We start from the raw sequence: 221923 nt of genomic DNA on the forward strand, positions 1-221923 counted from the left end.
CATTTCCTGATGGTAACGGCCGGATCGGGCGCATCCTGAACGTTCTCTACCTGACCAAGGTCGGCTTGCTCGACATTCCGATCCTGTATCTCAGTCGCTACATCAACGCGCACAAGGCCGAATACTACCGTCTACTGCAGGCCGTGCGGGACGACGGACAGTGGGAGGAATGGCTGCTCTACATGCTGCGGGCCGTGGCGGAGACCGCGCGGCAAACCCTGGAATTGGTCCAAGGCGTGGGCGAACTGATGGCTGAATATAAACGGCTCATTCGAACGAACCACGCGCGAATCTATTCGCAGGACCTGCTCAACAACCTGTTCCGTCACCCGTATACGCGCATTGATTTCGTTCTGAAGGAACTGGGTGTCGTCCGGCAGACGGCCGCCAGTTACCTGGACGAGCTGGCGGCGGCGGGGTTGCTGGAGAAACACAGCCAAGGCCGCAACAACTATTACGTCAACAAGCCGCTGGTTGGGCTTCTGTTGCGGATGTCCGATGCGAAAGGCGCGCGATAGCTATCTTCGCATCTTCCGCGCCGCCGCCACCGCGATCGAGCGCCGGGCCCATTCCACCAGCTGATCAGGCTCGTCCAGCGCCTCGGCTGGGGCCGACCAGTAGGCCATGGGCTTGGCGTCGGCGAACGGGCAGAAGGGATGGCTGCCGGCCGCCACGAAGTCCGGCCGCAGGGCCTCGTCGCCCTTGAGGTAGAGCGTGTCGTCGTCGATCACGGCGAAGAACAGGCCTTGGGCGTAGAGCCCGACTCCGCCGAACATCTTGCGCGAGGTCAGCGGTCCGACCGGGGCCAGCTGTTCGAGCACGAAATCCAGATAGTCCGAAGAGACCGCCATGCCCGTCACCACCAAAGTCACTGTTAGGCCCGCCGTCCCGACCGACAGCGCCCTGATCTATCAGTTCGTTCGCGACCTGGCGGAATACGAAAAACTGCTCGACGCGGTCGAGGCGACGGAAAACGACATGACCGCCGCGCTGTTTGGCGAAAATCCGCGCGCCTTCTGCGACATCGCCGAGCTCGACGGCCAGCCGGTGGGGTTCGCCCTGTGGTTCTACAACTACTCGACCTTCGTCGGCCGGCACGGGATCTATCTGGAGGACCTGTTCGTGCGGCCCTCGGCGCGGGGCAGCGGGGCCGGCAAGGCGCTGCTGGCGGGCCTGGCGCGGCGCTGCGTCGACGAGAAGCTGGGCCGGCTGGAATGGGCCGTGCTCGACTGGAACGCCCCGTCGATCGCCTTCTATGACAGCCTCGGGGCGGCGGCGCTGGACGACTGGATCGTGCGGCGGATGACGGGGGAGGCGTTGGCGAGGCTGGCCAACAGCTGACATCCAAAAACGGTTGTCATCCCGGACAAGGCCCACAGGGCCGCCGATCCGGGACCGACGCGTGAGCGCCGCGCTTCCGGCGGTCCCGGGTCTTCGCTTCGCTACGCCCGGGATGACAACCGTTTTTTGAGCGGACCTTTCAGGCCTACTCCAGCCGGTCCGCCTTGCGCAGCGCCGGGAACATCCGCGCCCAGGCCCCGGTGACGATCAGCGCCCCGACCCCACCGAACACCGCCGCACCCACGGGGCCGAGGAACCGCGCCGCGACGCCGCTCTCGAACTCGCCCAGCTCGTTGGAGGCGCTGATGAACAGGCCCGAGACGGCGGCGACGCGGCCGCGCATCGGGTCGGGGGTGACCAATTGCACCAGGGTCTGGCGGATATAGACCGAGACCATGTCGGCCGCGCCCAGCACGGCCAGCGCGCCGACCGACAGCCAGACCAGCTTGGACAGGCCAAAGACGATGGTGGCGATCGCGAACACCGCCACGGCGCCGAACATCAGCATCCCGGCCCGCCGGCGGATCTGGTGGCTGGCCAGATAGACCGCCACCAGGGTCGCGCCCACGGCCGGGGCGGCGCGCAGCATGCCGAAGCCGTCGGGGCCCACGTGCAGCACGTCGCGGGCGAACACCGGCAGCAGGGCCGTGGCCCCGCCCAGCAGCACGGCGAACAGGTCCAGCGAGATCGAGCCGAAGACGATCTTGTTGCGCCAGGTATAGACCAGGCCCTCCTTGATCAGGGTCCAGCGCGAGCCCGGTTGCACCACCGGCTTGGTCGAGCCCCTGATGCCCAGCAGCAGCAGGCCGGCGACCAGGAACAGGACGACCGAGGTCCCGAAGGCCGTGGCCGTCGAGACGGCGATCAGCAGGCCGCCCAGAGCCGGGCCGATGATCGAGGCGCTCTGCCACGACAGCGAGTTCCAGGCGATGGCGCGCGGCAACAGCGGGCGGGGCACCAGCATCGGGCCCATGGCGCTGGAGGCCGGCGACAGGAAGGCGCGGCCCGCACCGAACAGCACGGCGATGGCGAAGATCGGCCACAGCGCCGTGTGCCCCGACCAGGCTAGCAGGCCCAGGCCCGCGGCGCAGAGGATGTCGACCCCGATGGCGGCGGTCATGATCGCCTTGCGGTCGTGGCGGTCGGCGGTCTCGCCGGCGGTCAGGGCCAGGAAGAACAGCGGGATGAACTGGGCCAGGCCGACCATGCCCAGCAGGAAGGCCCCCTGGCCCTCGCTGTGGCCGGTCTCGCGGGCCAGCACATAGACCTGCCAGCCGATCGTCACCCCCTGGATCTGCACCGCCAGGGTGGAGACGAAGCGCGCGGCCCAGAAGAACAGGAAGTCGTTCTGCCTGAGCAGGGCGCGCATCGAGGTGTCCGGCGTCTCGACGGCGGACGGGACGGAGTCGGGGTCGGGGGGAAGGTCGGTCATCGGGGCGGGACCATGTCCTCCACCGAGCGCTGCCGCAATCGCGTTTCTCTTATGCGAGCGTTGAATTTATTGACGCAGCGCGCCCCAGGCCCTATTTCGCGCCCCTCTGGAAACAAGGGATGCGCCGCCGATGCGACGCCTGCGACGAACCTGCGCCGCGCGGACCGGAGTCCGCGACTAACCGCCCTGGTGTCGGCGGCCGTCTCGGCCGCGTCACGAACCGGGGCTATGCCCCCTTTCGTGTCCGGATATCCCAAGTTCATGCCGTCTTCCGTCCTGCCTCAACCCGTCCCGCCGTCCGTTCTCGTCGAACGGCCCGAGCACGCCCGCGCCGTCGAGGTGCTGGTCGACCGCGCCTTCGGCCCCGGCCGCTTCGCCAAGTCGTCGGAGCGCCTGCGCGAGGGCGCCCGCAAGCTGGACGACTGCTCGTTCGTCGCCCTCAGCGATGGCCGGGTGATCGGCAGCGTCCGCCTGTGGCCGGTCAGCGTGGGCGGCCAGCCCGTCGCCTTCCTGGGCCCGCTGGCGGTCGACGCCACCGAGCGCAGCCACGGCCTGGGGCAGGCCCTGGTCGAGGCCGCCTGCGCCGCGGCGACCAGGGCGGGATGGCGCGCGGTGCTGCTGGTCGGCGACGCGCCCTATTTCGGCCGGATCGGCTTCTCGGCCGGACCGGCGGCCCAGGCGACCATGCCCGGTCCCGCCGACCAGCGCCGGGTGCTGGTCAAGGCGCTGGTCGAGGGCGGCGACGCGGGCCTGGTGGGACCGATCCTGAAGGGGTGACGGCCCCAAAGCCTCCCCCTGTGGGGGAGGTGTCGGCGTAGCCGACGGTGGGGGGAGTGGTCGGCAGGCGACCAGATCTACGATCATTGATCGTAAAACTCCCCCCCCACCGATCGCTGCGCGATCGCCTCCCCCACAGGGGGAGGGCGAGCCACCGCTTGAGCCGGCGACCGGCTTGCCCTACCTGAAGCCCATGACCGCCGATCCCGCCCCTTCCGGCCTCGCAGGCGTCACCGCCGCGGCAAAGACCGCCGGCGAACGCGGCCTGCCGCCGGTGCACCTGTGGCATCCGGAGCATTGCGGCGAGATCGACATCCGCATCCGCAAGGACGGGGTGTGGTTCCACGAGGGCACGCCGATCGGCCGCGAGGCGCTGGTGCGCCTGTTCTCGACCGTGCTGCGGCTGGACCCCGACGGCTACCACCTGGTCACCCCGGTCGAGAAGCTGCGGATCCAGGTCGAGGACGCGCCGTTCATCGCCACGCGCGTGGATCAGGATGGAGACGTCCTGCGCTTCGAGACCAATGTCGGCGACGTGGTCGAGGCGGGGCCCGACAACGCCATCCGCGTCGAGACCGACGCCGCGAGCGGCGAGCCGCGACCCTATCTGCACGTCCGGCGCGGCCTGGAGGCCCTGATCGCCCGGCCGGTGTTCTACGAACTGGTCGAGCTGGCCGCCGAGCGCGACACCCCCGAGGGGCCACGCCTGGGCGTCGCCTCGAACGGGGCCTGGTTCCCGATCGCTCCGGCGGGGGCGCACCGATGAGCCTGACCCGTGACCAGCGCCGCGCCTGGATCGCCAGCCGCCTGGACCCGATCGGCGAGTACGACCCCAGCCTCGACGCCGCGCGCTCGGACTACGACCTCAATCCCGGCATGCGGCCCGACAATCCCCACGCCCTGCGCCCGGCCGCCGTGCTGGTCGGGCTGGTCGAGCATGACGACGGCATGACGGTGCTGCTGACCCGCCGCGCCGACACCCTGCGCAGCCACACCGGCCAGATCGCCTTCCCCGGCGGTCGCTGCGACCCGGGCGAGACACCGTGGGAGACCGCCCTGCGCGAGGCCCAGGAAGAGGTGAACCTGGACCCGTCGTTCGTCACCCTGGCCGGCCTGCTGCACGGCTACCGCACGGTGACCGGTTTCCACGTCACCCCGGTGGTCGGCTTCATCGACCCGGCCGCCACCTTCGAGGCCAGCCCCGACGAGGTGGCCGACGTGTTCGAGACGCCGTTCTCGTTCCTGATGGACCCGGGCAACCACCAGCGCCAGCATCGCGACCTGCCGGACGGCGAGCGGCGGTTCTTCTACGCCATGCCGTGGAACGAGCGTTTCATTTGGGGCGCGACAGCGGGCATGTTGCGGGCGCTTTATGAGCGGCTGCATGGCGAAGAGGCCGTCGCCTGAGCGTCGCCGTCCTGTGGGATGCTCGATCAACAGATTGCGGGCCGGTCCGGCTTGCTGGTTTGAAATATTCGTTTGAAATGCGTGACCCCGCGCAGACGGGGGGCGTGGCGTGTACGGGGGAATGGCGTGAATATAGAGACCATAGGCGTGGCGCCCTGGATGGCGCTGCCGGAGACGAAAGCCGTGATCGCGGCGCTCGAGGCGCGGGGCTTCCCCGGCTGCGCGCGGTTCGTCGGCGGCTGCGTGCGCAACACCGTGATGGGAAAGCCCATCGACGACATCGACATCGCCACCACCCTGACCCCCGACCAGGTGATCGAGGCCTTGCAGGAGGCCGGGCTGAAGGCCATCCCCACCGGCGTCGACCACGGCACGGTGACGGCGGTCTCCAAGGGCCGGCCCTACGAGATCACCACCCTGCGCCGCGACGTCTCGACCGACGGCCGCCGGGCGGTGGTGTCGTTCACCCAGGACTGGGACCAGGACGCCGAGCGCCGCGATTTCCGCTTCAACGCCCTCTATGTCGATCCAGAAGGCCGGCTCTACGACCCGACCGGCGAGGGGGTGAACGACGCGCGCGAGGGGCGGGTGGTGTTCGTCGGCGACCCGATGACCCGCATCCGCGAGGACTATCTGCGCATTCTGCGGTTCTTCCGCTTCCACGCCTGGTACGGCAAGGGCGAGGCCGACCAGAAGGCCCTGGCCGCCTGCAAGGCGCTGAAGGGCATGGTCGAGGGCCGGGCCGCCGAGCGCACCCAGAAGGAGCTGCTCAAGCTGCTGGCCGCCGACGACCCGCGCGCCGCCCTGCGGCTGATGGCGGCCACCAGCGTGCTGTCGTCGATCCTGCCGTTCGTGAAGTCGCTGGCCCGTTTCGAGGGGCTGATGACCATCGAGACCGAGCAGTTGTTCGAGAACGATCCCGAGCTGCGCCTGGCCGCCCTGATCCCCGACGACCCCAAGATCGCCGCCCAGATGGCCGAGCGGCTGCGGCTGTCCAACGCCCTCAAGGAGCGGCTGATCGAGGCGGTTGGCAAGTCGCCGCGCATCGTCAGCTGGATGAGCCCGCGCGAGGCCCGTCGGGCGGTCTACGCCCTGGGGATCAAGACCTTCAGCGACCGGGTCAAGCTGGCCTGGGCCGGGGCCGAGCGCACCGCCACCACCCCGCAGTGGCGCGGCCTGCTGGCCCTGGGCGAGAGCTGGACCCCGCCCGCCTTCCCGCTGACCGGCGAGGACATCCTGAAGTCTGGCGTGCCCAAGGGCCCGATGGTCGGCGAGGTGATGCGCGAGGTCGAGATCTGGTGGATCGACCAGGACTTCATCGAGGACAAGTTCTCGGCCATCGAACGGCTGAAGGCCGTGGCGCAGGGGATGGTGTTCTGACGCCCCGCGTCCTTCGAGGCCCGCTGCGCGGGCGCCTCAGGATGAGGAGCGTTTTGCCGACTTCCTCATCCTGAGGCGCGTAGCGAAGCGAAGCCTCGAAGGAGGCGCCGCGTTCGCCTATATCGGGGCGACCGTCAGGAGACCCGCCCATGAAGATCGGCCTGCTCGAGACCGGCGAACCGCCTGAAAAGCTGCAACCGGCCTTCGGGCGCTATGGCGGCATGTTCCAGGACCTGCTGGGGCCCGGACACGACTATGTCGCCTACGACGTCCAGGCCGGCGTGCTGCCGGGCGACCCGGCCGAGTGCGACGCCTATATCGTCACCGGCTCGTCGGCGGGGGTCTATGACGACCTGCCGTGGATCGCGCCGCTGAAGGCCTTCCTGCGCGCCGCCAAGGGCCAGGCTCCGCTGGTCGGCGTCTGTTTCGGCCACCAGGTGATGGCCGAGGCGTTCGGCGGCAAGGTGGTCAAGTCCGACAAGGGCTGGGGCGTCGGCCTGCACGCCTACGACGTGGTCGAGCTCCAGCCGTGGATGGACCCCGGCGCGAAGGTCGCCGTACCGGCCTCGCACCAGGACCAGGTGGTCGTGATCCCGCCCGGCGCCCGCGCCGTGGCCGGCAGCGCCTTCACCCCGGCCGGCATCCTGGTCTATGACGACCAGGCGGCGATCTCGATGCAGTTCCATCCCGAGTTCGACCCGGCCTACGCCACGGCCCTGATCGAGGCCCGGCGCGGCGACCGCTATACCGACGCCCAGGCCGACGCGGCGATCGCCTCTCTGAACCGGCCCAACGACAGCACGCGCGTGGCCGGCTGGATCGGGGCCTTCCTGGCGGAAACGGCCTCCAAGGCAACCTAAGCCCGAGCCCAACCGTTCCCGCTGAAACCCGGGAGGTTCACATGCGCGCCGTCACGCTTCTGCTCGTCGCCGGCTGCGCCCTGACGGGCGGAGCGGTGATCTCCGCCGTCTGGGCCGCCGCGCCGGCCGCGACCCCGCCGCCGCCCGCCCAGACCCTGAAGGCCGCCGCCAGCTTCGTGTCGATCAAGGACCCGGCCGCTCGCTCGGTCGCCCTGTTCACCGAGGCCGGCAAGGTGATCCAGAGCCCGCGCTGCATGAACTGCCACCCGGTCCAGCGCGCCCCGACCCAGGGCGACGACCGCCACCCGCACAACCCGCCGATGGTCGCCGGCCAGAGCGGCCACGGCCCGGCCGGCCTGCCGTGCGCCGCCTGCCACGGCCCGGCCAATGTCGCCACCTGGGGCCAGGACATCCAGTCGATCCCCGGCGACCCGAAATGGGCCCTTGCCCCGGTCGAGATGGCCTGGCAGGGCAAGTCGCTCGGCGCGATCTGCGCCCAGATCAAGGACCCGGCCCGTAACGGCGGCCGGGGGCTGGCTCAGCTGCATGAGCACATGGCGCAGGATCATCTGGTCGGCTGGGCCTGGAACCCGGGCGCGGGACGTCAACCCGCGCCGGGCGCCCAGGCGCAGTTCGGGGCGCTGGTGCAGGCGTGGATCGACACAGGGGCGAAGTGCCCGAAGGCCTAGGTTACGGACGGGGACAGGCGCATGCGCCTGTCCCGGCCAAGTCCTACGGCCACTTCACCTCGGGCGGCATCGAGCTGAGGATCGACTCGACGTTGCCGCCGGTCTTCAGTCCGAACATCGTGCCCCGGTCGTAGAGCAGGTTGAACTCCACGTAGCGGCCGCGCTGCACCAGCTGCTGCTCGCGCTCCTCCACCGTCCAGGCCTCGCCCATCCGCCGCCGGACCAACTGCGGATAGATCTCCAGGAACGCCTTGCCGACGTCCTGGGTGAAGGCGAAGTCGCGGTCCCAGTCGCCGCTGTCGTGGTGGTCGTAGAAGATGCCGCCGATGCCGCGCGGCTCGTTCCTGTGCGGCAGGAAGAAGTACTCGTCGCACCAGGCCTTGTACTTGGCGTGCCAGGTCGGGTCGTGGGCGTCGCAGGCCCGCTGGTAGGCGGCGTGGAAGTCGATGGCGTCGGGGAAGTCCTGCTGGCGCTGGTAGCCGAGCAGGGGGGTCAGGTCGCCGCCGCCGCCGAACCAGCTCTGGGTGGTGGCGATGAAGCGGGTGTTCATGTGCACGGCCGGCACGCGCGGGCTGCGCATGTGGGCGATCAGGCTGACGCCGGTGGCGAAGAAGCGGGGATCGTCGCCGGCGCCCGGCATGGACTTGGCCATCTCGGGGGTGAAGGTCCCGAACACCGTCGAGACGTGGACCCCGACCTTCTCGAACAATCGCCCGTGCATCATCGACATCACCCCGCCGCCGCCGGCCTCGCGGTCCCACGGCTTGCGCACGAAGCGGCCGGGCTCGCCGGCATAGAGGTCGGCGGGGGCCTCGTCCTCCAGGCGCTCGAATTCCGCGCGGATCTGGTCGCGCAGGCTTTCGAACCAGGCGCGGGCGGCGGCTTTCTTCTGGTCGAGGTCGGGTGTCGTGCTCATGACAAGCCGATTAGGCGGTCGTCGGGCCCGACGCAAATACGCAGGAGCGCGTAAGGGGCGAGGCCACCGCCGCGGCGAACCTCAGGGAACGGGCTTTGGCACGACGCTCACGGCATGGAACCCTTCGGTCGCGAGCGTCACGTTGGGTATCTTTCCAGGGTAGGCGTGAACGACGCCCACCACCGTGACCTTCACCTGCTGATCAGGGTGAACGCGCACGCTCTGGAGCGCCTGCTCGAACGCGTCCTCACCCACAAAAGGCCGCTTGGAGCCGCCGAAAGGCAGATAGCGTCCGCCGCAAGCCTCGCTCCCGACGCCGCTGAACTCACGATAGTCCGTTACGGCCATGCCGACGATGCTGACCCGCTTTTCGGCGAACTTTCCCGGGTTCTCGAGAATCTCGCAAAGATCGGCGGCGGGCGCGGCGGACGTCTCTTCAGCGCCCGGTGTCGCCTTGGCGGACAGCGCGCAGGACGTGGTCACGAGCGCGGCCAGGAGGAGGGAGAGGGCTGGCTTCAGCATGTGGGCGCTCCAGGACGTCTGCACCAGTATTCTACGGATCTTTCCGCGATCTTGGCGATGGCGGCCTGGACTTCAGCGGGCGAAGCGGTCGAGGGCGGTATCGAGGGATCATTGCTGGAAACGCCCGCGTTCGACAATCCGTGCGCGATCGCGACTTCGTCCCGGGCGCCGTTCATTTCGGTCTTGCGTTCGTCGGTCACATTGGTCGGGTCGCCGCCGGTGGCGCGCCCGTCCAAGCCATGACGCGTCTCGTGCCCGATGATGCCCGCCACCTGTGCTCTTGTGCCCAGGTTGTCGTTGGTCTCGGCGCTGGCGTAGTTGCTTGAGACCGCGATGGTCACCTCGCCTTCGGCGGTGGTGTGAGCGCTCGCGGGAATACCGGCTTCGTTGGACCCGACGGCGAAGTCAAAACCCGTATCCGTGCCGTTCGCGCCCAAGGCGGTGACGAGCTCGGTGAGATTGGCCTTGCCGACCGGATCGGACGAGTTTCGGGCCGCCAGCGCGATGTCGGAAACCGCCTGCACAATGCCGTCGGGACATTTAACGCCGCCGCATTGATAGAGGCCCGTCGGATCGGTGCGGTTTAGCGGGTCGTTTCCGACATAGGCGTAGAGGTTGAGGTCATCCTTGTATCCCACGGGGTCGGTCTGCAGGAATCTCCCCATCATGGGGTCGTACACGCGTGCTTTGTAGTAATAGAGTTTCGCCTCTGGGATCACCGTCTGGCCGGTGAAGCGGAAGCGCGAACCGGACCAGTTCTCTAGGCCGTACATGTCCTGCGGCTCGCCGAAGTCACCGTAGCGATAGACGCTGGTCATGTTGCCGCCGCTGTCGGCGAGGGCGACGATGCTGCCTTGCCAGTTGGCGTAGAGATAGGCTGCGTTTGTCGCCTGGACGCCGGAGCCGTTGAACTGTGTCCAGGGTTGGTCGATGCCGAACGTGTGGGCGTAGCGGCGCACGAGACCACCCAGGCTGTCATACTCGCCGACGAGGTTCACACCGTCGTAGAGGAGGTTGGCGACGACGCTGTTGGCCGTGATCTTCGACAATCGCCCTTGCGGATCATAGTCCAGGGCGAGCGCGATTGGCGTGGATTGCGCGATCAGGCGGTTGTTCACGTCGTAGACGAACTGGCGCGAGCCGTCGTTGACGAGATTGCCGGCCGGATCGTAGCCGCCGCCCGCCAGGGCCACGATGCCAGCGTCTTGGTTGAGGCCGTTGTAGCTGTGATTGTCGGTTTTGCTGATTGGCGCGTAGTCGTAGCTCGTATTCGACGTCGTCCTTGTCCAAACCTGATTGGACGGGCTGTACGTCAGGTCCCATTGGATATCAGACCCGGATCCGGCCAGGTCATGCTTGAGCCAGGACATGCGGCCGGCGGGATCATAGCCGAATGTTGTGTTCGCCGCGTTGCCGCGCTGCAGTTTGGCCAGGTGGCCCAGGTTATCGTAGGTGAGCCCGACGGTGCTGACGCCGATCTGCGCCCCACCAAGCCGGTCGAGGATGTCATAAGCGTAGGTCTGGCTCGTGTTGTCCGGCCAACTCATGAGGTTGCGCTTGCCGTCGACGGCGTACTCGTAGGTCAGTTCCCGATCGTTAGCGTCCTTGGCGGTCAAGACATTGCCCATACCGTCGTAGGTGAAGGTCAATCCCGGGCCGTTCACGGAGCCAAACCGCTGTTTGAGCGCCCGACCGAGCAAGTCGTACCGGGTATGGACGTCACGCGAGACACCGTCAGCATTACCGGGCGAGACCGGTAGGTCCTCGAGGATCTGTCGGTTCAAGTTGTCGTAGCCGTAGGTGATCGTATAGCCGTTTCGCCGCCGCCAGGTCGTACGATTGCTGTTCTTGTCGTAGGCGAAGGCCTCATAGTCATTCGCGTTCGACGTATTGGTCGTGCCGGGGCTTGGATACTGGATCAGGGACAGCCGGTTGAGCTCGTCATAGCCATAGGTCGTTCGGTTGTCGCGCGCGTCCAGATCGCTGGTCTTCGTGCCGTTCACGGCATATTCGTAGCGCGCATACTCCTGATCGATCACGCCGACGGCGCGATCGATCTGTTTGATGCGTCCCAGTTCGTCATAGGTGTTCTTGGTGATCCGGTCAGGGCCGAAGGCGCCCTCCGTGGTCAGCGTGCAGGCGTCGGGCAGATTGCCGTAGGTCTCAGTGTTCATCCGCACCGTCACGCACAGCGGGCGATTGGCGGCGTCGTAGGAGATCTGCGTCAGGCTGACGGCCTGGCCGCCGGCGGAAGCCTTGGTGATCACCGGCATGCCGTAGGGGTCGTAGACGGTCTCGATCTGTTGCAGCGATGCGAAGGCGGTCCAGTCGCCTTCGGTCAGGCCCTCGACCGTTCCGGTCTCGATCTTGGTGACCTGGCCGTCGGCGTTGTAGGTCGTGCGTTCAGCCTTGCGTTTCAGAACGCCGCCGCCGTCGGGGTCGGGATGAATGACGCCCACCTTCTGGCGTGCCGCGTCATAGCGGTAGTAGGTCGTGTCGGCCGAACCGGCCTGGGGGCCGTCCGCCGAGATCAGGTCGCCGACCTCGTTGTAGGCGTAGGTCGTGGTCGCCGACACCGCGGCGTTTCCGGTCGAGACCGTCATGGACGACCTGAGCAGATTGCTGGTGCCGTAGGCGAAGCTCGTCACCCTTTCCGACACGCTGCCCGAGCAAGTGGAAGCCGAGGCGCATTCAGTGATCTTGGTGACCAGGTAAACAGGATCGACGGCCTCGACCAGCGCGCCGGCCGCGTTACGAATCTTGGCCTTCAGCGGCGTGTACTCGTAGACCTTCAGCGCGCGCACGCCGTCGGAATCCGCGGGCAGCGTCTCGGTCATCACTCCGCCGTGCAGGGTGCTGTAGGTGTAGTTGGTGCGCTGACCCTTGGCGTCATCGATATAGGATGGCTGCCAGCAGTTGTATTGAAGATTGGTCGGGTTGGTACAGTTGAAGCCGGCCAGGAGAGCGATGTCGCCGCTGTCGTTCTTGGGTTTGACGCTCGCCTCGGTCATCCTTAGCCAGTCGTCGAAGACATAGGTGGACTTGGGCGTATCGGTGGCCGTGATGCTGGTGATGAACGGGAGCTTTTCGTAGTAGGTGTAGGTCTTCGTCAGGCCTCTTGCGTCGGTGATGCGCACCAATTGCCCCCAATCGACGCGAAGCTCGGCCGTCGTGGCGTTGCCGAACGGATCAGTGATTGTCGTGGTCCGGGAACTGGAACCCAGGAACGGGCGATACAATCCGCCATCGACATAGGACGTCTCGGTATAGGTCGATTTGGCGCGGCCGTTCGGATCGTTGGTCGTGCCGCCCTGCACCATCAGTTCGCCATAGGGGACTGGGGCGCCGATCGGTGTGAAGGTCTTGGAAAAGGCGGCGTTGCTGAGCGTGTACTGCCGGACTTGCAGAATGTTTGAGGCGGCGTTGCCCAGCCAGTTCTGGTAGCGCTCGACGCCTAGTGGCGAGCGCGCGTAGGAGACCGAGATCGGTCCGACGTTGCTGGGGCCAATCGTTGTGGCCAGGCGATAGGCGTAGTTGTAGGTGCTGATGCGGTTCAGCGCGTCGGTGACGCGAACCACGGGCTGGGCGACCGGCCGGCCGCGATTGGCCTCGTCCTCGTAGGTATAGGTGACCGAGGGCCAGACGCGGCTGTAGGCGCAGGTCTCTGCGTCCGGATCGCAATAGTCCACGCTGGTGTTGATCGCCGTCACCTTGGAGGCGGCCAGCGTGTTGGGCGGATCGTAGCGCAGCATCCAGCCCATGCTGCTGGTGACCGATTTCAGCGTCCGGTAGGTGCGCGCGGGATAGTAGGTGGTCGTGCCGCCGGAAGTGACCGAGCCGGCCGGAATCGTGGTGGTCCGGTACTTGATGCCGATGGTCTCGCCGTTGGGGCGGGTGATCTTGATCAGCAGGCCGGCGTTGAACAGCACCCCCGCCTCGGATTTCAGCGTCGGATCGTACTCGTAGCGACCTCCCGAAGGGCGGATCACGGTGCAGGTGACGCCGCAGCTGAGGCTCGAAGCGCTGGCGATGCCGCTGGCGAAGGTCTCGGACCCGTCGCCGAACGTCGCGGTGGTCCGGGTAAGCCGATCAGGCAGCCCGCCCGTCGTGTTCAGGCCCGCGAAGAATTGGTCCGCGTAGGGAAAGACGCCGGAACTGGAGCCACGCGCGATGCCGCTTTCGTCGTTGCCGATCGACAGCGGCGCCAGATTCTGGAACGTCAGCGAGCTGGACGCCAGATCGAAGCCGTTGTCGTCGACGACCCGGGCGGGCGGTGGCGGCGCGATCTGCGCCCGGGCCGTCGACACGGCGAACAGCGCCAGGGCGGCGCCGATGGCCGCGGAACAGAATATGAGCGTCTGTTTTCCGATCGCGCCGTTATTCGTCATGTGATGCTTCCGGTGTAACCAAGGATGTCGCCGCCGCGTCAGCGCCCGCGGGGCTGGCGAAGTGAGAAAATGTCTGACTGAAGCGGGGTGGCGGCGACCGCGCGCGATGCGGGAGGTTTAACCTTCATGCCTGCCCCAATCCCAACTCCACCTTAGGTATGGGGCGCGCTCAAGCTTGTAAACAACCATCCTGGATCATCACTGGCCGGCGGCGTTGCGCGAAGCCCCGTCAGGTCTCCGCAAACCCGTCCGTCTGCCGCAGCGCCTCGCCCAAGGCCATGGCCGCCGTCGTCGCCAGGTTCATCGACCGCGCTTCCGCCCGCAAGGGAATCGTCAGCCGCGCGAACGCCGCGTCGTGGACTTCAGGAGGAGCGCCGCGGCTCTCGTTGCCGAACAACAGGGTGTCGCCTGCCTGAAAGGTGAACTTGTGGAAGGGCGCCGTCGCCTTGGTCGTGAACAGCAGCAGGCGGCCCTCTCCGCGCTCCGGCGCGGCGAGGAAGGCTTCCCACGAGGCATGCCGCGTCATGTGGGTCAGCGGGCCGTAGTCGAGGGCCGCGCGCTTCAAGCTCTTGTCGTCCAAGGGGAAACTGCAGGGCTCGACGACGTCGAGCCCCACCCCCAGGCAGGCGCCCAATCGGATCGCGGCGCCCACGTTCTGTGGAATGCCGGGTTGAAAAAGCGCGAGCCGCATTCTAAGCGAACCACCATAGAGCCAGCAGGGGCATTTGCTGCGAATCGAAAGGGCTTGCGGACTTTGTCCGCAGGTCCGATAGGACGGTCCGCTTTTGCTACTTGTGACGAGGACCCGTTCGCGGGTCCAGACAGTATGCGCCGACAGGCGTTTCTCCAGGCCGGGCCGTCCTTGACGGCGCGGCGGCATCGAAGGGTGACTTGGGTGGCCGACACCGCCGTGGGCGCAAAAACTGATCCGGCGCAGGGGTCCGACCCCAGCCGCCGGGATTTCATTTATATCGCGACGATCGCGGTCGCCGCCGGCGGCGCGGCCTCGATCGCCTGGCCGTTCATCGACCAGATGAATCCGTCGGCTGACACGCTGGCCCTGGCCTCGATCGAATTCGATCTGTCCAAGGTTCCGGTCGGTCAGCAGGTGACGGTGAAGTGGCGCGGCAAGCCGCTGTTCGTCCGCAACCGCACGCCGGCCGAGATCGCCGCGGCGGTCAAGGACGACCACGCGGCGCTGAAGGATCCCCAGACCGACGCCGAGCGGGTCAAGCCCGGCAAGGCCAACTGGCTGGTCCTGATCGGCAGCTGCACCCACCTGGGTTGCGTCCCGACCTTCGGCGGCGGCGCTTACGGCGGCTGGTTCTGCCCGTGCCACGGTTCGGTCTACGACACCTCGGGTCGTATCCGCCAAGGCCCGGCGCCCCTGAACCTGGCGGTTCCGGAGTACGCCTTCCTTTCCGACACCAAGGTCAAGATCGGCTAAGAGAGATGAGCGGACATTCGACCTACGAACCCAAGACCGGTATCGAGCGCTGGCTCGACGCCCGTCTGCCGATCGTGCGCCTGGGCTACGACAGCTTCGTCGACTACCCCACGCCGCGGAACCTGAACTACTGGTGGACCTTCGGCGGCATCCTGTCGCTGTGCCTGGCTTCCCAGCTGATCACCGGCATTATCCTGGTGATGCACTACAACCCCGGCGCGGACCACGCCTTCGCCTCCGTCGAGCACATCATGCGCGACGTGAACTACGGCTGGCTGATCCGCTACATGCACGCCAACGGGGCGTCGATGTTCTTCATCGCCGTCTATGTGCACATGCTTCGCGGCCTCTATTACGGGTCCTACAAGGCCCCGCGCGAGGTGCTGTGGATCCTGGGCTGCGTGATCTACCTGCTGATGATGGCCACCGCCTTCATGGGCTACGTGCTGCCCTGGGGCCAGATGAGCTTCCACGGCGCGGTCGTGATCACCAACCTGTTCGGCGCCCTGCCGGTCGTCGGTCCGGCCATCACCACCTGGCTGTGGGGCGGTTTCGCCGTCGACAGCCCGACCCTGAACCGCTTCTTCTCGCTGCACTACCTGCTGCCCTTCATGATCGCCGGCGTGGTGATCCTGCACATCTGGGCCCTGCACGTGGTCGGCCAGAACAACCCGACCGGCGTCGAGCCCAAGTCGAAGGCCGACGTCCTGCCCTTCACGCCGTACGCGACGGTGAAGGACGGTTTCGCGATGAGCGTCTTCCTGATCCTCTTCGCGATCTTCGTCTTCTACCTGCCCAACGCGCTCGGCCACGCCGACAACTACGTCCCGGCCAACCCGCTGGTGACGCCGTCGCACATCGTTCCGGAATGGTACTTCCTGCCGTTCTACGCGATCCTGCGCGCCGTGCCGGACAAGCTGATGGGCGTGTTGGCCATGTTCGGCGCCATCGCCTGCCTGTTCGCCCTGCCGTGGCTGGACACCTCCAAGGTGCGCTCGATGCGCTACCGCCCGACCGCCAAGGTGCACTTCTTCATCTTCGTGGTGGCGTGCTGCATCCTGGGCCTGTGCGGCGCCAAGCTGCCGGCCGACCCGGTCATCCCCGGCCTGACGACGTTCACCGTCGGCGACGCCGACCTGAACAGCTTCGTCTGGCTGTCGCGCCTGGCCGCGCTCTACTACTTCGCTTTCTTCCTGGTGATCCTGCCGCTGCTGGGCCTGACCGAAAAGACCCTGCCGGTGCCGGACTCCATCGCCTCTCCCGCCCTGTCGCACCCGGCCACCGTTCCGGCCGAAGCGACCGCCGCGCCTGAAATGAAGGGCTGATCTCGATGCTGCGCAAACTCTCCGTCATCGCAGCGGTCGCGGGTCTCCTGACGGCCGGCATGGCCGGACCGGCCCTGGCCAGCGGTCACCCGCTGCCCGCCAAGGAGGTCAAGTGGTCCTTCGACGGCCCGTTCGGCAAGTTCGACCAGGCCCAGCTGCAGCGCGGCTACAAGGTCTATCGCGAGGTCTGCTCGGCCTGCCACGCGATGAGCCTGGTCAGCTTCCGCAACCTCGGCGACAAGGGCGGTCCGTTCTACGACGAGAAATACTCGGCCAAGCACGGCAAGACCTCGAACGACAACCCGTACGTCAAGGCGATCGCCAAGGACTACGAGGTCGCCGACATCGACTCCGAGACCGGCGACCCGATCAAGCGTCCGGCCACTCCGGCCGACCGTTTCGTCTCGCCGTTCCCGAACGAAGCCGCGGCCCGCGCCAGCAACGGCGGCGCCCTGCCGCCGGACATGTCGCTGCTGGCCAAGGCCCGCGAGGAAGGCCCCAACCACATCTATTCGATCGTGACGGGCTACAAGGACGCGCCGGCCGGCCTGAAGATCGGCCCCGGCCAGCACTACAACCCGTACATGCCGGGCGACCTGACCTCCTACTGGTCGGGCGACCACAAGCACGTGCCCCCGGGCGGCTTCATCGCCATGGCCCCGCCGCTCAAGGCCGGCCAGGTGACCTACGACGACGGCACCCCGTCGACGCTGGACCAGCAGGCCCAGGACGTCTCGGCCTTCCTGATGTGGGCCGCCGAGCCGAAGATGGACGAACGCAAGCAGACCGGCTTCGCCGTGATCCTGTACCTGCTGCTGTTCGCGGGCCTGCTCTACGCCAGCTACCGCAAGGTCTGGAAGAACGAGTCCCACTGATCGATTCGATCAGCGGAAAAGATCAGGGCCCGGCGGAAACGCCGGGCCTTTTTTCTTTGCCTCTATGACCCGCTCATCCCGGCGAATGCCGGGACCCAGATGGAATGGCTTTGAGGCTGGCGCCAAGAGCGCAGAGCCTCTCCAATCATCTTCAGCGCCATGGGATCTGGGTCCCGGCATTCGCCGGGATGAGCGGTGTTTTGATTGGACCGCTCTTCAGCGGCTCTTGGCGGGTGTCAGCCATAGCCGGCCAGCCCCGGGGTCGAGCCTCAGGCGGTAGGCGGCCAGCACCTCGACGCCGATCGCCCCCACCACCCCGTCCGGCAGGGCGCCCGCCACCACGGCCGGGACGTCCTGGCGCAGGACGCCGTCCAGAGACAGCCCCCGCAAGGTTCCGGCCGGCTTCTGCCGCGGCGCGTCGGCCGCTCCGCGGGCCCGGACGCCGCCTCGGGAGGCCGTGTCGAGGGCGAAGGGGCCGGAGACGCCCCTCACGCCGTCGGAGGCCGCCGCCAGTACGGTCGGCACGCCGCCGACCATGGCGACCGCCAGGGCCCCGGGCGGTGGCTCCCCGCGCTGCTTGGGCGGTTCCAGGCTCAGGCGGCACGGCGCGAAATCCAGGGTCACCACATAGCGGTCGAGGATGTCGGCCCCGATCACCCCGGCGATCGGCGTGAAGAAGCCGACGCCGCGATAGTCGAGGTCCTGGACCGCCACCGGCGTCGCCGCCGTCCGCTGGCCGGCCAATAGCACCGGCAGGGACAGGGCCGTCTGCGCGAAGCCCGCGCGCTGGGCGGCGGTCTCGTGCAGCAGGGTGTGGGGCGCCGACAGGTCGAGCACATAGTCGCCGGCCACCTCGCCGATCGCGGCGGGGACGACCACGGCGCCGTTCTCGAACCAGCAGGCGGTCTGCCCGGCCAGGGCGGGCCCGCCGCTGGCCGCCAGGAGACTCAGGGCCAGCAGGGGGGCGGGGCGACGCATGGCGCGATCCTAGAGCGTTTCCCGACCTGATTGCATCAGGCCGGGCGCTCTAGCTTTTTGTTTGGTGCGTTTTCTTCACGCGAACCGGCATCCACTTCGCTCGAAAACGCTCCAGCCAAGGTTTCGCCAACGGGCGACCCATCCCGGCGACGCTTTCGCATAACGGTGATTGACTCAGAGGTCTCTGTTGTGCAGAGTAATCTGAAATCAACGTCAATCTCCTGCCGAGACATCCCATGCGTCCATTGTCCGTGATCGCGCTCACCCTGACCGTGACCTCCTGCGCCGGTTCGGCCCTGGCCCAGAGTCCGCCGGACCCGACGGCGCGGATCGCCCAGCAGAAGGCGGCGATGAAGGCCTTGGCCTGGATGGACGGCGTCTGGCGCGGCCCGGCCGTGACAACCGGTCCGGGCGGCCGCAAGATCGAGGTCACCCAGACCGAACGCAGCGGTCCGCTGCTGGACGGCGCGGTGCACGTGGTCGAGGGGCGTGGCTACAAGGCCGATGGCTCGACCGGCTTCAACGCCCTGGGGATCATCTCCTACGATCCGGACAAGGCCGCCTACAGCATGCGCTCCTACGCCATGGGCCAGGTCGGCGACTTCCCGATGACCGTGACCCCCACGGGGGCGGTCTGGACCATCCCGGCCGGCCCGGCGACGATCCGCTACACGATCACCACGAAGGACGGTGTCTGGCACGAGATCGGCGAGCGCGTGGTCGAGGGCCAGCCGCCGATGGCGTTCTTCGAGATGACCCTGAAGCGGGTCGGCGACAGTACCTGGCCGGCGGCGGGGGCGATCACGCCGGAATAGGGCGCTTCGTCACTCAGCTTGACCCATATCCCTGCTCATCCCGACTTCCGTCGGGATGAGCGGAGTTTTTTTGGCTTGGAGCAACTCAGCCATGAACGCTCTAGCAAACGCGGTCCCGCACGCGGCGGTCAAGCCGACGTCGCCGCGCCGTCGTCGGGCGCGTCGTCCAGCACCTGCATCGCGGTCGGCGCGACCACCTCCCAGGCCGCCCCGCCTCCGTTAGACAGCGCCGAGGGCGGCGACAGGGGGAAGACCGCGCTGGGCAGGACGATGGTCGCGTTGGCCAACAGGCCGACCTGCTGCGGATTCAGGTCAAGGACAGCCACGCCCTTGGACTTGGAGACGCCGGGCGCCACGGCCAGGTCGATGACGTGCGCCAGCCACAGGCTCCGCGCCAGGTCCGCCAGCAGGGCCTGATCGTGGCCCAGCACCACGACCAGCGCGAAATAGCTCTGCCAGATCCGGTCGATGGCCTCGCGATAGCCGGGACTGGCGAAGTATCCGGGTTCGCCGCCATGGCGCGCCAGCAGGGCGTCCAGGTCGACCTTGACCGCCTTCAGCCAGCTCGCGGGCTGGACCGCGCCGGGTCGCAGGGCGGCGGCCACGCGTGCGAAGTCGCGGACCGGTCCCGCAAGGTCGTCCAGCCGGGCGACGAACGCGCCGCCATAGGGCTCCTGGCCATCGACGAACTTCAGCGCCTCGGCCTGGGCCGCATCCCTCCGGGAACGGGCGGCGACGAGTGCGTCGAAGAAGGCGCTCGGGGCGGCGCTGGGCGCATAGCCGATGAAGCCATAGCGAAGCGTCTCGTCCGTCGACCCCGCCTTGGTCATACGCGTCATCCCCGTCCATGTCGGCTATACCTAGGCGGGAATTTTTCCAGAGCGCAAGGCGGGTCGGAGGGGCGCGGCCGTCGTGGGCGTCTTGGCGGCGCCTCAGGCCAGGCGCTTCATGCCCAGGATCTGGACCGGTGGGTTCAGGATCTGGCCCTTCATCACCGGGAACGGCGCCGGACCGTCGGATCGCAGGGCGAGGATCTTCTTCACCACGGCCATGCCCTCGACCACGGTCCCGAACGCCGCGAAGCCCTGGTTGTCGCCGGGCGCGCCGGGGTGGGCGTCCAGATAGGGGGCCGGGCTGGCGCAGATGAAGAAGTCCGCCGTCGCCGTGCCCGGCGCGTTGCGGGCGACCGAGATCGTCCCGGCCCTGTGCTTGAGCCCTGTCATCCGGGTGCTTTCATGGGCGATCGGGGCGAAGCGCCGGACCCGCACGGGAGGGCCGCCCTGGATCGAGCCGGCGCCCTTGACGCCCTTGGTGCGCGAGGCGCGATAGAACGCGCCGCCGTCATATTTGCGGGCGTCGACATAGCGCAGGAAATTGGCCGAGGTGATCGGGGCCCTCTCGGACTCCAGCTCCACGACGATCGCGCCATGGTTGGTCTGGATCACCACCCGGGGCTTGCGCGCCGCCGCCCGGGCGGGAAGGGGGCTGGCCACCAACAGCCCGGCGGCCCCCAGCAGGCTTCGACGTCCGATCTTCGCGCTGTCCATCGTCGTCCTTCTTGGCGTGCTCATCGAGCGGAGCGCGGAATATCCAGCCAAGCGGCGCGGCGGGCAAGCGCCAGGCAGCGGCTGGCGGCCAGGGTAGCAGTTGTCATCCCGGAAGCCTCGCAGAGGCTGTCCGGCACCCAGGGCAGTCGGGGGGCGTCCAATTGAGCGCGACCCCGCCTAGACCTCGCCCTTCGATCCTCCCGCCCGCTGGAACAGCTGCAGCGTCCGCAGCATCGCCAGCCTGGCGCTGTCGGGATGGTGGCCGTTGGGAGCGACGAAGGCGTGACCGGCTTCGTACAGCCAGACCGGCAGGTCGGGGTGGGCCGCCGTGATGGCCGCCACGTCGGCGGGCGGGATCAGCGGGTCGGTCTTGCCGAAATGCAGGATGGTCGGGACCTTCGGCGTGTCGTCGACATAGCGGACGATGTCGCCGCCATAGAAGCACGACACCGCCTTCAGGCCCTGGCACCGGCTGGCCGCCAGCCAGGCCGTCGTGCCGCCGAAGCAGAAGCCCATGGCGAACACCGGGCCCCCAAGCCCATCGGGGCCGGCCAGGGCGTCGATCGCCGCTTGGACGCGCGGCAGCGCCGCGACGCCCCAGCCGCTGGCTTCGCCCAGGGCCATGCGGGCGTCCAGCCGGGGCGGGTCGACGTCGACCTCGGGAAAGGGGGCGTCGGCGGCGTCCAGCACGCTGGGAGCGATCACCTCGTAGCCCTGGTCGGCCAGGCTGTCGGACAGGGCGCGGATGTGGGGCGTGACGCCCCAGATGGCGTGCAGGATCACCAAGCCGCCGCGCCGGGCGTCGCCGGGCGTGGCGTGGTAGGCGGCGACGGCTTCGCCGCCCCTCTCCAAGGAAGAAGGGCCGGTGGTCAGGGTGATGCGCGCGCCGGCCATGATCAGGCCGCGCCGTGGGCCTGGAACAGCGCCAGGCTGCGTTGGCGGGCCAGCTTGGCGTCGTCCAGGTCGGACTCGGGCCGGCCGTCGTTGTTGAAGCCGTGGCCGCTGTTCTCGTAGATGTGGACCGGGACGTCGGGATGGGCGGCGGCGAGCTGGGCCTTCACATCGTCGGCCGGGATGTGGCCGTCCTTGCGGCCCAGATGGACAATCACCGGCGCGTTGAGCGGCAGGTCGACGTTCGCGGCGATCATGCCGCCATAATAGGCCGAACCCGCCGCCAGGCCCTTCAGCTTGCTGGCCGCCAGCCAGACCAGCGAACCGCCCAGGCAGTAGCCGACCGCGAACACCGGGCCGCGCGGGGCCAGTTCGTCGACGCAGGCCTGGATGTCCGACAGCATCCTGTCGAGGCCCGCCGTCCCGGCGTGGGCGATGCCAGTCTGGAAGTCGACGGGTTCACGGCCGCCGAGGTAGCCGGGCGCGGCGCGGTCGAACAGCGACGGGGCCAGCACCTCGAAGCCCAGGGCCGCCCAGCGGGCGATGTCGGCCTGGATATACTGGTCGAGCCCGAAGATCTCCTGGACCACCACGATCCCGCCCTGGCGCGCGCCCTGGGGCTGGGCGTGGCCGGCGGTGAAGGCGAAGCCGTCGATGGCGGAGGTCAGGGTCACGGTCTGGGTCATCTGGCGTCCTGATACTGGTCGGGCGCCGCGCTGACGGCGCGACGCCCGGATCCGCTGGAAATTTCCGTCGCCCCCAAGGCGCGTCCCGGAAGGGCGCGTCAAGGGACGCTTCGCGGCCGATCTCAGCCCTTGCCGGGCTTCAACGAACAGGTCAGGCCCGCCGCCTTGGCTTCGGCGCAGGTCATGCTCTGCAGGTTGGCCTTCGATCGGGGTTGGGGCGCGTCGATGACATAGCCCGATCCGCTGTCGCACATCACCTCGTAGCGCGAGATGGGCGGGTCGCCGCCGCCGCCGAGATAGGCGCCCTGGGTCGGCGCGCAGGTCAGGCCGGCCTTCTTGGTCAAGGCGGTCAGGCCGGCGGTGGAGCCGACATTGGCCCTGAGGCGGCAGGTGGCCATCTTGGAGCCATGCCCCTTCTGGGCCTTGGCCGAGGAGGCCAGCGCCACGCAGTCGTAGGCCGTCAGCATCTTGTCGGTCTTGGTCACCACCCAACCGAAATCGGCCTTGCAGGCGACCTCGTAGCTGACGGTGCGCACCCCGGCCCGATTGGAGCTCATGATCAGGCCCGCGTCGACCAGGGTGCAGGGCACGCCGGCCTCGACCGCCAGTTCCCCCGCTTCGCGCTGCTGCAGCGGGTTGGCGGATTCGCGGAAACCCTTGCCGGCCGCTTCGGCGCTGTTGAGCTTGTTGGCGAAGTTGGGATCGGTGAATTCGCGCTGGGTGTAGTTGGAGCCGGTGGGCAGGCCGGGCGCCTGGGCCATCGCCGTACTGGCGAGACCGGCGAAGACCAGCGACAGGATCAAGGTTTTCATGGAAGTCCCCCTCTGACATGTCCCCTTCGATCCGCGGATCCGACCTCGTCTCGCGGGGGTGATCCCCCATCGAGACCCGTCGTGCGTCGATTTTCAAGACCGGATGTGCGACCGGGCCTGAAAGCGGAACCCAGCCTGGCGCCGGCGGATGAAGGCCTCGGGCTCCTGTCGGGCGCGCGAGGCCTTCACCACCAAGGGGCGATCGTCGGTCCGGGAGGCGTCCCTAGACGTTGAAGCGGAAGTGCATCACGTCGCCGTCCTTGACGACATAGTCCTTGCCTTCGGCCCGCATCTTGCCGGCTTCCTTGGCTCCGTTCTCGCCGCCCAGCTTGATGAAGTCGTCGAAGGCGATGGTCTCGGCGCGGATGTAGCCCTTCTCGAAGTCGGTGTGGATGACCCCGGCCGCCTGCGGGCCGGTGTCGCCGACATGGATGGTCCAGGCGCGGGCTTCCTTGGGGCCGACCGTGAAATAGGTCTGCAGGCCCAGCAGGTTGTAGGCCTCGCGGATCAGGCGGTTGAGGCCCGGCTCGACCAGGCCCAGGGTCTCCAGGAACTCGGCGCGCTCGTCGGACGCCAGCAGGGCGATCTCGCTCTCGATCTGGGCCGAGATCACCACGGCCTTGGCGTTGTCCTGGGCGGCGCGGGCGGCGACCAGGTCGGAATAGCCGTTGCCCTTGTCGGCCGAGCCTTCATCGACATTGCAGACATACAGGGCCGGCAGCGCGGTCAGCAGCTGCAGCATGTGCCAGGCCTTTTCGTCGTCGGCGTCGATCTTGGCGGCGCGGGCCGGCCGGCCTTCGCGCAGCAGGGCCAGGGCGATGTTGGCCAGGCGCAGGGTGTTGGCGCTTTCCTTGTCGGCGCCGACCTTGGCGCGCTTCTCCAGGGCGGGGACGCGCTTTTCCAGGCTCTCCAGGTCGGCCAGCATCAGCTCGGTCTCGATGATGTCCAGATCGCTGATCGGGTCGATGCGGCCTTCCACGTGGACGATGTCGCCATCCTCGAAGCAGCGGGCCACGAAGGCCACGGCGTCGCAGTCGCGGATATTGGCCAGGAACTGGTTGCCCAGGCCCTCGCCCTTGCTGGCGCCGCGCACCAGGCCGGCGATGTCGACGAAGGTGATGCGGGCCGGGATGATCTCCTTGGAGCCCGAGATCTTGGCCAGGGCGTCCAGACGCGGCTCGGGCACAGCCACCTCGCCGGTGTTCGGCTCGATCGTGCAGAACGGATAGTTCGCGGCTTGCGCCGCCGCGGTTTGCGTCAGGGCGTTGAACAGGGTGGACTTGCCGACATTGGGCAGGCCGACGATGGCGACTTTAAGGGCCATGGATCTCTCGTGAATTTCGTTGGCGCGCGATTAGCACGTATCGCGGGGGAAGTCCCCCTCCGCCCCGGCGCTGATCGAGCCCCCCGTGGGACAGGGCTATCGCATATGACCAAAAACGGTTGTCATCCCGGCCTCGGGCCGCGTAAGCGGCCCGCCTGACGGCGGGCTGGCGCGCAGCGCGAAGATCCGGGACCGACGCGTGAGCGTAAGCGCTTCCGGCGGTCCCGGATCTGCGCTTCGCTTGTCCGGGATGACAGCTTTTTTCGGAGCGAACCCACATGCGATAGCCCCCCCGTGGGGGAGGACCTTGGTCGGCTTGACGGCATCAACGGCAAGCACGGTTAAAGGCGACGCTTGGCCCGATTTGTGCTAGGGTCACCCCATGTCGCTCGGTCGCCAATCCGGCGATCCCTCCGGCCCGCGGATGGTGACGAACCATGGGGCAGACCTACACCTTTGTCGCTTCCAGCACCGACGGCCGCGCGTCGTTCCTCGACCTGCGCGACGTCGGAGACCGGAGTGAGGCCGCCCGCTACGCCCAGGCGCTGCTGGCCGAACATCGCAGCTGCGATCGGGTCGAAATCTGGTCGACCAGCGTCCGGGTGAGTGTCGTCGAACGCGAGGCCGCCGGCGCCGCGCCGGCCAGGCCCTAGAGCCTAAGCCTTGTCGACCACATGCGTCGTCGGACGGTCGTCGCCGGCCGACAGCTCTTCATGCCATTGGCCCCGGGAATCCTCGTAGACGATGCCCGTCTCGTCGCCGGCCACCCGCTGCTCGCCGGCCACCCGCTGGGCGGCGTGCAGGGCCGCGTCATGGGTCCTGAAGGTTTCCGAGAACACGTCACCCAGCTTGTAGGCCCAGCCGCCGTCGTGCTCGACGATGGTGTAGGTGATGTCGGTCATGGGCGGGCTCCAAGGGGCGTGACTAGAGAACGGCCTGGAGCAAAGCACGGTTCCGGCCCGGGTGTCTTGTACGGAGGCGCCGCCGCTCGCCGATCACTCGGCGGCCTGCATCTCGGCGGGTGGGCGCGCACGCGCCGGGCCGGGCCGGGCGACCGGCAGCCGCACCTGGACCCGCAGCCCGTCGCCCGGCAGGTCCAGGCGGATGTCGCCGCCATGGGCCCGGACGATCGACCGGGCGGTGGACAGGCCCAGGCCGACGCCCTGCTTGCTGGAGGTGCGGGCCCCGACGCTGCGATAGAACGGCGTGAACACCCGCTCCAGGTCATCGGGCGACAGGCCCGGGCCCTGGTCGCGGATTTCGGTGACCGCTTCGTCGCCCTCGACATAGAGCCGCACCCTGGCGCTGTCGCCGTACTTGACCGCGTTGTCGACCAGGTTGGCGAACACCCGCTGCAGCCCCAGCACCGACACCTCGACCTCGGCCGGCTCGCCGGGCTCCAGCTCGATTTCCGCGCCGGTGACCTCGGCCTCGTCGATCACGCATTCCAGCAGCGAGCGCAGGTCGACCCGTTGCCGGGCGCCGGCCTCGGCGTCGTCGCGCATGAAGGCCAGGACCGAGCTGATCATCGCCTCCATCTGGTCGATGTCCTGGCCGATTTCGCGCCGCAGGTCGGGCGAGGCTCGCTCCAGGCGGAAGCGCATGCGGGCCAGCGGCGTGCGCAGGTCGTGCGAGATGGCCCCGATCATCGCCGTGCGGTCGGTGATATAGCGGGTGAGGCGGGCCTGCATGGCGTTGAACGCACGGGCGGCCCGTCCGACCTCGGCCGGGCCGTCGCTGACCATCACCGGCGAGGACGGATCGCGGCCCAGGCGCTCGGCGGCGGCGGCGAAGCCGGCCAGCGGCGCGGCCAGGCGGCGCGCGAAGATCCAGCCCAGCGGCGCGACCACGGCCAGGGACAGGGCGAACCACATCAGCACTCGGCGCTGCCAGCTGTTGGGAAAGGCTTCGGGCTCGGGCCGCAGGGTCGCCCAACGGTCGGGGCCGACCCTCAAGGCGGCCACGAAGTCGCCCTCGATGAACGGCGCGGGGGCCAGGCCGAACAGGCTCCGGGCGACGGGCGGGGCCAAAGCGCGACCGGTGACGGCGGCGTCGGGCTCGGCCGGGGCCGTCCGCGCCGCCGCCGCCGGCGGCGGTGGCGGGAGAGCCCGTGGGGCGGTCCGCACGGGCTCGTCGGCCGGCGTCAGGCGGACCACCGGCCCGGGGCCGAGCGGGCTGAGCGTCGGCTCGCGGGCCGCCGCGTCGGCGACCGGGTCGAGGACCAGGGGTTCGGGCTTGGCCCGCGCGATCACCGGTGTCGAACCGCGGAACGGCGCGTTGAACAGCGGGTCGCTGAAGCGCTCCGTCGGTCGTGTCATCACAAAACGGGACGTGGTCGCGGGGACGCGATCGAAGGTCCGGCCGCCGATCACCACGCCGCTGCTCGGGCTTCCGGGAGCGCCGACCGGCCCGCCGAAACCGGAGCCAACGAAGGCGCGCTGGCGCGAGCCGTCGCCGGGCCAGCGGATGGCGGATGACGGACCGGCGAACCCTCCGGAGGGGAAGCCCTGGACGCCCGATCGCGCGCTCATGCCGCCGATGATGACCCCTGGGCTGGGCCCGCCCCACCCGCCCCACCCGCCTGACGCACCGGGGACGCCGCCGCCGGCGTCGCGTTGCATGACGGCGCCCGTCGGCCCCGAGGCCGGGGTCTGGGCGTAGGCCGTCGAGGTCAGCAGGGCCGCCAGGGGCGTCGGGCGGTGGCCGCGTCGGCTCTCGGTGCCGGCGAAGGGCGGCGGGGCGTAGAACAGCAGGCGGACGTCGCGCCGGTCGACGTTCAGCAGGCGGGCCAGGTCGGCGCTGGCCTGTTCCGACGCCACCCAGCCCGGGCTCTGCAGGCTGGGCGGCTGCGTCTCGATGGTGCGGACCAGGGGGCGGTCGTCGTCGTCGCCGTCGTCGGGCACGGCGCCGCGCAGCCCGGCGGCGATGTCGGCAAGGCTGTGCTGCGTCGCCGGGGCGGGCGGCAGCAGCATGGTGAGGACCAGGGTCACGGTCTGGGCCACCATCAGGCCGGCCAGCAGCAGGGCCAGGATCTGGAAGGCGATCGGCGGGCTCGGCCAGCGGCGCGGGCGGCCGAGGGCGGTCATTCGACCGAGACCTTGGCGTCCAGCATGTAGCCCAGGCCGCGATAGGTGCGGATCAGTTCCTGGTCCGACTGGGCCTCGATCTTTCGGCGCAGGCGGCTGATGTGCAGGTCCACCCGGCGGCCGAAGGTCTCGACCGCCTCGCCGGCGATGATGCTCATCAGCTCATCGCGCGACACCACCGAGCGGGCGTTCTCGACCAGGACCGAAAGGATGGTGAACTCGCCCGGCGTCAGCAGCAACAGCACGCCGTTGGGCGCGGTCAGCTGCCGGGCGGCGACATCCAGGCGGAAGCCGGCGAAGACGTGGGCGGTGCTCCTGGCGCTCTTGCCGCCGCCGGTCCGGCGCCGCAGCAGGGCCTTGACCCGGGCCAGCAGTTCGCGCGGCGGGATCGGCTTGACGACATAGTCGTCGGCGCCCAGCTCCAGCCCGACGATGCGGTCCACCGGATCGCCCAGGGCGCTGAGCAGCAGGATGGCCGGCCCGTCGGTCCCCGAGATCTGGCGGCACAGCGACAGGCCGCTCTCGCCCGGCAGGTTGACGTCCAGCACCAGCACGTCGACCGGGCGGCTGTCGAGCACGGCGCGGGCCGCGGCGGCGGTGTCCGCTTCGCGCACCCTGTAGCCCTGGGCGGTCAGGTAGCCGGCCATTTCCTGCCGCAGGACGTCGTCGTCCTCGACCAGCAGAACGGTGGTGTTGTCGGCGAGCGCGGGCACGGTCATGGCGACGATTTATGACACAGGCCGGGCGCGCGAGTCAGGGCGGGAACATGGCGGCTATGTTTCAGATTCGATGCGTTGAAGCGTCGGTCAGGCTACTTCACACCGCCCCGCGCCAGCACGTCCACCAGCACCGCGCGGTAGGCCGCGTCGAACGGCGCCCGGTCGCTGTCCGGCTTGTTCGGATAGACCGTCCGCAGTTCGGCGATGCGCTTCGCCGTGGCGTCCTGCCAAACGGGATCCATCTTCGACAGCCGGGCCAGGATCGCCCGGTCGTCGCGGCCGGCGACCGGTTCGTAGGCCAGCAGCGCCTTGAACTGCCACATCGTCTGGCGGAAGACGTCGGGCGTCGCCGCGCCGGCCGTGCGTCCGGCCGCCCACTTCACCGCCTCGGCCACCTGTTTGCGAAAGCGCGGATCGTCCCAGGTCGAGGGCGTGTGGCCCAGGTTGGTGAAGAACAGCCGGCCCTTGCCGACCTGGCGGGCCCAGGCCACCGGCACGGCATAGGGCCGCTTCAGCGGCGTGCCGGCGAAGTCCAGGGTCTGCAACACCCGCACCCGGGTCGGGTCGAAATCGGAATGCTGGTAGATTTCCTCGGCGTAGTCGAAGCTGACCGGCCACATGGCGACGGCCGGGAAGTCTGGGTCCAGGGTCTCGATCCGCACCGGCGTGCCTTGCGTCCACGGATGGCCGGCGAAACGGCCGCCGATGAACCGGGTGTAGGGCTCGCCGGGACCGGTGTAGTCCCAGCCGGTGTCGGTGGCGCTGTGCAGGCCGACGAAGCCCAGCTTGCCCGCCGCCACCCGCTGCTGAACCGCCGCCCAGGCCCGCGGCGAGATCGGCAGGGCGCCGGTGGTGTAGAACACCAGCACGTCGATGTCGGCCAGGCGTTCTGGCGTGATCTCGCGGGCGTCCTGGGTGACCTGCGCGGTGAAGGCGCCGCTCTCCTGGCCGATGGCGATCATCGCGGTTTCCGAGAGCGCCAAATTCGACGAGGAGGGGCCGCCGCCTTCGGGCCGGGCCACTGGAACGTGCTTCCAGCCCACCGACTGGTCGAGATAGAGCACCCGCAGCGGCCGGGCCGCCGCCAGGGCGCTCGTGGGGAGGGTGATCAGGGTCGCGAAAGCGACCAGCAGGGCAAGGACGAGGCGGCGGGCCATGGGGGACTCACTGGGGACGGGCCCTCAGCCTAGCGGCAAGCGATCCGGCGGCCCAGCCCGTCGCCATGCCTCCCTAGCGAGCGGGCGCTTCATCCCAGTCGGCGAGAACGCTGGACTGGCGCAGGCCGGCGAACAGGCGCTGGACATTGGCCTGGTTGGCCTTGGCCAGCGCGGCGAGGCGCGGCCGGATGGAAACGGGCGCCACCGCGACCACGCCATCGGGCCAGCGGTGGCAAAAGCCGAGCGTTTCGAGCATGCGCAGATGCCGCCGGACGGTCTCGCGGGGAAGTCGCAGCGGACCGGCCAGGGCGGCGATGCGGACGGGACGGGCGGCTCGCAGGGGATCATTGGCCCAGCCCGCCAGCGCCTCGGTGGGCAAGGCGCGGGTGTTGGCCAGCACCAGCTCCAGCAGGACGCGGCTGCTCATCACGTTCCCGGTCAGGGCGATCAGGTCGCTGCAGGCGCGCAGCACATATTCCGAGAACGCCCAGTTGGCGACGCGCACGCGCGGGTCGGCGCGCGGCGACAACACCGGCGCCGCGTCGCCGGCGGGAAGCGCGCCCGCTGCCTTCAGCGCCTTGTAGAATTCGCGGGCCCGGTCGTAGCGGGCGCGTTGCGCGGCGAGGTAGCTGGGCAGGGTGACGGCGTCGCGCGGGACCACCATGCCCTGCGCGCCGATCACGCAGAGGCCGGCGCCGGCCAGCTTCAGGGCGCGCCGGCGGACCGTCTCGAAAGGCAGGTTCAGGGACTGGGCGACCGCGTTGATGCTGACCGGCCGTCGCAACCGATCGGGCGCGGACGTCTCGGCCCCGCCATAGGTCGACCGCAGGTCGGGCGCGCGCTTCACCGGGGTCATGTTGGCGTCGAGCGCGGCGGTCAGGATCAGGGCGTCCAACAGTTCGTGGTCGCCCCGGGTGATCTCGACGGTGTCGCGGATATAGTCCAGCGAAGCACGGCCGACCGCCCAGAACAGAAGCTCTGGCGGCGGGCGATGGGTTCCTGGCGGCGGGACGGGTGCGGGCATCTGTGGGCGCTCGGCAAGCAACTGGACGATATCTCAGGTCGGCGGGGGCGATCGCCGGATGGGCCTCCATCTGGGCGCCGCGCCGGGGACCGGCGGGCCACGGCGACAGGTACCCATTTTGGGCGCCCAGCCCTTACAAATTCTTCGTGCGTCAAGTTAGTTGCACGCCTCAAGGTTGTTGGAGGCGTCGATGCCCACCGAGATCAAGTTCCCGGCCAAGCCGTTCTACATCATGTCCAAGATCGCCCGGTCCAACTGGGGGCTGACGATCACCCCGGAAGGCAAGGTGGTGCTGGAGGCGCTCAAGGGAACGGTCGACCAGGTTTGGACGGCCACGCCCGATCCGCGCGGCGGGGCGATCCTGCGGCATGTCTCGACGGGCAAGGTGCTGGCCTGTCAGATGCAGCACATCTCCATCCCGGGGCTCATCGAGATCGACCTCCCCGCGGGACCGTTGAAGGCGGTGGACCTCGACGCCAGCGACGCCAAGCAGCTCTGGCGCGCCGAGGAGGTCAGCGGCGACTGGTCGGCCATCAACACGCTGTTGCAGTGGGAAGCCAAGATCAATGTCTTCGACTCCGACGTCCACGGGACGGTCGGGGTCTATCGATGGGACGGCGGCGCCGACAACGAGGAATGGCGCCTGATCGCCGAGGCGGGCGAACTGACGGTCGATTCCGTCACCTACGACATGAGCAAGGCCGTCCCCGACCTGGGCATGCCGCCCTCCCACTGCACGGGGACCACCGTCGACAACACCCTGGGCGGCACGACGGTGACCAGCACCTATTCCCTGGCGCGCACCGTGACCACCCAGCGTTCGCTCACCAACGCCAGGACCGACACGACGGGGCACAAGTACACCCAGACCTTCAGCGCCAAGGGCGGCGTCGCCAAGGTCGTCGAGGTCACCGCCTCGGCCTCGTTCGAACAGACCGACAGCACGACGCTTTCGCTGACGGACCAGAAGGTCAACACCGAGAGCGTCGTCGACACCATCGCGACGCAGGTCTCGGTTCCGGCGGGCAAGAAGTACGCCTACCACATCGTGGTCTACTACGGGAAAGTCACCGTGCCCTACACGGCGCACCTGACGTTCCAGTCGACGACCCCCGGCGCCAAGCCGGTGAAGCTGACCGTCGAGGGCGTGTTCGTCGGCGTCAACAAGGTCGACAACGAGATCGTCATCCGCGACGTCACCTCGCCCAAGGCGAAGGAACAGCCGCTGATCGGCAAGATGGCGCTGGCCTAGACACGGGGGGCGGCGGCTCGCGGGGAGGGGACGCGAGCCGCCTGATCCGATCTTGGGTGTGTCCGTTTCGGCCTGCATTGACGCGTCCCACCTTGTTGTCATCCCGGCTGTAGCGAAGCGAAAGGCCGGGACCCAGGGGCCACCGCAATGCGCCGGCCCCTGGGTCCCGGACAGCCCCTGCGGGGCTTCCGGGATGACAACCCGATCTAGGGACCGATCATCCGCCAGGCCAATCGAGCAGAGATCCGGGCGCTCCTAATCCGCCTGCACCCGGTCGACCCGCGCCGCGAAGATGTAGCCGACGTGGCGGACGGTGCGGATCATCTGTCCGCCGCCGGCCCGGTCGAGCTTGCCGCGCAGGCGGCTGATGGCGACGTTCACCTGCCGCGGCGCGGACCGGAAATAGGCGTCGGGCGGACCCTGGCGCAGCTGGTCGCGGGTCAGCACCTCGTTGGGCCGCGCCACCAGGGCCCACAGCACTAGGAACTCGGCGGTCGACAGGGTGACGGCCACGCCGCGCGGGTCGAACAGCGCCTGGGTCGCGGCGTTGAAGCGCCAGCCGTCGAAACGGTAGGCGATCGACGCCTTCGCCGCCGGGGCGTCGGTCCTGGCCTCCTCGCTCCGGCGCAGCACCGCCTTCACCCGGGCCAGCAGTTCGCGCGGCCGGAACGGCTTGACCACATAGTCGTCGGCGCCGATCTCCAGGCCGACCACCACGTCGCACTCGTCGCCGGCCTCGGACACCACCATGATCGCCGGCGGCGAGGGCAGGGCCAGCAGCCGGGCGCAGACCGACAGGCCCGAGGCGTCGGGCAGCAGCATGTCCAGCATCACTAGGCTGACCTGGGTCTCGCGCAGGATGTGCTCCATCTCGCGGGCGCTGCCGGCTTCGATCGCGTTCAGGCCGTAGCCCGTCAGCAGGGCCCCGATCTGCTGGCGGACGGCCGCGTCGCCGTCGAGGATGAGGATGCGCTTTTCCACGAGTCTAGAACATCGCCCGCCCGACGAACCGGGCGGTGTACTTGGTCTGTTTGCGCGACGCCTCGACCCCGCCTTCGACGGCGAAATAGGACAGGGCGCTGCCGGTGCGCAGGGCGAGGTTCAGGGTGACCGCGCCCTGCTTGTCGGTGTCGGAAACCAGGGTGAACGGCGTGCCGCCGGCGAAACTGGCGACGGTGTCGGCCATCGCCCCGGCCAGGGTCTGGCGGTAGCCGACCCGCACCTCGGGGCGCACCCAGACATCGGTTCCGTACTGCGTGCCCAGCACCAGGCCCAGGTCGCCGCTGAGGTTGCTGGCGTTGCGCGACGCCACGGTCAGGTCGAAGCCCGCGCCGCCGCCGTGCTCCTTGCGCTCGCCCTCCCACAGCCAGACATAGTCCAGCCGGCCCTCGGGACGCAGATAGGCCCGGCCCAGCCTGGCCTCATAGGCGAGGCCGGCGAAGGCGTTGGCGACCATGCCGTTCCAGGCGGCGGTGTTGGTGATGGACGCCTGGGCGACGCCGTCGCCGTCGGTGTCCCCCGCGAGGAAGGCGCGGTCGCCGTTGAAGCGGCTGTAGCCCAGGCCGCCGCCGAGGTTGAAGCGCCAGCCGCCGACCGCCCTGCGCCAGTAGAGGCCGGCCTGGAGGATCGAGGCCGTGGTCTTCTCGCCCAGCTTGGCCACCGTGTCGTGCTCCTCGAGGCTGACCGCCGCCAGGGTGACGCCCAGCGCGCCGCCGGCGTCGCCCATGGCCTCGTAGCCGGCCACCACGCCCAGGGCCTGGGTGTCGGAGCCCTGGGTGTCGCCGTCGTCGCGCCGGATCAGGGCGTTGATCTCCTGCACCCAGGCGCTGTCGGGGCCGTAGCGTTCGGCCCCGTCGGGACGCACGGCGGTCGCCGCCGAGATCTGCTGCTGCACGGTCTGCAGCGCCGCGAACAGGCCCTCGCCCTGGCTGGGCAGCATCTGGTCGTAGAGGTTGAAGAAGCCGTCGCGGGTGTTCTGGCCCAGGAAGGCGTCGGCGATGTCGGTGTTGTTCGACAGGGCCGCGAACACCGCGTCATAGGCGCTGGTCTGGCCGCGCGGCATCGCCGCCTCGGCCGCCGTGCGCCGGCGGACGTCGATCAGCACGTTATTGCCCTCGGCATAGCCCTTGGCGACATAGAGGTAGGGCGCGTTGCCCAGCAGGTCCTGGTCGATGGTCCCCGCGGTCAGGCTGCCGGCCTCGATCACCGTGTAGGTGGTCGGCGTCGTCAGCAGACTGGTCAGGTTCAGGCCCAGGGTGGCGCCCGAGGCGATGGTGGCGGCGCCGACCACCAGCTTGGTCTGGGTTCCGGCCGCCGGGTCGGCGGTGAAGACCAGGGTGCTGTCGGCGCCGAGGGTCAGACTGGTGGCCTTGATGGTTTCGGCGTTGGTCAGGTAGAGCTTGCCGTCGCCGATCGCGATGTCGAGCTTGCCGTCGCTGTCGGTCAGGGCGCCGACCATGTAGCCCGTGCCGTCGAGGGTCAGCTTGTCGGCCCCGTCGCCGAACGACACGTCGCCGATCAGCCCGCCGTTGAGGATCGACAAGCTGTCGTCGCTCGAGCCGAGCAGCACCCTGCCGCGGATCAACGGCTCGTCGGCGTCGTCCACGCCGTCGCCGTCCGTATCGGTGTCGGCCACCTCGTCGTCGCCGTCGTCGCCGTCATTGACCCCCGACTGGACGATCGTCACCCCGGTGGTGTTCTTGCTGACGTCGATGGCGGTGGCGACGCCCTTGACCACCTCATTGGCGGCGTCGGTGTCGCTGTCGTCGGTGTCGTATTCGTCGTCGGTGGCATAGACATAGGCGGCGATCGTGCCGGTGTTGGTGATGGTCTTCAGCCCGCCCGACTGGTCGAGGATGGCGTAGGCCGAGCCGCCTTCGCCGGCGACGGTGGCGCTGATCACCCCGGCGTTGGTCACGGTGGTCATGCTGGCGCCGGCCGCGATGCTCAGGGCCGTGGCGGTCACCGCGGTGTCGCCGGTGACCGAGGCGGCCAGCGAGCCCTTGTTCCACAGGGTGTCGGCCACGGCGCCGGCATTGAGCTTCAGGCCGACCGCGTCGGCCTCGTAGGCGCTGGCCGAGATCGACCCGTCCAGCCGCACGCCGCCGGTGATCAGGGTCGACTGCCCCGTCGCGCCGCCCAGCTGCACGCCGGTGGCGGTGATGCCGTCATGGACGCCGGCGGCGGTCACCGAACCCTTGATGAGCAGGCCGTAGGCGTCGTCGCCGGTCCCCACCGCGCCCATTGTCACCGCGCGGCTGTCGGAACCGATCAGCAGGGCCGGGGCCGAGCCGTAGGCGGTGATCGAGGCCGTGCCCTCGCTGCTGTCGGTGACGCCGTCGCCGTCCTCGTCGTCGCTGGTGTCGTCGTTGGTGTCGGTGGGCGGGGCGTCCAGCAGCACGCCGCCGCCGACGTCGGCGGTGACCCGCACCCCGCCGCCGCCCTGCAGCAGGTCGTCGGCGTCGAGCAGCGCCTCGTCGTCCGGATCCGTGTAGCGGCTGGTGACGCGATAGCCGGTGGAATAGACCGAGCCCTGGATCTTGAAGACCCCCGAGACGTCGCCGTCGACCGCCACCCCGACGCCGCCCGCGCCCAGCACGCTGACCGAGCCGGTGCTGGCCAGGTCGCCGCTGATGGTTCCGGTGTTGCGGATGCCGTAGCCGCGATCGCCGGTGACGCTGATCGTGCCGGCGTTGAGCAGGGAGCCGGTCAGGGCGGCCTCGAGGCTGACGCCGCCGGAATCATTGCCCTCGATGCTGATCGAACCGGTGGAGTCGTTGGTGATCGCGCCGACGAACGGGCTGGTTCCGGTCAGCCGGATTCCGTAGCGGCCCGATCCCTTGGCGAACAGGCCGTCATAGTCGCCGTCGCTGTCGTCGTCGGTGTAGTCGTAGTCCTCGCCCAGGCTGATGGTCGCGCTGTTGAGCACCGTCCCCGCATGGCCGCCCAGCACCAGCACGCCGATGGAATCGGAGACGTTGTTGGTCGACAGCACGCCGTTGTTGGTCAGGGTGTTGTCGCTGTCGACCGTGGCGATGGCGCCTGAGACGGTCGGCTTGATCGCTCCGTCGGCGGTGATCTTCACATCGTCTGCGGCGCCGGCGTTGGCCGTGGAGGTGGCGATCGGCGTCGTTCGCGAACTGCTGGTGACCTGGGTCTCGGCGCGGACCCCGCCGGCGTACAGCAGCAACGGGGCCAGGGCGGCCGTGGTGAGGAGATGGCGGGACATGAACGACCTGTGATGCGTGCCCCCTCTCGCTAGATCTTGGCCATGGCCGCCACATGACCCGGACGTATCGACGTCGATAAGCTCGGCTGTCAGGATCGGAACATTGTTTCGGTATCGCGGCGAAACGCGCGGTTCAGGATACCTTCAGGCGTCGTTGGATGTGAGGCGAGGCCGACATATGTGCCGCCCGGCGCCGCGATCCTCGCCTTGGCCGGCCGTTCCGACGGTGGCGGGCAGACGAACGCCGCCCGCCCCTAGGAGATGCGTGGAAGTTGAGATTGGGAAAACGCCCTGCGTCCTTCGAGGCCCTCCCTTGGAGAGCGCCTCAGGATGAGGGGCTCTGTGCCGAGTTCCTCATCCTGAGATGCGTAGCGCAGCGAAGCCTCGAAGGACGCGGGGCGCCCGCCGAAGACCGCCTGCAATTCCTACTGCCCAAGAACCTAGGCCACCTTCACCCGCGCCGCGCTCTCGGGCAGGTCCGTGCCGAACGCCCGCTGGAAGAACTCGGCCACGGTCGGCCGCTCCAGCTCGTCGCACTTGTTCAGGAAGGTCAGGCGGAAGGCCAGGCCGATGTCCTTGTCGAAGATCTCGGCGTTCTGGGCCCAGGTGATCACCGTGCGCGGGCTCATGACCGTGCTGATGTCGCCGTTCATGAAGGCGTTGCGGGTCATGTCGGCGACGCGGACCATGGCGGCCAGGGTGCGCTTGCCTTCCGGGGTGTCGTAGGACGGGTTCTTGGCCAGGACGATGCCGGCCTCGACGTCATGGTCGAGGTAGTTGAGCGTCGTGACGATGCTCCAGCGGTCCATCTGGCCTTGGTTGATCTGCTGGGTGCCGTGATAGAGGCCGGTGGTGTCGCCCAGGCCGATGGTGTTGGTCGTGGAAAACAGCCGGAAATAGGGGTTGGCGCGGATCACCCGGTTCTGGTCGAGCAGGGTCAGCTTGCCGCCGGCCTCCAGCACGCGCTGGATGACGAACATCACGTCCGGGCGGCCGGCGTCGTATTCGTCGAACACCAGGGCAATCGGCCGCTGCAGGGCCCAGGGCAGAATGCCTTCGCGGAATTCGGTGACCTGCTTGCCGTCCTTCAGGACGATGGCGTCCTTGCCGACCAGGTCGATCCGGCTGACGTGGCTGTCGAGGTTGACCCGCACCAGCGGCCAGTTCAGCCGGGCGGCGATCTGCTCGATGTGCGTGCTCTTGCCCGTGCCGTGATAGCCCTGGACCATCACCCGGCGGTCATGGGCGAAGCCCGCGCAGATCGCCTTGGTGGTCTGGGGATCGAACCGGTAGGCGGTGTCGATCTCCGGCACGTGGCTGTCGCGGTGGCTGAAGTACGGAACCTTCATGTCGCTGTCGACGCCGAAGGCGTCACGCAGCGTTACCCACTTGTCGGGGGCCAGGGTGATCAGGGGATCGGAGGCGTGGGCGTCGGTCAGGTCGGGCATGACTTCCGATTACCGCCTTGACGTGGGGGAGGGGAAGGGGCGAGGGCGTTTCCGACCCTAAAAAACACCACGCCCCGGACGGCGGGAGCCGTCCGGGGCGATCAGCGTAGACCTGAACCAGGCCTAGTTGTTGGCGATGATCACCGACATGATCACGCCGGTGGCGACGGCCGCCAGGATGTAGCTGTCGTCGACCCGCTGCCAGCGGTAGCCGCGGGGCGGGGCGCGCAGGCCGTAGCGGTGGTAGTCGCGGACATAGTAGCGGTTGTCGCGATAGCGGGCGTCCAGTCGCTGGCCGCGCTGCCAGTGGCGGTAGGCCTTGCGCTCGTCCCTGCGGTCGTGGCGATAGTCGCGACGGTCATGGCGGTAGTCCCGCTGATCGTGGCGCTGCTCGTAGCGGTCGTCGCGACGGTCGTCGTAGCGTTGGCCCGCGGCCATGGCCGTGCCCGAGAGGGCCGTGCCGGCCAGCAGGGTGGCGGCCAAGGTGGTGATGATCAGACGCTTCATGGCGAGGTCCTTTCCTGAATGTGTGGCAGTCCGACACTGCCGAACCTCTTCTTCGCAAGTCCGACACTAGCGAAGGGTGTTTGGACCTGGGATGAACGGCGACAGTCAGGAATGGTTCATCACATTTCACTGCGGAAACATTCCGCTCGTCCTGGGAATACTTGGCCGGCGCCAATCCGGGATTAGTGCGTTCATTTGCACATGAGGCGTTTTTCGGACTTTCAGCCTCGCCGGGATTGGGCGCGATTGCTTGCCGCCGCGCGAGGCGAACTGGGGGCTCTGGCCGCCCTGCTGGTGCTGGCCGGCGGGGCCCTGGCGTTCCTCGACCTGTCCGGCGACGTGGCCGAGGGCGACACCAGGGCCTTTGACATGGCCGTGCTGCGGGTCCTGCGCCAGCCTGGCGACCCCAGCGGCCTGGTCGGTCCCCCGTGGCTGCACGTCGCCGCCGCCGACGTCACCGCCCTGGGCTCGGTGACCGTGCTGGGCCTGTTCGTCGTCCTGGCCGTCGCCCTGATGCTGTGCCTGAAGCGGTGGAGCGAAGCCCTGGTGGTGCTGGCCGGGGCCGGCGGCGGGGTGGCCATCAGCCAGGGGCTGAAGCAGCTGTTCGGGCGCGAACGGCCCGACCTGGTCTATCGCGCCGTCGAGGCGGCCAATCCCAGCTTCCCGTCCGGCCACGCCATGCTGTCGGCCGTGGTGTTCCTGACCCTGGGAGCCCTGGCGGCGCGGTTCGCGCCCCGCCGGCGGGTCAAGGCCCTGGCCCTGGGCGCGGCGGTGCTGCTCAGCCTGCTGGTCGGGGCGTCGCGGGTCTATCTGGGCGTTCACTGGGCCAGCGACGTGCTGGCGGGGTGGAGCGTGGGCGCGGCCTGGGCCATGGCCTGCTGGCTGGCGGCCTGGGCGTGGGGGCGGTGGGTTCGGCCACGATCAGACGCACCGTCCGGTTGAGAAGCGCCCCGTCCGTGCCTAAGCTCAGGCGTCGTCGCTCGCCAGGAGCGGGCGGACGGGGGATCCATCGAAAATGCGCCAGTTCGGCCTTGCCCTGCTTTCCCTGTGCCTGTCGGGCGCCGGGCCCGCCTTCGCGCAGTCGCCGCCGGCGGGTCCGGTCGGTGACCACGTCCGTGCCTTTGTCGCCTCGGTGAACAGCACCGATCCGGCCGAGACGTCGAAAATTCGCGACCGCGATTTCGGCGAGGAGTTCAACAGGCAGGTGTCGCTGCGGTCCTTCCAGCGGTTCTCCCGCAACCAGCGTCGGGCGACGGGCGGGATCGACCTGGTCGCCGTCCGTCCCGCCGATCCAGGCGCTTCGCGCGTCGAGGTGGTGCTGAAGGATCGGCTGTATGGCGGCCTGCACGGCCTGAAGCTGGAGTTCGAACCGACCGGGGAGCGCCGGATCACCTCGGTCGAGCCTGGGGCCGCGCCGGCCTGGAGCGCGGGGCTGGCGTCGCCGTTGCCGGCCAAGGCCCTGGCGGCGAGCCTCGAGCGGATGGTGGCCAGGGGATGCGAAGCCGACGTGTTCTCGGGCGCGGTGCTGGTGGCCAAGGACGGCGCGGTGCTGGTCGAAAAGGCCTGCGGCGAGGCCAACCGGCGCTACCATGCGCGCAACACCGTCGAGACCCGCTTCAACCTGGGCTCGATGAACAAGATGTTCACCGCCGTGGCGGTGCTGCAACTGGTCGAGGCGGGCAAGGTTTCGCTGGACGACCCGCTGAGCCGCTATGCCGACGAAACCTGGCTGCCGCGCGCGGTCTCCGACCTGATCACCGTGCGCCAGCTGCTGACCCACACCAGCGGCCTGGGCAGCTATTTCGGCGACAAGTTCCGGGACAGTTCGCGGGCCCTCTACAGCCAGGTCGACGACTACAAGCCGCTGGTCCAGGGCGAGACGCCGGAGTTCAAGCCCGGAACCCAATACGCCTACAGCAACACGGGCATGCTGATGCTGGGCGTGGTGATCGAGAAGGCCTCGGGCGTCGGCTATTTCGACTATGTGCGCGAGCACATCTACAAGCCCGCCGGCATGACCCGGACCGACAGCTATCCGATGGACCAGCCGATCGAGAACCTCGCGGTCGGCTATGTCTACGCGCCGGACCAGCCCTATGGCTGGCGGGAAAACACCTTCGACCACACGTTCCGGGGCAGCCCGGCCGGCGGCGGCTTCTCGACGGTTGGCGACCTGCTGCGGTTCGCCACGGCGCTGCGGGCGGGCAAGCTGGTCTCGCCGGCCGGGCTGAAGACGCTGTGGACCGACCATCCGCCGAACGGCTACGGGGCCGGCTTCACCGTGCAGGCCTCGGCGGCGGGCCGGATCGTGGGCCACGACGGCAGCTTCGCCGGCATCAGCAGCCAGCTCGACATCTATCTGGACCGTGGCTACGTCGCGGTCGCGCTGTCCAACCAGGACGCCGGGGCCACGACCCTGATCGGCGCGATCCAGAGCGAGATCGCGCGCGTGGCCGGGCCGTGAAACTCGGGCGGGGGCCGCCTACCCCGTCAGTCCCGACTTCTGCAGGGTCTTGTAGGCCTTGATCACCCGCTGCAGCTTGTGTTCGGCGCTGCGGTCGCCGCCGTTCATGTCGGGGTGGCAGCGCTTGAGCAGGTCCTTGTACTTGGCGCGGATGGCCGGACCGTCGGCGTCGGCCTCGAGGTCGAGGTCGGCCAGGGCCTGGCGTTCCAGCTTGCCCAGGTTGCGGCTGACGGCGGCGGCCTCGGCCTTGCGCTGCTGGGCGCGGAACAGGCCGAACGGGTCGTTGAGGTGGCGGGCGTCGCGGGCGGCCATGGCGGCGGCCTCACGCGATCGGCCGTCGGCCTTCATGCTCCAGGTGGGGCGGCCGCCGGTCATCTTCTCCTGCTCCTGCTGCGAGCGGATCTGCCCCTCGCTCATGCCGGCGTAGAAGTTCCAGTTCTTGTTATATTCGGCCGCGTGCTTGACGCAGAAATTGTAGTAGACGCCCGGCATGTCGCGCGACTTGGGCGCCTTGGCCGTGGCGGCCAGGCGGCACTCGGGGTGGTCGCAGCGAACCTCGCCCGGTTTCAGGGCGAAGACGTCGTTCTCCCGCGCCTTCTCTTCCGCCGTTTTCGGGGGGCGGACGCGGATGTCAAAAAACTTGGGTCGGTATTCGAAGTCGGCGCTCATGGCGCTTAGAGTAAGCCGCAGCTATTTCCGTTCAAGGATTGACAAGCAAGGAAGCCGTCATGGGCGCCGTCGCAGACACCATCGCCGCGAAATTGACCACCATTTTTTCGCCCACTCGACTCGAGGTGGTCGACGACAGCGACCGCCACCACGGCCATGCCGGTCACCGCGAGGGCGGGGAGAGCCACTTCAACCTGCTGATCGAGGCAGAAGCCTTTGCGGGCAAGGGGCGGGTGATCCGCCAGCGACTCATCCACCAGGCCCTGGCCGAGGAGTTGGCAGGGCCGGTGCACGCCCTGTCGATCGTCGCCAAGGCCCCTGGGGAAGCTTGACGCTAGAGAGCGAAAACGGGCTTGCAAGCCGGCCCCGCGACTGATTGCCTCTGCGCCCGGCGCAGCTTGCCGGAGAGGCGGATCTGGGCATGAGCGCGCGAGAAACGGCAACTTCCGAGGAAGATCTGGCGGCGGCGCTGCCGGCGCTGCTGGCCCGGGCCTATGCCCGCTACTCGAATTTCACGGTCGCCGCGGCGGTGATCGACGAGGACGGCGTCGCCCATCTGGGGGTCAATGTCGAGAACGCGGCCTACCCGTCGGGGACCTGCGCCGAGCAGACGGCGATCGGGGCGATGGTCACGGCCGGCGGACGCAAGATCGCCAAGGTGCTGATCGCCGGCGGCTCGAACACCGTGGTCCAGCCCTGCGGGGCCTGCCGCCAGCGGATCGCCGAATTCGCCAGCGACACCTGCGAGATCATCTCGGTGCAGGATGGCCGCGCCACCCGCCGCACGCCGTTCTGGAGCCTGCTGCCTGATTCGTTCGGACCCCGCGACCTGGGCTGAGGTCGGGGCTGAGCCAGGAAGGGGGCGGGGCAGGAAAAAGGGGCGACGTCGCCGTCGCCCCTGGATCGTGTCGCCGGGCTCTCAGAGGCCGCCGGGCTTGCACTCGTTCTGGAAGAACTTCTCGATCTCGACCAGCTGCAGCTCCATCATGGCGGGGGTCATGGTGACGTAGCCATGGCCCATGTCCTTGATTTCAAGCCACTTGTACGGCTTGTTCGCCGCCTTCAGCCCGGCGATGAACCGCCTGGAATCCTTGATGTCGACGTTGGTGTCGCGGTCGCCGTGGTAGAGGAAGATCGGGATCTTGGCGTCGCCGGCGTGCTGGATGGCGTCCAGTCCGCCGACGAAGGGCCGCTGGAACTCGCGGCCCAGGCGGCTGTCGGCGGTGACCCGCTTCATGTCCGCCAGGCTGCCGCCCGCGCCCGACACCGCGCACTGATAGAGCCCGTTGGGCCGGATGGTCGCGGCCAGGGCCGAATAGCCGCCGTAGGAATAGCCGAACATCGCGATCCGCTTGGGATCGGCGACCTTCTGGTCGACCAGCCACTTGGCGCCGTCGTCCTTGTCGTCCTGCATCTTCTGGCCCCACTCGCCGTCGCCGGCGGTCCAGAGCTTGCGGCCCCAGCCTTCGCTGCCGCGGAACTGGGGTTGCAGCACGGCGTAGCCGCGGCTGGCGAAGTACTGGTTCCAGCCGCCGTAGTCCCAGTCCAGCGAGTCGCGTGACCACGGGCCGCCGTGCGGCAGGATGATCGTCGGATAGGGGCCGGGACCGGCCGAGGCGGGGGGCGTCGTCAGGAAGCCCGGAATGACCAGCCCGTCCCGCGCCGTGTACTGCACGAGCCGGGTGTCGCCGAGACTTGCGGGCTTGATCCACGGCCGCTCTTTGCCCAGCAGGGTCAGCTTGCCGTCCTTGCTGAGCAGGTAGTATTCGCCTGGCTCCTTGGGACCGGTCCTGGCGACGATCGCGGAGGTCTGGTCGCTGGACCACGAGGTCAGCACCAGGTCGGCCCCGTCGGCGATGCTGATCTTGGCCTTCTTGCCGGTGCCCGGATCGACCCAGTCGAGGGGCATGGTCTTGAGGCCCAGCGCCGCGCGGACGCTCTTGTCCATCGCCGCCAGCCTCGGATCCGTCCAGTAGACGCCGGAACGGGCGCCCAGGTAGCGGAAGCCCATCAACTGGCCGGCGTCGTTCTCGACGACTCCGCTGGCGTCGAACAGCTTGTGCTCGAAAGCCGGCTCCAGGAACGTCTTGGCTGTCACGTCGTATTCGTAGATCCCGGTCTTGTCGCCGTTCCGGGTTCCCGTGACGTAGACGACGTTGGGGTCCTCGCTGAAGCCCGCGATCCCGAAGACGTTGCGGTCCTTCAGATAGGAGCGGAAGTGCGGCCCCCACTGGCCGTTGGGAGCCTTGATCCACTGGACGTAGACGGCCTTGCCGTCCTCGTAGTCCAGCTCGACCTTGGCGCGGACCTCGCCCTTGTTGTCCACCTGCAGGTCGCCGAACTTGTCCGAGCCCCGCTCAACCCGCTCGGCCGTGCCGGTGTAGACATTGGTGCGGTAGATGTCGCCTTCGCCCTCGGTGCTGGTGTCCATCACCAGGACATGCTGTGGATCGCCCGGCAGGCGGCTGAGCAGCGCCGGGTTTCCGGCCCGCTTCTCGAGGTCGGCCTGGTCGCTCGTCGCCCGCTCCTCGGGCAGGGCGGAGGTCCATTTCTCGCCCTTCAGGTCGGTGATGTAGAACTTCCCCAGATGCCCTTTCCACGACCCGACCGTCAGGGTCTGCTGGGCCACGACGGCGAGCCGGTCGTCCTTGATGAACTGGACGCTCATCAGCCGCATGTGTTTGGAGCCGATCGTGAACGGCTGCTTGTCCGGGTGGGCCGTCTCCCAGACGGCGATGATCTGCTCCTCGCCGTCGTTGGAGATCAGGCCGACGATGTGCTTGCCGTCCGGCGACAGGCTCACGTCCGACAGTTCCGGGTAGCGGGTCAGGTCCTTGGCGCTGGGCGCCGCCGCGATGGCGGGCGAGGCCCCGCCGGCCATCGCCGAGACCGTGCCCAGGCAGGCCGCCGCGGCCATGGTCAGCAGCAATTTCTTGAAGCGAGAACCCACCTTAAACCCCTCACGAGAGAACCGACGTTCGCCCGGACGGTAGCGACACTTGCCCCCGTTCGGCAATGTGGCTTCGGCGTGGCGCAACTTTTAAGGGTGATGGGCGAAAAGCCCGGTGTGGTGGGCGCTCAACGCCGAAAAGAGCACGTCTTTTTTGCAAAGCGGCGATATTGCGACCGTGGTGTGACTATATTGTAACGGGAGGCGCAAGAAAAAGCCCGACCCCGTCTATCGCGTTGTAGCCCGTGTTTTGACCTGCCTAAGTTGTCCCGTGAACCTCGGGGGAGCGATGTCACAATGCCCATCAGCGCTGCGGGGAGTAGATATGTTGTTACGTAATAGCCTTCTGTGCACGACCATGATCGTCGGGGTCGTCGCCATGGGCGCGCCGTCCATCGTCTTGGCGCAGGACACCTCTTCCGTCCCGCCGGCCGCTGCCCCGGCCGCCACCGAGGTCGAAGAACTGGTCGTCACCGGTTCGCGGATTCGGCGCAACGAGTTCAACAGCATCTCGCCGGTCCAGGTGATCACCTCGGAAGGCTCGACCCTGGCCGGCCTGGTCAGCGGCAGCGAGATTCTGCAGGGTTCGTCGGTCTCGGCCGGCTCCACCCAGATCAACAACCAGTTCGGCGGCTTCGTCGTCAACGGCGGCGGCGGCGTGAACACCGTCTCGCTGCGCGGCCTTGGCGACCAGCGCACCCTGGTGCTGCTGAACGGCCGGCGCCTGCCGCCTGCGGGCACGCAGGGCGCGGTGGCGGCCGTCGACCTGAACATCCTGCCCGACGCGATCGTCGATCGGTATGAAATCCTGAAGGACGGCGCCTCGTCGATCTACGGCTCCGACGCCGTGGCCGGCGTCGTCAACGTCATCACCCGCAACAAGCTGGACGGCGGCCGACTGGAAGCCTCGGGCAAGTTTGGCGGCGGCGGTGACGGCGGCAACGAATACACCTTCAGCGGCGCCTACGGTAAGGTCCTGGATCGCGGACGCTTCCAGATCAGCGGCCAGTACTATGAGCAGAAAGCGCTCAAGTTCGGGGACCGCAAGGACCTGATGTGCGACGAGCAGTATACCTTCGATCCGACCACGGGCGCGCGCAACGACTGGATCGACGTCGACACCGGCACGTTCAAGTGCACCGGCCCGTCCGGCGCCCTGTTCAACTACATTCCGGTGAGCCTTGGCCGGACCAGCGCCCTGGGCCCGGCGGGCGCCTTCTACGGCAGCCGCGCGCGGATTTCGACCGACGGCCCCGGCTATCCGGCCAATCCGCCGATCGTCGCCGCCTCGAACCCGGACGCCCGCCTGCCCGGCTACCGCTTCGCGCCGCTCAACGACCGCGACACGGTCAACGCCCTTGAAAGGGATGTCGACTTCCTGTCGCCGGTGAAGCGCTACACGCTCTATGCCGATGGCCAGTACGACCTGAACTTCGGCGAGGTCTACGGCGAGTTCCTGGGCCACCAGCGCAAGTCGTCGCAGACCCAGGTCCAGCAGCTGTTCCCGACCATCGCGCCGGAAGCGCCCTGCGACGTGAACCCGTTCAACTGCGTTGGCGCCTCCTATGCGGACGCGGCCCACACGATCCCGGGCTGGGCCAGCGCCAGCCCCGGTGGCGTGGGGTTGTTCGCGCCGCAGGCCCTGGTGCTGACCCCGTTCAAGTTCGCCCAGGACATCACCGTCTATCGCGGCGTCGCCGGCCTGCGCGGCAAGTTCAACGACAACTTCGGCTTCCTGAAGGGCTGGGCCTGGGACGGCTATGTCAGCTATTCGAAGAACCGCGGCAAATACACCCAGACGGGGATCGACAGCGACAAGTTCCTGGCCGGCATCGGCGGGGACTGGGCGAGCAGCGACTTCACGCCCATCGTCGGCCGTCACATCGACCTGTTCTCGGACGAAGTGCTGAAGTCGGGCAATCTGACGGCCTCGGACTACGCCTACCTGAAGCTGGTCGACAAGGGCGTCACCGAATACGAGCAGACCGTCGCTGAATTCCAGGTGTCGGGCGATCTGTTCAACCTGCCGGCCGGCCCGTTGGCGGGCGCGTTCGGCGTGTCCTATCGTCACGACAAGCTCGACGACCAGCCGGGTCCGGAAATGGCCCGCCAGAACTTCTACAACCTGGCCACCGCCAGCCGCACCAAGGGCAGCGACACGGTCAAGGAACTGTACGGCGAACTGGAAGCGCCGATCATCAAGGCCGTGCCGCTGGTCGAAGCCCTGACCGTCAACCTGTCGGGCCGCTATTCGGACTATGATTCCTACGGTTCGAACTCGACCTACAAGGCCGGCCTGAACTGGCAGATCACCAGCGCCTACCGGCTGCGCACCAGCTACGGCACCTCGTTCCGCGCCCCGGCGCTGTTCGAGCTGAACCTGGGCAACCAGGGCGGCTTCCTGAGCCAGGCCTCGGTCGATCCGTGCATCCGTTACGCGCCGCCGGAAGGCGGCGGCGTGTCGAACCCGACCATCGCCGCGAACTGCGCCGCCCAGGGCATCCCGGGTGACTACAACGGCGCCAATCCGTCGGCGTTCATCGTCACCGGCGGCGGCAAGGACCTGAAGCCCGAAAAGTCCAAGGCCTTCAGCGCCGGCTTCATCTGGACGCCGGACTTCGCCGACATCAACGTCGCGATCGACTATTACGAAATCGAAGTGAACAACCAGGTCACCAGCAACGGCGCCGCCGTCATCGGCCGGTGCTACGCCTCGGCCGACTTCCCGAACAACCCGTTCTGCGCGCTCTTCACCCGTGACCTGGATCCGGACTCGTCGACCTATCTCGGCATCACCGACATCGACGGCAGCTACCGGAACATCGTCAGCCAGACCAGCCGCGGCATCGACCTGACGATGCGCTACAACCGTGAGATCGGCCCGGGCAAGCTCACCCTGGACGCCCAGTTCAGCTACACCCTGGAAGACTCCCAGGAGCTGTTCCCCGGTTCGACGGATGACTTCAACGGCGTGATCGGCGAGCCGAAGGTCGTGGGCAACACCCAGCTCCGCTACCGCTGGCAGGACGTCACCTTCCAGTGGTCGACCGAGTTCGTGGGCCACCAGTCGAACTACGACTACCAGTTCGGCACCGACATCTCGGCGCCGTCCAACCTCACCACCCCGCAGGGTTCGCGCTACAAGGGCAAGAACCATGCCGAGGCGATGTGGTACCACGCCCTGTCGATCCGCTACGAAGCCGACAAGTGGGAAGGCGTCGTGGGGGTGACCAACATCTTCAACGAAGACCCGCCGAAGGTGTCGCCGGCCCTGCAGGATCGCGGCAACTTCACTTACAGCCGCGCGGGCAGCTACGCCTTCGCCAGCCAGTACGACTATATCGGTCGCCAGGTGTTCGTGAACCTGACCCGCCGGTTCTAGTCGTCGGTGACTTGAACACAGGAAAGGGCGGACCCGCCGGGTCCGCCCTTTTTCTTTTGTGCATCCGGTTTCCGCCGAGCGAGAGGGCCGGCTAGACCGCCTGGGCCGCCAGCCCTTCCAGCACCCGCCGCAGGTCGGCTTCGCGGAACGGCTTCTGCAGCACGGTGGCGCCCTTGTGGCCTTCCGACAGGCCGGCCTCGCCATAGCCGCTGGCGAAGGCGAACGGCACGCCGCGCTCCTTCAGGACGTCGGCGACCGGAAAGATCGGGCGGCCGCCCAGATTGACGTCCAGCAGGGCGGCGTCGATGTCGGCGCTGGCGGCCAGGCGCAGGGCCTCCTCCAGCTCGGCGGCGGGGCCGACGACCAGGCAGCCGAGGTCGCTGAGCATGTCCTCCACCAGCATGGAGACCAGAGCCTCGTCTTCGACCACCAGAACCTTCAGGGCGACGAGGGTCTTCATTGTTCGGAGCTCCAGGGCACGGATCGACAACCTCCCGGTGTGGGCGAGGCCAGGGCTATCATAGGGTAGGTCGATCCCCGCGGACAGCTCGTCCGGGAGGTCTCTGGACGGTCGGCGAGATCATCGATCCCGTCGTCCTCGGCGCGGCGCATTGCCTTGGCCAAGCTGCTTCCCCCCGCCGTGCGAACGTCCGGCGTGCTGACAACGCGCCGCCATGGTGACGGTTCCAGCTTGCCGCATCCTGCCGCCGTCAACGGTGCTTCTCAAACGGAATCGTCAGGATGGGACGCTGAATCAAATGCTTAGGTCAAAATCCCGACATTCCGACTAGCGGGCCGCCTAACGGGCGCCCTCGTCCAGGCGGGCGCTGATCCGCAGGCCGGTGATCTGGTTGCGCTGGCGGCGCAGCACCTGGAAGCGGTGGTGGTGGAAGATGAAGATCTGGCCCGGTTCCGGAATGGTCTGGGCCTCGTGGATCACCAGGCCGGCGATGGTCACCGCGTCGCCTTCCGGCAGGCGCCAGTCCATGGCCCGGTTCAGGTCGCGCACCGTCACATGGCCGTCGACGTGCACCGAGCCGTCGACCTGCGGGCGCAGGCCCTCGACGCTGGTGTCGTGCTCGTCCTCGATCTCGCCGACGATCTCCTCGAGGATGTCCTCCAGGGTCACCAAGCCCTGCAGGGCGCCGTACTCGTCGACCACCAGGGCGAAGTGGCTGCGGCGCTTGAGGAAGGCGTTGAGCTGGTCCTTGAGGTTGGTGGTGTCGGGGATGAACCACGGCTCGCGCTGGATGGTGGCCACGTCGATGGCGTCGATGTCGCCGTTGGCGGCGGCCAGGGCCCGCAGCAGGTCGCGGGCGTGCAGCACGCCGACGATGTTGTCGGCGTTGTCGCGATAGAGCGGGATGCGGGTGTGCTGGGCCTCCAGGGCCTCGGCCACCAGCTCGCGGGCCGGCAGGTCGGCGTCGATCAGGGTGATCGACTTGCGGTGGACCATGATTTCCGAGACGTCCATGTCCGACAGGTCCAGCACCCCGCCCAGCATCCGCCGGTCGCCGCTTTCGACGCCGCCCTCGGAGTGGTGGTACTCGACCGCGCCGCGGATCTCCTCGTGGGCGGCCAGGACGTCGACCTCCATGGTCAGCTTGACGCCGAACAATCGCAGAGTGCGGCGGACGATCCACTGGATGGTGTAGATGATCGGCCCGAACACCCGGACCACGATCAGGGTCGGGCCCGACAGGAAGCGGGCGACGTCGTCGGACTTGAGGATCGCCAGGGTCTTGGGCAGCACCTCGGCGAACACCAGGACCAGCACGGTCATGGTCGCGGTGGCGGCGGCCACGCCCCACGGGCCGGGGATGGCGGCGGTCAGTACCTGGGTGGCCAGGGCCGAGGCCAGGATGTTGACCAGGTTGTTGCCCAGCAGCACCGCCCCGATCATCGTCTCCTGGTCGGACAGCAGCTTGTTGACCCGCTTGGCCGGCCGGTCGCCCTCTCGCTCCAGCTGATGCATCCGCGCCCGCGACGCGGCGGTCAGCGACGTCTCGGCGGCCGAGAACAGGGCCGAGATCGCCAGCAGGGCGATGACGATGGGCGCGAGCCCGAGGATGGCGGTGAGGATCATGGTGAGGTTGTACGCCAGCGGCGCGTCGCGCGGGAGGGGCGACGGGAAACGCCACCGCTCGCCGCCGAGCGGGCCGCTCAGGATTTCGAGGCGAGGTCCGGCCGGGACGCGAGGAAGGCCGCCCGCTCTTCATCGGTCATGACTTTCGCGGTCTTCCGCCTCGCCACCATCGGCGTGGGCCGCGCGTAGGCCTTGGGCTGGGTGGATGACGGCTTGAGATCAGCCAGGCGTTTGATCGGCGGCTTCATGTATTTTCCTCAACCGGCCGAGCCGGGATCGCGTGAAGACTATGTGGCGACCCGTGACGATCATGTGAAGTCGCTGATCGCCGACGCCTCCGGCCACATGGCGCTCCGCGTAACGCCCTAAACCGCCCCTTCCTCCAGCAGGAACGCCCGCAGCGCTTCCCGATCCACGTCCTTGGCCACGAAGGCGTCGCCGATGGCGCGAACCAGCACGAAGGTCAGGGTCCCGCCCTCGGCCTTCTTGTCCTGGGCGGTGTGGGCGATCAGGGCGTCGGCGTTGAACGGTTCGTCGCGCACGTCCGACAGCCTGGTCGGCAGGCCCGCCGCCTTGATCGCCGCCTCGGCGCGGGCGGCGTCCTGGGCCGAGCACAGGCCCTGACGGACCGAGAAGCGGAAGGCCTGGGCCATGCCCAGTCCCACGGCCTCGCCGTGCTTGAGCGCGTCGCCGAAGCCCATCTCGCCCTCGACCGCGTGGCCGAAGGTGTGGCCGAGGTTCAGCAGGGCCCGGCGGCCGGCCTCCCTCTCGTCCTCGGCGACGATCTCGGCCTTCATTTCCACCGAGCGGCCGACGGCGCGGACCAGGGCGGCGGTGTCGCGCTCCAGCACGGCCTTCACATGGGTCTCCAGCCACTCGAAGAACACGAAGTCGCCCAGCAGGCCGTACTTGATGATCTCGGCATAGCCGCAGGCCAGCTCGCGGGCCGGCAGGGTAGCCAGCACGTCGAGGTCGGCCAGCACCAGGCGGGGCTGGTGGAAGGCGCCGATCAGGTTCTTGCCACGCGGGGTGTCGATGGCGGTCTTGCCGCCGACCGAGCTGTCGACCTGAGCCAGCAGGGTGGTGGGGATCTGGATGAAGTCGATGCCGCGCTTGTAGATCGCCGCCGCGAAGCCGGTCAGGTCGCCGACCACCCCACCGCCGAACGCGATGACCATGTCGCCGCGCTCCAGGCCCAGGGCCAGCAGGCGGTCCGACAGCTCGGCCAGGCCCTCGAAGCTCTTGGTCTCCTCGCCGGGCGCCACCAGGATCACATCGGTGGCGACGCCGGCGTGCTCCAGCGAATTGGCCAGCCGCTCGCCATGGTGGTCGCCGACATTGGTGTCGCTGACGATGACCACGCGCTTGCGCTTGAGCAACGGCGCGATGTGCTCGCCGGCCCGGTCGATCAGGCCGGTCCCCACGACCACGTCATAGGCGCGCGCGCCCAGGCCCACGGGAATGATCTGGATCACTGGGGTTCGCTTTCGGACTGTTGGGGGTGGGCCAGATAGGCATGGAGCGCCTGGATCACCGCCTCGACCGCCACGCCGTGGGCGGTGTCGCCGGTCTCGACCGTCAGGTGGGCCTCGCCATAGGCGGGATAGCGGGTTTCGGCGTGTTCGCGCAGCACCGCCATCGGGTCGCGGCCCTTGAGCAGCGGCCGGCCTTCCTTGCGGCCGACGCGGCGGGCCAGCAGCTCCAGGTCGGCCTTCAGCCAGACGGCGATGGCCTTGTCCTTGATCAGGGCGCGGGTTTCGGCGTTGGCGAAGGCCCCGCCGCCGGTGGCCAACACGTGCGGCGGTTCGTCCAGCAGCCGGGCGATCACCCGTCGCTCGCCGTCGCGGAACGCCGGCTCGCCCATCTCGGCGAAGATCTCGGGGATGGTGCGGCCGGCGGCGGCCTCGACCTCGTTGTCGGCGTCGCGGAACGGCAGGTCCAGCGCGGTGGCAAGGCGGCGGCCGACGCTGGACTTGCCCACGCCCATCAGCCCCACCAGGACGATGGTCCGGTGGCGCAAGGCGGCCCTCGGGTCGGGGCTGGCCCCCAAGTCGGGGCGAGAAAGGTCGGGGTCGTCGGTCATGGCCACCTCCGCGTTTACACGAGGCCAGGCGTTCCCGCCAAGGTTTGGACCAAGGCGGCGTCCAAGCTGTTCCTGAGGGTGAAAAGTTTCACCGACCTCCATCCTGCGGCATAGTTGATCCATGGCCCTTTCCCAGCGACTCACGACCGGCTCGGCCCTCGTCATGGCCGCCCTGCTGTCGACCTCCGCCTTCGGCCCCGTGTTCGGGCAAGTGCAGGTCCAGACCCTGGCCCCGCCGGACCTGTTCTCGACCCCGGCGGGCGACACCGGCCTGTCCGCCGACCTGTGGAAGGACACCGCGCCGGGCATCGCCCGCGAGGTGCTGCCCAAGCTGGCCGCCAAGCCGCTGTCGCCGGCCAGCGCCGGCCTGGCGCGGCGAGTGCTGGCCACCGGCGCCAACGGCCCGACCGGGGTCGGCGGCGATCCCGAGATGGGCGCGGTCCGGGCCATGGCCCTGATCGCCCTGGGCGACGCGGCCGGGGCCAATGCGGTGCTGGATCGCGCGCCGGGCGTCGCCGACAGCTCCCAACTGTCGGTGGCGGCGGCCGAGGCGGCCCTGATCACCGGCGCCGACGACAAGGCCTGCAAGATCGGCGAGGCCTTGAGCGTCGAGCGTGGCGCGCCCTACTGGCTGCGGCTGCGGGCCTTCTGCCAGGCCCTGGCCGGTCAGACCGACGCCGCCCAACTGACCCTCAACCTGGCGGCCGGCCAGACCAAGGACGCCGACTACACGCGGCTGATGAGCGCCCTGCTGACGGGCGCCCCGGGGGGCGCGGCCAATTTGAAGAACGGGGTCAACTACGCCGTGTCGCGCAAGCTCGGCCTGGATATCCAGGCCGCCGCCGCCACGGCCTCGCCGGCCCTGAAGCCGGTGTTGAAGCCCGCGGGCGACGTAGCCGCCCTGGCTGGTGGCGCCGACCTGACCGCCGCCCAGACCGCCGACATCGCCTTCCTGCGCCAGGCCAAGGGGCTGCCGGCCTTCGTCGAGGCGTCCAAGGCCTCGGCCGCCTCGATCGCCGTCCTGGCCCGGGCCGACGCGCCGCTGGAGGACCCGGTGCTGCTGGCCCGCGCCGCCCTGGCGGCCGGTGACCTGGCCACCGCCCAGGCGATCCGCGCCAAGCTGACGGGCGATACGATCCCCAATGCCGGCCCTGTCGACCTGGCCCTGCTCGACGCCGCTCTGGCCGCCGCCGACGGCCGCAAGGACGGCCAGACCCTGGACCGGCTGATCGAGCGCGGCGCCCAGGCCGGCGTCAAATCGCCCGCCCAGCCCGCCGCCCTGATCCTGGCGGCGCTCGGCGGGACCATGAGCCCCGAGGCCCGCGCCCAGTTCGCGACCTTCGACCCCGGCAAGTCGGCGGTCTCGCCGGCCCGCCTGGTGGTGATGGACGACGCGGCGGCGGCCGGCCGGCAGGGCGAAGCGGCGCTGCTGGCCCTGTCGGTGTCGGCCGACGCCGGCGCCAACGGTCCTGGTCCCGTCGATCGCGCCCGCCTGGTCCGCGCCCTGGCCAAGGCCGGGCTGGAGGCCGACGCCCGCGCCCTGGCCGTGGAGGGGCTGCTGGCGCTGCAGGTGAAATGAGCACCTCCGCTTCCGGCTGGATCGACGCCTTCCTCGAAATGATGGCCGTCGAGCGGGCGGCGGCCCGCAACACCCTGACCGCCTACGAGAAGGACCTGGCCGACGCTCGCGCCTTCCTGGCCGGCCGCCGGGACGATCTCGACACCGCCTCGGCCGAGACCATCGAGGCCTATTTCGCCGACCTGGGGGCCAAGGGCCTGTCGCCGGCCACCGCCGCCCGCCGCCGCTCGGCGGTGCGCCAGTTCTACCGTTTCGTGCTGGGCGAGGGCTGGCGGACCGACGACCCCTCGCGCCGGGTCGAGGCCCCCAAGGCCGGCCGACCCCTGCCCAAGGTGCTGTCGCGCGACGCGGTCGAGCGGCTGATCGCGGCGGCCGCCGCCAGGGACGGAGCCCAGGGCCTGCGCCTGGCCTGCATGGTCGAGCTGCTCTACGCCTCGGGCCTGCGGATCTCGGAACTGCTGAACCTGCCCCTGGCGATGATCGCCCGCGACCCGGCCTTCCTGATGGTCAAGGGCAAGGGCGGCAAGGAGCGGCTGGCCCCGCTGAACGACGCGGCCCGCACGGCGGTGAAGGCCTATCTGGAGGTCCGTCCCGACTTCCTGCCCAAGGGAGCGAAGGACAGTCCGTGGCTGTTTCCGTCGCGCGGCAAGAGCGGACGGCTGACGGCGCGGCGGGTGTCGCAGCTGCTCGAGGACGCCGCCATCGCCGCTGGGCTGGACCGCGACACCGTCAGCCCCCACGTGCTGCGCCACGCCTTCGCCACCCACCTGCTGGAGGGCGGCGCCGACCTGCGGGTGATCCAGACCCTGCTGGGCCATGCCGACATCGCCACGACCCAGATCTACACCCACGTGGCGGGAGACCACCTGGCGCAGGTGGTGAAGAGCAAGCACCCGCTGGGGCGGAAGGGCTAGGAGCTGTGGACAGTAGGCGTTGAAGGGCGAAGGCGGTGCGTCCTTCGAGGCTTCGCTACGCTACGCACCTCAGGATGAGGAGCATTGTTGCTGAATTCCTCATCCTGAGGCGCCCTCCAACGGAGGGCCTCTAGCCGCCCGCCCCATCCACATGCAGCGCGAAGCCGCTCGCGCCGGGGGTCTCCAGGCCCGGTTTGAGCGTCATGCTCGGAATCAGGTAGTCGCCGCCGTTCTGCCGCCGATAGGGGATGGGCGGGATTGAACCCAGCGTCCGCATCCGCTCGCGCAGGCGCTCGGCGACGGGCTCGAAACCGGCCTCGTCGAGGCGGTCGACCCTGTAGCCCACGAACGGCGGCAGCACGTCGTAACCGGGATAGTAGAGGATCCCGTGGTTGATCGGGAACAGCAGATCGTCGATCGGCCCGTTGATCCCGTCGGGGCTATAGTGCTCCTCCCAACCGCCGGCGGTGACCAGCAGCATGGCGCGTTTCCCCGCCAGGGTGCCCTCGCCATAGCGGTCGCCCCATCGCTTGTCGCTGTGCTCGCCGACGCCATAGGCGAAACCGTAGGCGAAGACCCGGTCGACCCAGCCCTTGAGGATCGCCGGCATGGTGAACCACCAGAGGGGGAACTGGAGGATCAGGGCGTCGGCCCACAGCAGCTTCTCCTGTTCGGCCCTGACGTCCGCCGTCAGGCCGGCGACGGCGAAGGCCTCGCCGGAGGCCGCGGCGGGCTTGAAGCGCGTGTCCGGCGCCAGGGCGGGGAAGTCGGCGCGGTCGACCTGCGACTTCCAGCCGTCGGCATAGAGGTCGGTCATCCGCACCTCGTGGCCCTGAGCCTCCAGTTCGCGGACGGCGACGTCGCGGAGCGCGCCGTTGAGCGAGCGCGGTTCGGGGTGGGCGAAAACGAGCAGGACTTTCATGGGGCCAGTGATCCTATCGGTGGAAATAGACCTTCCAGGTAGGCGGCGCGGCCACGATCCACTATGTGTGGATAATGCATAAGATCATGCCGAATAATGGATAGGTCGGACGTTACGCTCGAGCGCATGCGCTCCTTCGTCCGGGTGGCCGAGCGGGGCAGCCTGTCCGCCGTCGCGCGCGAGCTCGGCGTCGGGCAGTCGACGATCACGCGGCATCTGCACGAGTTGGAGAAGGCCGTCGGCGCGCCTCTGCTCAGCAGGACCACCCGGCGGGTCGCCATGACCGACGAAGGCGCGCGCTACTACGCCGACTGCGTCCAGATCCTGCGCCTCGTCGAACAGGCCGGGGACGAGGCGCGCGCGGCGCGCGGCGCGCCGGCCGGCACGATCCGGATCTCCTGCACGGCGGCCTTCGGAGTCCTGCACGTCAGCCGGCTGATCTTCGCGTTCCAGGACGTCTATCCTGACGTCGGGATCGATCTCAGCCTCACCGACGAGCGCGTCGACCTGGTGCGGGAGGGCGTCGACATCGCGCTGCGCCTGGGTCCGCTCACCGACAGCGCCATGAAGCTGCGGGCCCTGGGCCAGAGCCGGCGCCTGCTGGTGGCGGCGCCGGACTATCTGGCGGCGCGCGGGAGGCCGGCTGTCCCGGGGGACCTGGCTGGGCACCAAGGCGTCCGGATGTCGAACGTGGCGGGCAGCGAAACGCTCGTTCTGCGAGGGCCGGACGGCGAACATCACGCGACGCCCTTTGGCGGGCGTTTCCGGGTCGACCACGGGCTGGCCGCGCGCGAGGCCCTGGTCGCCGGACGTGGCGTGGCGCCCGCCCATCGATGGCTGGTCGATGATCTCCTGGCGGCGGGCCGGCTGGAGACGGTCCTGCCGGACTACGCGCCGCCGCCCGTGCCGCTGAACATGCTGATCGTCCCCGAGCGCGGGGGCGTCGCCCGGGTCCGGCTGCTGATCGACTTCCTCGCCGAGCGGATCGGTGAGGTCCCGGGGATCGAGAAGCCGCGGCCGGAGCGGTTTTGAATTGGCCGCGCGCGCTGCTATGCAGCCGCACTTTCAGGAGACGACCCATGGCCGACGAAACCCGCGACAGCAACGGCAACATCCTCGCCGATGGCGACAATGTCACCCTGATCAAGGACCTCAAGGTCAAGGGCTCGGGCGGCGTCACCCTGAAGCGCGGGACGCTGGTCAAGAACATCCGCCTGACCGGCGACACCGACGAGATCGAAGCCAATGTCGAGAAGGTGCGCGGCCTGGTGCTGCGGGTGGAGTTCGTGAAGAAGGCGTAGGTCTGATCCGCCAAGTCCTCCCCCTCTGGGGGAGGTGTCGGCGAAGCTGGCGGAGGGGGAGTGTTGCGGCCCAGGCCGTAGGCGGGATCGATCCCCGAAAGCTCCCCCCACCGGCCTTCGGCCGCCTCCCCCACGGGGGGGAGGTTCTATTGCCTATGGATTCACCGCGCAGAAAGCTGTCATCCCGGACAACCCCGGCGAAAGCCGGGGGCAGATCCGGGACCGCCGGAAGCGCTGAGTTCACGCGTCGGTCCCGGATCTTCGCGCTGCGCCTACCCCTCCGCCGCCGCCTTCAGCTTGGCGATGTCCAGCTTGATCATCTGCATCATCGCCGCCATCACCCGGCCGACCTTGGCCTTGTCGGGGTCGGCCACCAGGTCGAGGAATTCTTGCGGCACGATCTGCCAGGACAGGCCGTACTTGTCCTTCAGCCAGCCGCATTGCGATTCCTGGCCGCCACCGGCGAGCAGGGCGTCCCAATAGCGGTCGACCTGCGCCTGGCCCTGGCAATGGACCACGAACGACACGGCCTCGGTGAACTTGAAGTGCGGGCCGCCGTTCAGGCCGGTGAAGGCCTGGCCGTCCAGCTCGAAGCCTATGGTCATCACGCCGCCGGCCGGGCCGGGGCCGGCCTCGCCGTAGCGCGACACCGAGGTGATCTTGGAGTTGGGGAAGATGGCGACGTAGAAGTTCGCCGCCTCCTCGGCCTGGGTGTCGAACCACAGGAACGGGCTGATCGTCTGCATGGGGTCGTCCTCCGCGCCGGCCGTGATGTCCCGGCTTCCGTCAAAGGACGGACCATGGCCGCCCATTCCGACGTCGGAGGCGGATTTTCTGCCAGCCGTCGTTCTCAGGCGGCGACCAGCAGGTCCGTGGCCTTGTGGTGGTCGTCGCAGCCGTCGACCAGGATCAGGTCGCCCACCGAATGGTCGGCGCGCAGGGCCAGGATGTCCCGGTAGGCCGGCGAGGCGTACCAGGCGCGGGCCGTGGCCAGGTCGGGAAAGGCGATGACGACGATGTCGCCCGGCCACTGGCCCTCCATCACCTCGACCTTGCCGCCATGGACGACGAATCAGCCGCCATAGGGCTCCAGGGTGGCGTCGATGCGCCGCAGATATTCGACGATGGCGGGCCGAAATCGACGCTGCGCAGGTGGGCGATACCGTAGGCGGACATGGCGGGCTCCTCCGTGTTGACGAAGCAGCCTCGCGCATTCGCGGCGCGGGATCGATTACGCGGGAGGTAATGGCCTCAGGCGGCGACGTCATCCGACACCGGCGGCTCCAGGGTGTCGAACCAGGCGCCCAGGGCGTCGATCAGCGGCAGCAGGCGATGGCCGCCCGGCGTCAGGCCGTAGACCACGCGCGGCGGAACCTCGGGATAGACGGTGCGCGTCACCACCCCGGCGGCCTCCATCTCGCGCAGGTCCAGGGTCAGCATGCGTTGCGATATGCCGGTCATGTCGCGGCGCAGGTCGCTGAACCGCTTGTCGCCGTCCTTCAGGTAATAGATCAGCACCCCGCGCCAGCGGCCGCTGAGCAGTCGCATGGCTTCCTCGATCGAACAGCCGGTGACGGTGTCTTTCATTGTTCAGACCAAGTATAAAATATGTAACCATGCCACAATATTGTGCCGTCTTTACAGTATTGGTGACCATAAGCATATCCACCTTGTCGCTATTTCGGCGCGGCAAGAGGAATGACAATATGGAACCGGTGCTTTTCTACGGCGTGCCGCATGGCTGTTCGTTCGGCGCGATCGTCGCCCTGGAGTGGTTGGGCCAGCCCTATCGCCTGAGCCGGGTCGAGATGCTGGAGGCGCGCGACCCCGCCTATCTGGGGGTCAACCCGGTCGGCGCGACACCCGCCCTGCTGGCCGCCGACGGCCGGGTGATCAACGAGAGCCTGGCCATCCTGCTCCACCTGGCCTCGCGGGACCTGGAACGGCCGCTGGGCTTCGCCCAGGGCTCGGCCGCCTTCGACGACCTCAACCACGTTCTGGCCTTCCTGCACGCCGACTTCCACCCGGTGTTCGGCATGTTGTTCCAGCCCGGCAAGTATGTCGACGATCCCGCCGCCCAGGCCAACGCCCTCGACAAGGCCCGGGCCAAGGCCGCCCTGGGCTATGGCCGGCTCGAAGCCCGGCTGGCCGAGCGCGACTGGCTGGCCGGCGACCGCCAGAGCGTGGCCGACGCCTATTTCGCCGGGGTGGCCCGCTGGGGCGCGGACCTGGGGCTGTTCGACCTGGCGAGCGCGTTCCCCCATGCGCACGCCCACCTGCGCAAGTTGGACGCCGACCCGGCCGTGGCCTTCGCCCACGCCATCGAAGACGCCGCCCCGGCGGTCTCGGCCGGCGGCTTCCTGGGGCACGTGACGCTGGACGTCCTGAAGCCGCGGCTGGCGGCCTAGAGGTCGTGGAGGTTAGGCGCTGGGACTCCCGGAGAGCGCCCTGCGTCCTTCGAGGCTTCGCTTCGCTCGCACCTCAGGATGAGGAAGTCAGTACAGCGTTCCTCATCCTGAGGCGCCCTCCAAGGGAGGGCCTCGAAGGACGCACGGTGTTTCCCGGTCTCAATATCTACAAGATCAGCGAAAGGGCCGCCGCGATTGTCGTGGCGGCCCCGGCGGATTAGGAACGGATCATGTCCGCTTCCGAAATCGAACCCTTCCACGCCATCGCCATCAGCCGCCTGGCCCACCAGATGAAGGCGCAGGGTCGGTCGGTGATCCACATGGAGTTCGGCCAGCCCTCGACCGGCGCGCCGAAGGCCGCGATCGCCCGGGCCCACGCGGTGCTCGACACCGACGGCATGGGCTATTGGGAAAGCCCCGGCCTGAAGGCGGCGATCGCCCGGCGCTATGCCGACGACAACGGCGTGGCGGTCGACCCTGAGCGGATCATCCTGACCTGCGGCGCCTCGCCGGCCCTGGTCATGGCCCTGGCCTCGACCTTCAGGCCCGGCGACCGGGTGGCCATCGCCCGGCCCGGCTACGTGGCCTACCGCAACACCCTGAAAGCCCTGAACCTGGTCCCGGTGGAGATCGGCTGCGGGGCGAAGAGCGGCTTCCAGCTGACGGCCGCGCACCTGGCGGCCCTGGACCCGGCCCCGGCCGGCGTGATCATCGCCAGCCCGGCCAATCCCACCGGCACGATCATCCCGGCCGAGGAGCTGAAGGCGATCGCCGAGGTCTGTCGCGAGCGCGGGATCGCCGTGGTCTCCGACGAAATCTATCACGGCCTCAGCTATGGCGAACCGGCCCGCTCGATGCTGGAGTTCGAGCCCCAGGCCCAGATCGTCAACAGCTTCTCCAAATATTTCAGCATGGCCGGCTGGCGGCTGGGTTGGCTGGTCTGCCCACCCGAGCACGTGGCCCGCGCCCGGGCCTTCATGGGCAACCTGTTCCTGACCCCGCCGTCGCTGAGCCAGCACGCCGGCCTGGTGGCCATGGGCTGCGCGGAGGAGCTGGAAGGCCACGTCGCCGTCTACCGCGCCAACCGCCAGTTGCTGCTCAACGCCCTGCCGGCCCTGGGCCTGGCCTCGATCGCCCCGCCGGACGGCGCCTTCTACATCTACGCCGACATCGGCCACCTGACCGACGACAGCCTGGCCTTCTGCGAGGCCCTGCTACGCGACACCGGCGTGGCCACCGCGCCCGGCGTCGACTTCGACCCGGTCGACGGCGGCCGGTTCATCCGCTTCAGCTTCGCGGTCTCGACCGCCGAGGTCGAAGAGGCGCTGCGGCGGATCATCCCGTGGTTCGCGGCGCGCGGGGCTCGCGCGGCTTAGGTTTCCGTCGCCGGCGCGATGCGGACATGCGCGTCGGTCAGGTGAAAGCCGTGGGCGGCGATGTCGTCGAGGCAGGTGTTGACGTCCACGCCGGCGTGGGGTTCGTCCCGGTGCATGTCGAGGGACTTGAAGGCGGTCCAAGGCCCGTACTGTTCCGGCAGGTTTTCCCCGCCCACCGCTTGGGTGAAGCCAAAGACCCGGCCGGTTCCTCTGAAGGTATGAACTTGCATGGCGGCTCTCCGGGGCTTGTCAGTCGTCTCGACGCACTTGACAGTGTGTCAACTGATCATGCCTATAGCTTCGGACTTTACACCCTGTCAAGCGCTCCTCCGACCACGCGATCCCGCATCCTGACCGCCACCCTGGCCCTGGTCCAACGGGCCCAGGGGCCGATCGCCATGGGCGCCATCGCCAAGGCGGCGGGGCTGTCGCGGCAGGCGCTGTATCTGGTCTTCGCCGACAAGGCGGACCTGTTCATCGCCCTGCTGCGCTACGTTGACGGGCAGCGGGGCATCGTCAGGGAACAGGCGAAGATCCGCGACGCCCCCACCGGGACCGATGCGCTGCTGGCCATCGTCGACCGCCAGGCCCGGCTCAATCCCGACTTCAAGCCCTTGGCCGACACCTTCGAACTGCTCCGCCGCCAGGACCCGGCGGTCGAGCAGGCGTGGCGGGACCGGCAGGGCGATCGCCTGGAGGGTTGCCGCGTCGTCGTCGCGCGCCTCGCGGCGGAGGGCCGGCTGCGCCCCGGCCTCGACCCCGCCGCCGCCGCCGATCTGGTCTGGACCCTGACATCGGTGAGCGCGTGGGACGATCTGGTGACGGGGCGCGGGTGGACGGCCGCCGAGTATCGCGAGCGGATGTCGGCGCTGCTGTTGGCGGCGATGGTGGCGTAGGGCGGGAAAGGCTGGAAGGCCGTCCATCCCCACAACGGTCGCCTTTCCCTCCCCTTTATGGGGAGGGGGGACCAGCGAAGCTGGTGGGTGGGGCTTCGCCGCCGCAAGGGCGCCCTGCACCGATCCCCCACCCGACCCCTTCGGGGCCACCCTCCCCACAAGGGGGAGGGACGGGGGATGGTGCTCCGCCGCCCCTCCAGTCCCTAACCCCGCCCCGCCGCCAGCAGCGCCTTGCCGATCGGCTTGGCCGGTTCGCTGCGCAGTACGACGCTGGTGGTCACCGCGCCGAACCGGCCGATCGTGTCGATGATGGTCGCCAGGTCGCTCGGCGTCGGCATCAGGGCCTTGAGCACGAAGCAGTCGTCGCCGGTCACCCGGTGGACCTCGACCACCTGGGGCAGGCGGGCGAAGGTCTCCAGGCACGGGCGGATATGCTCGTGGGTGGTCTTCAGGCGGATGATCGCGGCCATGCCCAGGCCCAGGGCCTGGGGGGTCGATCCGCGCGCCATAGCCGGTGATGATCCCGCGCTCCTCCAGCCGCTTGACCCGCTCCGACATCGCCGGCTGCGACAGCCCGATCTTGCGGCCCAGTTCCGACAGTGGGGTGCGGCCGTCCTGCTGCAACAGCTCCAGGATGGCGATGTCCTTGGCGTCCAGCCCGTTCGCGCTCGTCATACCCTGCCTCCAGGCCTTGAGTTCATCGGCACAATCGCGCTTTGGCCGATGACTGGCCATGCCCTCCACGGCGAACCTTCGTCATTCTGCACCGACTGACCATGGAGGTGACAGGTGCGACTGATCGGAATGCTGGATTCGCCCTATGTGCGGCGGGTGGCGATATCGCTGCGGCTGATGGGCCTGCCGTTCGACCACGAGTCCGTCTCGGTGTTCCGGGCGTATGACGCGTTCGCGGCGATCAATCCGGTGGTCAAGGCCCCGACCCTGGTCACCGACGCGGGCGTGGTGCTGATGGATTCGACCCTGATCCTCGAACATCTGGAGCGGCTCGCCGCGGCGGAGCGGACGCTGACCCCGGACGGGGTCGCCGACCACGCCCGCGACCAGCGGATCGTCGGCCTGGCCCTGGCGGCCTGCGAGAAGACCGTCCAGCTGGTCTACGAGTTCAACCTGCGGCCGCAGGACAAGCAGCACGCGCCGTGGGTCGACCGGGTGCGCGGGCAACTGGCGCAGGCCTATCGGCTGCTGGAGGCGGAGGTGGCCGGGGAAGCGTCGTGGCTGTTCGGGCCCCGGCCCTCGCAGGCGGACGTCACGACGGCGGTGGCCTGGAGCTTCACGGCCTTCGCCTTGCCAGGGGCGGTCGAGTCGGGCGAGCATCCGGCCTTGGCGGACCTGGCGCGGCGGGCGGAGGCGACGCCGGAGTTCACGGCCACTCCGATCGCTTAAGAACCCTCTCCCAGCGGGAGAGGGTTCTTCTCCGCTAATCCCGCATCCAGTCGATGAACGCCCGCAGGGCGGGCGAGAGCTGCCGTCTGCTGGTGTAGTAGAGGAAGAAGCCGGCGAACGGCTCGCACCAGTCCTCCAGCAGGGGAACGAGGCGGCCGGCGGCGATGTCGCCCTCGACCTGGTCGCGGAACAGGAAGGCCAGGCCCGCGCCGTCCAGGCAGGCGCGGCGCAGCACCTCGTTCTCGTCGCAGACCAGCACGCCGGGCGGATTGACCACCACCACTCGGCCCTGGCGCTCGAACTCCCAGGGCCAGGTCTGGCCGGTCGGGCGTCGGTTCAGCAGGCAGCGATGGTGGGGGACGTCCTCGGGCCGGGCCGGGGCGCCGTGTTCGGCCAGGTATTCGGGCGAGGCGACCAGGGCCTGGCTCAGGTCGCCGCCGATCGGCACGGCGATCATGTCGGCCTGCAGGCTCTCGCCCAGCCGCACCCCGCAGTCGAAGCCGCCGGCCACGATGTCGGACAGGCCGTCGTCGCAGACCATCTCGACCCGCACGTCCGGATAGGCCTTGAGGAAGCCGCCGACGCGCGGCGCGAACAGCCAGCGGGCGGCCGAGCGGGCCAGGTTGAGGCGCAGGCGGCCGGCGGGTCGGTCGCGGTAGGCGGCGATCTCGCCCAGGGCGACGTCGATGTCGGCCAGGGCCGGGGCCAGCCGGGCCAGCAGCCGCTCGCCGGCCTCGGTCGGGGCGACGCTGCGGGTCGTGCGGTGCAGCAGCCGCACGTCCAGCCGGGTCTCCAGATTGCGCAGCGTGTGGCTCAGCGCCGAGGCCGAGACCCCCAGCACCTGAGCGGCGGCGCGGAAGCTACGGTGCTGGGCCACCAGGGCGAAGACGGCCAGGTCGGGTAGGGGGCGCTGATCCATTGCTGAATTCTGCTCAGGAGCGCGTTGAGACTTCAAGCGCTTATCGCCGGGGGACCGCGCGCCCATCTCCGTCGGGCCGCGAGACGCCGACGGGATCGGCGGGGCCGCGGCGCACGATCCAAAAAAAGGAATGAGCCCATGAAGACGCGCAAACTCGGCGACGGCCTGGAAGTTTCGGCCATTGGCCTGGGCTGCATGGGGATGAGCTGGGCCTACGGCCCGGCCCCCGAAAAGACCGAGACCTTCAAGGTGCTGGCCCGCGCCGTCGAGCTGGGCGTCACCTTCTTCGACACGGCCGAGGTCTATGGCCCCTATGTCAACGAGGAGCTGGTCGGCGAAGGCCTGAAGCCGTTCCGCGACAAGGTCGTGATCGCCACCAAGTTCGGCTTCGACATCGCGCCGGCGGCCGAAGCCCAGGGCACGAACCGCATGCGCGGCGTCAACAGCCGGCCCGAGCACATCCGCGCCGTCGCCGAGGCCTCGCTCAAGCGCCTGGGCGTCGAGGTGATCGACCTGTTCTACCAGCACCGCGTCGATCCGAACGTGCCGATCGAGGAGGTGGCCGGTGCGGTCAAGGACCTGATCGCCGAGGGCAAGGTCAAGCATTTCGGCCTGTCGGAAGCTGGTCCCGAGACCATCCGCAGGGCCCATGCCGTGCAGCCGGTGGCGGCCTTGCAGAGCGAATATTCGCTGTGGACCCGCGACCTGGAGAAGGCGACCCTGCCGGTGCTGCGCGAACTGGGCATCGGCCTGGTGCCCTACAGCCCGCTGGGCCGGGGCTTCCTGACCGGAACCCTGACCAGCGACGCCGGCCTGGCCAAGGACGACTTCCGCCGGGGCCTGCCGCGCTTCCAGGGCGAGGCCCTGACCAAGAACCTGTCGCTGGTCGAGGCCTTGACCGCCCTGGCCGCCGACAAGGGCGTCACCCCGGCCCAGCTGGCCCTGGCCTGGATCCTCCACCAGGGCCCGAACATCGCCCCGATCCCGGGCACGACCAAGATCAGCCGCCTGGAGGAGAACATCGGGTCGGTCGACGTCGTGCTGACGGCCGACGACCTGGCGAAGATCGCCGCGGCGGTGCCGGAAACGGCGATCGAGGGCGCGCGCTATTCGGAAGCCGGATTGGCGATGGTCGGGCGGTAGCCAGCCTCGCGGGAGAGGGAGGCGTCCGCCGCCCTCCCTCTCCTTGAAAAGAGGGCTAGCGCGCTTGCTCTGGTGAGGTTTGTGTCCGCACACTCACGCCATGGAAATCCCAGCGCTTCTCGTCGCCGCCCTGGTTCTCGCCGTCCAGCCCGCCGCCGCCCAGCCCATGCGGGTCCAGGCTGCCCGGGCGGGCCCGATCCTGCTGGACGGTCGCTGCGACGAACCCGCCTGGGTCAAGGCCACGCCGACCGTGCTGGGCGAAGGGCTGTCGATGTTGGCGGTCGCCGATCGCGACACGGTGACGACCTGCTGGCGCTTCCCGGTCCAGACCTTGGGTCTGGATCTCTATATCGAGGACGCCCAGGGCGCGCTGCATGACCTGCACATCTCCGCCCAGACGGGCGAGCGGACGCGAACCGCCCAAGGCTGGCCAGAATGGACGGGCTTTGGCCAGCATCACGGCTGGTACGCGCCGCCGTTCGCCTTCAGCGGGTTCAAGACCGATGACGGCGGCGTGCGGCGCATCGTGTTCGCGCCCCAGCCCTCCCGCGAGCTGCAATTGACCAAGGCCCGGTTCGGGCCGGGGCCCTGGCGGGTGATGGTCGAGGCCCAGGTCATGACGCCCGACGCCAAGATCGACCGCTATCCCGCCAAGGCCTTCCCGGACGATCCCGCCACCTGGGGAATCCTCGAACCCGGGCAGTGACGGAACGACAGGGGTTGAACCGCGCCCGACGCTGAGCCCACACTCCGCCTCATGGTCGACAACCCGCTGCAACGCCTGGACGCCGTCGAGCTGGTCAAGCTGGGCAAGACCACCATCACCCTGGGCGGGCTGGGCGCGGCCGTCCTGGTGGTCATCGTCACGATCTACGCCTCGCGGCTGGTGGGGTCGGGCCTGCGCCGGCTGCGCCAGCGCTCGATCGGCGCCGCCCCGTCGCTGTACATCGTCGAGAAGCTGGCCACCTACGGCCTGCGGGTGTTCGGCCTGCTGCTGGCCCTGTCGGTGATGGGGGTCAACCTGACCTCGCTGACGGTGTTCGCCGGGGCCCTGGGCGTCGGGGCGGGCCTGGGCCTGCAGGGCCTGGTCAAGGACTTCGCCTCGGGAATTTCGCTGGTGTTCGAGCGGCTGGTGGCGGTGGGCGATTTCGTCGAGCTGTCGAACGGTTCGCGCGGCGTGGTCCACGAGATCGGCCCCCGCTCGACCCGCATCCGCACCAACGACAGCACCGACGTCATCGTGCCCAACTCGGTGCTGGTCACCGAGCAGGTGATCAACTGGACTCTGCACAACAGCACCCGCCGCATCCGCGTGCCGTTCGTCACCGCCTTCGGGGTCGACAAGGAGAAGGTGCGCGAGGCGGTGCTGAAGGCGGCCCATTCCGTGCCCTTCACCTCGCCCGACGATTCCACCCGCCGCTCGCAGGTCTGGCTGGTCGGCTACGGCGAGTCGGCGCTGAAGTTCGAGCTGATCGTCTGGCCGACCATCGAGTCGGTGCGGCGGCCGGCGGCGATCTTCGCGGCCTATACCTGGGCGATCGACGACGCCCTGCGCGGGGCGGGCATCGAGATTCCCTATCCGCAGCGCGAGCTGCGCCTGCGCGACCTGTTCGGCGAGGAGGGCGAGGACGCCCGCGCCGCCCTGCGCCTGGAGCCCCGCGCCGCTCGCCGCGCCAAGGCCAAGGCGGCCCAGCCCTCCAGCAACGACGCCGCCCTGGACCTGACCCGCGAGGATCCGGAAGAGCCGCCGCTGCCCGTGCAGGGGCCGCCGAACAAGACCTGACCCCCTTCTTGGCGCTCCGTCGCCCTTGACCCCGTTACCGCGCCGCCGCAATCTTCTCGCAACTGCGAAATAAGAAACGGCCGCCGGGAGTAAGCGCATGAAGACGCCGCGAGGATTTTTCAAACCCCTGGCCATCGGGGCCCCGACCCCGTACCGCGAGCCGCCGGCCCGGGTGGAGCGGATGATCCACTTCGTGCCGCCGCACCTGGACAAACTCAGGGCCAAGGTCCCCGAGATCGCCCCCACCGTCGACGTCATCCTGGCCAACCTGGAGGACGCCATCCCCGCCGACGCCAAGGGCGCGGCCCTGGCCGGGACGATCGCCATGGCCCGCGAGGTCGACTTCAAGGCCCTAGGCGTGGGGCTGTGGGTGCGGATCAACTGCCTCAACTCGCCCTGGCACCTGGACGAGGTGTCGACCCTGGTCGAGAAGGCCGGCGACCGCATCGACGTGCTCATGGTCCCCAAGGTCGAGGGACCGTGGGACATCTTCTACATGGACCAGCTGCTGGCCTCGCTGGAGGCCAAGCACGGGGTGACCCGGCCGATCCTGCTGCACGCCATCCTCGAGACGGCCGAGGGCGTGATGAACGTCGAGGCCATCGCCGGGGCCAGCCCGCGCATGCAGGGCATCAGCCTGGGCCCGGCCGACCTGGCCGCCAGCCGCGCCATGAAGACCACCCGGGTGGGCGGCGGTCATCCCGGCTACCGGGTGATCGAGGACCCGCACGCCGATGGGAGTCCCCGCGCCTCGGTGCAGCAGGACCTCTGGCACTACACCTTCGCCAAGATGGTCGACGCCTGCGCCGCCCACGGCATCAAGCCGTTCTACGGGCCGTTCGGGGCGATCGACGACCCGGTGGCCTGCGAGCAGCAGTTCCGCAACGCCTTCCTGATGGGCTGCGCCGGCGCCTGGAGCCTGCACCCCAGCCAGATCGAGATCGCCAAGCGGGTGTTCTCGCCGGATCCCGACGAGGTGATCTTCGCCAAGCGCATCCTCGAGGCCATGCCGGACGGCACGGGCGTGGCCATGCTGGACGGCAAGATGCAGGACGACGCGACCTGGAAACAGGCCAAGGTGATGGTCGACTGCGCGCGGCAGATCGCGGCGAAGGATGCGGAGTATGCGGCGCTGTATGGGTTCTAATTCCTCCCCCTGTGGGGGAGGTGTCGGCGAAGCCGACGGTGGGGGGTGTGATACGGCCTCGACCGCCCGCAGGATCGATCGGCCCTAAATCTCCCCCCGCCGATCGCTACGCGATCGCCTCCCCCAGAGGGGGAGGATTTGGCTCAGACCACGCTTGTCACCACCGTCGACCCCGCCGTCAGCATCTTGTGCACCGGGCACAGCTCGGCGATCTCGAACAGCCGCTGGCGCTGCCCGTCGTCCAGATCGCCTTCCAGCCGGAGCACGCGGTCGAAGACGTCGGCCGGCTGGACCGACGGGTCGCGCCGCCAGGTCACCTCCACGCGCACCTCGCCCAGCGGCCAGGCCTTGCGCTTGGCGTAGAGACGCAGGGTCTGGGTGGTGCAGGCCGCCAGGCCGGCGGCGACCAAGTCGTGCGGGGTGGGGCCGATGTCGAGGCCGCCCTGCGCGGGCGGAAGGTCGGCGGCGAAGCGGGTGGGGCCGGCGGTGACCAGGATCTGCACGCCGCCATGGCCGCTGTCGTCGGCGCTGGCGGAGGGGCGGGCGAGGTCTGGGGTCATGGCTGGGGCTCCGGAAGGTCGACGACCCTAGCTACCCCGAAATCAGGGGGCGGGGACAGGCCCAGGGCCTGTCCCCCAACCGTGGGTCACGCCGCCGCTTGCCGCGTCGTGACGTCGAACAGCATCGTCGCGCCGCGCCAGACCTCGACCGTGTCGCAGCCGCGATGCACGCCGACCAGCTCTTCCGCGCGGCGACGCGCGGCGTTCTCGTCAAGGCAGGGGGTGACGTCGAAACGCGGCACCGAGCCATCCGACTCGACACAGAAAAAAGTGAACACCTGCATGGGAACGTCCGTTCGCATCAGGCGGGACCGGGTCCATATTCGATGGGCGGGGCCGCGGGCGTCGGCTCCATTTCCTGGCCGACCAGGAAGGATATAGGCGATCTGGGCGGTTTTAACCATAGATCGTGGGTTTTAAATCCGGACTCTCCTGTGGGCGAATCCGCCAGAACAGGGATGGTTCCAAATCGGCTTCCCCTTTCGGCCATCGCGCTCTAGGTTCGCCACCTTTCCGCAACGGCGACGTTAAGAGACTCATGGCCGCGCATTATCTCGACTTCGAGCGACCCATCGCCGATCTGGAAAGCAAGATCGAGGAGCTGTCCAAGCTCTCCGAGACGGCTGGCCCTGGCGCGTTCGACGGCGAGATCCAGGCCCTGCGCGACCGCGCCCAGCAGCTGCGGAAAGAAGCCTATGCGGGCCTGGACGCCTGGCAGAAGACCATGGTCGCCCGCCATCCCGAGCGCCCGCACCTGAAGGACTACATCGCCGGCCTGATCGACGAGTTCGTCGAGCTGCGCGGCGACCGCAAGTTCGCCGACGACCAGGCGATCGTCGGCGGCCTGGGCCGGTTCCGCGGCATCCCGGTCGTGGTCATGGGCCACGAGAAGGGCCACGACACCACCACCCGCCTGAAGCACAATTTCGGCATGGCGCGACCCGAGGGCTACCGCAAGGCCGTGCGCCTGATGGACATGGCCGAGCGCTTCAACCTGCCGGTCATCACCTTCGTCGACACCGCCGGCGCCTATCCGGGCCTGGGGGCCGAGGAGCGCGGCCAGGCCGAGGCCATCGCCCGCTCGACCGAGCGCGGCCTGGTGCTGGGCACCCCGATGGTCGCCACCATCGTCGGCGAGGGCGGTTCCGGCGGGGCCATCGCCCTGGCCGGCGCCAACAAGGTGCTGATCCTCGAGCACTCGATCTATTCGGTGATCTCGCCGGAGGGCGCGGCCTCGATCCTGTGGCGCGACGGCGCCCGGGCCAAGGACGCGGCCGCCAACATGAAGATCACCGCCCAGGACCTGATCCAGCTGAAGATCGTCGACCGCATCGTCGAGGAACCGGCCGGTGGGGCCCACTCGGATCCGGCCGCCGCCATCGACGCCGTCGGCGACGCGGTCGAGGACGAGCTGAAGATCCTGATGAAGTTGTCGGCCGCCGAGCTGAAGAAACAGCGCGCCGCGCGGTTCTACGCGATCGGCCGCGAGGGGCTGCAATAGCCGCCTGTGGATCGCGAATCCGATCCGTTTTTAGGTGAAGAGGTTGGCCGCAAGCCGGTCGATTTTTCTGGCGCGAGTTCCGGGATCGATGTCGGCATCAACGCCTTGGCGGAGGCCGCGCCCATTCCTATCGCGGTGATCGGCGGGGTGATCGCTGGCGTTGGCCTGTTGACCCTACTGGCGTGGAAGAGTTTCGCGGGTCTTGGCGGTAGAAAAACCAGCCGCTGAAGTCACGTTCGCCTTTCGCCTCCATGGGCGACGCGGCTTCGAAGGGACCGCTAACATGGCGATTGACCCCAGCGGTTGGTGGATCCATCCTCGATTGTAATAACAATCGGGGAGGACAGGTCATGAACCATCATGCGTCACTGGTCCTGGCGTTCGCGCTGGTCGCCGTCGGCCTGGGCGCCGCGAGCGGGGCCATGGCCCGGTCCGAAGACCCGTCCGCCGCGGTGATCGAGGGCCTGACCTCGACCCTGCCCGCCGGAGTGATCAGCATCCAGGCCGACCCCACCCTGTCGAACGGCCGGCTGGTCCTGCGCGTGGCGGCCTTCAATCGGACCGCCACGCCCGCCGCCTTCAGCGACAAGGATGTCCAACTCTACACCGCCGCCGGCCAGCCGGTGGCGCTGTTGTCCCTGGACTCCCTGATCGCCGAGGTCTCCAAGCCGTCGTCGGCGCCGACCGTCGGCGCGGCGACCGGTTATGGCGGCCCGGCCATGACCACCGGCCAGGACGGCCGACTGGACGTCAGCGGCTTCTCGGGCGCCAACCAGACCGTGGCGGGCGGGCTGTCGACCCAGGTCCAGGCCCAGATCGCCACGCCCAATCGCAAGCTTGGCAAGGCCGCCCAGGCCCAGGTCGACGGCCTGCGGGCGGCGATCCTGCAACCGACCCAGATCGCGCCCAGCCAGGCCGCCGGCGGCCAGGTCGTCAGCGAGAAGCTGAAGTTCGACCGCAAGGCGCCGCGCGACCTGAAGCTGGTGGTCCGGTTCAACGGCGAGACCCACGGCTTCGCCTTCACCGCCCCGCCGGCCCGCTGAGCGAGGTTTTTTCACCGGCCATGTCACGCCGGGCCCTAGTCGCCTCGTCATGTCTCCGAAGCCCCATGAACGGGCCAGACGAGGACAGACCATGACCGCCGACACCGCCGCCTTCCGCCACGACCTGAACATTCCCGCCGTTTTCCAGGCCTTCATCGCCGCCGAGGGCGCGGTGGTCGCCACCGGCATCGAGCCGGGCCTGCTGCACCTGGTCAAGCTGCGCGCCTCGCAGATCAACCAGTGCGGCTTCTGCGTGAAGATGCACACCAAGGAGGCCCGCAATGACGGCGAGACCAATGACCGCCTGGACCGGCTGATCGTCTGGCGCCACGTCTCGGACTTCACGCCGCGCGAGAAGGCCGCCTTCGCCTGGACCGAGGCCGTGACCACGCTGTCGCCGACGGCCGACTACGCCCCGCTGCGGGCCGAACTGCGGGCCCACTTCACCGACGCAGAGGCCAGCGCCCTGACCGCGGCGGTCGCGATGATCAACCTGTGGAACCGCCTGCAGGTGTCCGGGCACTAGGGTTCTAGGTCCTCCCCCCATGGGGGAGGCGGCCCGAACGGGCCGGTGGGGGGAGCGGACCCACTTTGGCAAACTCCCCCCACCGTCGGCTTCGCCGACACCTCCCCCACAGGGGGAGGAATTTCCGCCCTTGCCTCCCCCTAACGTCATCCGGCCATACTCCCGAAAAATCAGAGGGAGCCGTCCGTGGCCATCAAGACCCGCTTCACCGAGATGTTCGGCGTCGAACATCCGATCGCCCAGGGCGGCATGCAGTGGGTCGGCACGGCGCCCCTGGTCAGCGCCGTGGCCAACGCCGGGGCCCTGGGTTTCCTGACCGCCCTGACCCAGCCGACGCCCGAAGAACTGACCCGGGAGATCGCCCGCACCCGCGACCTCACCGACAAGCCGTTCGGGGTCAACCTGACCATCCTGCCGGCCATCAAGCCGCCGCCCTACGCCGAGTACCGCGCGGCGATCATCGAGGCCGGGATCAAGATCGTCGAGACCGCGGGTTATAAGCCTCAAGAGCATGTGGACGACCTGAAGGCCCACGGGATCAAGGTGATCCACAAGTGCACCGCCGTGCGCCACGCCCTGAGCGCCGAGCGGATGGGCGTCGACGCCATCTCGATCGACGGCTTCGAATGCGCCGGCCATCCCGGCGAGGACGACATTCCGGGTCTGGTGCTGATCCCGGTGGCGGCGGCCAAGGTGAAGATCCCGATGATCGCCTCGGGCGGGTTCGGCGACGCGCGCGGCCTGGTCGCGGCCCTGGCCCTGGGCGCCGACGGCGTCAACATGGGCACCCGGTTCTGCGCCACTCAGGAAGCGCCGATCCACGACAATTTCAAGCAGGCCATGGTCGCCAATGACGAGCGCGCCACCGACCTGATCTTTCGCACCCTGCACAACACCGCCCGGGTGGCGAGGAACGCCGTCAGCCAGGAGGTGGTGGCCATCGAACGGGCCGGCGGGGCCAAGTTCGAGGACGTCGCCCACCTGGTGAAGGGCGTGCGCGGCCGCGAAGGCCTGCTCAACGGCGACACCGACCACGGCGTCTGGTCGGCGGGCATGGTCCAGGGCCTGATCCACGACGTACCCACGGTGCGCGAACTGATCGACCGGATCATGAGCGAGGCCGAGGGGATCATCCGTGGTCGGTTGGCCGGGATGGTATCCTAGCGCAACGGGACGCCCCCTCCGTCACGTCGCCGCTGGCGACGCGCCACCTCCCCCGTTTCACGGGGGAGGAGAATCGCGCCGACCTTCTCCTCACCCGCGTCGCGGGGGAGGTGGCGCGATGCGAATACGCATCGTGACGGAGGGGGCATCCAGCGACAGCCACGAGACCACGGTAAACGCCCCCGCAAACACTGTGACACCCCCGTGAAGTTTTCGCGAAATAGCGACGCTGACCGACCCGAATTAGCACAGCGTTAGGCGAGAAATGGTCCCTCCAGCGGCAAGTGGAGGCGTTGCATGTTCACCTTGCGAGACACCGTTTTATCCCTGGCCCCGGCCCGCGCCGACGACCTGGGCAAGACGCTGTACGAGCGGTTCCGCGAGGAGCCCGACACCCTGATCGTGCCGGTGCTGGACGACGAGGACCGGCCGATCGGCCTGGTCGAGCGCAACGCCTTCTTCCTGCGCATGGCCGCCGAATACGGCCGCGCCCTCTATGCCCTGCGGCCGATCTCGGTGCTGATGGACCCCGCGCCGCTGATGGTCGAGGCCGATGTCGAGCTGGCGGCCTTCACCAGCGACAGCCTGTCGTACCGGGCGTCCGACCTGCTGCGCGGCTTCATCGTCACCGACGGCGGGCGCTATCTGGGGGTCGGCACGGTGCTGGGCCTGCTGCAGGCCGCCAACGAGACCAACCGCCGGGGCGTCGAGGCCCTGGCCTCGGCGAAAGCCGCCGCTGAGCAGGCCCGCACCTTCATGACCGCGGTGGTCGAGGCCATCCCGTCGATGGTGTTCGTCAAGCGCGCCGACGACCACACCTATGTGCTGCTCAACCGGGCCGGCGAGAAGATCCTGGGTCACGCCCGCGCCGACATGATCGGCCGCACCGACGCCGACTTCTATCCGCCCGAGCAGGCGGCGATCTATCGCGAGCGCGACGCCGAGGTGATCTCGTCGGGCGAGGTGCGGGTGATCGAGGAGGACCACGTGCCGCGCAAGGACGGCTCGATCGCCCTGCTGCGCACCAAGAAGATCGCCATCTCCGGCCCCGGCGGCCAGGCCGAATACCTGCTGGGCGTCTCCGAGGACATCGCCGAGCGCAAGCGGGCCGAGGCCCAGATCGCCCGCCTGGCCCATTATGATCCGCTCACGGACCTTCCCAACCGCCTGCTGTTCCAGAAGGACCTGTCCTCGGCCCTGGCCCGGGCGGCGCGGCGCGAGGACCTGGTGGCGGTTCATTGCATCGACCTGGACCGCTTCAAGACCGTCAACGACACCCTTGGCCATCCGATCGGCGACGCCCTGCTGCGAGCCGCCGCCGAACGCCTGCGGGGCTGCGTGCGCGAGGGCGACACCGTGGCCCGGGTGGGCGGCGACGAGTTCGCGGTGGTCCAGACCGGTCTGACCGACCTGTCTGACGCCACCCGCCTGGCCAGCCGCATCGTCGAGGCGCTGGCCCAGACCTTCGACCTGCAGGGCCACCAGGTGATGATCGGGGCCAGCGTCGGCGTGGCCATGTCGCCCAATGACGGCTCCGACAGCGACGAGCTGCTGAAGAAGGCCGACATGGCCCTCTACCGCGCCAAGGCCGACGGGCGCGGCGCCTTCCACTTCTTCGAGCGGGCCATGGACGAACAGCTGCAGGCCCGCCGGGCCCTGGAGCTGGACCTGCGCCTGGCCCTGGCCGAGGGCCAGTTCACTTTGCACTACCAGCCGCTGTTCAGCCTGGGCGCCGACCGGGTGATGGGCTGCGAGGCGCTGCTGCGCTGGAACCACCCGACCCGCGGCATGGTCTCGCCCGCCGACTTCATCCCGCTGGCCGAGGAGATCGGCTTGATCAACCCGTTGGGCGAGTGGGTGCTGCGCGAGGCCTGCCGCGAGGCGGCCGGCTGGCCCGAGCACGTGCGGCTGGCCGTCAACCTGTCGCCGGCCCAGTTCCGCGACAAGCACCTGGTCGGCATCGTGGTTTCGGCCCTGGCCGTCTCGGGCCTGCCCGCCGAGCGGCTGGAGCTGGAGATCACCGAGTCGGTGCTGTTGCAGGACAGCGTCGGCAACATGTCGATTCTCCACGACCTGAAGGCCCTGGGCGTGCGGATCTCGATGGACGATTTCGGCACCGGCTATTCGTCGCTGAGCTACCTGCGCAGCTTCCCGTTCGACAAGATCAAGATCGACCAGACCTTCGTGCGCGACATCCTCGACGACGCCGATGCCCTGGCGATCATCAAGGCCGTCCTCGACCTTGGCGCCAGCCTGGGCATCACCACCACGGCCGAGGGGGTGGAGACGGTGGAGCAGCTGGACGAACTGCGCCGCCAGGGCTGCGGTGAGATCCAGGGCTACTTCATCAGCCGGCCGAAACCGGCCGCCGAGATCGCGGCGATGCTGGGGGTGACGGTGGCAAATACGGCGAGGGCGCCAGTCATCACCTTCTCCCATGGGGAGAAGGAGGGGCCCGCGCCGCAGGCGTGGGAGGATGAGGGGGTTCTGAGTCAGGCGGCGAGCCGGCAGGGCGCTCAATGAAACGTTCGGCGGCGTAACCCCTCACCCTCCCGCCGCTGCGCGGCGGGCCCCTCCCTCTCCCTCTGGGAGAGGGTTTCAGAATTATCCCCGGCCTTTCCGCCGCGACCCCTAGCCTCCCGCCCTCGGCTTTGCGACACAGCGCGTCATGCGCAAGGTCGGCTATCTGAGAGTTCCGCCCGTCAGGGGCATGGTGATCGACGGGCCGCAGTCGCAGCGTCTGTTCGAGGTTGGCTGCGACCAGCTGTTTCACGACCGCTGCTACGGCCTGGCCGTGCACAAGCCGGGGCTGGACTCCGCCCTGGCGGCGATGCGGGCCGGCGACGTGCTGGTGGTTACCAGCCTGCACGCCTTCGCCGCCCATCTCGTCGACCTGCTGGAGGTCCTGGCGCGCCTGGAAGCGGGCGGGTTCCAGCTGGTGACCCTGGCGGAAGGCGTCGACACCCGCGCCCCCGGCGGCTTCTTCACCGCCTGCGCCCAGTTGGCGCGCTTCCACGAGCAACGGCGGATGGTGCGTGGCGCGGAGGAGAAGATCGTCCGCGAGGGGCCAGGGCGGGCGCCGGTTTCCGAGGATTGATTGGATCGTTGCCCTGAAGACATGAAATGGATTCATGGCTCAGCCCAGTTAATATGCTTTGCCCCGATCCTGGCCTCCGCCCAATCTTCCAGCGTCGAAGATTGGAGATAGACGCGTGAGAAACTGGATTTTCGCCTTGGTTGCAACGGGTTTGACGGCGAGCGTGGCGGATGCGAGGGCGGCCTCTCCGGACGTCGATGATCCGCTGCTGCGCCCGATCGCGCCGTCCAGCGCCGCGCGCTGGCTGGCGCCGCAGGAGCCGAAGCGGATCCATGGGGATACATTTCTTGTAGGCTTCGGCGGACTCAATGTCGGACTGATCCGCACGGACGCGGGGCTGATCCTGATCGACGGCGCGGTCCCGCAGGGCGTGCCGGCCATCGAGGCCAATATTCGCCGGCTGGGTTTCCAGCTGAAGGACGTCAAGTTCATCCTCAGCACCGAGCCGCACTTCGACCATGCGGGCGGGCTGGCGGCGCTGGCCCGGGACACCGGCGCCACCGTGGTCGCCAGCACGCCGGCCGCGGCGGTCCTGCGCCAGGGGCGCAGCGGGAGCGATGACCCCCAGTACGGCGGCCTCGCCGCCTTCCCGCCTGTCCAGAAGCTCAGGATCATCGGCGACGGTGAAACCCTGCGTCTTGGCCGGACGGTCGTCACCGCGCGCGCGACCCCCGGCCACACCGCCGGCAGCATGAGCTGGACGTGGCGTTCGTGCGAAGGCGGCAAGTGCCTGGACGTGGTCTTCGCGTCGAGCCTCAACCCGGTCTCCGCCGACGGCTACCGCTTTTCCGCCCCGGAGCACGCGGCCGTCGTGACCAGCCTCCGTCAGACGTTCCAGGTCGTTCGCGCCTTGCCCTGCGACCTTCTGCTGACGGCCCATCCCGACCAGTCGGGCGGCGACGCCAAGTTCAAGCGATATCTGAGCGCGCCCAGCCCGAACCCCTTCGTCGTCCCGGGGGCCTGCCAAGCCTATGCGGGCAAGTACGAGGGTGTGCTGGCGAAACGCCTGGCCAGCGAGGCTGGAGGGTGAGGGGGCGCTAGGCCACCGCCTTCAGCGCTTCGCCCAGTTCCTCGACCATGTCCGGCGTCGTCGCCCACGAGCACATGAACCGCGCCGTGCCGTCGAGGAACCGGTAGACGAACCAGCCCCTGGCCTGCAGCCGGGCCAGCGCCGCATCGTCCATGTCGACGAACAGGCCGTTGGCCTCGACCGGGTGGCGCAGCGGGAAGGGCATCAGGGCCGCCAGCTTGCGCGCCATGGCGTTGGCGTGGGCCGCCCGCGCCGCCCAGGGGCCGCCGTCGTTCCCCTCGCCCAGCAGGCCCAGCCACGGGGCGGCCAGGAACCGGCCCTTGGAGACCAGCTGGCCGGCGTGCTTGAGCCTGGCGTCCAGGCGGCGGCCGAGGTCCTTGTCGAGGAACACCACGGCCTCGGTCGGGGTCGAGCCGGCCTTGGTCCCGCCGATCACCAGGATGTCGACGCCGATCCTGGCCACCGACTTGAGGTCGAACCCCGCCGCCACGGCGTTGGCCAGCCGGGCGCCGTCCAGGTGGACGCCGTAGCCCTTGGCCTTCACCGGGGCGATCAGGGCGGCCAGGTCGCCCTCGCCATAGACCGTGCCGTACTCGGTGGCGTTGGTCAGCGACAGGGCCGTGGCCGGTTGGCGGTAGGAGACGTCGGGTTCGGCCAGCGCCGCCTCGAGGCCCGACAGCGCGATCTTGCCCGAGGCGCCGGGAAGGCCGATCAGGCCCACGCCCTGGCCGAAGAAGCCGGGGGCGCCGGTCTCGTCGGTGCGGATGTGGGCGTGCTCGTGGGCCAGCACCGCCTCGTGCGGCCGGGCCAGGCAGGTCAGGGCGAAGGCGTTTGCGGCCGTACCCGAGGCCGTGAACCGCACCTCGGCGTCTGCGTCCAGCAGGGCGCGGATGCGGTCGGCGGCCAGGGCGCTGACATGGTCGGTCCCGTAGCCCGAGGCGGTCCCGGCATTGGCGGCGACCAGCGCCTCCATCACTTCCGGCATGGCGCCGGCGACGTTGTCGGAGGCGAAGTCGTAGCGTGCGGTCATGGTCGGGGCGGGTTCTCGGGGAAGGCGGGGCGGCCGGGGTCGATCGGATGCCACGGCGGGGCGTCGTTCGTCCAGAGATGGACGCCCGGTTCCAGGGCCGAGGGGTCGTCGAAGCTGCCGACCTTGACCGGCAGGAAGGGCAGGTCGCCCCGCGACCACAACGGCGTGCCGCAGTCGCCGCAGAAGTTGCGGGTCACGTCGGCCCCGCTGCCACCCGGCCGTACATAGGTCTTGGGCTGGCCCCGGGTGACCTTGAAGCCCGGCGTCGGAACCAGGGCCACGTAGTTGGGGCCGCCGCCGGTCGAGTACTGGCACGAGCGGCAATGGCAGGCCCCGGACCCCATCAGGTCCAGGCTAACCTCGTAGCGGATGGCGCCGCACTGGCAGCCGCCTTCGAGCTTGGTCATGACGTTTCCCGCGATACAGGGGCTCAGCGGCCCCATTGCCGGACATCCTGCACGAACCGGCCCGGCGGGGCCACCGCCGCGCGGCTGGCTCACTGCCTGACGAACGGGATGTTGCGCGCTCCGTTCGCCCAGGCGGCGAAACCGCTGATCTGTCCGCTTTCCGTGCGCGCGAAGACGAAGGTGGTCGTACCCCGCAGGCGCGTGGTGAACCCGTCGGCGAAGCGCGGCTGCAGGCGCCATTCGACCGCGAAGGGCTGGCGCATGGCCAGGGCGTCGCCCTGCCGGACCACGGTGATCCGGGTGTCGAGTTCGGCGCTGTAATAGGTCCCGACATAGGCGGCGAGCGCGGCGGGGTCGCTGCTGGCGGGCTGCACGGCGACAAATTTACGGCTCGTCCCGCCGTGGCTCACGGTGAGCTCGGCCGGGGCCTGGTCGGTCCGAACGAACCGCACGCCGTCGCCGTCGGCGCGCTGGAAGCGTTCCCCGCCCAGCGGCGTCAGCAACTGGGCCGCGCCCTGGGTGAGGGTCAGCTGGCCGTTGGCGACCTGCGTCTGGACCAGCTCGCCGCTGATGGGGTCGCGGAACAGGCCCTGATACGGCGAGAGGTCGGCGATCGCCATCTGGGCCGCCGCGACAGCGCGGGGCGCCGATACGGCGGAAGCGGCCTTGGCCCGGCCGGTCGCGAGAAGCGCCTGCTGGGCGACGTCCTCGCCCAGCGAGACCGGATCGATCCCGCCGTTGTTGCAGAGCACGACGACCGAAATCCCCTGCTCGGGATAGCGCCCCAGCCAGGTCTTGTAGCCGCCGGTGGAGCCGCTGTGCGACACCAGTCGTCGGCCGTGGTCGGGGGTGAGCTCCAGGCCCATGCCGTATTCGAGCGGCGCGCCGCCCTTCAGGCGGCCCGGGGTTTCCAGCGCCGCCACCAGGGCCGGGCCGCCGGGCAGGTCGGACGGCTTGTCGAGAAAGGCGTTCCAGCGCAGCAGGTCGCCGACCGTGGTCAGCAGGCCGCCATTTCCGTAGACGTTGGTGAACGGCATGCTGGCGATGAAGCCGGTGTCGGTCGGGGCGTAGGCCGTCGCCCGACCTGGAACCACCGTGCGGAAGTCTTCCCGCCAGCGTGTCTGGCCCATGCCCAGCGGCCGGAACAGGCGCTGGTCGGTGAACGCCTGCAGACCCTGGCCGCTGACCCGCTCGACGATCGTCGCCGCCAGGACGTAGTTGGTGTTGGTGTAGAGAAATTCCGTACCCGGAACGAAGTTCAGGCCCTTCTGGCGCGACGCCAGGTCGAGGATCGTGGCCTGGCCGTGCACCTGGGTTCCCGGCGGATCGCCGGCCAGGGCCAGCAGGCTCCATTGCTCGCGCAGGCCGCTGGTGTGGTTGAGCAGGTTGCGGATGGTGATCGGCGTCCCGAAGTCCGGCATTTCGGGCAGGTAGCGCCGGATGTCGTCGTCCAGGGCCAGCTTGCCATCCTGGACCAGCAGCTGCATGGCGGCGGCGGTGAACTGCTTGGCCAGCGAGCCGCTCTCGAAGACGGTCCGCGCGGTGATCGGCTCCGGATGCTCCAGGTCGGCCAGGCCATAGGTCCTGATCAGCGGCGGCGCGCCCGCCATCGCCAGGCCCGCCGCGCATCCGGGACCGGTGGGGGCGATGGATCCAAAGAGCCTATCGAGATCTGGCGCGGGCTTGGCGACCTGCGCGAAGGCCCCAGTGGGGGCGGTGGCGGGGACGGTGGCCAGCAGCAGGCAGCCGAGGACCGCGGCCTTGGCCAGTTTGGGGCGATGCGAGGCGTGGTCGAGGCAAGTCGGCAAGCTGAAACTCCGCTGTCGGACAGATCGTTCCGCCAGCGTGCGCAGCGTGAGATGTCCCCCAGGCAGCAGCTACGGTGGGGCGCTTCCTCGGGTCAAATTACCTTTCGGACAGACGCGTCCCGCCCCCATTCGCGCACGTCGTCGACGAACAACCCGGGCTCTTCCATCGCCGCGAAGTGGCCGCCGCGCGGCGGGTCGGTCCAGCGGACGATGTTGTAGGCCCGGTCGGCCCAGGAGCGCGGCGGCGGGGCGTAGATCGGCTCGCCCGGGAAGGCGGCGAAGGCGGTGGGTGTCTCGCAGCGCTGGCCCTCGGCGAGCACGACGCCGCCCTCCTCGATCAGGCCGCGATAGTACCAGGCCCCGGTCGTGAAGCTGCCGGTCATCACATAGATCATGATGTTGGTCAGCAGCTGGTCGCGGGTGAACACCTGGTCGAACGGCTTGCTTCGCAGGTCGGCCCAGTCGTGGAAGCGCTCCAGGATCCAGGCGGCCTGGCCGACCGGGTTATTGGCCCCCAGCCAGGCCACCGACTGCGGCTTGCTGGCCTGCAGCCGGAAATAGGCGCCCATCAGGTCCATCATGCCGCCGAACTGGGTGAGCCAGGCGACCTCCTCGGCGTTTTGCGGCGGGCCCGGCGGGCGCAAGCCGAACATGTTGAGGTGGATGGCCTGGACGTGCTCGCCGTGGTCGAGGCCCAGCCACGAGGTGACCAGCCCGCCCCAGTCGCCGCCCTGGGCCAGGTAGCGGTCATAGCCCAGCACCTGGGTCATCAAGGTGTTGAACAGCCGCGCGGTGCTGCGCTGGCCGATCGGCCGGGCCGGCTTGGAGGAGAAGCCGAAGCCCGGCAGCGACGGGATCACCAGGTCGAAGGCGTCGGCCGGGTCGCCGCCGAACTTCGAGGGAAAGGCCAGGGGCTCGATCGCCGCCCAGAACTCGTAGTGGCTGCCCGGCCAGCCGTGGCTGAGCAGCAGCGGCCGCCTGCCCTGGGCTTCCCCGACCACGTGGACGAAGTGCAGGTCGAAGTCCTCGACCCGGGCGGTGAACTGCGGGAAGCGGTTGAGGTCGGCCACGGCGGCGGCGACGTCGTAACCGTCCGTCCAATAGGCGCAGATGGCCTTCAGGAAATCGGCGTCGCAGCCATAGGTCCAGCCGCCGCCCTCGGGCGCGGGCGGGAAGTCGTAGGCGCGGACCTGGTTCAGCACCTTGCCGATCGCCGCCTGGCTCCAAGCTACCTCGAAGGGTTTGCGCATCACGTCCTCCCGTCTGGTTTTCAGGAGAATGCAGAGGGTGACGCGAGGGTGGTCAATCCCCTCCTTTTTTTCGTCATTCCGGCCATAGAGCGTGCGCGCGGTCGCCGACACGGGCTTCTCCGAAGACCTATCCATGGACTCCCTGAGAGCGGCGCCTGATAACTCGCCCCAGGGTTTGAGGCCATCCAATGAAAACGTTCGCGCGCGCCATCGCCGTCGTCGTCCTGGCCTGCGGCGTCTTGGCAACCGCCCATCACGTCCTGGCGGCCCAGCCGGCCTACGAAGTCGCCTTCGCGAGCTTCGCGCCGGTCAACAGCGACATCTTCATCGCCGACGCCGACGGAAGCCATGCGACGGCCTTCCTCCCCGACGCGGAACTCGACTCCAACGCCAGTTTTTCAAGCGATGGGAAGTGGGTCCTCTTCACGTCCCGGCGGGCGGGAAGCTCGGACATCTACCGCGCCCATCTCGACGGCTCCGGACTGGAGCGCCTGGTGGCCTCGCCCGCCTATGACGACCAGGCCGCCCTGTCGCCGGACGGACGGTCGCTGGCCTTCGTCTCCAGCCGTGGCGGGCAAGCCGATATCTGGATCCTGGACCTCGCCAACAAGGCGCTGCGCAACCTGACCCACGATCCGGCGGGCGACTTCCGCCCCTCCTGGTCGCCGGACGGACGGTGGCTGGCCTTCTCATCGGATCGGGTTTCCAAGCATCCTCGGATTCCCGAGGGTGACTTCACGGTCCGGCACTCGACGGAAATCTACGTCGTCAAGGCCGACGGCACGGAACTGCGCCGCGTCACCCGCGACGGCCAGTTCGCCGGCAGTCCCACCTGGTCGCCCGACGGCTCGAAACTCGCCTTCTACGCGGCCACCCTCCCGGAGGTGCGCAACATCACCGCCGCGCGGCGCCTGCGCGGCGTCACCCAGATCGAGACCGTCGACCTGGGAACCGGCGCGAGCCAGGTCCTGACCTCGGGGGGCGGCGAGAAATGGTCGCCGCATTGGCTGTCGTCCGACAAGATCGGCTATGTCAGCGGCGGGCCCGAAGGCGGCGTCGAGGCGACGGCGGGACCCGCCGGCGTCCGGGGCGAGTTCAACGGGCCGAGCTGGTCGCCGGATGGCCGGCACATGCTGTTCCATCGCGAGGTCGATCCCAGCTGGCCCCCGGATCGCCGCTGGGTTTCCCTCGATCCCAGGTTCGGCCTGAGGCGGGTGGGGATCTTCCCTTCCTACTCGCCCGCCGGAGATCGCCGGGTCAGCAACGACAAGACCGCCGGCATCCTGCACAACAGCGTCCTGATGATGAACGCCGACGGATCGGGCGCTTCCGTCCTGTTCGGCGACGCCGAGAAGAGCGCGCTGGCCCCCAGCTGGTCGCGTCAGGGCGATCGGATCGCGTTCGGGCTGGGCCAGTTCTTTCAGACCATCAAGGGACCCGCTCAGGCCGATATCGCGGTGATCGACGCCCAGGGCGGCGGCCTGAAGCTGCTCACGAAAGGGACGGGGAACTTCGGTTTCCCGGACTGGTCCGGCGACGGCCGCCACCTCGTCTATCGCCAGGCTGGGGCCGCCAACGCGCTGGACGTCGTCGAGGTGGATACCGGGAACTCCCACGTTCTCGTGGCCGGCCCGGCGCACTACAATTTTCCCACCTGGTCGCCCACCGACGATGTCATCGCCTTCACCGCCGACATCGATGGCGACTACGAGATCTATTCGATCCGCGCCGACGGCTCGCAGTTGAAGCGCCTGACCCGTTCGCCCGGCAACGACGCCCACAACGCCTGGTCGCCCGACGGTAAATGGATCGCCTTCGCCAGCGCGCGCGGTGGTTTCAAGGACGAGGCCCTGCTTCACCCGGCCAACCCGCAGCCCTATGGCGAGATCTACGTCATGCGGGCCGATGGCTCGGAGGCGCACGCCCTCACCGACGAGCCCTTCGAGAAGGGTACGCCGACCTGGGCGCCGACGAGAAGGACCGCCGGACGCCGGTAGCGGCCAGGAGCCCAGACTGGGTCTAGGTCGCCGCTCCAAGAAACCGCGCCCGCACCTTCGGCCACAGCATGTTGACCGCCAGGCCCGTCAACACCAGCGCCGCGGCCAGCAGCTTCCAGCCCGGCAGGCTCTCGTGCAGCAGGATGGCCGAAGCGCCCATGCCGAACACCGGCACCAGCAGGGCCATCGGCGTCACGGTCGCGGCCGGGTGGCGGGCCAGCAGCCAGCCCCAGGCGGCATAGCCGAACATGGTGTTGCCCACCGCCTGCCAGGCCACGGCGGCCCAGGTCAGGGCGTCGGCATGGCGCACGCCCGCGACCATGGCCGGCCAGCCCTCCAGCCACAGCGACATCGCAAACAGCGGCGGGATCGAGAACAGGCTGGCCCAGACCACATAGGCCAGCATGTTCACCGTCCCGGCCTGGCGGGCGACGATGTTGCCGCCGGCCCAGCTGGCGGCGGCCAGCAGGATCAGCAGCACGCCCAGCGGCGTCGCCGCCCCGCCGCCGTGGGCGGCGATCAGCACGATGCCCGAGGCGGCCAGCAGCAGGGCGACGATCTGGAAGCCGCGCACCTTCTCGCCGCTGATCTTCATGGCCATGCCGATGGTGAAGAACACCTGGGTCTGCACCACCAGCGAGGCCAGGCCCGGCGAGATGTGGCCCTTCATGGCCACGAACAGCAGTCCGAACTGCCCCGCCCCGATCAGCACGCCATAGGCCGCCAGGTTGGTCCACGGAACCTTCGGCCGCTTGACCAGGAACACCATCGGCAGCAGCACCAGGGTGAAGCGCAGGGTGGCGAACAGCAGCGGCGGCAGGTGGTCCAGCGCCACCCGGATGACCACGAAATTGGCGCCCCACACCGCCACCACGGCCAGCGCCAGCAGGAAGTGGCGCAGGGGCAGGGGAGCGTCGGTCATGGCGAAGGATCCACGGAAGCTAGACTGCCCCGGACTTGAACCCTGTTTCAGTCCGCCGCAAGGCCAAGGCCGCGCGACAGGGCCGAAATGGCCGTCATCCGCAGCTTTTCCGGGTCGATCGACGGCGACAGCTTGCCCGACAGCTGCAGCATCAGGCTGCCGTGCAGGATGGTCCAGAACAGGTGGCCGATCAGCTCGGCGTCGCCGCTCATCTGGCCGGCGGCGATCATCGCCTCGACATGGGCGGTCATGGTCCGACGGGCCCGGACGACCGCGGCCGTCAGTTCGGGATAGGCCTTCTCGGTCGGCTGGGTCAGGTCGAACATCAGCCGGTAGGCCTGGGGCTGGCCCAGGGCGAAGGCGACATAGGCCTGGCCGGCGTGGCGCGAGCGGGCGACCGGGTCGCCGGGCGCGGCCAGGGCCGCCTCGATGGCCTCGGCGAACCGGGTGAAGGCGGCGGCGCGCACGGCGGCGAGGATGGCGTCCTTGTCGGCGAAGTAGCGGTAGGGGGTCATCGGGCTGACCCCCAGGGCCTGGGCCAGCTGGCGCATGGTCACGGCGTCCGGCCCGTGCTCGGCGAACAGCCCCTCGGCCGCGGCGCACAGCCGGCGGCGGAAGTCTTCGACATCGGTGGAGGAGAGAACGCGGGGCAGGTGGGCGAATCCCGGTTGACGGCAATCTTCTCTTACAGCATAAATTTACAACGTAAATCAAACGAAGCCATTGGGCTCGAAACGTGGCCATTAGGCCACGAAACGTGGGAGGTCCGTCATGGACGGCGAGGTTCGCATCAATCCCTATCTGGCCGGCAATTTCGCGCCGGTGCGCAGCGAGGACGATTTCGAGCTCAAGGTCGAAGGCGTCCTGCCGCCGGGCCTGTCGGGCGTACTCTACCGCAACGGCCCCAACCCGCAGTTCGAGCCGCGCGACGGCAACTACCATTGGTTCGTCGGCGACGGCATGATCCACGCCTTCACGGTGGGCGAGGGCAAGCTGAGCTATCGCAACCGCTGGGTCCGCACGCCCAAGTGGGAAGCCGAGCACGCCGCCGGCCACGCCCTGTGGGGCAGCTGGGGCAACCCGATGACCACCGACCCGTCGGTGCTGGGCAAGGTCGACAGCGCGGTGGCCAACACCAACATCGTCCACCACGCCGGCCGGCTGATGGCCCTGGTGGAGTCCGCCGCGCCCTTCGCCATCAGCGAACACGGCCTGGACCCGCGCGGCTTCGTCGACTTCGGCGGCAAGGTCACCGCCCATCCCAAGACCGATCCGCTGACCGGCGAGATGGTGTTCTTCGCCTATGCCGACGATCCCATGCCGCTGTCCAACAAGGTCAGCTGGGGCGTGATCGACGCGGATGGCAAGCTGGTCAAGCGCGAGACCTTCGAGGCGCCCTACTGTTCGATGATCCACGACTTCGCGGTGACCCGCGAGCATGTGCTGATCCCGGTCCTGCCCCTGACCGGCAGCCTGCCGCGGGCGATGAGCGGCGGCCCGGTGTTCGCCTGGGAGCCCGACAAACAGGGCCAGGTGGCGGTGATGCGCCGCGACGAGGGCGTGGCCGGCCTGCGCTGGTTCGACGCCCCGCCCGGCTACGTCTTCCATGTGATGAACGCTTTCGAGCGGGACGGGGCGGTGGTCGCCGACGTCATGCGCTACGCTTCGGCCCCCTTGTTCCCGCGCGCCGACGGCGCGCGGGGTGAGAACGCGGCGGCCTATCTGGTGCGCTGGACCTTCGACCTGGCGGCCGGAACCGTGACCGAGACGCCGCTCGACGACCTGGCCGGCGAGTTCCCGCGCTTCGACGAGCGCCTGGCCGGGCTGCCCTACCGCCATGGCTGGTTCGTCGGCCAGACGGTCAAGCCGGGCGACTTCCGGGCCAATGTCCTGGCCCATATCGACCTGGAGACCGGCGCCCGCGCGACCTTCGTCCTGCCGGAGGGCGACGCGATCTCCGAGGCCGTCTTCACCCCCGCGTCTCCCGACGCGCCGGAGGGCGAGGGCTGGCTGACGGCGGTGATCTATCGCGGCGCCGAGGACATCAGCGAATTCGCGGTGTTCGACGCCCAGGACGTCGCGGCCGGGCCGGTGGCCTCGGCGCGACTGCCTCGGCGGGTGCCGTTCGGGTTCCATGGCAACTGGGTGAACGGATAAGAATTCAAACGAACGTTTGACGTCTTGTTGCGAAACGCGGTTAGCTTGGCGCGGCGCTAGAGGAGCAACGACCATGGCCAGCTGGGATCTGTTGATCGACAAGAGCGACCTGCGGCGGGCCAGCATCGCGCCCGCCGTCCTTTCGGACCTCGGCGAAGGCCAGGCGCGGCTGGCGATCGAACGTTTCGCCCTGACCGCCAACAACATCACCTACGCGGTGTTCGGACAGGCCATGCGCTACTGGGACTTCTTCCCGGCGGTCGAGGGGCAAGGCCGGGTCCCGGTCTGGGGCTACGCGACGGTCGAGGCCTCGAACCATCCCGACCTGGCTGTCGGCCAGCGCTTCTACGGCTACTATCCGATGTCGACCCACCTGACGGTGACGCCGCGCAAGACGCGCGGCGGCTTCGCCGACGTCGCGCCGCACCGGGTCGATCTGCCGCCGGTCTACAACCAGTACCAGCTGGCCGAGCCCGCGCGGCTGGACGACCATCAGGCGCTGCTGCGGCCGCTGTTCATCACCGGCTTCCTGATCGAGGACTTTCTCGATGAGAACGACCTGTTCGGGGCCCGCTCGGTGCTGCTGACCAGCGCCTCGTCGAAGACCGCGATCAGCCTGGCCTTCCAGCTCAAGCAGCGCGGCAAGGCGCGGGTGGTCGGCCTGACCTCGCCGCGCAACGCCGCCTTCGTCGAGGCCTTGGGCTATTACGATCAGGTCGTGACCTATGACGCCGTTCCCACGGCGCCGATCGAGAAACCGGTGGTGGTCGTCGATTTCGCCGGCGACGCGCCGCTGCTGCGCGCCGTGCATGAACGGTTCGGCGACGCCCTGGCCTATTCCTGCCTGGTCGGCGGCACCCATTGGGAGGCCGAGCGCGGCGGTGGCGACCTGCCGGGCCCCAAGCCGATCTTCTTCTTCGCCCCCGACCGCATCCGCAAGCGCGCCGCCGACTGGGGGCCGGGCGGACTGGACGAACGCCACGACGCGGCCTGGGCGCCGTTCGTCGCCGACGCGCCGAGGTGGATGACGGTCGCGCACGGCGTCGGGGCATCGGCCATCGCCGAGGTCTACCAGGCGGTTCTGGAAGGCCGGGCCGGGCCGGAAGAGGGGCATATCCTGACGCCGTGACCCTCTCCCAATGGGAGAGGGAGGGGCCCGCCGCGCAGCGGTGGGAGGGTGAGGGGTTTAGACGTCAGACGGCGTGCAGGCAGGGCGCTGGGAGAAAACGGTGAGGGCGTCACCCCTCACCCTCCCAAGCTTTGCTTGGGCCCCTCCCTCTCCCCTCCGGGAGAGGGTCTCTACACGCCACTGTTCAACCGCTACTTCGCCAGATCCGCCGGCGTCGTCGGCTGCGAGATCACCGCTTCCATCCTTGCCCACCGCGCGTCCTGCGACGGCCCGGCCCGTTCGACATGGGCGCGGACCATGTCCTGGCCCAGGCCGTAATTGATGACGTAGCTGCGGTAGGTGTCGACGAACCTCATCCGCTGCTCGGCGCGGGCCTGGGTCATCAGGCCGTACTTGCGCTGCAGGGCCACGGCCTGGGCGCGGTCGACGCGGCCGGCCAGGTAGTCGTCGGCGATGGTGTATTCGGCCCCGGCCAGCTGGGCCTTGGCGGTGTTGAAGGCGTCGTAGGCGTCGGCGGTCGCTGGATCCAGCCCGGCCAGCGGGTAGAGCTTCTCGCGCTCGAACTTCAACTTCTCGGCCCCGGGGAAGGCCAGGCCGATGCCGTAATTGGCGCTGCCCTCGGCGATCAGCGACTGCGGCGAGAACAGCGGATAGACGCTGAACTCCACCCAGCCCTTGTCCTTGGTCAGCTTCTCTTCCAGCAGGGCGTTGAGCACGTGGTGGCCGGGATAGCCCTCGTGGCAGCCCAGGTCCAAGGCGCGGCTGATATAGACCGGCAGGCTGGTGTTGATCTGGATCAGGCTGTGGGCCTGGCCCTTGTACCAGTTGTAGCCGCTCCACGGCTTGTCGGTGACGAACTCCATGTCGAAGCGCTCGCCCTTGGGCAGGGCGATGTGGGCCTGCGTGGCGGCCTTGCAGGCGGCGATGGCGGCGCGCATCACCGGCTCCAGCTTGTCGGCCGGGATCACGTATCGGGCCTGGAAGGCGTCGACCCGGGCGGCCAGGTCGCCGTCGCCCGGCAGCAGGGTCTCGATGCGAGCCAGGACGGGATCGTAGCTGGCCAGGGGCTGCAGCGCCGGTCGCACGCCGAACAGGCCCTCGGCCTCGTCCTGGAAGCTGAACTTCTGGCCTGACAGCATGGCCAGCCGGGTCTGGGCGGCTTTCAGCTGGCCGGCCAGGAAGGCCTTGCGGCGGACCTGGTCCGGCGGCAACGCCAGGTCGTCCACGCCGGCCACGGCGGCGGCCAGGCGGTCGGCCTCGGCGCGCAGGGCGGGCACGTCGCGTGGCGCGGCCTTGGCGGCCTTGGCCAGGGCCTCGGGGCCGTAATAGGCGTCGACATAGCCCGGCTCGCGCTCCCCGGCCTCCAGGGTCAGGCGCACGAAGTCCTTGGCGATGACGTTCAGCTTGCCGGCTTCAGGCAGCTGGGAGCCTTCGGGCGCGGCGAGGGCCGGGGCGGCGAGCAGGGCGACGGCGGCGGCCAGGCCGGCCAGGCGGAGGGTCATCGGGGGCGCCTCGGATCAATGAGCCGCGCACGCTGCCTTGAGCGGAGGCCGGCGGCAAGTGATCTGATTTTCGCTGTCATCCCGGACGAGCGCGCAGCGCGAAGATCCGGGACCGACGCGTGAACGCCGCGCTTCCGGCGGTCCCGGATAACGGCTGCGCCGTTTCCGGGATGACAGTCGTTTTTGGGCCGCTACCCCCGCGCCGCGACCGCCAGCCCCGGGAAGTCGCTGAACAGCCCGTCCACCCCGGCCGCGTACAGCGCCTTGAACACCGCGCCGACCTCGCCCGGCTGGGCCAGGTAGTCGGCGGCCGTGGCGTCGCCCCGGCGGAGGGCGGTCGGCAGGAAGTAGTTCTCGGCCCGCACCGTCCAGGGGTGGACGACCAGGCCGGCGGCATGGGCGTCCTTCACCAGCGACGTGGTCGGCAGCAGGTTGTCGGCGCCCTGCGGGACGATCTGGGTCTTTTCCGGACCCAGGCCGTCGGCGTAGAGCGCCAGGTCCTTCAGGCCGGCGGCGCTGCAGATCTGCGCATAGGTCACGCCCGGCAGGTCGGCCGGGCCGCCCTCGCCGGCGGTCAGCTGCACCAGCCGGGCCTTGGTCTTGCCGCGCAGGGTCTTCAGCGGCGTGACCTCGAAGCACTGGACGAAGACCGGGGCGGCGGCCGAATCCAGGCCATGGGCCTTCAGGCGGGCGACCAGGCGGTCCTCCAGGGACAGGCCGATCGAGGCGAAGTAGCTGGGATGCTTCATCTCGGGATAGACGCCGATCGTCCGGCCCGAGCGCTGGCCGCCCGCCTTGGCGATGGCCACCACCTCGTCGAAGGTCAGCAGCTGGGCCTGGCCGTCGTACTTCGTGTTGGCCGGACGCAGCTTCGGCAGGCGTTCGCGGGCCCGCAGAGTCTTGATCTCGGCCAGGGTGAAGTCTTCCGTGAACCAGCCGGTCAGGCTCTGGCCGTCGATGGTCTTGGTGGCCTTGCGGTCGGCGAATTCCGGACGGGACGCCACGTCGGTGGTGCCGCCGATCTCGTTCTCGTGCCGGACGATCAGGTGACCGTCCTTGGTCGGCACCAGGTCGGGCTCGATGAAGTCGCAGCCCTGGTCGATGGCCAGGTCGTAGGCCAGGGCGGTGTGTTCGGGACGCAGGCCCGAGGCTCCCCGGTGGGCGATGACGATCGGCTTCCGGGAAGCAGCGGCGAAGCTCATGGCGGGCAGCAGGGTCCCGGCCAGGGCGGCGGTGGTCAAGGCGCGTCGGGTCAGCAGGGTCATGGCCGCCATCTAGCGCGCCGATGTGACGGTTTGACCAGCGTCCCCGTGCTCCAGCGGGCCCGCGCGCGGAAGGCGTCTTGTCGAGCCCTAGCCCCTGGACGAGCGTTCCATGATGGCGCGAAGGCCCTGGGCCTTCTGCGGCAGGTCCGAGGCCAGGCGCGAGGCCATCTCGCGCACCCCGACCGCATAGGCCTCGCCGCCGTCGGCGATCTCCTGGGCTCGCCGGGCCAGGCTTTCCAGATCGCGCTCCATGGCCTCGATCTGTTCGCGGGCCAACGTCCGGGCCTCGTGTTGCAGGCGCTGGACGCGCTGGCTGATGGTCTCTGGATCGCGGCTGAGATTATAGACCTCGGCCGTTCCGGCGCCCGTGTCGGGCGCTACGGTCAGATGTGGCCCACTCATGGTCCTGGTGGCTCCTGTGGCGACGTTCGACGGGCGCTGGCCCTCGGGAATAGAAGGCGCCCAAAAGCTCGGATGTTCCCGGAGTTTTCGCGTCCGCCGAACGATCGGTGAAGCCCTGTGGCGCGGAGGTCACGGAAAGCTACCCGATATGGGGTAGGTCCCCTGAAGTCGTTCCCCCATATGGACTATGGGCGCCCCGCGGACGTCCTCCGCCGCGAAGGCCTATCGCGCCGCCTGGGTCTTCGTCGCCGACTCGCAGGGCCCCTGATAGGTGCTGACCGCCCGCATGTGCATGGTCTGTTTGCGCCCGAAGGCCGACAGGGTCAGGGCCAGGTCGGTGGTGGCGGTGGTGGTGAAATCGCCGCTGACCGCGCCGGCCAGGTCGTACTTGATCCCGTCCTTCTCGCAGACCTGGTCCAGGTGGAAACCGTCGGCGGTGCGGGTCAGGATGGGCTGGCCGCAGGGCGTGGCCTTGCGGGCCGCCTCGGCGCCGGGGTCGTAGCCTTCGCCGACGCACTGGACGGAGCTTTCCTCGCCGGCCGGGGTCTTGGCGACGGTCTTCCATGAGCCCGGTTTCAGGGTGCGGGGACCGCCGGCCGCGGCGGCGGCGTCCGCCGGACCGGCCGGAGCCTCTGAAGCCGGCGGCGCGCTGGCGCGGTCGTCGGCGCGGGAGCAGGCCGCCAGGCCGACTACGGCCGCGAGGGCCAGGATCGCGGCCGGGCGGAGGAGACGAAGAGGCATCGGTAAACTCCGTCGGCGGATGACGCTTACATAAGACCCAATACCCCGCGATCGTTGCGTGGTTAAGGGCTTCGTGACGTCAGCCCGGATAGACCGCCATGGCCGGCGCGTGGCCGGCGGCCGGCGGGACCGGCGCGGCGGCCGGAGCTTGCTGCGCCGGCGCGGGGCGCTGGAATCTCAGGCTGCGACCCTGGAACTGGGCGCCGGTCTCCATGGCCAGCTGCTCGTGGGTGATGTCGCCGTCGACCACGGCCGTGCCGTAGAGGCGCACCTGCTTGGCCGAGACCGCGCCGGTCACCCGGCCGTGGATCTCGATGACCTGGGCGTGGATCGCGCCCTCGACCCGGGCGTTGGGGCCCAGCACCAGCTTGCCGACCCGGACCTCGCCCTGCAGCACGCAGTCCAGGTGCAGCTCGCCGTCGCCGGCCACGTCGCCCTTGATGGCCACGCCCTGGGCGATGATCGAGGCCGGCTTGGGGCGCGGCGGCGGCGCGGGGGCGACCGAGGCCGGCGCGGGCGCCATCTGGGCCAGCGGCGTGAAGGCCGGGGCGGGGACGGTGTCTTTCTTCTTGGCGAACATGGCGGCGGCCTCGTGTCGAAATGGTGCGTTGTCGGTGAAGCTTAGCAAGAAGGGGGCCGTGGAGGCGGGTCCTCCCCCACAGGGGGAGGACTCGTGGCATGAAGGGTCCCCAATCCCGCGAGTCCTCTCATGGCCGAAACTCTCGAACAGCTGATCGACCGCCTGCGCCAGGTGGAAGCCGAGGTCGAGGCCGCCTTCGCCGCGCGGGCAGCCACCCACGCCGTGGAGCACGAGGTCGACCGCGACCCGGCCGGCCAGCCCTGTTTCAAGGCCGACGCCCTGCGCCGCCAGAAGGCCCACCGCAAGGGCCTGGGATTGACCCGCGTGCCGTGGCCCACCCTGGTGACCATGCCGCTGATCTACGGCATGGCCCTGCCGTTGATGATCCTCGACCTCAGCGTCAGCCTGTACCAGCTGGGCTGCTTCACCGCCTGGCGCATCCAGCGGGTGCGAAGAGCCGACTACGTTGTCATCGACCGCCACCGGCTGGGCTATCTGAACCTGGTCCAGAAGCTCAACTGCGTGTTCTGCGGCTACGGCAACGGGGTGATCGCCTACGCCCGCGAGATCACCGCCCGCACCGAGCAGTACTGGTGCCCGATCAAGCACGCCCTCAAGGTCAAGGGCAGCCACGAGCGCTACGCCGACTTCCAGGCCTATGGCGACGCCGAGGGCTATGTGAAGAGCTCGGGCGCCTATCGCGAACGGCTGAAGCGGGGGGAGTAGGGCGGCGGCGGGCCTCGAAGGACGCACCGCGCCCCCTCTTCCCTTCCCGGAAAAACCCGGCGACAGTCCGGCCGCCGAAACCAGCGAGGGAACGCCGCCATGTGTGACGATGACATCCATCCGGGGCTGATCGTCGACCCCACCCTCTCGCGCCGCGGCTTCGGCCTGATGGCCGCCGCCGTCGTCGGCGTGGCCGGTGGCGCCGCCCACGCGGCCGCCGCCGTGGTCGAGACCGACGTCGACATCAAGACCCCCGACGGGACCGCCGACGCCGCCCTCTACCATCCGCAGGGCAAGGGCCCCTGGCCGGCCGTGCTGATCTGGCCCGACGTCGTCAGCCTGCGCCCGGCCTTCCGCGAGATGGGCCGCCGCCTGGCCTCGGCCGGCTACGTGGTGCTGGTCCCCAACCTCTATTACCGCGGCAAGCGGGCCCCGGTGGTCGATAGCGGCTTCAACTACGCCGTGCCCGAGGACCGCGCCAAGCTGACCGCCCTGCGCGCCACCGTCACCCCCGAGGGCACGGTCCGCGACGCCGTCGCCTACCTCGCCTTCCTAGACGCCCAGCCCCAGACCGACCGCAAGAAGAAGGCCGGCGTCCAGGGCTATTGCATGGGCGGCCCGCTGGCCGTCCGCACCGCCGCCGCCGTCCCCGGCCGCATCGCCGCCGTCGCCAGCTTCCACGGCGGCGGCCTGGTCACCGACCAGCCCGACAGCCCGCACCTGCTGCTGCCCAAGACCAAGGCCGAATACCTGATCTGCGTCGCCGACAACGACGACCAGAAGGACCCGGCCGGCAAGGACAAGCTCAAGGCCGCCCTCGACGCCGCCCATCGCCCCGCCAAGGTCGAGGTCTATACGGGCGCCGCCCATGGTTGGACCGTCAAGGGCAACGAGGTCTACAACGAGGCCGCCGCCGAGAAGGCCTGGGCCGAGCTGCTGGCGCTGTACAGGCGGGCGCTGGTTTAGGGAGCGGCGCTTTCATCTCACGACGAGACGACCGCCGGTCTGGGCACGAGGTCTCGTTGGAGTTGCTGAAGCCCAGTGTCGATAAGCTTCAAGGCTTCGGCGTAGGATTGGGCGGCGGCATTGAAGGCCTCCCTATCCTTGGGAACGCGAAGGCGGACGTTTCGCAGCTTCTCGGGCTTTATGCGATTGTGCGAGGCCGAGGTGCCGGAGGCCATGCTCTCAAGCTGTTGCTGAGCATGCGGATCCCGGAGGAGGAGGCAAAGCCCCGAAGCCGTGAAACCGCTCTTCGCTCTTAGGATCTCGAACTCGGTCGATACGATTGTCGGTGCTCCAAGGTCCGGTACGATCGCGATGCGCGGAATGCGTGGATTGATTTTCGAGATAACCACCTCACCCGCCTCCGCGGGTGTGCCTGGCGTGATCGGCTGGTAGTTTTTGATGGACGGGTAGTCCCACACGCCCTCGCTGACGGCATGCAGAATGCTGATGTAGCGGCTGCCTTCCATATAGCGTTGGGTTTTCCGAGCGCTGCCGACGAAGTCCGCGGCGTCACTCAGGGTGACATAGTCGAAAGCCTCATCCTCATCTTGGGTCGAGAGCGAGAATTGCTTCACGTCCCAGTCAGCGAGCCTGGAAAAGTCTATCGTTCCCGCCACCATGAGCGGGGCCGTGGAAAGAGTTCGGACCGCCCCGCGCGAGCTTATCGACGTTGCGGTCTCCAGGGCGGCGGTAAGTTGGTTGGCGCCCTCGACCTTTTTGAAGGCGGCTCCTTTGCGGCGGATAACCTCGAAGCCCAGGTCATCGATGTCCGCGCCAATAAAGTTTGACGAGTTGGTCTGTGTTTTCCTTAGCACCAGGATGGCGGTCTTGGTTCGCGTGCCGGCCTGGGCGAAGGTGACGGGCGGCAGATGATAGATCCCCAAGACTTCGCACTTCTGGCTCAGATACTGGCGCGTCAACGCCGCCACGCCGGCGCCGCCGATGACGCCATCGGGCACGACCACCAGAAGGAGCCCGCCATCCTTGAGCAGCGTCATGTAGCGCTCGATGAACAGGAATTCGGAATCAATCGGCTTTCTGATGTTGCGGGTCGAGGCGAAGAACGGCAGCGAGGCCTTGCTATGCTGAGCCAGCCAGGCGGTCTCGAACCGTGCGCCGAATGGAGGATTGGTGAGGATCAGGTCCACGGTTCCGTCGTATTTCGAGATCCATGCGCCATCCTCGAGCGAGTTGCCCAAGCCCAGGTGAAGGTTGTCGATGCCCGCGCACTTCGCGCTCATGTGCGCGATCCGGAGCATGCGCCGAACCTTGTCCTGGCCGATGAGCAGAGGCCTCGCCCCATCGCGCGCCAGGCGGCTCTTTTCGAACTCGGTTAGAAATGAAGCGACCCCGCAAGACGGGTCGGCGACAATCAGGGGCGTCGCGGAAGCGGGGCGTTGTTCGACGTAATGGTTCGCGAGTTCGACCATGAAGTTTGTGACTTCAGGGGGGGTCATGTACTGCGCGTCTTCGGTGTTGCTGCGGAAGTTCTCGCGGACGAAATGACCGAAGGCTTCGTTCAGCAGGTCGTAACCGAAGGACGCGGGGTCGGAGGCGCTGGCGGCGATCTCGCGCGACGCGTCGAGATAGAGTTTGAAGAGCGCCTCCCGTTCCTCGGCGATGCGCAGGTGGCTGTTGGGTTCGAAAATCGAACCCCCGGCGTCCAGGTGAAATTCGGGACGGTTCTTAATGGTCTCGAAGGCGTCACGCGCGGCGTCACGCGTTTCGATGTCGCCAATCAGGCCGTTGTTCGCGCACAGGACGAGGGCGGTGAGTTTGACGAGTTCGTCGAGTTTGGCGTTGGAATCTTCGATCGCCCCGAACGTGTGGAACTGTTCCCGGGCCTCTGCTAGCGCTTTGAAGAAGCGCGCTTGATTTGCGGCTTGCTCGGCCTCTAAAAACACACGCACGCTCCATGGTAACGATTGAGCGCCATTCTGATAGACATCGAAATGGGCGTCAATGGAGCGTGGACCGCTTTTGGGTGGCGAGATTCGATATCCACATGTCCGACCCTCTTGTCCGAATCGGGAATGAAATTCGCCAGCTTAGGTTGGAGCGAGGCCTGTCTCAGGAGGCTATGGCCGAACTGGCGTCGCTCAGTCGCGCCTACTATGGCCGGATCGAACGGGGCGATACGGATTTTTCACTGAGTACTTTGATGAAATTGGGCGCGGCGCTTGGGATGGCGACTTCCGATATTCTAAAAAGGGTCGGGATTTAGTGGATAAAATATCTGAGGCGCTTTATCTTTTAAGCCGTCATAGAGAGTCATTTTTCGAAATCCGTGACATTGCTGAGAAATATTCTCACCCTGTTCCTATGGATACCAGGGCGTGGTCTCAGATACTTGTCAGTATTCTCACGGATGTGCCCGGCCTTGGCAGAAAAAAGGGAGCCGATCTTGCGGATGGATCGGACGTAAAGGCGGCCAATACCTGGGAATCCATCGATAAGGTGCGGTTCAATGGTGTTCTGAAGGCGGGAACCCAGGCCGCGGTATCGGGTTCGATGGCCTCATTGGACAAGATGCCTCATCTCTTTTTCGTCTTGTGGGACCAACCGGCTGACCGCGAAGCGCATAGATGCCGGGTTTGGGCGGTCAGAACGCGGCATGATGTGCACTTCAGAGAAATGAGTAAGAAGTGGTTTGAGAAGAATAAGGCGGGAGAGGTTGGTGACAATTTTCAACTTCATCCGCCGCTTGGAAAAGACAGCAATCGATTCGCGAACAGATGTGGAAATCTTCTTTATCCATTGCTGTTTTGTGCGGAGAAGGTGATGGGCGAAAAATCATACAAGCTCGTCAAATATGATGAAGACGTGCTGAAAAACGGCGCGTGTCAGCCGGATTAGTCGAATCTGAACGTCGGACCTCGAAGCGGCGCACCTGTTCCGTAGTCGGTCGGGCAGGGTTGTTGACACGCACATGTGCGTGTCTCCGTTCAGACAACTCCCCCAGAGGGAAGCGGCGCTACAACCGCGCCTTCCGGAACGCCTCGGCCTGCTCCGCCCGCAACTCCTTGCGCACCCGGGCTGGCATCGACTTGTCGACCGCCTCGCCGGCCCCGGTCAGGGCCTCGTTGGCGAATTCCAGGTCCATCAGCTTCATGCGCTTGATCTCGTCGCGCAGGCGGGCGGCGGTCTCGAATTCGAGGTTGGAGGCGGCCTCGCGCATCCGGGCCTCGAGGTCCTTGAGGGCCGACTTGAAGTTGTCGCCGGTGAACGGCTTGTCGGCGCCCTCGCCCAGCCCGCCGATCGGCACCGTCACCCGGTCGCCGCGCTCGTAGGGCGAGTTCATGATGTCCTTGATGTCGCGGCGGACGCTCTCGGGGGTGATGCCGTGTTCGAGGTTGTAGGCGTGCTGCTTCTCGCGGCGGCGCTCGGTCTCGCCCATCGCCCGCTCCATCGAGCCGGTGATGCGGTCGGCATAGAGGATGACCTTGCCGTCGAGGTTGCGCGCTGCCCGGCCTATCGTCTGGATCAGGCTGGTCTCCGAGCGCAGGAAGCCTTCCTTGTCGGCGTCGAGGATGGCCACCAGGCCGCATTCGGGGATGTCGAGGCCCTCGCGCAGCAGGTTGATGCCGACCAGCACGTCGAACTTGCCCAGCCGCAGGTCGCGGATGATCTCGATGCGCTCCATGGTGTCGACGTCGGAGTGCATGTAGCGCACGCCGATGCCCTGCTCGTTCATGTACTCGGTCAGGTCCTCGGCCATCTTCTTGGTCAGGACGGTGACCAGGGTGCGGTAGCCCTTGGCCGAGGTCTGGCGGATCTCGTCGATGACGTCGTCGACCTGCGAGGCGCCGTCCTTGCTGACCGGGCGGACCTCGACCGGCGGGTCGATCAGGCCGGTGGGGCGGATCACCTGCTCGGCGAACACGCCGCCGGAGCGCTCCAACTCCCACTTGGCCGGGGTGGCGCTGACATGCACCGACTGCGGCCGCATGGCGTCCCACTCCTCGAACTTGAGCGGGCGGTTGTCCAGGGCGCTGGGCAGGCGGAAGCCGTACTCGGCCAGGGTCCATTTGCGGCTGCGGTCACCCTTGTACATGGCGCCGATCTGCGGGACCGTCTGGTGGCTCTCGTCGGTGAACAGCAGAGCATTGTCGGGGATGTATTCGAAGAAGGTCGGCGGCGGCTCGCCGGCCTTGCGGCCCGAGAGGTAGCGGCTGTAGTTCTCGATGCCCGCGCAGGAGCCGGTGGTCTCGATCATTTCCAGGTCGAAGGTGGTGCGCTGCTCCAGGCGCTGAGCCTCCAGCAGCTTGCCGTTGGCCACCAGCCAGTCGAGGCGTTCCTTCAGTTCCTGCCGTATACTGATGATCGCCTGGCGCAGGGTCGGGCGCGGCGTCACGTGGTGGCTGTTGGCATAGACCTTGATCGACGGCAGGTCGCCGGTCTTCTTGCCGGTCAGCGGATCGAATTCGGCGATGCTCTCGACCTCGTCGCCGAACAGGCTGACGCGCCAGGCGCGGTCCTCGTAGTGGGCGGGGAAGATCTCGATGGTGTCGCCGCGGCGGCGGAACGTGCCGCGCTCGAAGGCGGCGTCGTTGCGCTTGTACTGCTGGGCGACCAGGTCGGCCATCATCTGCTTTTCGTTGATGACCTGGCCGACCTCGAGGCTGAAGGTCATGGCCGTGTAGGTCTCGACCGAGCCGATGCCGTAGATGCACGAGACCGAGGCCACCACGATGACGTCGTCGCGCTCGAGGATCGCCCGCGTCGCCGAGTGGCGCATGCGGTCGATCTGCTCGTTGATCGACGAGTCCTTCTCGATATAGGTGTCGGTGCGCGGGACGTAGGCCTCGGGCTGGTAGTAGTCGTAATAGCTGACGAAATACTCGACCGCGTTGTCGGGGAAGAAGCTCTTGAACTCGCTGTAGAGCTGGGCGGCCAGGGTCTTGTTCGGGGCCAGGATCAGGGCCGGGCGCTGGGTGGCCTCGATGACCTTGGCCATGGTGAAGGTCTTGCCCGAGCCGGTGACGCCCAGCAGCACCTGGTCGTTTTCCTTGCCGTCCAGCCCGGCCACCAACTCGGCGATGGCGGTCGGCTGGTCGCCGGCCGGTTCATAGTCGCTGACCAGCTTGAAGCGGCGGCCGCCCTCGGACTTCTCCGGGCGCGCGGGACGGTGTGGCTGCCACAGCGCCGGCGTGGGGACGCCTTCCATCTCCAGGGCGGTGGCATGGATGAAGGGCGCGGAGACGTCGGAAACGCCGCCCAGGTTTTCCGGGGGGGGGGCGATCGTGGGGGAGCGGGCCATGTCCCCGAAGGTAAGGGCTGGCGGGCCCGGCGGCTAGAGGGGGTGCTGACAGCCGGTGTCAGCAGACTGGCGGCAGGTGGCGGGAGGCTGACTCGATCGCCACAGGATTTTCCCAAAGATCAACTTGCGGTCGCGGTTACGGTGAAGCTAGATTAGATGTGTAATTTATATTCGGGGGTTGTCTTGCGTAATCGGGTCCTGGTGTCGGCCGCCGTCCTGTTGATGGCGAGCGTGGTGACGGCTTGCGGCGGTGGCGGCGGTGGTGGCGGCGGACCGGTAGGCGGCGTGGTCACACCGCCGGTTCCGCCCGTGACGCCGACCCCGCCCGCGCCGGTCCCCGCCAACGGCCTGCCGGCCTCCGACTGCGCGGCCAAGCCCTCGGGCCTCGCCTGCGGCAGCCGCACCAACGCCGCGCTGAACGGGGCCTACTACAAGCGTCAGGCCCGGCCTGGTTTCCCCGGCGGCGTGCTCACCGAGACCTCGCTCGGACTCGTGGCGCCTTTGATGCTGGCGTTCTCGTCGGGGGCGGCGGCAACGGCTGGCGACGAGACGATCGACATCGGCTCCGCCCTGACCAGCGCCACCAAGACCCACTTCGATGGACCGTTGGTTGGTGGTTCGGACGCGCTGGGCGGCTTTGGCCTGCGCGACCTGGGCGGCGGCCAGAGCCTGAAGGTGTTCAACCTCAACCAGGGTTCGGCCAACACACTGGACTATGTGCTTCTGTTCCGCTTCGACGGCGTCTACGAGCCGACCAACGCTTCCACGGGGGTCAAGGAGTCGTACAAGGAGTTGGTCTACGGCGCCTATGGCGACTTCAGCGCGCCATTGACGCCTGGCGTCTATTACGGCGTGGCCAGCTACGCCGGTCAGACGCGCGGGGTGGTCAACACTGGCGGCGCCGAACTGCAGACCCGCAGCGCCCTGAACATCGCCTTCAACCTGGAGACCGGGACCCTGTCCGGCCGCACCAGCGACTATCAGGTGCTGGCCGCCAACGGTGTGGTCGGCGCCCCGGCCTCGCCGCTCGACTTCGTGTTCCGCGCCGAGATGCCGGGCTGGCGGGGGGCGACGGCTCGCGCCTATTTCCAGACCCGGGCGGAAGGCGCGCCGGGCGGCGACCAGAGCCTGCGCGGCCAGGTGGCCGGAGGCTTCTTCGGTCCGGCCGGCGGCCAGCCGGAGGAGATCGGCCTGACCTATTCGCTGGAGAACAGCACGATCAGCACCTATGGCGTCGGCGGCGCCAATCTGGTCGGCGCCCTGTCGAGCACGCCGCTCGGCGGGCCCGATTGCGCGGCGACGCCGGGGCAGATCGCCTGCGCCACGACCGCCGCGACCTTGTCCGGTCCGTCCGCGTCAACCCTGGCCACCACCGGCGGGACCGTGACGCGCCGCCTCGACGCGACCGCCGCGGATATCTCAGTCGTCTACGACCCACAAGGCGCGGGCGCGGCGGATGATCAGTATACCGTGCGCTATGGCCCGAGCGGTTACCAACGCACCTTCCAGAACTTCTCGAAGACCGATGACGGCCTGGGGGGTTACCGCCGCTCGGTGCAGTTCGCCGGCGGGCTGGGCGAAGCCCTCTATCTGATCGACATCGACAACGTCTTCGCGGCCAGCCTCGACTACGTCCAGATGGTGTCTTTCGAGCGCGATGTCAGCGGCGGCGGTGTTCAACTGGCCTTCCTGACGGTCGGCGCCCAGACTTCGGCCGCCGCCATGCCCAAGACCGGTACGGGACGGTTTGAGGGGGCGACGCGCGGCTCCCTGTCGATGGGCGGCGGGCAATTCTACACGACGGCCAGCGACATCGAGATGACCGCCAACTTCGCCACGGGCGCGATCAATGGCGCGACCTTCAATTTCCGGACCCGCAATCTGAGTGGCGCGCTCAACACCCTGGGCAACAATCCCAATTTCACGTTCAGCGGCTCGATCGCCTCGGGAGCCTCGACCTTCAGCGGCACGGCCACGGCGCCGAACCTGATCAATGGCCCCGCGGTCAGCGGAACCGTCCAGGGGGCGTTCTTCGGTCCCGGCGCCGAGGAGGCGGGCTTGGTCTACGATCTGGCCAACCCGACGGGCGGGATCTTCATGCAGGGCGGAGCCGTGCTGGGACGCAAACCTTGAGGCTCACGGCCAGGGCGGCGCTCGCCGCCCTGGCCGTCGCGATCCTCGACCTTGGCGGTTTCGGCTTCGCCGAGGCGCGCCAGGCCGTCGGCGACCAGGCCGTGACCCTGGCCGGCGACCAGGCCTTCGCGACGGCGCTGCAACTGTTCATCCGGGCCGGTGACCATCGCCAGGCGCTCGACCTGATCGACACACGCCCCGACCTCGCCGACCGGGCCGATGTCGTGCGCCTGCGGGCCCAGCTGATGGTGCTGACCGGTCGCGAGCCCGAGGCCCTGGCCCTGCTGGAAGGGCACCTGACCCGCGACGCGACCGACGCCCTGGCCCGCTTCCAGGTCGCCGAACTGCACTTCGCCGCCGGGCGCGACGTCTCGGCCGCCCTGGCCTATCGCCTGTCCCTGGCCGGCTCCCTGGATCCGGGCCGGGCCCGTATCGCCAATCTTCGCCTGGAGCAGATCCAGCAGCGCCGGCGCTGGCGCTTCTGGGCGGGGGCGTCGGTCGCCCCCGACAGCAACGTCAACGGCGCGACCAACGCCTCGCGGATCGAGCTGTTCGGCCTGCCGTTCGAGCTGGACGACAAGGCCCGCCGCCGTAGCGGCGTCACGGTCTCGGCCCAGGGCGGGGTGGAACGGCGCTTTCGGCTGGATGGGCGGAGGGCGGTGCGCGCGGCCCTGGTCGGGGCGGTGACCGACGCTCCCGGCGGCGACTTCGACGACGCTTTCCTGTCGTTGCGGGCCGGGCCCGAATGGACGCTGTCGCCGCGCGCCCAGGTCACTCTGCAGGCGGCGGTCAACGGCCGCTGGTACGGCGGCGCGTTGCTGGAGACCAGCCAGGGCCTGAGGGTTGAGGGCGAGCTGTCGACCCGCGACAACATCCGCTGGGTGGGCGCGGCGCGCATTGACGCGGTCGACGCGCGGCTCAACGATGGTCGCGACGGGGAACTCTACGGGCTGGAACTGGCGCGGACCCGATATCTGGGGCCGACCTCGCTGTGGCGGGCCAGCGGTTCGCTGGCGGCGCGCGAGGCTCGGTCGTCGACCGAGGCCTATGACCAGCTCCAGCTGGCGGCGGGGCGTCTGTATCCCTTGCCGTTCGCCACCCTGGCCTATGTCGAGCCCTATGTGATGCATCGACGGTTCGACGGCCTGGCGCTGGCGTTCGGAAAGCGGCGGATCGACAGCGAGTATGGCGTGGTCGCCCGGCTTTCCAAGCGCGACTGGACGCTGAAGGGGGCTTTCCCGTTCGTGGCGCTATCGATGGCTCGCAACGACTCGACGATCGTCCTCAACAGCTTCACCCGGCGTCGGATCGAGGTCGGCTTGACGCGCGAATTCTAGCCGAGGGGGGCGGCCGCGATCACCACCCGTCGCGCCGAGGTGATCGGCACGGGCGGGTCGAGGATCTGGCCCTTCATCACCGGGTTGATCGCCACGCCGGGCGTCGGCAGGGCCAGGATCTTCTTGACGACGTCCATGCCCTCGATCACCTGGCCGAAGGCGGCGAAGCCGAGGTTGTCGCCCCCCTGAGCGTTATTGGGCGCGGCCGGGTTGGCGTCGAGATAGGGCGCGTCGCCGATGCAGATGAAGAAGTCCGAGGTGGCGGTGCCGGGCGCGGTGCGGGCGATCGACACCGTGCCGTCCAGGTGCTTGAGGCCGGTCTGGGTGGTGGGCTCATGGGCGACGGGGGGCAGGGCCCCGACGTTCTGCAGCCCGCCCTGGATCAGGCCGTACTCCACCGCGCCGGGCGCACGCGAGGCGCGGAAGAAGGTCGCCTTGTCATAGAGCTTGCGGTCGACATAGCGCAGGAAGTTGGCGGTGGTCAGCGGGGCCTGGGCGACGGCCAGTTCGATGACGATGCGGCCCTGCGGGGTTTCCAGGGCGACCCGGACGGGCGGCTTGCCCGCGGGTTTCGGGGCGGGCTGGGGCGTAGCTTGCGGCGTGGGGGCCGGGGCGACCTGGGCGGCGGCCGGGAAGGCGGCCAGCAGACTGGCGCCGATCAGCAGGGCGCGGCGGGCGAGGAGGCGATGGGTCATGGCGCGAGACTAATGCGGGGGGAGGGGGAAGCAAGGTCCTGCCCCACGGGGGGAGGATTATCGCATAGGGATTCCCTGCCAAAAAAGTCTGTCATCCCGGACGAGCGCGCAGCGCGAAGATCCGGGACCGGGGCGTGAACGCCGACGCTTCCGGCGGTCCCGGATCTTCGCTTCGCTACGTCCGGGATGACAAGGCTTTTGCGTATGCGATTGCCTTGCTCTTGCGAGGAGGGTTTTCCCTGGGTTTAGCCCTCTACGCCGCGCCTCGCGCCGCCACCAGCCGCGCCACCATCCGTCCGGTGCTGTCGGCGATCTGGCGGTCCTGCCGGCGTTCGCCGTCGATCTCGGCCTTCAGTTCGAGCTGGACCGCCGTCCAGCGCTCGGCGCCAGGCCAGGTCAAGCCCTCGCCGTCCACGGTCCCGAAATGCTCGATGCCGTCCCAGATCCGCTGGTACATGATCGTCTCCCGAGTGAAGCTTTCAGCTTTCCACCTTTGCGAGCGGATGGCTATGCAGTCTGAGCCAAAAATCCGCTCATCCCGCGAATGTTCCCGCGTGACGCGCCAGGGCCCTGCTCAGCGCTCCTCGAACGTCCCGCCACGCCCGGCCCCGTCCCGGAACCGCCCCGCCCCCGCCCGGGCTTCCTTGCGCAGCGGCTCCACCCCGCCGCGCGCCTCGCCCAGCAGGGCCTCGTCCAGCGTGAAGTCCCATTGGGCGAAGGCCGAGGCGCGGTCGGCGCGCAGGCAGATCTGCGGGAAGGCGGCGACCTGGGCGGCCAGCTCGCGCGCCGCCGCCAGGGCTTGGCCCGCCTCGACCACCCGGTCGGCCAGGCCCCAGGCCAGGGCCTCGGCCGCCTCGACCGCCCGGCCGGTCAGGATCATGTCCAGCGCCCGGCCCTGGCCGACGATGCGCGGCAGCCGCACCGTGCCGCCGTCGATCAGCGGCACGCCCCAGCGCCGGCAGAACACCCCGAACACCGCGCTCGAAGAGGCCACTCGCAGGTCGCACCACAGGGCCAGTTCCAGCCCGCCGGCCACCGCGTGGCCCTCGACGGCGGCGATCACCGGCTTGGACAGCAGGCGCCGCGTCGGCCCCATCGGGCCCTCGGCCTCGGGGTCGTAGCGCTCGCCCCCGCCCGAGGCGGCGACGGCCAGGTCGAAGCCGGCGCAGAACGTCCCGCCCGCGCCGGTCAGGATGGCCACGGCGGCGGTCTCGTCGGCCTCGAAGGCGTCGAAGGCGGCGTTCAGTTGCAGCGCCGTGGCCGGGTCGACGGCGTTGCGCTTATCCGGGCGGTTGATGGTGACGGTCCAGACCGGACCGTCGGTGGTGACTTCGGTCATTTTAAACTCTCCCGCGCTCTGGGATTGGGGACAGGCACATGTGCCCGTCCCCGTCCCGGCTCACCAGCTATCCACCCGCACCGCCCAGGGCCGCGCCGTCCCCGCCGCCGCGTCCAGTCCGCCGACGATCCACCGCCGGGTGTCGGCCGGGTCGATCACCGCGTCGATCTCCAGGGCGCTGGCCATGCTGGTCGCCTTGCCCGCCGCATAGAGCCGCCCCACCAGCTGGTCGTACAGCGCCTTCTGCTTCATGGGATTGGTCTCGGCTTCCAGCTCCTTGCGGTAGCCCAGCCGCACGGCCCCTTCCAGGCCCATGCCGCCGAACTCGCCGGTCGGCCAGGCGGCGATGAACAAGGGGCTGTGGAAACTGCCGCCGGCCATCGCCTGAGCGCCTAGGCCATAGCCCTTGCGGGTCACCACGGTCAGCAGCGGCGTGCGCAACTTGGCCCCGGCGATGAACTGCCGGCTGACCCGGCGCACCGCCCCGGCGTCCTCGCTCTCGGGACCGACCATGAAGCCGGGGGTGTCGCATAGGGAGAGCACCGGCAGGCCGAAGGCGTCGCACAGCTGCAGGAACCGCGCGGCCTTCTCGGCCCCGTCGCCGTCGATCGCCCCGCCCAGCCAGCGCGGGTCGTTGGCGATCAAGCCCATCGGCCGCCCCTCGACGCGCACCAGGCCGGTGACCATGCCGGGCGCGAAGCCGCCGCGCAGCTCCAGGAATGTCCCGCTGTCGACCAGGCCCGCGACCAGGGCGCGGACGTCGTAGACCCGCAGCCGATTCTCCGGCACCGCCCGCCGCAGCAGCCGCTGGTCGGAGCAGGCCCAGTCCTTCACCGATCCCTGGAAATAGGACAGCGCCTGCTTGGCCAGCCGGGTGGCGTGGGCCTCGTCGTCGGCCAGCAGGTCGATGACGCCGTTGGCCCACTGGTGGGCCGCCGGGCCGATCTGTTCGGGCTTGAACACCCCCAGCCCGCCGCCCTCGATCATCGCCGGGCCGCCCATGCCGAGGTTGGAGTCCCGGGTGGCGACGATGATCTCCGACAGGCCGGCGATGGCGGCGTTGCCGGCGAAGCAGCGGCCGGCGACGATGGCGATCTTGGGGACCAGGCCCGACAGGGCGGCCAGGCTGCGGAAGGTCGGCACGTCCAGCCCGGCCACCGCCGTGGTGTCGGTGTCGCCCGGCCGGCCGCCGCCGCCCTCGGCGAACCACACCACCGGCAGGCGCTGGTCGGCGACGATGGCCAGCAGGCGGTCGCTCTTGCGGTGGTTCATCGCCCCCTGGGTGCCGGCCAGCACGGTGAAGTCGTAGGCCAGGGCCGCGACCCGGGCCTTGTCGGCCGGAAACAGCGCGCCGTTGACACTACCGATCCCGGTGATCAGGCCGTCGGCCGGCGTGGCGGCGATCAGGTCCTCGGTCGAGCGCCGGCGCTTCTGGGCGGCGATGGCCAGGGCCCCGTATTCCAGGAAACTGCCGGGGTCGACCAGGTCGTCGATGTTCTCGCGCGCCGTGCGGTGGCCGGTCTTGCGGCGCTTGGCGACCGCTTCTGGCCGGGCTTCGTCGAGGGTGAAGCGGTGGCGGGCGACGACCTCGGCGTGGTCTTGGCGGATAGCGTCGGGATCGAGGGCCTCGGTCGCCAGGACCGCGCCGGCCTCGACCTCGGCGGGCTCCAGATAGAGCAGGGGCTGACCGGCCTGGACCGCGTCGCCGGTCGCCACGGCGATGCGCACGACCCGGCCGCCGGTTTCGGCGTGGACCAGGTGCTCCATCTTCATGGCCTCCAGAACCGCCACCGCCTGGCCGGGCCGGACGAGGTCGCCGACCGCCACCTCGATCACCCCGACCAGGGCCTGGAGCGGGGCGACGACCGCGCCGTCCTCGGCGGCGAAGATGGGCTCGGCGGCGAAGACGGGCTCGGCGGTGGTCTTCGCCGGGGCCAGGGCCGCGGCGGCCGCGAGCAGCCGTCCGGCCTCGCGGTCGATGAACTCGGTGGTCGCCGTGCCGTCCACGGTCGCCGGCTCGGCCAGCAGGGCGCGCAGCAGCGGGATCGTGGTGTCGACGCCGTCGATGCGGAATTCGGCCAGCGCCCGCGCCGTGCGGACCGCCGCCTCGGCGGCGGTTCGGCCGCGGCCAATGAGTTTGGCCAGCAGGCTGTCATAGGCCCCGGTGACCGCCAGCCCCGCCGCGCCGCAGCCGTCGACCCGCACGCCCGGACCGCCCGGCGGTTCATAGGCGGTGATCGTCCCCGTCGAGGGCCGGGGCGCGCCGTCGGCGGCCAGGGTCTCCAGATTGACCCGCCCCTGGATCGCATAGCCCTGGGCGCGCGGGGTGGTCATCAGCCCGACGTCGGCCAGGCTGGCCCCGCCGGCCAGTTCGAACTGGGCGCGGACCAGGTCGACGCCGGTCACCTCCTCGGTGACCGTGTGTTCGACCTGCAGGCGGGCGTTGACCTCGATGAAGGCGTGGTCGCCGTCCGGCCCGACCAGGAACTCCACCGTCGCCAGGGTGCGGTAGCCGGCGGTCAGGCGCGTGGCGGCGTCGAACAGGGCGGCGCGGACGGCGTCCGGCAGGTTGGGGGCGGGGGCGATCTCGACCAGCTTCTGGCGGCGGCGTTGCAGGGAGCAGTCGCGGTCGCCCACCGCCACGACGTGGGCCCCGTCGCCGGCGATCTGCACCTCGATGTGGCGGGCGTGCTCCATCAGCCGCTCGGCATAGAGCGTCCCGTCGCCGAACGCCGCCTGGGCTTCGCGGGCGCAGGTCGCGAAGGCGGCCTCGACCGCGTCGGCCGAGCGGACCGGCCGCATGCCGCGCCCGCCGCCGCCGGCCGCCGCCTTCAGCATCATCGGCCCGTGGCGCGCGAAGAAGCCCAGGGCGCCGGCCAGGTCCAGGGCGCCGGTCCCCTCTAGCAGCGGGACCTCGCGCGCCTCGGCCAAGGCCCGGGCGGCGGCCTTGTCGCCGAAGGTCTCCAGGTGTTCGGGCGAGGGGCCGACGAAGGTGATCCCAGCCGCCGCGCAGGCCCGGGCCAGGGCGGCGTTCTCCGCCAGGAAGCCGTAGCCGGGATGCAGGGCGTCGCAGCCGAAACCTTGCGCGGCGGCCACCACGGCGGCGAGGTCGAGATAGGCCTTGGGGCCCGCGCCGGGCAGGGCGACCGCCGCGTCGGCGGCCTGGACGTGCGGCGCGCCGGCCTCGTCGGTCGCATGGACCGCCACGCTGGCGATCCCCAGCTCGGCCGCCGCCCGGGCGATGCGGATGGCGATCTCGCCGCGGTTGGCGATCAGGACGCGCGTGATGGGCATGGGCACTCCCGGCGGCTTCATACGGCCGTTTGACGCACCATGACGGGCTCCGCTTGACTCTCCAAGCCCGGAAGATCAGAACAAAAGTGGAACATTGGAGTGTGAAGACATGGCCGGGGCGACCACCGCCCTTCCGGCTTTGAGAGCCCAGATCGCCGCCATGCAGGCGGGGACTCGGACTCCATCCGGCGTCCTGCCGTTCGGCGACCCGCGCATCGACGGCTGCTTCCCGGCCGGCGGCCTGCAACGCGGCGGCTGGCACGAGGTGGGCGGCGCGGGGCTGGAGGACGAGACCAGCGCGGCCCCGGCGGCTTTCTCCGCCTTGCTGCTGCGGCCGCTGGCCTTGAGCGGCGCGGTGGTCTGGGTGATGCGGCGCGACGACCTGCACGTCCCGGGCTTGGCGGGCCTGGGCTTTGCGGCCGGACGGCTGATCCTGGTCAAGGCCCGCGACGAGGCTGAGGTGCTGGCGGTGCTGGAAGACGCCCTGGCCACGGTGGGCGTGGTCGCGGCGGTGGGCGAGGCGCAGACCCTTGACCTCAAGGCCGGTCGCCGCCTGCAACTGGCTTGCGAGCGGCGCGGGGCGACGGGGATTTTGCTGCGCCGGCGGCCCTATGGCGGTCCGGTGGGCAAGGCGCGGGAGGTTTCGGGTTCGGCCGCCCATACCCGCTGGCGTATCGCCGCCGCGCCCAGCCAGCCGCCGCCGGGCGAGCCGGGCTTGGGCCCGCCGCGCTGGCGGGCGGAACTCGAACGCTGCCGGGGCGGACGCTCCGGCGCCTGGATCCTGGAGCAATCGGAGGCCGAGCATGGCCCGCATCCTTTCCGTCTGGTGTCGCAATTGGCCGATCACGACGTGGTTGAGGAGGAGTTCGAGCTCCGACAGGTCGGGTGACGCCAGGTCCTCCCCCTCTGGGGGAGGCGATCGCGTAGCGATCGGTGGGGGGAGTCTTGGGAAGGTTGATCCTGCCACTCGCCAGAAGCCTAATCCCCCCCCCTCCGTCGGCTTCGCCGACACCTCCCCCACAGGGGGAGGACCTGTTCCGATCGCCCTGATCGCTTCCGAGGCCGGAACCCGCCGCCTGGCCGCCGTCGACGACGCGGCCGCCGCCTTCGGCCTGCACGTCGGCCAGAAGGCCGCCGACGCCGCGGCCCTGTGCCCGGACCTGCTGACCGCCGACCACGACCCCGACGGCGACCGCGCCGCCCTGGAGGTGCTCGGCGACTGGTGCGTGCGGTTCTCGCCGGCCGTGGCCCTCGACGGGCTGGACGGCCTGTTCCTCGACATCGAAGGCGTCGCCCACCTATGGGGCGGCGAGGGCGCGATGCTCGACGACCTGCTGGCCCGGCTGGCCCGGTGGGGCGCGCCGGCCCGGGGAGCGATCGCCGACACCCCCGGCGCGGCCTGGGCCCTGGCCCGCTTCGCGCCCGACCGCACGATCGCGCCCCCCGGCGGCCAAGCGCCGCTGCTGGCGGCCTTGCCGGTGGCGGCCCTGCGGCTGGACGACGCCGCCCAGGCTCAGCTGCCGCGCCTGGGCCTGTTCCATGTCGGCCAGCTGCTGGCCCTGCCGCGCGGCCAGCTGACCCGACGGTTCGGGGCCGGGACGGTGCTGCGCATCGACCAGGCCCTGGGGGCCTCGCGGGAAGCCCTGGCCTTCCGCCGGCCGGTCACCCCGTGGTTCGACCGCCTGGCCTTCGCCGAGCCGATCAGCGTGCTGGACGACCTGGGCCGGGCGGCCGGCGACATCACGACCCTGCTGTGCGCCCGACTGGAGGCCGAGGGGCAGGGGGCGCGGCGGTTCGAGCTGGTGTTCCATCGCCTGGACGGCCGCGACTATCCGGTGCGGATCGGCCTGTCGCGCCCCGGCCGCGACGCCGCCCGCATCACCCGCCTGCTGAAGCCCAAGCTGGAGACCGTCGACCCCGGCTTCGGGATCGAGGTCGTCACCCTGTGGGCCGACGACGTCGAGCCGCTGTCGGTGGCCCAAAGAAGCCTGGGAGAGCGTAGCCTGGAGACCGGCGGCGGGGTCAGCCTGGAGGAGGGGCTGGCGCCGCTGGTCGACCGGCTGGTCAACCGCCTGGGCGAGGACCGGGTCTGGCGGGCCGACCCTTATGAGAGCCACGTGCCCGAACGCTCGGTGGTCCGCCGGCCGCCCCTGGCTCCGGCGGTCGAGGCGAGCTGGGACCCCGAACGGCCCCGCCCGACCCGGCTGTTCCGTCGTCCCGAACCGATCACCGTGCTGGCCCAGCTGCCCGACGAGCCGCCGGCCCACTTCACCTGGCGCGGCCAGCGCCACCGGGTGCGCCGGGCCGAGGGGCCCGAGCGCATCGGCCAGGAGTGGTGGCGCAAGGCCTTCGACGGCGTCGGGCCGGGCAAGATCCGCGACTATTACCGGGTGGAGGACGAGGCGGGGGGACGGTTCTGGATCTATCGGCAAGGGCTGTATGGCGGGGATGACGCCCCGAAATGGTGGTTGCATGGCCTGTTTGGCTAAGATCCTCCCCCTGTGGGAGAGGCGATCGCGCAGCGATCGGTGGGGGGAGTTCGCGGACAGGGCTGATGTCTCCCCCCTCCGTCGGCTTCGCCGACACCTCCCCCACAGGGGGAGGACTTCCCGATGATGACCCACGCCTACGCCGAACTGCAAACCACCACCAACTTCTCCTTCCTGCGCGGCGCGTCCCAGGCCTGGGAACTGATGGAGACCGCGCAGGGCCTGGGCCTGGCCGCCGTCGGGGTGGCCGACCGCAACACCCTGGCCGGGGTGGTGCGGGCCTGGACGGCGGCCAAAAAGCTGAAGGTCCGGGCCCTGACCGGCTGCCGGCTGGACTTCGCCGACGGCACGCCCAGCCTGCTGTGCTACCCGTCCGACCGCGAGGCCTTCGCGCGCCTGACCCGCCTGCTGACCGTCGGCCAGCGGCGGGCCAAGAAGGGCGAGTGCCACCTGTTCTGGAAGGACTTCCTGGAGCACGCCGACGGCCAGCTGGCCCTGGTCGCGCCGCCGGCGCGGCTGGACGCGGCCTTCGAGGCCGACCTGGCCCGGATGGCCGGCGAACTGCGCGGCCGGATCTGGCTGGCCGCCAGCCGACCCTACGCCGCCCAGGACCTCAAGCGGCTGGCGCGGCTGGCCGAGCTGGCCCAGGGGGCCGGCGCGCCGATGGTCGCCACCAACGACGTGCTCTATCACGGCCCCGAGCGGCGGCCGCTGCAGGACGTGCTGACCTGCATCCGCGAGGGCTGCACGATCGCCGAGGCCGGCTTCAGGCTGGAGGCCAACGCCGAGCGCCACCTGAAGACCCCGGCCGAGATGGCCCGGCTGTTCGAGCGCTGGCCTGACGCCGTCGAGCGCACGGTCGAGATCGTCGAGCGCATCGGTTTCGACCTCGGCGACCTGAAGGAGGAATATCCCGACGAGCCCGTGCCGCCCGGCAAGACGGCCATGCAACACCTGACCGACCTGACCTGGGAAGGCGCGGTCCGGCGCTATCCGGCCGGCACGCCCGCCAAGGTCGCTGATCAATTGCGCGAGGAGCTGCGGCTGATCGCCAAGATGGACTACCCCAACTACTTCATCACCGTGCACGACATCGTCCGCGAGGCCCGGGAGATGGGCATCCTGTGCCAGGGGCGGGGTTCGGCGGCCAATTCCTCGGTCTGTTTCTGCCTGGGGGTGACGGCGATCGACCCCACCGAGCACCGGCTGCTGTTCACCCGCTTCATTTCCGAGAACCGCGGCGAGCCGCCGGACATCGACGTCGACTTCGAGCACGAGCGGCGCGAGGAGGTGATGCAATATGTCTACAAGCGCTATGGCCGCGAGTACGCCGCCATCTGCGGCACGGTGATCCATTACCGGCCGCGCAGCGCCATCCGCGACGTCGGCAAGGCCCTGGGCCTGACCGAAGACGTCACCGCCATCCTGGCCAACACCGTCTGGGGCAGCTGGGGCGACGGCCCGTCCGACGAGCACATTCGGCAGACCGGACTGGACCCGGCCAATCCGCAGATCGCCCGGGCCGTGGCCCTGGCGACCGAGCTGCTGCAGTTCCCGCGCCACCTGTCGCAGCACGTCGGCGGCTTCGTGCTGACCAAGCGGCGGCTGGACGAGACCGTGCCGATCGGCAACGCGGCGATGAAGGACCGCACCTTCATCGAGTGGGACAAGGACGACATCGACAGTCTGGGCCTGATGAAGGTCGACGTGCTGGCCCTGGGCATGCTGACGGCGATCCAGCGCGGGTTCGGCATGCTGCGCGCCGACCACGGTGTGCCGATCATCGACCTGGCCGACGTGCCCACCGAGGTGAAGGGCGTCTACGACATGTTGTCGAAGGCCGACAGCGTGGGCGTGTTCCAGGTCGAGAGCCGGGCCCAGATGTCGATGCTGCCGAGGCTGCGGCCCAACAGGTTCTACGACCTGGTCATCGAGGTGGCGATCGTCCGGCCCGGCCCGATCCAGGGCGACATGGTCCATCCCTACCTGCGGCGGCGCAACAAGCAGGAGCCGGTGGAGTGGCCCGCGCCGTCGCCGGAGCATGGCCCGCCCGACGAGCTGTTCGGCATCCTGGGCAACACCTACGGCGTGCCGCTGTTCCAGGAACAGGCCATGAGCCTGGCCATCGAGGCCGCCAAGTTCACGCCCGACGAAGCCGATGGCCTGCGCAAGGCCATGGCCACCTTCAAGCACGACGGCGACCCGGGCCAGTACCGCGACAAGTTCGTCGAGGGCATGGTGGCGCGCGGCTATGATCGCGACTTCGCCACCCGCTGCTTCAAGCAGATCGAGGGCTTCGGCTCCTACGGCTTTCCGGAAAGCCACGCGGCCAGCTTCGCCAAGCTGGTCTATGTCTCGGCCTGGATGAAGTGGGCCTGGCCGGACGTGTTCTGCGCGGCCCTGATCAACTCCCAGCCGATGGGCTTCTATCAGCCGGCCCAGCTGGTGCGCGACGCGCGCGAGCACGGGGTCGAGGTGCGGGCTCCGGACGTGCTGAGGAGCGATTGGGATTGTACGCTGGAGGGCGGGGGGTTCCCCTCCCCCTGGAGGGGGGAGGGGGAAGTTGTCCGCTCCGACAAGCTCTTCAACCCCGACACCCGCCCGCACTGGAAGGCCGTTCGCCTGGGCCTGTGTCAGATCAAGGGGCTGAAGAAGGAGGCCGACGGCGAGGTCATCATGGCCGCCCGCGCCGCCGGGGCCCGCGCGCCGGCCGACTTCGCCCGGGCCGGGGTCTCGCAGCGGGCCCTGGAGCTGCTGGCCGAGGCCGACGCCTTCGCCTCCGCCGGCCTGTCGCGCCGCGACGGCCTGTGGGCGGTCAAGGGGCTGAAGGGCGAGGTCAAGATCGACGCCCAGGCCCCGCTGCTGGCCGGCCTGCCGTTGTTCGAGGACGCCGTGGTCCTGCCGGCCATGGGCCTGCCCCAGCAGGTGGCCGAGGACTACCGCACCACCAGCCTGTCGCTGAAGGCCCACCCCTGCGGCTTCTTCCGGCCAATGCTGAGCGAGCTGGGCGCGGTCCCGGCCGAGCGGCTGGCGGGGATCAGGAATGGCCGCCGGGTGTCGGTCGGCGGGCTGGTGCTGATCCGCCAGCGGCCGGGCACCGCCAAGGGCGTGGTGTTCCTGACCCTGGAGGACGAGACCGGCGTGGCCAACGCGGTGGTCTGGAAGGACTGTTTCGACGCCCACCGCCGCACGGTGATGAGCGCCTCGTTCCTGGTCGTCCACGGCAAGGTCCAGGCCGCCGACGGGGTGATCCACGTGGTCGCCGAGGGCTTCACCGACCTGTCGGCGCAGCTGGCGCGAATGAAGGAAGCTCCCGACGCGCCGGCCCCGACGTTGCGCCACAAGGTGTCGGGACGGCTGCAGCGGAGCCGGGACTTCCACTGACCTCCGCCGTCATCTCCCGACTTGTTCGGGGGACCCAAGCCGAGCCGGCTATCGCCTATAGCCTATTATCGCTGTCATCCCGGACGAGCGCGTAGCGCGAAGATCCGGGACCGACGCCAGAGCGCAGGCGCTTGTGGCGGTCCCGGGTCTGCGCTTCGCTACGCCCGGGATGACAAGATTAGATGCGACTGCCCCGAACAAGGCGTTGGCGCCCTTGGCGAAAATCGCCCCCTAGACCAGCATCCCCGCGCCGCGCACCACCACCAGGCGGCCGGCGTTGAAGAACGGCAGCGACAGGGTGACGGCGATCAGCACCTCGAAGGCCAGGCTGCCCAGGTTGAGGCGGCCGCTGGCCTTGTCGATCAGCAGCGAGGCGGTCCGGCCCAGCGCCGCGCCCAGCCAGGCCATGGCCAGGGCGAAGGCCATGGCCGCCCCGACGCTGGACTGGTAGCCCAGGAACAGGGCCGCCGTGGCGTGTGACAGGATCAGCAGGCCGCCGAACGCCCGGCTCTGGGCCAGGGCGCCGGCGTCGGGAAGGTTCGGGGAAGCGTCGCCGCCGGCCAGGCCCGACGCCGAGCCCGGCCGGGCCAGGGCCATCCCGCCCAGCACGCCGCCGATCACGCAGGCGACCACCGCCAGGACGAGCGAAAGACCGTAGCTCGACATCATCTCTCCATGCCCATCAGGCGGGCGCGTGGCAGACCGCTTCGACGTTGCGGCCGTCCGGGTCGAGCACGAAGGCTCCGTAGTAGTTGGGGTGATAGTGAGGCCGAACGCCGGGCGGGCCGTTGTCGGTCCCGCCGGCCGCCAGGGCCGCGGCGTAAAAGGCGTCGACGGCGGCGCGGGTCTTGGCGACGAAGGCGATGTGCATGGGGCCGACCCGTTCGGCGCCGCCGGCGATCCAGAAGCTGGGCTTGCCGGCCTGGACGTCGCGGCCGTCGGCGGCCGGGCCGTAGCCCATATAGGTGACGCTTCCGCTTTCCTCGGCGCTGACCCGGTAGACGACCGCGATCCCCAACGGGGCGAAGGCGGCGTCGTAGAAGGCCTGGCAGGCGTCGATGTCGCGGACGGTCAGGCTGACATGGTCGATCATCAGCGCACCTTGACCTGGAACACCACTTTGCGGTCGTCCGGCTTGTCGGGCTCCCACGGGCGCTTGAGGGTGAACGACAGATCGGTCTTGCCGCTCCCCGCCGCGTGGTAGCTGTAGAGCGTCGTCACCGGCGCGCCGGGCATCTTGGCGTCGGTCACCCGACTGGAGCCGCCGGTCAGGATCCAGGCCGGGGCCTCGCGGTCCAGCCGCCACGCATAGCCGGTGCCGGCGTTCAGCGGCAGGGCGATCTCCAGCCCCTGGCCGCGGGTCAGTTCGATCGGACCGGCGTCGGCGTCGGTGACCGTCCGGGCCGGCGGCGGGGCGCCGGGCGTGGCGCAGGCGCTCAGCATGAGCAGGCCGGCCGAGGCCAGGGCGACGATGGCGAAGGGGCGGAGCGTCTTCATGGCGTCTTCTTTGATCCCTATCCTGACGGTCGGTTCGGGCGGGCGTGATTTCACCCACAGCAAATCGGCAGGCGTCGTCCTTGACTCCCCCAACCCTCGGTCCTAACTCCTGCCCGGCGCTGGCACTCGGCGGGAGCGACTGCTAACAGCAACGCTCCCCCTGCCGGCGAACCGTAATTCTAACCGTCCCGACGGAGAAGACCCCAATGAAGTTTCGTCCTCTTGGCGACCGCGTCCTCGTGAAGCGTGTCGAAGAAGAAACCAAAACCAAGGGCGGGATCATCATCCCCGACACCGCCAAGGAAAAGCCGCAGGAAGGCGAAGTCGTCGCCGTCGGCCCCGGCGCCCGCAACGACAAGGGCGACGTCGTCGCTCTGGACCTGAAGGCCGGCGACAAGATCCTGTTCGGCAAGTGGTCGGGCAGCGAAGTGAAGGTCGACGGTGAAGACCTGCTGATCATGAAGGAAAGCGACGTCCTGGGCGTGATCGAGGCCTAACCGTCTCTCCCCGTTCGACCCGCTTCCATATCCAGTTTCTCTTTTAGAAGGGCTCATACACATGGCCGCTAAAGACGTTTATTTCTCCTCGGACGCGCGCGACAAGATGCTGCGCGGCGTCAACATCCTCGCCAACGCGGTGAAGGTGACCCTGGGCCCCAAGGGCCGCAACGTCGTGATCGAAAAGTCCTTCGGCGCCCCGCGCTCGACCAAGGACGGCGTCTCGGTCGCCAAGGAAATCGAACTGGCTGACCGCTTCGAGAACCTCGGCGCGCAGATGATCCGCGAAGTCGCTTCGAAGACCAACGACAAGGCCGGCGACGGCACCACCACCGCCACCGTCCTGGCCCAGGCCATCGTGCAGGAAGGCCTCAAATCGGTCGCCGCCGGCATGAACCCGATGGACCTGAAGCGCGGCATCGACAAGGCCGTCCACGTCGTCGTCGACTCCATCAAGGCGTCGTCGAAGAAGGTCACCACCAACACCGAGATCGCCCAGGTCGGCACCATCTCAGCCAACGGTGACAAGGACGTCGGCGAAATGATCGCCAAGGCCATGGACAAGGTCGGCAACGAAGGCGTCATCACCGTCGAAGAAGCCAAGACCGCCGAGACCGAACTCGACGTCGTCGAAGGCATGCAGTTCGACCGCGGCTACCTGTCGCCGTACTTCATCACCAACGCCGACAAGATGGAAGTTCAGCTCGAAGAGCCGCTCATCCTGCTGTTCGAAAAGAAGCTCTCGTCGCTGCAGCCGCTGCTGCCGGTGCTGGAAGCCGTCGTCCAGTCGGGCCGTCCGCTGGTGATCATCGCCGAGGACGTCGAGGGCGAAGCCCTGGCCACCCTGGTGGTCAACAAGCTGCGCGGCGGTCTCCGCGTCGCCGCCGTCAAGGCTCCGGGCTTCGGCGATCGCCGCAAGGCCATGCTGGAAGACATCGCCATCCTGACCGGCGCTCAAGTCATCAGCGAAGACCTCGGCATCAAGCTCGAGAACGTGTCGCTCGACATGCTGGGCAAGGCCAAGAAGGTCACGATCACCAAGGACGACACCACCATCGTCGACGGCGTCGGTGAGAAGGAAGCCATCGAGGCCCGCATCTCGCAGATCAAGAAGCAAATCGAAGACACCACCAGCGACTACGACAAGGAAAAGCTGCAAGAGCGTCTGGCCAAGCTGGCCGGCGGCGTTGCCGTCATCCGCGTCGGCGGCTCGACCGAAGTCGAAGTGAAGGAAAAGAAGGACCGCGTCGACGACGCCCTCAACGCGACCCGCGCGGCCGTGGAAGAAGGCATCGTCCCCGGCGGCGGCGTGGCGCTGCTGAAGGCCTCCAAGGCCCTGGCCACCCTGGTCGGCGAAAATGACGACCAGACCGCCGGCATCGCGATCGTCCGTCGCGCCCTGCAGGCCCCGATCCGTCAGATCGCCGAAAACGCCGGCGTCGAAGGCTCGATCGTGGTCGGCAAGGTGCTCGAGAACGACTCGCCCACCTTCGGCTTCAACGCCCAGACCGAGCAGTATGTCGACCTGATCGCCGACGGCGTCATCGACCCCGCCAAGGTGGTCCGCACCGCTCTGCAGGACGCCGCCTCGGTGGCCGGCCTGCTGATCACCACCGAAGCCGCGATCGTCGAAGCCCCCAAGAAGGGCGGCGGCGCTGGCGGCCCTCCCGGCGGCGGCATGGGCGGCATGGGCGACATGGACTTCTAAGGAAGTCTGCGTCAGCTCAGCTGATTGCTACAGAGGGGCGGGACCGAAAGGTCCCGCCCTTTTTCTTGGGCATCTACCCCCAGTTGGGGATAACCGATCACGGTCGCGTTAACACTTGCAGCTTTTTTATGGCCACGCTCGTTGCAGACTCCGTTGGACGCAAAAGGCGTTCCCGGAGGGCTGGGCATGGCGCGACACGAGATTCAGGGTTACCGGGGCCGGCGTCCGCCGCGCCCGGTGTTCATCATCCTGGGGCTTGGCCTGTGGCTGGCCCTGGGCCTGATCAGCCAGGCGGCGTTCCAGTGGCTGGGCTGAGGCCTCGGCGCGTGACCGGGTGACGGCGCGTCGAAACCTGCTACATGGCGACCATGTTCCGCCAGCGCCCCGACTCCGATCTGCTCGTCGAAGGCTGGGTGGTCGGGGTGATGGTCGAGATCGTCGGCGAACGGCTGCCGGTCCGCCACTACTTCGCCGTCGGCCGGCCCGACCGCGCCCAGGCCGAATGGGCGGCCGTCGACCTGGCCATGCAGACCGGCCCGGTCGCCTCCAGCCCGTCCGGCGGCCGCGAGCCCGTCGAGGCCCTGCGGGAACTGGTCGCCTACCGGATGCGCGAGCTGGGCCTGAAGATCGGGGAGTCGCGGGCGCTGGGCGACAAGTTCCCGCGGCGGTGGTTGCCGAGCTAAGGCCTTCCTTTCACCCATTCACGGCTGTCATCCCGGCCTCGGGCCGCGTGAGCGGTCCGCCTAACGGCGGACTTGGCGCGCAGCGCGAAGATCCGGGACCGGCGTGTGAACGCCTGCGCTTCCGACGGTCCTGGATAACGGCTTCGCCGTTTCCGGGATGACAGTGAAATTTGGAACGGAAGAGGTGGCTTCCCTTCCACGCCCCCACACGTCATCCTCCCGCGAAACAAGCGTTCGGACGTAGGGGGCAAGATGTCACGCAAGCTGTGGGCCGCGTTGGGCCTGGTCATGAGTCTGGGCTTGAGCGCGAGCGCCTGCGCGCAGCCGGCCCCCGCCCCAAACCCCACGGGGCCGCCGACACCGAACGACTATACGAAGGACGAGAACTGGCTGTGCCGCCCCGGCCGCCAGGACGCCTGCGCCCAGGACCAGACCGCCACGGTGATCCAGGCCGACGGCAAGGCCAGCGTCGAGACCTTCAAGGCCGACCCTAACGCGCCGATCGACTGCTTCTATGTCTATCCCACCGTGTCCAGCGACCCGGGCGGCAACAGCGACATGACCCCCGACCTGCCGGAAAAGGCCGTCGCCGACCAGCAGTTCGCCCGTTTCGGCCAGGTCTGCAAGCTGTACGCCCCCAGCTACCGCCAGGTGACCATCGCCGCCCTGCGCAAGGTGATGATGGGCCAGGCCTCGCCCGGCGACGGCGCCCTGGCCTATGCCGACGTGCTGGCCGCCTGGAAGGATTACCTGGCCCGCGACAACCACGGCCGCGGCGTGGTGCTGATCGGCCACTCGCAGGGCTCGCGCGTCCTGCTTGACCTGGTCGCCAAGGAGATCGACGGCAAGCCGGTCCAGAAACAGATCGTCTCGGCCCTGATCCTGGGCATGAACACCCCCGTCGACCCGGCCAAGGACGCCTACGGCTCGCTGCCCCTGTGCCGCAAGGCCGGCCAGATCGGCTGCGTGATCTCCTACGTCTCGTTCCGCGCCGACGTTCCGCCCCCGGCCACCAGCCGGTTCGGCAAGGTCGATCAGCCGGGCCTGCGGGCCGCCTGCGTCAACCCGGCGGCCCTGGCCGGCGGCTCGGCGACGGTGCATTCCTATTTCAGCGACCGCACGATCATGGGCACGGCGATGCGCCCGGCCACGGTCTGGGCCAAGGACGTGGAGGTGGCGACGCCCTATGTGGAACTGCCGGGCCTGGTCTCCGCCGAATGCGTCAGCAACGGCGCCTTCGACTACCTGGCCGTGACCGTGCACCCCGACAAGGCCGACCCCCGCGCCGACAACATTCCCGGCGACCTGCTGGTGATGGGCGTGCCGTTGAAGGAATGGGGCCTGCACCTGGTGGACGTCAACCTGACCATGGGCGACCTGGTCAGTGTGGTGGGGACGCAGTCGAAGGCTTATGCGGCGGCCAAATAGGCGGCGGACCGCCATGCGTCCTTCGAGGCTCGGCTTCGCCTCGCACCTCAGGATGAGGAGCATCTGACTTCCTCATCCTGAGGCGCCCGCGCAGCGGGCCTCGAAGGACGCACTGAGTTCGCTACTTCGTCACGCTCTTGAACACCGTCACCCCCAGCACCAGCACGATCACGAAGCCGATCAGGAACAGGAAGAACAGGAGCTTGGCGATCCCCGCCGCCGCGCCGGCGATGCCGGTGAAGCCCAGGGCGCCGGCGATCACGGCGACGATCGCCAGGATGATGGCCCACTTCAACATGATGTGTTTCCTCGCGCGTTTGCCCGCTCGTCGCGGGTCTTCGCGAAGGCAAACGTCGCCCCGTCCCGCGACGTTCCTTGTTTTCGTCGTCGCGTCTGGGTAACCCATTCCCCATGGCCTCCAAGCCCGAAAGCCCGACCGAACCCTTCAAGCGCGCCCTGGCCCACGCGGCGCGCTCGCTCGCCGAGACGCCCGACCTCGAGGTGGTGTTCTCCGGCGAGGGTCCCAGCCTGGTCGGCAACCGGGCGGTGCTGCCGCACCCGCCGCGCGACCTGAACCCCAAGGAAGCCAGCCGCATCCGGGGCCTGGCCGACCAGATGGCCCTGCGCCTGGCCCACCACGACGCGGTCTCCCACGCCCGGGCCCGCCCCAGCTCGCCCGACGGCCAGGCGGCCTTCGAGGCCATCGAGCAGGCGCGGCTGGAAGCCATCGGTTCGAACGCCCTGGGCGGCGTCCGCCTTAACCTGACCGCCGCCCTGGAGGCCCGTCTCGAAAAGCAGGGCCTGACCCGCAACATCGCCACCGACCGCCAGTCGGCCCCGATGGCCGAGATCTTGTCGCTGATGGTCCGCGAGCGCCTGACTGGCGACACGCCGCCCGAGGGCGTCAAGGCGCTGGTCGACATCCTGCGCGCCGACATCGAGGCCCGGGCCGGCAAGGACCTCGACCGCCTGGCCGCCGCCATCGACAACCAGGCCGCCTTCGCCCGCGTCACCCGCGAGATCCTGCGCGACCTCGACCTGGGCGAGGAGATGTCCGAGGCCACCGAGCAGTCGGACGAGGACACCGGCGACGAGGACCAGAACACCGAGGCCTCCGAGGACGACCAGGGCGAAGGCGAGGGCGAGCAGGCCGACGGCGCCTCGCCCGAGGAGACCGAGAGCTCCGACCGCGAGTCCGAGGCCGGCGACGAGGAGATGGTCCAGTCCGAGGAGCAGGGCGAGGCCGAGGACACCGAAGAGGCCCCGGAGATGGGCGACGGCGCCAAGCCCGCCCGTCCCGACACCGGCCTGGGCGGGGCCTTCGAGCCGGCCTACAAGGTGTTCACCACCGCCTATGACGAGGTGGTGCCGGCCGAGGAGCTGTGCGACGCCGACGAGCTGACCCGGCTGCGGGCCTATCTGGACCAGCAGCTGGCGGCGTTCTCCAGCGTGGTCTCGCGCCTGGCCAACAAGCTGCAGCGCCGGCTGCTGGCTCAGCAGAACCGCGCCTGGACCTTCGACCTGGAGGAGGGGATGCTCGACGTCGCCCGCCTCACCCGGGTGATCATCGACCCCACCGCCCCGCTGTCGTTCAAGCAGGAGGAGGACGTCGAGTTCCGCGACACCGTCGTCACCCTGCTGATCGACAATTCCGGCTCGATGCGCGGCCGGCCGATCATGGTGGCCGCCGTCTGCGCCGACATCCTGGCCCGCACCCTGGAGCGCTGCGCGGTCAAGGTCGAGGTGCTGGGTTTCACCACCCGCGCCTGGAAGGGCGGCAGCGCTCGCGACGAGTGGATCAAGGCCGGCAAGCCGCCCGCGCCGGGCCGCCTCAACGACCTGCGCCACATCATCTACAAGAGCGCCGACGCCCCGTGGCGGCGAGCCCGCAAGAACCTGGGCCTGATGATGCGCGAGGGGCTGCTGAAGGAAAACATCGATGGCGAGGCCCTGATGTGGGCCCACCAGCGGCTGATCGGCCGGTCCGAAGCTCGCCGCATTCTAATGGTGATCTCCGATGGCGCGCCGGTGGACGACTCCACCCTCAGCGTCAATTCGGGCCACTATCTGGAGCGCCACTTGCGTCAGGTCATCGCCGAGATCGAGACCCGCAGCCCGGTCGAGCTGATCGCCGTCGGCATCGGCCACGACGTGACGCGCTACTACCGCCGCGCCGTGACCATCGTCGATGTCGAGCAACTGGGCGGCGCCCTGGTCGACCAGCTGGCCGACCTGTTCGACGAAGAACCCAAGGCGGTGAAGCGGGCGCGGGGCCTGCTGGCCGCGCCGCCGACCGTGCAGCCTTCCGCGCCGAAAGCCGCCCGCAAGGTTCCGGCGTGATCGGAGGCCTGCGGTCTCTGCTGGTCCTGGGCCTGGCGACGGCGGTGCTGGGCCAGTGCGCCAAGGCCCCGCCCCAGCCGGCAGTGCTGCCGGTCGCGCCGGTCAAGGTCGGGCCCGAGATCGGCCTGACCACCACGCCCGTGCCGTTGAGCTCGGCCAATCCGCCACCGCCATCCTTGGCTGGGGGCGCCATCGGCCGTTTCGTCTATGCCGGCGGAATCGCCATCACCAGCGCCGACACCAGCCGCCTGCACGGCCTGTCGGACCTGAGGATCGGCGGCGACGGGGCCCTGATCGCGGTCAGCGACGACGGCGACCTGTTCGAGGCCCGGCTGAAGCTGGACGAGGCCGGCCGTCTGGTCGGCCTGACCGACGGCAAGCTGCAACCGCTGAAGGGCCTGGACGGCCAGCCGCTGCAGGGCAAGGAGCAGGGCGACGCCGAGGGGCTGGCGATCCTGCCCAGCGGCGACCGCCTGGTCAGCTTCGAGCGCGACCACCGCATCTGGCTCTACCCGAAACTGGCCGACGGAACGTTCGGCAATCCGCGCGCCGTCAACAAGCCGGCCACCACCTTCCCCGAGAACGAGGGCATGGAGGCCTTGACCGCCTATCCGATGGCCGGTTCCGACGCCTATCTGGTGGGCGGCGAGGAGGGCGAGGTCTGGCTGTGCAAGCTGTCGGCGCCGTGCGTCAGCCTGGCCCCGCAGTCGCCGCCCGACTTCAGCTGGGGCCTGACCGGTTTCGCCGCCTTCGACGGCCAGGCGATCGCCGCCCTCTACCGGGCCTTCGACCCGATCCGCGGCTGGCGCGGCCAGGTGCGGTTCGTGGTCGATCCCCGCGCCCCCGCCGCCAGGCAGGCGGTGGCCGCGACCCTGAACCTCGATGGCGCGACCACCCGCGACAATTTCGAAGGGATCGCCCTGGTCAAGTCGCCGACCGGGGCTACGCGAATCTATCTGCTGACCGACGACAACGACACCAAGTTGGAGCGCACCCTGCTGATGGCTTTCGACTGGACCCCGCCGCCGCCCGCGCCGCCGGCGGCGGTGACGAAGCCGGTGCGCAGGCGGTAGTCCTGACGTCCCTCCCCGCAAGGGGGAGGGAAGATCACCTTCTCTGGGAAAACTAGTTTCCTTTGAAACTCAACATCCTAGTTGAAATGACAGCGTTGTCATGTTACCGGTACATTCGACGATTGAGCGGGCGAGATCCCAACGGCCGTCAGAGGAACGCGTCGGGAGGTGGTTGAACCCCAACCCCCTTCGGATTTGAAATCATGAAATCGATGTTTGTCCTGGCCGCCACGGCCATGGTTCTTACCACCGCCTCGTCGGCCTTCGCCGCCGAGCAGCACGTCCCGGTCCGCGGCCGCACTGTCGCCGCCATCCACGCCGACATCGTGGCCGCCGCCACGTCGGTCTGCCACGAGGAACTGGCCGGCTATGACAAGGACGCGATGTCCTATTGCATCCGCGACCTCACCCGCGACGCGGTCCGTAGGGTCGGCAGCGCCAACCTCGCCGCTTACGACAAGGCCGCCTTTCGGCCCAGCGGCCTGCTGAAGGCCAGCCTGTAGTATCGCTTCCGGGTTCGGCCCCGCGCGGCTTGTGTCGCGGGGCCGGGCTCTTCCGCGCTGTTGCCTGTCAACGAACATCTTGCGTGCGCTGCAATATAATCGTTGATAAGTAACGGGCGGCAAGCTACACGTCGAAGGACGGCGGCAGAGCGGGCGAGATCCCGGACCAGTCGCCTAGGGGGGAACGCGTCGGGATCGGGTTGGAAATCACCCGCTATCCTGGAATCCGTCCCATGATCCGCTCGATCGTCCTGGCCGCCTCGGCCATCGCCCTGTTCGCCGCCGCTCCGGCCGGCGCCGCCGAAATCCGCATCAAGACCGCTGGCAAGGCCCCGGCCGAACTGCGCGCCGAAATCGTCAAGGCCGCCTCGAGCGTCTGCTGGCAGAACGTGCGCGGCGAGTCGCTGGCCACCTACCTGTACCCGTCGTGCGTCCGCGCCTCGGTCAACGACGCGGTCAGCAAGCTGAACAACCCGGAACTGGTCGCCTACAACGCCGCCACCCCGGTCGTCTATTCGCGCTAAGGCCTGTTAGAGGGGGCGGCGTACCGGCCCTCTCCGGCCTGATCGTCGAATGCAGGAAGCCCTCTCCGGAAACGGGGAGGGCTTTTTCGTGGGTGGCGGCACATCTGATGTGTTCAGGATTGGGGCGCGAGCGGCCGCTGTTGATTCTCGCGCCCTCCCACTTGAGGAGAAGGTTGGCTCGGAGGCCAGCGGGCAGACAAAATGCGAACTCTGATAGGTGCTAGTCCTTCCAGAGCTCCAGGTCCTCGGGGACCGTCAGGCGGCGCGTGCTGGTCTGGCGTCCCTCGCCGCCTTCATCGTCCTCGTAGGACGTCACGGTCTCCACCAGGTCCAGCGCCTTGCGCTTGTCGTCATAGCGGCCGTCCAGGCGCACGGCATATCCTGTCGGGCAGGGGTTGGCGCGACGCAGGGTGCGGCTGCAGGCGGTGAAACGCGTCGCCCCGCCCTCGGCCGGATAGATGATGCGCGGCCCTCTCAGAACCGTGACGGCGACGAACGCGCTATAGGCCCCCGCCTCGCCTTGCACATGGGTGTTGTAGGCGTCGCCCTGCAGCTTCATCGTATAGGGGCCGCAGCGGACGTAGCGCACCAGCGGGCCTTGCACGTCCATCTGGTTGGTCCAGCCGGGCAGGGCTTGCATCAGCGTATCGGCCTTGACCACGGTCCGCTCCGGATAGGTCCGGTCCAGGGACGCCGGATCGGCTCCGACACGCACGGAGAAGCGGAAGGCCCGGGGATCGCACAGGATCACCAGGCTCTCCGCCTCGTCGGCCCCCTGCGGGGTGACATGGGCGTCGTAGGCGGGCGCGGCCTGGAGGGCCATCAGGGCGAGGGCGAGCGTGAGCATGCTCTAGATTAGGCGCCGACCGGGAAGCTCGACAAGAGGGCGAGTCACGGGCCTCGGCTCGCGTCCAGACGTGAAAAAACCCGCGAGGCGAACCTCGCGGGCTTTTTTCGTTCAGCCGTGAGGCCGAAAAGTCCTAGGCGGCGACGGCGGTCGCGGCGGCCTTGGCCTTGGCCTTGACCTGAGCCTTGATCTTCAGGGCGCGCGGCGACAGCTGCTCGTCCTTGGCGCCCAGCAGGAACACGTCCAGGCCACCGCGGAAGTCCAGGGTGCGCAGGGCGGCGTTGCTGATCCGCAGCTTGAAGGTCTGACCCAGCGAGTCGGACTGCAGGGTGGCGGGCGACAGGGCCGGCAGGAACCGGCGCTTGGTCTTGATGTTCGAGTGGCTCACATTGTGGCCGACCATCGGACCGATCCCGGTGAGTTCGCAACGGCGCGACATGGCGGATACCTTGGCTGGGCGAAGCCGACGGCTCCGCAAACATAAATTCGGGCACGCGAGGGACGGACCGCCGCGCGAGAGCGGGCGATATAGGCGAAGGGGGCTTGCCGAGTCAAGCCGCCCCGACGGATCCGGGAGCCTGGGCGTCGCCTAAACATCGCCTTCAAGCCGGGTTCATCTGCCCCCTATATAGAGACGGCCTTGAAGGAGACCGACCGCATGCGTTTGCTCGCCCGTGTTCTGACCGCTGGCGCCCTGACCGCCGCGAGCCTCGCCGTGGCCGGAGCCGCCAGTTCCGTGGCGACCGCCAAGCCGACCCAGGCCGAAACCATCCTGACCGGCCAATGGGAATACAACACCCGCTTCGGGCCGATCCCCATCGGCAGCGACCAGCACTGCATCAAGCAGGTCGACGTCGACAACTTCAACCGGGGCATCTGCCTCAAGCGCTACACCTGCGACTACGACACCCGGGTGGTGCAGGACGGCAAGATCGCCCTGAAGGGCACCTGGACCGACAAGAAGGGCCGGGTGGCCCCGGTGACCGCCAAGGGCTCCTACACGCCCGAGAGCTTCCGGCTGAACGTCAACGGCAAGACCGTCAACGGCATCCCGATGGTCGCCACGCTGGAAGCCAAGCGGATCAGCGCCACCTGCACGGCGGGGTAGGCGGCGGACCATCCATCACCGCTGTCATCCTTGGACGTGCGGCGCTGACCGACTAAGCTCGCCCTTTACGGGTGGGAGGGGTGGATGCGCCTTGGAACTTTTGGGATCGTCGGCTTGGTGCTGGCCGTCGCGGGCTGCGATGTGGTGGAAACCTCCGGCGCCAAGAAGGCTGTCGGCGAACTCTTGAAGGACCCACGATCAGCGCAGTACGAGGACGTTCGCAAATTCGGCGACTACGTCTGCGGTCGGGTGAACGCGAAGAACAGCTATGGGGCCTACAACGGCTTCAGGAAATTCTACGTCTACCTCGACACCGCTCACCTCGAACCCGAGGAGCCAGGCGTCAAGCTGGATCAGCCCGGCATTGGCATCTCCGATATCGAGGCTTGGAATGCCCACATCAAGTTCCGTGTGGACTACCTGACGTTCTGTCCGTCGGCTCGATAGTGGAGCTCAAGAGGGCGACAGCCATTTGTGGTTAATGCGAATTAAGCTACCATCGCTAGTAGGGAACAAATCCCGAATCTGGCGAAGTCGCTGATTCGGTCATGATTCGTTTCGCTCGTGTTCGACGAACGGTGAAGTTGCGTTAACCCGTTACCCGTTCCGGCGCCGCCAGGGCCTTGGCCACCAGTTCGGTGTCCATGTATTCGGTCAGCGAGACGATCTTGTCGCCCGCCACCCGGCACACCCAGCAGTAGTGGTTGTCGTAGCGCCGGCCGGCCTTGGTGGTGACCTTGCCCCGGCATTCGACCACTACCGTGTCGCCCTCGGCGATGATCGCGTCGGCGACGTTGAGGTACTGGTCGGCGAACTGGGCGAACAGCGGGGTCAGCAGGTCGCGGCGGATGGCCGTCTTGCCGACATAGGCGCCCGACCAGGCGTTCGTCCCCGTCAGGGTCCAGACGGTGGTCTCGTCCAGGGCGTCGAGGAACGGGCGGGCGTCGCCGCGCGCCAGGCCGTCGAAGATCCGTTGCATCAGAAGCTTGTTGTCGTGCGCGATCATGGCGGCTGTCTCCGTGGGGTGGAGCCTCATCTTCCGCCGACGATGATCATTCATCCAATCGATGCTGATGATGGTCTATATTCGTAAAATGAACCTCGCCGGCCTGGACCTCAACCTGCTGGTCGCCCTGGACGCCCTGCTGGCCGAGGCCAGCGTCGGGCGCGCCGCGCTGAGGCTGAACCTGTCGCAGCCGGCGGTCAGCCACGCCCTGCGCCGGTTGCGCGAGGCGACCGGCGATCCGCTGCTGGTGCGGATCGGGCCGCGCATGGAGCTGACGCCCAGGGCCCTGGCCCTGCGCGCGCCCCTGGCCCAGGCGCTGGACCAGGTGCGCGGCCTGTTCGTGGCCGAGGGCTTCGACCCGGCGACCAGCACGCGCGGCTTCCGGCTGATGATGCCCGACCTCGTGGTCGACCTGATGATGCCGACGGTGCTGCAACAGGTCGCCGTCGCGGCGCCCGGCGTGCGGCTGGACGTCATCCCCTGGCGCGGTCCGGCGGTGATGACCCCCGACTTCGCCCGCACGGTCGACCTGGTCGTCGCCTGGACCGGCGAGGCCTATCCTGGCTTCCACCGCCAGTCGCTCTACACCGACCGCGACGCCCTGGCCGTGCGGCGCGGCCATCCGGACGCCGGGCGGCTGTCGGACCTGGCGGTGTTCAACGCCGCGCGCCACGTGGCGGTGGTCGGGGCGGGCGAGCGCGACGACGCCATCGAGCCGTTCCTGCGCCAGGCCGGGATCGAGCGCCGCATCGCCTTGGCGGTGCCCAGCTACCTCCAGGCCCTGCGGATGACCGCCCGCACCGACCTGGTGGCCTTCGTGCCCCGCCGGCTGATCGTCGCCCTGGCGGGGCCGCTGGACCTGGTGACCGTGGAGCCGCCGATCGATCCAGGCGAGGACCGGCAGTACCTGTTCCACCCGGTCCTGGCCCAGTTCGACCCGGGCGCGGCGTGGCTGCGGGAGTTGGTGCTGAAGGTGGGGCGGGGGCTTTGAACTTCTCGCCTTTCCCTCCCCTTTATGGGGAGGGGGGACCAGCGAAGCTGGTGGGTGGGGCTTCGCCGCCCCATCGACTCATCAAACCCCACCCGACCCACAAGGGGCCACCCTCCCCACAAGGGGGAGGGAGAGTCATCGGCGCGCCGGCGCCACCGAGAAATCCATGTCGAACAGGGTCGGGATCGCGCTGGTCTTCGCCCGCTCGATGGTCAGCATCCGCGCCTTGGTCTCCACCCCGCCGGGCGCCGAGAAGCCGCCGGGCTTGCCGTCGGCCCCAAGCACCCGGTGGCAGGGCACGATGATCGGCCAGGGGTTCTCGCCCAGCGCCTTGCCGATGGCCCGGGCCGCGCCGGGCTCGCCCATGGCCTTGGCGATCTGGCCGTAGGTCGAGGTCTCGCCCGGCGGGATGGCGCGGGCGATCTCGTAGACCCGGCGGTTGAAGGGGGCGACGATGCTGAAGTCGAGGGCGATGTCCGTCAGGTCGTCGCGGCCGCCGGCCAGCAGGTCGTTGATCCGTTCGATGGCCCGTTGGACGGACGGCGGCGGCGCTGCTTCGGCGGCGTCCGGATAGCGGCGGCGCAGCCGTGCCCAGGCGGCGCCGGGCGCGGCCTCTGGAAGTTGAGCGCCGACCAGGCCTTGCGGGCCCCAGGCCAGGCCGCACAGCCCGATTGGCGTTTCGAAGAGCGCGAACCCTTGTTCCATCCCTTAAACATAGCATCGCTGTTGCGGAGTTCGAGCGGCGCCCTACGATTTCCGTTTCTTGCTGTCGGGAGATCGCCTTGCGCCGCACCCTCGCCCTTGCCGCCCTGTTCGCCGCCACCAGCCTGGCCCAGGCGACCGCCGGCGACATCCTGATCCACGGCGGTCCGATCCACACCGGCGTCGCCGCCGCGCCCGCCGCCCAGGCGGTGCTGATCCGCGACGACCGCGTCCTGTTCGTCGGCGACTTGGCGGCGGCCCGGGCCAAGGCCGCCAAGGACGCCCGCGACATCGACCTGAAGGGCGCGGCCGCCTTTCCCGGCTTCGTCGACGCCCACGCCCACCTGACCGGGATCGGCCTGCGCGAACTGACCCTCAACCTCGACAAGGCCGCCTCGGTGGAAGACATGGTCGCGGCGGTGAAGGCCTATGCCGTCGCCCATCCCGATGGCCCGATCTACGGTCGCGGCTGGATCGAGACCCACTGGCCCGAGAAGCGCTTCCCGAACCGCGCCGATCTCGACCGCGCCGCGCCCGGCCGCGTCGTGGTGCTGGAGCGCGCCGACGGTCACGCCGTGGTGGCCAGCAGCGCCGCCCTGGCCAAGGCCGGCGTCACCCAGGACACCGCCGCCCCGGCCGGCGGCCAGATTCTCAAGGGCGACGACGGCCAGCCCACCGGCATGCTGGTCGACCACGCCCAGTCGCTGGTGGCCGGAGTCATCCCGCCGCCGTCCGAGGCGATCAAGCGCCAGGCCCTGGAGAAGGCCGGCGCCCTCTACGCCTCGCGCGGCTGGACCGGTCTGGGCAATATGAGCGTCGAGGCGCCGGACCTGGCGATCCTGCGGTCCCTGGCGGCGGAGAAGAAGTTCAGCCTGCGGGTCGACAACTACATGGACCCCAGCGGCGCGGCCGAGGTGCTGGCCAAGGGGCCACAGGCCGACCCCACCGGCCTGATCCGGGTGCGGGGGATCAAGCTCTACATGGACGGCGCCCTGGGCTCGCGCGGCGCGGCGCTGCTGGAGCCTTACAGCGACGCCGAGGGCCTGGGCCTGCAACTGACCCCGCACGACAGGGGGCTGGAGCTGATGAAGGCGGCCAGGGCGGTGAAGGCCCAGGTGGCCATGCACGCCATCGGCGATCGCGGCAACCGCATGGTGCTGGACTGGTTCGGCGAAGCGCTGGGCGGCGACACCAAGGCTCGCTGGCGCATAGAGCACGCGCAGATCGTCGCCGACCAGGACCTGCCGCGTTTCGCGAAGATGGGCGTCGTCGCCTCGATGCAGCCCAGCCACGCCATCGGCGACCTCTATTTCGTCCCCGCCCGCCTGGGCAAGGACCGCCTGCACGAGGGCTATCGCTGGAAGGACATGCTGGACAGCGGCGCGGTGGTGGCCGCCGGTTCGGACGCCCCGGTCGAGGTCGGCGACCCCCGCATCGAGTTCTACGCCGCCGTCTATCGCCATGGCCTGGACGGCTTCGCCAACGCCGACTGGCATCTGGAAGAGGCCGTCAGCCGCGACCAGGCCTTGCGGATGCTGACCTGGGCCCCGGCCTACGCCGCCTTCGCCGAGCAGGATCGCGGCACGCTGGAGGTGGGCAAGAAGGCCGACGTGACGGTGTTCAGCAAGGACCTGATGACGGTCGAGCCGGCGCAGATCCTGAAGGCCGAAACCGTGCTGACGGTGGTGGACGGCAAGGTGGTGTTCGAGGCAAAAGGGCGATAATAGCTTAACCTAGGATTTCAGTGGGGACACATGCTCGGAATTCTTGTTGCCGCGACGATCGTCGGCCAGTCGAGCGGCGAAGCGTCGATTTCCGCTTCGGCGCCTTGCGATCCGGCGGTTCGGGCGGCGGCGGTCGACAAAATCGAGGACGAGGCTTTCGCGGCTTTGAAGGCCGCCAATGAAGCGGTCGCCGAGGCCGCGCGGCGTGGGGCGGTCGCCACGGCCGGTGACGCCGAATGGGCGGCCTACAAGGCCCTGCGTGGCAAGGCCGAGCGGCTGCGGCTGCAAAATCTGACGGCGGCCCAAGCTTGTATGGCCCCTCCCGGCCAAGCAGTCCTGGCTCAAGGCGGGCCGATCGTGGCGGCGGCCCCCGTCTCGGCCGTCCTTGCTTCGCCCCGCGCCGCTCCGCGGTTTGAGAACACGCTGGCGGTGAGCGTCGGCAAGTTCGATGGGCCGAATATCAGCCGGATCGGGACGACGATCCGCGGGGGGTTCCTGCCCGGCGCCTACGCCACGCCGCCTACCGGTGTGGGTTTCGCACAGGGTGGTTCCATCAAGGCGTCTGGCCCCGCGCCCTTGACGCACTTCAGTGGCTCAAGCCGGGGCTTTGAGTTTTCCACGCGCTTCGCACCGGACGGCGTCGGCGCGCCGGGATGGCGCTGGACCGGCGGTGTGGGTCAGGAGACGACCACTTTCAAGAGCGCGTTCAGCACGCCAACGAGCGCGATCGAGCTGACCGGCGCGCCACGAGCCTGTCCCGCGGACGATGGGGCCGGCGTCTGCGTCTATCTTCCACCCTCCAGCCTCATAACCCCTGCGCGACAGGTCTGGTACACGCTGAATCCTACCTGGCTGACCGGGATTGTCAGCGACGATCTTCGTCAGCGTTCGAACAAGGTCTCAGCCCATGCTGGGCTGGCGCGCGCCTTCGCCTGGCGCGCCCCGATCGGCGATGTCCTGCTGACGCCGGGCCTGCGCGTGGAGGCTCAGTGGCGTTCGCTGAAGGAAGAAGAACAGATCAAGGGCATTGTGGCTGCCACTTGCTGCATGGTGTTCACCACCCCGATGGACGGGCACGTGCGTCGGGACGCCAGTGGCCCGGGCTTCGCCGTCGGCCTGACCTTCGATGCGGAGGGTGCGATCGGCGACCTGCCTCTGACCTGGTCGTTCGTCTCGGCCTATGGCGCGCAAACCGTCGATCTCGGGGTCAACAGCAAGACATCGGGCGAGCTCTCGATCGGGCAGCAGGTAACACGGGTGCGGCGGAGCACGGGTGTGGGTGTCGTCGGGATCGGCCTTGCCTATGATTTCGACGACAACACGTCGCTGGCTTTCCGGCTTTTGCGTCGTCGTGACACCCAGGTGTTCGGCGCCTTCAACGATCGGGCCGTTCTCATACGACCCGTCGAGTCGACGCTCTTGACCAGCAGTTTGAAGTTCCGGTTCTAGAGGATCTGGAAGCCAGCATCGCACGCTGACGTGCGCGATGCTGGCCTCTGGTGCTGACGGTGGTGGACGGCACGAGATGTTCGAGCATCCTTGATCGACCTTCCTGGACCCGGACCCTGCCATGACCCACGCCCCCGACCGCCGCGTCGCGCCGGCCCTGGGTCCCGGACAGCCTCTGCGAGGCTTCCGGGATGACAACCGTTATCGAGGGCTTTGACGCCCCTTAGGAACAGGGCGTTCGGCCCTGGGCTTCGGCGGCCGCGTCGAGGTGGAGCCAGGCGGCCTGGGTGGCGAGCCTGTAGTCCTCGTTCCACGGCGGGCCGAGCGCCGCGCCCATGGCCTTCAGCCGCGCCTCCAGCGTCGCGCCGTCGATCCGCAGCGTCTTGCCCAGCAGGCCCGGCAGGTGGCGCTCGACCACCCGGCGGACCTCCAGTCCCAGCCCGCCGCACGCCGAGGCGACGACCTCGCGATAGAACTCGCCCTCGGCGGCGTGGATGCGGGCATGGACCCGCAGGATCTCCTCCAGGCCTTGCGGAAGCTTCGTAGCCCCGGTCGGGGCGACGGCGAGGCGGACCTCGACGCCGTCGCACCCCAGGTCGGCGATGAGGTCGCCGATCTCACGCGCCGCATTGGCTTGCGTCGCCGCGCGAACCGCGTCGATCAGGGCGTGAGCCTTGGCCGGCTCCAGCGCGGCCTGGTGATAGACGAAGCGTTCCCGGCCGGCGGCGAAGACGACCCGCCGCCGCGCGACGACCCGTGGCGCATCGGACGGTCCCGCGAGCGCGACGACCGCGGTCCAATAGGTGTGGGGCCGAAACCCCAGGACGGCCGTGGATGGCCTGTCGTCCATCGCGTCCTCCGCCAGGACCACGGTACGCCCGGGTTCCTCAAAAGTCCTCCCCCCGTGGGGGAGGTGTCGGCGAAGCCGACGGAGGGGGGAGTTCAGATAGGGCGATCCTGCGTCCGGTTCATTTCACGGGCTCCCCCCACCGGCCTTCGGCCGCCTCCCCCACGGGGGGAGGAACTAGGAGCACGCCCGCCGCTTGCCACGCCCCGATTCCCATCCCACCTTAGATTCATGAGCGACCGTTCCACCGGACTGGCCCCCTCCAAGCTCACGGCGGTTCTCGGCCCCACCAACACCGGCAAGACCCATCTGGCCGTCGAGCGGATGCTGGGTCACGCCTCGGGGATGATCGGCCTGCCGCTGCGCCTGCTGGCCCGCGAGATCTACGATCGCATCGTCAAGCTGCGCGGCAAGGCGTCGGTGGCCCTGATCACCGGCGAGGAGAAGATCGTCCCGCCGCGCGCCGCCTATTTCGTCTGCACCGTCGAGGCCATGCCCCTGACCCGCGAGGTCGAGTTCTTGGCCGTCGACGAGATCCAGCTGTGCGCCGACCCCGAGCGCGGCCACATCTTCACCCACCGGCTGCTGCACGCCCGGGGCCGGTTCGAGACCATGCTGCTGGGGGCCGGGACCATGGCCCCGCTGATCCGCCGGCTGTTGCCCGACGCCGAGATCGTCACCCGCGAGCGGTTCTCCAATCTCACCTATTCGGGGTCGAAGAAGCTGACCCGCCTGCCGCGCCGCACCGCCGTGGTCGCCTTCTCGACGGACGCCGTCTACGCCATCGCCGAACTGATCCGCCGCCAGCGGGGCGGGGCGGCGGTGGTGATGGGCTCGCTGAGCCCCCGTACCCGCAACGCCCAGGTCGCGCTCTACCAGAGCGGCGAGGTCGACTTCCTGGTGGCCACCGACGCCATCGGCATGGGCCTGAACATGGACGTCGACCATGTGGCCTTCGCCGGCCTGCGCAAGTTCGACGGCAAGCGCACCCGCTGGCTCTATCCGCAGGAGGTGGCCCAGATCGCCGGTCGGGCCGGGCGCCACACCCGCGACGGCACCTTCGGGGTGACCGGCGACTGCGAGGAGATGGACGAGGACCTGGTCGAGAGCGTGGTCAATCACCAGTTCGAACCGGTGATGGGCGCGGAGTGGCGCAACGCCCGGCTCGACTTCGGCAACCTGACCAGCCTGCTGCGCTCCCTGGCCGAGCCGCCGAACCGCGCCGGCCTGAAGCTGTCGGCCGAGGCCCTGGACGAACGCACCCTGCGCAAGCTGGCCCAGCAGGAGGACGTGGTCGCCCGCTGCAAGGCCGACCGCTCGGCCCTGATCCGGCTGTGGGACGTCTGCCAGACGCCGGACTTCCGCAAGACCACCGACGACGACCACCAGCGCATGGTCCGCACCCTGTTCGACGACCTGACCACCGGTCGTCAGCGCCTGCCGGAGGACTGGATCGCCGGCCAGTTCAAGGCCCTGGACCGCACCGACGGCGAGATCGACAGCCTGGCGGCCCGACTGTCGGGCGTCCGGACGCTGAGCTACATCGCCAACCGCGGCGACTGGCTGGCCAGCCCCGCCCTCTGGCAGGGCGCGACGCGGCAGCTGGAGGACCGGCTGTCGGACACCCTGCACGAGAAGCTGATGGCCCGGTTCATCGACCGGCGCACCAGCGTGCTGATGCGTTCGCTGGGCGACCGCGAGACCATGCTGGCCGGGGTCGGGGCCGACGGGGCGGTGACCGTCGAGGGCCACGTGGTCGGCCGGCTGACCGGCGTGACCTTCGTCCCGGAAAAGGGCGCCAGCGCGCTCGAGGAAAAGGCTCTGCGCAACACCGCCCAGCGGGCCGTGACCCCCGAAATCGCCCGGCGGCTGGGCAAGCTGGCCAGCGAGCCCGACACCGCCTTCACCCTGACCCCCGACGGCGCGGTGCTGTGGAACGGCGAGGCGGCCGGGGCGGTGCGGCCCTTTTCTGGAGGAGGGGGCGGCGACCCGATGCATCCCCGCGCCCGGCTGCTGGGCGAGCTGGGCGACGCCTCGGCGCGTGAGCGGGCCGAGCGGCGGCTGGACGCCTTTCTCGCGGGCGAGGTCGACCGCAAGCTGCCCGGCCTGCGCAGGCTGGAACGGGCCCTGTCCGGCGGCGCGCTGAAGGGCCTGCCGCGCGGCCTGGCCCACCGGCTGCTGGAGGCCGGCGGCGTGCTCGACAAGCGCAGCCTCGACACCGACCTGAAGGCCATGAGCCAGGCCGAGCGGCGGACCCTGAAGGCCCTGGGCGTGCGGATCGGGGCCTTCAGCCTGTTCCTGCCGTCGGTCTTGCGCGATGAGGCGACGGCCTGCGTCCGCGCCCTGACCCCCGGCGGCTGGCGCGGCCAGTCCGAGCGGCTGGCCCTGGCCCCCGACCCCGCGCCCGACGCCCGGGCCCTGGCCGCCAACGGCCTGCGGTTGGTCGGCAGATACGTGGCGCCGGTCGAGATGCTGGAGCGGCTCGACACCCTGCTGCGCGAGGGCCAGAAGCCCGGCGGGGTGGTGCTGACCGACGCGGCGCGCGACGCCCTGGGCTGGACCGCGGCCGAGGCGGCGGCGGTGCTGCGGGCCCTGGACTACACCCCGGCCATCCGTCCCAAGGAGGGCGACCCGATCGTCTGGAAGCGGCGCGGGGCGGCCAAGCCGGAGCCCCGGATCATGGCCCGCCCGGACTCGCCGTTCGCCGCCCTGGCCCAGCTCACCGAGCCGCCGCCGAGGCGCAAGCGGCCCAAGCGCGGCAAGGCCGACGCCGTGAAGGCCGTCTCGTGACCGACGAAGGCCATTGCCGCGCCGACGTCTGGCTGTGGCGCGCCCGGTTCTTCAAGACCCGCTCGCTGGCCGGCCGCTTCGTCGACGAAGGCCGCATCCGCCTGACGCGGGCCGGGGCCGAGAGCCGGGTCGACAAGCCGTCGCGCGGGCTGAGGACCGGCGACGTGCTGATGTTCGCGATCGGCGGGCGGCTGATCAACGTCCGGGTCATGAGATTTGGGGCGCGGCGCGGGCCGGCGTCGGAAGCGCGGGAATTGTACGAGGTGGTGGAGGGGTAGGGCGCGCCCGGCCGCCCGTCAGGCGATCGGGGCGATCATCGGCATCGACTTCAGCTTCGGGACCAGGGTCTCGGGCGCGGCGACACGCTCCATCTTCACGGTGTTCTGGGTCATGCCCATGGACAGCAGGATACGGAACGCGACGACCTCGCCGGGGGCGGTCGTGAAGTCCTCGCTCGCGGCCTTGCTCTGGGCGGCGGCCAGGCCGCCGAAGCTGGCCGAGGCCTTGTGAGGGCCGGGCGGGATCGACAGGGCGGTGAAGCGCGGACTTTTCAGCTGGGCGAAGACGCGATCGTCGACGGCGACGTTCAGGCCGGCCGCCTTGCCGACGAAGCCCTCGCGCAGGACGATCAGCAGGGCCTGGCCCGGCTCGGGGCGCAGGGTCAGGGCGGCGGCCTTGTCGGAGGCCGTCGCGGCCTTGGCGAGCTTTGTCCCGACCAGGTTGGCCATCACATAGGCGACGATGGTCCCGAAGATCATCGGCGGCAGCCAGGTCGACAGGCTGGGCGGCTGTCCGGCGGCCGCGGCCAGGCTGTTCAGGCCGAAGGCGAGCAGCAGGGCGACGACAAGGCCCGTGACGATGGCCGGAATATATTTGGTCATGATGTCCCCGAACTGAGGCGGCCCCGACGGGCGTCTGCAATCTAGGGTGAAGGTCGCCGCGGCGTAAAGGACCTGGAATGGTGACGCTTTCGGTTTCGAGGCCTTGGTGTTGGGCGAGGAGCATATTCAATTGAATCTTGTCCCTCCCCGCAGGGGGGAGGGAAGGGGCTTAGACCCCAAACCCCCGCAAATATCCCGGCACCATCCCCGCTGGCATCGGCCGCGAGAAGTGATACCCCTGGATCTGGTCGCAGCCGTAGCCGGCCAGGGCGTCCAGCTGGGCCTGGTCCTCGACGCCTTCGGCGACCACCTTCATGCCCATGCTGGAGCCCAGGGTGATCACCGCCTTGACGATGGCGGCGTCCTCGATGTTCTGGACGAAGGACTTGTCGATCTTCAGCCGGTCGATCGGGAACTGGCGCAGGTTGGCCAGGGACGCGTAGCCGGTGCCAAAATCGTCCAGGGCGATCATCACCCCGGCCTTGTGCAACTGGCGGACGGTGTCGCTGACCATCTCCGAGCCCCAGCCCATATAGACGTTCTCGGTGACCTCGATGGTCAGGCGGTCGCACGGCACGTTCCAGCGGGCCAGGCGCGCCTGTACCTCCTCGGCCAGATGGCCGCTGCGAAACTGGGCGGCCGAGATGTTGACCGCCACCCGGCCGAATTCGACCCCGGCGTCCATCCAGTCGCGCATCTGCTTGAGCGCGCTCTCGAAGGCCAGGTCGCCCAGCTTCAGCGACAGGTCCTGGTCCTCGAAGGCGGCCATGAAGCGGTCGGGGGTCAGGATGCCCTGTTCGGGGTGGTCCCAGCGCATCAGGGCCTCGAAGCCGCTGACGCTGTTGGAGGCGATGTCGACCACCGGCTGGTAGTAGAGCACGAACTCCTTGGCGGTGATCGCCGCGCGCACGTCGCGCAACAGCTCGATCCGCTGCTCCAGGGCCGAGCGCATCGAGGGGTCGAACACCACGCTGCGGTTGCGGCCCTCGTCCTTGGCCCGGTAGAGCGCGATGTCGGCGTTCTTGATCATGTGGCTGGGGTCGGCGTCGAGATCGCCGTGCAGGGCCGCCCCGATGCTGGCGCTGACCGAGAAGCTGCGGCCGCCGTGCTCGATCGGCCGGCGCAGCAGGTCCTGCAGGGCGTTGACCGGCCGCATCATGTCGGCCTCGGAATGCAGGCCGCGCAGGATCACCGCGAACTCGTCGCCGCCCAGCCGCGCCACGGTGTCGCCCGAGCGGAAGGCGGTGTGCAGCATCTCGGCCAGCCGCTTGAGCAGGGCGTCGCCGGCGTCGTGGCCCAGGGTGTCGTTGATGTCCTTGAAGTGGTCGACGTCGATCATGATCAGGCCGAACAGCTCGCCCATGATCTCCGAGGCGTCGACCGCCTCCTGGAACTTGCGATTGAAATAGGCCCGGTTCGGCAGGCCGGTCAGCGGGTCCTTGAAGGCCAGGTTCTCGACCGCCTCGGTCTGGCGGCGACGGTCGGTGATGTCCTTGAACAGGTTGACCAGGCGTTCTGGCTTGCCGTCGGCCCCGAGGAACTTCTTGCCCACGGAGCGCACCCAGGTCTCGACCCCGTCGTCGCGATTGAGCCGGAACTCGAACACCTGGGCCTCGCCGTCCTTACGGTTGCGGACCAGCTCGGCCATCCTCTCGCGATCGTCGGGGTGGACGATCTCCAGCGGATCGTCCTTGAACATGCACCACTTCTCCAGCTCGGGAGAGGTGTTGGAGCAATAGATCTCGCCGGTCCGCAGGTCGTATTCGCGGACCATCAGGTCGTCGAGCTCCAGCGCCATCTTCAGGCGCTGCTGGTCGCGCTCGGCCTTCAGGGCGGTCTCGGCGAAGCCACTGACGTCGCGGGCGGTGACGATCACCGCCAGGGTCCGGCCCAGTTCCCCCTCTTCCCCGGGGGCGCGGGTGGCGGCGAACTCGGTGCGCCAGATGCGCGGCGTGGCGCCGGCGACGCCGACCGAGCGGTAGCGCGAGAACGCCTCGCCGAACGTCACGCAGCGCTCCAGCCTGTCGATGTCCTCGGGGTTGACCAGGGCGCGGCGGAAGTCGTCGCCGATCTCGATGTCGGGGATCACGCCATGGGCGGCCCAGTCGGGGCTGACGGCGGTCAGCCGGAAGGCGCTGTCGACCAGCGCCGCGGCGAACGGCGCATGGCGCACGAACGTCTCGAAGGCGTCCATCATCAGGTGCGGGGGAAGAGGGGGCCGCATTGGGTCGGCATGTCCGATCGGGGTCGAGACCTGGGTGCGCACGGCCGCTCTCATCCTGTGTCGGGTTCCCGACTTCTTGTTTATTTTCCTCGGCTTGGTTGTGACCTAGCTTCGATAAGAATTGGTAACGTAACAGCGGTCTCCGACGATCCATCGCACGCGTCTTGCCAGGCAAAATGATATGCTGAGGCCCGCTGTGAGAATTCCTCGCCCCGCGCGCAGCCATGCCGCATTGACAAGCGGGCCCATGGCTTCGAAAACGCGGCCTCCGCGCTTAAGTCGAAAACTGCCGAGCCCTCGATGACCTACATCGTTACCGACGCCTGCATCAAATGTAAGTTCATGGACTGCGTCGAGGTGTGCCCGGTCGACTGCTTCTACGAGGGCGAGAACTTTCTGGCCATCAATCCGGACGAGTGCATCGACTGCGGCGTCTGCGAACCCGAGTGCCCGATCGACGCCATCAAGCCCGACACCGAGGACGAGCCGGACGGCAAGTGGCTGCGGATCAACTCCGAATTCGCCAAGATCTGGCCCAACATCACGGTCAAGGGCGTGCCCCCGGCGGACCGCGAAGAGTTCGAGCGCGAGACCGGCAAATTCGAGAAATATTTCAGCGAAAAGCCGGGAAAAGGCTCCTGATCGCTCCGATATCGCGTTGACTCGGGCGGCTAAACAGGCCGCAAGCCTTTCATCAAGCTGAATTTTATGATATTGTCGTTTTCGACGTAACGGTCGCGATTGCTCGCGCCTGCCCGTCATGTGGACGATGTCAGCCGTTAATCCGGCGCGCCCGATCGAAGGCGAAGGGTGACTTAACAGCTATTTCCAAATCCGAACGGTCTTGGCCCCGCACCTCTTTCGCGGTCGGGTCCCTATCGCCGTTTGGACACCCTTTGGAAGCCTGAGTGGAATGGTGTTTTGGGCCCCGGCCCGAACTTATTGAGGACGAACGAATGAGCAAGAGCGGTCTGGAATTCTCGGTCGGCGATCACGTCGTTTATCCCGCGCATGGCGTGGGCAGCATCCAGGGTGTCGAGACCCAGGAAGTGGCCGGGATGTCGCTCGAGGTCTACATCATCACCTTCGACCACGAAAAGATGACCCTTCGCGTTCCGACCAAGAAGGCCAAGACGGCCGGCCTGCGTCCGCTGGCCGAGGGCAATGTGGTGAGCCAGGCCCTGACCACCCTGAAGGGCCGGGCCCGCGTCAAGCGCACCATGTGGTCGCGTCGGGCCCAGGAATACGAAGCCAAGATCAATTCGGGCGACCTGATCTCGATCGCCGAAGTGGTGCGTGACCTGCACCGGGCCGAAAACCAGCCGGAACAGTCCTATTCGGAGCGCCAGCTGTACGAATCGGCCCTGGATCGCATGGCCCGCGAAGTGGCCGCGATCGAGCGCATCGACCGCGAAGCCGCCATCGGCATCCTGACCAAGTCTCTGGTCAAGACCCAGGCGGCCGCGGCCTAAGCCCCTATCGGCTGAGCTACACGAAACGCCCCCGGACCCCGGTCCGGGGGCGTTTTCGTTTTGGCCGTCATGGTCCTATTGGGTCCTGGATGGCGCCGCGCCCAGAACGGACAGCAAGGCCTTCTCCAAGGCGTAGGGCGTATAGGGCTTGGCCAGGGCGGGCACGCCGGCGAAGTCCGGCGAGATTCCCGCCAGCGCATAGCCGGTGGAAAACACGAAGGGCACGCCGCCGGCCGCGAGCCGCTCGGCGACCGGATAGACCTTCTCCCCGCCCAGATTGATGTCGAGGATCGCCGCATCGAGTCCGCCGGCCGTGCTGTCGACCAGCGCCAGACCCCGCGACAGGGTGGCGGCGACGTCGACCACCACGCAGCCGAGATCGGTCAGCATCGCTTCGATCATCATCGCCACGATCGCCTCGTCCTCGACGAGGAGCAGCCGAACGCCGGTCAAGGAAGCTGTCATCGCGTTCACGTCACCAGACTCAGCTTGGCCGAAAGCGGCAGGCGAAGATGGCACCACAGGCCCTCCGGCCGGAAGATCAATCGGGCCTCGCCGTCCATTTCCCGCGCCAGGGCCTGTTCGATCAATCGTGAGCCGAAGCCCCGCCGCGACGGGGTCGCCACCTTCGGTCCCCCGGACTCGCGCCAGTCGATGGTGATGGTTCCAGCGTCGGCGTCGGCTGTCCATTCGACGTCCACGCGGCCGCCCGGCGTCGACAGCGCGCCGTACTTGATCGCATTGGTCGCCAGTTCATGAAACGCCATGTTGAGGGTGACGGCGGCGTTGGGGCCCAATCGAACCGCCGGCCCCGACAGAGCGACCCGCGCGCCCGAGCCGTGGGGCGCGTGAACCTTCAAGGTGCGATCGACGACATCGGCCAGGGCCGCGCCCTGCCAGGACGCCTCGGTCAACAGCTCGTGGGCCCGGCCCAGCGCCTGTATGCGCTCCATGAAGGCGGTGTTGAAGGCCGAGGGATCCTCGGCGTGCCGCAGTGTCTGCATGGCGATGGATTGGACACTGGCCAGGGTGTTCTTCGCGCGGTGATCGACTTCGTCGAGAAGCAACTGCTGACGCTGTTCGGCGGTCTTGCGGGCGGTGATGTCGAGGGAGATGCCGGCCAGCCGCACGGGCTGTCCATCTTCGAACGCCGCCCGGCCGCGCGCGAGAATCCAGCCGATCCGGCCGTCCGGCCTGAGCGTGCGATATTCGATCTCGAAATCCTCTCCCATGGAGATCGTCCGATCGATCGCCGCCTGACGCCGTTCGCGATCGTCAGGGTGAACCCGCGCGACGACGTCTTCCAGGCGCTCGAACGGATCGTTCGGGCCGAGCCCGAAGATCGCGCGGGCATGGGCCGAGGACGAAAACATCTCGGACGCGATATCGAACTCCCAGCTCCCGAGGCGCCCGGCGTCGAGCGCGAATTCCAGCTGCTGCTGGGTCTGGCGCAGGGCGGCCTTGCCTTGCTCCACGGCCAGTCGCGCGCCCAGGTCCTGCTCCCGCTTGGCCGCTTCACGCCGCTGTCGCGCCAATTTGACGGCGCCGTCCACCCGGGCGCGCAGCTCACGGGCGCCGAACGGCTTGACGAGATAGTCGTCGGCCCCGGCCGCCAAGCCCTCGACCCGCGCCTCCTCGCCGGCCCGGGCCGACAGCAGGATGATCAGCAGGCCCTCCTGGGCGGGATCGGCGCGCAGGGCGGCCAGCAGGCCGAACCCGTCGAGCTCGGGCATCATCACGTCGCTCAGCACCAGATCGGGCGGCGGCCCCCGCTGGACGGCGGCCAGCGCCGCCCGGCCGTTCGCCACGGCCTCGACCTGGTAGCCGCCGTCCTCCAGCAACCGCTTCACATAGCCCCGCATGTCGGCGTTGTCGTCGGCCAGCACCACCCGCGGCCGTCCGTCGATCGGGGCTATCGCCTCATTGGCGTCACGCCCCTGGTCGGCGTCCGGCAACCAGCGCAAGGCCTCGGCGACATAGACGTTGGCCTGCACGGCGGTGGAAGCCGGGGCGCCCTCGGCCGACAGGCGTTCCCGCGGCAGGTGGGCCGTCCCCAGCGGGATCGTCACCTGGAACGTCGAGCCTTCGCCCAGACGGCTGCGCACCGCCACCGCGCCGCCATGCAGCTTGACCAGCTCATCGACCAGGGCCAGGCCGATGCCGGTGCCCTCGTGGGTGCGGCCCTTCTGTCCCTCGATCCGATGGAAGCGCTCGAAGACCCGTGGCAGTTCGGCTTCGGCGATGCCCACGCCCGTATCGCTGACCGTGAGCTCGACCGCCCCCATGACGCCGCGCAAGGCCACGGTGATCTGTCCCTCGAGCGTGAACTTGAAGGCGTTGGAGATCAGGTTGAGGACCACCTTCTCCCACATGTCCCGATCGACATGGACCCGTTCCGCCAGCGGCTCGCAGTCGACGACCAGCCGCAGGCCGGCCTGCTCGCAGGCGGAGCGGAAGTTGCTGGCCAACTCGGCGGTGAGCGCGCCGAGATCGGTCGGCTCGAAACGACCCTGGATTCGGCCCGCCTCGACGCGGGAAAAGTCGAGCAGGGAATTGACCAGCTTCAACAGCCGCCGTGCGTTGCGACGGGCGACGTCGAGCCGCTCGCGCTGGGCCGGCGGCAGGCTGGCGGCGTCGTCCAGGGCGTCCTCGATCGGTCCCAGCATCAGAGTCAGCGGCGTGCGGAATTCATGACTGACATTGGAAAAGAACGCTGTCTTGGCCTGGTCTAGGGCGGCGAGCATTTCGGCGCGGCGGCGCTCTTCCTCATAGGTTCTGGCGTTGGCCAGGCCGGCGGCGACAGTGGCCGCCACCAGGCCAAGGAAGCCACGATAGGCTTCGTCGAGCGGCAGGCGCGGGCTGGCGCCGACGACCAGCAACGCCGCCGGCGAGGCGGATCCCGGAATCTCGATCGAAAACGCGAACGCGATGTTGGGGGGTTCTTCGTAGGGTCCGCAAGCTCCGCCCGACAAGCGTCCGGCCACGTCGTCGACCTGGATCGGCTCGCGGCCGCTGAGGCGATCGAGCGGCCATGGCGTGTTGGCGTCCAGCGGCAGAAGCAGCGGCGCCCCTGACGTTCCGGGCTCGAGTCCGACATGCCCGGCAAGCCGATACAGATCGTCGGCGGGCGCCGGTGCGTAGAGCAGGGCGAACGGCAGATCGAGCTGGGCGTCGGCGAAGGCTTCCATCGTGCTTGCGTACGCGGCGGACAGGGTTCGAGCCTCGGCCAATTTGACGTTGAGGTCGCGCAGCAGTCGCGTGCGGCGTTCGGCCAGCATGCTGGCTGTTGTCTCGGTGACGGGATGGAACAGGCCGCCGATGCCGCCGCTCTCGTCGCGGATGGGGCTTAGCGAGAAGGTGAAGAAGGTCTCCTCCAGATACCCGTTGCGGAACAGGAACATCCGCTGGTTCTCGAGGAATGACGTGTCACCGGCCAAGGCCTGTTCGAAGGGGGCGCCGATGGCTGGCCAAGCGGACGCCCAGGTCTTGGTATAGGGCTCGCCCAGCGCCCGGGGATGGGCCGCGCCGCACACCACCCGATAGCCGTCGTTGTAGATCTGGTTGTGCTCCGGGCCCCAGATGATGTTGATCGGGAAGTTCGACGCCAGGCACAGGCTGACCGTCGTGCGCAGGCTTTGCGGCCAGGTCTCGATGGGCCCAAGGGGAGTGTGCGACCAGTCGTTGGCGGCGATCAGCGCCGCCATTTCGCCGCCGCCGGACAGGAAGTCGGACTTCCTGAACGCCGGAACGTCGATCCGCTTGTTCATGACGGCAAGCCCTTGACTCGTTGGGTCGTCAAAAACCAATGCTCGTGGCGGGAGCCTGACCCTGGAAGTCTACGCAGAGTTGAGAGTAGGCCGCAATGGCGGGCATGGCGGTGGTCAGGCGCCCGGCGCCGTCCCCGGGCGCAGATAGGGCAGGGCGTGGGGGACGTAGTCGGGCTTGCCCAGCGGCACGCCGTTGTGGCGCAGGATGTCGTAGGCGGTCACCAAGTGGAAATAGAACTGGGCCAGGGACCAGTCGCGCAGGAACTGCAGGCCGTTCATGTCGAAGATCAGGCCGTTGGCCATCTTCAGCTCGATCATCCGGTCCTCGGCGCCGGCGAAGGCCGCCTCGGGCGTGGCCTCCAGGTCGGCGATCGTCTCGGCGATGACGGCCTTCAGCCCTTCGACCGTGGTCTCGTCCCCGGGCATGACCCGCGGCGCCTGGCCGGTCAGCCGGGCCACCGCGTCGCTGGCCTGGAAGCAGGTGAACTTCACCTGGGCGGCCAGCGGGAACATGTCGGGCGCCAGGCGCGACTGCGGCAGCACCGAAGGCTCGAAGCCCTTGGCGCGGGCCAACTCGGCGCCCTTGTCCAACTGGGCCGACAGGGCCCGCAGCATCTGGGTGAAGGTCGGAATCGCCAGGGTGTGGAGGTTCATCGCGGGGCCTCTTGAGAACATGGGTTCATCCCTAGCCCAGGCCGGTCGGCCGCGACAACGCCCCTGCTGACAGCAGGCTGTCAGCAGGGGCGCGCTAGACACGCCGCGTCGCCCCACCGAACGGAGTTTTTCCATGACCCTCAAGGCCCGCTGCCACTGCGGCGCGACCCAGTTCGAAGTCACCCAGGCTCCGGAGTGGGTGTCGGACTGCAACTGCTCGTTCTGCTCGAAGCGGGGCGCCCTGTGGGCCTATTACACGCCCGACCAGTTCAAGCTGACGACGGCCCGCGACCGGGTCTCGACCTATCAGTGGGGCGGCTATTTCGGGACGCACCACCACTGCGGGGTCTGCGGCTGCGGCACTTATTCGCAGTTTCCCAGCTTCGAGAACGGCGTCGTCAACCACGACGCCCCCCGCATCAGCCTGAACGCCCGCCTGTTCGAGGATTTCGACCTGGACGCCGTGCCGGTGCGCAAGACCGACGGGCGAAGCTACTGACCCTTAGCCGGGGCGCGCTTGGCGAGACGGCCCTCTTGTCTTGTGGCGCGCGAGGTTCAAAGGTGCGGTGTTGCCCAGGAACCCGTCTTGTCCGCCTTCCTTCGCCTTTTCCAGACCGATCCCGGCCCGCGTCTCGAGGGCGACAAGGTGTTCCTGCGCCTGCCCAGGCTGCATGACTACAAGGCATGGTCGGAGCTGCGCACCCAGTCGGCGCCGTTCCTGCGGCCCTGGGAGCCGACCTGGCCGGAGGACGACCTGACGCGGACCGCCTTTCGCGCCCGGCTGGGCGCCTACGCCCGCGAACTGGAGACCGGCGAGGCCTTTCCGTTCTTCATGTTCCGCCGCGACGACGGGGCGCTGATCGGCGGCGTTCGGCTGTTCCACATCCGCCGCGGCGTCGCCCAGAGCGCGGTCATGGGTTACTGGATCGGCCAGCCCCACGCCCGGCGCGGCTACATGCGCGACGGGGTCAAGGCGACCATCGCCTTCGCGTTCGGCGAGCTGGCGCTCCATCGGCTGGAGGCGGCCTGCATGCCGGAAAACGGCCCGTCGGCGGCGCTTTTGCTGGAATCCGGCTTTGTCGAGGAGGGATATGCGCCCGCTTATCTGAAAATTAACGGCGAATGGCGAGATCATCGTCTGTTCGGGATGGTCGCGCCGGCTTAGTGCGGACCCGGACGTTGCGCCCTTGGGCGTGGGATCAGGGCATGTCGTTCAAGATCAGTCAGCGCCGCGTTTGGGACGCCACGGCCACGCTGGAGGCGCTGGGCGCCGCCGAGGTGGCGTTGTGGCTCTGGGAGCCCGAACTCGACCGGCTGCGAGTCAACGGCGCGGCGCGCGCCCTGGGCATGGGGCCGCTGGCCCCCGATTGCTCCTCCGCCGCCTTCCGCGCCCTGACCCTGCCCCAGGACCGCGCCCAGGCCGAAGACATCCTCAAGGTCCGCGAGCCGGGCAGCGAGATCGTCGCCCGTTTGCGCCTGCGCGGCGCGGGCACCTGCATCTGGCGCGGCGTCTGGCTGGAGGACGGCGTGCGCGCCGCCGGCGTCGCGGTGCCCGAGACCAAGTTCGCCGCCTCCGAGCGCGACACCCTGACCGGCCTGCTCGACCGCAAGAGCTTCATCGCCCAGGCCCGCGAGCGGCTGGCGCGTCCCGGCGTCCACGAGCTGGTGGTCGCCGACGTCGACCGCCTGCGCCGCCTGAACGAGGCCCTGGGCCACGAGCGCGCCGACCTGGTGCTGGCCGCCTTGGGCTCGCGTCTGGCCGCCGCCTTCCCGTCCGAGGCCCTGCTGGGCCGGATCGGCGAGGACGAGTTCGCGGTGCTGTGCGACCCCACCGGCTTCGAGCCGGCCGAACTGCTGCGCTCGTCGCTGGAGCAGCCCCTGCGGGTGGCCGGCTTCGACATCCATCCCACCCTGTCGATCGGCGCCGTGGCGGCCGAAGGCGGCGAGGACGCCCCCGAGGCGGCCGAGCTGCTGCGCCGCGCCGAGCTGGCCGTCGAGGCCGCCGGGGCCGGCGGACGCGGCGGGGCCGCCGCCTACGGCCGCTCGATGGAGACCGACGGCCTGTCGCGCCTGGCCCTGGAGGCCGACCTGCGCGGCGCCATCGGCCGCGGCGAGATCACCCCCTATTTCCAGCCCGTGGTGCGCCTGTCGAGCGGCGCCCTGTCGGGCTTCGAGGCCCTGGCCCGCTGGATCCATCCGCGTCGTGGCATGCTGCCGCCCGACGAGTTCCTGCCGCTGGTCGAGGAAATGGGCCTGATGAGCGAGCTGGGCGAGCACATGATGCGCACCTCGGCCCGCCAACTGGCGGCCTGGCGCGACAGCCACCCGGCGGTCGGGGCCCTGACCGTCAGCGTCAACCTGTCGACCGGCGAGATCGACCGTCCGGGCCTGGTGCAGGACGTCGCCCAGGTGCTGCGCGAGAACGGCCTGCCGCGCGGCGCGCTGAAGCTGGAAGTCACCGAGAGCGACATCATGCGCGACCCCGAGCGGGCCGCGGTGATCCTCAAGACCCTGCGCGACGCCGGGGCCGGTCTGGCGCTGGACGACTTCGGCACCGGCTTCTCGTCGCTGTCCTACCTGACCCGCCTGCCGTTCGACACGCTGAAGATCGACCGCTATTTCGTGCGGACCATGGGCGCCAACGCCGGCTCGGCCAAGATCGTCCGCTCGGTGGTCAAGCTGGGCCAGGACCTGGACCTGGAAGTGGTCGCCGAGGGCGTCGAAAACGCCGAAATGGCCCGGGCCCTGCAGTCATTGGGCTGCGACTACGGCCAGGGCTTCGGCTACGCGCCGGCCCTGTCGCCGCAGGAGGCCGAAGTTTATCTCAATGAGGCCTATGTGGATGGCGCGGCGCCGGTGAAGGCGCGGGGCTAGGGCGCACTTGCCCCCACCTGACCGCTTCGCGGTCTGTCCGCCCCCATAGGGGGCGTAGTTCGCGCGTCTAGACTCTTCCCCCTATGGGAGAGGAGGGCCGAAGGCCCGGAGGGGGCAAGTTCCTCACGACCCTGACGCCTCAACACCGCCGCCGCCGCCCGCAACCGACGTGTCCGTTCCTGATAGGCCGCCAGCAGGTCCTCGGGCGAAGACCGGGCCGCCGCCTCCCGCGCCAGCATCCACCGGGCCTGCGACCGTCCCAGGGCGGCCTGCGACGCGCCCGCCGCCAGCACCGCCTCGTAGGCGTCCGAGACCTGCTGGTCGGCGGCGGCCAGCACCGGATCGACGCAGACCATCTGAGTGGCCATGCCCGGCGCCTCGCGGCAGGCGGCGGCCTGCTGGGTCGCCGTGCGAGGGTCGGCCAGGGGCGCGGCGGCCACCGGCGCGTCGAGGGCGGTGGGCAGCGCGGCCCAGGTCTCGGGATGGGTGGCGATGGCGGTCGACGGGGTCAGGACGATCCGCAAGCGCGGCGCGGACGGGGTGGGCGGATCGGGTTCGAAGCGTTCCAGCGGGCGAACGGCCGGAACGGCGGGCGGCGCGCCGCCGGCCTCGCTCAGCATCAGTTGCGCGCCGAACAGCCCCAGCAGGGTGGCGATCGACAGGGCGAGGATCGGAGGCGGGCGCCGTGCGAGCGACGACACCGGACGCCACTGGGCCCAGTGTTCCTCGTCAGGCGACGTCGTGCGCAGGTAGGTCATGAGCAAGGCCCAAGGTCACCTGCTCGAGCGAACAGCCGACCTAAACCCAGCCTGGGAATGAAAAGCCCGTATCCTGGGGAATGCAAGCGTTGCTTGAGTGTTTGGTGGAACGCGAAGGCTGGCGACTGGACGCGCTTCCGCGGCGGCGGATCGCGACGAACGTCGACGACCCGCGCCGCGGCGCGGCGGCCTGCTCTAGTGGGCGGCCGCCGAGGCCGGGACCTGCGCGACCACCGGTTCGCGGGCCAGGCCGGCGATGCCGCCCAGCTGCATCGAGTCCAGCGCGGTGCTGGGCACGATGACGAAGGTCGAGTTCTGCTTCAGCCCTTCGTAGAGCATGTTCATCGCTCGCAGGTGCAGGGCGGTGGGATTGCCCGCATAGCCGCGGGCCGCCTCCTGGAAGCTTTCGGCCACCTGGCGTTCGGAATCGCCCAGGATGATCCGGGCCTGGCGCTCGCGCTCGGCCTGGGCCTGCATGGACATCGCGTTCTCCAGGGCCTCGGGGATCAGGACGTCCTTGAGCTCCACCGAGATGACCTCGACGCCCCAGGGCTCGGTGCGTTCGTCGATGATCCTGCGCAGTTCCTTGCCGATCTTTTCGCGGCCCTCCAGCATCGCTGCCAGCACGGTCTTGCCGATGACGTCGCGCAGGGCGGTCTGGGACGCCCAGGCGATGGCGCTATGGTAGTCCTCGACATCCAGGGCCGCCCGCTGCGGATCGACCACCCGCCAGAACAGCGCCGCGTCCACGTCGACGGGCACGGTGTCCTTGGTGAGGGTCTTTTCGGCCTTGAAGGTGGAGGTGATCACCCGGACGTCGATCCAGTAGGGGATGACGTCGACGATCGGGATGATCCAGAACAGGCCCGGGCCGTTGAGGGCGCGAAACCGTCCGAGGCGCAGGACGATCGCCCGTTCCCACTGGCTGGCGACCTTGATCGCCGCCGCCAGCAAGGTCGCCGCGACGACGAACATGGCCATCAGGGCGCCCGCCGTCGTGGCGTCGTCGCGGAACGGCCAGGATACCGCCGCGCCGAGGCCGGCGACGAGGAAGAAGAGGGTGAGGGGAATAGCACTGGGCTGGCGCATGGGCCTGCTCCCGTGATGGATGCGGAGGCCCCGGCGCGGCGCGCCGCGACTTGCATCACCCCATTAAACGCCCATCCAAAGCGAAGGTTGCGGCGTGGTGGGGCGCGCTAGGCTCGCCCCGACTGGGCCGACAGGTGGTCGGCCGTGATCCCGATCTTGGCCAGGGCGCGGGTCCACTTGTTCTCGTAATCGTCGCCGAACAGCAGGGTCTCATCGGCCTCGCAGATCAGCCAGACATTGTCGCGCAGTTCCTGCTCCAGCTGCCCGGGACCCCAGCCGGAATAGCCCAGGGCCAGGATCGCGTGGCGCGGCCGCCGCAGCCGGCTGCCCAGGGCGTCCAGCACGTCGCGGGTGACGGTCAGGGCCAGGCCGTCGGCCACCGGCACGGTGGAGTCCGGCGAGACGAAATCGTCGGTGTGCAGGACGAAGCCCCGCTCGCGCTCGACGGGCCCGCCCAGCATCACCAGGTCGCTCAGGGCGCCGGCGTCGGGATGGACGCCCAGATTGTTGAGCAGCTCGAACAGGGTCAGCCCCTCGACCGGGCGGTTGACCGCCAGGCCCATGGCCTGCTCGGCGTCGTGGGCGCACAGATAGAGCACCGCGCGCTCGAAACGGGGATCCTCGATACCGGGCATGGCCACCAGCATCTGTCCGGCAAGAAACGCGGGCTCGGATTTCACGCCAGGATCAGTATGGGTCGGGTCCATAAGGAGAGGATCAGGCCGGAAGGCGCCGGTTTCAAGTCCAACCTTTCCTTGGCGATCGGCCTTCGGGGCTTTATCTCCGATCCGCTCCCTCAACGAACAGGAATCCCGCACATGGCGATCAAGGTTGGCGACACCCTTCCCTCGGCGACTTTCATGACCTTCACGGCCGAAGGCCCCGCGCCGCTGACCAGCGACGAGCTGTTCAAGGGCAAGACCGTGGCCCTGTTCGCCGTGCCCGGCGCCTTCACCCCGACCTGCTCGGCCAAGCACCTGCCGGGCTTCAAGGAGAAGTCGGCGGAGTTGAAAGCCAAGGGCGTGGATGCGATCGCCTGCGTCTCGGTCAACGACGTCTTCGTGATGAAGGCCTGGGCCGCCGACCAGGGCATCACCGACGAGGTCCTGCTGCTGGCCGACGGCAACGGCGCCTTCACCCAGGCCCTGGGTCTGGAGTTCGACGGCAGCAAGTTCGGCATGGGCCTGCGCTCGCAGCGCTACTCGCTGATCGCCAAGGACGGCGTGGTCGAGACGCTGAACGTCGAAGAGGGCGGTGAATTCAAGGTGTCGTCGGCGGACTACATGCTGGGCCAGCTGTAGCTCAGCAAACCCCCTCAGTCGCTCCGCGACAGCTCCCCCAGAGGGGAGCATCTATCCGGTGTAAATCCTCCCCCTTTGGGGGAGGTGGCCCGGAGAGCCGGAGGGGGCTCACGCCCCCAGCGCCTCCGCCGTCACCGAAGCCAGATCCTCCGCCCCCGCCGTCACCGCCGCGGCCTGGCCCGGAACCCCGGCCAGCACGTTCTGCGCGTAGATCCGCGCCAGAGCGACCTTCACGGCCTTCCATTCAGCGTCGCCGCCTTCCATGGCCGACACCGCCAGCGCCCCCTTGGCCAGCATCCAGCCGCCGACCACGTCGCCCAGCAGCTTGAGATAGGCCGTGGCCCCCGACAGCGCGTCCGGCATGGCCCGGGCCCGGCGCTCGATCAGCCAGGCGGTGGCCCCGCTGGCGGCGTCCAGGGCGGTCTTCAGCCGCGAGGCCACCAGCTCCAGGGCCGGATCGCCGGCCGCCTCGATCGCCTCGACGGTGTCGCGCATGTCGTCCATCAGGTCGCCGATCGCCTGGCCTTCGCCCAGCATCAGCTTGCGGCCGACCAGGTCGATGGCCTGGATGCCGTTGGCGCCTTCGTAGATCGGGTTGATGCGGGCGTCGCGATAGTGCTGGGCCGCGCCCGTCTCCTCGATGAAGCCCATGCCGCCGTGGACCTGCACGCCCATCGAGGCGACCTCGACGCCCATGTCGGTGGACCAGGCCTTGGCGATCGGGGTCAGCAGCTCCTCGCGCAGCTTGGCGGCGGCGCGTTCGACTTCGGTGGCCCCGTGGCGCGACAGGTCGGCGGCCACGGCGGTCGACAGGCAGATCCCTCGCGCCGCCTCGATCCGGGCCTTCATCAGCATCAGGGTCTTGCGGATGTCGGGATGGTCGAACAGCCGGGCCGGATAGGCGCCCGTCCAGGCCGAACGGCCCTGGGCGCGCTCCAGCGAGAAGGCCAGGGCCTGCTGGTAGGCGCGCTCGGCGATGGCCACGCCCTGCGTCCCGACCTGCAGGCGGGCGGCGTTCATCATCGTGAACATGTGGGCCAGGCCCTTGCCCAGCTCGCCGACCAGCTCGGCCTTGGCGCCTTCGTACAGCATCACGCAGGTGGGCGAGCCGTGGATGCCCAGCTTGTGTTCCAGGCTGCCGACGCGCAGGGCGTTGGCCCCGCCCAGCTTGCCGTCGGCGTCGACCAGCACCTTGGGGGCCAGGAACAGCGAGATCCCCTTGACGCCCGGAGGGGCGTCGGGCGTGCGGGCCAGCACCAGGTGGCAGACGTTGTCGGCGACGTCGTGGTCGCCCCAGGTGATGAAGATCTTCTGGCCGTTTAGCGTGTAGCCGCCCGCGCCGTCCGGCGTGGCCATCGTCGTCAAGGCCGCCAGGTCCGAACCAGCCTGGGGCTCGGTCAGGTTCATGGTCCCGGTCCATTCGCCCGACACCAGCCGGGGCAGGTAGTTGGCCTTCTGGCTGTCGGAGCCATGGTGGGCCAGGGCCTCGATGGCCCCCAGGGTCAGCATCGGGCACAGGCCGAACGCCATGTTGGCGGCGTGGACCATCTCGAAGACCGCGATCTCCAGGGTCTTGGGCAGGCCTTGGCCGCCGTGCTCGGGATCGGCGGCCAGGCTGTTCCAGCCGGCCTGCGCGAAGGCCTTGTAGGCGGCGGCGAAACCCGGCGAGGTGCGGACCACGCCATTTTCCAGCTTGGCGGGCGTCAAGTCGCCCGCGCGATTGATCGGGGCCAGCACCTCGCCGGCGAACACGCCGGCCGCTTCCAGCACCGCGTCGACCGTGTCGGCGTCGGCCTCCGGAAAGGCGGCGGCCAGGTTGTCGAAGCCGGCCACATGGCGCAGGGTGAAGGCCAGGTCGCGGACAGGCGCGCGGTAGGACATGGTCGTTTCCGATCTCGACTCTTGAGCTTGTGGCCCTCGTTTAGAGACATGCGGCCGGCGTGCAAAGTGAGGGTGATCACGGCTTCGTGAAGCCCGCCCCCTTCTTCTACACGCCAAGCTTCTTAAGTCGGAGGTTCAGCAACCGCAGCTGTAACAATTTGGAGACCTTCATGAACCGCCGTTTCGCCCCCTCGCTCTTCAGGGGCGCCCTCCTGGCCGGCGCACTTCTGTCCGCGTCCGTCGCCATCCCGGCCGTGGCCTCCGCCCAGGTCGCGACCGATCCGGCCCAGGCTCCGGCCGGCAACTGGACGCTCGACAAGCGCCATGCCAGCCTGACCATGAAGGTCAAGCACTTCGGCACCTCCAACTACACCTTCCGCTTCGCCCAGGGCGCCATCGACGGGTCCTACGCCTATGATCCGGCCAAGCCGCTGGACACCAAGGTGTCGATCACCATCGACGCCACGGCCGTCGACACCGGCCTGCCGGACTTCAACAAGGAAATCGGCACGGATCCGAAATTCTTCAACGGCGCGCAGTTCCCGAAGATCACCTTCGTCTCGACCAAGGTCGAGCCGGGCAAGCTGACCGGCGACCTGACCTTCCGCGGCGTGACCAAGCCCGTCACCCTGGACGTCAAGTACAACGGCTTCGCCAAGACCCCGTTCGGCTCGCAGATCATGGGCTTCTCGGCGACCGGAAAGATCAAGCGTTCGGACTTCGGCTTCACCCACCTGGCGCCGATGGTCGGCGACGACGTCGATCTGGCGATCGAAGCCGAGTTCAATCCCAAGAAGTAAGATCTGGCCGAAGACGTAAGCTTAGAGACGAGGACGGCCATGACCGCCGAGACGACCCACGAGACCGCCTCGGCGGCGGCCGCTCCGAATCCGCGCCCAGATGCGCGCAAGCGTTACACGACGGTGGCGATCATCCTGCACTGGCTGATCGCCGCCGCCATTCTCTTCCAGGTCATCCTGGGCTGGCGGATGGGCGATGAGCCCAAGGGCCCGGCCACCTACGCCATCTTCCAGCTGCACAAGTCGATCGGCATCACCATCCTGCTGCTCAGCCTGGCGCGGCTGGCCTGGCGGCTGTTCAACAAGCCGCCGCCGCATCCGGTGGGGCAGCCGCGCTGGGAGACGATCGCCTCGCAAGTCGTCCATGTTGCGTTCTACGTGATCATGATCGGCCTGCCGGTCACGGGCTGGATCATGGTCTCGGCCAGCAAGCTGAACATCCCGACCCTGCTGTACGGGACGGTCCCCTGGCCTCACCTGCCGTTGCTGCCCGAACTGGCCACGGAGCCCAAGCACCTCTGGTACAAGGCCGGCGAGATCAGCCACGGCCTTCTGGTCAAGACGACCTATCTGCTGCTGGCCCTGCACCTGGGCGCGGTGGCCAAGCACCAGATCCTCGACCGCGACGAGGTGCTGGGCCACATGGCGCCGGGCGCCAGGCCGGGCTGGAAGGAGCCGCGGGCCTGGCTCGCCGCCGCCGGCCTGATCGCCGTGATCGCCGCCGGCTATCTCTACAAGCCGGCCGTCAAGCGCCCGGCCGCGCTCGCCGCCCCGACCGAGATCGCCGACGTCCAGGCCCCGGCGGCGCCGGCCGCGCCCACGGTCGCGGCGCCCGCCCCGACCACGCCGGCCGCCGAAGCCGCGCCCGCCGCCCCGCCCGAGCCGGACGCGGCTCTGAAGAATCCGGTCGCCTGGAGCGTGGCCAAGAGCTCGACCCTGGGCTTCACCGCCAGCTGGGCCGGCGACGCCATCAACGGTCAGTTCAAGCGCTGGACCGCCGACATCCTGTTCTCGCCCGACGCCCTGGACCGCTCGAAGCTGACCGTCAGCATCGACATGGGCTCGGCCGCCACCGGCGACGACCAGCGTGACAGCAGCCTGCCCAGCGACGACTTCTTCGCGGTCGCCGCCCATCCCAAGGCCACCTTCACCGCCAGCAAGTTCCGCAAGACCGGCGAGGGCCGGTTCGTCGCCGACGGGACGCTGGACCTGCGCGGCGTCAAGAAGCCGGTCAGCCTGCCCTTCACCTTGAAGATCGACGGCGACACGGCCACGGCGCGCGGTGTAACCACCCTGGACCGGACCGCGTTCGGGGTTGGACAGGGTGAATGGGCGTCTACGGATCAGATCGGTGGCAAGGTGAAGGTCAGCTTCGCCATCACGGCCAAGAAGAAGTAGCGGCCGCCGCGCGGGCCCTCCGCGCCGGCGGTCTGGTGCTGTTGCCGACCGAGACGGTCTACGGCCTGGGCGCCGACGCCTCGAACCCGACCGCCGTGGCGGCGATCTTCGAGGCCAAGGGCCGGCCGCGCTTCAACCCGCTGATCGCCCACGTCGCCAGCCTCGAGGCGGCGGCGAAGATCGCCGTGCTCGACGACCGCGCCCTGGCCCTGGCCGCCGCCTTCTGGCCCGGCCCCCTGACCCTGGTGGCGCCGATCAGCGACCCGGCCGCCGTCTGCGACCTGGCCCGGGCGGGCCTGGACACCGTGGCCATCCGCGTGCCGGGCCATCCGCTATCGCGGGCCGTGCTGGCGGCGTTCGGTGGCCCGGTGGTCGCGCCCTCGGCCAACCGCTCGGGCCGGCCCAGCCCGACTACCTTCGAGGACGCCTTCGCCGAGACCGGCGACAAGGCCGCCGCCGCCTTGGACGGCGGCCCCTGCGTGGTGGGCCTGGAATCCACCGTCGTCGCCGTGCTCGACGGCCCGCCGCGCCTGCTGCGCCCCGGCGCCGTGACCCGCGCCCAGCTGGAGGCGGTGGTCGGCCCCCTGGCCGAGGCCCTGGACGACGCCAAGCGCTCGCCGGGTCGGCTGGCCCTGCACTACGCGCCCGACGCGCCGGTGCGGATCGACGCCCAGGCTCCGGCGGCGGGTGAAGCGTTTCTGGCCTTCGGCGCGTGGCCGGCGGGGGAGGGGGTGTTCAACCTCAGTCCCTCGGGCGATCTTGCCGAGGCGGCGGCCAACCTGTTCTCGTTCCTCCGCGCCGCCGACCGCACGCGGCCGTCGGCCATCGCCGTGGCGACCATCCCGGACGAAGGCCTGGGCGAAGCGATCAACGACCGCCTGCGCCGCTCGGCCGGGTTCATAGGATAAGGCCGATGAAATTCCGCATCATGTACCTCGAGGACAAGTCCAAGGGGCTGAACGGCCCGGCGCGGATCGGGCGTGTCAGGCTCTCCAAGACCGGAGAGACGCTCTACTACGCGGGCCGCACGTTCGAGGCCCTGCGAAACTCGGGCCTGAAGGCCAATTTCACCGACGTCGAAACGGCGCAGCCCTTCTGGATCGCCAAGGCGCGCAAGGACGGCGGCGACCGGCTCTACAAGGGCGCGGGCGATCCGCCGGTGATCGACGACGACGTGCGCGAAGAATACTGGCGCGACATTCGGGGCGTGCCCGATCCGGCGTTGGGCTAGTCGAGGGCGGAGCGGATGTCGGTCAGCGGAAAATCGTCGCCCTTGTAGAGCAGTGGCGCGTCCAGTTGCTTGGCCAGGGCGTAGGCGAAGCAGTCGGCGAGGTTCAATTTCGCGGGATGGTAGCGACGGCCGTAGACGAGGTAGGCGCCGAGCGCCGCGGCGGCGAGGTTCTCATCGGGCATGACCTTGGCGCCCAGCCGCTTTAGCCAATCATCGAGATCTTCCTGGGTCGCCAGCCGTCCCCGACCGATCAGGATCAGACCGGTCTCGACATAGTTCACCGCCGAGATGCAGGAGGGATTGCGCTCCAGAATATCGAGAAAGCGCTCAGCCTCCGGCTCGTCGTCGCCAATGGCGACCAGCGCCGAAGCATCAACGGCGATCACCGATCGTCATCCACATCCGTGACGCCAGGAATTTCCCAGAGCGCGTCAAAATCGGCTTTAGTGACGTTGAGCTTGACCTTGTCCAGCCCGGCCTTGCGGCGAAATTCCGCTGTCGCCGCCCGCATGCTTTCCAAGGTCCGCCGTGGCGGTTCGGGTTGTTCCCGCGCCAGCGCCTCGCGCGCCAAGGCGTCGATGACGCCAGTAATCGTCTGGCCCCGCAACGCGGCGATCTCGCGCACGGCCTTCTCGGTCTCGGGGTTCTTGATGAAGATGCCCATCGCGGCCTCCGGTATATACCGCAGTATATACTATTCGCCGCGCCCTCGGAAGCGTATCCTCCGCCCCCATGACCAAGCCCGTTCCCGCAGACGTCGTTTCCCGCCTCAAGGCCGTGCTCGGCGAGGGCGGGTGGAGCCAGGACCCCGACCGCCTGGCGCCCAAGCTCAAGGAGTGGCGCGGCCGCTGGAGCGGTCAGACGCCGCTGCTGGCCCTGCCGCGCTCGACGGCCCAGGTTTCGGCGGTGGTCGGGATCTGCGCCGCCGAAGGCGTGGCGATCACCCCCCAGGGCGGCAACACCGGCCTGGTCGCCGGCCAGATCCCCCAGGGCGAGGTCCTCTTGTCCACCGAAAAGCTGACTGTAGTACGGGATATCGACGCCTTCGACGACGTCATGGTGCTGGAGGCCGGCGTCACCCTGGCCGCCGCTCATGAGGCGGCGCTGTCGGTGGGGCGGCGCTTTCCGCTCAGCCTGGCGTCCGAGGGCTCCTGCACCATCGGCGGCCTGGCCTCGACCAACGCCGGCGGCACGGCGGTGCTGCGCTATGGGACCATGCGCGACCAGATCCTGGGGATCGAGGCGGTGCTGCCCAATGGCGAGGTCTGGAACGGCCTCAAGCGGCTGCGCAAGGACAATACCGGCTACGACCTCAAGCACCTGCTGATCGGGGCCGAGGGGACGCTGGGGGTGATCACCGCCGCCAGCCTCAAGCTCTATCCGCTGCTGGCCTCGCGCTGCGTGGCGATCGCCGCCGTCGCCACGCCGCATGACGCCATCGCCCTGCTGGCCAAGGCCAAGGACGAGACCGGCGGGGCGGTCGAGGCCTTCGAGCTGATGAGCCGGCTGGGCGTGGCCTTCGCCCTGAAGAACATCCCCGGCCTGCGCGAGCCGCTGGAGGCCGTCCACCCCTGGTACGTGCTGGTCGAGACCGCCTCGGGCGAGCCCGGCGCGGCCGAGGCGGCGATGGAGCGGCTGCTGTCCGGCGCGCTGGAGACCGGCCTGATCCAGGACGCCGCCGTTGCTCAATCCGACACCCAGGCCCACGCCTTCTGGGCGGTGCGCGAGAACCAGTCCGGCGGCCAGAAGCCCGAGGGCGCGGCCTGGAAGCACGACGTCTCGGTGCCGGTCTCCAAGGTCGCCGCCTTCATCGACCAGGCCACGGCGGCGATGGAGAAGTTCTCGCCCGGCGTCCGCGTCGTGGCTTTCGGCCATGTCGGTGACGGCAATGTCCATTACGACGTGCTGCGGGCTGACGGCGCGTCCGACGATCCGCACGACGCCCTGCGCGATGAGGGCGCCCGGATCGTCCACGACATCGTCGCGGCCATGGACGGCTCGATCAGCGCCGAGCACGGCCTGGGGGCGATGAAGTCGGTCGAGGCCCTGCGCTACAAGAGCCCGGTCGAGGTCGCGGCCCTGCGCGCGGTGCGCGCCGCCCTCGACCCCCAGCGGATCATGAACCCGCGCGTACTGTTCTGACCCTTCTGACCGCCAGGCAGACGCCGATGGCGATCAGAGCCCCGACCGGAACCGTCGCCTTGTAGAAGCCGGCCGCCGAGCCGGGACCCAGCACGTTGATCGCCGCGGGGACGAAGCCCCACAGGCCGTCGCTCTTGCGCATCCAGAACGCCCCGACCCCGACGAAGCACAGCACGGCCCACAGCACGCGATATTTCAGCGCCCGGGTGCGGATCACCAGGAACAGGCCGGTGATCATCACCAGCGGCCAGGCGAGGGCGGCGAGAAGGCCGAGGGTCTGCGGCATGGTCAGAGCGCCGCGTCGGGAGTGGGGGCGGCTTTGGGCCTTGCCCAGACGCCTGTCAGGATCAGGATCGCGCCCAGGGGTAGGATGAAACTGAGGGTCCACGGATCGAACCGCGAGAAGCCTTTCGCCGCCCCGGCCCCGATCAGTGAAACGTTCACCAACTGCCAGGCGAAGACGCCGTTGAACCAGTTCATCTGCACGCTGCCGACGCCAAACAGCGAGGCGATCACCCACAGCCATTTGCGCTTGAGGCCCTTGGTGCGGATCACCTTGACCAGCGCGGCCAGCATCAGGGCGAGGCTGGCGACCATCGCCGCCAGGAAGGCGTACTGGGCGGGCGATTTGCCGACCAGGCTGAACTTCAAGGTTTCGAGTTCCTGGCTGGTCGCCACGCGAACATTGAGACCGATCAAGGTCCAGGTCTTGGCGCCCTCCGGGCGTTTCAATGATATCTGCGACAGGACGACCTTGCCCGGATAATCGTACTCGTGGCTAAGGAACGCGGTCTTGCCCTGGCCCAGCATGGTCACGTAGTTCCAGCCCACGGCCTTGCCCAGCGACGGTTCGCCCGGCGGGATGTAGGTCTTGATCTTGGCTATATCCGCCGCGCCTTGCGGCGTGCGCAGGTCCGAAGAGAGCCGGGCCTGGAAGGCGGACGAGTTGGTCCGGAGTTCGGTATAGGCCGCCCGCGCCACGGCGTCGGTTTCAGGGTCCAACGCGGGGGCCTTGCAACTCGTCAGCGCGACGGCCAGCGCGCACCCCATCAGAACCCGCGCCATACGCAGGGCGTTCGCAAACTTGATCATCTCATCCCCCAACCGATAGCGGGCAACATCGCGGCGAGCACGACCATTGTCCAGCGCCGCACTAGCCGTCGCCGCCAGGAGGCTCTATCTCCCCGGCCATGCTGATGGTCATCTCCCCCGCCAAGTCGCTGGACTTCACCGCCCCCGACCAGGTGCTGCCGCTCACCACGCCCGAGCTGAAGCCCCAGATCGCCGAGCTGGCCAAGCTGACGCGCAAGCTGACGGCCGCCGACCTGCGCCGGCTGATGCACATCTCCGAGAAGCTGGCCGAGCTGAACCACGGCCGCTTTCAGGCCTTCGACGCCCAGGTCGAAGAGGGCCTGCAGGCGGTCATCGCCTTCAATGGCGACGTCTATGCCGGCCTGGCGGCGCGCGAGCTGGACCGCCCGGCCCTCGACTGGGCCCAGGACCACCTGCGCATCCTGTCGGGCCTGTACGGCGTGCTGCGGCCGCTGGACGCCCTGCAGGCCTATCGCCTGGAGATGGGCACGCGGCTGAAGACCAAGCGCGGCAAGAACCTCTACGACTTCTGGGGCGAGACCATCGCCAAGACCCTGAACGCCGCGGCCAAGGACCATGCCGACCCCACCCTGGTGAACCTGGCCAGCCAGGAATATTTCGGAGCCGTCGACGCCAAGGCCCTGAAGCTGCCCACGGTCACCTGCCACTTCAAGGAAGAGAAGGGCAACGCCCTGCGGGTGCTGGGCTTCTTCGCCAAGAAGGCCCGCGGCCGCATGGCCCGCTACGCCATCGACAACCGCATCGACAAGGCGGCCGACCTCAAGGGCTTCGACCTGGACGGCTACCGGTTCCGCGCCGACCTCTCGACCCCCGCCGACTGGGTTTTCGCTCGCCCTTAGCCCTGAATTCATCTACCGATGAATTTATAAGCGCTCGCCCATCGCAAGGGCGAGCTATATGCTGCGCTGCAGCATAATGGGAAGCCGTAGCATTTTCGAGCGAAGTGGACACCGGTTCGCGTGAAGAAAATGCGTCAAAACAAAGAGCTAGCAGGGAACGTCGATGGCCGTGGATTTCGGTTTGCAGGGCCAGGTCGCGATCGTGACCGGGTCGACCAGCGGCATCGGCCACGCCATGGCCGACGCCCTGGCCGCCCAGGGCGTCAACATCGTCCTCAACGGCCTGGGCGAGATGACCGCCATCGAGAAGACCCGCGCCACCATGGCTGAAAGGCACGGCGTCGAGGTGCTCTACAACGGCGCCGACATGACCAAGCCCGGCCAGATCGACGACATGATCCGGGCCGCCAAGGCCGAGTTCGGCGAGCTGGACATCCTGGTCAACAACGCCGGCGTCCAGCACGTGGCCCCGATCGAGGACTTCCCGGCCGACCAGTGGGACCTGATCATCGCCATCAACCTGTCGTCGGCCTTCCATGCCATCAAGGCGGCGGTGCCGATCATGAAAGCGCAGGGGCGCGGGCGGATCGTCAACATCGCCTCGGCCCATGGCCTGGTCGCCTCGCCGTTCAAGTCGGCCTACGTGGCCGCCAAGCACGGGATCCTGGGCCTGACCAAGACCGTCGCCCTGGAAACCGCCACCTTCGGGATCACCTGCAACGCCATCTGCCCGGGCTTCGTGAAGACTCCGCTGGTCGAGGCCCAGATCACCGACCAGGCCAAGGCCCGCGGGATCTCCGAGGAGGCGGTGATGCGCGACGTCATCCTGGCCGCCCAGCCGACCAAGCAATTCGTCACCTTCGATCAGCTGAACGGCCTTCTGCTCTATCTGGTCTCCGACGCCGGGGCCTCGGCCAACGGCGCGGCCTTCTCCATCGACGGCGGCTGGGTGGCGCAATAGCGTTTGGCTTCCTGGGCGACCTATAAAACGCCGTCTCCCCGGCGAAGGCCGGGGCCCAGGTGAAACCCACGAGCCGCTCAGGCTGAATCTGGATCCCGACCTTCGTCGGGAAAACGGGAGTGGGGAGGAAGCGTACCGACTGTCGCAAGCACGGAGCCCGCCCCATGCCGATCGGTCTGTTCAAGGGAAAGCCCAAGGGACCCAAGCCCATCGCCTTGGCCCTGCAGGGCGGCGGTTCGCACGGGGCCTTCGAGTGGGGCGTGCTCGACCGCCTGCTCGAGGAAGAGGACCTGGAAATCCTGGCGGTGACCGCCGCCTCGGCCGGGGCGATGAACGCCGTCTGCCTGGCCCAGGGCCTGCTCGACGGCGGCCGCGACGGGGCCAAGGCCCGGCTGGAGCGGTTCTGGAAGCAGGTCAACCGCAACGGCGGCCGCAACGTGTTCGGCGACAGCGGCGTCTGGACCAACGCCTTCGCCGGCAAGGCCGACTGGATCAAGAACACCCCCGGCTGGCGGATGGCCGAGACCTTGGCCCTGTCGATGAGCCCCTACGAGTTCAATCCGCTCAACCTCAACCCGCTGCACGACGCGCTGGAGGGCGAGATCGATTTCGCGGCCCTGCGCGAGCGCTCGCCGATCAAGCTGTTCATCTCCGCCACCGCCGTGCGCACCAGCAAGGCCAAGGTGTTCCGCGAGACCGAGCTGACCGCCCGCCACATCATGGCCAGCGCCTGCCTGCCCCAGGTGTTCCAGGCGGTGGAGATCGACGGCGAGCCCTACTGGGACGGCGGCTTTCTCGCCAACCCGCCGCTGTGGCCGCTGTTCCACGACGACACCCCCGACGACATCCTGCTGGTCAGCCTCAACCCGTTCGTCCGCGAGGAGACGCCCAAGTCGCCGGGCGAGATCATGGACCGGCTCAACGAGATCACCTTCAACGCCGCCCTGGCGGCCGAGTTGCGGGCCATCGGCTTCGTGCAGAAGCTGCTCGACGAGGGCCTGCTGAAGGACACCGCGCGGGGCCGCTATCGCAAGATGCTGATGCACGCCATCACCGCCGACAAGGCCCTGGCCGACCTGTCGCTGGGCAGCAAGTTCGACACCGAATGGAGCTTCCTGACCGACCTGCGCGAACGCGGCCGCAAGGCGGCGGACGAGTGGCTGGGCCACTGCCTGACCCAGGTCGGGGTCAGTTCCAGCCTGGACCTCAAGGCGGGGTTTCCGTGATCAACGACCGGGGACAGGCGCATGCGCCTGTCCCCGGTCGCTTGACGCGGCCCGAACCAGGCGTATCTGACCCCCATGGTTTCCGCTTCCACCGCCGTCGCCCCCGCCGCTTCCGAATTCCCCGTTCCCACGGTGGGGGTCATCTGTCTGCGCGGCGACCAGGTGCTGCTGATCAAGCGCGGCAATCCTCCGCGCCAGGGCCAGTGGAGCCTGCCCGGCGGCCGCCTGGAATGGGGCGAGACCACGCTGGTCGCCGCCCTGCGCGAACTGGTCGAGGAGACCGGGGTGCGAGCCGAGCTGCTGGGTCTGGTCGACGTGGTCGACGGCCTGTTCACCTCGCGCACCACCGGCGAGACGACGCGGCACTATCTGATGATCGACTACGCCGCGCGCTGGCTGTCGGGCGAACCGGTGGCCGGCGACGACGCGGCCGAGGCGCGGTTCGTGTCGCTGGCCGAGGCGCTGGAAATGGTGGAGTGGGACGTGACGCGGGCGGTGATCGCGGAGACGTTTAGGCGGTTTGGTGTTGCACAACCTATGCTATAGTATCGGCGATTTTGTGGGGGAAGCGCTATGAACTGGCTGGCGAAACTGTTTGGTGGCATCTCCGGTCGAGAGCCAGAGGCAAAGCCGAGCGCGGTTCAACAAAAGGCGCCCTCTCAAAATGTGCGTAAGCTCAGGGTGGTTGGCAAGGGTGGCTATCCCCGCGATGCCGTTGGCGAAAGCAACTATCAGGAAGCACTCTCGCGAGTTTGCGGTGGCCACAACCGTCACGGCCATGAGTTGACGACGACAGGTGTTCTTATGCCAGAGCCGACTAATCCATATGATCCCAACGCCATCATGGTGACGATCGGAGGAGAGCGAGTCGGATACCTCGCGCGAGATGAAGCGAAGCGTTATGGTGATGCCTTGGTCGCCGCTGGCTTTGGTGGTCAAAGCGCGACGGTGGATGTGAAGGTCGTGGGTGGTTGGCGGACCAATCAACATGACGAAGGGCATTTCGGCGTGAAGCTCGCACTCCCCTGGCCGGTAAAGTTCGAGCACTGATCCTCGGTCGCCGAGGGCGTCTGGCCAAAACGTGTCATTGACGGAGGTCGAGATCGCATCCGACGGACGGGCGTTTGACGGAAACCTTCAACTTCTCAGCCGTCATCCCGGGCCTTGCGCCGGCGCGCCACGATCGGGGACAGGCACATGTGCCTGTCCCCGCCCGGGCCTGTCTCTTCAGCTCTTCCGGAAGAACGCGTGAATCCGCTCGGCCAGCGGCTGGCTGACCCCGTCGACCTTCATCAGGTCCTCGATCCCGGCCCGTGACACGCCCTTGGCCGAGCCGAACGCGTGCAGCAGGGCCTTCTTGCGGCCCGGACCGACGCCCTCGATCTCGTCGAGCGGGTTCTTCTTCAGGTCCATCGACCGCCGCGTGCGGTGGGCGCCGATCGCGAAGCGGTGGGCCTCGTCGCGCAGGCGCTGGAGGTAGTAGAGCACCGGCGACTTGGGCTCGAGCATGAACGGGACCTTGTCGGGCATGAAGAACCGCTCCAGGCCGGCGTCGCGGTCCGGGCCCTTGGCCACGCCGACCACGGCGATGTCGTCGACACCCAGGTCGGCCATCACCTCCAGCGCCGCGTCCAGCTGGCCCTTGCCGCCGTCGACCAGCACCAGGTCGGGACGGGCCCCGCTGTCGCCGCCTTCCTCCTCCTTGACCAGGCGGGCGAAGCGGCGCTTCAGCACCTCCTTCATCATGCCATAGTCGTCGCCGGGAGTGAGCTCGGTGCTCTTGATGTTGAACTTGCGGTACTGGCTCTTCATGAAGCCGTCCGGCCCGGCCACGATCATGCCGCCGACCGCGTTGGTCCCCTGGATGTGGCTGTTGTCGTAGACCTCGATCCGCTCGGGCGGGGCGTCCAGGCCGAACGCCTCGCCGACCCCGGTCAGCAGCTTGGTCTGGGCGCTGCCCTCGGCCATTTTTCGTCCCAGCGCTTCGCGCGCATTGGTGAGCGCATGGCCCACCAGGTCGGCCTTCTCGCCGCGCTTGGGGGTGCTGATCTCGACCTTGCGGCCGCTCTTCAGGGCGAAGGCCTCGGCCAGAAGTTCGTGGTCGGCCGGCTGCAGGTTGGTCAGGATCAGGCGCGGGATCGGCTTGTCGTCGTAGAACTGGCCCAGGAAGGCGGTCAGGATCCGCTGCTCCTCGGTGGCCGTGTCGTCCTCGTCCTCGGCGTTGCCGGTCACGCGCGGGAAATAGGCGCGGTTGCCCCAGTTCTGGCCGGCCCGGAAGAAGAACACCTGTACGCAGGCCTGGCCGCCCTCGACGTGCAGGGCGACGACGTCGGCCTCCTCGACGGTCTCGGGGTTGATCTGGCTTTCCTGGGCCACGGCGGCCAGGGCGCGGATGCGGTCGCGCAGGCGCGCGGCGCGCTCGAACTCCAGGTCCTCGGCGGCGGCCTCCATCTCGGCCGCCATCTTGGCCATCACCGCGCGGGACTTGCCGCGCAGGAAGTCTTCCGCCTGGTCGACCAGGGCCTGGTAGTCGTCCTTGCCCACCAGGCCGGTGCAGGGCGCGGCGCAGCGCTTGATCTGGTGCAGCATGCAGGGCCGCGAGCGGGTCTCGTAGACGCTGTCGCTGCACGAGCGCAGCAGGAAGGCCTTCTGCAGGGTGTTGAGCGTGCTGTTCACCGCCCCGGCGCTGGCGAACGGCCCGAAATAGTCGCCCTTGATGGTGTGGGCCCCGCGGTGCTTGCGCAGTTGCGGGGCGTCGTGGTCGCGGCGAATGACGATCTCGGGGAAGCTCTTGTCGTCGCGCAGCAGCACGTTGAAGCGCGGCTTGAGCTGCTTGATCAGGTTGATCTCGAGCAGCAGGGCGTCGGCTTCGGTGCGGGTGGTGACGAACACCATCGACCGCGTGGCGTCGACCATGTGGGCGATGCGGTTGGTGTGGAAGCGGCCCTGGGCGTACTGCACCACCCGCTTCTTCAGGCTCTTGGCCTTGCCGACATAGAGGACCTCGTCGTCCTCGCCGATCATCCGGTAGACGCCGGGCGCGTCGGGCAGGCGCGAGACCTCGTCCTTGATCAGGGCGGCGCCTTTCAGGGCGTTTTCGGCAGGGGCAGGGGCGGTGTCTTGGTCCACGGTGGACATATAGGCGAGTCTGCGGCGGTCAGCGATCTTCGAGGCTGTGGTGAACGGTCGCGATCAGCACGCGCGTCGCTTCGACCCGGTAACGAATGACGTAACCGTTGGCGCCGAACGGGACAAATAGCTCCCTGCCTTTACTTCGCAGCGCCTGCACGCCGCGTTCGGGAAATTCGGAAAGCGACATCATCGCTTCGAAGATCAGCGGACCGACACGCGCCGCGGCATGGACGTCCTTGTCGATCAGCCAATTTTCCAAGCGTCGCACGTCGGCATAGGCGCGTGGTGTAACAACGACGGGTTTCATCGCGGCGGCGACGGACCGTCCGATGTACCCCAGCCGCGCATCCAAGACTCGAGTTCTTCTAGTGGAATGCCATCATCGTTCGCGATCGTTGCGTCGCAGATCGCATCGACCTCTTGCCAAATCGCAGCGTCTTCCTCGAGCAGCCGCAGAGCAAAATCCTCTACGCTTTGGCCCACGGCCTCGGCGCGCGCCTTCAGGCGCTCAGCGAGCGCCTCGTCGATCTTCAGGGTGATTTCGCCGTCGGCCATACCCGATCATCCTCCCGACGCCGTTTGTCGTCAACGCGGCGGGGCTGTATGGAGCGCCCCATGACCCTGCGCCCGCTCTTCGTCACCCACCTCTATGAAGGCAGCCTCGCCGCCGACAAGGGGTTCCCGGCCTTCAACGCCCAGCTGGAGGACGCCTGCCGGGCGATCGCCGCCGAAGATCGGGCCGGACGGGCCTGGGCCAAGGAGAAGGGCTACAACGGCTACACCTCCTACGCCTCGCTCGACGACCTGCCGCGGCGCGACAGCCTGTTCGCCGACCTGAAGAAGAAGCTCGACAAGCACGCGGTCGCCTTCGCCAGAGACCTGAACCTGGAGCTGGCCGGCGGGCGGCTGGTGATGGACAGCCTGTGGATCAACATCCTCAAGCCGGGCGGCGCGCACAGCGGCCACATCCATCCGCACAGCGTGCTGTCGGGCACGGTCTATGTCGCCGTCCCGCCGGGCGCCTCGGCCCTGAAGCTGGAGGATCCGCGCCTGCCGCTGATGATGGCCGCCCCAACCCGCCAGACCGACGCGCCGGAGGATCGCCAGACCTTCGTCTACGTCCAGCCCCAGCCGGGCGCGGTGCTGATGTGGGAAAGCTGGCTGCGCCACGAGGTGCCGGCCAACGCGGCCAGGCAGGAGCGGATCAGCATCAGCTTCAACTACGCCTGGAAGTAACATCTTCTCTGTCATCCCGGCCTCGGGGCGCGCAAGCGGCCCGCCTGACGACGGGCTGGCGCGCAGCGCGAAGATCCGGGACCGACGCCTGAGCGCATGTGCTTCCGGCGATCCCGGATCGGCGGCCCTGCGGGTCTTGTCCGGGATGACAGCTTTGGTGGGTTTTGAACCCTCTCCCACCGCTCCGGGTTACTTCTGGATGACAGGAGAGTTTCCATGTCCCACGCCCAGACCCCCAACCACTCCGGCGCGGCGATCACGCTGCAGAAGGTTCACCCGTTCGGCGAGGCCAGCCTGGTGCTGACCACCACGGCGGCCAGTCCCGGCGGCCGGCTGGCCGACCGCCACAGCGCCTATCACGACAACCTCTCGCCGCCGCTGGTCTGGACCCCGGTGGCGGACGCGGCCGCCTACGCGATCATCGTCGAGGACCCCGACGCCCCGCGCGACCGGCCGTTCATCCACTGGCTGATCTGGAACATCCCCGGCGAGGCCACCAGCCTGCCCGAGGGGCTGCCGCAGGGGGCCAGCCTGGGCCTGGTCGGCGGCGCGACCCAGGGGCGCAACGACAGCGGCGCGGTCGGTTATTTCGGGCCGCGTCCGCCGGTCGGCCACGGCGTGCACCACTATCACTTCCAGATCTTCGCTCTGGCCGAGCGGTTGCCATTCGGGCCGGAGACTCAGCTTTCGGATCTGGTCAACGCGCTGAAGGGCGACTCCCTGGCCTCCGCCGACCTGATCGTCACCTACGAGGCGGCGGGCGCGTAGTCGGGTTCGGCCTCGTCTCCGCCCTCGGGCGTGGCGGGGCGCGAGCGCCAGTGACGGTCCAGGCTCCAGGCGGCGATGGCCAGCCACAGCAGGCCCAGGAACGCATGGCCGCGCTGCCAGAGGCCGACGTCGGAGCCCGTGCGCACGTTCCACACGCCGGTCAGCAGGGCCAGCACCAGCAGCAGGCCGAAGAACCAGCCCAGCGAGAAGTGCGCCAGGCGGCGATGCTGGGGCTTGCCCCACAGCGCCCAGGCGGTGAACAGCGGCGCGAACTGGATGGCCAGGCCCACGCCGCAGGCGCGGTGCATGGGGTCGGGCCAGTGGAACAGGCCGGCGAACAGCGCCCCCAGGCCGGTCATCGCCACCCACAGGCCGGCGAAGGCCGAGACCCGCCGCCGGCCGCCGGCCTCCTCCAGCGCCTGGGCGAACCCGGCCCCGGCCGCCATGCCGGCCAGGCCGGCCAGCACCATGCCGACATTGAAGATCAGGGGGTTGGGGGCGGCCGGTCCGCCGAGCTCGCTGATGAACTGGGCGCCGGCGTTGAATCCTGGAAACAGCCGCTGGGCCAGCCAGACGTCGGCCACCATGACCACGGGCGCGATCAGGCCGATCCTCAGCAGGCTGCCAACGCTCAACACTCGTCCCGTCTCCGGATGTTCCACGGGTACAGATCGCGCCGGGCGGGGGCGGGGTCAAGGTGGATGACGACATCCGACGGGGACAGGCACATGTGCCTGTCCCCAACCGCGAACGCCCCTACTTCCTCCCGAACAGGTTCCCGAAGAAGTCGCCCTTGTTCCAGCGCGGCCGGGCCGGCGCGTCGGCCAGTTCGCGGGCGATCTCGTAGTTGACCAGGGCGAAGCGGGCCGCGGCCTGGTAGTTGATCGGCTGGCTCAGGTCGTCGCTCGGCTTATGGTAGTGGGTGGCCAGGAAGTCCTTGAAACCCTTCTCGCCGCCGTTCTTGAAGCCGGTCATCAGGAACACCGACGGCACGCCCTGCTCGACGAAGCGGTAGTGGTCGGAGCGGGTGAACAGGCCTTCCTCCGGCAGCGGATCGGGCGACAGCGAGACGCCCACCCGGCCGGCGGCGCGGGCCACGGCCGGACCGATCGACGAGCGGTCGGCCCCGAACGCCACCACGTCCTGGAAGTCGTACAGCAGGATCGGCATGTCCAGATTGACGTCGGCGACCAGGTTGGCCTTCGGCACGGTCGGGTTGTGGGCGAAATATTCCGAGCCGATCAGGCCCTTCTCCTCGGCCGTCACCGCCAGCAGCAGGATCGAGCGCTTGGGCTTGGTCCGGGCCTCCTTGAAGCCGCGCGCCACCTCCAGCAGGGTGGCGACGCCGGAGGCGTTGTCCAGCGCGCCGTTGTTGATCTTGTCGGCGTCCTTGCCGTGGGTGGTGATCCCCAGGTGGTCGAGGTGGGCGCTGAGCACGACGACCTGGGCCTTGAGCGCCGGGTCCGAACCCTCGATCAGCCCGGCCACATTGCTGCTCTGGCGCTTCTCGATCTCGGTCTTCAACTGGATGGTCGCCTGGGTCGGCAGGGCGAAGCCCCTGACCAGGCCGTCAGGCGTCTCGGCGGTCGCCAGCACGGTCTCCAGGGCGACCGGCGCGCCGGTGAACAGCTTGGCCGCGCCCTTCAGGCTGAGGGTGACCAGGCTGGGGGCGTCGCCGCCGCGCACATAGGGGACGTCCTGGGCGTCGCGCCAGTTCATCCGCCATTCCTGGTAGCCGGCCACGCCGCGCGCGAACGGGCGGCGCTTCTCCGAACTGGTGGTCGGCATGGTCAGCACGCCGACCGCGCCGTGCTTGGCCGCCTCGGCCCGCTTCACCCCGGCATTGCCGTAGTGGGCGCGTTCCTCGGTCTGGAAGCCGCTCGGCGCGCCGCTGAGGAACACGACGATCTTGCCCTTCACGTCGAGGCCCGCATAGTCGTCGCGGCCGCGTTCGGGGGCGACGACGCCGTAGCCGACGAAGACCAGCGGCGCGGTCAGCAGGACCTCGGTCTTGCTGGGTTGGGCGGCGGGCAGATAGTCCTCGCCGAAGGCCAGGGCGCCCGACTTGCCGTTGGCTCCGGTATAGGAAACCCCGCCCTCCGAGGCCGAGCGCGAGGCCGTCAGCGGCACCTGCTGCAGGTAGGAGCCGTTGTCGCCGGCCGGCTTGACGCCCAGCTGGGCGTATTGCGAGGCCACGTAGTTGGCGGCGATGTCGTAGCCGCGGGTCCCGGCCTCGCGGCCTTCCATCAGGTCGTCGGCCAGGAAGGTCATGTGCGCCTTGATGGCGGCGGGCGAGGGCGTGAAGGCGGCGGCGACGGCGAGTTTGGGCTTGGCCTTGGACGCGGTCTGGGCGGCGAAAACGGGTTGAACGGTCAGCAGCAGGGCGGCGCCGGCGAGGGCGGCGCGACGGGAGAACGGCATCAAGGCAGGCTCCTAAAGCATTTTCGAGCGAAGTGACTTCCGGTTCGCGTGAAGAAAATGCGCCAAAACATAAGCTCGAGGGCGGGGACGAGCCCGCGAAGGCGCGAACCTTGGCCAGACGAAGGCCCGTTGTCGAGATTAGGCGACCTGAACGTTTTGTAATCTTCGAGGAAAAACAACGGGGAAGATCGGCGCGCCGCCCCGGGCGACCTGGTTTCTGCGTTAACCGCTTACCTTCACCGTCTTTGGTGAAGGCCGCTTAACCGTTCGGTAGGAAATTGCCCAGGCAAAGCCGGATGACCGGCGTCCGACCCAGGAGACGGCCGTGCAGGTCCTCGCTACCGCCGCCGCCGGCATGTTCGCCGCCGCCGACCGTCTCAGCGCCAGCGCCCAGCGCACCGCCGCCTGGGGCGCGGAACAGGCCCAAGCTGAATCCAAGATCGACCTGGCCCACGAGGCCGTCGAGCAGATCTCGGCCAAGACCGACTTCAAGGCCAACGCCGAAGTCGCCAAGACCGCCGACGAGATGACGGGCGCCCTCCTGGACATGAAGGTCTAGGAAACGGCTCCTTCCACGTCGGCCACGAGCCGGTCCAAGCCCATCCCGCATTCCCCCCTGCGCGGGCTTGGACCTGCCGCCCCCTGGTAGACCCGGTTCTATCGGGGGGCGGCGCCTTTGGATTGAAACATCCGCCCTAGCGAGCCTTCCACCCCTTGGCCCTGGCCTGGGTCTCGCCGGCCGCGTCGAGCGGTTGTCCCACGATCATCGCATCCACCGCCGCCAGCACCGCCGCTGGGGTTTCCGCGCCCGCGGTGCGGTAGGCCGTCTTCGTCGTCGGGGCGGCCGAGCTGATCACGCGCAGGCGCCAGGCCGAGGGCTCGCGGCAGGCCACGCCGGCGACCGGCGTCTGGCCCGAGGCCTGGAACGTCCGGCAATAGAGGCCGGCCTGGTCCTTGAACGACAAGCCGATGCGGATGGGCCCGGCGCCCTGGCCGGAGCCCTGCTTGTTGAGGGCCTGGGCCAGCGGTCCGGTGGCGATGGGCGGCGCGTCCTGGGCGCCGCTCAGCACCGGCAGGGCGGGGATCGCGACCCGACCGACGAACAGGCCCATCACCAGGCAGGCGGCCATGGCGATCCAGGGCGGCAGGCCTCGGCGGGTTCCGTCGGCGGCCGTGGCGGCCTTGGGCTCGCGCGGCTTGGCCTTGGCCTTGGTCTTGTCCTTGGCGCCTGGAAAGGCGATCACCTCGGCGGGACGAGGCGCGGGCTTGGCCGCCTCGCCGCCGGTCACCGCGGCGGTCAGCCGCTGGGGCGGCCGCTCCAGGGCGCCGGCGTGGGCGCCCGACAGCAGGCGGCGCAGGGCGCGCTGGGTCTCGATCCGCAGGGCCAACTGGGGGTCGTTTTCCATGGCCGCCGCGATGCGGGCCATGGCTTCGGGCGGCAGCTCGCCGTCGACAAACGCGAAGACCTCTTCGTCCGGGACGGTCATGGCAGGACTCCTTGGTCGGTCAACACAGTCTGCAGCGTGGCGCGTCCGCGCGCCAGGCGGCTGGTCAGCGTGCCCATTGGCACTTCCAGGCTATCGGCGGCCTCCTGATAGGATAGACCCTCGATGAGCACCAAGGCGACAGCGATGCGCTGGTCCTCGGGCAGGGCGTCCAGGGCGCGCTCCACCGCCGAGGCGCCCAGCCGGGCCTCCAGCGACGGCGCGCCTGGATCGGCCGCCAGCGCGCCGTGCTCGGGCGGGGCCAGCACGCGGCCCTGCCGCTTGCGGGTCCGCGTCTCGTCGATCCAGGCGTTGCGCATGATCCGAAACATCCAACTGTCCAACCGCGTGCCGGGACGCCATTGGTCGGGGCGCGCCAGGGCGCGTTCGACGGTCAACTGCGTCAGGTCGTCGGCGTCGGCCGGCTCCCACGCCAGGACCCGCGCCATCCGGCGCAGGCGAGGCAGCAGGGTCAGCATCTCTGTCTGGAAGAAATCCAAGTTCGCCTTCGTCACCTGTGGAAGAAACGATCCGTCGTCGCCGTTTAGTCCCTGAACGGTGAACTTATTCCACGCCCGCCGCGATCGGGCCATGGTGAGCGCCCGTTGTGCGAAGGAGGCAGACCCCTGATGACGTTCCGTTGGCCCCGCCTCGGCCCCGCCGCCGCGATGCTGTCGAGCCTGCTGGTGCTGGCGGCGGCCACGCCGGCCTTCGCCCAGCTGTTGCCGTCGCCGGGCTCGGTGCTGGGCGGCCTGCCCTTGCCCGATCCCCGGCAGGACCCGCTGGCGCGCGCCGTGGGCCAGACGGCGGAGCAACTGGAGCAACTGACGCCGCGCGCCCTGGTCGCCGCGCGGCTCGACCGCCTGAGCGACCTGGTCCGGCGCAACCCGAAGGCGCTGGAACTGGACGACCTGGGCCAGCCCGTGGTCCGCGCCGAGGTGCTGGCGATCTCGCCCAGCCAGCAGGCGCTGGCGACGGTCCAGGCGGCCGGGTTCTCGGTGGCGCGCCGCAGCCGGTCCGACGACCTGGGGCTGGAGCTGGTCACCCTGACGCCGCCCAAGGGCATGAGCGCCAAGGCGGCGGTGCGGCGGCTGCGCGAACTGGACCCGACCGGCGACTACGACTTCAACCATCTCTATGCGGACGCGGGCGGCGGCGGGTCCCCAGGGCTTGGCGCGATCGCGGCGGGCGGCGAGGCGGCGCGGGTGGGGCTGCTGGACGGCGGCGTCGACGTCGCCCAGCCGGCCTTCGCGGGGGTGAAGATCCAGTCGCGCGGCTTCGGCCCGGGCGGCGTGCGTCCCAGCGCCCACGGCACGGCGGTCGCCTCGGTGCTGGCGGCCGGCGGCGTGGGCCAGATTCTGGCCGCCGACGTCTATGGCCGGGGCCCGACGGGCGGCTCGGCCGAGGCGATCGTCTCGGCCCTGGCCTGGATGGCCCAGGCCAGGGTCGCGGTGGTCAATGTCAGCCTGGTGGGACCGGCCAACGGCCCCCTGGGCGCGGCGGTCAGGGCGCTGGTGGCCAGGGGCTGCTTGATCGTCGCGGCGGTGGGCAATGACGGGCCGGCGGCCCCGGCCCTGTATCCGGCCTCCTATCCGGGGGTGATCGCCGTGACCGGGGTGGACCGTCGCCGGCGACTGCTGCCCGAGGCCGGCCGCGCCGCCCATGTCGACTTCGCCGCCTATGGCGCGGAGGTGAAGGTCGCCGCGCCGGGCGGGCGGACGGCGACCGTGCGGGGCACCTCCTACGCCGCGCCGGTGGTGGCCGCGCGCCTGGCGCGGATGATCGACGTCGCCGATCCGCAGGAAGCGAAACGGGCGGTCGGCCGGCTGGGAGAAGCGGCGATCGACCTGGGCGCGCCAGGCCCCGATCCGCTGTATGGGCGCGGCCTGGTGGAGGCGGCGGGAAAATAAATTCGCGTGGTCGGGAAGAAAGCGCGCGGACGGGTCGTTGGACAGGTCAGGAGGCGGACGAAGCGCCGCTCCGCGGATTTCGCAACGCTCTTCCAGGAGACACACCATGCGCAAGACCTCGTTCTTCATGACCGCCACCGCCGCCGCCATGCTGTTGGCCGCGCCGATGGCTCACGCCCAGATCCTCGGTGGAGGCGGCGGCCTCGGCGGGGGTGGCGGGTTGACGGGCGGCCTGGGCGGCGGTCTGGGCGGCCTCACCGGCGGCATGGGCGGCCAGATGGGCGGCTCCCTGACCGGCGCCGGTCAGCTGGGGGCGCCCGACCTCGGGGGCGTGACCTCGCGGGCGACCGACGCCACCAGCCGGGTTCGGGAGCGGGCGACCGACACCACCGGTCGCGTCCGCGACACCGCCGGCCGCGCCGCGCGGCGGGCTCGTGACGCCGGCGGCTCCGCCCAGGGCCTGGCCCAGGGCGCGGCGAGCGGCGTCAACGGTTCGGCCGCGGGGTCGGCCACCGGTTCGGCCATGGGGTCGGGCTCGGCCTCGACGGCCGGTTCGTCCCTGACCGGCGCCTTGTCGGGCGGTGGTTCGGGCGGCGGCCAGGTCGCGGCCCCAGACGCCAGCGGCCTGACCTCGGGGGTCGGTAGCGTCGCCGGCAAGGCCGCCAGCAGCGGCCGTACCGCCATCGGCTCGGCCCGCGACCGGGCGACCTCGGCCGCCGGGCGCGGGACCGGCGTGGCCCGCAACGCCATCGGCTCGGCCCGCGACACCGCCGGCTCGGCCAGCGCCGGCGGTTCGGGCGACGCCGACGCGACCGGCGGCCTGACCAGCGACGGCCTGACCGGCTCGGCCAACGGCTCGGGTTCGAGCAGCGCCTCCAGCGATCGCGGCTCGACCAGCAACGGCGGCTCGCTGGGCCTCAGCGGCTCGGCCTCGCGTAGCGGAGCCAGCGCCTCGGCCTCGGGGACGGGCTCGGCCGACGCCAAGGTCGGCAACTAGGTTCAAGCCCCCGGGAACGGAAAAGGCGGCGTCGCGAGGCGCCGCCTTTTTCATCCCCGGCATCATCGGCGATCGGCGGTCCGCCAAGCGGGGCTGTTTTAGGGAGGCGGCATGATAGTCTCGTTCGCCGGACGGGGGTCCGGATCTCGAGGGGAACGACCAGATGACGATTCGCAAGCCTATCGCCCTGCCAGCCTTGATCACCGCCGCCTTGGCCCTGTCGGCGTCCGCCGCCTGGGCCCAGCGACCGCTTCCAATCCGCATCACGCCGGTGGCGCCCGCGCCGGCGGCTCAGCCCGCGACCAATCCACAGCTGCAGATGCCCAAAGGCCCGATCTTCAGCGCCGCCGACCCGCTGGAACTGCTCAAGCAGGTCAATATCCTGCGCGGACAGGTCGCGGCGCTGCAGCAGCAGACGGCGACTCTGCAGGGCCAGGCCGGAACCCAGGCCAAGATGATCGACAGCCTGAAGAACGGGCTGGCGACCGTTTCGCTGAAGGGGATCACCAACACCAACGACCTGGTGGCCGTGACCGGCGGCCTGGCCAGCCTGCAGGGCGAGTTGGCGAACGTGAAGGGGGAACTGGGGAACGTGAAGAGCGAGGCGGCGACCCTGAAGTCGAACTTCGACTCCCATGGGCACTATCACAAGTTTGCCCACATCCTTAACGACCAGCAGAAGATCGACGCCATGCTGACTTCGGGACCATCGGTCTATTGCAAGTCGTCTAAGGACGGCAAAAGCTGGTCCTGCGACCAGCCGCAATAGAAGTCCCGGAGCGCCGGGTGTCGGCTTGGCGGCGCTTTCAGCGGGCCTGGCGGCTCGGCCTCGAGGGAGGGGCACGGTCGGGGGCAGGATCGGCGACCAGGGTCCATCGCATGCCCTCCTTGGAGAGGCGGCCTCGCAGGGCCGCCTCTTTTCTGGGCGCGGCTGGAGCCCGAACGACGGCAATCCCACGACCTTGCCGCCCTTCAACATTGACACATTGTTGCAAGTAATTATTAGGCGCATCTTCCGTTCGTCGAAGGATCCGCCTGTGTCTTTAGCCACCCGTCGCCTGCTGCTGGCCTGCGCGTTCGCGCCGATGCTCGCGCCCCTGCCCGCCTGGGCGGACAACACCGACACGACCGTGTCGGAGCTGACAGTGGCCGGCCGCAAGGGCGACTACAATCCAGGCAAGGCGACGACGGCGACCAAGATCGACGCCCCGCTGCGCGACATCCCCCAGACCATCGACGTGGTCGGCCTGAAGGTCATGCAGGACCAGCGCGCGCTGTCGCTGCAGGATGTGCTGAAGAACGTGCCGGGCGTCGGCTTCTCCCACGGCGACGGCCAGCGTGACCAGGTGTCGATCCGGGGCTTCACGGCGATCGCCGACCAGTTCATCGACGGCGTGCGCGACGATGCGCTGTACTTCCGCGACCTGTCGAACATCGAGCGGGTGGAGGTGGTCAAGGGGCCGGCCTCGGTGCTCTACGGCCGCGGTTCTTCCGGCGGGCTGATCAATCGCGTCACGCGCAAGCCGGGCGTGGACATCGCCTCGGTCACGGCCAGTTTCGGGGCCTGGGACGACGGACGGATCGAGTTCGACCTGGGCAAGGCGCTGCCCGGCGCGGCGTTGCGCGTGACCGGCGCCGTCGAGCGGGCCGACAGCTATCGCGATCCCCAGTTCCTCAAGCGTGAAGCCGTCGCTCCGTCCGCCACGGTGGCGCTGGGCGACGACACCTCGCTGCTGCTCCAGGCCGACTATCTGCGCGACAAGCGCGTCACCGACTTCGGCGTGCCGGCCTATCGCGGCCGGCCGGTGGACGTGGACGCCGGGGCCTATTACGGGGCGGCCAACGCCCGTGACGTCGACACCAGCCAAAGCAAGGTGGCCTCGGGCACGGCGACCCTGTTCCACCAGTTCGGCGAGGGCCTGAAGTTCCGCAACGCCTTCCGCTACTACAATTACAGCCTGTCGCGCTTCAACACCCTGCCGGGCTCGGTCGACGAGACGGCCCAGACCGTGACCCTCAACCGTTCGAACGTCGAGCGCGACGAGCACGGCTGGTTCAACCAGGCCGAACTGACCCAGGACCTGGCCCTGGGCGCTACGGGCCACCAACTGCTCTACGGCGTCGAGGTCGGCCGTCAGGTCAAGGACGCCCTGACCTATTCCCGCAACGGCGTGGCGACGGTGTCGCTGTTCAACCCGGTGCTGCCGATCCTGGCCCGCGCGGTTCCCGGCGCCCCGACCGCCGACAACCGCACGATCTTCAAGACCGTCGGCGTCTACGCACAGGACCTGGTGTCGCTGGGCGAACACTGGAAGGCCCTGGTTGGCGTTCGCTACGACCGCTTCGAGCAGGCGACCGACCAGCGCCTGCCGGGCCTGGCCGACCTGTCACGGATCGACAAGAACTGGAGTCCGCGGCTGGGCCTGGTCTGGCAGCCGACGAAGACCCAGTCCTACTACGCCTCCTGGAGCCGCTCGTTCCAGCCGTCGGGCGAAACCTTCGCCCTGGCCGCCAGCAACGCCGACATCGCCCCGGAAGAAACCAGCAACCACGAGGTCGGGGGGAAGTTCGACTTCCTGGACGGCCGCGCCAGCGCGACGGTCTCGGTCTTCCGGCTCGAGCGCACCGGCATCAAGGCCACCGATCCGGCGACCTTGAGGATCATCCCGATCGGCGTGCAGCGCACGGACGGGGTGGAACTGACCGGAAACCTCGACCTTTCCGACGGCTGGCGGGCGATCGCCGGCTACGCCTATCTCGACGCCAAGGTCACAGACTCGATCGCCCGCGACGCTGGTCAGCCGATCGAGGGCAAGCGCGCCACCATCACGCCCAAGCACAGCGCCAACCTCTGGCTGACCCGGGATGTCGGCGGGCGCTACGGCTTTGGGGCGGGCGCAAACTATGTCGGCGACCGCTTCGCCAACCCGGGCAACACGGTCACCCTGCCGGCCTACGCCACGGTCGACGCCATGGTCTGGAAGCGGTTTGGCCCGCTGGTCGCGCAGTTCAATGTCAGCAACCTCTTCGACGAGGGCTATTTCGTCTCCGGCCACGGCACGAGCCCCAACCTCAACCTGCCCGGCGCGCCCCGCTCGGCGATGGTGACGCTGCGCTACGCGCTGCGGTAGGGCCGATTTCGCGACCTAGAGCGCGATGATTCACGGCGGAATCGCCATTTTTGATCCATTTCCCCGGCGAAGGCCGGGGCCCAGGTTCAGCCGTCGTATTGGACGATGACCCCAAACGCTCCGCCCCATGATCTGGGCCCCGGCCTTCGCCGGGGAAACGGAATGGGGGGTGGGCGGTTCAGTTCAAAATCATCACGCCCTAAGCAACTAACGCCCACGAAAAAGGGCCCGGTGTTTCCACCGGGCCCTTCTGATCGTCGTCGGTGAACGCGACGCGGCTCAGCTGTCGAGGAAGCTGCGCAGCTTGCGGCTCCGCGACGGGTGCTTGAGCTTGCGCAGCGCCTTGGCCTCGATCTGCCGGATGCGTTCGCGGGTGACCGAGAACTGCTGGCCGACCTCTTCCAGGGTGTGGTCGGTGTTCATGCCGATGCCGAAGCGCATGCGCAGCACGCGCTCCTCCCGCGGGGTCAGCGAGGCCAGCACGCGGGTGGTGGTTTCCCGCAGGTTGGACTGGATGGCCGCGTCGATCGGCAGGATGGCGTTCTTGTCCTCGATGAAGTCGCCCAGGTGGCTGTCTTCCTCGTCGCCGATCGGCGTTTCGAGGCTGATCGGTTCCTTGGCGATCTTCAGGACCTTGCGCACCTTCTCCAGCGGCATGGCCAGCTTTTCCGACAGCTCCTCCGGGGTCGGCTCGCGGCCGATCTCGTGCAGCATCTGGCGGCTGGTGCGGACGATCTTGTTGATCGTCTCGATCATGTGCACCGGGATGCGGATGGTCCGCGCCTGGTCGGCGATCGAGCGGGTGATCGCCTGGCGAATCCACCAGGTGGCGTAGGTCGAGAACTTGTAGCCGCGACGATATTCGAACTTATCGACGGCCTTCATCAGGCCGATATTGCCTTCCTGGATCAGGTCCAGGAACTGCAGGCCGCGGTTGGTGTACTTCTTGGCGATGGAGATCACGAGGCGCAGGTTGGCCTCGACCATTTCCTTCTTGGCCTGGCGGGCCTCGCGTTCGCCCTTCTGCACGGTCTGGACGATGCGACGGTAGTCATCGATCGGCACGCCGGTCTCGGTGGCCAGGGCGGCGATTTCCTGGCGGATGTCGCCGACCGAATTGACGTCGTTCTCGACGAACTTGGTCCAGCGCACGCCCATGGCCTTGACCTGGTCGATCCAGTTCGGGTTCAGCTCCGAACCGAAATAGGCCTTGAGGAACTCGCTGCGGCTGATGCCATAGCTGTCGGCCAGGCGCAGCAGGCGGCCTTCCAGGCCGATCAGGCGCTTGTTGATCGCGTACAGCTGCTCGACCAGCGCCTCGATGCGGGCGTTGTTCAGCTTCAGCGTCTTCAGGTGCTGGATGATGGTCTGCGACAGGCCCTCATAGGCCTTGCGGTCGGCGTCGCTGAGGTCGGCGCCCTTCAGGCGGCTGCCGACCAGCTTGTCCTGCAGCTTGCGGAAGGTCTCGAACTCGCTGGCGATCGCGTCGAGGATGGCCATCACGCCTTCGCGCAGTTCGCCTTCCATGGCGCTGACCGTCGGGCCCGCGCCGTCGTCGAAATCGTCGTCGTCGTCGCCTTCGCCCTCGGCCTTGGGGGCGTCGGGGTCGGCCTCGACCGGTTCGGCCTGCTCGGCCTCCTCGGCGGCGATCGCGGCGGCGACGCCGTTGATCGCGGTGTAGGTGCCTTCCAGGTCGATCACTTCGCGCAGCAGGATGCGGCCGGTGCCCAGTTCCTCGCGCCAGACCATGATCGCTTCGAAGGTCAGGGCGCTTTCGCACAGGCCGCGGATCATGGTGTCGCGGCCGGCCTCGATGCGCTTGGCGATGGCGATTTCGCCCTCGCGCGACAGCAGCTCGACGCTGCCCATCTCGCGCAGGTACATGCGCACCGGATCGTCGGTGCGGTCATAGGCCGCGGGCTTGTCGCTGGTGATGACCTGCTGGTTGTCCTCGCGGGCGACGACTTCGCCGCCTTCCGAGGTTTCAGCGTCTTCTTCGGCCTCGACCACGTTGACGCCCATCTCGCTCAGCATGGCGAGGGTGTCTTCGATGGCTTCGGACGTCACTTCTTCCGACGGCAGGACCTTGTTCAGCTCGTCCATCGTGACGTAGCCGCGCGCCTTGGCCTGTTTGATGAACTTCTTTACACCGGCATCGGTCAGGTCGAGCAGGGGGCCGTCGCCGCCACCGGTTTCGGGCGGTTCAGCTCCGTCAGTCGTCGTCGTGCTCATTCAGGTCTCCGAAACGACGCGGCGCCCGGATCGAGGCGCGCGCCGAGAAATGTGTACGTGAAAGGCCGCTTTACGCATCGCGCCCTGTCGTCCGTTCCAGTCATCCAGCGAACCGCTGAAAAAATTCTCAAGGGAAACGCGCGACACACGTCGAAGAGCCATGGGCTAACGCTCCGCGAGCTGGGCTCTGTGCGGAGGCGCGGGCTTCGAGCGCGGTCGGCGTCGCCTCTCGCGAGGTTTCCGCAGCCACTGGGACCTGACGGCGGCGAGGGTGACATCCTGTTTCAAGGAGGGCGCGCGCATCAAAATGGCGGCCCGAGCGATGTCAATCAGCAGCGTGGCAAATCCTTGAGTCGCCAGATGGCGTTGCATGACGCCGGAGTCAAGATGGGAACGCTCCCCAATTCCGCTCATCCCGGCGAAAGCCGGGACCCAAGCGGATATTTGGAGTTGGCTAAGCGAGCAATTTACGAAATCGCGACCGTGGTCGCCGCCGCTTCCCAGAACTCCAACCCGCTGATCTGCCGCTCCAGCACCCCGATCCGGGTGCGCAGGTCGCGTGTCGCCGTCAGCGTGCCGGCGGTCACCGGTTCGCGGCGCAGGGACGCCAGGGCGCGTTCGCTGTCGCCAATCTCGACCAGGGCCTCGTAGCAGGCCGACCACAGGGCCTTGGCGCGCTGGGGGTCCATCTTCGGGTCGAGGAACGGGGCCGTGATCGCGTGGGCCACCCGCTCGACCTCGGCGACCTGGCCGCCCAGGCCCTTGCGGTCGAGGATGGCGCGGAACGGGGTGTCGTCGCTGATCTCGTCGGACAGGGCGTCGAACAGCTCCGTCGCCAACGGGGCCAGGCGCGGGTCGCCGAAGCCGATCCGCTCGATGGCCTCGTCATAGGGCCGGGCCCAGGCCGGATGGTCCAGCGCGGCGATGGCCACGGCGGCGTGGAAGGGCTTGAGGCGGCCACCGATCTCGGCGCGGGCGATGCCACGGATGCCGGGATCGGGCGGGCCGCGATCCTTGCCACCCTTCCACTGGCCGCGGGGCACGAACGGCCGGCCGCCGCCGTCGCCCCAGGAACCATTGGGGCCATTGGAGCCCCCACCGCCATAGGCGGGCTTCGGAAAGAGCGCGTCGAGCTTGGCGTAGAGGTCGTCGCGATAGGCGGCGGCCAGGTCCTTGTCGGCGATGGTCCCGGCGGCGGCGCGCAGGCGCTGCTTGAAGCCGGCCTTGCGCTCGGGGGTGTCCAGCGGCTCCAGGTCGCGCTCGCGCGAGAACAGCGCCTCGACGAACGGCGTGGTCGCCGACATCTGGCTCTTCAGCGCCGCCGCGCCCTGTTCGCGCAGCACGTCGTCGGGGTCCTTGCCGCCGGTCACCATCGAGAAGCGGAACGAGCGGCCGGGCTTGAGCAGGGGCAGGGCGCGGTCGATGGCCCGGCTGGCGGCCCGCTGGCCGGCCTTGTCGCCGTCGAAGCTGAGGGTCGGCTCGGGATGCAGGCGCCACAGCACCTCCATCTGTTCCTCGGTCATCGCCGTGCCCATGGGCGCCACGGCCGGCAGGCCGGCCCGCTGGCAGGCGATGACGTCCATATAGCCCTCGACCACCATCAAGGGCGTCTGTTCGGTGGGCGCGGCGGCCTGGGCGGCGTGCAGCAGCTTGCGCGCCTCGTACAGGCCGTACAGCAGCCGACCCTTGTGGAAGAGGGTGGTCTCGGGCCCGTTCAGATACTTGGCGCGGGCGGCGGGATCCATGGCCCGGCCGCCGAACGACACCACCCGGCCCCGGGTGTCGGTAATCGGGAAGATGATCCGGTCGCGGAACCGGTCATAGGGCGCGCCGCCGTCCTCGGGCGCGATCAGCAGGCCGGCCTCGACCAGTTCGGCCGGCAGGGCGCCCTTGGCGATCAGGTAATCCTTCAGCGCCGTGCGGCTGTTGGGCGAGAAGCCCAGGCGGAAGCGGCCCCACTGGTCTTCGGGCAGGGCGCGGCGGGCCAGGTAGTCGCGGGCCGTCTGGCCGACCGGGCGGCGCAGCTCGCTCTCGAACCAGCCGGCGGCCAGCTCCATCCAGTCGGAGAGGCCGGCGCGCTTCTTGTCTTCCTGGGCCGCGCGGGCGTCGGGCTCGGGCAGGGCCATGCCGGCCTCGGCCGCCAGCCGCTCCACCGCCTCGGTGAAGGTCAGGCGCTCGGTCTCCTGCAGGAAACTGATGATGTCGCCATGCTTGCCGCTGGAGAAGCAATGGTAGAAGCCCTTGTCGTCATTGACGAAGAACGACGGGCTCTTCTCCTTGGTGAACGGCGACAGCCCCGCATATTCGCGCCCCTGCCGCCGCAGCTTCACCGATTTCCCGATCACGTCGGAAGGGCGAAGGCGGGTCTTCAGCTCGTCAAGGAAATGGTCGTCGAAACGCATGGCGGCGATGGCGGAACTTCAGAGCGTAAACCAGACACCATGGCGGTACGTCAGGATCGGCGGTAGGCCGCCAGAAAAGGCGTCACCGGGGCTGGCCGAGGCGTCCCCAGCTTGCCCACAGCTTTGCGAGGCAAGTTGGGGATGATCTCTTCAACTTGGAAGTATGGGGCGATTCCCGAGGATGCCGCAGACGCAAGGCGGCCCATTGGGAAACTAGGCCCGCAGTTCCAGTTTCGGCGCCCGTCGCGGCATGTCACACCCCTCGGCCACCACCCGCAGCAGCTCGGCCGGCTGGATCGGCTTGGACTGCACGCCGTCGAAGCCCAGGGTCAGCAGGCGTTCGGCCTCGCCCGACATGCCGTCGGCGGTCAGGGCGATGACCGGGATGTCGGCGGGGCCGCCCTGGCCGGCGCGGATGCGGGCCAGGGCCTCGATACCGTCCATGGTCGGCATGTGGACGTCCATCAGGACGAGGTCGAAATGGTCGGCGGTCAGCCGCTCCAGGCCCTGAAGGCCGTCGTCGGCCATGACCACCTCGGCGCCGACCGCCTCCAGCAGGGCGCGGGCCACGGTCTGGTTCACCCGGTTGTCGTCGACCACCAGGATCCGGCGGCCTTCCAGCCCGGCGGCGCGTGGCAGGGGCAGGGGCGCCACTGGTGCGGTCGCCGTCGCCAGGGGCAGGCTGACCGTGAAGGTCGAGCCGGCGTCGGGGCGGCTGGTCACCGAGATCCGGCCGCCCATCAGGGTCACCAGATGGTGGCAGATAGACAGGCCCAGGCCCGAGCCGCCGAACCGGCGGGTGGTCGAGACCTCGCCCTGGGAAAAGGGCTGGAACAGCCGGGTCTGGTGCTCGGCCGACATGCCGATGCCGGTGTCCGAGACCACGATCTCGACGCCGCCGCCCAGGCCGGGGCCGATGGCGACGCGGACGCCGCCGTCCAGGGTGAACTTCACGGCGTTGGAGAGCAGGTTGAGCAGGATCTGGCGCACCCGCATCGGGTCGCCGGCCAGCCAGGCGGGGGTGTCGGGGGCGATCTCCAGGACCAGCGCCACGTCCTTGGCCCGGGCCGTTTCGATCCACAGGTTGTGAAGCTGCCGGCCCAGTTCGGCGACGTCGAAGCTGACGATCTCCAGCTCCAGCTTGCCGGCCTCGATCTTCGACAGGTCGAGAATGTCGTTGAGAATGGCCATCAGGCCGTCGCCGGACTGGACGATGGTGTCCAGGTAGTCGGTCTGGCGGCGATCCAGGCGGGTGGAGGCCAGGGCGTGGGCCATGCCCATCACCCCGTTCATCGGCGTGCGCAACTCGTGGCTCATCATCGCCAGGAAGGCGGACTTGGCGCGGTTGGCGGCCTGGGCCTCGACCTGGGCCCGTTCCAGGGCGTGGGCGTTGGCCCGCATCAGCTTGGCGGCGTTGGCCAGATAGGCGCCCAGCCCGACCAGGGCGGTGATCGCGAAGGCCAGCTCCCAGCCGCGAAAGCCGCCGAACACGATCGGCGCGAGGATCAGGGCGGCGACCGGAAAGGGCGCCAGGGCGGTGAAGGCCGCACGGCTGAGGACGGCGTATTTCAGCGCCTCCAGCAGCAGGCCGAACAGGATGATCAGCGCCGCGAACTTCATGGCCGGCGAGCCGTGGATCCAGGTGAGGGCGGCCATCACCGACCACGCGCCGCTGAACGCCGCGACGGTGCTCAGGCGGGTCAAGGCCGAGGCGTACTGGCCCTTGCCGTGGCCGTAGCGCATCTGGTTGAACTGCAGCCAGGCCTCGAGCCCGACATTGACCGCCAGCCAGGCGCCGGCCGCCTTCCAGCCGAAATTGGCCAACAGCAGTCCGTCGATCATCAGGCTGATGGCGACGCGCACGGTCCGGCTGCGATGCCCCATCATCAGGAGCGCGCCTTCCAGCCCGTCGTCGAGAAACTCGCTCAGCCGCACCGGCCGCTCCATCGTCACGCTACGTCGTCGATGCGACAACCTGACGTAACAGTGTTCAAGAAGCGTTTAGGTTATCAGGCGCGGCCTGCATCTTCTTGGCGGTGTAGTTCGTTATCTCTCATGACGATCTTGATGCGTCCGGGCCGGGCGAAGTCATGGAGAAGACCGATGCCGGAAACTAGATGGAACGATCGCGAAGGGCGGTTCGAGGTCGATCGCGACCGCGATTTCGACGAGGGGCGCGATCATGATGACGAGGCGGCGCGTCGGGAGCGCCAGGCGCGCGCCGCCGCGCCGCCGCGCCGGCGGGGCGGCGAGTTCCTGCGCGCCCAGGCCCAGGGGGGCGACATCGGCTATGGCCGGGTGGTCTCCGGCGCGGGCTACGGACCGGGATCCGGCAGCTTCCACGCGCCGGGCGACTACGGAATGGTGGGCGGCGTCCACTTCGGCGGCGGCGCCAACCGCTATGTCGACTATGGCCGGTCGCACGAACGCCCCGACGACGCCGCCCGCGACTTCGGCGCGGGGTCGCACGACCTGCATGGTGGTCACCACCATCACGGCGAGGGTCGCACCTGGCTCGACAGGGCGCGTGACGAGGTCGTGTCGTGGGTGGGCGAACACGGCCCCCATCATCCGCATCCGCGCCACGCGGGCGCCCTCGAAGGCGAACACCGCGGACATGGTCCCAAGAACTACCGCCGCTCGGACGCGCGCGTCCTTGAAGACGTCAGCGACCGCCTGAGCGACGACAGCTGGCTGGACGCCCGGACGATCGAGGTGGCGGTCGAGAACGGCGAGGTCACCCTGAACGGCCTGGTCGGCTCGCGCGACGACAAGCGCCAGGCCGAGATGCTGATCGAGTCGGTCTCGGGCGTCGGCCACGTGCAGAACAATCTCCGCGTCGCCCAGCCGGAAGCCGATCCCGGGACGGGCGCCGGCCGGCCGGGCGGCACGGGCATGGGCGGGTTGGTTTAGGGTTCGGACTCCGTTGGAGCCCACCCAACTGTTGTCATCCCGGCCGTAGGACCGCGCAGCGGGCCGAAGCGCCGGGACCCAGGGCAACCGCGATGCGCCGGCCCCTGGGCCCCTGGGTCCCGGCTCTCCGCTTCGCTGCGGCCGGGATGACAACCGTTATTGAGGGCTTTGACGTCACTCAGGAATTCAAGCGTTCAATTGAGCCCGAACCCTAGGCGGCCGACGCCTCAATCAAACACGATCACCGAGCGCGCCAGCTCGCCGCGCTTCAGTTCGTCGAACGCCGAGTTGACGTCCTCCAGCTTGATGCGGCGCGAGATCAGTTCGTCCAGCTTCAGCTTGCCGGCCATGTAGGCGTCGACCAGGCGGGGCATGTCGACCGGGAAGCGGTTGGAGCCCATGTAGCTGCCCTGGATCTTCTTCTCGCCCAGGAAGTCGGGGCCGTGCAGCTCGATCATCGTGCCGACCGGGATCATGCCGATGATGTTGGCCGTGCCGCCCCGGCGCAGCATCCGGAACGACTGTTCGGCGGTGACCTTCAGGCCGATGGCCTCGAAGCTGTGGTGCACGCCGCCGCCGGTCAGTTCCTGGACCTGCTTGACCGGGTCTCCGGCTCCCGCGTCGATGACGTCGGTGGCCCCGAACGTCTTGGCCAGCTCGAGCTTGCCCGGGATGCGGTCGATGGCGATGATCCGGCCGGCCCCGGCCATGACCGCGCCGTTGATGGTGGCCAGGCCGACGCCGCCGCAGCCGATCACCGCCACGGTCTCGCCGGGCCGCACGCCGGAGGTGTGGATCACCGCCCCGACCCCGGTCATCACCGAGCAGCCGATCAGGGCGGCGCGGTCGAAGGGCATGTCGCGGCGGATGGCGACGCAGGCGTGCTCATGCACCAGCATCTGCTCGGCGAAGGACGACAGGTTGAGGAACTGCGCCATGCGCGTGTCGCCGGCCCCGGACAGGTCCTCGCGGAACAGCCGGGGCTCCTCGCCCTTGGCGCGCTTGGTCTCGGGACTGATGCAGAGGTTCATGTGGCCCGTCAGGCAGACCTCGCAGTGGCCGCAATAGGCCGACAGGCAGGTGATGACGTGGTCGCCGACCTTGACGGTGCGCACTTCCGAGCCGACCGCCTCGACGATCCCGGCGCTCTCGTGGCCCAGCACGGCGGGCAGGGGATGGGGGTAGGAGCCTTCGACGAAGTGCAGGTCGGAATGGCAGACGCCGGCGGCCTTGGTGCGGATCAGCACCTCGCGCGGGCCCGGCTTGCCGATCGAGACGGTCTCGATGGTGAGCGGCTTGCCCACTTCGCGCAGAACGGCGGCCTTCATCGGCGATCTCCCTTGTTGTTGCGGGAGACCCTAGCGGGAGGGGCAGGGCGGAAGGAAGGGGCTATTGAAACATTTGTTCGCCTGCCGCTCCGCTGTCATCCCGGACAAGCGAAGCGCAGATCCGGGACCGCCGGAAGCGCCTGCGTTCACGCCCCGGTCCCGGATCTTCGCGCTGCGCGCTCGTCCGGGATGACAACGTAAGACGAGGGAAAAGAACGGCCTAAGCCGCCAGCGCCACCTTGCGGTCGGGCAGGATGGCCTCGACGGCCAGCAGCACGACCATGGTCGTCTCGGTGGTGATCACCGCCGCGACCAGGGGCGAGGCCTCCTCGCCGAGCGGCGGCGGCGGGCTGATGGCGCTGGCCGGGACGATGAAGCTGTCGCAGACCGCGTCGACCAGCAGGCCGGCGACGTCGTCATGGTGTTCGACCACGATGATCACCTGGCGGGCGCTGTCCTGGGCCACGCCCTTGCCCAGGCGTTCGGACAGGTCGATGACCGGCATGACCTGGCCGCGCAGGTTGATGACGCCGCGCACATAGGGCGGCGCGTCGGGCAGCGGGGTGGCGGGGGTGACGCCGCGGATCTCGCGGACCGCGCCCACGGGCACGCAATAGGTCTGGGTCCCGACCTCGAACGACAGGATCTGCAGATCCTCGCCGGCCGCGTAAGCCACGTTCCTGGACATCGCCGATCGCCTTCAAGCCTTCGGACCGCCCATTCTGGGCGCCGTCGTCGACTTCAGCTACGCGCGGAAAGGTGAATAAATCGGACGCTATTCCAGAGATTCAGGGGTCGTGCGGGCGGCGGCGGCCAACCTGACGGCCCCGTTCAGCCTGCGTTCAGCCGCCGAGGCGGAGGATGAGCCCAAGATGGAGGCGACGTGGTGACACGGCGCTCCTGGAAGGACACAGCGTCATGAACCGCACTCTGAAGACCAATATCGGCCGTGTCGCCGCCGGCCTCGCCGCCCTGGCCATGGTCGCCGGCTCGACCGCCGCCTCGGCCCAATCCTACCGCCACGGCGGCGGCTACTACGGCGGCCGTCACCATCACGGCGGCCGTGGCGACGCCGCCCTGGCCGCCGGGGTGATCGGCCTGGCCCTCGGCGCGGCCATCGCCAGCGGCAGCAACGACCGCCACTACCGGCGCGGCTACGACTACGGCTACGCCCCGCCGCCTCCGCCCCCCCGCTATTACGGCGGCTACGGTTACGGCCCGCGCTACGGCTATGGCTACGGCCGGGTCCGCGACTGCTGGACCACCCGCGACTACGACGAGTGGAGCGGCTCGGTCTACGAGCGGACCGTCTGCCGCTAGATCACGGCCGGACACGCAAACGCCCCGGGCTCGCGCCCGGGGCGTTTTTGTTTGGGGTTTTCAGAACCAGATGTGGATCAACAGAATCCGTTTCCCCGGCGAAGGCCGGGGCCCAGATTTAGCCTGAACATCAGCCAGGTCTTCACGACACCCCGCCCTATGACCTGGGCCCCGACCTTCGTCGGGGAAACGGGGTCGAGATGGGCATGGCTCAGTCCCCTACGCCGCGCGCAGGCGTTCCAGCACCAGCGGGTGGAGTTCCTGGTTGCAGGCCAGGATCGAGACGCCGTCGGCCGGGTTGCCGTGCTCTTCGATCGACGAGACCTTGCCGCCGCTTTCGGCCACCATCAGCACGCCGGCCGCCACGTCCCAGGGCTTGAGGTTGCGTTCCCAGTAGCCGTCGAAGCGGCCGGCCGCGACCCAGGCCAGGTCCAGGGCCGCCGAGCCGAAGCGGCGCACGCCGGCCACCTTCTGGCTGACCTGGTGCAGTTCCTTCAGGAACTGGCCGTGGCCGGGCTTGCCCAGGAACGGCACGCCGGTGGCCAGCACGCTCTCGTCCAGGTGACGGCGGGCGGCGACGCGCAGGCGCTTCTCGGCGCCCAGATAGGCGCCCTTGCCCTTTTCGACCCAGAACAGGTCGTTGGTGATCGGGTTGTAGGTGACGCCGGCGACGATCTCGCCCTCGCGCTGCAGGGCGATGTTGACCGCGAAGTGCGGAATGCCGTGCAGGAAGTTGGTTGTGCCGTCCAGCGGGTCGACGATCCAGGTGTGGGTCTTGTCGGTGCCCTCGATCATGCCGCGCTCCTCGCCCAGGAAGCCGTAGCCGGGGCGGGCCTTTTCGAGGATCTCGAAGATCACCTGCTCGGCCTTCTGGTCGGCGGCGGTGACGAAGTCGGCGGGGCCCTTCTTGGAGACCTGCAGCTCGGTGACCTCGCCGAAGTCGCGGGCCAGGCCGCGCGCGGCCTTGCGGGCGGCGTCGATCATCACGTTCAGGAGGGCGGAAGCGGTGGCCAAGGCGGGTGTCCTTCAAGAGTCCCCCTGCGCGGCGTCGCTTCCCTTTTCAGAGGGGCACGACGGCGGGGGATATGCATGCGGGCAGATAGAAAGATCGGGAAAGTGGGCGCGATACCTAGACGCGGAGGCGGCTGAAAGCAAGGCAGCGGCGATTTTGTCGCCGGTCAGGCGTCCGGGGCGCGGGGACGGCGAAGGACGTGCCGCGTCACCCAAAACAACACGCCCAGCACCACGAGAGCAACGCCCATCCAGATGAGGCGGCCAATCCAAGTGGCGATTGGGCCCAAGGGCGCTGAGGCGGAGGTAGCCGTTTCCGATATTAACCCGACCTTCAGCCCAAACGCCGGGGTCAACGGAATCTTGAGCAGCCACGCAGCAATCGACAGGCAGGCCAAGAATGCCAGGGCCGCTAGTTTCCATCGCATGCGCACGTACCTGAATCCTCTGTCGCCCGTCAGCCCGAGGCGGTCAGCCTGACGGGATTTTTGCGGACGGGCAACGGCCGGTGATTTTCTCTGCGCATGTCACATTCGATCGGGCCATCTCGTCATGTCCTCGAAATCCTGGAGCGAAGACGATGCGTTGGGCGAAATGGATCCTGCCGGCTTTGCTGGCCCTGAACGGCGTGGTGATGATGCTGGCCCCGACCTGGTGGTACCCGCGCGTGCCGGGGGTGATCGAGACCGGGGCGCTGAACACCCATTTCGTGCGCGACATCGGGGCTGCGTTCATCGCCTGCGCCCTGGCCATGGGCTGGGCGGTTCGGGATCCGGTCCGGGGCCTGGGCGCGGCCGTCGCGGCGGCGGCGTTCCTCACCCTGCACGCGACGATCCACCTGATCACCCCGTTCTGCGGGCCCAAGCCGTGGCCGCTGCTGGCCCGCGACTTTCCGGCCGTCTTCCTGCCGGCCATCATCAGCCTGCTGGTGGTATGGTCCTGCGTTCGACGCCAGAAGGTGAAGGCATGACCGCTCAGGACACGATCTTCGAGGCACGGCGCGGGGCGATGACCGGCCTGGCCTATCGCATGCTCGGCTCGCGGGCCGACGCCGAGGACGTGGTGCAGGACGCCTGGATCCGCTGGCGCGGGGTGGAGACGGACGCGGTGACCAACCCGGCCGGCTTCCTCAACCGCGTCGTCACCCGCCTGTGCCTGGACCGGCTGAAGTCGGCGCGGGCCCGGCGCGAGGTCTATGTCGGCGAGTGGCTGCCCGAGCCGGTGGTCGACGAGGATCACCAGGACCTGGGCGAGGACCTGTCGGTGGCCTTCCTGCTGGCCCTGGAGCGCCTGACCCCGCTGGAGCGCGCCGCCTTCCTGCTGCACGACGTGTTCGACGCGCCGTTCGCCGACGTCGCCCGCACCCTGGGCCGCACCGAGGCGGCCTGTCGCCAGTTGGCGGCCCGGGCCCGCGAACACATCAAGGCCGGCAAGGCCCGCTATCGCCCCAGCGCCGAGGAGGAGCAGCGCCTGACCAGCGCCTTCCTGGCCGCGGCCCTGGGCGGCGACGAGAGCGTGCTGCGCGGCATCCTGGCCCAGGACGTGGTCATGCACGCCGACGGCGGCGGCGTCGTCAGCGCCAACCTCAACCCGGTGTTCGGCCTCGAGAAGGCCGTGCGCCTGCTGCTGGGCATCAAGAAGAAATGGCCCAACCCCGACGGCACGGTGGCCCGCCTGGCGCGGATCAACGGCGCGCCGGGCCTGGTGCTGTCGTGCGACGGCGTGGTGTTCCAGACCATGGGCCTGGAGATCGTCGAGGGCCGCATCGCGGCGGTCTACACGATGCGCAACCCGGACAAGCTGGCGCGGCTGAACAGCTGAGGCGCCGTGCGTCCTTCGAGGCTCGCCCGCGGCTCGCACCTCAGGATGAGGAATTCAGCAACAACGCTCCTCATCCTGAGGCGCCCGCGCGAGCGGGCCTCGAAGGACGCACGGCGTCACCGCCCCCTAAGGCAGCGCCACCTTCGGCAAGGTCTCCCGGGTCTCGCACGCCACCCGGCCCGCGCCGCCGGTCGCGCCCTTGATGTCGTCGATCTTCTCGCCGTTGCGCCAGCCCTTCTCCAGGGCCTGGTCGCCGGTGAAGTCCATGCCCAGGTCGATCCATTTGTCGGTCGCGCAGTCCAGGGCGAAGATCATGATCGGGCCCTTGCCGGCCGGCCAGCCCTTGTAGGGGCCGTTGGGGCGGCCCTCGGCGATGCGCACGACCACCAGGCCGGACGCCTGGTCCACCCGCATGAAATCCGCGTCGTAGAAGGTCTTCGCCTCGCCGGGGGAGGCTTTCCAGGTTTCGGCCCGGCCGGTGGCCGCCGTCGCCGCCGTCATGCCCAGGACCGTTACGCCAAGCAAACACAGTACGAGCCGCATCATGGCCGCTCCTCCCGTATTTTATCGTTGGGAAGAGGCTACGCCCGTCAAGCTTGAGCGGCAAGGACGCAACGCGTTTCAGCCCGCCCGCGCCGCCAGTCCCTCGGCGATCGCCGCGTTCAGCGCCGCCACGCCGGCGGCCGGGCCGCCCGGATGCTTCCAGACCCCGGCCGAGACGGCCAGGAAGTCAGCCCCGGCGGCGGCCAGGCCGGCGGCGTTGTCGGCGTCGATGCCGCCGATCGCCACGCAGGGAACCTCCATGGTCTCCTGCCAGATGGTCAGGATCTCCGGTTCGGCGGTGGTCGGGGCGTCCTTGGTGGTGGTCGGGAAGAAGGCCCCGAAGGCCACGTAGTCGGCCCCGGCCTCGGCGGCCTCCATGGCCAGGTGGCGGCTGTCGTGGCAGGTGACGCCGATCACCGCGTCCGGGCCCATCAGCTTGCGGGCCTCCTTGTAGGCCATGTCGCCCTGGCCGATGTGCACGCCGTCGCAACCCAGCCTGGCGGCCAGGTCGGGCCGGTCGTTGAGGATCACCGCCACCTCGTGGGCCCGGGCGATCGGGGCCAGGACCGCGACGGCGGCGGCGATGGCGTCGTCGGGGAGGTCCTTCAGGCGGATCTGCAGCGCGGAGACGTCGCCGGCCCCCAGGGCCGCGGCCAGGTCGCGCCCGAAGGCGTCCAGGTCGGCCAGGGTCGGCGGGGTGATCAGATAGAGGCGGCAGTCGGTCATGGGCCGGGATTACGCCGATTTGGGCGCGCAACCAATCCTCCCCCTGTGGGGGAGGCGGCCGAAGGCCGGCGGGGGGAGGCGTGGGATCGTCGATCCGGAATGGGGTCGCCGGCCGATCACGCCCCCCCTCCGTCGGCTGCGCCGACACCTCCCCCACGGGGGGAGGCCTAGTTCCATTTGTCGCACTGCGAGTCAGTTGCAAACCCCTCACGCCTCCGCTACATGAGAATGACAATCATTCGGCGGGAAGTGCTGCCTTGTACGTCTGCAACTGTAACGGCATCCGCGAGCGCGAAGTGCGCGCCGCCATCGACGCTGGGGCCACCCGCCCGGCCGAGGTGTTCCGTCACAAGGGTTGCCAAGCCCAGTGCGCCAAGTGCGTCTGCGAAATGCGCCAGATGATCCAGGACAGCCAGCAGGCCCTGGCCTACGCGGCCGAATAACTTCATTCCGCTCTTTCCAGCGTTCGCCGGGATGAGCGGATTTCGGAGTAATTTCAGCGACCGCGAAGCAGTCTCACGCTTTTCCGTGAGGCTGAGAAACACTTGCAGACATAGCGGTTGAAGCCCCTGCGACAATAGATCACGGTCGCCCGCAGTCTTGAGCCCAACGGGCGCAAGACTGCTGTTCTTTGTGGGCGCGCGATGGGCGCCGAAACCGGCAACCACTTTCGGCTATCGCGCGCCGAATCTTACTTGAGGAGGCCGCCATGCAAGGCGATCCCGGCATCATCCGGCTCTTGAACGCGGTGCTCACCAATGAGCTGACGGCGGTGAACCAGTACTTCCTGCACGCGCGGATGTACGACAACTGGGGCTTCAAGCGCCTGGGCAAGATCACCTACGACGAGTCGATCGGCGAGATGAAGCACGCCGACAAGCTGATCAACCGCATCCTGTTCCTCGAAGGCCTGCCCAACCTGCAGGACCTGCACAAGCTGAAGATCGGCGAGACCGTGCCCGAGTGCCTGGCCTCGGATCTGTCGGTCGAGGTCGGCGGCCGCGAGACCCTGATCCCCGGCATTATCCAGTGCGAACAGGTCCGCGACTATGTCAGCCGCGAGCTGCTGCGCGAGATCCTCAGCGACACCGAGGAGCACATCGATTTCCTGGAGATGCAGCTGGGCCTGGTGAAAGCGCTGGGCGAGCAGAACTACCTGCAGAGCGCGGTGGGGGAACTGCCGGCTTAGGGGCCGGGAAGTCCTCCCCCTGTGGGGGAGGCGGCCGAAGGCCGGTGGGGGGAGTTGTAGGATCTCGGTCGCGAACCCACCGATCGGTCCGATCACTCCCCCCACCGTCGGCTTCGCCGACACCTCCCCCACAGGGGGAGGATTTAGTTTTTCCGCACCATGAACACCCGCGCGCCCTCGTCCAACCCCCGCGCCAGGTGCTCCTCGCGGATCGCCCGCATCCCCGGCGTCAGCGCCGCGTCGGCCACGTCGACGAACCCCAGCCAGCGGTAGTAGGGCGCGTTCCACGGCACGTCCCTGAACGTCGACAGCGACAGGCCCTTCAACCCCGCCGCCCGGGCCCGGCCCGAGACCACGTCCAGCAGGGCGGCGCCGATCCGCTGGCCCTCGTGCGTCGGCAGCACGTCGATCTGCTCGACATAGGCGTGGTCCTCCACGGTCCTGAACATCACGAACCCCACCAGGTCGTCGCCGTCCAGGGCCACGATCAGGCCGCCGGTCTCGATCCGCGCGGCCAGCACCGCCGCCGGGCTGGGCTCGTCGGCGGCCAGGGCGTCCATGAGGCCGACGAAGCGTTGGGCCGAGGCCCGTTCGAGGGCGCGGATCGTCTCGATCTCATCGGACCGGGCGGCGCGGAAGGCGACCATGGGAACTCCACGAAAGCGCGCCCGCCGCTGGGAACCAAGCTCCAGCTAGGCGGGTTACAGGCATGTTTAGCGAGGAGTTCCGTCATGCACATCCCGAACGGCAAGATCCACGGGAGGCGGGCGCTCGCCGGCCGCGAGTCGTTCGAGATCGACACCAAGGCCGACACCCCCGCCACGGCCGGCGCCCAACTGGCCCTCGGCCTGGCCCTGGCCGGCGGGGCGATCCTGGTCTCGACGCTGCTAGGCCGCCGCCATGAACGGATGATCGACGACGAGGAATACGCGGTCGGCTACGCCGAGATGCACGAGCCGGTCGCCCATCAGCCCAAGGCGCTGACCAGTCTGCTCCTGCCGCCGCTGTTCATCGCCATGACCCTGTCGGGGCTGCGCATCTGGAACGCGCCGTCCAGCCCCACCCGAACCCGGGCTCTCGCCCTCTGGAGCCTGGTGCAGGGCTTCAACGCCCTGTGGTTGGCCCTCGGCGCCAAGCGCGTCGGGGGCCAGCTGGGCGCCGCGACCGCCTCGCTGGCGGCGTCCGGGGCCTACGCCCTGCAGGCCCGCAAGCTGGTGGCCCCGGCCTCGGGCTTCTCCAGCCCCTATCTCGGCTGGCTGGGCTTCGCCAACGCCCTGACCGAGGAGCTGTGGAAGCGGCCGCGCGTCACGGTTCACTGAATTTGGTTCATTGACCGTTCAGGTGGTCAAGCTTTAGCTCCCCCAACAACCTCTGGGGGAGTTTTCGCATGCGTCCGTTCCTGTTGATCCCGGTCCTGGCCGGCGGCCTGCTGCTGGCCAGCTGCGCGACCATGAGCCAGGAGGCCTGCCTGCAAGGCGACTGGGCCGGCGTCGGCTTCAAGGACGGCGAGGCGGGGCGCCCGCAAAGCCGCCTGGACGAGCACGCCAAGGCCTGTTCCAAGGCCGGGGTCGTGCCCGACGCCAGGCCTTATTTCGCGGCCCGCGACCAGGGGCTGAAGCTCTATTGCACCCCGCAGCGGGGGTTCCAGGAAGGCCGGCTGGGCAACGCATACGCCGGGGTCTGCCCCGAGCGCGTCGCGGGCCGCTTCCTGGCGGCCTATGCCGACGGCCAGCTGGTCCACGCGGCGGTCTCGCGCCTGAGCCAGGCGGAGTCCGACCGCGACAGCGCCGACAACCGCGCCGAGAAGCGGGACCGCGAGGCCAGCGGAGTCGAGGACGAGCTGAAGAACCCGGCGCTCAACGCCGAACAGAAGCACGAGCTGCGCGACCGCCTGAACCGCCTGCGCAGCGAACGCCGCGCCGCCGTCGAGGACGGCCGCCGCGCCGACTGGGCCAAGCGCGACGCCGAACGCGAGGTCGACGACCTGGAGCACCGCTTCCGGCCGACCTACGGCGGGTGGTGAGATTTTTAGAACCCTCTCCCGGAGGGGAGAGGGAGGGGCCCGCCGCGCAGCGGTGGGAGGGTGAGGGGTGACGCCGTCAAAAGCAAAACCCCGGCTACTTCGCTTGCCTCGTCCAACAGCAAAGCCAAGCTCGCTGGCATGGACCCGATCCCCAACGCTCGCCGTCTCCGACGCGGCCAAACCCTTGCCGAGGAGAAGCTCTGGGCCGTCGTTCGCGGTCGCCGCCTCGATGGCTTCAAGTTCCGCCGCCAAGTCCCGATCGACCGCTACTTCGCCGACTTCGTCTGCCGAGACGCCCACCTGATCGTCGAACTCGATGGCCCGACATGAGGATCGCGCCGAGCATGACGCGGCGCGGACTGAAGTGCTGGAGCGTTGCGGCTACCGGGTCCTGCGCTTCGACAACGAGGTCGTGCTGGCCGATCCCGGTGGCGTGGCCGAGGCCATTGGCGCGGCGCTCCGGCTAAGGGCGTGACCCCTCACCCTCCCACGCTTCGCGCGGGTCCCTCCCTCTCCCCTCCGGGAGAGGGTCAAAATAGGCTCACTTCACCCCGATCGCCCGATCCAGGCTCCACTTGCCCCCGCCCTTGGCGATCAGCACCAACAGGATCGCAGCCCAGGACAGGTGGGTGTTCCAGGCGTCGGGATAGACGAACACCTCGATCACCAGGGTCATGCCCAGGAACGCCAGGGCGGAGAGCCGGGTGAACAGGCCCAGCACCAGCAGGATCGAGAACAGGTGCTCGCTGTAGGTCGCCAGGTGGGCCGCCAGGTCCGAGGGGATCAGCGGCAGGGCGTATTCCTCGGCGAACAGCGAATAGGTCCCATCGGTGATGTGCAGGACCCCGTCCACCTTGGTGCGGCCCGACAGGAAGAACACCGAGGCGATCCCCAGGCGGGCGACCAGCAGCACCAGGTCGTCGGGCAGGGCCTTGCGCGCGATCCCGGCCAACTGGGCGAAAGGACGGGTCAGCGGGCTGGACGGCGCGAGGACGCTTGTGGTCATGACGGGTCTCCGAGGATCAGGTCGATGAACACGCCGTCGGCGATCAGGGCGGCGAACAGGGCGGCGAGGTCGGCGGCCGGATCGGCGAGGGCGGCGGCGGTGATCGCCTCGCCCAGGCTCGCGCCGTCGCGGGCGGCGGCGAGGAAGGCGTGGCCGGCGGCGTCGAGCAGGCGGCAGGCGACGGTGTCGGCGGGGCGGACGATCAGCACGCCCTGCGGGTCTTGCGTCCACTCCAGGCCGTCGGGGTTCGGTTCGCGCGCGCCCAGCCACAGGCCGGGCAGGCCGCTGTCGAACCAGGCGAAGGCCAGGCTGGGGTGCAGGGTCACGCGGGCACTCGCCAGGGCTTCGGGATCGATGGCGAAGGCCTCGGCGGTCAAGGCCCGCGCGTCCCATGCGAACAGGGCGATGGTCCACAGGCGATCCAGGCCCGCCACGGCCGGCAGGTAGGGGAGGTCGTCGGCCGGTGGGAAACCCGCCAGCCAGTCGGGGAAGGCCGCGCCATAGGCCAGCAGGGCGGCGCTGGCCGGCGGATGCTCGCGCGCGAACAGGGCGGCGGCGGCCTCGAACCACTCGGCGCCGACCAGGCTGGCGACGGTGGGGAAGTTGGCGGCCAGGGCGTCGACGCAGCCCTTGGCGATGGTGTTGCGATAGACGGCCAGGCCGGTCTCGCCGGCTTCCGGGCTGGGCAGCCAGGCGGCGATGGGGGCGGGGGTTCGCTCGGCCAGGGCGGCGGCGAAGGCGTCCTGAAAGGTTCCCAACTCACTCACGGTCGTCATCCCCCGACTTGTTCGGGGGACCCAAGCGGGGTCGGCTTGGACTGGGGACAGGCGCATGCGCCCGTCCCCGTCAGCATCCCATGCGCCCGATCCCGCTCGGCCATCAGCACCTCGAAGGCCGGGATGTCGTCGTCGCGCTCGATCAGGGTCGGACGCGGGCCGATCCGCTGGATCAGGCGGTGGTAGAGCGCCCAGACCGGTTCGGCCACCGGCGCGCCGTGGGTGTCGATCAGCAGGGCCGAGCCGCTTCGCGCCTCATTGGCATCGACGCCGTGGCCGGCCAGGTGGATCTCGCCGATCGCCTCGGTCGGCAGGGCGTCGAGATAGGCTTCCGCCGCGTAGCCCAGGTTGCTGGCGCTGATGAAGACGTTGTTGACGTCGACCAGCAGGCCGCAGCCGGCGCGGCGGGTCAGTTCGACGAGGAAGTCGGTCTCGTCGAGGTCGTGGCCGGTCAGCGGCAGGTACAGCGACGGGTTCTCGACCAGGATGGCCCGGCCCAGGGCGTCCTGGGTCCGGCCGATGTTGGCGGCGATGCGGTTCAGGGCGGCGCGGGTGCGGGGAAAGGGCAGCAGGTCGGGCTGGTGGACGCCGCGATGGGTGCTCCAGGCCAGGTGCTCGGAGACCACGAAGGGCTCGAACCGGTCGACCAGGGTCTTCAGGGCCGCCAGATGGGCGGGGTCGGGATCGGCGTCGGCGGCCAGCGACAGGCCCACCCCGTGCAGCGACAGCGGCCGCTTCTCGCGAATGGCGGTCAGCCAGCGCAGACGCGGCCCGCCGGCGGCCATGTAGTTCTCGGGATGGACCTCGAACCACAGCCCGTCGGCCGTGGCGGCGAACGCCTCGGCGTAATGCTGCGATTTCAGGCCGAGGCCGGCGGTGGGGGGCATGGGGGTGTCTTCAGCAACAGAAGTTGTCATCCCGGGCGAAGCGCAGCGTAGACCCGGGACCCAGGGGCGAGCGGCAAGGCGGCGCGGCCGCCCCTGGGTCCCGGACAGCGCTACGCGCTTCCGGGATGACAACGTGAGAGCGAGGTTCGGCCTAAGCCTTCGGGGTCAGCGAGCCCGTGCCGTTCGGGGTCTTGAGGGTGACGCAGGTACCCTTGGCGACCTTCTTCCAGGCGTCGCCCTGGTAGTCGACCTTCGAGGTGCCCGCGCAGCTGGTGCCGGCTCCGGCCTTGCAGTCGTTCTGGCCGGCCTTGGCGACGCCGTAGCATTTTTCGGTCTCGGCCTTGGCGGGCTTCATGTCGTCGCGGGCCATGGCGGCGCCGGCGCTCAGGGCGAACACGGCGGCGAGGGCGAGGGCGGGAGCGTTCACGTTGCGGCTCATGGGGACGTTTCCTTCGTCTGTGGCTTGACCGGCCCGGCGCCGGTCGTCGGCCCGTTCTGCGTGGTCATCAGCAGGTACGGACGCGGCGAAACGAAGGTTACATCGCCCGGCGAACAAAATTCTCGGGCCGTTTCGCGGGCCGCCATTTCCGCCTCGGGCGACGCCGTGTAACCATCCGGCCGTCTCGCGCGAACAAGGGGGAGGCGTGACGGAAACCGAAGCCCGCCTCAAGGCGCTGATGCTGCTGGGCCTGGACGGCGACGCTCCGGCCTATCGGTTGTTGCTGTCGCTGCTGGGCGGCCGTCTGCGCGCCTATTTCGAGCGCCGCATGCGCGACGCCCCCGGCGACGTGGAGGACCTGGTGCAGGAGACCCTGATGGCGGTGCATACGCGGCGCGCGACCTATGATCGCGCCCAGCCGTTCACCCCCTGGGCCTTCGCCCTGGCGCGCTACAAGCTGATCGACCACTGGCGCCGTCGCAAGGTCCGCGTGACCGTGCCGATCGACGACTATGTGGAGGTGCTGGCCGCCTACGCCCCCGAGCCCGGCTCGGCCATGGACCTGGAGCGCGCCCTGGACACCCTGCCCCAACGCCAGCGCGACCTGGTGCGCGGCGTCAAGATCGAAGGCCTCAGCCTGGCCCAGGCCGGCGCGCGGGCCGGCGTCTCGGAAGGCGCGGCCAAGGTCGCCCTGCATCGGGCCCTGAAGGCCCTCGGCGAAAGGATGCGTGGTCGTGCGGACGGATGATCTGATCGACCGACTGGCGACCGACCCGCGCCCCATCCCCGGGGGCGCGGTGCAGCGCCGCTTCCTCGGCGTCGCCGTGGCCGGGGCCCTGGCGGCCCTGGTGCTGGTGCTGACCTGGCTGCACGCCCGCCACGACCTGGCCGAGGCGATGACCGGCCGGATGTTCTGGATGAAGGCCACCTACACCGCGCTGCTGGCCCTGGCCGGCTTCTGGGCGCTGGAGCGCCTGGCCCGGCCGAACGGCGCGCCTCGGCGGGCCCTGATCTTCGGGGCGGCGGTGTTGGTGGTGTTCGTCGTCGCCGGCCTGACCCAGGGCCTGCTCAGCACGTCCGAGCAGCGGATGGTCATGCTGCGCGGCCATTCGTGGTCGGTCTGCGCCGCCAATATCCTGGCCTTGTCGCTGCCGGGCCTGGCGGCGACGCTGCTGGTGCTGCGCCGCATGGCCCCGACCCGCCCGGTCCTGACCGGCTTCGCGGCCGGGGCCTTCGCCGGCGGGGTGGCGGCCACGATCTACGGCCTGCACTGCGCCGAGAGCACCATGGTGTTCGTGGGGGTCTGGTACACGCTCGGCGTGCTGGGCGTCGGGGCGCTGGGGGCGGTGGTGGGAAGGTGGGCGCTGCGGTGGTGACTGGATTGGGGACAGGCGCAAGCGCCTGTCCCCAGCCAAGCTTAGTCCTTGGCCCGTTCCTGGTACGAACCGTCTTCCGTCAGGATAATCACCCGGGTGCCGGCGGCGATGTAAGGCGGCACCATGGTGCGCACGCCGTTGCTGAGGATCGCCGGCTTGTACGACGACGACGCCGTCTGGCCCTTCACCGAGGGTTCGGTCTCGACGATTTCCAGGGTCACGGTGCGCGGCAGTTCCAGCGCGATCGGCAGGTCGTTATGGGTCGACAGCTGCACGACCATGCCTTCCTGCAGATAGGCGCCCAGGTCGCCGATCACCTCGGGGGTGGCCACCAGCTGGTCGTAGCTTTCCGGGTTCATGAAGTGGTAGCCCTCGCCGTCCTGGTACAGGAAGGTGTGGTCGCGCTGGTCGACGAAGGCGCGCTCGACCGTCTCGGTCGTGCGGTAGCGTTCCGACACCTTCACGCCGTCCGAGATGCGGCGCATGTTCAGCTGGGTGACGGGCGTGCCCTTGCCCGGGTGGATGTTTTCGACGTTGAGGACCACGTAGAGCTTGCCGTCCATATCGACGACGAAACCCTTCCGGAGCGAGCTGGCGGCGACTTTCACGTATTCTGTCCTTGGTCCCGCGGCGGCCCGGGGCCGCGCGATTTGCGTTGGATATCGCCCTCCTATAGCGATCCGCACCAAGATAACCACCCCCGTCCCAGGGACTTTCCCGTGCAAGCAGCCTCTCCGTCGCCCTGGTGGCGACCCGAAAGCCACGCCGACCGGCGGCCGTTCCTGCTGGCCCGCAACCGGATCAAGGCCGCGTTCCGGACCTGGTTCGAGGGGCAGGACTTCCTGGAGGTCGAGACCGCCGCCCTGCAGGTCTCGCCCGGCAACGAGGCCCACCTGCACGCCTTCGCCACCCAGGCGCTGACGATCTCGGGCGAGGCCGCGCCGCTCTATCTGCACACCTCGCCGGAATTCTCCTGCAAGAAGCTGCTGGCGGCGGGCGAGCGACGGATCTTCGATTTCGGCAAGGTCTGGCGCAACCGCGAGCGCGGGGCGCTGCACCATCCGGAGTTCACCATGCTGGAATGGTACCGGGTCGACGCGCCCTACCAGACCCTGATGGACGACTGCGCGGCGCTGCTGGCCCTGGCGGCCGAGACGGCGGGAACCCGCGAGTTCCGCTTCCGGGGCCGCTCGTGCGATCCGTTCGCGCTGCCTGAGCGAGTGACGGTGACAGAGGGATTCGAACGGTACGCGGGCGTGGACCTGATGGCCTCGATCGCGGCGGACGGTTCGGTGGACCGTGACGTCCTGGCCGCCGCCGCGAAGGTCGCCGGCATCCGCGTCGCCGACGACGATACCTGGGCCGACGTATTCAGCCGGGTGATCGTCGAGAAGGTCGAGCCGAACCTCGGCATTGGTCGGGCGGTGATCCTCTGCGAATATCCGGTCGCCGAGGCGGCCCTGGCGCGGCCCAAGCCCGGCGATCCGCGCGTCGCCGAACGGTTCGAGCTCTATGCCTGCGGGGTCGAGCTGGCCAACGCCTTTGGCGAACTCACCGACGCCGGCGAGCAGCGCCGCCGCTTCGAGGCCGAGATGGACGAGAAGGCGCGGGTCCATGGCGAACGCTACCCGCTGGACGAGGACTTCCTGGCGGCGCTGGAGATCATGCCCAACGCCTCGGGCTCGGCGCTGGGCTTCGACCGGCTGGTGATGCTGGCGGCGGGGGCCAGCCGGGTGGACCAGGTGATGTGGACGCCGGTGGCCGAGACGCCCGATGTCGGCTAGCTAGGGTCCGCGAGTGGGGGAGTAGGCATGACGCGGCGAGGTGTTCTGGGATCGGTCATGGCCTTGTTCGGGGCACGGGCGCCCGCACGGGCGGCCGAGCCGAACGACTTTCCACCCGTGCCCAAATGGCGACCCAGCTTTGGTCAGCCGCTGGACCAGATCGTGGAACGGCTGCGTTACTACACCGACCAGAAGCGTGACTTCGCGGTGTTCGCCAACGGTACCTGCGCCGTATTGGAACCGGGGCTGGACGATTCAGCAGCCAAGGCAGCGGCGCTCGAGATCATACTGAAGGTTTTCAACGCTCATCCGGACCTGACGCCGATGCGCATGGACGATGGCAACATGTTGGTCCGCTACAGCCAGCCGGAGCTGGTCAGCGTAGTGCTGACCGAGATCGTGCGGGCGCATCAGGACGAAATCGAGCGGCGCCATCAGGATGGGCTGGCGCGCGCCGAGGTGCTGTTCACCCCTCTCGGCCAAAACGTTTTCGACGAGACGGGCAAGGCGGCGCTTTATGGTCGGGCCCTGATGTTTATGGACGCTCAAGCGCCCCAGGTTGTCCGGATCGAGCGCCGATCGGTCTAGACACGCCCCCGCACCAGCCAGCAGGCGGCGGTAAACCGCGCCACGCCGTCGGCCAAGAAGGGCTCGAAGCCCCGCTGCACGGCGGCGATCACCGCGCGGCGGCGATCCGCCTCCAGGCCCGGCAGCACCAGGCTCACCGGCCCCATGCGGGTCAGGTAGGTTTCCAGGTCGTCCGCCGACAGCGCGCAGGCGACGTCAAGCGGCTGGAGGGTCACGTCCCGCCACCCGGCCGCCGACAGCACCCCGCCGACGTGGTCGGGATTGGCGAAGGCGAACTGGCCGGGCGCGTTCGGGGCGCGCGGCGGCTGTTCGGGCAGCAGCGGGGCGGCCGCCCGTTCCGCCGTGGTCATGAACGGGTTCTCCTCGATCCCACGCCAGACGATGCAGGCCAGGCCCGCGTCTGGATGCGCGGCGCGCCGCAGGTTGGCGAAGGCCGCGACCGGGTCGTCGAAGAACATCACCCCGAACCGCGAGATCACCATGTCGAACGTCGCGGGCTGGAAATCGCGCCGTTGAGCGTCGGCGACGACGAAGTCGGTGTTCGGGACGCCCATGTCGGCCGCGCGCCGTCGCGCCAGTTCGATCAGCGGCGCGGACAGATCGACCCCTGTGCAGCGGCTTTCCCGGCCGAGGCCTCGCGCCACGGCGAAGGTCGTCGCGCCGGCGCCGCAGCCCACGTCGAGCACCTCGCGCGCGCCCTCTTGCCGGGCTGCGTCGAGCAGCGTCCGTTCGAAAGGTTCGAACAGGCGATCGAGCATCGCGTTCTGCTCGACCCAGTTCTGGCCGGCCTGGCCGTTCCAAAGCTCGGCCTGGGCCTGGTTGGCCTCGATTTTCGACTGCGTCACACGATCCTCCTTGCTTTCAACGTGGGCTACGGACGAGGCTACGACTTCAAGCCGACTTGAGGTCAATGGTGAAACTTCTCGACATCGCGGAGGTGGCGCACAGTACCGGAATGGCCGCCTCCCGGCTGCGTTTCTACGAAGAAAAGGGTTTGATCGGTTCGATCGGCCGACGGGGGCTGAAGCGGCTCTTCGAGGCTAGTGTGCTCGAGCGCCTGTCGCTGATCGCCCTGGCCCAGACGGCGGGGTTCTCGCTCGACGAGATCGCCGGCATGTTCGACCAGACGGGGCGGCCGCGCCTGGACCGCGTCCAGCTCTCGGCCAAGGCCGACGACCTGGACCAGACGATCCGCCGCCTGGGCGCGCTACGCGATGGCCTGCGCCACGCCGCCGCCTGTCCCGCGCCCAGCCACATGGAGTGCCCGACCTTCCGGAGACTGCTGAAGGGCGCGGTCGAAAGCCGGCGCCGGAGGTGGGTCGAGGATCTCGGCTAGGCCGCCGCATTGCTCCGGGCGTCCTAATCCGCCATATCCCGCGCCTCATGACCGTCGCCCGCACCCTCCGCAGCGCCACCGCCCTGGCCCAGGCCGGCCTGATCGCTCCCGAGCGGCTGCCGGCCCTGGAGCGAGTGGCGGCGCGCTATGCGGTGGCGATCACCCCGGAGATGGCCGAACTGATCGACCCGGCCAACGCCGACGACCCGATCGCCCGCCAGTTCCTGCCGCACGAGGCCGAACTGACCCAGACCGCCGCCGAGACCGGCGATCCGATCGGTGACCTGACCCACAGCCCGGTCGAGGGCGTGGTCCACCGCTATCCCGACCGCGTGCTGCTCAAGCCCACCCACACCTGCGCGGTCTATTGCCGGTTCTGCTTCCGCCGCGAGATGGTCGGGCCCGAGGGGCTGGCCAACCTGAGCCCGGCTCAGCTGGACGCCGCCTTCGCCTATGTCGCCTCGCATCCCGAGATCTGGGAGGTGATCGTCACCGGCGGCGACCCGCTGGTGCTGTCGCCGCGCCGGCTGCGCGATATCGCCGAGCGCCTGGCGGCCATCGACCACGTCAAGGTCGTGCGCTTCCACACCCGCGTGCCGGTTGTCGATCCGGGCGCGGTGACCGGCGAGATGGTCGCGGCGCTGAAGGTCCCGGGCAAGGCGGTCTATGTCGCCCTGCACGCCAACCACGCCCGCGAACTGACCCCGGCGGCCCGGACGGCCTGCGCGCGGATCATCGACGCCGGGATTCCGATGCTCAGCCAGACGGTGCTGCTGCGCGGCGTCAACGACGATCCCGACACGCTGGGCGGCCTGATGCGTGCCTTCGTCGAGACCCGCATCCGTCCCTACTATCTGCACCATGGCGACCATGCGCCCGGTACCGGCCACCTGCGAACCACGGTGGACGAAGGCCGGGCCCTGATGCGCGCCATCCGCGGCCGGTTCTCGGGCCTGTGCCAGCCGACCTACGTGCTCGACATCCCCGACGGCCACGGCAAGGTGCCGATCGGTCCGGACTACCTGGCGACGGCCGGCGAGGTCGAGGACCCCAACGGCGGGGCCCACGCCTATCCGCCGGCGGGCGCCAACTAGATCAACCTCGCCGCGTCTTTCGTCGAGGTTGTATTAAGCTTTGCTTTTCGCATTGCGATCTCTAGTTTCCGGATTTGGGGCGAGCCGACCGATGACGACCAGCGCGATGCGTGTCGATCCGCGTCGCGCCCGCGGTGAAGCGTCGGGGGATTCATGACAACGATCGTGGGCGGCACGGGCAATGACGTGCTGGTCGGAACCAATGAGGCCACGCTGGTGGCGCTGTTGGCGTTGCCGGGGATCGGCTTCAACGAGATGAATCCGCAATGGTCGCCCGACGGCACGAAGCTCTATTTCCAGACCGGCGCCATCGGCCTGATCCCTGAAGACCCGAACTACGGCACCGATGTCTACGTGCTGGATATGGTGACGGGCGTCCTGAGCCTCGCCACCACGGGCGTGAGCGCGAACTACAGCGTCGACCAGGGCAGCAGCAGCCCGTCCCTTTCGGCCGACGGCTCCAAACTGCTGTTCCTGAGCGCGGACGACAATGGCGGCCCGATTCATGGCGCGGTCGGACCGCTCTACATCAAGGACCTTGTCGCGGGCACGGTGACCGCCATCGATCTCGGCGCGTACACCAACTCCTCGGACTTCACGGTGGAAGACGCCAGGTTCTCGCCGGACGGCTCCAGGATCATCTTCACGGCGTCGGATATTTCCCGCCACCAGACGGTCCACATCAAGGACCTGGTCACGGGCGAGGTCACGCTGGTGGCGGACGGGGCCTTCACGGCGTCGTTCTCGCCTGATGGCGCCAAGGTTGTCTTCGCCAGCTGGTCCGACTTCGGTTCGGGCTATAACGGCCACGCCCAGATCTACATCCAGGACCTGGACACCGGCGTTATCACCCAGGTTTCGACCAGCGCGGCGGGAAGCACGGGCGACAGGGAGACCCGCAACCCGGTGTTCTCGCCGGACGGCACGAAGCTGCTGTTCGAAAGCGACGCCGGCAACCTGGTCGCGGGCGACACCAACGGGCGCTCGGACATCTTCCTGAAGGACCTGGTCACCGGCGAGGTGACGCGCGTCTCGACCAGCGCCACGGGTGCGCAGGCCAACGGCTACTATACTTCGGAAGCGACGTTCTCGTCGGACGGGACCAAGGTGATGTTCCGCACGAACTCAACCAACCTGGTCGTCGACGATCCCAGTCAAGTGGCCGACTACTTCATCAAGGACCTTGCCAGCGGCGCGATTACGAGGGTGACGGGCCAAGCGGTGAACGGCGTCGGCGGTGGCGGGGCCTCCTGGGCCATCCTTTCGCCCAACGATACGCATCTGGCCTTCATGACCCTCTCGCCGACCTGGATCGACACGATCTACCTCAAGGGTCTAAACGGCGGTCAAGACCTGATCACCGGCGGCGAAGGCCACGACCGGATTGAGGGTCTCAGCGGCGACGACGACCTCTGGGGCGAGGACGGCAACGACGTCCTCCTGGGCGACGACAACCTCTTCTCCACCCCGGACGGTAACGACACGCTGCATGGCGGCGACGGCAACGACGCCCTGATCGGCGGACGTGGGAACGACATCCTCGATGGCGGGGCGGGGGATGACATCCTGCTGACCAGCATGGCGGCGGGAGCGTTGAGCCCGACTGGCGTGGCGTCGACGGGCCCCTACGCCAATATCGACGGCGGCGACGATCAGTTGGACGGCGGAACCGGAAACGACCTGGCCATCATCCTCTACAACGACCGCACCGCGTCGCTCGTCTTCGACAACAGCAACGCCGCCGCGGTGAACACCATCTGGGTCGGTGGCGTGGCGAGCGGCTCGGTGACCAATGTCGAGCGGTTCAATCTCCACGCCGGCCAGGGCGCCGATACGATCACCCTGGGGGTCGGCAACGACGTCCTGTGGGGGTTGGGCGGCGCGGACGTGCTCGACGGTGGGGCGGGGGCGGACCTCGCCGTCTATGACGATAAGACCCAGTCGGTGACGGTGACCCTGGACGGTGCGAACAACGCGACCGTCTTCGTGGGCGGCGTCGCCGAGGACACGCTGCGCAACGTCGAAGGTGTGGTGGGCGGCCTGGGGGCGGACCGCCTGACCGGCGACGGCCTGGCCAATGTCTTGAGCGGCGCGGAGGGCGACGACGTCCTGGCCGGGCGCGGCGGCGGGGACCTGATCAACGGCGAGGAAGGCGTGGACACCGCCGTCTACGACGAAAAGACCCTGTCGGTGGCGGTGACCCTGAACGGCGCGAACAACGTGACCTTGTTCGTCGGCGGCGTCGCCGAGGACACCCTGCGCAATGTCGAGAACGTCGTCGGCGGCCAAGCGGCCGACGGCCTGACCGGCGATGGCCAGAACAACATCCTCGACGGCGGGGCCGGCGCGGACGTGCTGAGCGGGGCGGCGGGCGCGGACATCCTGATCGGCGGGACCGGCGACGACCTGCTGGACGGCGGCGCGGACATCGACACCGCGTCCTACGCCTCGGCGGGCGCCGGCGTGACGGTGAACCTGGGCCTGTCGGGCGCCCAGAACACAGGCGAGGGCCTGGACACCCTGACCTCGGTCGAGGTGGTCGAGGGTTCGGCCTGGGATGACGCCTTGACCGGCGACAACGCCGAGAACGGCCTGATCGGCGGCGAGGGCCAGGACTGGCTACAGAGCCTGAACGGCGCGGACGTGCTGTCGGGCGGCGACGGCCACGACAGCGTCTGGGGCGGGGCCGGCGACGACGTGCTCGACGGCGGCATGGGTGACGACACGATCGACGGCGACGCCGGGATCGACACGGCGTCCTATGTCACCGCCCTGTCCGGGGTCACCGTCGATCTGAGGATCATCGAGGACCAGAACACCCGCGGCGCCGGGACCGACACCCTGGTCTCGATCGAGAACCTGGTCGGGTCGGCCTTCGACGACATCCTGACCGGGACCCTGGGCGCCAATCGCATCGACGGCGGCGACGGCGACGACGTGATCCTGGGACGGGGTGGCGACGTGTTCTCGCTCGAGGGGCTTGGCGACGTGTTCTCCGGCGGCGCTGGCGCGGACACCTTCGTCTTTACCTACCGGAATGGGCCGCGGGACCGGATCACCGACTTCGTCGATTCGACGATGACGGGCGCGGGCGGGCCCCACGACGTGATCGACCTGTCGGCCATAGACTCCAACACCCTGCTGGCGGGAGACCAGGGGTTCCATCTGAACGGCCAGACCGGCCACGCCGGCGACGTGCTGATCTATTACGACGCCGCGATGAACAGGACGAGGATCCATTGTTACATCAACGACGACGCGGGGGCGGACGTCACGATCGAACTGGACGGCTATCACGTGGGCATGACCGCCACCGACTTCATCTTCTAGAGCGTGTTTGCTTCAGATTGAATCGTGCTTCTCAAATCTCCGTTTCCCCGACGAAGGTCGGGGCCCAGGTGAAACCCACGAGCCGCTCAGGATGAATCTGGGTCCCGGCCTTCGCCGGGAAAACGGCGTTTGGGGCGGGCGCTTCAATGTAAGCCAAACGCGCTCTAGCCGAAGACTCCGCGCCGAACGGCGAGGCGCGCCCATCCGCCCGTGGAAAAACCGGGGTTCGCGGGCTCACTTCTCCGCCGAGCGCTGCACGATCGCGCCGGCGAAATCGATGACGCACATGGCTCCATAGGCCCCGTGCGGGCCGCAGGCGACGCCCGCCGACCGGTAGCCCTGGGTGAAGATGTTGCGGCGGTGGCCCCGACCCGCGACCCCGCTGTCGACGATCAACTGGCGGACGATGGCGCGCGGTTCGTCATAGCCGTAGGAGATGTTCTCGGCCGAAATCCCCGCCCAGACCCCGTGGTTGCGAAGGCGTTGACCCAGCGACCCCGCCGCCCCGTGGCCGACACCGCCGCGACGCGCCTGGGTCGCGGCATGTTCGCGCGCCGCCGCCGCGATACGGGTGTCGCGCGCCAGCGGCGCCAGCGCCGGTTGCCGCTCGAGGAAGTCGATGGCCTCGTCGACGGCGTCGGGATCCTCGTTGGTGAAGCCGGAATAGTCGTCGGAGCCCGACGAACGCATCTGATGACGCAGTTCGCGGGCATATTCGGCGGGATGGGCCCTAGCGTAGTTGAGCTCGCTGAGCACCGCGTCGTCGAGGCCGCCGGCGAACGCCGCCGGCGCGGAAACAAGCGTCGCCACGAGGACGGCGGCGCGAAGGAAGAAAGCTGGCACTGGAAACTCTCGGATGTCTCTTGCGCCCCCGGAGGTGATCTAGCTTGGGAATCGTGACCGTGCGACCCCGCTGTTTGTCGCGGGGCGGATTGACCAATGAAAAGGCCTCCCAGGTCGCCCTGGGAGGCCTCGTCATTTCAGCGAAAGCCGTTAGCCTTTAGGCCGCCGCCGCCTTCTTGGCCGCGCCGAACTTGGCGTGCAGTTCGCCGGCGGTGTAGCGCTTGGCCATGGTCGCGGTGGACAGCGCCTTGACCTTGTCGGCGTGGCCGGCCGAGCCGAACTCGACGAACCGGGCCTGGCAGACCTTGCGCATGGCTTCCTTGGCGGGCTTGAGATAGGCGCGCGGGTCGAACTCGTGCGGGTGCTCGGCCAGGATCTTGCGGATCGCGCCGGTGATGGCCAGGCGGTTGTCGGTGTCGACATTGACCTTGCGCACGCCGTGCTTGATGCCGCGCTGGATCTCCTCGATCGGCACGCCCCAGGTCTGGGGAATGGCGCCGCCGTACTGGTTGATGATGTCCTGCAGGTCCTGGGGGACCGAGCTGGAGCCGTGCATCACCAGGTGGGTGTTGGGCAGGCGCTGGTGGATCTCCTCGATCACGTGCATGGCCAGGACGTCGCCGTCCGGCTTGCGCGTGAACTTGTAGGCCCCGTGGCTGGTGCCCATGGCGATAGCCAGGGCGTCGACGCCGGTCCGCTGCACGAAATCGACCGCTTGGTCGGGGTCGGTCAGCAGTTCGTCGTGGCTGAGCACGCCCTCGAAGCCGTGGCCGTCCTCGGCCTCGCCCATGCCGCTCTCAAGCGACCCCAGCACGCCAAGCTCGCCCTCGACCGACACGCCGCAGGCGTGGGCCATCTCGACCACCTTGCGGGTGACCTCGACATTGTATTCGTAGGTGGCGGGGGTCTTGGCGTCCTCCATCAGCGAGCCGTCCATCATCACCGAGGTGAAGCCGTACTGGATCGCCGTGGCGCAGGTGGCCGGGCCGTTGCCGTGGTCCTGGTGCATGCACACCGGGATGTCGGGATAGATCTCGGCCAGGGCGTCGATCATCCGGGCCAGCATGATGTCGTTGGCGTAGTTCCGCGCCCCGCGCGAGGCCTGGATGATGACCGGGGAGTTGACGGCTTCCGCCGCCTCCATGATCGCCAGGCCCTGTTCCATGTTGTTGATGTTGAAGGCGGGCAGCGCATAGTCATGCTCCGCCGCATGATCCAGCAACTGTCTTAGCGTGATCCTCGCCACGTGATGGTTCTCCTGCAAGCGTGAAGTGTTGGGGTGGTTTCTTGTTCTTGGGGCTTTGACGCTTTTGCGTTCTTTGCCCGGGTCATCAAAATCCGCTCATCCCGGCGACCGCCGGGACCCAGGTGAAACCCCACGGACCGCTCCAGATGAATCTGGGTCCCGGCATTGGCCGGGATGAGCGGAACGTGGGAGCCTGGAAGTTGGTTTCCTCCTAAACCTCGAGGGCCGCGACGCCTGGAAGCGTCTTGCCCTCCATCCATTCCAGGAACGCGCCACCGGCGGTCGAGACGAACGTGAAGTCCGCCGAGACACCGGCATGGTTCAGGGCCGCCACGGTATCACCACCGCCCGCGACCGCGACGATCTTACCCGCTTTCGCGAGTTTGGCGGCGTGTTTTGCCGCCGAAACGGTCGCTTCGTCGAAAGGTGGCACCTCAAAGACACCCAGAGGGCCGTTCCAGATCAGGGTGTTGCTGGCGTCCATGGCCTCGATCAGGCGCTGGGCGCTTTTGGGGCCGGCGTCGAGGATCAGGTCGTCGGCCTGGACGTCGGCCAGGTCGCGGGTCTGCGCGTCGACGCCCGGGGCGACCTTCTTGGCCGTCACCACGTCGATCGGCAGCAGTAGTTCGCAACCCGACTTCTCCGCCGTGGCGATGATCTGGCGGGCGGTGTCGGCCAGGTCCTTCTCGCAGAGGCTGCCGCCGACGTCGTGGCCCTGGGCGAACAGGAAGGTGTTGGCCATGCCGCCGCCGATCGCCAGGCGGTCCAGCTTGGCGACCAGGTTGTTGAGCAGGTCCAGCTTGGTCGAGACCTTGGAGCCGCCGACGATGCCCAGCACGGGCTTCTTGGGGTTGCCCAGGGCGGCGTCCAGGGCGTCGAGTTCGCGCTGCATGGCCAGACCCGGATAGGACGGCAGGGCGCGGGCCAGGGCTTCGGTCGAGGCGTGGGCGCGGTGGGCGGCGCTGAAGGCGTCATTGACATAGAGGTCGCCGTTGGCGGCCAGGGCGGCGGCGAAGTCGGCGTCGTTGTTCTCTTCGCCGGCGTGGAAGCGGACGTTCTCCAGCAGCGCCACGCCGCCGTCCTCCAGGCCGTCGATCACCGCCTTGGCGGCCGGCCCGACGCAGTCGGCGGCGAAGGCCACCGGCTGTTCCAGCAGCTTGGCCAGCGGTTCGGCGACGAAAGCCAGGCTCATCTCCGGCACGACCTTGCCCTTGGGCCGGTCGAAGTGGGCCAGCAGGATGACCTTGGCGCCTTTCAGTGACAGGTAGTGGATGGTCGGCAGGGCGGCGCGCAGCCGGGTGTCGTCGGTAATCTTGCCGCCGTCGACGGGCACGTTGAAGTCCACCCGGACCAGGGCGCGCTTGCCGGCGAGATCGGCGGTGTCGAGGGTGCGGAAGGGCATGGGTCTGATCTCGGTCTGCGGGCGAAAGGTTCGGGCTAGCGGCTAGCCCAGGCGAAGAGGCCAAGCAACGCCAGAGCGAGCGTCACATGGGCCAGGCTGTGGGTTCTTCGTCGCAGCGCGACGAAGACGGTGCGCCCCAGCAGGATGAGCCAGGCGCCGGCCAGGGCCAGCAACATGATCCCGACCGTCAGGCTCCAGATCGTCGGTGCGGCGTCGGTCGGCCGAAGGCAAACTTCACATCCCTGCTCGTGGGCGATGAAGGCGACGATCTTGAATAGCCCCTGGCCGCCCGCCCAGCCAGCCGGCCAGGCAGCGAGAGCAAGCACCAGAGGCGCTAGCCAGGACTTTGGGGGTGTTTGGGTCAGGGTGTCGGTCATCAAGAAAAACCCCCGTCCTTGGGAGGACGGGGGCTCTGACTTTTTACAGGAACTTCGCCATCACCAGGGCCGTGTCGGCCATGCGGGTCGCGAAGCCCCATTCGTTGTCGTACCAGCTGAGCACGCGGACCAGTTTGCCCTCGATGACCTGGGTCTGGGGCAGGGCGGCCGTCGAGCTGGCGGCGATGTGGTTGAGGTCGCTCGAGACCAGCGGCTCGGTGGTGGTGAACAGCACGCCGTTCATCTCGCCGTCGGCGGCGGCCTTCAGGGCGTTGTTGACTTCCTCGACCGTGGTGTCGCGCGACGGCACGACCTTCAGGTCGATGACCGAGACGTTCGGGGTCGGCACGCGGATCGAGCTGCCGTCCAGCTTGCCCTTCAGGGCCGGCAGCACCAGGCCCAGGGCCTTGGCGGCGCCGGTCGAGGTGGGGATCATGGAGAGGGCCGCGGCGCGGGCGCGGTAGAGGTCCTTGTGCATGGTGTCCAGCGTCGGCTGGTCGCCGGTGTAGCTGTGGATCGTGGTCATGTAGCCACGCTCGATGCCGACCAGGTCGTTCAGCACCTTGGCCACCGGGGCCAGGGCGTTGGTGGTGCACGAGCCGTTGGAGACGACGATGTCCTCGGCGGTCAGGGTCTCGTGGTTGACCTTGTAGACGATGGTCTTGTCGGCGCCGTCGGCCGGGGCCGAGACCAGCACGCGCTTGGCGCCGGCCATCAGGTGCAGGGCGGCCTTGTCGCGGGCGGTGAAGATGCCCGTGCATTCGAACGCGATGTCGACGTTCAGCTCGCGGTGCGGCAGCTCTTCGGGGTTACGGATCGCCGTGACCTTGATCTTGCCCATGCCGACGTCGATCCAGTCCTCGCCGGACGTGACCGTGCCCGGGAAGCGGCCGTGGACGCTGTCGTAGCGCAGCAGGTGGGCGTTGGTCTCGACCGGGCCCAGGTCGTTGATGGCGACGACCTCGATGTCGCGGCGCGCGTGCTCGGCGATGGAACGCAGGACGAGACGTCCGATCCGGCCGAAGCCGTTGATGGCGACGCGAAGAGCCATGAGGTCTTTCTCCTAACGAGCGTCCGGCCGAGGCGACCGGCGTTACCTTGATTTTGCAGCGCGTTTTGCGGTGCGGGGCGGGGAAGTCAACCCCAAGAAACCTTCGCCGGGCCTCACATCCGATGACCTATTGTTATGAACGCTGTTTCATCGCCCAATTGTCGCCATCGCGGGTGGCGAAGCGGACGGTGATCTATATGTTGCGCCGCATGACAGGACGATGCCGATGACCCCGGGCGAAGGTAACGCCCTCGAACTCGCCGCGCGCCGCCTGGAGCGCGCCGTGGCCCAGTTGGAGCAGAAGCTGGCCGCCGAACGCGCGGCGCGGCCCGTCGAGGCGCCGGCCACCGCCGCGCCCGTCGGCCTGTTCGACGCCGAGGCCGACGCCAAGGCCCAGAAGCTGGCCGCCGACCTCGACGCCGCCCGCGCCCGCGAGAAGGCGCTGGAGGAGGCCGGCGAGCAGGCCTCCGAAGCCCTGGGCCGCGCCATCGCCGAGATCCGCGCCGCCCTGGGCGACGAGACCCTGATCACCGAAGGCGTCCATGACGACGAGGAAGAGGGGGACGACGAGGAAGAGGGGTTCGAGGACGACCTGGTCGACGACGACGAAACCGCCGACCAGAGCGAAGACCTGTTCGGCGAGCACCTCGACCGTCCGGAAAGGGAGGGCTGAGCCATGGCGCAACTGACCATCCAGGTGAACGGCCGCCCCTACACCGTCGGCTGCGAGGACGGGCAGGAAGCCCATCTGCTGGAAATCGCCCGCCTGTTCGACCGCCAGGTGCGCCAGGTCAGCCAGGACGTCGGCCAACTGGGCGAGACCCGGCTGTTCCTGATGGGCGCTCTGCTGCTGGCCGACGAGCTGTCGGACCTCAAGCTGCGCCTGGCCCACGCCCAGTCCGAACTGGCCCGCCTGCAGACCGAGCAGACCCGCGTCGAGATCCGGGCCATAAAGGCCCTGGACGCGGCGTCCGAGAAGATCGAGGCGCTGGCACAGGGGTAGTGTCCCGCTCGCTCGGCGGGCGCCGTCCGTCAACGGGCGGGCGGTGAGAGAATCTCGAATACAGGCGCCAGCAGGTAGTCGCCCAAGAAAAGTATGGCGAACAGTCCGATGGTGACGACGAGGCCCAGCGCCTTCCAGATCGGTGCGCCGTCGTCGGTCGGTTCGTCCTTCACCTCGACCAGTCGGGACAGAAGGATCGCCGCCATCAGGGTGAGCCAGATCGGCAACAAGGTCTGCTGGGCCCAGAAGGCCTGGTCCGGGGTGATGTAGAACACGCCTCTGACGGCCTTCTCGTAGATCACTTGCCCGGTTGCGGGATTGGGTGAAGCGGGGCTGCTGAAGCGCAGCCAGTCGGCGTAGGCGAAAGCGACGAACCAGCTCGTCACGCTCAGGAAGGCGACCGAGGTGAGAAAGTGGCGCAGCGCGCGTTTGACTTCGATCCTCACGGTGCGTTCCTGGCGTTCATGAGACGGCCGGCGATGTGGCCATAAAGTTCGAACAGGTCGTCTCGCGCCTCGGGCGCGAAGATGACCTCGCGGATCACCCTAGCCCTGCTTGAGGCGGTCGGCGTGATGGGCGCGGATGGAGTCGAACACCGCCTTGGCGGCGAGTCCACGATCAGGATCGGCCTGCATCGCGTCGTAGATAGGCGCGACATCCTCTCGGAGCCACCGCTCGACGGCGGCGTCCCTCTCTTGAAGGGCGCGAACGCCGGCGCGCACGACCTCGCTGGCCGAGGCGTAGCTGCCGGACGCCACCAACCGGTCGATGTAGCTCGACTGTTCGGCGGGCAGACTGACGGTGCGCTTGCTGACGACGGGCATGAGAGGCCTCCGTGCCCAATTTAGCATGCGGTGTGACACCTGCATACCATCTAGCCCCTGCGACGAATGCGCGAGGCCCTATCGCTCTCCCCCGTGACGCCCTATATTGCTCGGTGGCGGGTCAGCTGTGGCCCTCGTCGAAGATTTCTATTCCCAGGGACCTTAATCTCTCTATCGGGATCTGTTCCCTCCCGTGGCCGTGGCTGCGGGAACACGGAGCCCACCTGTAACAAACAGGTTCGAGCGGATTGAAACGTCTTCACGGTTCTTCACGGCGCCGCCACCTTATCTCCCACCTTGCGATATCGGCTTGTCATCCCGGGTCTTCGCTTCGCCGCGCGCGCGATGACGGCTAAATGACGCTCATGACCATCGCCGACCCCGTCGCCGCCAAGGCCGCCCTTCGGATGTTCGTGCGCGACCGCCGCAAGCAGCTGGCCCTGGAACATCCCGACGCCGGCCGGCGGGTGGTGGAGGTGGCGCGCGCGCCGCTGAGCGCCCGCTTCCCCCACCCGGTGGGCCAAGTGGCGGCGCTCTATCTCGGGCGGGGCTCGGAGATCGACACCCATCCGCTCACGGACTGGCTGGTCGGGCAGGGCTGGACCCTGGCCCTGCCCAGCGTCGAAGGTGATGACGGCCACATGGTGTTTCGCCGCTGGGCGCCCGGCCAGCCGCTGGCCCGCGACGAGATCGGCCTGAGCGCGCCCGACCTGTCCAGCCCCGCCGTGGAACCGGACCTGGTGGTCGTGCCGCTGCTGGCCTTCGATCGCGAGGGCCGGCGGCTGGGCCAGGGCGGCGGCTATTACGACCGGGCGCTGGAGGCCTTGCGGAGCCGGCGCGCGGTGTTCGCCCTGGGCCTGGCCTATGCCGGCCAGGAGACCCACGGCCTGCCCGTCGAGGACCATGATCAACGATTGGACGCCATTCTGACGGAAAGCGAGTATATCGCCGTCCAAAAGGACTGATCTCCCATGCGCTTTGCCTTCTTCGGGGATGTCGTCGGCAAGTCGGGCCGCGACGGCCTGGCCGACCATCTGCCCGCCCTGCGTCGCCAGCTCGGGCTCGAGTTCGTGATCATCAACGCCGAGAACGCCGCCGCCGGTTTCGGGATCACCGAGAACACCGCCCGCGAGTTGTTCGAGGCCGGGGCCGACTGCCTGACCCTGGGCAACCACAGCTGGGACCAGCGCGAGGCCCTGACCTACATCGTCCGCGAGCCGCGGCTGATCCGCCCCGCCAACTACCCGATCCTGTCGGACGCGCCGGGCAAGGGCAGCCACCTGTTCCAGACGCAGGCCGGCCGGACGATCATGGTCATCAACCTGCTGGGCCGGGTGCACATGGACGCCATGGACGACCCGTTCGCCGCCGCCGACCGCGAGCTGGACAAGGCCCCGCTGGGCCAGGTGGCCGACGCGGTGGTGGTCGACATGCACTGCGAGGCCACCTCCGAGAAGATGGCCATGGGCCACTATTGCGACGGCCGCGCCTCGCTGGTGGTGGGCACCCACACCCACGTGCCGACCGCCGACGCCCAGATCCTGCCCGGCGGCACCGCCTACCAGACCGACGCCGGGGCCTGCGCCGACTATGACAGCGTGATCGGCAACCAGAAGGAAGAGCCCCTGCGGCGCTTCACCACCAAGATCAGCGGCGGCCGCTACACCCCGGCCAGCGGCCCGGCCACGGTCTGCGGCGTGTTCGTCGAGACCGACGACCGCACGGGCCTGGCGGTCCGCGTCGAGCCGATCCGGGTGGGCGGGCGGCTGAAGGAGACGGTGCCGACGGTCTGAAACCCTCTCCCGGAGGGGAGAGGGAGGGACCCGCCGCGCAGCGGTGGGAGGGTGAGGGGTGACGCCGCCGAAAAGCGAAACCCCGGTTACTTCGCTTGCATCGTTCCTGGTTTGATCCGGTCATCGCACGATGAACCCGATCCCCAACGCCCGTCGTCTGCGCCGCCACCAAACCCTGGCCGAAGAAAAGCTCTGGGCCATCGTTCGCGGCCGCCGTCTTGATGACTTCAAATTCCGCCGCCAAGTCCCGATCGACCGCTACTTCGCCGACTTCGTCTGCCCTGACGCCCACCTGATCGTCGAGCTGGACGGCCCGATGCATGAGGATCGCGCCGAGCATGACGCCACACGGACAGAGGTGCTCGAGCGTTGCGGCTACCGCGTGCTGCGCTTCGATAACGAGGTCGTGCTGGCCGATCCCGGTGGCGTGGCCGAGGTGATCGGCGCGGCGCTCCGGCTGAGGGCGTGACCCCTCACCCTCCCATGCTGCGCATGGGCCCCTCCCTCTCCCCTCCGGGAGAGGGTTTCAAGCGCGCGGCTCCGCTTGCGCCCGTCACGCCTTCGGTTTCAAGTTCGCACCGCGACCTCAACCCCGAAGGAGCACTCCCATGACCGACGCCATCTACACCGCGCACGCCCACGCCGTCGGCGGCCGACAAGGCACGGCCAAGACCGACGATGGTCACCTCGACGTCAAGCTGGGCTACCCCAAGTCGATGGGCGGCAACGGCGAGGGGACCAATCCCGAGCAGCTGTTCGCGGCCGGCTACGCGGCCTGTTTCCTGGGCGCGCTGGGCCTGGTGGCCCGCAATCAGGGCGTCAAGCTGGGCGAGCACAGCCTCGACAGCGAGGTGGACCTGATCAAGGACGACGTCAGCTTCCACGTCGGCGCCCGCCTGACCCTCAACGCCCCGGACCTCGACCGCGAGACGGCGGAGAAGCTGCTGATCGCCGCCCACCAGGTGTGCCCCTATTCCCGGGCCACGCGGGGCAATATCGAGGTGGTGCTGAAGGTGGCGTGACCAAGGTCCTCCCCCGTGGGGGAGGTGTCGGCGAAGCCGACGGTGGGGGGAGGGATGGGCGGTCGACCGCATGCACGACCGATCATCCCTAAAGCTCCCCCCACCGGCCTTCGGCCGCCTCCCCCACGGGGGGAGGACCGCTTCCGCGCAAGCCGGGTGACAAAACCCCGCTCCAGACGGTAGAAGCGCGCCCTACCTTTCCATTTCCAGATCAGAGAAGAGCCTCCGAATGGCCGGCCACTCGAAATTCAAGAACATCATGCACCGCAAGGGCCGCGCCGACGCCGCGCGCTCCAAGCTGTTCTCCAAGCTGTCGCGGGAAATCACCGTGGCGGCCAAGGGCGGCCTGCCCGACCCCAACATGAACCCGCGCCTGCGCCTGGCCGTCAACAACGCCAAGGCCGAAAGCCTGCCCAAGGACGTCATCGACCGGGCGATCAAGAAGTCGCAGATGGGCGACGCGGCCAATTATGACGAGATCCGCTACGAAGGCGTCGCGGCCGGCGGCGTCGGCATCATCGTCGAGGTGCTGACCGACAACCGCAACCGCGCCGCCGCCAATGTCCGCTCCTACTTCACCAAGCTGGGCGGCAACATGGGCGCCACCAACTCGGTGGCCTTCAACTATGACCGCGTCGGCCAGGTCAGCTATCCGGCCAAGGCGGCCAGCGAAGACGACATGATGGAAGCCGCCATCGAGGCCGGCGCCGACGACGTGGTCTCCGACATGGACGAAGAGGGCGAAGGCCACATCGTCTACACCGCCTTCGAGAGCCTCAACGAGGTGTCGGCCGCCCTGGAAGCCAGGTTCGGCCCGGCCGCCAACACCAAGATCGCCTGGCGCCCGAAGATGCAGGTTCCGGTCACCGGCGAGGCCGTGGCCACCCTGATGAAACTGCTCGACGCTCTCAACGACGACGACGACGTGCAGGCGGTCTATTCGAACGAAGAGATCAGCGACGAGGACGTCGCGAAGCTGGGGTGATCTCCGATTTCAAATACAGAAAGGCTGTCATCCCGGACGAGCGCGCAGCGCGAAGATCCGGGACCGATGCGTGAACGCCGGCGCTTCCGGCGGTCCCGGGTCCGCGCCGCGCTCCGCCCGGGATGACAGCCGTCTGGGGGCGGACGGCCGGAGAGGGATCGCGGCCGGCCTTCGCCCGTTACCTCCACCATGGACGCGCCCCTGCAACTCATCCTCCCCGTCCTCGGCCGCCCTGGTGGCCGGCGGCGCCATCGGGTTCGAGCGGGAGTATCGGGCCCGGCCGGCCGGCCTGCGCACTCACATGCTGGTCGCCCTGGCCTCGGCGCTGCTGATGCTGGGCGCCGTCCACCAGATCCATTGGCTGGAAGGCGCGCCGCAGGCGGTGGTGCGCATCGACCCGGTCCGTATGGCCCACGGCATCCTGACCGGGGTCGGCTTTCTGTGCGGCGGGGTGATCTTTCAGCAGGGCGCCTCGGTGCACGGCCTGACCACGGCCGCTTCGTTGTGGACGACCTCGGCGATCGGCACGCTGTTCGGGGTCGGCCTCTACGAACTGGCGATCGGCGGCACGGTGCTGTCGCTGTTGATCCTGACCCTCGCCCGCTGGCTGGATCTCCATATGCCGCAGAGGAACTTCGCCGAGATCACCGTGCGGTCGCGCCGCGACGTGGTGATCGACGAGCCGGAGCTCCGGCTGCTGCTGGACACCTTCGGCCTGGAGGGCAAACGGTTGAACCAGCGCCTGGTCGAGGGGGGAGCGGTGTTCGAACTGGCCGGACCGTTCTCGTGCCGGGGCGACTTGAACCTGGAAGCCCTGGCGGAGGCCCTGCGGGCCGACCGCCGGGTGGTGGAGTTCGACATCCTGCCGCGCAAGGACTGAGGGCTGTCCGCGCTTCACGCCATCTTCTCCCCGTCACGCCAAGCGCCTACAATCCCCCCATGCCGTTGCGCCTGCATATCGACACCGACTGTGGCGTGGACGACGCCCTGGCCCTGGCCATGCTGGCGCGTTCGCCGGACGCGGTGGAGATCGCGTCGGTCTCGGCGGTGTTCGGCAACACCTATGTCGACCAGGCCGCCGCCAACGCCCGGGGCGTGCTGCGGCTGGCCGGCTGCGGGGCCGAGGTCTATATCGGGGCCGGCGCGGGCCTGGCCCGGCGGCGGGTCGAACGGATGCGGCCGGCCCACGGCGTCGACGGCCTGAACGGCGCCGGCTTCTCGCAGCGCTGGAAGCTGCCGGAACTGGATCACGGCCACGGCGTCAGCCTGCTGGCCTATTGCGCGCGCCGCAAGCTGACCGGCCTGTTCCTGGGGCCGTTGACCAACCTCGCCCAGGGCCTGCTGGAGGACCCCGGCGCCTTCCGCGGTTGGCGGCCGACGGTGATGGCCGGGGCCTTCGCGGTGAAGGGCATGGCGGCCGGCGGGGCCGATTTCAACAGCTGGAGCGACGCCGAGGCCCTGGCCCGGGTGCTGGGGGCCGGGGTCATGCCGCGCCTGGTGCCGCTGGACGTCACCTCGCGGGTGACCCTGACGCTCGAGGCCATGGCGGCCGGGGCGACCGCCTGCGGCACGCCGCTGTCGGCGCGGCTGAACCGGGCGATCGGCCCCTATGCGGCCTTCCACCGCCAGGCCTGGGGGATCGAGGGTTGCCACCCGCACGACGTGGTGGCCGCCGTCAGCCTGATCGCGCCGGAGCTCTACACGTTCGAGCCCGCCCGCCTGCGGGTCAATATCGACGGCGCGGCGATGGGCCGGCTGCAGCGGGTGGACGGCGAGCCCAACGCCGAGGTCTGCGTCGCCGTGCAGGCGCCGGCCGTCGAGGCCCTGATCCTGGAACGGCTGTTCTGCGCCGCCGAGGTCGCCCGCCGTCAGGCCTGAAGGCGCGGCGGGTTTAAGACTTCGTTAGGCAAGTCACGTCTTCTGCTGGAACGCGCGGTCCTCTTTTCCTGCGGCGGAAAAGGGACGATGGTGCGAGAACACATGATGAACGCGAATCGCATCCCGATCCGAATCCTGGGGCTGGACCCCGGCCTGCGACGCACCGGCTGGGGCGTGGTCACGGTCGAGGGCTCGCGCATGAGCCACGTCGCCCACGGGGTGATCGTCCCCGACGAGAAGGCCGACTTCGCCTCGCGGCTGCTGCATCTGTTCGAGGGCATCTGCGCGGTGATCGAGCAGCATCGCCCGGACGAAGCGGCGGTCGAGGAGGTGTTCCTCAACACCAACGCCCAATCGACCCTGAAGCTGGGCCACGCTCGCGCCGCCGCCCTGATCTCCCCGGCCCGCGCCGGGCTGCTGGTGGCCGAATATTCCACCCGCCTGGTCAAGAAGGCGGTGGTCGGCACCGGGGCGGCCGACAAGGCCCAGATCGGCTTCATGATCGCCCGCCTGCTGCCGACGGCCGGCAAGACCACGGCCGACTGCGCCGACGCCCTGGCCGTGGCCATCACCCACGCCAACCTGCGCATCGCCAACCGGAGGGTCGCATGATCGCCAAGTCATGATTGGAAGATTGCGCGGCGCCGTCGCCGAGGTCGGCGAGGAAGAGGCGCTGATCGACGTCATGGGCGTGGGCTACGTCGTGCGCTGCGGGTCACGGACCCTGCAACGCCTGCCCGCGCTCGGCGAAGAGGCGCTGCTGCACATCGAGAGCCAGTGGAGCGAGAGCGCCGGCCTGCGGCTCTACGGGTTCGGTTCGCGGGAGGACCGCCGGGCGTTCGTGCTGCTGCAGGCGATCCAGGGCGTCGGGCCCAAGGCCGCCATGGCGGTGCTCGACGTGCTGTCGCCGGCCGAGCTGGCCAGCGCGGTGGCGCGCGAGGACAAGGCCGCCGTTGGCCGGGCCTCGGGCGTCGGACCGAAGCTGGCGCTGCGGATCGTCACCGAACTGAAGGACAAGCCGATCACCGACGGGCCGGTGCTGATGACCGCGCCGGGCGCCGCGCCGTCCGCGCCCGCCAAGCCGGCCCCGACCGGCGACGCCGTGGCGGCGCTGATGGGCCTGGGCGTGGCCGAGGTCAACGCCCGCCGCGTGGTCGAGGCGGCGGCGGCCAAGCTGGGCGAGGAGGCGACGGTTCAGGCGCTGATCAAGGCGGGATTGCAGGAGCTGGGGCGGTGAGCGTTCGTCACACTCCCCCCACCGGCCCTTCGGGCCACCTCCCCCACAGGGGGAGGCTTTGCGTCCCTAAGGCCTCCCCCTGTGGGGGAGGTGTCGGCGTAGCCGACGGAGGGGGGATATGACCCGCATCATCTCCGGCGAAGCCCAGCCCCACGAGGCCATCCCCGGCGCCAGCGATCGCGCCCTGCGGCCCCAGACCCTGGCCGAGTTCGTCGGCCAGGAGCAGGCCAAGGCCAACCTGCGGATCTTCATCGAGGCCGCCAAGGGCCGGGGCGAGGCCCTGGACCATGTGCTGCTGTTCGGCCCGCCGGGCCTGGGCAAGACCACCCTGGCCCAGATCGTCGCTCGCGAACTGGGCGTGAACTTCCGCGCCACCTCCGGCCCGGTGCTCAACAAGGCCGGCGACCTGGCGGCGATCCTGACCAACCTGGAAGCCAACGACGTCCTGTTCATCGACGAGATCCACCGCCTGCCCTCGACCGTGGAGGAGATCCTCTATCCGGCCATGGAGGACCATGTGCTGGACCTGGTGATCGGCGAGGGGCCCTCGGCCCGCTCGATCCGCATCGACCTGGCCCCCTTCACCCTGGTGGCGGCCACGACCCGGGCCGGCATGCTGGCCACGCCGCTGCGCGACCGGTTCGGCATCCCGATCCGGCTGGAGTTCTACACCCCCAAGGAGCTGCAGCTGGTGCTGCTGGGCGCGGCCCGCAAGATGGGCGCGCCGCTGGCCGAGGACGGCGCCGCCGAGATCGCCGCCCGGGCCCGCGGCACCCCCCGCGTTGCCGGCCGCCTGCTGCGCCGGGTGCGCGACTTCGCCTCGGCCGACGGCGCATCGGTGATCGACCGCAAGGCGGCGGGCATGGCCCTGGCGAGACTTGAAGTGGACGAGCTGGGATTGGACTCCCTCGACCGCCGCTACCTGCGCGCCCTGATCGAGAACTACGGCGGCGGCCCGGCCGGGGTCGAGACCCTGGCCTACGCCATCGCCGAGGCCCGCGACGCCGTCGAGGACGTCATCGAGCCGTACCTGATGCAGCAGGGCTTCATCCAGCGCACCCCGCGCGGTCGGATGGCCTGCGGCAAGGCGTATCTGCACCTGGGCCTGCAGGAGCCGGCGTCGGCGCCGAAGGTGGTGCAGGCCGGGTTGTTCGGCGAAGACTGAACCTTCTCCCGGAGGGGAGAAGGAGGGGCCCGCGCCGACAGGTGTGGGAGGATGAGGGGGTTACGCCGTCAACCGGCGTGCCGGCACGCCGTCGGCGGTCCCTAAACCCTCACCCTCCCAACGCTTCGCGGTCGGGCCCCTCCCTCTCCCGCTGGGAGAGGGTTACAAGGGGCGCATGAGCGAGATTCCCCAGCCTTCATCAGGCGTCTTCGACGGCCGCGAGCACCAGCTGCCCGTGCGCATCTATTACGAGGACACCGACTTTTCCGGCATCGTCTACCACGCCAACTACCTGCGCTATTTCGAGCGGGGGCGGAGCGACTTCTTCCGGATGGTCGGCATCTCGCACACCGAGCTGGCGGCGGTCGACACGGCTTTCGCCCTCACCCGCATGGAGATCGACTTCAAGCGGGCGGCGCGGGTCGACGACGCCCTGCTGGTGCGCACCACCTATGACCGGGTGAAGGGCGCGCGCCTGCACGTCAGCCAGAAGATCACCCGCGGCGACGAACTGATCGCCGTGGCGGTGGTCGA

General features: G+C 69.0%; 224 protein-coding genes and 5 pseudogenes (2 of these 229 running past the window's edge). 122 read left to right on the forward strand and 107 right to left on the reverse strand.

Annotated elements, in window-relative coordinates; genetic code table 11:
- Window positions 1-518 carry the end of a Fic family protein gene (locus ASD79_RS02840; protein ID WP_056719522.1) on the forward strand. 586 nt of this gene lie to the left of the window's left edge, so the window shows 518 of its 1104 coding nt (coding positions 587-1104); the start codon falls outside the window, past its left edge; it ends in the stop codon at window positions 516-518.
- On the opposite strand, the gene ASD79_RS02845 is transcribed toward ASD79_RS02840, so the two are convergent.
- Window positions 519-851, reverse strand: coding sequence for a TfoX/Sxy family protein (locus tag ASD79_RS02845; RefSeq protein ID WP_056719523.1), 333 nt, complete (start codon window positions 849-851; stop codon window positions 519-521).
- Between ASD79_RS02845 and ASD79_RS02850 the strand changes: the two genes are divergently transcribed.
- Complete coding sequence (locus ASD79_RS02850; RefSeq protein ID WP_056719524.1) at window positions 850-1341, forward strand: GNAT family N-acetyltransferase; 492 nt, start codon at window positions 850-852, stop codon at window positions 1339-1341. The genes ASD79_RS02845 and ASD79_RS02850 overlap by 2 nt on opposite strands.
- A 145-nt stretch (window positions 1342-1486) precedes the next feature.
- On the opposite strand, the gene ASD79_RS02855 is transcribed toward ASD79_RS02850, so the two are convergent.
- Window positions 1487-2773, reverse strand: a complete 1287-nt coding sequence (locus ASD79_RS02855) for an MFS transporter (RefSeq protein ID WP_056719525.1) — start codon at window positions 2771-2773, stop codon at window positions 1487-1489.
- Window positions 2774-3034: 261 nt separating this feature from the next.
- On the opposite strand from ASD79_RS02855, the gene ASD79_RS02860 reads away from it, so the two are divergent.
- The 6 genes from ASD79_RS02860 (at window position 3035) to ASD79_RS02885 (ending at window position 7886) form a co-directional block, all read left to right on the forward strand.
- Entirely contained in the window at window positions 3035-3550 is a 516-nt protein-coding gene (locus ASD79_RS02860) for a GNAT family N-acetyltransferase (RefSeq protein WP_056719868.1), read from the forward strand.
- Window positions 3551-3743: 193 nt separating this feature from the next.
- Entirely contained in the window at window positions 3744-4316 is a 573-nt protein-coding gene (locus tag ASD79_RS02865; RefSeq protein ID WP_056719869.1) for a DUF1285 domain-containing protein, read from the forward strand.
- A gap of 2 nt (window positions 4317-4318) precedes the next feature.
- Window positions 4319-4957, forward strand: a complete 639-nt coding sequence (locus tag ASD79_RS02870) for a CoA pyrophosphatase (protein WP_056719870.1) — start codon at window positions 4319-4321, stop codon at window positions 4955-4957.
- Between the two features lie 126 nt (window positions 4958-5083).
- Window positions 5084-6337: a CCA tRNA nucleotidyltransferase gene (locus tag ASD79_RS02875; protein ID WP_156400331.1), complete on the forward strand. Its 1254-nt coding sequence runs from the start codon at window positions 5084-5086 to the stop codon at window positions 6335-6337.
- Window positions 6338-6486: 149 nt separating this feature from the next.
- Window positions 6487-7197, forward strand: a complete 711-nt coding sequence (locus tag ASD79_RS02880) for a glutamine amidotransferase (protein ID WP_056719527.1) — start codon at window positions 6487-6489, stop codon at window positions 7195-7197.
- Between the two features lie 41 nt (window positions 7198-7238).
- Complete coding sequence (locus tag ASD79_RS02885; RefSeq protein WP_056719528.1) at window positions 7239-7886, forward strand: hypothetical protein; 648 nt, start codon at window positions 7239-7241, stop codon at window positions 7884-7886.
- A 43-nt stretch (window positions 7887-7929) separates the two neighbouring features.
- Here ASD79_RS02885 and hemF read toward each other — a convergent pair whose 3' ends face one another.
- The 4 genes from hemF to ASD79_RS02905 all read right to left on the reverse strand — a co-directional run bounded on the left by hemF (window position 7930) and on the right by ASD79_RS02905 (window position 14403).
- A complete protein-coding gene (gene hemF, locus ASD79_RS02890; protein ID WP_056719529.1) occupies window positions 7930-8802 on the reverse strand; it encodes an oxygen-dependent coproporphyrinogen oxidase in 873 nt (290 codons plus the stop codon).
- 81 nt (window positions 8803-8883) lie between these two features.
- Window positions 8884-9324: a hypothetical protein gene (locus ASD79_RS02895; protein WP_056719530.1), complete on the reverse strand. Its 441-nt coding sequence runs from the start codon at window positions 9322-9324 to the stop codon at window positions 8884-8886.
- Window positions 9318-13712: an RHS repeat domain-containing protein gene (locus ASD79_RS02900; protein ID WP_056719531.1), complete on the reverse strand. Its 4395-nt coding sequence runs from the start codon at window positions 13710-13712 to the stop codon at window positions 9318-9320. Before ASD79_RS02900 ends, ASD79_RS02895 begins: the two co-directional genes overlap by 7 nt.
- A gap of 229 nt (window positions 13713-13941) precedes the next feature.
- The gene (locus tag ASD79_RS02905; RefSeq protein ID WP_056719532.1) at window positions 13942-14403 is read right to left on the reverse strand and encodes a tRNA (cytidine(34)-2'-O)-methyltransferase; all 462 of its coding nucleotides are present in this window, start codon (window positions 14401-14403) and stop codon (window positions 13942-13944) included.
- A gap of 204 nt (window positions 14404-14607) precedes the next feature.
- Here ASD79_RS02905 and petA point away from each other — a divergent pair, with 204 nt between their 5' ends.
- The 3 genes from petA to ASD79_RS02920 are packed head-to-tail and all read left to right on the forward strand — an operon-like array spanning window position 14608 to window position 17359.
- A complete protein-coding gene (gene petA / locus ASD79_RS02910; RefSeq protein WP_056719533.1) occupies window positions 14608-15159 on the forward strand; it encodes a ubiquinol-cytochrome c reductase iron-sulfur subunit in 552 nt (183 codons plus the stop codon).
- 5 nt (window positions 15160-15164) lie between these two features.
- On the forward strand, window positions 15165-16484 hold the full coding sequence (locus ASD79_RS02915; protein WP_056719534.1) for a cytochrome b N-terminal domain-containing protein: 1320 nt from the start codon (window positions 15165-15167) through the stop codon (window positions 16482-16484).
- 5 nt (window positions 16485-16489) lie between these two features.
- Entirely contained in the window at window positions 16490-17359 is an 870-nt protein-coding gene (locus ASD79_RS02920) for a cytochrome c1 (RefSeq protein ID WP_056719535.1), read from the forward strand.
- 216 nt (window positions 17360-17575) lie between these two features.
- Here ASD79_RS02920 and ASD79_RS02925 read toward each other — a convergent pair whose 3' ends face one another.
- Entirely contained in the window at window positions 17576-18337 is a 762-nt protein-coding gene (locus ASD79_RS02925) for a hypothetical protein (protein WP_056719536.1), read from the reverse strand.
- 236 nt (window positions 18338-18573) lie between these two features.
- Between ASD79_RS02925 and ASD79_RS02930 the strand changes: the two genes are divergently transcribed.
- Entirely contained in the window at window positions 18574-19152 is a 579-nt protein-coding gene (locus ASD79_RS02930) for a hypothetical protein (RefSeq protein ID WP_056719537.1), read from the forward strand.
- 128 nt (window positions 19153-19280) lie between these two features.
- Here ASD79_RS02930 and ASD79_RS02935 read toward each other — a convergent pair whose 3' ends face one another.
- The 6 genes from ASD79_RS02935 to ychF all read right to left on the reverse strand — a co-directional run bounded on the left by ASD79_RS02935 (window position 19281) and on the right by ychF (window position 24412).
- Window positions 19281-19982 (reverse strand): hypothetical protein, encoded by a 702-nt coding sequence (locus ASD79_RS02935; protein WP_156400332.1) that lies wholly within the window; start codon window positions 19980-19982, stop codon window positions 19281-19283.
- Window positions 19983-20084: 102 nt separating this feature from the next.
- Window positions 20085-20699, reverse strand: a complete 615-nt coding sequence (locus ASD79_RS02940; RefSeq protein WP_056719539.1) for a peptidylprolyl isomerase — start codon at window positions 20697-20699, stop codon at window positions 20085-20087.
- A gap of 177 nt (window positions 20700-20876) precedes the next feature.
- A complete protein-coding gene (locus ASD79_RS02945) occupies window positions 20877-21593 on the reverse strand; it encodes a dienelactone hydrolase family protein (RefSeq protein WP_056719540.1) in 717 nt (238 codons plus the stop codon).
- Window positions 21594-21595: 2 nt separating this feature from the next.
- Window positions 21596-22276, reverse strand: a complete 681-nt coding sequence (locus tag ASD79_RS02950; protein WP_056719541.1) for a dienelactone hydrolase family protein — start codon at window positions 22274-22276, stop codon at window positions 21596-21598.
- A 122-nt stretch (window positions 22277-22398) separates the two neighbouring features.
- Entirely contained in the window at window positions 22399-23088 is a 690-nt protein-coding gene (locus tag ASD79_RS02955; RefSeq protein WP_056719542.1) for a hypothetical protein, read from the reverse strand.
- 223 nt (window positions 23089-23311) lie between these two features.
- The gene (gene ychF / locus ASD79_RS02960) at window positions 23312-24412 is read right to left on the reverse strand and encodes a redox-regulated ATPase YchF (RefSeq protein WP_056719543.1); all 1101 of its coding nucleotides are present in this window, start codon (window positions 24410-24412) and stop codon (window positions 23312-23314) included.
- Between the two features lie 437 nt (window positions 24413-24849).
- Here ychF and ASD79_RS02965 point away from each other — a divergent pair, with 437 nt between their 5' ends.
- Window positions 24850-25065 carry a hypothetical protein gene (locus ASD79_RS02965; RefSeq protein WP_056719544.1) on the forward strand — a complete coding sequence of 72 codons (216 nt, stop codon included), beginning with the start codon at window positions 24850-24852 and terminating at the stop codon, window positions 25063-25065.
- Window positions 25066-25068: 3 nt separating this feature from the next.
- On the opposite strand, the gene ASD79_RS02970 is transcribed toward ASD79_RS02965, so the two are convergent.
- The 5 genes from ASD79_RS02970 to ASD79_RS02990 form a co-directional block, all read right to left on the reverse strand.
- Window positions 25069-25314 carry a DUF2188 domain-containing protein gene (locus tag ASD79_RS02970; protein ID WP_007666172.1) on the reverse strand — a complete coding sequence of 82 codons (246 nt, stop codon included), beginning with the start codon at window positions 25312-25314 and terminating at the stop codon, window positions 25069-25071.
- A 93-nt stretch (window positions 25315-25407) separates the two neighbouring features.
- Complete coding sequence (locus tag ASD79_RS02975; protein WP_056719545.1) at window positions 25408-27498, reverse strand: HAMP domain-containing sensor histidine kinase; 2091 nt, start codon at window positions 27496-27498, stop codon at window positions 25408-25410.
- Window positions 27495-28217 (reverse strand): response regulator, encoded by a 723-nt coding sequence (locus ASD79_RS02980; RefSeq protein ID WP_056719546.1) that lies wholly within the window; start codon window positions 28215-28217, stop codon window positions 27495-27497. The genes ASD79_RS02975 and ASD79_RS02980 overlap by 4 nt, the downstream gene beginning before the upstream one ends.
- 92 nt (window positions 28218-28309) lie before the next feature.
- Window positions 28310-29374, reverse strand: coding sequence for a ThuA domain-containing protein (locus ASD79_RS02985; protein WP_056719547.1), 1065 nt, complete (start codon window positions 29372-29374; stop codon window positions 28310-28312).
- Between the two features lie 73 nt (window positions 29375-29447).
- The gene (locus tag ASD79_RS02990; RefSeq protein WP_056719548.1) at window positions 29448-30398 is read right to left on the reverse strand and encodes a hypothetical protein; all 951 of its coding nucleotides are present in this window, start codon (window positions 30396-30398) and stop codon (window positions 29448-29450) included.
- 190 nt (window positions 30399-30588) lie between these two features.
- On the opposite strand from ASD79_RS02990, the gene ASD79_RS02995 reads away from it, so the two are divergent.
- Entirely contained in the window at window positions 30589-31650 is a 1062-nt protein-coding gene (locus ASD79_RS02995) for a hypothetical protein (RefSeq protein WP_056719549.1), read from the forward strand.
- 255 nt (window positions 31651-31905) lie between these two features.
- On the opposite strand, the gene ASD79_RS03000 is transcribed toward ASD79_RS02995, so the two are convergent.
- The 4 genes from ASD79_RS03000 to ASD79_RS03015 all read right to left on the reverse strand — a co-directional run bounded on the left by ASD79_RS03000 (window position 31906) and on the right by ASD79_RS03015 (window position 37833).
- Window positions 31906-32631 (reverse strand): response regulator, encoded by a 726-nt coding sequence (locus tag ASD79_RS03000; RefSeq protein WP_056719550.1) that lies wholly within the window; start codon window positions 32629-32631, stop codon window positions 31906-31908.
- A 4-nt stretch (window positions 32632-32635) separates the two neighbouring features.
- Complete coding sequence (locus ASD79_RS03005; protein WP_056719551.1) at window positions 32636-35878, reverse strand: autotransporter outer membrane beta-barrel domain-containing protein; 3243 nt, start codon at window positions 35876-35878, stop codon at window positions 32636-32638.
- A gap of 440 nt (window positions 35879-36318) precedes the next feature.
- Entirely contained in the window at window positions 36319-37326 is a 1008-nt protein-coding gene (gene cobS, locus ASD79_RS03010) for a cobaltochelatase subunit CobS (RefSeq protein ID WP_056719552.1), read from the reverse strand.
- Between the two features lie 123 nt (window positions 37327-37449).
- Window positions 37450-37833, reverse strand: a complete 384-nt coding sequence (locus ASD79_RS03015) for an RcnB family protein (protein WP_056719553.1) — start codon at window positions 37831-37833, stop codon at window positions 37450-37452.
- Between the two features lie 201 nt (window positions 37834-38034).
- Here ASD79_RS03015 and ASD79_RS03020 point away from each other — a divergent pair, with 201 nt between their 5' ends.
- A complete protein-coding gene (locus ASD79_RS03020) occupies window positions 38035-38775 on the forward strand; it encodes a phosphatase PAP2 family protein (RefSeq protein WP_056719554.1) in 741 nt (246 codons plus the stop codon).
- A 73-nt stretch (window positions 38776-38848) separates the two neighbouring features.
- Complete coding sequence (locus tag ASD79_RS03025) at window positions 38849-40297, forward strand: serine hydrolase (protein ID WP_056719555.1); 1449 nt, start codon at window positions 38849-38851, stop codon at window positions 40295-40297.
- Window positions 40298-40315: 18 nt separating this feature from the next.
- Here the strand turns inward: ASD79_RS03025 and ASD79_RS03030 are convergent, their stop codons facing one another.
- Window positions 40316-40966, reverse strand: coding sequence for a J domain-containing protein (locus ASD79_RS03030; RefSeq protein WP_007666133.1), 651 nt, complete (start codon window positions 40964-40966; stop codon window positions 40316-40318).
- Window positions 40967-41025: 59 nt separating this feature from the next.
- Between ASD79_RS03030 and ASD79_RS03035 the strand changes: the two genes are divergently transcribed.
- Window positions 41026-41298, forward strand: a complete 273-nt coding sequence (locus ASD79_RS03035) for a BolA family transcriptional regulator (RefSeq protein ID WP_056719556.1) — start codon at window positions 41026-41028, stop codon at window positions 41296-41298.
- An 89-nt stretch (window positions 41299-41387) separates the two neighbouring features.
- Window positions 41388-41804, forward strand: coding sequence for a cytidine deaminase (cdd, locus tag ASD79_RS03040; protein ID WP_056719557.1), 417 nt, complete (start codon window positions 41388-41390; stop codon window positions 41802-41804).
- 81 nt (window positions 41805-41885) lie between these two features.
- Here cdd and ASD79_RS03045 read toward each other — a convergent pair whose 3' ends face one another.
- Window positions 41886-43916 carry a S9 family peptidase gene (locus ASD79_RS03045; RefSeq protein WP_156400333.1) on the reverse strand — a complete coding sequence of 677 codons (2031 nt, stop codon included), beginning with the start codon at window positions 43914-43916 and terminating at the stop codon, window positions 41886-41888.
- Window positions 43917-44241: 325 nt separating this feature from the next.
- On the opposite strand from ASD79_RS03045, the gene ASD79_RS03050 reads away from it, so the two are divergent.
- Window positions 44242-47298, forward strand: coding sequence for a TonB-dependent siderophore receptor (locus tag ASD79_RS03050; RefSeq protein ID WP_162252330.1), 3057 nt, complete (start codon window positions 44242-44244; stop codon window positions 47296-47298).
- 91 nt (window positions 47299-47389) lie between these two features.
- Here the strand turns inward: ASD79_RS03050 and ASD79_RS03055 are convergent, their stop codons facing one another.
- The 5 genes from ASD79_RS03055 to ASD79_RS03070 all read right to left on the reverse strand — a co-directional run bounded on the left by ASD79_RS03055 (window position 47390) and on the right by ASD79_RS03070 (window position 51467).
- On the reverse strand, window positions 47390-47758 hold the full coding sequence (locus ASD79_RS03055) for a response regulator (RefSeq protein WP_007666121.1): 369 nt from the start codon (window positions 47756-47758) through the stop codon (window positions 47390-47392).
- Window positions 47759-48097: 339 nt separating this feature from the next.
- Window positions 48098-49381 (reverse strand): HlyC/CorC family transporter, encoded by a 1284-nt coding sequence (locus ASD79_RS03060; protein WP_156400372.1) that lies wholly within the window; start codon window positions 49379-49381, stop codon window positions 48098-48100.
- 80 nt (window positions 49382-49461) lie between these two features.
- Complete coding sequence (locus ASD79_RS24520) at window positions 49462-49632, reverse strand: hypothetical protein (protein ID WP_200952267.1); 171 nt, start codon at window positions 49630-49632, stop codon at window positions 49462-49464.
- A gap of 117 nt (window positions 49633-49749) precedes the next feature.
- Window positions 49750-50859 carry a 3-dehydroquinate synthase gene (gene aroB, locus ASD79_RS03065; protein WP_056719561.1) on the reverse strand — a complete coding sequence of 370 codons (1110 nt, stop codon included), beginning with the start codon at window positions 50857-50859 and terminating at the stop codon, window positions 49750-49752.
- Window positions 50856-51467: a shikimate kinase gene (locus tag ASD79_RS03070; protein ID WP_056719562.1), complete on the reverse strand. Its 612-nt coding sequence runs from the start codon at window positions 51465-51467 to the stop codon at window positions 50856-50858. Before ASD79_RS03070 ends, aroB begins: the two co-directional genes overlap by 4 nt.
- A gap of 121 nt (window positions 51468-51588) precedes the next feature.
- Here ASD79_RS03070 and ASD79_RS25385 point away from each other — a divergent pair, with 121 nt between their 5' ends.
- Together ASD79_RS25385 and ASD79_RS03080 are read left to right on the forward strand one after the other, a co-directional pair.
- Window positions 51589-53046 carry a hypothetical protein gene (locus tag ASD79_RS25385; RefSeq protein WP_056719563.1) on the forward strand — a complete coding sequence of 486 codons (1458 nt, stop codon included), beginning with the start codon at window positions 51589-51591 and terminating at the stop codon, window positions 53044-53046.
- On the forward strand, window positions 53043-53960 hold the full coding sequence (locus tag ASD79_RS03080) for a site-specific tyrosine recombinase XerD (protein ID WP_056719564.1): 918 nt from the start codon (window positions 53043-53045) through the stop codon (window positions 53958-53960). The genes ASD79_RS25385 and ASD79_RS03080 overlap by 4 nt, the downstream gene beginning before the upstream one ends.
- 130 nt (window positions 53961-54090) lie before the next feature.
- On the opposite strand, the gene ASD79_RS03085 is transcribed toward ASD79_RS03080, so the two are convergent.
- Complete coding sequence (locus ASD79_RS03085) at window positions 54091-54882, reverse strand: NAD(P)H-dependent oxidoreductase (protein WP_056719565.1); 792 nt, start codon at window positions 54880-54882, stop codon at window positions 54091-54093.
- A gap of 96 nt (window positions 54883-54978) precedes the next feature.
- Here ASD79_RS03085 and ASD79_RS03090 point away from each other — a divergent pair, with 96 nt between their 5' ends.
- The gene (locus ASD79_RS03090) at window positions 54979-55914 is read left to right on the forward strand and encodes a LysR family transcriptional regulator (protein WP_056719566.1); all 936 of its coding nucleotides are present in this window, start codon (window positions 54979-54981) and stop codon (window positions 55912-55914) included.
- Window positions 55915-55961: 47 nt separating this feature from the next.
- A complete protein-coding gene (locus ASD79_RS03095; protein WP_007666085.1) occupies window positions 55962-56183 on the forward strand; it encodes an alkylphosphonate utilization protein in 222 nt (73 codons plus the stop codon).
- A gap of 272 nt (window positions 56184-56455) precedes the next feature.
- Here ASD79_RS03095 and ASD79_RS03100 read toward each other — a convergent pair whose 3' ends face one another.
- The 3 genes from ASD79_RS03100 to ASD79_RS03110 all read right to left on the reverse strand — a co-directional run bounded on the left by ASD79_RS03100 (window position 56456) and on the right by ASD79_RS03110 (window position 57770).
- Window positions 56456-56929, reverse strand: a complete 474-nt coding sequence (locus ASD79_RS03100) for a VOC family protein (protein WP_056719871.1) — start codon at window positions 56927-56929, stop codon at window positions 56456-56458.
- A gap of 104 nt (window positions 56930-57033) precedes the next feature.
- A complete protein-coding gene (locus ASD79_RS24525) occupies window positions 57034-57225 on the reverse strand; it encodes a DUF1330 domain-containing protein (RefSeq protein WP_200952268.1) in 192 nt (63 codons plus the stop codon).
- A 209-nt stretch (window positions 57226-57434) separates the two neighbouring features.
- A complete protein-coding gene (locus ASD79_RS03110) occupies window positions 57435-57770 on the reverse strand; it encodes a helix-turn-helix domain-containing protein (protein ID WP_056719567.1) in 336 nt (111 codons plus the stop codon).
- A 119-nt stretch (window positions 57771-57889) separates the two neighbouring features.
- On the opposite strand from ASD79_RS03110, the gene ASD79_RS03115 reads away from it, so the two are divergent.
- On the forward strand, window positions 57890-58591 hold the full coding sequence (locus tag ASD79_RS03115) for a glutathione S-transferase family protein (protein ID WP_056719568.1): 702 nt from the start codon (window positions 57890-57892) through the stop codon (window positions 58589-58591).
- A 230-nt stretch (window positions 58592-58821) separates the two neighbouring features.
- Window positions 58822-59967: an aminotransferase class I/II-fold pyridoxal phosphate-dependent enzyme gene (locus tag ASD79_RS03120; protein WP_056719569.1), complete on the forward strand. Its 1146-nt coding sequence runs from the start codon at window positions 58822-58824 to the stop codon at window positions 59965-59967.
- Here ASD79_RS03120 and ASD79_RS24175 read toward each other — a convergent pair.
- Complete coding sequence (locus ASD79_RS24175) at window positions 59964-60197, reverse strand: hypothetical protein (protein ID WP_056719570.1); 234 nt, start codon at window positions 60195-60197, stop codon at window positions 59964-59966. The genes ASD79_RS03120 and ASD79_RS24175 overlap by 4 nt on opposite strands.
- A gap of 168 nt (window positions 60198-60365) precedes the next feature.
- Between ASD79_RS24175 and ASD79_RS24180 the strand changes: the two genes are divergently transcribed.
- Window positions 60366-60863 (forward strand): TetR/AcrR family transcriptional regulator, encoded by a 498-nt coding sequence (locus ASD79_RS24180; protein WP_162252331.1) that lies wholly within the window; start codon window positions 60366-60368, stop codon window positions 60861-60863.
- A gap of 203 nt (window positions 60864-61066) precedes the next feature.
- On the opposite strand, the gene ASD79_RS24530 is transcribed toward ASD79_RS24180, so the two are convergent.
- Both ASD79_RS24530 and ASD79_RS25465 read right to left on the reverse strand, forming a co-directional pair.
- Window positions 61067-61372 (reverse strand): Lrp/AsnC family transcriptional regulator, encoded by a 306-nt coding sequence (locus tag ASD79_RS24530; RefSeq protein ID WP_200952269.1) that lies wholly within the window; start codon window positions 61370-61372, stop codon window positions 61067-61069.
- A 64-nt stretch (window positions 61373-61436) separates the two neighbouring features.
- A pseudogene (locus ASD79_RS25465) lies at window positions 61437-61598 on the reverse strand (AsnC family transcriptional regulator); the annotation flags it as partial.
- A 54-nt stretch (window positions 61599-61652) separates the two neighbouring features.
- Here ASD79_RS25465 and ASD79_RS03140 point away from each other — a divergent pair.
- Window positions 61653-62267 (forward strand): glutathione S-transferase family protein, encoded by a 615-nt coding sequence (locus tag ASD79_RS03140; protein ID WP_056719572.1) that lies wholly within the window; start codon window positions 61653-61655, stop codon window positions 62265-62267.
- A 34-nt stretch (window positions 62268-62301) separates the two neighbouring features.
- On the opposite strand, the gene ASD79_RS03145 is transcribed toward ASD79_RS03140, so the two are convergent.
- Entirely contained in the window at window positions 62302-63186 is an 885-nt protein-coding gene (locus ASD79_RS03145) for a LysR family transcriptional regulator (protein ID WP_056719573.1), read from the reverse strand.
- 138 nt (window positions 63187-63324) lie between these two features.
- Between ASD79_RS03145 and ASD79_RS03150 the strand changes: the two genes are divergently transcribed.
- The 4 genes from ASD79_RS03150 (at window position 63325) to ASD79_RS03165 (ending at window position 67259) form a co-directional block, all read left to right on the forward strand.
- Entirely contained in the window at window positions 63325-64329 is a 1005-nt protein-coding gene (locus ASD79_RS03150) for an aldo/keto reductase (RefSeq protein ID WP_056719574.1), read from the forward strand.
- Between the two features lie 100 nt (window positions 64330-64429).
- Window positions 64430-65035, forward strand: coding sequence for a hypothetical protein (locus tag ASD79_RS03155; RefSeq protein WP_056719575.1), 606 nt, complete (start codon window positions 64430-64432; stop codon window positions 65033-65035).
- A 51-nt stretch (window positions 65036-65086) separates the two neighbouring features.
- Entirely contained in the window at window positions 65087-66112 is a 1026-nt protein-coding gene (locus tag ASD79_RS03160; RefSeq protein WP_056719576.1) for a mechanosensitive ion channel family protein, read from the forward strand.
- Window positions 66113-66209: 97 nt separating this feature from the next.
- On the forward strand, window positions 66210-67259 hold the full coding sequence (locus ASD79_RS03165) for a CoA ester lyase (protein WP_056719577.1): 1050 nt from the start codon (window positions 66210-66212) through the stop codon (window positions 67257-67259).
- Window positions 67260-67402: 143 nt separating this feature from the next.
- On the opposite strand, the gene ASD79_RS03170 is transcribed toward ASD79_RS03165, so the two are convergent.
- Both ASD79_RS03170 and ASD79_RS03175 read right to left on the reverse strand, forming a co-directional pair.
- Window positions 67403-67819 carry an OsmC family protein gene (locus ASD79_RS03170; RefSeq protein WP_056719578.1) on the reverse strand — a complete coding sequence of 139 codons (417 nt, stop codon included), beginning with the start codon at window positions 67817-67819 and terminating at the stop codon, window positions 67403-67405.
- 86 nt (window positions 67820-67905) lie between these two features.
- Window positions 67906-68103, reverse strand: a complete 198-nt coding sequence (locus ASD79_RS03175) for a hypothetical protein (protein ID WP_056719579.1) — start codon at window positions 68101-68103, stop codon at window positions 67906-67908.
- A 254-nt stretch (window positions 68104-68357) separates the two neighbouring features.
- Between ASD79_RS03175 and ASD79_RS03180 the strand changes: the two genes are divergently transcribed.
- The 9 genes and pseudogenes from ASD79_RS03180 to bla all read left to right on the forward strand — a co-directional run bounded on the left by ASD79_RS03180 (window position 68358) and on the right by bla (window position 76180).
- Complete coding sequence (locus ASD79_RS03180; RefSeq protein ID WP_056719580.1) at window positions 68358-69320, forward strand: acetyl-CoA carboxylase carboxyltransferase subunit alpha; 963 nt, start codon at window positions 68358-68360, stop codon at window positions 69318-69320.
- A gap of 6 nt (window positions 69321-69326) precedes the next feature.
- On the forward strand, window positions 69327-69548 hold the full coding sequence (locus tag ASD79_RS23675; protein ID WP_156400335.1) for a hypothetical protein: 222 nt from the start codon (window positions 69327-69329) through the stop codon (window positions 69546-69548).
- A gap of 122 nt (window positions 69549-69670) precedes the next feature.
- Window positions 69671-70363 carry a hypothetical protein gene (locus ASD79_RS03185; protein WP_056719581.1) on the forward strand — a complete coding sequence of 231 codons (693 nt, stop codon included), beginning with the start codon at window positions 69671-69673 and terminating at the stop codon, window positions 70361-70363.
- A gap of 91 nt (window positions 70364-70454) precedes the next feature.
- On the forward strand, window positions 70455-70889 hold the full coding sequence (locus ASD79_RS03190) for a carboxymuconolactone decarboxylase family protein (RefSeq protein ID WP_056719582.1): 435 nt from the start codon (window positions 70455-70457) through the stop codon (window positions 70887-70889).
- Between the two features lie 186 nt (window positions 70890-71075).
- On the forward strand, window positions 71076-72053 hold the full coding sequence (locus tag ASD79_RS03195) for a nitronate monooxygenase family protein (RefSeq protein ID WP_056719583.1): 978 nt from the start codon (window positions 71076-71078) through the stop codon (window positions 72051-72053).
- 67 nt (window positions 72054-72120) lie between these two features.
- Window positions 72121-72200: pseudogene (locus ASD79_RS24855) on the forward strand (hypothetical protein); the annotation flags it as partial.
- A gap of 150 nt (window positions 72201-72350) precedes the next feature.
- Window positions 72351-74576, forward strand: a complete 2226-nt coding sequence (locus ASD79_RS03200; RefSeq protein WP_056719584.1) for a bifunctional diguanylate cyclase/phosphodiesterase — start codon at window positions 72351-72353, stop codon at window positions 74574-74576.
- Between the two features lie 145 nt (window positions 74577-74721).
- On the forward strand, window positions 74722-75150 hold the full coding sequence (locus tag ASD79_RS03205; RefSeq protein WP_056719585.1) for a recombinase family protein: 429 nt from the start codon (window positions 74722-74724) through the stop codon (window positions 75148-75150).
- Window positions 75151-75313: 163 nt separating this feature from the next.
- A complete protein-coding gene (gene bla, locus ASD79_RS03210; RefSeq protein ID WP_200952270.1) occupies window positions 75314-76180 on the forward strand; it encodes a subclass B3 metallo-beta-lactamase in 867 nt (288 codons plus the stop codon).
- A 7-nt stretch (window positions 76181-76187) separates the two neighbouring features.
- Here the strand turns inward: bla and ASD79_RS03215 are convergent, their stop codons facing one another.
- The 4 genes from ASD79_RS03215 to ASD79_RS03230 form a co-directional block, all read right to left on the reverse strand.
- Window positions 76188-77210, reverse strand: coding sequence for a beta-eliminating lyase-related protein (locus tag ASD79_RS03215; RefSeq protein ID WP_056719587.1), 1023 nt, complete (start codon window positions 77208-77210; stop codon window positions 76188-76190).
- Window positions 77207-77617, reverse strand: a complete 411-nt coding sequence (locus ASD79_RS03220) for a GFA family protein (protein ID WP_056719588.1) — start codon at window positions 77615-77617, stop codon at window positions 77207-77209. The genes ASD79_RS03215 and ASD79_RS03220 overlap by 4 nt, the downstream gene beginning before the upstream one ends.
- Window positions 77618-77706: 89 nt before the next feature.
- On the reverse strand, window positions 77707-79425 hold the full coding sequence (locus ASD79_RS03225; RefSeq protein WP_056719589.1) for a serine hydrolase: 1719 nt from the start codon (window positions 79423-79425) through the stop codon (window positions 77707-77709).
- A gap of 92 nt (window positions 79426-79517) precedes the next feature.
- The gene (locus ASD79_RS03230) at window positions 79518-80675 is read right to left on the reverse strand and encodes an epoxide hydrolase family protein (protein WP_056719590.1); all 1158 of its coding nucleotides are present in this window, start codon (window positions 80673-80675) and stop codon (window positions 79518-79520) included.
- A gap of 188 nt (window positions 80676-80863) precedes the next feature.
- Here ASD79_RS03230 and ASD79_RS03235 point away from each other — a divergent pair, with 188 nt between their 5' ends.
- Window positions 80864-82672 carry a PD40 domain-containing protein gene (locus tag ASD79_RS03235; protein WP_056719591.1) on the forward strand — a complete coding sequence of 603 codons (1809 nt, stop codon included), beginning with the start codon at window positions 80864-80866 and terminating at the stop codon, window positions 82670-82672.
- Window positions 82673-82694: 22 nt separating this feature from the next.
- Here ASD79_RS03235 and ASD79_RS03240 read toward each other — a convergent pair whose 3' ends face one another.
- Entirely contained in the window at window positions 82695-83594 is a 900-nt protein-coding gene (locus ASD79_RS03240; RefSeq protein ID WP_056719592.1) for an EamA family transporter, read from the reverse strand.
- Between the two features lie 47 nt (window positions 83595-83641).
- Window positions 83642-84292: a TetR/AcrR family transcriptional regulator gene (locus ASD79_RS03245; RefSeq protein ID WP_368664856.1), complete on the reverse strand. Its 651-nt coding sequence runs from the start codon at window positions 84290-84292 to the stop codon at window positions 83642-83644.
- A 73-nt stretch (window positions 84293-84365) separates the two neighbouring features.
- Here ASD79_RS03245 and ASD79_RS03250 point away from each other — a divergent pair, with 73 nt between their 5' ends.
- From ASD79_RS03250 to ASD79_RS24860, 3 genes and pseudogenes are all read left to right on the forward strand, one after another.
- On the forward strand, window positions 84366-85751 hold the full coding sequence (locus ASD79_RS03250) for a carotenoid oxygenase family protein (protein ID WP_056719594.1): 1386 nt from the start codon (window positions 84366-84368) through the stop codon (window positions 85749-85751).
- 73 nt (window positions 85752-85824) lie between these two features.
- Window positions 85825-86880, forward strand: coding sequence for a DUF2855 family protein (locus ASD79_RS03255; RefSeq protein WP_056719595.1), 1056 nt, complete (start codon window positions 85825-85827; stop codon window positions 86878-86880).
- A pseudogene (locus ASD79_RS24860) lies at window positions 86881-86961 on the forward strand (hypothetical protein); the annotation flags it as partial.
- Window positions 86962-87071: 110 nt separating this feature from the next.
- On the opposite strand, the gene ASD79_RS03260 reads toward ASD79_RS24860, so the two are convergent.
- The 5 genes from ASD79_RS03260 to ASD79_RS03280 all read right to left on the reverse strand — a co-directional run bounded on the left by ASD79_RS03260 (window position 87072) and on the right by ASD79_RS03280 (window position 91370).
- A complete protein-coding gene (locus ASD79_RS03260; RefSeq protein WP_056719596.1) occupies window positions 87072-88382 on the reverse strand; it encodes a hypothetical protein in 1311 nt (436 codons plus the stop codon).
- A gap of 191 nt (window positions 88383-88573) precedes the next feature.
- Window positions 88574-89656, reverse strand: a complete 1083-nt coding sequence (locus tag ASD79_RS03265; protein WP_082584781.1) for a glycerophosphodiester phosphodiesterase — start codon at window positions 89654-89656, stop codon at window positions 88574-88576.
- Between the two features lie 78 nt (window positions 89657-89734).
- Window positions 89735-90049: a hypothetical protein gene (locus tag ASD79_RS03270; RefSeq protein WP_056719597.1), complete on the reverse strand. Its 315-nt coding sequence runs from the start codon at window positions 90047-90049 to the stop codon at window positions 89735-89737.
- Window positions 90050-90271: 222 nt separating this feature from the next.
- Complete coding sequence (locus ASD79_RS03275) at window positions 90272-90790, reverse strand: hypothetical protein (protein WP_056719598.1); 519 nt, start codon at window positions 90788-90790, stop codon at window positions 90272-90274.
- A 79-nt stretch (window positions 90791-90869) separates the two neighbouring features.
- Window positions 90870-91370 (reverse strand): polymer-forming cytoskeletal protein, encoded by a 501-nt coding sequence (locus ASD79_RS03280; protein ID WP_056719599.1) that lies wholly within the window; start codon window positions 91368-91370, stop codon window positions 90870-90872.
- A 129-nt stretch (window positions 91371-91499) separates the two neighbouring features.
- Between ASD79_RS03280 and ASD79_RS03285 the strand changes: the two genes are divergently transcribed.
- Window positions 91500-92096 (forward strand): hypothetical protein, encoded by a 597-nt coding sequence (locus tag ASD79_RS03285; protein WP_056719600.1) that lies wholly within the window; start codon window positions 91500-91502, stop codon window positions 92094-92096.
- 99 nt (window positions 92097-92195) lie between these two features.
- Window positions 92196-93062, forward strand: coding sequence for a dienelactone hydrolase family protein (locus tag ASD79_RS03290; RefSeq protein WP_056719601.1), 867 nt, complete (start codon window positions 92196-92198; stop codon window positions 93060-93062).
- A 17-nt stretch (window positions 93063-93079) separates the two neighbouring features.
- On the opposite strand, the gene ASD79_RS03295 is transcribed toward ASD79_RS03290, so the two are convergent.
- The gene (locus ASD79_RS03295) at window positions 93080-95005 is read right to left on the reverse strand and encodes an N-6 DNA methylase (RefSeq protein ID WP_056719602.1); all 1926 of its coding nucleotides are present in this window, start codon (window positions 95003-95005) and stop codon (window positions 93080-93082) included.
- A gap of 101 nt (window positions 95006-95106) precedes the next feature.
- Between ASD79_RS03295 and ASD79_RS03300 the strand changes: the two genes are divergently transcribed.
- Complete coding sequence (locus ASD79_RS03300) at window positions 95107-95325, forward strand: helix-turn-helix domain-containing protein (protein ID WP_056719873.1); 219 nt, start codon at window positions 95107-95109, stop codon at window positions 95323-95325.
- Window positions 95325-95957 carry a MamI family restriction endonuclease gene (locus tag ASD79_RS23100; RefSeq protein ID WP_156400336.1) on the forward strand — a complete coding sequence of 211 codons (633 nt, stop codon included), beginning with the start codon at window positions 95325-95327 and terminating at the stop codon, window positions 95955-95957. Before ASD79_RS03300 ends, ASD79_RS23100 begins: the two co-directional genes overlap by 1 nt.
- Window positions 95958-96075: 118 nt before the next feature.
- Here the strand turns inward: ASD79_RS23100 and uvrB are convergent, their stop codons facing one another.
- Entirely contained in the window at window positions 96076-98361 is a 2286-nt protein-coding gene (gene uvrB / locus ASD79_RS03305; protein ID WP_056719603.1) for an excinuclease ABC subunit UvrB, read from the reverse strand.
- A gap of 183 nt (window positions 98362-98544) precedes the next feature.
- On the opposite strand from uvrB, the gene ASD79_RS03310 reads away from it, so the two are divergent.
- Together ASD79_RS03310 and ASD79_RS03315 are read left to right on the forward strand one after the other, a co-directional pair.
- On the forward strand, window positions 98545-100494 hold the full coding sequence (locus ASD79_RS03310; RefSeq protein WP_156400337.1) for a transferrin-binding protein-like solute binding protein: 1950 nt from the start codon (window positions 98545-98547) through the stop codon (window positions 100492-100494).
- On the forward strand, window positions 100491-101831 hold the full coding sequence (locus ASD79_RS03315) for a surface lipoprotein assembly modifier (RefSeq protein ID WP_056719605.1): 1341 nt from the start codon (window positions 100491-100493) through the stop codon (window positions 101829-101831). Before ASD79_RS03310 ends, ASD79_RS03315 begins: the two co-directional genes overlap by 4 nt.
- Here the strand turns inward: ASD79_RS03315 and ASD79_RS03320 are convergent.
- The 4 genes from ASD79_RS03320 to ASD79_RS03335 form a co-directional block, all read right to left on the reverse strand.
- Window positions 101828-102526 (reverse strand): peptidylprolyl isomerase, encoded by a 699-nt coding sequence (locus ASD79_RS03320; RefSeq protein WP_056719606.1) that lies wholly within the window; start codon window positions 102524-102526, stop codon window positions 101828-101830. The genes ASD79_RS03315 and ASD79_RS03320 overlap by 4 nt on opposite strands.
- 253 nt (window positions 102527-102779) lie before the next feature.
- Complete coding sequence (locus tag ASD79_RS03325; protein WP_056719607.1) at window positions 102780-102983, reverse strand: hypothetical protein; 204 nt, start codon at window positions 102981-102983, stop codon at window positions 102780-102782.
- Between the two features lie 117 nt (window positions 102984-103100).
- Complete coding sequence (locus ASD79_RS03330; protein WP_056719608.1) at window positions 103101-103865, reverse strand: crotonase/enoyl-CoA hydratase family protein; 765 nt, start codon at window positions 103863-103865, stop codon at window positions 103101-103103.
- Between the two features lie 60 nt (window positions 103866-103925).
- Complete coding sequence (locus ASD79_RS03335) at window positions 103926-107159, reverse strand: carboxyl transferase domain-containing protein (RefSeq protein ID WP_056719874.1); 3234 nt, start codon at window positions 107157-107159, stop codon at window positions 103926-103928.
- Between the two features lie 109 nt (window positions 107160-107268).
- Between ASD79_RS03335 and ASD79_RS03340 the strand changes: the two genes are divergently transcribed.
- The 3 genes from ASD79_RS03340 to ASD79_RS03350 all read left to right on the forward strand — a co-directional run bounded on the left by ASD79_RS03340 (window position 107269) and on the right by ASD79_RS03350 (window position 113032).
- On the forward strand, window positions 107269-108048 hold the full coding sequence (locus ASD79_RS03340) for an ImuA family protein (protein WP_056719609.1): 780 nt from the start codon (window positions 107269-107271) through the stop codon (window positions 108046-108048).
- 187 nt (window positions 108049-108235) lie between these two features.
- Entirely contained in the window at window positions 108236-109648 is a 1413-nt protein-coding gene (locus tag ASD79_RS03345; RefSeq protein WP_056719875.1) for a DUF6504 family protein, read from the forward strand.
- Between the two features lie 123 nt (window positions 109649-109771).
- Window positions 109772-113032, forward strand: a complete 3261-nt coding sequence (locus tag ASD79_RS03350; RefSeq protein ID WP_056719610.1) for an error-prone DNA polymerase — start codon at window positions 109772-109774, stop codon at window positions 113030-113032.
- 231 nt (window positions 113033-113263) lie between these two features.
- On the opposite strand, the gene ASD79_RS03355 is transcribed toward ASD79_RS03350, so the two are convergent.
- The 3 genes from ASD79_RS03355 to ASD79_RS03365 are packed head-to-tail and all read right to left on the reverse strand — an operon-like array spanning window position 113264 to window position 114529.
- Window positions 113264-113698 carry a DUF4345 family protein gene (locus ASD79_RS03355; RefSeq protein WP_056719876.1) on the reverse strand — a complete coding sequence of 145 codons (435 nt, stop codon included), beginning with the start codon at window positions 113696-113698 and terminating at the stop codon, window positions 113264-113266.
- A gap of 16 nt (window positions 113699-113714) precedes the next feature.
- Window positions 113715-114125, reverse strand: coding sequence for a VOC family protein (locus ASD79_RS03360; protein ID WP_056719611.1), 411 nt, complete (start codon window positions 114123-114125; stop codon window positions 113715-113717).
- The gene (locus ASD79_RS03365; RefSeq protein ID WP_056719612.1) at window positions 114125-114529 is read right to left on the reverse strand and encodes a protease inhibitor I42 family protein; all 405 of its coding nucleotides are present in this window, start codon (window positions 114527-114529) and stop codon (window positions 114125-114127) included. Before ASD79_RS03365 ends, ASD79_RS03360 begins: the two co-directional genes overlap by 1 nt.
- Window positions 114530-114735: 206 nt before the next feature.
- Here ASD79_RS03365 and groES point away from each other — a divergent pair, with 206 nt between their 5' ends.
- The 5 genes from groES (at window position 114736) to ASD79_RS03385 (ending at window position 118845) form a co-directional block, all read left to right on the forward strand.
- On the forward strand, window positions 114736-115026 hold the full coding sequence (groES, locus tag ASD79_RS03370) for a co-chaperone GroES (RefSeq protein WP_007665932.1): 291 nt from the start codon (window positions 114736-114738) through the stop codon (window positions 115024-115026).
- A 61-nt stretch (window positions 115027-115087) separates the two neighbouring features.
- On the forward strand, window positions 115088-116734 hold the full coding sequence (gene groL / locus ASD79_RS03375; protein ID WP_056719613.1) for a chaperonin GroEL: 1647 nt from the start codon (window positions 115088-115090) through the stop codon (window positions 116732-116734).
- A gap of 186 nt (window positions 116735-116920) precedes the next feature.
- Entirely contained in the window at window positions 116921-117049 is a 129-nt protein-coding gene (locus ASD79_RS24865) for a hypothetical protein (RefSeq protein WP_235524306.1), read from the forward strand.
- Between the two features lie 53 nt (window positions 117050-117102).
- On the forward strand, window positions 117103-117417 hold the full coding sequence (locus ASD79_RS03380; protein ID WP_056719877.1) for a hypothetical protein: 315 nt from the start codon (window positions 117103-117105) through the stop codon (window positions 117415-117417).
- A 252-nt stretch (window positions 117418-117669) separates the two neighbouring features.
- Window positions 117670-118845, forward strand: coding sequence for a DUF3089 domain-containing protein (locus ASD79_RS03385; RefSeq protein WP_056719614.1), 1176 nt, complete (start codon window positions 117670-117672; stop codon window positions 118843-118845).
- A gap of 121 nt (window positions 118846-118966) precedes the next feature.
- On the opposite strand, the gene ASD79_RS23105 is transcribed toward ASD79_RS03385, so the two are convergent.
- Window positions 118967-119143: a DUF1328 family protein gene (locus tag ASD79_RS23105; RefSeq protein WP_082584785.1), complete on the reverse strand. Its 177-nt coding sequence runs from the start codon at window positions 119141-119143 to the stop codon at window positions 118967-118969.
- Between the two features lie 113 nt (window positions 119144-119256).
- On the opposite strand from ASD79_RS23105, the gene cobT reads away from it, so the two are divergent.
- The 4 genes from cobT (at window position 119257) to ASD79_RS03405 (ending at window position 123285) form a co-directional block, all read left to right on the forward strand.
- Window positions 119257-121185, forward strand: coding sequence for a cobaltochelatase subunit CobT (gene cobT / locus ASD79_RS03390; protein ID WP_056719615.1), 1929 nt, complete (start codon window positions 119257-119259; stop codon window positions 121183-121185).
- A complete protein-coding gene (locus tag ASD79_RS03395) occupies window positions 121185-122258 on the forward strand; it encodes an esterase-like activity of phytase family protein (RefSeq protein ID WP_056719878.1) in 1074 nt (357 codons plus the stop codon). Before cobT ends, ASD79_RS03395 begins: the two co-directional genes overlap by 1 nt.
- A 203-nt stretch (window positions 122259-122461) precedes the next feature.
- Window positions 122462-122761: a hypothetical protein gene (locus ASD79_RS03400; RefSeq protein ID WP_056719616.1), complete on the forward strand. Its 300-nt coding sequence runs from the start codon at window positions 122462-122464 to the stop codon at window positions 122759-122761.
- A 233-nt stretch (window positions 122762-122994) separates the two neighbouring features.
- Complete coding sequence (locus tag ASD79_RS03405; RefSeq protein WP_056719617.1) at window positions 122995-123285, forward strand: hypothetical protein; 291 nt, start codon at window positions 122995-122997, stop codon at window positions 123283-123285.
- Between the two features lie 220 nt (window positions 123286-123505).
- On the opposite strand, the gene ASD79_RS03410 is transcribed toward ASD79_RS03405, so the two are convergent.
- Entirely contained in the window at window positions 123506-124132 is a 627-nt protein-coding gene (locus ASD79_RS03410) for a hypothetical protein (RefSeq protein ID WP_056719618.1), read from the reverse strand.
- 133 nt (window positions 124133-124265) lie between these two features.
- Window positions 124266-124571, reverse strand: a complete 306-nt coding sequence (gene rpmB, locus ASD79_RS03415) for a 50S ribosomal protein L28 (protein WP_056719619.1) — start codon at window positions 124569-124571, stop codon at window positions 124266-124268.
- 219 nt (window positions 124572-124790) lie between these two features.
- Between rpmB and ASD79_RS03420 the strand changes: the two genes are divergently transcribed.
- The gene (locus ASD79_RS03420) at window positions 124791-125240 is read left to right on the forward strand and encodes a DUF3617 family protein (RefSeq protein ID WP_056719879.1); all 450 of its coding nucleotides are present in this window, start codon (window positions 124791-124793) and stop codon (window positions 125238-125240) included.
- Between the two features lie 84 nt (window positions 125241-125324).
- A complete protein-coding gene (locus tag ASD79_RS03425; RefSeq protein WP_156400339.1) occupies window positions 125325-125687 on the forward strand; it encodes a hypothetical protein in 363 nt (120 codons plus the stop codon).
- Window positions 125688-125829: 142 nt separating this feature from the next.
- Here ASD79_RS03425 and ASD79_RS03430 read toward each other — a convergent pair whose 3' ends face one another.
- On the reverse strand, window positions 125830-126246 hold the full coding sequence (locus ASD79_RS03430; RefSeq protein ID WP_056719621.1) for a nuclear transport factor 2 family protein: 417 nt from the start codon (window positions 126244-126246) through the stop codon (window positions 125830-125832).
- Window positions 126247-126316: 70 nt separating this feature from the next.
- Here ASD79_RS03430 and ASD79_RS03435 point away from each other — a divergent pair, with 70 nt between their 5' ends.
- Window positions 126317-127237 carry a LysR family transcriptional regulator gene (locus ASD79_RS03435; RefSeq protein WP_235524308.1) on the forward strand — a complete coding sequence of 307 codons (921 nt, stop codon included), beginning with the start codon at window positions 126317-126319 and terminating at the stop codon, window positions 127235-127237.
- 135 nt (window positions 127238-127372) lie between these two features.
- Here the strand turns inward: ASD79_RS03435 and ASD79_RS03440 are convergent, their stop codons facing one another.
- On the reverse strand, window positions 127373-127942 hold the full coding sequence (locus ASD79_RS03440) for a methylated-DNA--[protein]-cysteine S-methyltransferase (RefSeq protein ID WP_056719622.1): 570 nt from the start codon (window positions 127940-127942) through the stop codon (window positions 127373-127375).
- 77 nt (window positions 127943-128019) lie between these two features.
- On the opposite strand from ASD79_RS03440, the gene ASD79_RS03445 reads away from it, so the two are divergent.
- Together ASD79_RS03445 and ASD79_RS03450 are read left to right on the forward strand one after the other, a co-directional pair.
- Window positions 128020-129663, forward strand: a complete 1644-nt coding sequence (locus ASD79_RS03445; RefSeq protein ID WP_056719623.1) for an amidohydrolase — start codon at window positions 128020-128022, stop codon at window positions 129661-129663.
- A gap of 30 nt (window positions 129664-129693) precedes the next feature.
- Window positions 129694-131112, forward strand: a complete 1419-nt coding sequence (locus ASD79_RS03450) for a hypothetical protein (RefSeq protein ID WP_056719624.1) — start codon at window positions 129694-129696, stop codon at window positions 131110-131112.
- Between the two features lie 223 nt (window positions 131113-131335).
- Here the strand turns inward: ASD79_RS03450 and ASD79_RS03455 are convergent, their stop codons facing one another.
- Window positions 131336-131962: a hypothetical protein gene (locus ASD79_RS03455; RefSeq protein ID WP_156400340.1), complete on the reverse strand. Its 627-nt coding sequence runs from the start codon at window positions 131960-131962 to the stop codon at window positions 131336-131338.
- A 228-nt stretch (window positions 131963-132190) separates the two neighbouring features.
- Here ASD79_RS03455 and ASD79_RS03460 point away from each other — a divergent pair, with 228 nt between their 5' ends.
- On the forward strand, window positions 132191-134749 hold the full coding sequence (locus ASD79_RS03460; protein WP_056719626.1) for a helicase-related protein: 2559 nt from the start codon (window positions 132191-132193) through the stop codon (window positions 134747-134749).
- Complete coding sequence (locus ASD79_RS03465) at window positions 134746-135027, forward strand: S4 domain-containing protein (protein ID WP_056719627.1); 282 nt, start codon at window positions 134746-134748, stop codon at window positions 135025-135027. Before ASD79_RS03460 ends, ASD79_RS03465 begins: the two co-directional genes overlap by 4 nt.
- Window positions 135028-135045: 18 nt before the next feature.
- Here the strand turns inward: ASD79_RS03465 and ASD79_RS03470 are convergent, their stop codons facing one another.
- The gene (locus ASD79_RS03470) at window positions 135046-135630 is read right to left on the reverse strand and encodes a hypothetical protein (RefSeq protein WP_056719628.1); all 585 of its coding nucleotides are present in this window, start codon (window positions 135628-135630) and stop codon (window positions 135046-135048) included.
- 169 nt (window positions 135631-135799) lie between these two features.
- Window positions 135800-137854, reverse strand: a complete 2055-nt coding sequence (locus tag ASD79_RS03475; RefSeq protein ID WP_056719881.1) for a bifunctional diguanylate cyclase/phosphodiesterase — start codon at window positions 137852-137854, stop codon at window positions 135800-135802.
- Between the two features lie 300 nt (window positions 137855-138154).
- Between ASD79_RS03475 and fdxA the strand changes: the two genes are divergently transcribed.
- Both fdxA and ASD79_RS03485 read left to right on the forward strand, forming a co-directional pair.
- Window positions 138155-138496 (forward strand): ferredoxin FdxA, encoded by a 342-nt coding sequence (fdxA, locus tag ASD79_RS03480; protein ID WP_007665854.1) that lies wholly within the window; start codon window positions 138155-138157, stop codon window positions 138494-138496.
- A 314-nt stretch (window positions 138497-138810) separates the two neighbouring features.
- Window positions 138811-139326 (forward strand): CarD family transcriptional regulator, encoded by a 516-nt coding sequence (locus ASD79_RS03485; RefSeq protein WP_007665853.1) that lies wholly within the window; start codon window positions 138811-138813, stop codon window positions 139324-139326.
- A gap of 75 nt (window positions 139327-139401) precedes the next feature.
- On the opposite strand, the gene ASD79_RS03490 is transcribed toward ASD79_RS03485, so the two are convergent.
- The 3 genes from ASD79_RS03490 to ASD79_RS03500 all read right to left on the reverse strand — a co-directional run bounded on the left by ASD79_RS03490 (window position 139402) and on the right by ASD79_RS03500 (window position 143747).
- Window positions 139402-139791: a response regulator gene (locus ASD79_RS03490; RefSeq protein WP_056719629.1), complete on the reverse strand. Its 390-nt coding sequence runs from the start codon at window positions 139789-139791 to the stop codon at window positions 139402-139404.
- A gap of 5 nt (window positions 139792-139796) precedes the next feature.
- Window positions 139797-143093 carry an ATP-binding protein gene (locus ASD79_RS03495; RefSeq protein ID WP_056719630.1) on the reverse strand — a complete coding sequence of 1099 codons (3297 nt, stop codon included), beginning with the start codon at window positions 143091-143093 and terminating at the stop codon, window positions 139797-139799.
- Window positions 143094-143207: 114 nt separating this feature from the next.
- On the reverse strand, window positions 143208-143747 hold the full coding sequence (locus ASD79_RS03500) for a DUF1993 family protein (protein WP_056719631.1): 540 nt from the start codon (window positions 143745-143747) through the stop codon (window positions 143208-143210).
- Window positions 143748-143880: 133 nt separating this feature from the next.
- Between ASD79_RS03500 and ASD79_RS03505 the strand changes: the two genes are divergently transcribed.
- From ASD79_RS03505 to ASD79_RS03515, 3 genes are all read left to right on the forward strand, one after another.
- Window positions 143881-144246 carry a GFA family protein gene (locus tag ASD79_RS03505; protein ID WP_056719632.1) on the forward strand — a complete coding sequence of 122 codons (366 nt, stop codon included), beginning with the start codon at window positions 143881-143883 and terminating at the stop codon, window positions 144244-144246.
- An 87-nt stretch (window positions 144247-144333) separates the two neighbouring features.
- Entirely contained in the window at window positions 144334-144912 is a 579-nt protein-coding gene (locus ASD79_RS03510) for a GNAT family N-acetyltransferase (RefSeq protein ID WP_056719633.1), read from the forward strand.
- A 41-nt stretch (window positions 144913-144953) separates the two neighbouring features.
- Window positions 144954-146621 (forward strand): bifunctional diguanylate cyclase/phosphodiesterase, encoded by a 1668-nt coding sequence (locus ASD79_RS03515; RefSeq protein WP_056719634.1) that lies wholly within the window; start codon window positions 144954-144956, stop codon window positions 146619-146621.
- On the opposite strand, the gene ASD79_RS03520 is transcribed toward ASD79_RS03515, so the two are convergent.
- The 3 genes from ASD79_RS03520 to ASD79_RS03530 form a co-directional block, all read right to left on the reverse strand.
- Window positions 146618-147379 (reverse strand): lysozyme inhibitor LprI family protein, encoded by a 762-nt coding sequence (locus ASD79_RS03520; protein ID WP_056719635.1) that lies wholly within the window; start codon window positions 147377-147379, stop codon window positions 146618-146620. The two genes, ASD79_RS03515 and ASD79_RS03520, sit on opposite strands and share 4 nt — an antisense overlap.
- Before the next feature lie 195 nt (window positions 147380-147574).
- The gene (locus ASD79_RS03525; protein ID WP_056719636.1) at window positions 147575-148468 is read right to left on the reverse strand and encodes a slipin family protein; all 894 of its coding nucleotides are present in this window, start codon (window positions 148466-148468) and stop codon (window positions 147575-147577) included.
- Window positions 148469-148575: 107 nt separating this feature from the next.
- Window positions 148576-149175, reverse strand: a complete 600-nt coding sequence (locus ASD79_RS03530) for a YqgE/AlgH family protein (protein WP_056719637.1) — start codon at window positions 149173-149175, stop codon at window positions 148576-148578.
- A gap of 111 nt (window positions 149176-149286) precedes the next feature.
- Between ASD79_RS03530 and ASD79_RS03535 the strand changes: the two genes are divergently transcribed.
- Window positions 149287-149769 carry a peroxiredoxin gene (locus tag ASD79_RS03535; protein ID WP_056719638.1) on the forward strand — a complete coding sequence of 161 codons (483 nt, stop codon included), beginning with the start codon at window positions 149287-149289 and terminating at the stop codon, window positions 149767-149769.
- Window positions 149770-149877: 108 nt separating this feature from the next.
- Here ASD79_RS03535 and ASD79_RS03540 read toward each other — a convergent pair whose 3' ends face one another.
- A complete protein-coding gene (locus ASD79_RS03540; protein ID WP_056719639.1) occupies window positions 149878-151650 on the reverse strand; it encodes an acyl-CoA dehydrogenase in 1773 nt (590 codons plus the stop codon).
- Window positions 151651-151820: 170 nt separating this feature from the next.
- Between ASD79_RS03540 and ASD79_RS03545 the strand changes: the two genes are divergently transcribed.
- From ASD79_RS03545 to ASD79_RS03560, 4 genes are read left to right on the forward strand one after another with little or no spacing between them, the layout of a single operon-like run.
- Entirely contained in the window at window positions 151821-152450 is a 630-nt protein-coding gene (locus ASD79_RS03545) for a YceI family protein (protein WP_056719640.1), read from the forward strand.
- 39 nt (window positions 152451-152489) lie between these two features.
- Complete coding sequence (locus ASD79_RS03550; RefSeq protein ID WP_056719641.1) at window positions 152490-153848, forward strand: YceI family protein; 1359 nt, start codon at window positions 152490-152492, stop codon at window positions 153846-153848.
- The gene (locus ASD79_RS03555; RefSeq protein ID WP_056719642.1) at window positions 153779-154756 is read left to right on the forward strand and encodes an L-threonylcarbamoyladenylate synthase; all 978 of its coding nucleotides are present in this window, start codon (window positions 153779-153781) and stop codon (window positions 154754-154756) included. The genes ASD79_RS03550 and ASD79_RS03555 overlap by 70 nt, the downstream gene beginning before the upstream one ends.
- A gap of 5 nt (window positions 154757-154761) precedes the next feature.
- The gene (locus ASD79_RS03560) at window positions 154762-155079 is read left to right on the forward strand and encodes a hypothetical protein (protein WP_056719643.1); all 318 of its coding nucleotides are present in this window, start codon (window positions 154762-154764) and stop codon (window positions 155077-155079) included.
- On the opposite strand, the gene ASD79_RS03565 is transcribed toward ASD79_RS03560, so the two are convergent.
- Window positions 155076-155465, reverse strand: a complete 390-nt coding sequence (locus ASD79_RS03565; RefSeq protein WP_056719644.1) for a type II toxin-antitoxin system VapC family toxin — start codon at window positions 155463-155465, stop codon at window positions 155076-155078. The genes ASD79_RS03560 and ASD79_RS03565 overlap by 4 nt on opposite strands.
- A complete protein-coding gene (locus tag ASD79_RS03570) occupies window positions 155462-155743 on the reverse strand; it encodes a type II toxin-antitoxin system VapB family antitoxin (RefSeq protein ID WP_056719645.1) in 282 nt (93 codons plus the stop codon). The genes ASD79_RS03565 and ASD79_RS03570 overlap by 4 nt, the downstream gene beginning before the upstream one ends.
- A 68-nt stretch (window positions 155744-155811) precedes the next feature.
- Between ASD79_RS03570 and ASD79_RS03575 the strand changes: the two genes are divergently transcribed.
- Window positions 155812-157221: an FAD-binding oxidoreductase gene (locus ASD79_RS03575; RefSeq protein WP_056719646.1), complete on the forward strand. Its 1410-nt coding sequence runs from the start codon at window positions 155812-155814 to the stop codon at window positions 157219-157221.
- Here ASD79_RS03575 and ASD79_RS03580 read toward each other — a convergent pair.
- Together ASD79_RS03580 and ASD79_RS03585 are read right to left on the reverse strand one after the other, a co-directional pair.
- Window positions 157196-157507 (reverse strand): hypothetical protein, encoded by a 312-nt coding sequence (locus ASD79_RS03580; protein WP_056719647.1) that lies wholly within the window; start codon window positions 157505-157507, stop codon window positions 157196-157198. The two genes, ASD79_RS03575 and ASD79_RS03580, sit on opposite strands and share 26 nt — an antisense overlap.
- A 2-nt stretch (window positions 157508-157509) precedes the next feature.
- Window positions 157510-158313 (reverse strand): hypothetical protein, encoded by an 804-nt coding sequence (locus ASD79_RS03585; RefSeq protein WP_056719648.1) that lies wholly within the window; start codon window positions 158311-158313, stop codon window positions 157510-157512.
- 98 nt (window positions 158314-158411) lie between these two features.
- Between ASD79_RS03585 and yaaA the strand changes: the two genes are divergently transcribed.
- From yaaA to ASD79_RS23680, 5 genes are all read left to right on the forward strand, one after another.
- Window positions 158412-159173 carry a peroxide stress protein YaaA gene (yaaA, locus tag ASD79_RS03590; protein WP_056719649.1) on the forward strand — a complete coding sequence of 254 codons (762 nt, stop codon included), beginning with the start codon at window positions 158412-158414 and terminating at the stop codon, window positions 159171-159173.
- A gap of 163 nt (window positions 159174-159336) precedes the next feature.
- A complete protein-coding gene (locus ASD79_RS03595; RefSeq protein ID WP_056719650.1) occupies window positions 159337-160134 on the forward strand; it encodes a 3-hydroxybutyrate dehydrogenase in 798 nt (265 codons plus the stop codon).
- Between the two features lie 164 nt (window positions 160135-160298).
- Window positions 160299-161360: a patatin-like phospholipase family protein gene (locus ASD79_RS03600; protein WP_056719651.1), complete on the forward strand. Its 1062-nt coding sequence runs from the start codon at window positions 160299-160301 to the stop codon at window positions 161358-161360.
- Window positions 161361-161435: 75 nt separating this feature from the next.
- Window positions 161436-161906 carry an NUDIX hydrolase gene (locus ASD79_RS03605; RefSeq protein ID WP_056719652.1) on the forward strand — a complete coding sequence of 157 codons (471 nt, stop codon included), beginning with the start codon at window positions 161436-161438 and terminating at the stop codon, window positions 161904-161906.
- A 27-nt stretch (window positions 161907-161933) separates the two neighbouring features.
- On the forward strand, window positions 161934-162410 hold the full coding sequence (locus ASD79_RS23680) for an HIRAN domain-containing protein (protein WP_156400342.1): 477 nt from the start codon (window positions 161934-161936) through the stop codon (window positions 162408-162410).
- A 177-nt stretch (window positions 162411-162587) separates the two neighbouring features.
- On the opposite strand, the gene uvrC is transcribed toward ASD79_RS23680, so the two are convergent.
- Genes uvrC through ASD79_RS03620 form a run of 3 tightly spaced genes read right to left on the reverse strand, consistent with a single transcriptional unit; the run spans window position 162588 to window position 165047 of the window.
- Window positions 162588-164498 (reverse strand): excinuclease ABC subunit UvrC, encoded by a 1911-nt coding sequence (uvrC, locus tag ASD79_RS03610; protein ID WP_056719653.1) that lies wholly within the window; start codon window positions 164496-164498, stop codon window positions 162588-162590.
- Between the two features lie 19 nt (window positions 164499-164517).
- Window positions 164518-164844: a type II toxin-antitoxin system RelE/ParE family toxin gene (locus ASD79_RS03615; RefSeq protein ID WP_235524309.1), complete on the reverse strand. Its 327-nt coding sequence runs from the start codon at window positions 164842-164844 to the stop codon at window positions 164518-164520.
- On the reverse strand, window positions 164796-165047 hold the full coding sequence (locus tag ASD79_RS03620; protein ID WP_056719655.1) for a hypothetical protein: 252 nt from the start codon (window positions 165045-165047) through the stop codon (window positions 164796-164798). The genes ASD79_RS03615 and ASD79_RS03620 overlap by 49 nt, the downstream gene beginning before the upstream one ends.
- A 60-nt stretch (window positions 165048-165107) precedes the next feature.
- Between ASD79_RS03620 and ASD79_RS03625 the strand changes: the two genes are divergently transcribed.
- Window positions 165108-165728, forward strand: a complete 621-nt coding sequence (locus ASD79_RS03625) for a TIGR02466 family protein (RefSeq protein ID WP_056719656.1) — start codon at window positions 165108-165110, stop codon at window positions 165726-165728.
- A gap of 216 nt (window positions 165729-165944) precedes the next feature.
- Window positions 165945-166496: a YbhB/YbcL family Raf kinase inhibitor-like protein gene (locus ASD79_RS03630; protein WP_056719657.1), complete on the forward strand. Its 552-nt coding sequence runs from the start codon at window positions 165945-165947 to the stop codon at window positions 166494-166496.
- Here the strand turns inward: ASD79_RS03630 and ASD79_RS03635 are convergent.
- Window positions 166475-167158, reverse strand: a complete 684-nt coding sequence (locus ASD79_RS03635; RefSeq protein ID WP_156400343.1) for a DUF998 domain-containing protein — start codon at window positions 167156-167158, stop codon at window positions 166475-166477. The genes ASD79_RS03630 and ASD79_RS03635 overlap by 22 nt on opposite strands.
- A gap of 94 nt (window positions 167159-167252) precedes the next feature.
- Complete coding sequence (locus ASD79_RS03640; RefSeq protein ID WP_056719659.1) at window positions 167253-168917, reverse strand: M20/M25/M40 family metallo-hydrolase; 1665 nt, start codon at window positions 168915-168917, stop codon at window positions 167253-167255.
- 325 nt (window positions 168918-169242) lie between these two features.
- Between ASD79_RS03640 and ASD79_RS03645 the strand changes: the two genes are divergently transcribed.
- Window positions 169243-169476, forward strand: a complete 234-nt coding sequence (locus ASD79_RS03645) for a flagellar basal body rod C-terminal domain-containing protein (protein ID WP_156400344.1) — start codon at window positions 169243-169245, stop codon at window positions 169474-169476.
- Between the two features lie 136 nt (window positions 169477-169612).
- Here the strand turns inward: ASD79_RS03645 and ASD79_RS03650 are convergent, their stop codons facing one another.
- The gene (locus tag ASD79_RS03650; protein WP_056719660.1) at window positions 169613-170404 is read right to left on the reverse strand and encodes an anti-sigma factor; all 792 of its coding nucleotides are present in this window, start codon (window positions 170402-170404) and stop codon (window positions 169613-169615) included.
- The gene (locus ASD79_RS03655; RefSeq protein ID WP_200952271.1) at window positions 170401-170901 is read right to left on the reverse strand and encodes a sigma-70 family RNA polymerase sigma factor; all 501 of its coding nucleotides are present in this window, start codon (window positions 170899-170901) and stop codon (window positions 170401-170403) included. The genes ASD79_RS03650 and ASD79_RS03655 overlap by 4 nt, the downstream gene beginning before the upstream one ends.
- Before the next feature lie 129 nt (window positions 170902-171030).
- Here ASD79_RS03655 and ASD79_RS03660 point away from each other — a divergent pair, with 129 nt between their 5' ends.
- From ASD79_RS03660 to ASD79_RS03675, 4 genes are all read left to right on the forward strand, one after another.
- Window positions 171031-172311 carry a S8 family serine peptidase gene (locus ASD79_RS03660; RefSeq protein ID WP_082584788.1) on the forward strand — a complete coding sequence of 427 codons (1281 nt, stop codon included), beginning with the start codon at window positions 171031-171033 and terminating at the stop codon, window positions 172309-172311.
- A 106-nt stretch (window positions 172312-172417) separates the two neighbouring features.
- Window positions 172418-173308, forward strand: a complete 891-nt coding sequence (locus ASD79_RS03665; RefSeq protein WP_056719661.1) for a hypothetical protein — start codon at window positions 172418-172420, stop codon at window positions 173306-173308.
- A gap of 163 nt (window positions 173309-173471) precedes the next feature.
- Window positions 173472-174077: a hypothetical protein gene (locus tag ASD79_RS03670; RefSeq protein WP_056719662.1), complete on the forward strand. Its 606-nt coding sequence runs from the start codon at window positions 173472-173474 to the stop codon at window positions 174075-174077.
- Between the two features lie 268 nt (window positions 174078-174345).
- Window positions 174346-176439: a TonB-dependent siderophore receptor gene (locus tag ASD79_RS03675; protein WP_082584789.1), complete on the forward strand. Its 2094-nt coding sequence runs from the start codon at window positions 174346-174348 to the stop codon at window positions 176437-176439.
- A 279-nt stretch (window positions 176440-176718) separates the two neighbouring features.
- Here ASD79_RS03675 and rpoD read toward each other — a convergent pair whose 3' ends face one another.
- The 3 genes from rpoD to ASD79_RS03690 form a co-directional block, all read right to left on the reverse strand.
- On the reverse strand, window positions 176719-178671 hold the full coding sequence (rpoD, locus tag ASD79_RS03680) for an RNA polymerase sigma factor RpoD (protein ID WP_056719663.1): 1953 nt from the start codon (window positions 178669-178671) through the stop codon (window positions 176719-176721).
- A gap of 467 nt (window positions 178672-179138) precedes the next feature.
- A complete protein-coding gene (gene dnaG / locus ASD79_RS03685; protein ID WP_056719664.1) occupies window positions 179139-181073 on the reverse strand; it encodes a DNA primase in 1935 nt (644 codons plus the stop codon).
- Between the two features lie 213 nt (window positions 181074-181286).
- A complete protein-coding gene (locus ASD79_RS03690) occupies window positions 181287-183008 on the reverse strand; it encodes an ATP-binding protein (RefSeq protein WP_056719886.1) in 1722 nt (573 codons plus the stop codon).
- Between the two features lie 168 nt (window positions 183009-183176).
- Here ASD79_RS03690 and ASD79_RS03695 point away from each other — a divergent pair, with 168 nt between their 5' ends.
- Window positions 183177-183986 carry a BON domain-containing protein gene (locus tag ASD79_RS03695; protein ID WP_056719665.1) on the forward strand — a complete coding sequence of 270 codons (810 nt, stop codon included), beginning with the start codon at window positions 183177-183179 and terminating at the stop codon, window positions 183984-183986.
- A gap of 227 nt (window positions 183987-184213) precedes the next feature.
- On the opposite strand, the gene ASD79_RS03700 is transcribed toward ASD79_RS03695, so the two are convergent.
- A complete protein-coding gene (locus ASD79_RS03700) occupies window positions 184214-185314 on the reverse strand; it encodes a Zn-dependent alcohol dehydrogenase (protein ID WP_056719666.1) in 1101 nt (366 codons plus the stop codon).
- Between the two features lie 220 nt (window positions 185315-185534).
- Window positions 185535-186002, reverse strand: coding sequence for a chemotaxis protein CheW (locus ASD79_RS03705; RefSeq protein WP_056719667.1), 468 nt, complete (start codon window positions 186000-186002; stop codon window positions 185535-185537).
- A 230-nt stretch (window positions 186003-186232) separates the two neighbouring features.
- On the opposite strand from ASD79_RS03705, the gene ASD79_RS03710 reads away from it, so the two are divergent.
- Window positions 186233-186634 carry a hypothetical protein gene (locus tag ASD79_RS03710; RefSeq protein WP_056719668.1) on the forward strand — a complete coding sequence of 134 codons (402 nt, stop codon included), beginning with the start codon at window positions 186233-186235 and terminating at the stop codon, window positions 186632-186634.
- A gap of 219 nt (window positions 186635-186853) precedes the next feature.
- On the opposite strand, the gene ASD79_RS03715 is transcribed toward ASD79_RS03710, so the two are convergent.
- Window positions 186854-187648: an inositol monophosphatase family protein gene (locus tag ASD79_RS03715; protein ID WP_007661885.1), complete on the reverse strand. Its 795-nt coding sequence runs from the start codon at window positions 187646-187648 to the stop codon at window positions 186854-186856.
- Between the two features lie 577 nt (window positions 187649-188225).
- On the opposite strand from ASD79_RS03715, the gene ASD79_RS03725 reads away from it, so the two are divergent.
- The 3 genes and pseudogenes from ASD79_RS03725 to ASD79_RS24540 form a co-directional block, all read left to right on the forward strand.
- Window positions 188226-188615 (forward strand): hypothetical protein, encoded by a 390-nt coding sequence (locus tag ASD79_RS03725; protein WP_056719670.1) that lies wholly within the window; start codon window positions 188226-188228, stop codon window positions 188613-188615.
- On the forward strand, window positions 188612-189466 hold the full coding sequence (locus ASD79_RS03730) for a sigma-70 family RNA polymerase sigma factor (protein ID WP_056719671.1): 855 nt from the start codon (window positions 188612-188614) through the stop codon (window positions 189464-189466). The genes ASD79_RS03725 and ASD79_RS03730 overlap by 4 nt, the downstream gene beginning before the upstream one ends.
- A pseudogene (locus ASD79_RS24540) lies at window positions 189463-189583 on the forward strand (hypothetical protein); the annotation flags it as partial. The gene ASD79_RS03730 and the pseudogene ASD79_RS24540, both read left to right, overlap by 4 nt.
- A gap of 9 nt (window positions 189584-189592) precedes the next feature.
- On the opposite strand, the gene ASD79_RS03735 reads toward ASD79_RS24540, so the two are convergent.
- Window positions 189593-190012 (reverse strand): hypothetical protein, encoded by a 420-nt coding sequence (locus tag ASD79_RS03735; protein WP_056719672.1) that lies wholly within the window; start codon window positions 190010-190012, stop codon window positions 189593-189595.
- Window positions 190013-190087: 75 nt separating this feature from the next.
- Window positions 190088-190735: a thiamine phosphate synthase gene (gene thiE / locus ASD79_RS03740; RefSeq protein ID WP_056719673.1), complete on the reverse strand. Its 648-nt coding sequence runs from the start codon at window positions 190733-190735 to the stop codon at window positions 190088-190090.
- A 257-nt stretch (window positions 190736-190992) separates the two neighbouring features.
- Between thiE and ASD79_RS03745 the strand changes: the two genes are divergently transcribed.
- Both ASD79_RS03745 and bfr read left to right on the forward strand, forming a co-directional pair.
- Window positions 190993-191178 (forward strand): bacterioferritin-associated ferredoxin, encoded by a 186-nt coding sequence (locus tag ASD79_RS03745; RefSeq protein ID WP_056719674.1) that lies wholly within the window; start codon window positions 190993-190995, stop codon window positions 191176-191178.
- A 266-nt stretch (window positions 191179-191444) separates the two neighbouring features.
- Window positions 191445-191924, forward strand: coding sequence for a bacterioferritin (gene bfr, locus ASD79_RS03750; RefSeq protein WP_056459848.1), 480 nt, complete (start codon window positions 191445-191447; stop codon window positions 191922-191924).
- 143 nt (window positions 191925-192067) lie between these two features.
- Here bfr and ASD79_RS03755 read toward each other — a convergent pair whose 3' ends face one another.
- Window positions 192068-192571 (reverse strand): GNAT family N-acetyltransferase, encoded by a 504-nt coding sequence (locus ASD79_RS03755; RefSeq protein ID WP_056719675.1) that lies wholly within the window; start codon window positions 192569-192571, stop codon window positions 192068-192070.
- An 84-nt stretch (window positions 192572-192655) separates the two neighbouring features.
- Here ASD79_RS03755 and ASD79_RS03760 point away from each other — a divergent pair, with 84 nt between their 5' ends.
- The 3 genes and pseudogenes from ASD79_RS03760 to ASD79_RS03770 all read left to right on the forward strand — a co-directional run bounded on the left by ASD79_RS03760 (window position 192656) and on the right by ASD79_RS03770 (window position 194422).
- Complete coding sequence (locus ASD79_RS03760) at window positions 192656-193243, forward strand: TspO/MBR family protein (protein WP_056719676.1); 588 nt, start codon at window positions 192656-192658, stop codon at window positions 193241-193243.
- A 68-nt stretch (window positions 193244-193311) separates the two neighbouring features.
- Window positions 193312-193947, forward strand: a complete 636-nt coding sequence (locus ASD79_RS03765; protein WP_056719677.1) for a DUF2799 domain-containing protein — start codon at window positions 193312-193314, stop codon at window positions 193945-193947.
- A gap of 138 nt (window positions 193948-194085) precedes the next feature.
- Window positions 194086-194422 (forward strand): annotated as a pseudogene (locus ASD79_RS03770) (DUF559 domain-containing protein).
- Window positions 194423-194488: 66 nt separating this feature from the next.
- On the opposite strand, the gene ASD79_RS03775 reads toward ASD79_RS03770, so the two are convergent.
- The 4 genes from ASD79_RS03775 to ASD79_RS03790 form a co-directional block, all read right to left on the reverse strand.
- On the reverse strand, window positions 194489-194953 hold the full coding sequence (locus ASD79_RS03775) for a DoxX family protein (protein ID WP_056719678.1): 465 nt from the start codon (window positions 194951-194953) through the stop codon (window positions 194489-194491).
- Window positions 194950-195729: a DNA-binding domain-containing protein gene (locus ASD79_RS03780; protein WP_156400345.1), complete on the reverse strand. Its 780-nt coding sequence runs from the start codon at window positions 195727-195729 to the stop codon at window positions 194950-194952. Before ASD79_RS03780 ends, ASD79_RS03775 begins: the two co-directional genes overlap by 4 nt.
- Window positions 195726-196616, reverse strand: a complete 891-nt coding sequence (locus ASD79_RS03785; RefSeq protein ID WP_056719679.1) for a DUF692 domain-containing protein — start codon at window positions 196614-196616, stop codon at window positions 195726-195728. The genes ASD79_RS03780 and ASD79_RS03785 overlap by 4 nt, the downstream gene beginning before the upstream one ends.
- Window positions 196617-196767: 151 nt before the next feature.
- Complete coding sequence (locus ASD79_RS03790; protein WP_056719680.1) at window positions 196768-197055, reverse strand: DUF2282 domain-containing protein; 288 nt, start codon at window positions 197053-197055, stop codon at window positions 196768-196770.
- A 205-nt stretch (window positions 197056-197260) separates the two neighbouring features.
- On the opposite strand from ASD79_RS03790, the gene ASD79_RS03795 reads away from it, so the two are divergent.
- Together ASD79_RS03795 and ASD79_RS03800 are read left to right on the forward strand one after the other, a co-directional pair.
- Complete coding sequence (locus ASD79_RS03795; protein ID WP_056719681.1) at window positions 197261-197803, forward strand: sigma-70 family RNA polymerase sigma factor; 543 nt, start codon at window positions 197261-197263, stop codon at window positions 197801-197803.
- On the forward strand, window positions 197790-198431 hold the full coding sequence (locus tag ASD79_RS03800) for an NrsF family protein (RefSeq protein ID WP_056719888.1): 642 nt from the start codon (window positions 197790-197792) through the stop codon (window positions 198429-198431). Before ASD79_RS03795 ends, ASD79_RS03800 begins: the two co-directional genes overlap by 14 nt.
- A 41-nt stretch (window positions 198432-198472) precedes the next feature.
- Here ASD79_RS03800 and efp read toward each other — a convergent pair whose 3' ends face one another.
- Window positions 198473-199039: an elongation factor P gene (efp, locus tag ASD79_RS03805; protein ID WP_007664778.1), complete on the reverse strand. Its 567-nt coding sequence runs from the start codon at window positions 199037-199039 to the stop codon at window positions 198473-198475.
- Window positions 199040-199150: 111 nt separating this feature from the next.
- On the opposite strand from efp, the gene epmA reads away from it, so the two are divergent.
- Entirely contained in the window at window positions 199151-200215 is a 1065-nt protein-coding gene (gene epmA / locus ASD79_RS03810; protein WP_056719682.1) for an EF-P lysine aminoacylase EpmA, read from the forward strand.
- 57 nt (window positions 200216-200272) lie between these two features.
- Window positions 200273-200803 carry a hypothetical protein gene (locus tag ASD79_RS03815; RefSeq protein ID WP_056719683.1) on the forward strand — a complete coding sequence of 177 codons (531 nt, stop codon included), beginning with the start codon at window positions 200273-200275 and terminating at the stop codon, window positions 200801-200803.
- On the opposite strand, the gene ASD79_RS03820 is transcribed toward ASD79_RS03815, so the two are convergent.
- Complete coding sequence (locus tag ASD79_RS03820; RefSeq protein WP_056719684.1) at window positions 200800-201648, reverse strand: class I SAM-dependent methyltransferase; 849 nt, start codon at window positions 201646-201648, stop codon at window positions 200800-200802. The two genes, ASD79_RS03815 and ASD79_RS03820, sit on opposite strands and share 4 nt — an antisense overlap.
- 65 nt (window positions 201649-201713) lie before the next feature.
- On the opposite strand from ASD79_RS03820, the gene ASD79_RS03825 reads away from it, so the two are divergent.
- From ASD79_RS03825 to ASD79_RS03835, 3 genes are all read left to right on the forward strand, one after another.
- Entirely contained in the window at window positions 201714-202139 is a 426-nt protein-coding gene (locus tag ASD79_RS03825; protein WP_056719685.1) for a helix-turn-helix domain-containing protein, read from the forward strand.
- Window positions 202140-202186: 47 nt separating this feature from the next.
- Window positions 202187-203233 (forward strand): lysine-2,3-aminomutase-like protein, encoded by a 1047-nt coding sequence (locus tag ASD79_RS03830; RefSeq protein ID WP_056719686.1) that lies wholly within the window; start codon window positions 202187-202189, stop codon window positions 203231-203233.
- Between the two features lie 153 nt (window positions 203234-203386).
- Window positions 203387-206563 carry a PD40 domain-containing protein gene (locus tag ASD79_RS03835; RefSeq protein WP_056719687.1) on the forward strand — a complete coding sequence of 1059 codons (3177 nt, stop codon included), beginning with the start codon at window positions 203387-203389 and terminating at the stop codon, window positions 206561-206563.
- Window positions 206564-206797: 234 nt separating this feature from the next.
- Here the strand turns inward: ASD79_RS03835 and ASD79_RS03840 are convergent, their stop codons facing one another.
- The 5 genes from ASD79_RS03840 to gap form a co-directional block, all read right to left on the reverse strand.
- Window positions 206798-207406, reverse strand: coding sequence for a CAP domain-containing protein (locus tag ASD79_RS03840; RefSeq protein ID WP_056719688.1), 609 nt, complete (start codon window positions 207404-207406; stop codon window positions 206798-206800).
- Window positions 207407-207563: 157 nt separating this feature from the next.
- Complete coding sequence (gene fba, locus ASD79_RS03845; protein WP_056719889.1) at window positions 207564-208652, reverse strand: class II fructose-bisphosphate aldolase; 1089 nt, start codon at window positions 208650-208652, stop codon at window positions 207564-207566.
- 211 nt (window positions 208653-208863) lie between these two features.
- A complete protein-coding gene (pgk, locus tag ASD79_RS03850; protein ID WP_056719689.1) occupies window positions 208864-210054 on the reverse strand; it encodes a phosphoglycerate kinase in 1191 nt (396 codons plus the stop codon).
- Between the two features lie 35 nt (window positions 210055-210089).
- A complete protein-coding gene (locus ASD79_RS03855; RefSeq protein WP_156400347.1) occupies window positions 210090-210380 on the reverse strand; it encodes a hypothetical protein in 291 nt (96 codons plus the stop codon).
- Window positions 210381-210474: 94 nt separating this feature from the next.
- Window positions 210475-211482 (reverse strand): type I glyceraldehyde-3-phosphate dehydrogenase, encoded by a 1008-nt coding sequence (gene gap / locus ASD79_RS03860; RefSeq protein ID WP_056719691.1) that lies wholly within the window; start codon window positions 211480-211482, stop codon window positions 210475-210477.
- Between the two features lie 226 nt (window positions 211483-211708).
- On the opposite strand from gap, the gene ASD79_RS03865 reads away from it, so the two are divergent.
- Both ASD79_RS03865 and ASD79_RS03870 read left to right on the forward strand, forming a co-directional pair.
- Window positions 211709-212155, forward strand: coding sequence for a DUF4164 family protein (locus ASD79_RS03865; protein ID WP_056719890.1), 447 nt, complete (start codon window positions 211709-211711; stop codon window positions 212153-212155).
- A 3-nt stretch (window positions 212156-212158) separates the two neighbouring features.
- Complete coding sequence (locus ASD79_RS03870; RefSeq protein ID WP_007673567.1) at window positions 212159-212485, forward strand: cell division protein ZapA; 327 nt, start codon at window positions 212159-212161, stop codon at window positions 212483-212485.
- 29 nt (window positions 212486-212514) lie between these two features.
- Here the strand turns inward: ASD79_RS03870 and ASD79_RS03875 are convergent, their stop codons facing one another.
- Window positions 212515-212931, reverse strand: a complete 417-nt coding sequence (locus tag ASD79_RS03875; RefSeq protein ID WP_056719692.1) for a hypothetical protein — start codon at window positions 212929-212931, stop codon at window positions 212515-212517.
- Between the two features lie 99 nt (window positions 212932-213030).
- The gene (locus tag ASD79_RS03880; protein ID WP_056719693.1) at window positions 213031-213309 is read right to left on the reverse strand and encodes a type II toxin-antitoxin system ParD family antitoxin; all 279 of its coding nucleotides are present in this window, start codon (window positions 213307-213309) and stop codon (window positions 213031-213033) included.
- A gap of 356 nt (window positions 213310-213665) precedes the next feature.
- On the opposite strand from ASD79_RS03880, the gene ASD79_RS03885 reads away from it, so the two are divergent.
- From ASD79_RS03885 to ASD79_RS03935, 11 genes are all read left to right on the forward strand, one after another.
- The gene (locus ASD79_RS03885; RefSeq protein WP_368664854.1) at window positions 213666-214274 is read left to right on the forward strand and encodes a 5-formyltetrahydrofolate cyclo-ligase; all 609 of its coding nucleotides are present in this window, start codon (window positions 213666-213668) and stop codon (window positions 214272-214274) included.
- Between the two features lie 6 nt (window positions 214275-214280).
- Complete coding sequence (locus tag ASD79_RS03890) at window positions 214281-215102, forward strand: TIGR00282 family metallophosphoesterase (RefSeq protein ID WP_056719694.1); 822 nt, start codon at window positions 214281-214283, stop codon at window positions 215100-215102.
- Window positions 215103-215232: 130 nt separating this feature from the next.
- Entirely contained in the window at window positions 215233-215571 is a 339-nt protein-coding gene (locus ASD79_RS03895; protein ID WP_056719695.1) for a DUF559 domain-containing protein, read from the forward strand.
- A 139-nt stretch (window positions 215572-215710) separates the two neighbouring features.
- On the forward strand, window positions 215711-216124 hold the full coding sequence (locus tag ASD79_RS03900) for an organic hydroperoxide resistance protein (protein ID WP_056719696.1): 414 nt from the start codon (window positions 215711-215713) through the stop codon (window positions 216122-216124).
- Between the two features lie 229 nt (window positions 216125-216353).
- Window positions 216354-217109 (forward strand): YebC/PmpR family DNA-binding transcriptional regulator, encoded by a 756-nt coding sequence (locus ASD79_RS03905; protein WP_056719697.1) that lies wholly within the window; start codon window positions 216354-216356, stop codon window positions 217107-217109.
- 235 nt (window positions 217110-217344) lie between these two features.
- Window positions 217345-217989, forward strand: coding sequence for an MgtC/SapB family protein (locus tag ASD79_RS25390; protein ID WP_304438972.1), 645 nt, complete (start codon window positions 217345-217347; stop codon window positions 217987-217989).
- A 59-nt stretch (window positions 217990-218048) separates the two neighbouring features.
- Window positions 218049-218987, forward strand: coding sequence for a nucleoside hydrolase (locus ASD79_RS03915; RefSeq protein ID WP_056719698.1), 939 nt, complete (start codon window positions 218049-218051; stop codon window positions 218985-218987).
- Between the two features lie 90 nt (window positions 218988-219077).
- Window positions 219078-219599 carry a crossover junction endodeoxyribonuclease RuvC gene (ruvC, locus tag ASD79_RS03920; RefSeq protein WP_200952277.1) on the forward strand — a complete coding sequence of 174 codons (522 nt, stop codon included), beginning with the start codon at window positions 219078-219080 and terminating at the stop codon, window positions 219597-219599.
- A gap of 10 nt (window positions 219600-219609) precedes the next feature.
- The gene (ruvA, locus tag ASD79_RS03925; RefSeq protein WP_056719700.1) at window positions 219610-220224 is read left to right on the forward strand and encodes a Holliday junction branch migration protein RuvA; all 615 of its coding nucleotides are present in this window, start codon (window positions 219610-219612) and stop codon (window positions 220222-220224) included.
- 118 nt (window positions 220225-220342) lie between these two features.
- Complete coding sequence (ruvB, locus tag ASD79_RS03930) at window positions 220343-221389, forward strand: Holliday junction branch migration DNA helicase RuvB (RefSeq protein WP_056719701.1); 1047 nt, start codon at window positions 220343-220345, stop codon at window positions 221387-221389.
- A 175-nt stretch (window positions 221390-221564) separates the two neighbouring features.
- On the forward strand, window positions 221565-221923 hold the 5' portion of the coding sequence (locus tag ASD79_RS03935) for a YbgC/FadM family acyl-CoA thioesterase (RefSeq protein WP_156400348.1). It continues 85 nt past the right edge of the window; the window shows 359 of its 444 coding nt (coding positions 1-359); the start codon lies at window positions 221565-221567; its stop codon lies beyond the right edge, outside the window.

The sequence above is a fragment of the Caulobacter sp. Root655 genome, assembly GCF_001427665.1.
Lineage (GTDB): Bacteria > Pseudomonadota > Alphaproteobacteria > Caulobacterales > Caulobacteraceae > Caulobacter.

Coding starts and splice junctions, on each gene's coding strand:
- ASD79_RS02950 (WP_056719541.1), bottom strand. CDS start 22,276: ATGACCCAGACCGTGACCCTGACCTCCGCCATCGACGGCTTCGCCTTC.
- ASD79_RS03525 (WP_056719636.1), bottom strand. CDS start 148,468: ATGCGCCAGCCCAGTGCTATTCCCCTCACCCTCTTCTTCCTCGTCGCC.
- ASD79_RS03160 (WP_056719576.1), top strand. CDS start 65,087: ATGGTCGACAACCCGCTGCAACGCCTGGACGCCGTCGAGCTGGTCAAG.
- ASD79_RS02930 (WP_056719537.1), top strand. CDS start 18,574: ATGCGTCCATTGTCCGTGATCGCGCTCACCCTGACCGTGACCTCCTGC.
- ASD79_RS03660 (WP_082584788.1), top strand. CDS start 171,031: ATGACGTTCCGTTGGCCCCGCCTCGGCCCCGCCGCCGCGATGCTGTCG.
- ASD79_RS03005 (WP_056719551.1), bottom strand. CDS start 35,878: ATGTCCCGCCATCTCCTCACCACGGCCGCCCTGGCCCCGTTGCTGCTG.
- ASD79_RS03340 (WP_056719609.1), top strand. CDS start 107,269: ATGGCCGGGGCGACCACCGCCCTTCCGGCTTTGAGAGCCCAGATCGCC.
- ASD79_RS03280 (WP_056719599.1), bottom strand. CDS start 91,370: ATGTTCGCCAAGAAGAAAGACACCGTCCCCGCCCCGGCCTTCACGCCG.
- cobS (WP_056719552.1), bottom strand. CDS start 37,326: ATGCCCGACCTGACCGACGCCCACGCCTCCGATCCCCTGATCACCCTG.
- ASD79_RS24175 (WP_056719570.1), bottom strand. CDS start 60,197: ATGCAAGTTCATACCTTCAGAGGAACCGGCCGGGTCTTTGGCTTCACC.
- ASD79_RS03780 (WP_156400345.1), bottom strand. CDS start 195,729: ATGACGACCGTGAGTGAGTTGGGAACCTTTCAGGACGCCTTCGCCGCC.
- ASD79_RS03670 (WP_056719662.1), top strand. CDS start 173,472: ATGACGATTCGCAAGCCTATCGCCCTGCCAGCCTTGATCACCGCCGCC.
- ASD79_RS24865 (WP_235524306.1), top strand. CDS start 116,921: ATGGCGCGACACGAGATTCAGGGTTACCGGGGCCGGCGTCCGCCGCGC.
- ASD79_RS03285 (WP_056719600.1), top strand. CDS start 91,500: ATGGCCGAAACTCTCGAACAGCTGATCGACCGCCTGCGCCAGGTGGAA.
- ASD79_RS02885 (WP_056719528.1), top strand. CDS start 7,239: ATGCGCGCCGTCACGCTTCTGCTCGTCGCCGGCTGCGCCCTGACGGGC.
- ASD79_RS02925 (WP_056719536.1), bottom strand. CDS start 18,337: ATGCGTCGCCCCGCCCCCCTGCTGGCCCTGAGTCTCCTGGCGGCCAGC.
- gap (WP_056719691.1), bottom strand. CDS start 211,482: ATGGCTCTTCGCGTCGCCATCAACGGCTTCGGCCGGATCGGACGTCTC.
- ASD79_RS03640 (WP_056719659.1), bottom strand. CDS start 168,917: ATGCCGTTCTCCCGTCGCGCCGCCCTCGCCGGCGCCGCCCTGCTGCTG.
- ASD79_RS03265 (WP_082584781.1), bottom strand. CDS start 89,656: ATGGCGGCCATGACCCTGCTGACCCGACGCGCCTTGACCACCGCCGCC.
- ASD79_RS03425 (WP_156400339.1), top strand. CDS start 125,325: ATGCGCCTTGGAACTTTTGGGATCGTCGGCTTGGTGCTGGCCGTCGCG.
- ASD79_RS03095 (WP_007666085.1), top strand. CDS start 55,962: ATGGCCGACGAAACCCGCGACAGCAACGGCAACATCCTCGCCGATGGC.
- hemF (WP_056719529.1), bottom strand. CDS start 8,802: ATGAGCACGACACCCGACCTCGACCAGAAGAAAGCCGCCGCCCGCGCC.
- ASD79_RS03695 (WP_056719665.1), top strand. CDS start 183,177: ATGCCGGAAACTAGATGGAACGATCGCGAAGGGCGGTTCGAGGTCGAT.
- ASD79_RS03520 (WP_056719635.1), bottom strand. CDS start 147,379: ATGACCTACCTGCGCACGACGTCGCCTGACGAGGAACACTGGGCCCAG.
- ASD79_RS03100 (WP_056719871.1), bottom strand. CDS start 56,929: ATGCAGACGATCAGCCCGTTCCTGTGGTTCGACACCCAGGCCGAGGAG.
- ASD79_RS03530 (WP_056719637.1), bottom strand. CDS start 149,175: ATGGACCCGACCCATACTGATCCTGGCGTGAAATCCGAGCCCGCGTTT.
- ASD79_RS03900 (WP_056719696.1), top strand. CDS start 215,711: ATGACCGACGCCATCTACACCGCGCACGCCCACGCCGTCGGCGGCCGA.
- ASD79_RS03150 (WP_056719574.1), top strand. CDS start 63,325: ATGAAGACGCGCAAACTCGGCGACGGCCTGGAAGTTTCGGCCATTGGC.
- ASD79_RS03710 (WP_056719668.1), top strand. CDS start 186,233: ATGAACCGCACTCTGAAGACCAATATCGGCCGTGTCGCCGCCGGCCTC.
- ASD79_RS02860 (WP_056719868.1), top strand. CDS start 3,035: ATGCCGTCTTCCGTCCTGCCTCAACCCGTCCCGCCGTCCGTTCTCGTC.
- ASD79_RS03410 (WP_056719618.1), bottom strand. CDS start 124,132: ATGCTCACGCTCGCCCTCGCCCTGATGGCCCTCCAGGCCGCGCCCGCC.
- ASD79_RS02965 (WP_056719544.1), top strand. CDS start 24,850: ATGGGGCAGACCTACACCTTTGTCGCTTCCAGCACCGACGGCCGCGCG.
- ASD79_RS23105 (WP_082584785.1), bottom strand. CDS start 119,143: ATGTTGAAGTGGGCCATCATCCTGGCGATCGTCGCCGTGATCGCCGGC.
- ASD79_RS02955 (WP_056719542.1), bottom strand. CDS start 23,088: ATGAAAACCTTGATCCTGTCGCTGGTCTTCGCCGGTCTCGCCAGTACG.
- ASD79_RS03230 (WP_056719590.1), bottom strand. CDS start 80,675: ATGCGCAAACCCTTCGAGGTAGCTTGGAGCCAGGCGGCGATCGGCAAG.
- ASD79_RS03765 (WP_056719677.1), top strand. CDS start 193,312: ATGCGTCCGTTCCTGTTGATCCCGGTCCTGGCCGGCGGCCTGCTGCTG.
- ASD79_RS03275 (WP_056719598.1), bottom strand. CDS start 90,790: ATGCCTCTTCGTCTCCTCCGCCCGGCCGCGATCCTGGCCCTCGCGGCC.
- ASD79_RS03570 (WP_056719645.1), bottom strand. CDS start 155,743: ATGGGCATCTTCATCAAGAACCCCGAGACCGAGAAGGCCGTGCGCGAG.
- ASD79_RS03620 (WP_056719655.1), bottom strand. CDS start 165,047: ATGGCCGACGGCGAAATCACCCTGAAGATCGACGAGGCGCTCGCTGAG.
- ASD79_RS03350 (WP_056719610.1), top strand. CDS start 109,772: ATGATGACCCACGCCTACGCCGAACTGCAAACCACCACCAACTTCTCC.
- ruvB (WP_056719701.1), top strand. CDS start 220,343: ATGACCCGCATCATCTCCGGCGAAGCCCAGCCCCACGAGGCCATCCCC.
- ASD79_RS03235 (WP_056719591.1), top strand. CDS start 80,864: ATGAAAACGTTCGCGCGCGCCATCGCCGTCGTCGTCCTGGCCTGCGGC.
- ASD79_RS03025 (WP_056719555.1), top strand. CDS start 38,849: ATGCGCCAGTTCGGCCTTGCCCTGCTTTCCCTGTGCCTGTCGGGCGCC.
- ASD79_RS03665 (WP_056719661.1), top strand. CDS start 172,418: ATGCGCAAGACCTCGTTCTTCATGACCGCCACCGCCGCCGCCATGCTG.
- ASD79_RS03450 (WP_056719624.1), top strand. CDS start 129,694: ATGCTCGGAATTCTTGTTGCCGCGACGATCGTCGGCCAGTCGAGCGGC.
- ASD79_RS03170 (WP_056719578.1), bottom strand. CDS start 67,819: ATGACCCCAGACCTCGCCCGCCCCTCCGCCAGCGCCGACGACAGCGGC.
- ASD79_RS03215 (WP_056719587.1), bottom strand. CDS start 77,210: ATGACCGCACGCTACGACTTCGCCTCCGACAACGTCGCCGGCGCCATG.
- ASD79_RS03515 (WP_056719634.1), top strand. CDS start 144,954: ATGTCGTTCAAGATCAGTCAGCGCCGCGTTTGGGACGCCACGGCCACG.
- groES (WP_007665932.1), top strand. CDS start 114,736: ATGAAGTTTCGTCCTCTTGGCGACCGCGTCCTCGTGAAGCGTGTCGAA.
- ASD79_RS03505 (WP_056719632.1), top strand. CDS start 143,881: ATGACCCTCAAGGCCCGCTGCCACTGCGGCGCGACCCAGTTCGAAGTC.
- ASD79_RS03460 (WP_056719626.1), top strand. CDS start 132,191: ATGAGCGACCGTTCCACCGGACTGGCCCCCTCCAAGCTCACGGCGGTT.
- ASD79_RS03260 (WP_056719596.1), bottom strand. CDS start 88,382: ATGACCCTCCGCCTGGCCGGCCTGGCCGCCGCCGTCGCCCTGCTCGCC.
- ASD79_RS03545 (WP_056719640.1), top strand. CDS start 151,821: ATGAACCGCCGTTTCGCCCCCTCGCTCTTCAGGGGCGCCCTCCTGGCC.
- ASD79_RS03575 (WP_056719646.1), top strand. CDS start 155,812: ATGACCAAGCCCGTTCCCGCAGACGTCGTTTCCCGCCTCAAGGCCGTG.
- ASD79_RS03755 (WP_056719675.1), bottom strand. CDS start 192,571: ATGGTCGCCTTCCGCGCCGCCCGGTCCGATGAGATCGAGACGATCCGC.
- ASD79_RS03330 (WP_056719608.1), bottom strand. CDS start 103,865: ATGACCGAAGTCACCACCGACGGTCCGGTCTGGACCGTCACCATCAAC.
- ASD79_RS03240 (WP_056719592.1), bottom strand. CDS start 83,594: ATGACCGACGCTCCCCTGCCCCTGCGCCACTTCCTGCTGGCGCTGGCC.
- ASD79_RS03595 (WP_056719650.1), top strand. CDS start 159,337: ATGGCCGTGGATTTCGGTTTGCAGGGCCAGGTCGCGATCGTGACCGGG.
- ASD79_RS03220 (WP_056719588.1), bottom strand. CDS start 77,617: ATGACCAAGCTCGAAGGCGGCTGCCAGTGCGGCGCCATCCGCTACGAG.
- ychF (WP_056719543.1), bottom strand. CDS start 24,412: ATGGCCCTTAAAGTCGCCATCGTCGGCCTGCCCAATGTCGGCAAGTCC.
- ruvA (WP_056719700.1), top strand. CDS start 219,610: ATGATTGGAAGATTGCGCGGCGCCGTCGCCGAGGTCGGCGAGGAAGAG.
- ASD79_RS02905 (WP_056719532.1), bottom strand. CDS start 14,403: ATGCGGCTCGCGCTTTTTCAACCCGGCATTCCACAGAACGTGGGCGCC.
- yaaA (WP_056719649.1), top strand. CDS start 158,412: ATGCTGATGGTCATCTCCCCCGCCAAGTCGCTGGACTTCACCGCCCCC.
- ASD79_RS24520 (WP_200952267.1), bottom strand. CDS start 49,632: ATGAAGCCGCCGATCAAACGCCTGGCTGATCTCAAGCCGTCATCCACC.
- ASD79_RS02935 (WP_156400332.1), bottom strand. CDS start 19,982: ATGACCAAGGCGGGGTCGACGGACGAGACGCTTCGCTATGGCTTCATC.
- ASD79_RS02880 (WP_056719527.1), top strand. CDS start 6,487: ATGAAGATCGGCCTGCTCGAGACCGGCGAACCGCCTGAAAAGCTGCAA.
- ASD79_RS03600 (WP_056719651.1), top strand. CDS start 160,299: ATGCCGATCGGTCTGTTCAAGGGAAAGCCCAAGGGACCCAAGCCCATC.
- ASD79_RS03050 (WP_162252330.1), top strand. CDS start 44,242: ATGTTGTTACGTAATAGCCTTCTGTGCACGACCATGATCGTCGGGGTC.
- uvrC (WP_056719653.1), bottom strand. CDS start 164,498: ATGTCCACCGTGGACCAAGACACCGCCCCTGCCCCTGCCGAAAACGCC.
- ASD79_RS03625 (WP_056719656.1), top strand. CDS start 165,108: ATGACCCTGCGCCCGCTCTTCGTCACCCACCTCTATGAAGGCAGCCTC.
- ASD79_RS03165 (WP_056719577.1), top strand. CDS start 66,210: ATGAAGACGCCGCGAGGATTTTTCAAACCCCTGGCCATCGGGGCCCCG.
- ASD79_RS03760 (WP_056719676.1), top strand. CDS start 192,656: ATGCACATCCCGAACGGCAAGATCCACGGGAGGCGGGCGCTCGCCGGC.
- rpoD (WP_056719663.1), bottom strand. CDS start 178,671: ATGAGCACGACGACGACTGACGGAGCTGAACCGCCCGAAACCGGTGGC.
- ASD79_RS03495 (WP_056719630.1), bottom strand. CDS start 143,093: ATGAACAAGCGGATCGACGTTCCGGCGTTCAGGAAGTCCGACTTCCTG.
- ASD79_RS03270 (WP_056719597.1), bottom strand. CDS start 90,049: ATGAGTGGGCCACATCTGACCGTAGCGCCCGACACGGGCGCCGGAACG.
- ASD79_RS25385 (WP_056719563.1), top strand. CDS start 51,589: ATGGCCCTTTCCCAGCGACTCACGACCGGCTCGGCCCTCGTCATGGCC.
- ASD79_RS03085 (WP_056719565.1), bottom strand. CDS start 54,882: ATGAAAGTCCTGCTCGTTTTCGCCCACCCCGAACCGCGCTCGCTCAAC.
- ASD79_RS03435 (WP_235524308.1), top strand. CDS start 126,317: ATGGTCTATATTCGTAAAATGAACCTCGCCGGCCTGGACCTCAACCTG.
- ASD79_RS03885 (WP_368664854.1), top strand. CDS start 213,666: ATGACGCTCATGACCATCGCCGACCCCGTCGCCGCCAAGGCCGCCCTT.
- ASD79_RS03380 (WP_056719877.1), top strand. CDS start 117,103: ATGTTCCGCCAGCGCCCCGACTCCGATCTGCTCGTCGAAGGCTGGGTG.
- ASD79_RS03185 (WP_056719581.1), top strand. CDS start 69,671: ATGAACCATCATGCGTCACTGGTCCTGGCGTTCGCGCTGGTCGCCGTC.
- ASD79_RS03290 (WP_056719601.1), top strand. CDS start 92,196: ATGTGTGACGATGACATCCATCCGGGGCTGATCGTCGACCCCACCCTC.
- cdd (WP_056719557.1), top strand. CDS start 41,388: ATGAGCGCGCGAGAAACGGCAACTTCCGAGGAAGATCTGGCGGCGGCG.
- ASD79_RS03535 (WP_056719638.1), top strand. CDS start 149,287: ATGGCGATCAAGGTTGGCGACACCCTTCCCTCGGCGACTTTCATGACC.
- ASD79_RS03700 (WP_056719666.1), bottom strand. CDS start 185,314: ATGAAGGCCGCCGTTCTGCGCGAAGTGGGCAAGCCGCTCACCATCGAG.
- ASD79_RS02940 (WP_056719539.1), bottom strand. CDS start 20,699: ATGGACAGCGCGAAGATCGGACGTCGAAGCCTGCTGGGGGCCGCCGGG.
- ASD79_RS03560 (WP_056719643.1), top strand. CDS start 154,762: ATGAAATTCCGCATCATGTACCTCGAGGACAAGTCCAAGGGGCTGAAC.
- ASD79_RS03650 (WP_056719660.1), bottom strand. CDS start 170,404: ATGACCGTCCCGGACGAAGAGGTCTTCGCGTTTGTCGACGGCGAGCTG.
- ASD79_RS03785 (WP_056719679.1), bottom strand. CDS start 196,616: ATGCCCCCCACCGCCGGCCTCGGCCTGAAATCGCAGCATTACGCCGAG.
- ASD79_RS02975 (WP_056719545.1), bottom strand. CDS start 27,498: ATGACCGCCCTCGGCCGCCCGCGCCGCTGGCCGAGCCCGCCGATCGCC.
- ASD79_RS03365 (WP_056719612.1), bottom strand. CDS start 114,529: ATGAAGACGCTCCGCCCCTTCGCCATCGTCGCCCTGGCCTCGGCCGGC.
- ASD79_RS24180 (WP_162252331.1), top strand. CDS start 60,366: ATGGGCGCCATCGCCAAGGCGGCGGGGCTGTCGCGGCAGGCGCTGTAT.
- ASD79_RS02850 (WP_056719524.1), top strand. CDS start 850: ATGCCCGTCACCACCAAAGTCACTGTTAGGCCCGCCGTCCCGACCGAC.
- ASD79_RS03725 (WP_056719670.1), top strand. CDS start 188,226: ATGCGTTGGGCGAAATGGATCCTGCCGGCTTTGCTGGCCCTGAACGGC.
- ASD79_RS03355 (WP_056719876.1), bottom strand. CDS start 113,698: ATGTCGAGCTACGGTCTTTCGCTCGTCCTGGCGGTGGTCGCCTGCGTG.
- ASD79_RS24530 (WP_200952269.1), bottom strand. CDS start 61,372: ATGGCGCGCGGATCGACCCCCCAGGCCCTGGGCCTGGGCATGGCCGCG.
- ASD79_RS02855 (WP_056719525.1), bottom strand. CDS start 2,773: ATGACCGACCTTCCCCCCGACCCCGACTCCGTCCCGTCCGCCGTCGAG.
- pgk (WP_056719689.1), bottom strand. CDS start 210,054: ATGCCCTTCCGCACCCTCGACACCGCCGATCTCGCCGGCAAGCGCGCC.
- ASD79_RS03175 (WP_056719579.1), bottom strand. CDS start 68,103: ATGCAGGTGTTCACTTTTTTCTGTGTCGAGTCGGATGGCTCGGTGCCG.
- ASD79_RS03145 (WP_056719573.1), bottom strand. CDS start 63,186: ATGGATCAGCGCCCCCTACCCGACCTGGCCGTCTTCGCCCTGGTGGCC.
- ASD79_RS23680 (WP_156400342.1), top strand. CDS start 161,934: ATGAACTGGCTGGCGAAACTGTTTGGTGGCATCTCCGGTCGAGAGCCA.
- ASD79_RS03580 (WP_056719647.1), bottom strand. CDS start 157,507: ATGCCGCAGACCCTCGGCCTTCTCGCCGCCCTCGCCTGGCCGCTGGTG.
- ASD79_RS03540 (WP_056719639.1), bottom strand. CDS start 151,650: ATGTCCTACCGCGCGCCTGTCCGCGACCTGGCCTTCACCCTGCGCCAT.
- ASD79_RS03255 (WP_056719595.1), top strand. CDS start 85,825: ATGGCCAGCTGGGATCTGTTGATCGACAAGAGCGACCTGCGGCGGGCC.
- ASD79_RS03475 (WP_056719881.1), bottom strand. CDS start 137,854: ATGCGGCCCCCTCTTCCCCCGCACCTGATGATGGACGCCTTCGAGACG.
- ASD79_RS03905 (WP_056719697.1), top strand. CDS start 216,354: ATGGCCGGCCACTCGAAATTCAAGAACATCATGCACCGCAAGGGCCGC.
- ASD79_RS02945 (WP_056719540.1), bottom strand. CDS start 21,593: ATGGCCGGCGCGCGCATCACCCTGACCACCGGCCCTTCTTCCTTGGAG.
- cobT (WP_056719615.1), top strand. CDS start 119,257: ATGGCCTCCAAGCCCGAAAGCCCGACCGAACCCTTCAAGCGCGCCCTG.
- ASD79_RS03730 (WP_056719671.1), top strand. CDS start 188,612: ATGACCGCTCAGGACACGATCTTCGAGGCACGGCGCGGGGCGATGACC.
- ASD79_RS03200 (WP_056719584.1), top strand. CDS start 72,351: ATGTTCACCTTGCGAGACACCGTTTTATCCCTGGCCCCGGCCCGCGCC.
- ASD79_RS03550 (WP_056719641.1), top strand. CDS start 152,490: ATGACCGCCGAGACGACCCACGAGACCGCCTCGGCGGCGGCCGCTCCG.
- ASD79_RS03555 (WP_056719642.1), top strand. CDS start 153,779: ATGGGCGTCTACGGATCAGATCGGTGGCAAGGTGAAGGTCAGCTTCGC.
- ASD79_RS03325 (WP_056719607.1), bottom strand. CDS start 102,983: ATGTACCAGCGGATCTGGGACGGCATCGAGCATTTCGGGACCGTGGAC.
- ASD79_RS03490 (WP_056719629.1), bottom strand. CDS start 139,791: ATGACAGCTTCCTTGACCGGCGTTCGGCTGCTCCTCGTCGAGGACGAG.
- ASD79_RS02970 (WP_007666172.1), bottom strand. CDS start 25,314: ATGACCGACATCACCTACACCATCGTCGAGCACGACGGCGGCTGGGCC.
- ASD79_RS03815 (WP_056719683.1), top strand. CDS start 200,273: ATGGCCTTGTTCGGGGCACGGGCGCCCGCACGGGCGGCCGAGCCGAAC.
- ASD79_RS02920 (WP_056719535.1), top strand. CDS start 16,490: ATGCTGCGCAAACTCTCCGTCATCGCAGCGGTCGCGGGTCTCCTGACG.
- ASD79_RS03470 (WP_056719628.1), bottom strand. CDS start 135,630: ATGACCAAATATATTCCGGCCATCGTCACGGGCCTTGTCGTCGCCCTG.
- ASD79_RS03055 (WP_007666121.1), bottom strand. CDS start 47,758: ATGAAGACCCTCGTCGCCCTGAAGGTTCTGGTGGTCGAAGACGAGGCT.
- ASD79_RS03400 (WP_056719616.1), top strand. CDS start 122,462: ATGAAATCGATGTTTGTCCTGGCCGCCACGGCCATGGTTCTTACCACC.
- ASD79_RS03205 (WP_056719585.1), top strand. CDS start 74,722: ATGCGCAAGGTCGGCTATCTGAGAGTTCCGCCCGTCAGGGGCATGGTG.
- ASD79_RS02895 (WP_056719530.1), bottom strand. CDS start 9,324: ATGCTGAAGCCAGCCCTCTCCCTCCTCCTGGCCGCGCTCGTGACCACG.
- ASD79_RS03070 (WP_056719562.1), bottom strand. CDS start 51,467: ATGACCGACGACCCCGACCTTTCTCGCCCCGACTTGGGGGCCAGCCCC.
- ASD79_RS03115 (WP_056719568.1), top strand. CDS start 57,890: ATGGAACCGGTGCTTTTCTACGGCGTGCCGCATGGCTGTTCGTTCGGC.
- ASD79_RS03880 (WP_056719693.1), bottom strand. CDS start 213,309: ATGCCCGTCGTCAGCAAGCGCACCGTCAGTCTGCCCGCCGAACAGTCG.
- ASD79_RS03870 (WP_007673567.1), top strand. CDS start 212,159: ATGGCGCAACTGACCATCCAGGTGAACGGCCGCCCCTACACCGTCGGC.
- ASD79_RS02990 (WP_056719548.1), bottom strand. CDS start 30,398: ATGCCCGCACCCGTCCCGCCGCCAGGAACCCATCGCCCGCCGCCAGAG.
- fdxA (WP_007665854.1), top strand. CDS start 138,155: ATGACCTACATCGTTACCGACGCCTGCATCAAATGTAAGTTCATGGAC.
- ASD79_RS03080 (WP_056719564.1), top strand. CDS start 53,043: ATGAGCACCTCCGCTTCCGGCTGGATCGACGCCTTCCTCGAAATGATG.
- ASD79_RS03825 (WP_056719685.1), top strand. CDS start 201,714: ATGGTGAAACTTCTCGACATCGCGGAGGTGGCGCACAGTACCGGAATG.
- ASD79_RS24525 (WP_200952268.1), bottom strand. CDS start 57,225: ATGGAGGGCCAGTGGCCGGGCGACATCGTCGTCATCGCCTTTCCCGAC.
- ASD79_RS03890 (WP_056719694.1), top strand. CDS start 214,281: ATGCGCTTTGCCTTCTTCGGGGATGTCGTCGGCAAGTCGGGCCGCGAC.
- ASD79_RS03585 (WP_056719648.1), bottom strand. CDS start 158,313: ATGATCAAGTTTGCGAACGCCCTGCGTATGGCGCGGGTTCTGATGGGG.
- ASD79_RS03090 (WP_056719566.1), top strand. CDS start 54,979: ATGGATAGGTCGGACGTTACGCTCGAGCGCATGCGCTCCTTCGTCCGG.
- ASD79_RS03030 (WP_007666133.1), bottom strand. CDS start 40,966: ATGAGCGCCGACTTCGAATACCGACCCAAGTTTTTTGACATCCGCGTC.
- groL (WP_056719613.1), top strand. CDS start 115,088: ATGGCCGCTAAAGACGTTTATTTCTCCTCGGACGCGCGCGACAAGATG.
- ASD79_RS03485 (WP_007665853.1), top strand. CDS start 138,811: ATGAGCAAGAGCGGTCTGGAATTCTCGGTCGGCGATCACGTCGTTTAT.
- ASD79_RS03735 (WP_056719672.1), bottom strand. CDS start 190,012: ATGATGCGGCTCGTACTGTGTTTGCTTGGCGTAACGGTCCTGGGCATG.
- ASD79_RS03455 (WP_156400340.1), bottom strand. CDS start 131,962: ATGGACGACAGGCCATCCACGGCCGTCCTGGGGTTTCGGCCCCACACC.
- ASD79_RS03155 (WP_056719575.1), top strand. CDS start 64,430: ATGGAAATCCCAGCGCTTCTCGTCGCCGCCCTGGTTCTCGCCGTCCAG.
- ASD79_RS03035 (WP_056719556.1), top strand. CDS start 41,026: ATGGGCGCCGTCGCAGACACCATCGCCGCGAAATTGACCACCATTTTT.
- ASD79_RS03360 (WP_056719611.1), bottom strand. CDS start 114,125: ATGATCGACCATGTCAGCCTGACCGTCCGCGACATCGACGCCTGCCAG.
- ASD79_RS03790 (WP_056719680.1), bottom strand. CDS start 197,055: ATGAGCCGCAACGTGAACGCTCCCGCCCTCGCCCTCGCCGCCGTGTTC.
- rpmB (WP_056719619.1), bottom strand. CDS start 124,571: ATGTCGCGCCGTTGCGAACTCACCGGGATCGGTCCGATGGTCGGCCAC.
- ASD79_RS03405 (WP_056719617.1), top strand. CDS start 122,995: ATGATCCGCTCGATCGTCCTGGCCGCCTCGGCCATCGCCCTGTTCGCC.
- ASD79_RS03015 (WP_056719553.1), bottom strand. CDS start 37,833: ATGAAGCGTCTGATCATCACCACCTTGGCCGCCACCCTGCTGGCCGGC.
- ASD79_RS03420 (WP_056719879.1), top strand. CDS start 124,791: ATGCGTTTGCTCGCCCGTGTTCTGACCGCTGGCGCCCTGACCGCCGCG.
- ASD79_RS03895 (WP_056719695.1), top strand. CDS start 215,233: ATGAACCCGATCCCCAACGCCCGTCGTCTGCGCCGCCACCAAACCCTG.
- thiE (WP_056719673.1), bottom strand. CDS start 190,735: ATGACCGACTGCCGCCTCTATCTGATCACCCCGCCGACCCTGGCCGAC.
- ASD79_RS03775 (WP_056719678.1), bottom strand. CDS start 194,953: ATGACCACAAGCGTCCTCGCGCCGTCCAGCCCGCTGACCCGTCCTTTC.
- ASD79_RS03250 (WP_056719594.1), top strand. CDS start 84,366: ATGGACGGCGAGGTTCGCATCAATCCCTATCTGGCCGGCAATTTCGCG.
- ASD79_RS02900 (WP_056719531.1), bottom strand. CDS start 13,712: ATGACGAATAACGGCGCGATCGGAAAACAGACGCTCATATTCTGTTCC.
- ASD79_RS03835 (WP_056719687.1), top strand. CDS start 203,387: ATGACAACGATCGTGGGCGGCACGGGCAATGACGTGCTGGTCGGAACC.
- ASD79_RS03120 (WP_056719569.1), top strand. CDS start 58,822: ATGTCCGCTTCCGAAATCGAACCCTTCCACGCCATCGCCATCAGCCGC.
- ASD79_RS03430 (WP_056719621.1), bottom strand. CDS start 126,246: ATGATCGCGCACGACAACAAGCTTCTGATGCAACGGATCTTCGACGGC.
- ASD79_RS02985 (WP_056719547.1), bottom strand. CDS start 29,374: ATGGCCCGCCGCCTCGTCCTTGCCCTGCTGGTCGCTTTCGCGACCCTG.
- ASD79_RS03320 (WP_056719606.1), bottom strand. CDS start 102,526: ATGACCCATCGCCTCCTCGCCCGCCGCGCCCTGCTGATCGGCGCCAGT.
- ASD79_RS03190 (WP_056719582.1), top strand. CDS start 70,455: ATGACCGCCGACACCGCCGCCTTCCGCCACGACCTGAACATTCCCGCC.
- ASD79_RS03830 (WP_056719686.1), top strand. CDS start 202,187: ATGACCGTCGCCCGCACCCTCCGCAGCGCCACCGCCCTGGCCCAGGCC.
- ASD79_RS03865 (WP_056719890.1), top strand. CDS start 211,709: ATGACCCCGGGCGAAGGTAACGCCCTCGAACTCGCCGCGCGCCGCCTG.
- ASD79_RS03630 (WP_056719657.1), top strand. CDS start 165,945: ATGTCCCACGCCCAGACCCCCAACCACTCCGGCGCGGCGATCACGCTG.
- ASD79_RS02865 (WP_056719869.1), top strand. CDS start 3,744: ATGACCGCCGATCCCGCCCCTTCCGGCCTCGCAGGCGTCACCGCCGCG.
- ASD79_RS03385 (WP_056719614.1), top strand. CDS start 117,670: ATGTCACGCAAGCTGTGGGCCGCGTTGGGCCTGGTCATGAGTCTGGGC.
- uvrB (WP_056719603.1), bottom strand. CDS start 98,361: ATGGCCCGCTCCCCCACGATCGCCCCCCCCCCGGAAAACCTGGGCGGC.
- bfr (WP_056459848.1), top strand. CDS start 191,445: ATGCAAGGCGATCCCGGCATCATCCGGCTCTTGAACGCGGTGCTCACC.
- ASD79_RS03180 (WP_056719580.1), top strand. CDS start 68,358: ATGGCCGCGCATTATCTCGACTTCGAGCGACCCATCGCCGATCTGGAA.
- ASD79_RS03500 (WP_056719631.1), bottom strand. CDS start 143,747: ATGAACCTCCACACCCTGGCGATTCCGACCTTCACCCAGATGCTGCGG.
- ASD79_RS03915 (WP_056719698.1), top strand. CDS start 218,049: ATGCCGTTGCGCCTGCATATCGACACCGACTGTGGCGTGGACGACGCC.
- ASD79_RS03335 (WP_056719874.1), bottom strand. CDS start 107,159: ATGCCCATCACGCGCGTCCTGATCGCCAACCGCGGCGAGATCGCCATC.
- ASD79_RS02980 (WP_056719546.1), bottom strand. CDS start 28,217: ATGACCGTGCCCGCGCTCGCCGACAACACCACCGTTCTGCTGGTCGAG.
- ASD79_RS03110 (WP_056719567.1), bottom strand. CDS start 57,770: ATGAAAGACACCGTCACCGGCTGTTCGATCGAGGAAGCCATGCGACTG.
- ASD79_RS03605 (WP_056719652.1), top strand. CDS start 161,436: ATGGTTTCCGCTTCCACCGCCGTCGCCCCCGCCGCTTCCGAATTCCCC.
- ASD79_RS03705 (WP_056719667.1), bottom strand. CDS start 186,002: ATGTCCAGGAACGTGGCTTACGCGGCCGGCGAGGATCTGCAGATCCTG.
- ASD79_RS03300 (WP_056719873.1), top strand. CDS start 95,107: ATGTCCGACCCTCTTGTCCGAATCGGGAATGAAATTCGCCAGCTTAGG.
- ASD79_RS02845 (WP_056719523.1), bottom strand. CDS start 851: ATGGCGGTCTCTTCGGACTATCTGGATTTCGTGCTCGAACAGCTGGCC.
- ASD79_RS03440 (WP_056719622.1), bottom strand. CDS start 127,942: ATGGAACAAGGGTTCGCGCTCTTCGAAACGCCAATCGGGCTGTGCGGC.
- dnaG (WP_056719664.1), bottom strand. CDS start 181,073: ATGCGTTTCGACGACCATTTCCTTGACGAGCTGAAGACCCGCCTTCGC.
- ASD79_RS02915 (WP_056719534.1), top strand. CDS start 15,165: ATGAGCGGACATTCGACCTACGAACCCAAGACCGGTATCGAGCGCTGG.
- ASD79_RS02995 (WP_056719549.1), top strand. CDS start 30,589: ATGCCCACCGAGATCAAGTTCCCGGCCAAGCCGTTCTACATCATGTCC.
- ASD79_RS03020 (WP_056719554.1), top strand. CDS start 38,035: ATGAGGCGTTTTTCGGACTTTCAGCCTCGCCGGGATTGGGCGCGATTG.